General features: G+C 71.2%; 201 protein-coding genes, 3 tRNA genes, 12 pseudogenes and 1 riboswitch (2 of these 217 running past the window's edge). Of the genes and pseudogenes, 90 read left to right on the top strand and 126 right to left on the bottom strand.

What is annotated here, in order from left to right; translation table 11 throughout:
• The 4 genes from ACQEV2_RS37110 to ACQEV2_RS37095 form a co-directional block, all read right to left on the bottom strand.
• On the bottom strand, nt 1-544 hold the 5' portion of the coding sequence (locus tag ACQEV2_RS37110) for an amino acid ABC transporter ATP-binding protein (protein WP_433051899.1). It extends 242 nt beyond the left edge of the window; only the first 544 of its 786 coding nucleotides appear in the window; the start codon lies at nt 542-544; the stop codon falls past the left edge of the window.
• The gene (locus tag ACQEV2_RS37105; protein ID WP_433051896.1) at nt 541-1524 is read right to left on the bottom strand and encodes an amino acid ABC transporter permease; all 984 of its coding nucleotides are present in this window, start codon (nt 1522-1524) and stop codon (nt 541-543) included. The genes ACQEV2_RS37110 and ACQEV2_RS37105 overlap by 4 nt, the downstream gene beginning before the upstream one ends.
• Nucleotides 1525-1958: 434 nt before the next feature.
• Nucleotides 1959-2849 (bottom strand): glutathione S-transferase C-terminal domain-containing protein, encoded by an 891-nt coding sequence (locus ACQEV2_RS37100; RefSeq protein WP_433051893.1) that lies wholly within the window; start codon nt 2847-2849, stop codon nt 1959-1961.
• 68 nt (nt 2850-2917) lie between these two features.
• A complete protein-coding gene (locus ACQEV2_RS37095) occupies nt 2918-2986 on the bottom strand; it encodes a putative leader peptide (RefSeq protein ID WP_433055073.1) in 69 nt (22 codons plus the stop codon).
• 228 nt (nt 2987-3214) lie between these two features.
• Here ACQEV2_RS37095 and ACQEV2_RS37090 point away from each other — a divergent pair.
• A pseudogene (locus ACQEV2_RS37090) lies at nt 3215-3649 on the top strand (SAM-dependent methyltransferase); the annotation flags it as partial.
• 27 nt (nt 3650-3676) lie between these two features.
• On the opposite strand, the gene ACQEV2_RS37085 reads toward ACQEV2_RS37090, so the two are convergent.
• From ACQEV2_RS37085 to ACQEV2_RS37050, 8 genes and pseudogenes are all read right to left on the bottom strand, one after another.
• Entirely contained in the window at nt 3677-4135 is a 459-nt protein-coding gene (locus ACQEV2_RS37085) for an RrF2 family transcriptional regulator (RefSeq protein ID WP_093910565.1), read from the bottom strand.
• A gap of 82 nt (nt 4136-4217) precedes the next feature.
• A complete protein-coding gene (locus tag ACQEV2_RS37080; protein WP_433051889.1) occupies nt 4218-5498 on the bottom strand; it encodes an acyl-CoA dehydrogenase family protein in 1281 nt (426 codons plus the stop codon).
• A gap of 137 nt (nt 5499-5635) precedes the next feature.
• Nucleotides 5636-6798, bottom strand: a pseudogene (locus ACQEV2_RS37075) (LLM class flavin-dependent oxidoreductase).
• Between the two features lie 51 nt (nt 6799-6849).
• Complete coding sequence (ssuE, locus tag ACQEV2_RS37070; protein ID WP_433051887.1) at nt 6850-7407, bottom strand: NADPH-dependent FMN reductase; 558 nt, start codon at nt 7405-7407, stop codon at nt 6850-6852.
• 39 nt (nt 7408-7446) lie between these two features.
• Nucleotides 7447-8211 carry an amino acid ABC transporter ATP-binding protein gene (locus tag ACQEV2_RS37065; RefSeq protein WP_433051884.1) on the bottom strand — a complete coding sequence of 255 codons (765 nt, stop codon included), beginning with the start codon at nt 8209-8211 and terminating at the stop codon, nt 7447-7449.
• Nucleotides 8204-9166, bottom strand: coding sequence for an ABC transporter substrate-binding protein (locus tag ACQEV2_RS37060; RefSeq protein ID WP_433051881.1), 963 nt, complete (start codon nt 9164-9166; stop codon nt 8204-8206). The genes ACQEV2_RS37065 and ACQEV2_RS37060 overlap by 8 nt, the downstream gene beginning before the upstream one ends.
• Nucleotides 9163-9675: a GNAT family N-acetyltransferase gene (locus ACQEV2_RS37055; protein WP_433051878.1), complete on the bottom strand. Its 513-nt coding sequence runs from the start codon at nt 9673-9675 to the stop codon at nt 9163-9165. Before ACQEV2_RS37055 ends, ACQEV2_RS37060 begins: the two co-directional genes overlap by 4 nt.
• The gene (locus tag ACQEV2_RS37050) at nt 9672-10808 is read right to left on the bottom strand and encodes an LLM class flavin-dependent oxidoreductase (protein WP_433051875.1); all 1137 of its coding nucleotides are present in this window, start codon (nt 10806-10808) and stop codon (nt 9672-9674) included. The genes ACQEV2_RS37055 and ACQEV2_RS37050 overlap by 4 nt, the downstream gene beginning before the upstream one ends.
• Nucleotides 10809-11397: 589 nt before the next feature.
• Between ACQEV2_RS37050 and ACQEV2_RS37045 the strand changes: the two genes are divergently transcribed.
• The 6 genes and pseudogenes from ACQEV2_RS37045 to ACQEV2_RS37020 all read left to right on the top strand — a co-directional run bounded on the left by ACQEV2_RS37045 (nt 11398) and on the right by ACQEV2_RS37020 (nt 17559).
• Nucleotides 11398-12405 (top strand): amino acid ABC transporter permease, encoded by a 1008-nt coding sequence (locus ACQEV2_RS37045; protein WP_433051872.1) that lies wholly within the window; start codon nt 11398-11400, stop codon nt 12403-12405.
• Nucleotides 12402-14362 (top strand): annotated as a pseudogene (locus ACQEV2_RS37040) (FAD/NAD(P)-binding protein). The gene ACQEV2_RS37045 and the pseudogene ACQEV2_RS37040 overlap by 4 nt, the downstream one beginning before the upstream one ends.
• A gap of 85 nt (nt 14363-14447) precedes the next feature.
• Nucleotides 14448-14549, top strand: a complete 102-nt coding sequence (locus ACQEV2_RS37035; RefSeq protein ID WP_433051869.1) for a putative leader peptide — start codon at nt 14448-14450, stop codon at nt 14547-14549.
• 155 nt (nt 14550-14704) lie between these two features.
• Nucleotides 14705-15811: an ABC transporter substrate-binding protein gene (locus ACQEV2_RS37030; protein ID WP_433051866.1), complete on the top strand. Its 1107-nt coding sequence runs from the start codon at nt 14705-14707 to the stop codon at nt 15809-15811.
• 31 nt (nt 15812-15842) lie between these two features.
• Complete coding sequence (locus ACQEV2_RS37025) at nt 15843-16658, top strand: ABC transporter ATP-binding protein (RefSeq protein ID WP_433051863.1); 816 nt, start codon at nt 15843-15845, stop codon at nt 16656-16658.
• Nucleotides 16645-17559, top strand: a complete 915-nt coding sequence (locus ACQEV2_RS37020) for an ABC transporter permease (protein WP_433051860.1) — start codon at nt 16645-16647, stop codon at nt 17557-17559. Before ACQEV2_RS37025 ends, ACQEV2_RS37020 begins: the two co-directional genes overlap by 14 nt.
• Before the next feature lie 34 nt (nt 17560-17593).
• Here the strand turns inward: ACQEV2_RS37020 and glpK are convergent, their stop codons facing one another.
• Complete coding sequence (glpK, locus tag ACQEV2_RS37015) at nt 17594-19108, bottom strand: glycerol kinase GlpK (protein WP_433051857.1); 1515 nt, start codon at nt 19106-19108, stop codon at nt 17594-17596.
• A gap of 42 nt (nt 19109-19150) precedes the next feature.
• Nucleotides 19151-19918 carry an IclR family transcriptional regulator gene (locus ACQEV2_RS37010; protein ID WP_433051854.1) on the bottom strand — a complete coding sequence of 256 codons (768 nt, stop codon included), beginning with the start codon at nt 19916-19918 and terminating at the stop codon, nt 19151-19153.
• A 143-nt stretch (nt 19919-20061) separates the two neighbouring features.
• Here ACQEV2_RS37010 and ACQEV2_RS37005 point away from each other — a divergent pair, with 143 nt between their 5' ends.
• The 3 genes and pseudogenes from ACQEV2_RS37005 to ACQEV2_RS36995 all read left to right on the top strand — a co-directional run bounded on the left by ACQEV2_RS37005 (nt 20062) and on the right by ACQEV2_RS36995 (nt 21530).
• Entirely contained in the window at nt 20062-20496 is a 435-nt protein-coding gene (locus ACQEV2_RS37005; RefSeq protein ID WP_433051851.1) for an ATP-binding protein, read from the top strand.
• Between the two features lie 88 nt (nt 20497-20584).
• Nucleotides 20585-20848: pseudogene (locus ACQEV2_RS37000) on the top strand (NmrA family transcriptional regulator); the annotation flags it as partial.
• A gap of 172 nt (nt 20849-21020) precedes the next feature.
• Nucleotides 21021-21530, top strand: coding sequence for a hypothetical protein (locus ACQEV2_RS36995; RefSeq protein WP_433051848.1), 510 nt, complete (start codon nt 21021-21023; stop codon nt 21528-21530).
• Between the two features lie 40 nt (nt 21531-21570).
• Here the strand turns inward: ACQEV2_RS36995 and ACQEV2_RS36990 are convergent, their stop codons facing one another.
• From ACQEV2_RS36990 to ACQEV2_RS36965, 6 genes are all read right to left on the bottom strand, one after another.
• Nucleotides 21571-21801: a hypothetical protein gene (locus ACQEV2_RS36990; RefSeq protein WP_433051845.1), complete on the bottom strand. Its 231-nt coding sequence runs from the start codon at nt 21799-21801 to the stop codon at nt 21571-21573.
• A gap of 134 nt (nt 21802-21935) precedes the next feature.
• Nucleotides 21936-22009, bottom strand: a tRNA-Pro gene (locus ACQEV2_RS36985).
• Between the two features lie 197 nt (nt 22010-22206).
• Nucleotides 22207-22479: a hypothetical protein gene (locus ACQEV2_RS36980; RefSeq protein WP_433051842.1), complete on the bottom strand. Its 273-nt coding sequence runs from the start codon at nt 22477-22479 to the stop codon at nt 22207-22209.
• 372 nt (nt 22480-22851) lie between these two features.
• Nucleotides 22852-23796, bottom strand: a complete 945-nt coding sequence (locus ACQEV2_RS36975) for a VOC family protein (protein WP_433051839.1) — start codon at nt 23794-23796, stop codon at nt 22852-22854.
• Nucleotides 23793-24899, bottom strand: a complete 1107-nt coding sequence (locus ACQEV2_RS36970; RefSeq protein WP_433055070.1) for a 4-oxalomesaconate tautomerase — start codon at nt 24897-24899, stop codon at nt 23793-23795. The genes ACQEV2_RS36975 and ACQEV2_RS36970 overlap by 4 nt, the downstream gene beginning before the upstream one ends.
• A gap of 950 nt (nt 24900-25849) precedes the next feature.
• Nucleotides 25850-26860, bottom strand: coding sequence for a LacI family DNA-binding transcriptional regulator (locus ACQEV2_RS36965; protein ID WP_433051836.1), 1011 nt, complete (start codon nt 26858-26860; stop codon nt 25850-25852).
• A 111-nt stretch (nt 26861-26971) separates the two neighbouring features.
• On the opposite strand from ACQEV2_RS36965, the gene ACQEV2_RS36960 reads away from it, so the two are divergent.
• A complete protein-coding gene (locus tag ACQEV2_RS36960; RefSeq protein WP_433051833.1) occupies nt 26972-28135 on the top strand; it encodes a Gfo/Idh/MocA family protein in 1164 nt (387 codons plus the stop codon).
• Nucleotides 28136-28142: 7 nt separating this feature from the next.
• On the opposite strand, the gene ACQEV2_RS36955 is transcribed toward ACQEV2_RS36960, so the two are convergent.
• Together ACQEV2_RS36955 and ACQEV2_RS36950 are read right to left on the bottom strand one after the other, a co-directional pair.
• A complete protein-coding gene (locus tag ACQEV2_RS36955; protein WP_433051830.1) occupies nt 28143-28754 on the bottom strand; it encodes a TMEM175 family protein in 612 nt (203 codons plus the stop codon).
• Nucleotides 28755-28820: 66 nt separating this feature from the next.
• Entirely contained in the window at nt 28821-29849 is a 1029-nt protein-coding gene (locus ACQEV2_RS36950; protein WP_433051827.1) for a LacI family DNA-binding transcriptional regulator, read from the bottom strand.
• A 118-nt stretch (nt 29850-29967) separates the two neighbouring features.
• Here ACQEV2_RS36950 and ACQEV2_RS36945 point away from each other — a divergent pair, with 118 nt between their 5' ends.
• From ACQEV2_RS36945 to ACQEV2_RS36930, 4 genes are all read left to right on the top strand, one after another.
• A complete protein-coding gene (locus ACQEV2_RS36945; RefSeq protein ID WP_433051824.1) occupies nt 29968-31134 on the top strand; it encodes a phytanoyl-CoA dioxygenase family protein in 1167 nt (388 codons plus the stop codon).
• A gap of 15 nt (nt 31135-31149) precedes the next feature.
• Entirely contained in the window at nt 31150-31926 is a 777-nt protein-coding gene (locus tag ACQEV2_RS36940) for an SDR family oxidoreductase (protein ID WP_433051821.1), read from the top strand.
• Nucleotides 31927-32038: 112 nt separating this feature from the next.
• Nucleotides 32039-33043, top strand: coding sequence for a Gfo/Idh/MocA family protein (locus ACQEV2_RS36935; RefSeq protein ID WP_433051818.1), 1005 nt, complete (start codon nt 32039-32041; stop codon nt 33041-33043).
• Entirely contained in the window at nt 33040-34059 is a 1020-nt protein-coding gene (locus tag ACQEV2_RS36930; RefSeq protein WP_433051816.1) for a Gfo/Idh/MocA family protein, read from the top strand. The genes ACQEV2_RS36935 and ACQEV2_RS36930 overlap by 4 nt, the downstream gene beginning before the upstream one ends.
• Nucleotides 34060-34417: 358 nt before the next feature.
• Here ACQEV2_RS36930 and ACQEV2_RS36925 read toward each other — a convergent pair whose 3' ends face one another.
• The 5 genes from ACQEV2_RS36925 to ACQEV2_RS36905 all read right to left on the bottom strand — a co-directional run bounded on the left by ACQEV2_RS36925 (nt 34418) and on the right by ACQEV2_RS36905 (nt 39966).
• Nucleotides 34418-35233 carry an AfsR/SARP family transcriptional regulator gene (locus ACQEV2_RS36925; protein WP_433051814.1) on the bottom strand — a complete coding sequence of 272 codons (816 nt, stop codon included), beginning with the start codon at nt 35231-35233 and terminating at the stop codon, nt 34418-34420.
• A 313-nt stretch (nt 35234-35546) separates the two neighbouring features.
• Nucleotides 35547-36761 carry an alpha/beta hydrolase family protein gene (locus ACQEV2_RS36920; protein ID WP_433051811.1) on the bottom strand — a complete coding sequence of 405 codons (1215 nt, stop codon included), beginning with the start codon at nt 36759-36761 and terminating at the stop codon, nt 35547-35549.
• Nucleotides 36758-37444, bottom strand: a complete 687-nt coding sequence (locus tag ACQEV2_RS36915; protein ID WP_433051808.1) for a TetR/AcrR family transcriptional regulator — start codon at nt 37442-37444, stop codon at nt 36758-36760. The genes ACQEV2_RS36920 and ACQEV2_RS36915 overlap by 4 nt, the downstream gene beginning before the upstream one ends.
• 6 nt (nt 37445-37450) lie before the next feature.
• Entirely contained in the window at nt 37451-39055 is a 1605-nt protein-coding gene (locus ACQEV2_RS36910) for a DHA2 family efflux MFS transporter permease subunit (RefSeq protein WP_433051805.1), read from the bottom strand.
• Between the two features lie 170 nt (nt 39056-39225).
• A complete protein-coding gene (locus ACQEV2_RS36905; protein ID WP_433051802.1) occupies nt 39226-39966 on the bottom strand; it encodes a 4'-phosphopantetheinyl transferase family protein in 741 nt (246 codons plus the stop codon).
• Nucleotides 39967-40236: 270 nt separating this feature from the next.
• On the opposite strand from ACQEV2_RS36905, the gene ACQEV2_RS36900 reads away from it, so the two are divergent.
• The 9 genes from ACQEV2_RS36900 (at nt 40237) to ACQEV2_RS36860 (ending at nt 50754) form a co-directional block, all read left to right on the top strand.
• Nucleotides 40237-42030 (top strand): fatty acyl-AMP ligase, encoded by a 1794-nt coding sequence (locus ACQEV2_RS36900; protein ID WP_433051799.1) that lies wholly within the window; start codon nt 40237-40239, stop codon nt 42028-42030.
• Nucleotides 42031-42053: 23 nt separating this feature from the next.
• On the top strand, nt 42054-42389 hold the full coding sequence (locus ACQEV2_RS36895; RefSeq protein WP_078662420.1) for an acyl carrier protein: 336 nt from the start codon (nt 42054-42056) through the stop codon (nt 42387-42389).
• Complete coding sequence (locus ACQEV2_RS36890; RefSeq protein WP_433051795.1) at nt 42386-45430, top strand: type I polyketide synthase; 3045 nt, start codon at nt 42386-42388, stop codon at nt 45428-45430. The genes ACQEV2_RS36895 and ACQEV2_RS36890 overlap by 4 nt, the downstream gene beginning before the upstream one ends.
• Nucleotides 45430-46452 carry a 3-oxoacyl-ACP synthase III family protein gene (locus ACQEV2_RS36885; protein WP_433051792.1) on the top strand — a complete coding sequence of 341 codons (1023 nt, stop codon included), beginning with the start codon at nt 45430-45432 and terminating at the stop codon, nt 46450-46452. Before ACQEV2_RS36890 ends, ACQEV2_RS36885 begins: the two co-directional genes overlap by 1 nt.
• A complete protein-coding gene (locus tag ACQEV2_RS36880) occupies nt 46449-48386 on the top strand; it encodes an HAD-IIIC family phosphatase (protein ID WP_433051789.1) in 1938 nt (645 codons plus the stop codon). The genes ACQEV2_RS36885 and ACQEV2_RS36880 overlap by 4 nt, the downstream gene beginning before the upstream one ends.
• On the top strand, nt 48383-48622 hold the full coding sequence (locus ACQEV2_RS36875) for a phosphopantetheine-binding protein (RefSeq protein ID WP_399106906.1): 240 nt from the start codon (nt 48383-48385) through the stop codon (nt 48620-48622). Before ACQEV2_RS36880 ends, ACQEV2_RS36875 begins: the two co-directional genes overlap by 4 nt.
• Nucleotides 48619-48846: a hypothetical protein gene (locus ACQEV2_RS36870; protein WP_433051786.1), complete on the top strand. Its 228-nt coding sequence runs from the start codon at nt 48619-48621 to the stop codon at nt 48844-48846. The genes ACQEV2_RS36875 and ACQEV2_RS36870 overlap by 4 nt, the downstream gene beginning before the upstream one ends.
• Before the next feature lie 79 nt (nt 48847-48925).
• Nucleotides 48926-49951 carry an alpha/beta fold hydrolase gene (locus tag ACQEV2_RS36865; protein WP_433051783.1) on the top strand — a complete coding sequence of 342 codons (1026 nt, stop codon included), beginning with the start codon at nt 48926-48928 and terminating at the stop codon, nt 49949-49951.
• On the top strand, nt 49948-50754 hold the full coding sequence (locus ACQEV2_RS36860; protein WP_433051780.1) for a thioesterase II family protein: 807 nt from the start codon (nt 49948-49950) through the stop codon (nt 50752-50754). The genes ACQEV2_RS36865 and ACQEV2_RS36860 overlap by 4 nt, the downstream gene beginning before the upstream one ends.
• Here the strand turns inward: ACQEV2_RS36860 and ACQEV2_RS36855 are convergent.
• The 5 genes and pseudogenes from ACQEV2_RS36855 to ACQEV2_RS36835 all read right to left on the bottom strand — a co-directional run bounded on the left by ACQEV2_RS36855 (nt 50693) and on the right by ACQEV2_RS36835 (nt 57402).
• On the bottom strand, nt 50693-51571 hold the full coding sequence (locus ACQEV2_RS36855) for an MBL fold metallo-hydrolase (protein ID WP_433051777.1): 879 nt from the start codon (nt 51569-51571) through the stop codon (nt 50693-50695). The genes ACQEV2_RS36860 and ACQEV2_RS36855 overlap by 62 nt on opposite strands.
• Before the next feature lie 221 nt (nt 51572-51792).
• Nucleotides 51793-53658: pseudogene (locus ACQEV2_RS36850) on the bottom strand (AMP-binding protein); the annotation flags it as partial.
• A complete protein-coding gene (locus ACQEV2_RS36845) occupies nt 53655-54830 on the bottom strand; it encodes a thiolase family protein (protein ID WP_433051774.1) in 1176 nt (391 codons plus the stop codon). The pseudogene ACQEV2_RS36850 and the gene ACQEV2_RS36845, both read right to left, overlap by 4 nt.
• A 5-nt stretch (nt 54831-54835) precedes the next feature.
• Nucleotides 54836-56194: an MFS transporter gene (locus ACQEV2_RS36840; protein ID WP_433051771.1), complete on the bottom strand. Its 1359-nt coding sequence runs from the start codon at nt 56192-56194 to the stop codon at nt 54836-54838.
• The gene (locus tag ACQEV2_RS36835; protein ID WP_433051768.1) at nt 56191-57402 is read right to left on the bottom strand and encodes an alpha/beta hydrolase family protein; all 1212 of its coding nucleotides are present in this window, start codon (nt 57400-57402) and stop codon (nt 56191-56193) included. The genes ACQEV2_RS36840 and ACQEV2_RS36835 overlap by 4 nt, the downstream gene beginning before the upstream one ends.
• Before the next feature lie 121 nt (nt 57403-57523).
• Here ACQEV2_RS36835 and ACQEV2_RS36830 point away from each other — a divergent pair, with 121 nt between their 5' ends.
• Entirely contained in the window at nt 57524-58141 is a 618-nt protein-coding gene (locus tag ACQEV2_RS36830; RefSeq protein WP_433051765.1) for a TetR/AcrR family transcriptional regulator, read from the top strand.
• A 46-nt stretch (nt 58142-58187) separates the two neighbouring features.
• On the opposite strand, the gene ACQEV2_RS36825 is transcribed toward ACQEV2_RS36830, so the two are convergent.
• The 5 genes from ACQEV2_RS36825 to ACQEV2_RS36805 are packed head-to-tail and all read right to left on the bottom strand — an operon-like array spanning nt 58188 to nt 63145.
• A complete protein-coding gene (locus tag ACQEV2_RS36825) occupies nt 58188-59207 on the bottom strand; it encodes a Gfo/Idh/MocA family protein (RefSeq protein WP_433051762.1) in 1020 nt (339 codons plus the stop codon).
• Nucleotides 59208-59225: 18 nt separating this feature from the next.
• Nucleotides 59226-60128 (bottom strand): sugar phosphate isomerase/epimerase family protein, encoded by a 903-nt coding sequence (locus ACQEV2_RS36820; protein ID WP_433051759.1) that lies wholly within the window; start codon nt 60126-60128, stop codon nt 59226-59228.
• A 1-nt stretch (nt 60129) separates the two neighbouring features.
• Nucleotides 60130-61044: an ATP-binding cassette domain-containing protein gene (locus tag ACQEV2_RS36815; protein WP_433051756.1), complete on the bottom strand. Its 915-nt coding sequence runs from the start codon at nt 61042-61044 to the stop codon at nt 60130-60132.
• A gap of 5 nt (nt 61045-61049) precedes the next feature.
• Complete coding sequence (locus ACQEV2_RS36810) at nt 61050-62123, bottom strand: ABC transporter permease (protein WP_433051753.1); 1074 nt, start codon at nt 62121-62123, stop codon at nt 61050-61052.
• A gap of 5 nt (nt 62124-62128) precedes the next feature.
• Nucleotides 62129-63145 carry a sugar ABC transporter substrate-binding protein gene (locus tag ACQEV2_RS36805; protein WP_433051750.1) on the bottom strand — a complete coding sequence of 339 codons (1017 nt, stop codon included), beginning with the start codon at nt 63143-63145 and terminating at the stop codon, nt 62129-62131.
• A 301-nt stretch (nt 63146-63446) separates the two neighbouring features.
• On the opposite strand from ACQEV2_RS36805, the gene iolC reads away from it, so the two are divergent.
• From iolC to ACQEV2_RS36775, 6 genes are all read left to right on the top strand, one after another.
• Nucleotides 63447-64406 carry a 5-dehydro-2-deoxygluconokinase gene (gene iolC, locus ACQEV2_RS36800; RefSeq protein ID WP_433051747.1) on the top strand — a complete coding sequence of 320 codons (960 nt, stop codon included), beginning with the start codon at nt 63447-63449 and terminating at the stop codon, nt 64404-64406.
• A gap of 43 nt (nt 64407-64449) precedes the next feature.
• Nucleotides 64450-65337, top strand: coding sequence for a Cgl0159 family (beta/alpha)8-fold protein (locus tag ACQEV2_RS36795; protein ID WP_433051744.1), 888 nt, complete (start codon nt 64450-64452; stop codon nt 65335-65337).
• Between the two features lie 14 nt (nt 65338-65351).
• Nucleotides 65352-66239, top strand: coding sequence for a 5-deoxy-glucuronate isomerase (gene iolB, locus ACQEV2_RS36790; RefSeq protein ID WP_433051741.1), 888 nt, complete (start codon nt 65352-65354; stop codon nt 66237-66239).
• Between the two features lie 8 nt (nt 66240-66247).
• The gene (gene iolD / locus ACQEV2_RS36785; RefSeq protein ID WP_433051738.1) at nt 66248-68125 is read left to right on the top strand and encodes a 3D-(3,5/4)-trihydroxycyclohexane-1,2-dione acylhydrolase (decyclizing); all 1878 of its coding nucleotides are present in this window, start codon (nt 66248-66250) and stop codon (nt 68123-68125) included.
• Between the two features lie 51 nt (nt 68126-68176).
• Entirely contained in the window at nt 68177-69670 is a 1494-nt protein-coding gene (locus tag ACQEV2_RS36780; RefSeq protein ID WP_433051735.1) for a CoA-acylating methylmalonate-semialdehyde dehydrogenase, read from the top strand.
• A 71-nt stretch (nt 69671-69741) separates the two neighbouring features.
• Nucleotides 69742-70527, top strand: a complete 786-nt coding sequence (locus tag ACQEV2_RS36775; RefSeq protein ID WP_433051732.1) for a GntR family transcriptional regulator — start codon at nt 69742-69744, stop codon at nt 70525-70527.
• On the opposite strand, the gene ACQEV2_RS36770 is transcribed toward ACQEV2_RS36775, so the two are convergent.
• The 4 genes from ACQEV2_RS36770 to ACQEV2_RS36755 form a co-directional block, all read right to left on the bottom strand.
• Complete coding sequence (locus ACQEV2_RS36770) at nt 70517-71320, bottom strand: DUF427 domain-containing protein (RefSeq protein WP_433051729.1); 804 nt, start codon at nt 71318-71320, stop codon at nt 70517-70519. The two genes, ACQEV2_RS36775 and ACQEV2_RS36770, sit on opposite strands and share 11 nt — an antisense overlap.
• 76 nt (nt 71321-71396) lie before the next feature.
• A complete protein-coding gene (locus ACQEV2_RS36765) occupies nt 71397-72383 on the bottom strand; it encodes an aldo/keto reductase (RefSeq protein WP_433051726.1) in 987 nt (328 codons plus the stop codon).
• A gap of 112 nt (nt 72384-72495) precedes the next feature.
• The gene (locus tag ACQEV2_RS36760; protein WP_433051723.1) at nt 72496-73158 is read right to left on the bottom strand and encodes an NUDIX domain-containing protein; all 663 of its coding nucleotides are present in this window, start codon (nt 73156-73158) and stop codon (nt 72496-72498) included.
• 234 nt (nt 73159-73392) lie between these two features.
• Nucleotides 73393-74310: an alpha/beta hydrolase gene (locus ACQEV2_RS36755; protein ID WP_433051720.1), complete on the bottom strand. Its 918-nt coding sequence runs from the start codon at nt 74308-74310 to the stop codon at nt 73393-73395.
• Nucleotides 74311-74624: 314 nt separating this feature from the next.
• Between ACQEV2_RS36755 and ACQEV2_RS36750 the strand changes: the two genes are divergently transcribed.
• Nucleotides 74625-74708: a DUF433 domain-containing protein gene (locus tag ACQEV2_RS36750; protein ID WP_433055067.1), complete on the top strand. Its 84-nt coding sequence runs from the start codon at nt 74625-74627 to the stop codon at nt 74706-74708.
• Nucleotides 74709-74927: 219 nt separating this feature from the next.
• Nucleotides 74928-75509 (top strand): dihydrofolate reductase family protein, encoded by a 582-nt coding sequence (locus ACQEV2_RS36745; RefSeq protein WP_433051717.1) that lies wholly within the window; start codon nt 74928-74930, stop codon nt 75507-75509.
• Between the two features lie 355 nt (nt 75510-75864).
• Here ACQEV2_RS36745 and ACQEV2_RS36740 read toward each other — a convergent pair whose 3' ends face one another.
• Together ACQEV2_RS36740 and ACQEV2_RS36735 are read right to left on the bottom strand one after the other, a co-directional pair.
• Nucleotides 75865-76161: a hypothetical protein gene (locus ACQEV2_RS36740; protein ID WP_433051714.1), complete on the bottom strand. Its 297-nt coding sequence runs from the start codon at nt 76159-76161 to the stop codon at nt 75865-75867.
• A 528-nt stretch (nt 76162-76689) separates the two neighbouring features.
• Nucleotides 76690-76763, bottom strand: a tRNA-Pro gene (locus tag ACQEV2_RS36735).
• Between the two features lie 101 nt (nt 76764-76864).
• Here ACQEV2_RS36735 and ACQEV2_RS36730 point away from each other — a divergent pair.
• Nucleotides 76865-77386, top strand: a complete 522-nt coding sequence (locus ACQEV2_RS36730; protein WP_433051711.1) for a DUF309 domain-containing protein — start codon at nt 76865-76867, stop codon at nt 77384-77386.
• A 298-nt stretch (nt 77387-77684) separates the two neighbouring features.
• Complete coding sequence (cobF, locus tag ACQEV2_RS36725) at nt 77685-78458, top strand: precorrin-6A synthase (deacetylating) (protein WP_433051708.1); 774 nt, start codon at nt 77685-77687, stop codon at nt 78456-78458.
• 193 nt (nt 78459-78651) lie between these two features.
• On the opposite strand, the gene ACQEV2_RS36720 is transcribed toward cobF, so the two are convergent.
• The gene (locus tag ACQEV2_RS36720) at nt 78652-79401 is read right to left on the bottom strand and encodes a cobalt-precorrin-6A reductase (protein WP_433051705.1); all 750 of its coding nucleotides are present in this window, start codon (nt 79399-79401) and stop codon (nt 78652-78654) included.
• 468 nt (nt 79402-79869) lie between these two features.
• Between ACQEV2_RS36720 and ACQEV2_RS36715 the strand changes: the two are divergent.
• A pseudogene (locus ACQEV2_RS36715) lies at nt 79870-81230 on the top strand (hypothetical protein).
• 55 nt (nt 81231-81285) lie between these two features.
• On the top strand, nt 81286-82095 hold the full coding sequence (locus ACQEV2_RS36710; protein ID WP_433051702.1) for an HAD-IIA family hydrolase: 810 nt from the start codon (nt 81286-81288) through the stop codon (nt 82093-82095).
• Here ACQEV2_RS36710 and ACQEV2_RS36705 read toward each other — a convergent pair.
• Both ACQEV2_RS36705 and ACQEV2_RS36700 read right to left on the bottom strand, forming a co-directional pair.
• The gene (locus ACQEV2_RS36705; protein ID WP_433051699.1) at nt 82081-82854 is read right to left on the bottom strand and encodes a sulfite exporter TauE/SafE family protein; all 774 of its coding nucleotides are present in this window, start codon (nt 82852-82854) and stop codon (nt 82081-82083) included. The genes ACQEV2_RS36710 and ACQEV2_RS36705 overlap by 15 nt on opposite strands.
• A gap of 150 nt (nt 82855-83004) precedes the next feature.
• Nucleotides 83005-84192: a thiolase family protein gene (locus ACQEV2_RS36700; protein WP_433051696.1), complete on the bottom strand. Its 1188-nt coding sequence runs from the start codon at nt 84190-84192 to the stop codon at nt 83005-83007.
• A 168-nt stretch (nt 84193-84360) separates the two neighbouring features.
• On the opposite strand from ACQEV2_RS36700, the gene ACQEV2_RS36695 reads away from it, so the two are divergent.
• The 5 genes from ACQEV2_RS36695 to ACQEV2_RS36675 all read left to right on the top strand — a co-directional run bounded on the left by ACQEV2_RS36695 (nt 84361) and on the right by ACQEV2_RS36675 (nt 87713).
• The gene (locus tag ACQEV2_RS36695) at nt 84361-85170 is read left to right on the top strand and encodes an alpha/beta hydrolase (RefSeq protein WP_433051693.1); all 810 of its coding nucleotides are present in this window, start codon (nt 84361-84363) and stop codon (nt 85168-85170) included.
• 108 nt (nt 85171-85278) lie between these two features.
• Nucleotides 85279-85761 carry a Dps family protein gene (locus ACQEV2_RS36690; protein WP_433051690.1) on the top strand — a complete coding sequence of 161 codons (483 nt, stop codon included), beginning with the start codon at nt 85279-85281 and terminating at the stop codon, nt 85759-85761.
• Nucleotides 85762-85875: 114 nt separating this feature from the next.
• On the top strand, nt 85876-86214 hold the full coding sequence (locus ACQEV2_RS36685) for a DUF3140 domain-containing protein (protein WP_433051687.1): 339 nt from the start codon (nt 85876-85878) through the stop codon (nt 86212-86214).
• A complete protein-coding gene (locus ACQEV2_RS36680; RefSeq protein ID WP_433051684.1) occupies nt 86211-86858 on the top strand; it encodes an endonuclease in 648 nt (215 codons plus the stop codon). Before ACQEV2_RS36685 ends, ACQEV2_RS36680 begins: the two co-directional genes overlap by 4 nt.
• Before the next feature lie 48 nt (nt 86859-86906).
• A complete protein-coding gene (locus tag ACQEV2_RS36675) occupies nt 86907-87713 on the top strand; it encodes an SAM-dependent methyltransferase (RefSeq protein ID WP_433051681.1) in 807 nt (268 codons plus the stop codon).
• Nucleotides 87714-87756: 43 nt separating this feature from the next.
• Here the strand turns inward: ACQEV2_RS36675 and ACQEV2_RS36670 are convergent, their stop codons facing one another.
• The 8 genes from ACQEV2_RS36670 to ACQEV2_RS36635 form a co-directional block, all read right to left on the bottom strand.
• Nucleotides 87757-88446 carry an SDR family oxidoreductase gene (locus ACQEV2_RS36670; protein WP_433051678.1) on the bottom strand — a complete coding sequence of 230 codons (690 nt, stop codon included), beginning with the start codon at nt 88444-88446 and terminating at the stop codon, nt 87757-87759.
• Nucleotides 88443-89318 (bottom strand): cupin domain-containing protein, encoded by an 876-nt coding sequence (locus ACQEV2_RS36665; protein WP_433051675.1) that lies wholly within the window; start codon nt 89316-89318, stop codon nt 88443-88445. The genes ACQEV2_RS36670 and ACQEV2_RS36665 overlap by 4 nt, the downstream gene beginning before the upstream one ends.
• Nucleotides 89315-90667, bottom strand: a complete 1353-nt coding sequence (locus ACQEV2_RS36660; protein ID WP_433051672.1) for an amidohydrolase family protein — start codon at nt 90665-90667, stop codon at nt 89315-89317. The genes ACQEV2_RS36665 and ACQEV2_RS36660 overlap by 4 nt, the downstream gene beginning before the upstream one ends.
• A 22-nt stretch (nt 90668-90689) precedes the next feature.
• Nucleotides 90690-91670 (bottom strand): alpha-ketoacid dehydrogenase subunit beta, encoded by a 981-nt coding sequence (locus ACQEV2_RS36655; protein WP_433051670.1) that lies wholly within the window; start codon nt 91668-91670, stop codon nt 90690-90692.
• The gene (locus tag ACQEV2_RS36650; RefSeq protein ID WP_433051667.1) at nt 91658-92635 is read right to left on the bottom strand and encodes a thiamine pyrophosphate-dependent dehydrogenase E1 component subunit alpha; all 978 of its coding nucleotides are present in this window, start codon (nt 92633-92635) and stop codon (nt 91658-91660) included. Before ACQEV2_RS36650 ends, ACQEV2_RS36655 begins: the two co-directional genes overlap by 13 nt.
• The gene (locus tag ACQEV2_RS36645) at nt 92635-93972 is read right to left on the bottom strand and encodes a M24 family metallopeptidase (protein ID WP_433051664.1); all 1338 of its coding nucleotides are present in this window, start codon (nt 93970-93972) and stop codon (nt 92635-92637) included. The genes ACQEV2_RS36650 and ACQEV2_RS36645 overlap by 1 nt, the downstream gene beginning before the upstream one ends.
• Nucleotides 93973-94017: 45 nt before the next feature.
• Nucleotides 94018-94671, bottom strand: a complete 654-nt coding sequence (locus tag ACQEV2_RS36640) for a helix-turn-helix domain-containing protein (protein WP_433051661.1) — start codon at nt 94669-94671, stop codon at nt 94018-94020.
• A gap of 185 nt (nt 94672-94856) precedes the next feature.
• The gene (locus ACQEV2_RS36635) at nt 94857-96044 is read right to left on the bottom strand and encodes a sensor histidine kinase (protein ID WP_433051658.1); all 1188 of its coding nucleotides are present in this window, start codon (nt 96042-96044) and stop codon (nt 94857-94859) included.
• A gap of 361 nt (nt 96045-96405) precedes the next feature.
• On the opposite strand from ACQEV2_RS36635, the gene ACQEV2_RS36630 reads away from it, so the two are divergent.
• The 7 genes from ACQEV2_RS36630 to ACQEV2_RS36600 all read left to right on the top strand — a co-directional run bounded on the left by ACQEV2_RS36630 (nt 96406) and on the right by ACQEV2_RS36600 (nt 102438).
• A complete protein-coding gene (locus ACQEV2_RS36630; protein WP_433051655.1) occupies nt 96406-97110 on the top strand; it encodes a response regulator in 705 nt (234 codons plus the stop codon).
• Nucleotides 97111-97221: 111 nt separating this feature from the next.
• A complete protein-coding gene (locus ACQEV2_RS36625) occupies nt 97222-98067 on the top strand; it encodes a hypothetical protein (protein WP_433051652.1) in 846 nt (281 codons plus the stop codon).
• A 140-nt stretch (nt 98068-98207) separates the two neighbouring features.
• On the top strand, nt 98208-99017 hold the full coding sequence (locus ACQEV2_RS36620) for an SAM-dependent methyltransferase (RefSeq protein WP_433051649.1): 810 nt from the start codon (nt 98208-98210) through the stop codon (nt 99015-99017).
• A gap of 69 nt (nt 99018-99086) precedes the next feature.
• Nucleotides 99087-100490 (top strand): glutamine synthetase, encoded by a 1404-nt coding sequence (locus ACQEV2_RS36615; RefSeq protein ID WP_433051646.1) that lies wholly within the window; start codon nt 99087-99089, stop codon nt 100488-100490.
• A gap of 1 nt (nt 100491) precedes the next feature.
• Nucleotides 100492-101682, top strand: a complete 1191-nt coding sequence (locus ACQEV2_RS36610; protein ID WP_433051643.1) for an amidohydrolase family protein — start codon at nt 100492-100494, stop codon at nt 101680-101682.
• Nucleotides 101683-101724: 42 nt separating this feature from the next.
• Nucleotides 101725-102252, top strand: a complete 528-nt coding sequence (locus ACQEV2_RS36605) for an NUDIX hydrolase family protein (protein WP_433055064.1) — start codon at nt 101725-101727, stop codon at nt 102250-102252.
• A gap of 21 nt (nt 102253-102273) precedes the next feature.
• The gene (locus ACQEV2_RS36600; RefSeq protein WP_433051640.1) at nt 102274-102438 is read left to right on the top strand and encodes a hypothetical protein; all 165 of its coding nucleotides are present in this window, start codon (nt 102274-102276) and stop codon (nt 102436-102438) included.
• Between the two features lie 29 nt (nt 102439-102467).
• On the opposite strand, the gene ACQEV2_RS36595 is transcribed toward ACQEV2_RS36600, so the two are convergent.
• Nucleotides 102468-103058 carry a TetR/AcrR family transcriptional regulator gene (locus ACQEV2_RS36595; protein ID WP_433051637.1) on the bottom strand — a complete coding sequence of 197 codons (591 nt, stop codon included), beginning with the start codon at nt 103056-103058 and terminating at the stop codon, nt 102468-102470.
• Nucleotides 103059-103190: 132 nt separating this feature from the next.
• Between ACQEV2_RS36595 and ACQEV2_RS36590 the strand changes: the two are divergent.
• From ACQEV2_RS36590 to ACQEV2_RS36575, 4 genes and pseudogenes are all read left to right on the top strand, one after another.
• A pseudogene (locus tag ACQEV2_RS36590) lies at nt 103191-103555 on the top strand (tautomerase family protein).
• Nucleotides 103548-104457, top strand: a pseudogene (locus ACQEV2_RS36585) (zinc-dependent alcohol dehydrogenase). The pseudogenes ACQEV2_RS36590 and ACQEV2_RS36585 overlap by 8 nt, the downstream one beginning before the upstream one ends.
• A 160-nt stretch (nt 104458-104617) precedes the next feature.
• On the top strand, nt 104618-105262 hold the full coding sequence (locus tag ACQEV2_RS36580) for a class I SAM-dependent DNA methyltransferase (RefSeq protein ID WP_433055061.1): 645 nt from the start codon (nt 104618-104620) through the stop codon (nt 105260-105262).
• 19 nt (nt 105263-105281) lie between these two features.
• The gene (locus ACQEV2_RS36575; protein ID WP_433051634.1) at nt 105282-107060 is read left to right on the top strand and encodes a SpoIIE family protein phosphatase; all 1779 of its coding nucleotides are present in this window, start codon (nt 105282-105284) and stop codon (nt 107058-107060) included.
• A gap of 17 nt (nt 107061-107077) precedes the next feature.
• Here the strand turns inward: ACQEV2_RS36575 and ACQEV2_RS36570 are convergent, their stop codons facing one another.
• The 6 genes from ACQEV2_RS36570 to ACQEV2_RS36545 all read right to left on the bottom strand — a co-directional run bounded on the left by ACQEV2_RS36570 (nt 107078) and on the right by ACQEV2_RS36545 (nt 114694).
• Nucleotides 107078-108193, bottom strand: a complete 1116-nt coding sequence (locus ACQEV2_RS36570; RefSeq protein WP_433051631.1) for a tetratricopeptide repeat protein — start codon at nt 108191-108193, stop codon at nt 107078-107080.
• A 24-nt stretch (nt 108194-108217) separates the two neighbouring features.
• Nucleotides 108218-110716 carry an Hsp70 family protein gene (locus tag ACQEV2_RS36565; RefSeq protein ID WP_433051628.1) on the bottom strand — a complete coding sequence of 833 codons (2499 nt, stop codon included), beginning with the start codon at nt 110714-110716 and terminating at the stop codon, nt 108218-108220.
• 21 nt (nt 110717-110737) lie between these two features.
• Nucleotides 110738-111226, bottom strand: coding sequence for a hypothetical protein (locus ACQEV2_RS36560; protein WP_433051625.1), 489 nt, complete (start codon nt 111224-111226; stop codon nt 110738-110740).
• A 50-nt stretch (nt 111227-111276) separates the two neighbouring features.
• Nucleotides 111277-112734 carry a hypothetical protein gene (locus ACQEV2_RS36555; RefSeq protein ID WP_433051622.1) on the bottom strand — a complete coding sequence of 486 codons (1458 nt, stop codon included), beginning with the start codon at nt 112732-112734 and terminating at the stop codon, nt 111277-111279.
• On the bottom strand, nt 112731-113816 hold the full coding sequence (locus ACQEV2_RS36550) for a serine/threonine-protein kinase (protein WP_433051619.1): 1086 nt from the start codon (nt 113814-113816) through the stop codon (nt 112731-112733). The genes ACQEV2_RS36555 and ACQEV2_RS36550 overlap by 4 nt, the downstream gene beginning before the upstream one ends.
• A 95-nt stretch (nt 113817-113911) precedes the next feature.
• Nucleotides 113912-114694, bottom strand: coding sequence for a polysaccharide lyase family 7 protein (locus tag ACQEV2_RS36545; RefSeq protein ID WP_433051616.1), 783 nt, complete (start codon nt 114692-114694; stop codon nt 113912-113914).
• A gap of 231 nt (nt 114695-114925) precedes the next feature.
• Between ACQEV2_RS36545 and ACQEV2_RS36540 the strand changes: the two genes are divergently transcribed.
• Complete coding sequence (locus ACQEV2_RS36540) at nt 114926-116890, top strand: serine/threonine-protein kinase (RefSeq protein ID WP_433051613.1); 1965 nt, start codon at nt 114926-114928, stop codon at nt 116888-116890.
• A gap of 22 nt (nt 116891-116912) precedes the next feature.
• Here the strand turns inward: ACQEV2_RS36540 and ACQEV2_RS36535 are convergent, their stop codons facing one another.
• From ACQEV2_RS36535 to tdh, 9 genes are all read right to left on the bottom strand, one after another.
• Complete coding sequence (locus tag ACQEV2_RS36535) at nt 116913-117701, bottom strand: FHA domain-containing protein (RefSeq protein ID WP_433051610.1); 789 nt, start codon at nt 117699-117701, stop codon at nt 116913-116915.
• Between the two features lie 177 nt (nt 117702-117878).
• Nucleotides 117879-119933, bottom strand: a complete 2055-nt coding sequence (locus ACQEV2_RS36530) for a serine/threonine-protein kinase (protein WP_433051608.1) — start codon at nt 119931-119933, stop codon at nt 117879-117881.
• A 121-nt stretch (nt 119934-120054) separates the two neighbouring features.
• Nucleotides 120055-120128: transfer RNA gene (locus tag ACQEV2_RS36525), tRNA-Pro, on the bottom strand.
• Nucleotides 120129-120208: 80 nt separating this feature from the next.
• Nucleotides 120209-120565 (bottom strand): MmcQ/YjbR family DNA-binding protein, encoded by a 357-nt coding sequence (locus tag ACQEV2_RS36520; RefSeq protein ID WP_433051605.1) that lies wholly within the window; start codon nt 120563-120565, stop codon nt 120209-120211.
• A gap of 30 nt (nt 120566-120595) precedes the next feature.
• Nucleotides 120596-121129 carry a GNAT family N-acetyltransferase gene (locus ACQEV2_RS36515; protein ID WP_433051602.1) on the bottom strand — a complete coding sequence of 178 codons (534 nt, stop codon included), beginning with the start codon at nt 121127-121129 and terminating at the stop codon, nt 120596-120598.
• Complete coding sequence (locus ACQEV2_RS36510) at nt 121126-121716, bottom strand: helix-turn-helix domain-containing protein (protein WP_433051599.1); 591 nt, start codon at nt 121714-121716, stop codon at nt 121126-121128. Before ACQEV2_RS36510 ends, ACQEV2_RS36515 begins: the two co-directional genes overlap by 4 nt.
• 46 nt (nt 121717-121762) lie before the next feature.
• The gene (locus ACQEV2_RS36505) at nt 121763-122665 is read right to left on the bottom strand and encodes a LysR family transcriptional regulator (protein ID WP_433051596.1); all 903 of its coding nucleotides are present in this window, start codon (nt 122663-122665) and stop codon (nt 121763-121765) included.
• 36 nt (nt 122666-122701) lie between these two features.
• On the bottom strand, nt 122702-123895 hold the full coding sequence (locus ACQEV2_RS36500) for a glycine C-acetyltransferase (RefSeq protein WP_433051593.1): 1194 nt from the start codon (nt 123893-123895) through the stop codon (nt 122702-122704).
• Nucleotides 123896-123930: 35 nt separating this feature from the next.
• On the bottom strand, nt 123931-124959 hold the full coding sequence (gene tdh / locus ACQEV2_RS36495; protein WP_433051590.1) for an L-threonine 3-dehydrogenase: 1029 nt from the start codon (nt 124957-124959) through the stop codon (nt 123931-123933).
• Between the two features lie 496 nt (nt 124960-125455).
• On the opposite strand from tdh, the gene ACQEV2_RS36490 reads away from it, so the two are divergent.
• Nucleotides 125456-126061: a GOLPH3/VPS74 family protein gene (locus ACQEV2_RS36490; protein ID WP_433051587.1), complete on the top strand. Its 606-nt coding sequence runs from the start codon at nt 125456-125458 to the stop codon at nt 126059-126061.
• 214 nt (nt 126062-126275) lie between these two features.
• On the opposite strand, the gene ACQEV2_RS36485 is transcribed toward ACQEV2_RS36490, so the two are convergent.
• From ACQEV2_RS36485 to ACQEV2_RS36460, 6 genes are all read right to left on the bottom strand, one after another.
• Nucleotides 126276-126854 carry a GAF domain-containing protein gene (locus ACQEV2_RS36485; RefSeq protein WP_433051584.1) on the bottom strand — a complete coding sequence of 193 codons (579 nt, stop codon included), beginning with the start codon at nt 126852-126854 and terminating at the stop codon, nt 126276-126278.
• Between the two features lie 61 nt (nt 126855-126915).
• Complete coding sequence (locus tag ACQEV2_RS36480; RefSeq protein ID WP_433051581.1) at nt 126916-127515, bottom strand: GTP-binding protein; 600 nt, start codon at nt 127513-127515, stop codon at nt 126916-126918.
• The gene (locus ACQEV2_RS36475; RefSeq protein WP_093911774.1) at nt 127493-127864 is read right to left on the bottom strand and encodes a DUF742 domain-containing protein; all 372 of its coding nucleotides are present in this window, start codon (nt 127862-127864) and stop codon (nt 127493-127495) included. Before ACQEV2_RS36475 ends, ACQEV2_RS36480 begins: the two co-directional genes overlap by 23 nt.
• Nucleotides 127865-127866: 2 nt before the next feature.
• On the bottom strand, nt 127867-128301 hold the full coding sequence (locus ACQEV2_RS36470) for a roadblock/LC7 domain-containing protein (protein ID WP_433051577.1): 435 nt from the start codon (nt 128299-128301) through the stop codon (nt 127867-127869).
• Between the two features lie 92 nt (nt 128302-128393).
• Entirely contained in the window at nt 128394-131006 is a 2613-nt protein-coding gene (locus ACQEV2_RS36465; protein ID WP_433051574.1) for an ATP-binding protein, read from the bottom strand.
• Nucleotides 131007-131513: 507 nt separating this feature from the next.
• Nucleotides 131514-132737 carry an MBL fold metallo-hydrolase gene (locus ACQEV2_RS36460; RefSeq protein ID WP_433051571.1) on the bottom strand — a complete coding sequence of 408 codons (1224 nt, stop codon included), beginning with the start codon at nt 132735-132737 and terminating at the stop codon, nt 131514-131516.
• Between the two features lie 194 nt (nt 132738-132931).
• On the opposite strand from ACQEV2_RS36460, the gene ACQEV2_RS36455 reads away from it, so the two are divergent.
• Together ACQEV2_RS36455 and ACQEV2_RS36450 are read left to right on the top strand one after the other, a co-directional pair.
• On the top strand, nt 132932-134110 hold the full coding sequence (locus ACQEV2_RS36455; protein ID WP_433051568.1) for a Glu/Leu/Phe/Val dehydrogenase dimerization domain-containing protein: 1179 nt from the start codon (nt 132932-132934) through the stop codon (nt 134108-134110).
• Nucleotides 134111-134210: 100 nt separating this feature from the next.
• Entirely contained in the window at nt 134211-134831 is a 621-nt protein-coding gene (locus ACQEV2_RS36450) for a TetR/AcrR family transcriptional regulator (RefSeq protein ID WP_433051565.1), read from the top strand.
• A gap of 168 nt (nt 134832-134999) precedes the next feature.
• On the opposite strand, the gene ACQEV2_RS36445 is transcribed toward ACQEV2_RS36450, so the two are convergent.
• The 4 genes from ACQEV2_RS36445 to ACQEV2_RS36430 form a co-directional block, all read right to left on the bottom strand.
• Nucleotides 135000-135818 (bottom strand): SGNH/GDSL hydrolase family protein, encoded by an 819-nt coding sequence (locus ACQEV2_RS36445; RefSeq protein WP_433051562.1) that lies wholly within the window; start codon nt 135816-135818, stop codon nt 135000-135002.
• Between the two features lie 110 nt (nt 135819-135928).
• On the bottom strand, nt 135929-136642 hold the full coding sequence (locus ACQEV2_RS36440) for a DUF6250 domain-containing protein (RefSeq protein ID WP_433051559.1): 714 nt from the start codon (nt 136640-136642) through the stop codon (nt 135929-135931).
• 208 nt (nt 136643-136850) lie between these two features.
• Nucleotides 136851-137804, bottom strand: coding sequence for a LysM peptidoglycan-binding domain-containing M23 family metallopeptidase (locus ACQEV2_RS36435; protein WP_433051556.1), 954 nt, complete (start codon nt 137802-137804; stop codon nt 136851-136853).
• 4 nt (nt 137805-137808) lie between these two features.
• Nucleotides 137809-137967: riboswitch (cyclic di-AMP (ydaO/yuaA leader) on the bottom strand.
• 307 nt (nt 137968-138274) lie between these two features.
• On the bottom strand, nt 138275-140380 hold the full coding sequence (locus ACQEV2_RS36430; RefSeq protein ID WP_433051553.1) for an alpha-galactosidase: 2106 nt from the start codon (nt 140378-140380) through the stop codon (nt 138275-138277).
• Nucleotides 140381-140560: 180 nt separating this feature from the next.
• On the opposite strand from ACQEV2_RS36430, the gene ACQEV2_RS36425 reads away from it, so the two are divergent.
• On the top strand, nt 140561-141358 hold the full coding sequence (locus tag ACQEV2_RS36425; protein ID WP_433051550.1) for a tyrosine-protein phosphatase: 798 nt from the start codon (nt 140561-140563) through the stop codon (nt 141356-141358).
• A gap of 75 nt (nt 141359-141433) precedes the next feature.
• On the opposite strand, the gene ACQEV2_RS36420 is transcribed toward ACQEV2_RS36425, so the two are convergent.
• From ACQEV2_RS36420 to ACQEV2_RS36325, 20 genes and pseudogenes are all read right to left on the bottom strand, one after another.
• A complete protein-coding gene (locus ACQEV2_RS36420; protein ID WP_433051547.1) occupies nt 141434-141553 on the bottom strand; it encodes a DUF6126 family protein in 120 nt (39 codons plus the stop codon).
• The gene (locus ACQEV2_RS36415) at nt 141550-142194 is read right to left on the bottom strand and encodes a helix-turn-helix domain-containing protein (protein WP_433051544.1); all 645 of its coding nucleotides are present in this window, start codon (nt 142192-142194) and stop codon (nt 141550-141552) included. Before ACQEV2_RS36415 ends, ACQEV2_RS36420 begins: the two co-directional genes overlap by 4 nt.
• A 78-nt stretch (nt 142195-142272) precedes the next feature.
• A complete protein-coding gene (locus tag ACQEV2_RS36410; protein ID WP_433051541.1) occupies nt 142273-143658 on the bottom strand; it encodes an aspartate aminotransferase family protein in 1386 nt (461 codons plus the stop codon).
• Nucleotides 143655-145643, bottom strand: coding sequence for a 1-deoxy-D-xylulose-5-phosphate synthase (gene dxs, locus ACQEV2_RS36405; protein WP_433051538.1), 1989 nt, complete (start codon nt 145641-145643; stop codon nt 143655-143657). The genes ACQEV2_RS36410 and dxs overlap by 4 nt, the downstream gene beginning before the upstream one ends.
• Nucleotides 145644-145674: 31 nt before the next feature.
• A complete protein-coding gene (ispG, locus tag ACQEV2_RS36400; protein ID WP_433051535.1) occupies nt 145675-146850 on the bottom strand; it encodes a flavodoxin-dependent (E)-4-hydroxy-3-methylbut-2-enyl-diphosphate synthase in 1176 nt (391 codons plus the stop codon).
• Between the two features lie 4 nt (nt 146851-146854).
• Entirely contained in the window at nt 146855-147877 is a 1023-nt protein-coding gene (hpnH, locus tag ACQEV2_RS36395; protein WP_433051532.1) for an adenosyl-hopene transferase HpnH, read from the bottom strand.
• 5 nt (nt 147878-147882) lie between these two features.
• Nucleotides 147883-148524, bottom strand: coding sequence for a 1-hydroxy-2-methyl-2-butenyl 4-diphosphate reductase (locus tag ACQEV2_RS36390; RefSeq protein ID WP_433051529.1), 642 nt, complete (start codon nt 148522-148524; stop codon nt 147883-147885).
• Complete coding sequence (shc, locus tag ACQEV2_RS36385; protein WP_433051526.1) at nt 148524-150518, bottom strand: squalene--hopene cyclase; 1995 nt, start codon at nt 150516-150518, stop codon at nt 148524-148526. The genes ACQEV2_RS36390 and shc overlap by 1 nt, the downstream gene beginning before the upstream one ends.
• Before the next feature lie 140 nt (nt 150519-150658).
• Nucleotides 150659-151795 carry a polyprenyl synthetase family protein gene (locus ACQEV2_RS36380; RefSeq protein WP_433055058.1) on the bottom strand — a complete coding sequence of 379 codons (1137 nt, stop codon included), beginning with the start codon at nt 151793-151795 and terminating at the stop codon, nt 150659-150661.
• Nucleotides 151795-153222: a hydroxysqualene dehydroxylase HpnE gene (hpnE, locus tag ACQEV2_RS36375; RefSeq protein ID WP_433051523.1), complete on the bottom strand. Its 1428-nt coding sequence runs from the start codon at nt 153220-153222 to the stop codon at nt 151795-151797. Before hpnE ends, ACQEV2_RS36380 begins: the two co-directional genes overlap by 1 nt.
• The gene (locus tag ACQEV2_RS36370; RefSeq protein ID WP_433051520.1) at nt 153219-153362 is read right to left on the bottom strand and encodes a DUF6380 family protein; all 144 of its coding nucleotides are present in this window, start codon (nt 153360-153362) and stop codon (nt 153219-153221) included. The genes hpnE and ACQEV2_RS36370 overlap by 4 nt, the downstream gene beginning before the upstream one ends.
• Nucleotides 153362-154312, bottom strand: coding sequence for a presqualene diphosphate synthase HpnD (gene hpnD, locus ACQEV2_RS36365; protein WP_433051517.1), 951 nt, complete (start codon nt 154310-154312; stop codon nt 153362-153364). The genes ACQEV2_RS36370 and hpnD overlap by 1 nt, the downstream gene beginning before the upstream one ends.
• A complete protein-coding gene (gene hpnC / locus ACQEV2_RS36360) occupies nt 154309-155208 on the bottom strand; it encodes a squalene synthase HpnC (protein WP_433051514.1) in 900 nt (299 codons plus the stop codon). The genes hpnD and hpnC overlap by 4 nt, the downstream gene beginning before the upstream one ends.
• Before the next feature lie 390 nt (nt 155209-155598).
• On the bottom strand, nt 155599-156378 hold the full coding sequence (locus ACQEV2_RS36355; RefSeq protein WP_433051511.1) for an ABC transporter ATP-binding protein: 780 nt from the start codon (nt 156376-156378) through the stop codon (nt 155599-155601).
• Entirely contained in the window at nt 156371-157303 is a 933-nt protein-coding gene (locus ACQEV2_RS36350; protein ID WP_433051508.1) for an ABC transporter permease, read from the bottom strand. The genes ACQEV2_RS36355 and ACQEV2_RS36350 overlap by 8 nt, the downstream gene beginning before the upstream one ends.
• 95 nt (nt 157304-157398) lie before the next feature.
• Nucleotides 157399-158294: pseudogene (locus ACQEV2_RS36345) on the bottom strand (glycosyltransferase family 2 protein).
• A gap of 5 nt (nt 158295-158299) precedes the next feature.
• Nucleotides 158300-159079 carry a CDP-alcohol phosphatidyltransferase family protein gene (locus ACQEV2_RS36340; RefSeq protein ID WP_433051505.1) on the bottom strand — a complete coding sequence of 260 codons (780 nt, stop codon included), beginning with the start codon at nt 159077-159079 and terminating at the stop codon, nt 158300-158302.
• On the bottom strand, nt 159057-160118 hold the full coding sequence (locus ACQEV2_RS36335) for an iron-containing alcohol dehydrogenase family protein (protein WP_433051502.1): 1062 nt from the start codon (nt 160116-160118) through the stop codon (nt 159057-159059). Before ACQEV2_RS36335 ends, ACQEV2_RS36340 begins: the two co-directional genes overlap by 23 nt.
• Nucleotides 160106-160858, bottom strand: coding sequence for a sugar phosphate nucleotidyltransferase (locus ACQEV2_RS36330; protein ID WP_433051499.1), 753 nt, complete (start codon nt 160856-160858; stop codon nt 160106-160108). Before ACQEV2_RS36330 ends, ACQEV2_RS36335 begins: the two co-directional genes overlap by 13 nt.
• A pseudogene (locus tag ACQEV2_RS36325) lies at nt 160855-162641 on the bottom strand (DUF5941 domain-containing protein). Before ACQEV2_RS36325 ends, ACQEV2_RS36330 begins: the two are co-directional and overlap by 4 nt.
• A 280-nt stretch (nt 162642-162921) precedes the next feature.
• Between ACQEV2_RS36325 and galE the strand changes: the two are divergent.
• From galE to idi, 3 genes are all read left to right on the top strand, one after another.
• Nucleotides 162922-163893, top strand: a complete 972-nt coding sequence (gene galE / locus ACQEV2_RS36320) for a UDP-glucose 4-epimerase GalE (protein WP_433051496.1) — start codon at nt 162922-162924, stop codon at nt 163891-163893.
• Nucleotides 163894-164050: 157 nt separating this feature from the next.
• Nucleotides 164051-164992 (top strand): cation diffusion facilitator family transporter, encoded by a 942-nt coding sequence (locus ACQEV2_RS36315; protein ID WP_433051493.1) that lies wholly within the window; start codon nt 164051-164053, stop codon nt 164990-164992.
• A gap of 188 nt (nt 164993-165180) precedes the next feature.
• On the top strand, nt 165181-165774 hold the full coding sequence (gene idi, locus ACQEV2_RS36310; RefSeq protein ID WP_433051490.1) for an isopentenyl-diphosphate Delta-isomerase: 594 nt from the start codon (nt 165181-165183) through the stop codon (nt 165772-165774).
• A gap of 18 nt (nt 165775-165792) precedes the next feature.
• Here idi and ACQEV2_RS36305 read toward each other — a convergent pair whose 3' ends face one another.
• A complete protein-coding gene (locus ACQEV2_RS36305) occupies nt 165793-166302 on the bottom strand; it encodes an ATP-binding protein (protein ID WP_433055055.1) in 510 nt (169 codons plus the stop codon).
• Nucleotides 166303-166579: 277 nt separating this feature from the next.
• Here ACQEV2_RS36305 and ACQEV2_RS36300 point away from each other — a divergent pair, with 277 nt between their 5' ends.
• Nucleotides 166580-167335, top strand: coding sequence for an enoyl-CoA hydratase/isomerase family protein (locus ACQEV2_RS36300; RefSeq protein WP_433051487.1), 756 nt, complete (start codon nt 166580-166582; stop codon nt 167333-167335).
• Here the strand turns inward: ACQEV2_RS36300 and ACQEV2_RS36295 are convergent.
• Both ACQEV2_RS36295 and ACQEV2_RS36290 read right to left on the bottom strand, forming a co-directional pair.
• Nucleotides 167307-167957, bottom strand: coding sequence for a DJ-1/PfpI family protein (locus tag ACQEV2_RS36295; RefSeq protein ID WP_433051484.1), 651 nt, complete (start codon nt 167955-167957; stop codon nt 167307-167309). The genes ACQEV2_RS36300 and ACQEV2_RS36295 overlap by 29 nt on opposite strands.
• Before the next feature lie 42 nt (nt 167958-167999).
• Nucleotides 168000-168962 carry a GlxA family transcriptional regulator gene (locus ACQEV2_RS36290; RefSeq protein WP_433051481.1) on the bottom strand — a complete coding sequence of 321 codons (963 nt, stop codon included), beginning with the start codon at nt 168960-168962 and terminating at the stop codon, nt 168000-168002.
• 260 nt (nt 168963-169222) lie between these two features.
• On the opposite strand from ACQEV2_RS36290, the gene ACQEV2_RS36285 reads away from it, so the two are divergent.
• From ACQEV2_RS36285 to ACQEV2_RS36270, 4 genes are all read left to right on the top strand, one after another.
• Nucleotides 169223-169354: an LPFR motif small protein gene (locus tag ACQEV2_RS36285; protein WP_252100555.1), complete on the top strand. Its 132-nt coding sequence runs from the start codon at nt 169223-169225 to the stop codon at nt 169352-169354.
• Nucleotides 169355-169457: 103 nt separating this feature from the next.
• The gene (locus tag ACQEV2_RS36280; protein WP_433051477.1) at nt 169458-171830 is read left to right on the top strand and encodes a Tex family protein; all 2373 of its coding nucleotides are present in this window, start codon (nt 169458-169460) and stop codon (nt 171828-171830) included.
• Nucleotides 171831-171925: 95 nt separating this feature from the next.
• Complete coding sequence (locus ACQEV2_RS36275; protein ID WP_433051474.1) at nt 171926-172516, top strand: putative glycolipid-binding domain-containing protein; 591 nt, start codon at nt 171926-171928, stop codon at nt 172514-172516.
• Between the two features lie 77 nt (nt 172517-172593).
• Nucleotides 172594-173799, top strand: a complete 1206-nt coding sequence (locus ACQEV2_RS36270) for a serine hydrolase domain-containing protein (RefSeq protein WP_433051471.1) — start codon at nt 172594-172596, stop codon at nt 173797-173799.
• 40 nt (nt 173800-173839) lie between these two features.
• On the opposite strand, the gene ACQEV2_RS36265 is transcribed toward ACQEV2_RS36270, so the two are convergent.
• From ACQEV2_RS36265 to ACQEV2_RS36250, 4 genes are all read right to left on the bottom strand, one after another.
• Entirely contained in the window at nt 173840-175480 is a 1641-nt protein-coding gene (locus ACQEV2_RS36265) for an ABC-F family ATP-binding cassette domain-containing protein (RefSeq protein ID WP_433051468.1), read from the bottom strand.
• A 186-nt stretch (nt 175481-175666) separates the two neighbouring features.
• The gene (locus tag ACQEV2_RS36260; RefSeq protein WP_433051465.1) at nt 175667-176695 is read right to left on the bottom strand and encodes an oxidoreductase; all 1029 of its coding nucleotides are present in this window, start codon (nt 176693-176695) and stop codon (nt 175667-175669) included.
• Between the two features lie 234 nt (nt 176696-176929).
• Nucleotides 176930-178198 carry a M14 family metallopeptidase gene (locus tag ACQEV2_RS36255; RefSeq protein ID WP_433051462.1) on the bottom strand — a complete coding sequence of 423 codons (1269 nt, stop codon included), beginning with the start codon at nt 178196-178198 and terminating at the stop codon, nt 176930-176932.
• Nucleotides 178195-180150, bottom strand: coding sequence for a Xaa-Pro dipeptidyl-peptidase (locus ACQEV2_RS36250; protein ID WP_433051459.1), 1956 nt, complete (start codon nt 180148-180150; stop codon nt 178195-178197). Before ACQEV2_RS36250 ends, ACQEV2_RS36255 begins: the two co-directional genes overlap by 4 nt.
• 208 nt (nt 180151-180358) lie before the next feature.
• On the opposite strand from ACQEV2_RS36250, the gene ACQEV2_RS36245 reads away from it, so the two are divergent.
• Complete coding sequence (locus ACQEV2_RS36245; RefSeq protein WP_433051456.1) at nt 180359-181885, top strand: M1 family metallopeptidase; 1527 nt, start codon at nt 180359-180361, stop codon at nt 181883-181885.
• Nucleotides 181886-181889: 4 nt separating this feature from the next.
• Here the strand turns inward: ACQEV2_RS36245 and ACQEV2_RS36240 are convergent, their stop codons facing one another.
• From ACQEV2_RS36240 to ACQEV2_RS36230, 3 genes are read right to left on the bottom strand one after another with little or no spacing between them, the layout of a single operon-like run.
• Nucleotides 181890-182801, bottom strand: a complete 912-nt coding sequence (locus tag ACQEV2_RS36240; RefSeq protein WP_433051453.1) for an adenosine kinase — start codon at nt 182799-182801, stop codon at nt 181890-181892.
• Nucleotides 182798-183286 carry a macro domain-containing protein gene (locus tag ACQEV2_RS36235; protein ID WP_433051450.1) on the bottom strand — a complete coding sequence of 163 codons (489 nt, stop codon included), beginning with the start codon at nt 183284-183286 and terminating at the stop codon, nt 182798-182800. Before ACQEV2_RS36235 ends, ACQEV2_RS36240 begins: the two co-directional genes overlap by 4 nt.
• A 49-nt stretch (nt 183287-183335) precedes the next feature.
• Nucleotides 183336-184802: an amino acid permease gene (locus tag ACQEV2_RS36230; protein WP_433051447.1), complete on the bottom strand. Its 1467-nt coding sequence runs from the start codon at nt 184800-184802 to the stop codon at nt 183336-183338.
• A 220-nt stretch (nt 184803-185022) separates the two neighbouring features.
• Here ACQEV2_RS36230 and ACQEV2_RS36225 point away from each other — a divergent pair, with 220 nt between their 5' ends.
• Entirely contained in the window at nt 185023-185739 is a 717-nt protein-coding gene (locus ACQEV2_RS36225) for a MerR family transcriptional regulator (RefSeq protein ID WP_433051444.1), read from the top strand.
• Nucleotides 185740-185984: 245 nt separating this feature from the next.
• Here the strand turns inward: ACQEV2_RS36225 and ACQEV2_RS36220 are convergent, their stop codons facing one another.
• The 5 genes from ACQEV2_RS36220 to ACQEV2_RS36200 all read right to left on the bottom strand — a co-directional run bounded on the left by ACQEV2_RS36220 (nt 185985) and on the right by ACQEV2_RS36200 (nt 192315).
• Nucleotides 185985-188159: a 3-hydroxyacyl-CoA dehydrogenase NAD-binding domain-containing protein gene (locus ACQEV2_RS36220; protein ID WP_433051441.1), complete on the bottom strand. Its 2175-nt coding sequence runs from the start codon at nt 188157-188159 to the stop codon at nt 185985-185987.
• Between the two features lie 38 nt (nt 188160-188197).
• Entirely contained in the window at nt 188198-189412 is a 1215-nt protein-coding gene (locus ACQEV2_RS36215) for an acetyl-CoA C-acetyltransferase (protein WP_433051438.1), read from the bottom strand.
• A gap of 42 nt (nt 189413-189454) precedes the next feature.
• Nucleotides 189455-190597 carry an acyl-CoA dehydrogenase family protein gene (locus ACQEV2_RS36210; RefSeq protein WP_433051435.1) on the bottom strand — a complete coding sequence of 381 codons (1143 nt, stop codon included), beginning with the start codon at nt 190595-190597 and terminating at the stop codon, nt 189455-189457.
• Complete coding sequence (locus ACQEV2_RS36205) at nt 190594-191784, bottom strand: CaiB/BaiF CoA transferase family protein (RefSeq protein WP_433051432.1); 1191 nt, start codon at nt 191782-191784, stop codon at nt 190594-190596. Before ACQEV2_RS36205 ends, ACQEV2_RS36210 begins: the two co-directional genes overlap by 4 nt.
• A 150-nt stretch (nt 191785-191934) precedes the next feature.
• Nucleotides 191935-192315, bottom strand: coding sequence for an MmcQ/YjbR family DNA-binding protein (locus tag ACQEV2_RS36200; protein ID WP_433051429.1), 381 nt, complete (start codon nt 192313-192315; stop codon nt 191935-191937).
• A gap of 91 nt (nt 192316-192406) precedes the next feature.
• Here ACQEV2_RS36200 and ACQEV2_RS36195 point away from each other — a divergent pair, with 91 nt between their 5' ends.
• On the top strand, nt 192407-193585 hold the full coding sequence (locus tag ACQEV2_RS36195) for a saccharopine dehydrogenase family protein (RefSeq protein WP_433051426.1): 1179 nt from the start codon (nt 192407-192409) through the stop codon (nt 193583-193585).
• A 48-nt stretch (nt 193586-193633) separates the two neighbouring features.
• Here ACQEV2_RS36195 and mmpA read toward each other — a convergent pair whose 3' ends face one another.
• Together mmpA and ACQEV2_RS36185 are read right to left on the bottom strand one after the other, a co-directional pair.
• A complete protein-coding gene (gene mmpA / locus ACQEV2_RS36190) occupies nt 193634-193780 on the bottom strand; it encodes a morphogenic membrane protein MmpA (protein ID WP_164905106.1) in 147 nt (48 codons plus the stop codon).
• Nucleotides 193781-194306: 526 nt separating this feature from the next.
• Nucleotides 194307-194990 (bottom strand): annotated as a pseudogene (locus ACQEV2_RS36185) (endonuclease V); the annotation flags it as partial.
• A 61-nt stretch (nt 194991-195051) separates the two neighbouring features.
• On the opposite strand from ACQEV2_RS36185, the gene ACQEV2_RS36180 reads away from it, so the two are divergent.
• The gene (locus ACQEV2_RS36180; RefSeq protein ID WP_433051422.1) at nt 195052-195348 is read left to right on the top strand and encodes a YciI family protein; all 297 of its coding nucleotides are present in this window, start codon (nt 195052-195054) and stop codon (nt 195346-195348) included.
• 3 nt (nt 195349-195351) lie between these two features.
• Here ACQEV2_RS36180 and ACQEV2_RS36175 read toward each other — a convergent pair whose 3' ends face one another.
• Nucleotides 195352-195675, bottom strand: a complete 324-nt coding sequence (locus ACQEV2_RS36175; RefSeq protein WP_433051419.1) for a plasmid stabilization protein — start codon at nt 195673-195675, stop codon at nt 195352-195354.
• A gap of 47 nt (nt 195676-195722) precedes the next feature.
• Nucleotides 195723-196790 carry a WD40/YVTN/BNR-like repeat-containing protein gene (locus ACQEV2_RS36170; RefSeq protein ID WP_433051416.1) on the bottom strand — a complete coding sequence of 356 codons (1068 nt, stop codon included), beginning with the start codon at nt 196788-196790 and terminating at the stop codon, nt 195723-195725.
• A gap of 308 nt (nt 196791-197098) precedes the next feature.
• Here ACQEV2_RS36170 and ACQEV2_RS36165 point away from each other — a divergent pair, with 308 nt between their 5' ends.
• From ACQEV2_RS36165 to ACQEV2_RS36140, 6 genes are all read left to right on the top strand, one after another.
• On the top strand, nt 197099-197515 hold the full coding sequence (locus ACQEV2_RS36165; protein ID WP_433051413.1) for an SsgA family sporulation/cell division regulator: 417 nt from the start codon (nt 197099-197101) through the stop codon (nt 197513-197515).
• Nucleotides 197516-197853: 338 nt separating this feature from the next.
• The gene (locus ACQEV2_RS36160; protein ID WP_433051410.1) at nt 197854-199479 is read left to right on the top strand and encodes an ABC-F family ATP-binding cassette domain-containing protein; all 1626 of its coding nucleotides are present in this window, start codon (nt 197854-197856) and stop codon (nt 199477-199479) included.
• Between the two features lie 10 nt (nt 199480-199489).
• The gene (locus tag ACQEV2_RS36155) at nt 199490-201757 is read left to right on the top strand and encodes an ATP-binding cassette domain-containing protein (RefSeq protein WP_433051407.1); all 2268 of its coding nucleotides are present in this window, start codon (nt 199490-199492) and stop codon (nt 201755-201757) included.
• Between the two features lie 101 nt (nt 201758-201858).
• Entirely contained in the window at nt 201859-202635 is a 777-nt protein-coding gene (gene ddaH / locus ACQEV2_RS36150) for a dimethylargininase (RefSeq protein WP_433051404.1), read from the top strand.
• Nucleotides 202636-202853: 218 nt separating this feature from the next.
• Nucleotides 202854-203831, top strand: coding sequence for an acyl-ACP desaturase (locus ACQEV2_RS36145; RefSeq protein WP_433051401.1), 978 nt, complete (start codon nt 202854-202856; stop codon nt 203829-203831).
• Between the two features lie 47 nt (nt 203832-203878).
• Nucleotides 203879-204085, top strand: coding sequence for a hypothetical protein (locus ACQEV2_RS36140; RefSeq protein ID WP_433051399.1), 207 nt, complete (start codon nt 203879-203881; stop codon nt 204083-204085).
• Here the strand turns inward: ACQEV2_RS36140 and ACQEV2_RS36135 are convergent.
• Complete coding sequence (locus tag ACQEV2_RS36135) at nt 204077-204322, bottom strand: WhiB family transcriptional regulator (protein WP_433051396.1); 246 nt, start codon at nt 204320-204322, stop codon at nt 204077-204079. The genes ACQEV2_RS36140 and ACQEV2_RS36135 overlap by 9 nt on opposite strands.
• Nucleotides 204323-204549: 227 nt before the next feature.
• Between ACQEV2_RS36135 and ACQEV2_RS36130 the strand changes: the two genes are divergently transcribed.
• Nucleotides 204550-205341 (top strand): VOC family protein, encoded by a 792-nt coding sequence (locus ACQEV2_RS36130; protein ID WP_433055052.1) that lies wholly within the window; start codon nt 204550-204552, stop codon nt 205339-205341.
• 252 nt (nt 205342-205593) lie between these two features.
• On the opposite strand, the gene ACQEV2_RS36125 is transcribed toward ACQEV2_RS36130, so the two are convergent.
• Nucleotides 205594-206631, bottom strand: coding sequence for a LacI family DNA-binding transcriptional regulator (locus tag ACQEV2_RS36125; protein WP_433051393.1), 1038 nt, complete (start codon nt 206629-206631; stop codon nt 205594-205596).
• Nucleotides 206632-206827: 196 nt separating this feature from the next.
• Between ACQEV2_RS36125 and ACQEV2_RS36120 the strand changes: the two genes are divergently transcribed.
• Nucleotides 206828-207115, top strand: coding sequence for a hypothetical protein (locus tag ACQEV2_RS36120; RefSeq protein WP_433051390.1), 288 nt, complete (start codon nt 206828-206830; stop codon nt 207113-207115).
• Nucleotides 207116-207136: 21 nt separating this feature from the next.
• On the opposite strand, the gene ACQEV2_RS36115 is transcribed toward ACQEV2_RS36120, so the two are convergent.
• Together ACQEV2_RS36115 and ACQEV2_RS36110 are read right to left on the bottom strand one after the other, a co-directional pair.
• On the bottom strand, nt 207137-208072 hold the full coding sequence (locus ACQEV2_RS36115) for an ornithine cyclodeaminase family protein (protein ID WP_433051387.1): 936 nt from the start codon (nt 208070-208072) through the stop codon (nt 207137-207139).
• Nucleotides 208073-208086: 14 nt separating this feature from the next.
• Nucleotides 208087-209103, bottom strand: a complete 1017-nt coding sequence (locus tag ACQEV2_RS36110; protein WP_433051384.1) for a multicopper oxidase domain-containing protein — start codon at nt 209101-209103, stop codon at nt 208087-208089.
• A gap of 178 nt (nt 209104-209281) precedes the next feature.
• Here ACQEV2_RS36110 and ACQEV2_RS36105 point away from each other — a divergent pair, with 178 nt between their 5' ends.
• Entirely contained in the window at nt 209282-211765 is a 2484-nt protein-coding gene (locus ACQEV2_RS36105) for a ThuA domain-containing protein (RefSeq protein ID WP_433051381.1), read from the top strand.
• A gap of 56 nt (nt 211766-211821) precedes the next feature.
• Complete coding sequence (locus ACQEV2_RS36100; protein WP_433055049.1) at nt 211822-213975, top strand: OmpL47-type beta-barrel domain-containing protein; 2154 nt, start codon at nt 211822-211824, stop codon at nt 213973-213975.
• Here the strand turns inward: ACQEV2_RS36100 and ligD are convergent.
• The gene (gene ligD, locus ACQEV2_RS36095; RefSeq protein ID WP_433051378.1) at nt 213962-215029 is read right to left on the bottom strand and encodes a non-homologous end-joining DNA ligase; all 1068 of its coding nucleotides are present in this window, start codon (nt 215027-215029) and stop codon (nt 213962-213964) included. The genes ACQEV2_RS36100 and ligD overlap by 14 nt on opposite strands.
• Nucleotides 215030-215103: 74 nt before the next feature.
• On the opposite strand from ligD, the gene ACQEV2_RS36090 reads away from it, so the two are divergent.
• The gene (locus tag ACQEV2_RS36090) at nt 215104-216174 is read left to right on the top strand and encodes an ATP-dependent DNA ligase (RefSeq protein ID WP_433051375.1); all 1071 of its coding nucleotides are present in this window, start codon (nt 215104-215106) and stop codon (nt 216172-216174) included.
• A 56-nt stretch (nt 216175-216230) separates the two neighbouring features.
• Here the strand turns inward: ACQEV2_RS36090 and ACQEV2_RS36085 are convergent, their stop codons facing one another.
• Nucleotides 216231-217421 carry a zinc-dependent alcohol dehydrogenase gene (locus ACQEV2_RS36085; protein WP_433051372.1) on the bottom strand — a complete coding sequence of 397 codons (1191 nt, stop codon included), beginning with the start codon at nt 217419-217421 and terminating at the stop codon, nt 216231-216233.
• A 282-nt stretch (nt 217422-217703) separates the two neighbouring features.
• On the opposite strand from ACQEV2_RS36085, the pseudogene ACQEV2_RS36080 reads away from it, so the two are divergent.
• Nucleotides 217704-218653 (top strand): annotated as a pseudogene (locus ACQEV2_RS36080) (DUF3048 domain-containing protein).
• Between the two features lie 31 nt (nt 218654-218684).
• On the opposite strand, the gene ACQEV2_RS36075 reads toward ACQEV2_RS36080, so the two are convergent.
• Nucleotides 218685-219149, bottom strand: a complete 465-nt coding sequence (locus ACQEV2_RS36075; protein ID WP_147993029.1) for a MarR family winged helix-turn-helix transcriptional regulator — start codon at nt 219147-219149, stop codon at nt 218685-218687.
• A gap of 211 nt (nt 219150-219360) precedes the next feature.
• Between ACQEV2_RS36075 and ACQEV2_RS36070 the strand changes: the two genes are divergently transcribed.
• The 8 genes from ACQEV2_RS36070 to ACQEV2_RS36035 all read left to right on the top strand — a co-directional run.
• A complete protein-coding gene (locus ACQEV2_RS36070; RefSeq protein WP_433051367.1) occupies nt 219361-220140 on the top strand; it encodes a CoA transferase subunit A in 780 nt (259 codons plus the stop codon).
• 2 nt (nt 220141-220142) lie between these two features.
• A complete protein-coding gene (locus ACQEV2_RS36065; RefSeq protein WP_433051365.1) occupies nt 220143-220787 on the top strand; it encodes a CoA transferase subunit B in 645 nt (214 codons plus the stop codon).
• A complete protein-coding gene (locus ACQEV2_RS36060) occupies nt 220784-221986 on the top strand; it encodes a thiolase family protein (protein WP_433051362.1) in 1203 nt (400 codons plus the stop codon). Before ACQEV2_RS36065 ends, ACQEV2_RS36060 begins: the two co-directional genes overlap by 4 nt.
• Before the next feature lie 28 nt (nt 221987-222014).
• Nucleotides 222015-222788, top strand: a complete 774-nt coding sequence (gene pcaH / locus ACQEV2_RS36055; protein ID WP_433051359.1) for a protocatechuate 3,4-dioxygenase subunit beta — start codon at nt 222015-222017, stop codon at nt 222786-222788.
• 6 nt (nt 222789-222794) lie between these two features.
• Entirely contained in the window at nt 222795-223400 is a 606-nt protein-coding gene (gene pcaG, locus ACQEV2_RS36050; protein ID WP_433051356.1) for a protocatechuate 3,4-dioxygenase subunit alpha, read from the top strand.
• A complete protein-coding gene (pcaB, locus tag ACQEV2_RS36045; RefSeq protein WP_433051353.1) occupies nt 223397-224734 on the top strand; it encodes a 3-carboxy-cis,cis-muconate cycloisomerase in 1338 nt (445 codons plus the stop codon). Before pcaG ends, pcaB begins: the two co-directional genes overlap by 4 nt.
• Entirely contained in the window at nt 224731-225849 is a 1119-nt protein-coding gene (gene pcaD / locus ACQEV2_RS36040) for a 3-oxoadipate enol-lactonase (RefSeq protein ID WP_433051350.1), read from the top strand. The genes pcaB and pcaD overlap by 4 nt, the downstream gene beginning before the upstream one ends.
• 70 nt (nt 225850-225919) lie before the next feature.
• Nucleotides 225920-226142 carry the 5' end (the start) of an SDR family NAD(P)-dependent oxidoreductase gene (locus ACQEV2_RS36035; RefSeq protein WP_433051347.1) on the top strand. 569 nt of this gene lie beyond the right edge of the window, so only the first 223 of its 792 coding nucleotides appear in the window; its start codon is at nt 225920-225922; its stop codon lies off the right edge, out of view.

Genomic DNA, 226142 nt, shown 5'->3' with positions numbered 1-226142 from the left:
CGAAGAGGATGACGCCGGGGCGCAGGGCGAGGGCACGGGCGATGGCGACGCGCTGCTGCTGCCCGCCCGACAACTGCCGTGGGTAGGCGCCGGCCTTGTCGGCCAGGCCGACGCGGTCGAGGAGGTCGCGGGCGAGTTCCAGAGCCTCGGGCTTGGTGAGCTTCCCGGTCGCCACCGGGGCGGCGGCCACGTTGTCCAGGACCGTCAGGTGCGGGAAGAGGTTGAAGTTCTGGAAGACGAACCCGATCCGGTTGCGCTGCGCCAGGATGGCCCGCTCGCTCAGCTCCTTCAGCCGCTCGCCCTGCCGCCGTACGCCGATCAGCTCGCCGTTGAGGCTGACATGGCCGATCTCGGGCTTCTCCAGGTGGTTGATGACCCTGAGCAGGGTGGACTTGCCGGAGCCGGACGGGCCGAGGATCACGGTGACCTCGCCGGGCCGCACGGTCAGGTCGACCCCGCTCAGGACCCGGTGGGCGCCGTACCACTTGTGCACGTCGTGCACCTCGACGGCGGCGGCCGCGTGCTGGAGCGTGTCGGCGGTCATACGGCGGCCTCCCTGCGGATGCGGGCCCTGAGGTCGGTGAGAGAGGTCCGCAGTTTCTGCAGCGGGGTCGGCGGCAGGGTGCGGGTGGCGCCGCGGGCGTAGTACCGCTCGACGTAGAACTGGATGACGGACACGACGCTGGTCAGGATCAGGTACCAGACGGTGACGACGAGCAGCAGCGGCACGATGTCGCCGGGGTAGGTGGAGCCCATGGACTGCGCGGTGCCGAACAGGTCGAGCAGGGAGACGTAGAAGACCAGCGAGGTGCTCTTGATCAGGCCGATGAGCTGGTTGACATAGTTCGGGGTGATGGAGCGCAGCGCCTGCGGGAAGACGATCTTCCTGAACTGGTAGCCCTTCGGCAGCCCCAGCGCGGCGGCCGCCTCGTGCTGGCCCTGGTCGACCGAGAGGATGCCACCGCGGACGACCTCGGCGGCGTAGGCGGCCTCGTGGAGGCTGAGGCCGATGACCGCGATGACCATGTCGGTGGCGAGCCTGGACTCGTCGAAGGTGAAGAAGGCCGGCCCGAAGGGGACACCGACGCTCAGCGTCTTGTACAGAGCGCTGAAGTTGTAGAGGAACAGCAGGACCACGATGAGCGGTATCGAGCGCAGGGCCCAGACGTAGGTCCAGCTGACGGCCCGCAGCACCGGGCTCTGCGAGAGCCGGGCCAGTGCCAGCAGGATGCCGCCGAGGAGGCCCAGCACGGCGCTGTAGGCGGTGACTTCGAGGGTGATGAGGAGCCCGTCGAGGATGGTGGGCCGCAGGAACCAGTAGCCGAAGCGGTCCCACTGGTAGAAGGGGTTGGTCACCAGGCCGTGGACGAACTGGGCGGCCAGGACCAGGACCACGGCGGTGGCGATCCAGCGGCCGGGGCGCCGCAGCGGCATCACTCGCTGGGCGGTGAGCGGCTTGAGCGGGGGGTCGAGGGGCGGCGGTGCCTCGGCGAGGGACACGGCGGCGCCTGAGGGTTCACTCATGGAGGGCTCCGGCGGGAGTGGGACACCCCGGAACCACGGCGTACGTGCGGCTACGCGGGACTCTCTACGGCGCAGCGCGGCACGCGGGAACGCACGGGTACCGGGGAAGGGGCGGGCAACGGCACACCGCTCGGGCGGTGTTCGTCAGGAACGCCGGGGCTGGGAAGAGGCGTCAGCCCCGGCGGCGGGCACGGCCCGGTGCGGTACACAGTGCGCTGTTCACACGGAGCAGATCTACGGCCCGGTCGGCGACGAGGAGGTTCGCGTACGACGGAACGCAGCCCGGGGACCGGCGTGCGGCCGGCCTGGTGGCTGCGAACATGTCGTCACCCTCACTGCTACGGCCTCGGAGGCCTCGCGCTGATTGAGCCGTAAGTTAAGGCAGTTGACCGAAGGAATGTCAACGCCGGTTCGCTGAATGGAACGGCCCCCGGTCAGCCGACCTGCGGTCGCGTCCCGTTTCCGCCCGCGGCGTGGGCGGCCCAGTCCAGGATCTGGACGGCGGATCCGGCGGCCTCCAGACCGCGGCAACGGGCGTGGTGGCGACGGGCGATGGCGTCGAGGTCGAGGTGCGTCCCGAAGGCCGGGTGCGCGGCGAGCCGGCGGGCGTAGGCCCACAGGGCGGGGTGGGCGGCGATGCGCTGCACCGCGGCGGCGTCCAGGTGGTGCCGGTGCACGGTGTCGAGTTGGACCAGGCTGACCCACAACTCGACGTCCGCGGCGGTGATCTGATCGCGGATCATGTACGGGCGCCCCTCCAGCCACCGGTCCAGCGCGCCCAGCGACCGGAGCAGCGTGTCGAGCGCTTCGTCGTGCTCCGCCCGCTCGGTACCGGCGGTCCCAGCGCCCTGCGCGGCCTCCTCGATGCTCCGGGCGCACATCCGCTCGACGGCCTCGATCTCCGACTCCGCGCCGCCCGGGTACAGCTCCGGCCGGCCGCCGCCGAAGCGCCGGGCGAGGTCACGGATGATGTCGGGTGCGTACGTGCTGACGATGCGCCCGGACCAGTCGTCGCTGAGGACCGGCGCGAGGGCCGGTCCGGCGTAGCGGTGGGCGCTGGCGTCGTACAGCGGACGCAGGACGGCGTGTCCCCCGTCGGGGCAGTCGGGGACGGCGGGAAGGAAGGTCGCCGGACAGACGTCGTCCAGGTCCAGCAGGCTGTGGGCGACGGCGATGCGCAGGCCGTCCGGGCAGGCGGTGGTCAGGTGCAGGCGGTAGCGGCGCGGCACGGCGTAGTGGCCGCTGCGCGCGTCCCGGCCGATCCGGCCCCGGAAGGCCGGGGCGGTCTGCGCGGACGAGTGGGCGGCCAGCGGTGTGACGGACATGACTCTCCCCGGGGCATGCGTGTGGACGTACGCAGGGCGGAAGCGGACGCGGGCTCGGCCTCAGGGGGTCAGATCGCGCTGCAGACGCGCAGCAGATCGATGTGACGGCGGGATGTGAGAAGGGGCGAACGGCTCATTCGGCCGGTGACCGGATCTGGGTGCCCCATACTTCCCTACCAATTCACTAGGAAACTTGCTTGGAGTGTCGGTCCGTCCGCGGCCGACGTCAAGAGGGCGTCCGTGGAGCGAGCGGCAATCGGCTCTCCGCACCATTCGAACCCGAACGAACGAGACGTCCTCCGCGTCCGACACCCCGGTCCGTCGCCTCCCTCGTCGCCCACACAGCGGCCCCCGCGTGCGGCCCGTACGAGGGCGGGAGTTCGAGCCCGGCGGTCGGCGTACTGGTCGAACTCGCCGGCGACGGCCCCGCTCTCGAACTCGGCATCGGCACCGGCCGCATCGTGCTGCCGCTGGCCGTCCGCGGGGTTCCGGTGCACGGCATCGACATGTCCCGCGCTGCTTCCGCAACGTCGCCGCACACCTGGCGCCCGGAGGCTGCTTCGTCGTCGAGGTCATGGTCCCCGAGTTGCGCAAGCTCCCGCCCGGGCAGACCGCCGTACCGTTCCACGTCAGCGAGTCACGCTGGGCGTTCGACACCTACGACGTCGCCACCCAGGCGATGAGCTCCCACTACGTCACCCTCACCGACGGGCGCGCCGAGCACTGGTCCGTACGCACGCGAGCCGTTCACCGGCGAGAGCGGCAAGCACGTGTCGGTGTGGGAGGAGCCGGCCGGCTGACCCCGGTTCGGAGTGCGGGTGCCCCCGTCAGGGATTCGTCCACGCCTCGGGGTCGTCGGCGAGGCTCAGGACGTCGTCGGGCAGCTTGGCCGCGGCCACGTGGGCCAGGGTGACCTCGCCGAGGATCTTGCGGACGTTGGCGCGTACGGCGATCCACAGCGGCAGCAGGGACTCGGCCGGGCCGACGTAGGAGAGGTCGGGTGGGCGGACGCCGCGTACCGAGACGAGGGGGCCGTCCGCCACCCGGATCACGTCCGCGATGGGGATGGAGTCGGCCGGGCGGGCGAGCCGGTAGCCGCCCTTGCCGCCCCGCTGGCTGACCACGAGGCCGCCCCGGCGCAGGTCGCCCAGGATGCCCTCCAGGAACTTGTGCGGGATGCCCTGCGCCTCGGCGATCGCCTCGGCCTTGAGCGACGTGTCGTCCCCTGCCGCGGCCAGCTCCAACGCCGCCCGCACCGCATAGTCCGCCCTCGCCGAGATCCGCATGCCGAGATTATCCATCACTGCCGAGCGCTCGCCCGCCTGCGCCCCCTGGAGCCTGTTCCGACGGAGGAGCCGCCTCGCTCCGTCAGGCGGGCAGGCTGAACGGAGGATGCGCGCCGTTGAGGAAGTAGTCCCCGACCTCGCGCAGCCGGTGGGCGACCGGCTCGCGCAGGGTGTGGGTGCGCGTGTCGCGCCAGAAGCGGTCCAGGCCGTGCCGCGCGAAGGCGGCGGGGACACCGACGGCGTCCAGGGCGCCGGTGGTGATCTCCTGCGCGGCGCGGGAGGCGGCCGCCTCGGCCGCGCTGGCGAGGACGGCGATCTCCGCGCACTCCTCGTCGTCGAGGTCCTCGCCCCGAGCGAGGCCGCATGTCAGGGCCTCCACGGCCTGGTCGGCGAGGGCGGAGGCGGCACGGGCGGCGACGGCGAGTTCGCCGTACGCGGTCAGCACGTACGGGTCCTGCGGCGGACTGCCCGGCCAGGGCTGGGGGGAGAACGGCTGCCAGGCGGACTGCGCCGCCCTGCCGTGCTCGCGGACCTCACCGAGCAGTCCCTCGGCGACGCCGAGACAGAACTGGGCGGAGACCAGGCGGGCGGTGGGTGCGGCGAGACCGGCGAAGGGTGACAGGACACCCTCGTCCGCGGAGAGGGAGCCGAGCACGTCGTCGGCCGCGACCGGCACGGAGTCGAACCCCACGCCGCCACCGGCCGCCAGCCGTTGCCCGAACGTTTCCCCGCCGCTGCCGCTCACGAGCCCGGGGTGGGCGGTGTCGACGAGGACGGCGAGGGGCTCGCCGGTGCCGGGCACGGCGGCACGGACCACCAGCCGGTCGGCGATCCCGACTCCCGAGCCGTACCGCTGGTGCCCGTCCAGCAGATAGCCGCCGCCCGTCGGGGTCAGCATGAGCGGCGGTTCCTGCGAGGCGATACCGCCGCCCCAGTACCACTGCCCCGCCGTGAACGCCCGCTCGATGCGTGCGGCACGGTCGGGGGCGGCGAAGAACCGGGGGCCGGAGGACAGGAAGTAGTGGCTGCCCAGCAAGTGACCGACGGGCCCGTCGGCCGCGGCGATGGTCCGTACGACCGTGTAGGCGGTGGGCCAGTCGGCGCCCCCTCCGCCGCGTTCGGCCGGTACGAGCAGGGTCAGGAGCCCTGACTCCCGCAGCCGCGCGACCTCGTCGAGCGGAGGTTTGCCGGCCTGCTCGCGCTCGACCGCGTCCGTGGCGAGGTCGTCCGCCAGTTCACGGGCGATGTGGAGCCAGTCGTCCCGCCCGGCTCCCTGGGCGGCCGTCGCGTCCGGCGACGTCGCACCCGCTCCCCGCTCGGGGTCGCCGAAGGGGGCGTGCGGGGCCGGAGGGGCGATCGTCATGGCGTCATCCTCACTCGCTCCACGGACGAGGGTCAACACTTCCCTAGTAATTCGATAGGAAATCTAGGGAATGCGTGGGCGGGTGGCCGATTACCGCCCCCGAGTGACGAGTTCGCGAGGGCGGTGCGGCGGGGACGTCACCCTCGGCTCCCGGCGTCCGCGAAAGGAATCCGTGCCACGGGCGGCGCGGCCGTCGCACTGCGGAACGGGTGGTTCCACAGCCCTTGGGCCTCCAGCCGCGGCAGAACGCCCTCGCCGAACCAGTACGCCTCCTCCAGGTGTGGGTAGCCGGAGAGCACGAACTCGTCGATGCCCAGCCGGTGATATTCGGCGATTCGCTCGGCGACCTCGTCGTGACTGCCGACCAGCGCCGTGCCCGCACCGCCCCGCACCAGCCCGATGCCCGCCCACAGGTTCGGGTGGATCTCCAGGTCGTCGGTGCGGCCGCCGTGCAGCGCGAGCATGCGCTGCTGGCCCTCGGACTCGCTGCGGGCGAGACCGGCCTGTACGGCCCGTACCGTCTCCGTGTCGAAGCCGTCCAGCAACCGCCGGGCCTCGGCCCACGCCTGCTCGGCGGTGTCCCGCGTGATGACGTGCAGGCGGATCCCGAAGCGGACGCTCCGCCCCTCCTTCTCGGCCAGCGCCCGGATCCGGGCGACCTTCTCGGCGACGGCGGCCGGCGGCTCGCCCAGGTGAGATACACGTCGACGTGCCGGGCGGCGATCTCCCCGGCGATGGGCGAGGAGCCGCCGAAGTACACCTCGGGGACCGGGTCGGGCACCCTCGCCAGCTTCGCGTCCTCGACCTGGAGGTGCTCACCGACCAGGTCGACGGTCCTGCCCTCCCACAACCCCCGTACGATCTGGAGGAATTCACCGGTACGGCGGTAACGGTCGTCCTTGTCGAGGAAGTCGCCGTAGGCGCGCTGCTCGTGGCTCTCCCCGCCCGTGACGACGTTGAGCAGCAGCCGTCCGCCGGTCTGCCGCTGGAAGGTGGACGCCATCTGGGCGGCGAGCGTCGGCGAGACGAAGCCCGGGCGGAAGGCGACCAGGAACTTCAGCCGCTCGGTGTGCCGGCTGACCATGGCCGTGGTCAGCCACGCGTCCTCGCACCAGGCGCCGGTGGGCGTGAGCGCGCCGACGAAGCCCAGGTCCTCGGCGGCACGGGCGATCTGGCTGAGATAGGCGACCGTCGGCGGCCGGTCACGGCCGGACGCGGTGGCGGGGGTGCCGTGGCCACCGCCGACGACGTGGCGGCTGTCGCCGTTGGTGGGCAGGAACCAGTGGAAGGTGAGGGACACGGGGGTCTCCGATCGGGGTCTTTCGGTGGCGGACGGGCACGGTCGCGGCGCTCAGCCGGTGGCTGCCAGCAGGGTCGGGCGGCCGCCGAGCGCCAGCGAGAACTGGTCGGTGACCTGGGCCAGGGCCTCGGCGGCGCCGGGCGCGACGGCCAGGCTGCCGTCGTCGCCCACGGTGATCTCCTTGTCCAGCGTGAACCAGCCGGGCGTGATGTGGGCGGGCCCCATGGAGCTCAGCACGGGACGCAGGGCGTAATCGATGGCGAGGACGTGGGCGGTGGTGCCGCCGGTGGCCAGCGGCAGGACGGTCTTGCCCGCGAGCGCGTACTGCGGGAGCAGGTCGAGCAGCGACTTCAGCAGCCCGGAGTAGGCCGCCTTGTAGACGGGAGTGCCGATCACGACCCCGTCCGCGCGTTCGAACAGGGCGGCGGTCTCCACGATCGCGGGGTGGCCGAAGTCGGCGTACAGCAGGGCCTCGGGCGGGAGCGTGCGGACGTCGAGCGGGATCACCTCGTGCCCCTGGTCCCGGAGCCGGTCGTCCAGGTGGCGCAGCAGGCGGGCGGTGCGGGAGGCGGCGGAAGGGCTGCCGGAGACGGACAGGATGGTGGCCATACGAGGAGGACCTTTCGTAAGAGCGGCGGTGAGGGTCGGTCAGAGGACCTTGGACAGGAAGGCGCGGGTTCGCTCCTGGCGCGGGTTGTCCAGGACGGCCGCGGGCGGCCCTTGCTCGACGACGACTCCGGCGTCCATGAACACCACGGTGTCCGCGACCTCCCGGGCGAAGCCGATCTCGTGCGTCACGACGATCATGGTGGTCCCGGTGCCGGCCAAGTCCTTGATGACGTCGAGGACTTCACCGACCAGTTCCGGGTCCAGCGCGGAGGTGGGCTCGTCGAAGAGCAGCACCTTCGGCTCCAGGGCGAGGGCACGGGCGATGGCCACGCGCTGCTGCTGGCCGCCGGAGAGCTGCCGTGGGTAGGCGTCGGCCTTGCCCGCGAGGCCGACCCGTTCGAGGAGACGGCGGGCTGACTCCTCCGCCTCCTTGCGCGGGCGGCGCAGCGCGGAGACAGGGGCCTCGACGAGGTTCTCCAGCACGGTCAGGTGGGGGAAGAGGTTGAAGTTCTGGAAGACGAACCCGATGGCGGTCCGCTGTTTGAGGACCTCCCTCTCCTTCAGCTCGTGCAGCTTTCCGCCCGAGCGGCGGTAGCCGATGAGCTCGCCGTCGATGCCGACCCAGCCGCGATCGACCTTCTCCAGGTGGTTGATGGTCCGCAGCAGCGTCGACTTCCCCGAGCCGGACGGGCCGAGGATCACGGTGACTTCACCGGCGCGGACCTGCAGGTCGACGCCGCGCAGCACCTCCAGCGGGCCGAAGTTCTTGTGGACGCCACGGACGTCGACCATGACGTCACTCATGTTCGTGCTCGGGCGGGTTGATCCGCGACGTCTCGATCGCGGAGGCGGAGGTGCCCCACTTCTTCAGGATCCGGGCGTAGGTGCCGTCCTTGATCAGCTCGTTGACGGCGGCCTGAAAGGCCTTGGTGAGCGGGGAGCCCTTCTTGAAGGCGAAGCCGACGTCGAGGCGGTGGAACTCCCCGAGGAAGGCGGTCTGCGAGGCGGGCTGGGCCGCCTGGTAACGCAGACCGTTGATCGTCGACATGATCACGTCGATACGGCCCTGCTGGAGCGCGGTGAGCGTCGCAGCGTTCTCCGAGTAGACCTTCACGTCGTACGGCTTCTTGCCCGCCTCGGCGCACACGCCCTTCTGCGCGGTGAGGGTCGCCTCGAAGGTGGTGCCGGCGCCGGTGCCGATGGTGAGACCGCACAGCTGGGTGAGGTCGGTGATCTTCGACTTGAGGGCGGTGTTGCCCTTCTTCACCGCAAAACCCTGGCCGTCGTTGATGTAGGTGACGAAGTCGATGGTCTTGAGCCGCTCGCTGGTGACGCCGAAGTTGCCGGTGCCGACGTCGTACTTGCCGCTGCCGAGGGCGGGCAGGATCGTCTCGAAGGAGGCGTCCTGTCGCTCCAGTTGGACGCCGAGCACCTTGGCCACCGCGTCGGCGAGGTCGATGTCCTGCCCCGCGGGCGCCTTGTCGGTGCCGTTCGGGTAGTACGCCCCGGGCGGAAACCCGATCGAGCTGCCGACCCGCAGCGCGCCTGCCTTGCGGACGTCGGCGGGCAGCAGGGCGGCGACGGAGTCCACCTTGCGGACAGCGGCGACCGGGTCGTCGGTCGGCGCGGGTGAGGCCTGGGCGCCCGCGGGCGCGGTGCCGGCGGTGTCGCCGCTGCCGCAGGCCGTCAGCGTGAGCAGGGGCAGCGACATGAGGACGGCGGCGAGGCGCAGGCGTGGTCTGATGCGGGGGACGTTCACTCGGCGGCCCTTCCCGTGGGTGCTTCGGTGGTCAGGTGCTTCTCGAAGGGCAGCGGGCCGATGGTTTCCGGGTCGGCCGCCGTGTCGAACAGCGGCGTGTAGCCGGTGGCCAGGTACAGCCCGCGGGCCTCGGGCTGGCGTGGCCCCGTGGTGAGGTAGACGCGCCGGTAGCCTCGTGTCCCCGCCTCGCGCTCCAGCTCGGCGATGACGCGCCGGGCGAGGCCGCGCCGGCGGTGCGCGGAGTGCGTCCAGATCCGCTTCAGCTCGGCGGTGGTCGCGTCGTACCGGCGGAAGGCGCCGCCGGCCACGGGCTCGCCGCGTTCCAGCAGCAGGAGGAGCAGGCCGCCGTACGGTTCGGTGAACTCCTCGTCGGGGTAGCGGGAGATCTCGGCGTGCGCGTCCTTGCCGTAGCGCGTCGAGTACTCGTGCCCCAGTTCGCGCAGCAGGGGTCTCACCCGTGGATCGGACACGGGTACCTGAATAACCGTCAGTTCGGGGGCGGCGGTCATCCGTTCACCGCCGCCGGGGTCTGCGTGCCGCGGGCCGCGCGTGCGGCGTCGCGCTTGGCGACCTCCTCGCGGACGATCGGGATCACGTACCGGCCGAAGTCGATGGCGTCGTCGAGCAGGTCGTAGCCGCGCGCGGAGAGGATGTCGACGCCGAGGTCGTAGTAGTCGAGGAGCGCCTGGGCGACCGTCTCGGGGGTGCCGACCAGGGCGTTGGAGTTGCCCGCGCCACCGGTCGCAGCGGCGGTCGGGGTCCACAGGGCGCGGTCGTAGCGCTCCCCCGCCTCGGCGATGGCGAGCAGTCGCTGCGAGCCGGTGTTCTGTGGCTGGGCGTGGCCGTTGTGGCGCTTGGTGATGGCTTCGCCGCGCTCCTTGCGGGCCTTGATCGCGCCGACCGTGCGGTGGGCCTTCTCCCAGGCCAGCTCCTCGGTCGGGGCGATGATCGGGCGGAAGGCGACCTGGATGCGGGGCACGTCGGTGCGGCCCGCGGCCCGTGCGGCGGCCTTGACGTTCTCGATCTGCTCGGCCGTCTTCGCCAGGGGCTCGCCCCACAGGCAGTAGATGTCGGCCTCGGCGCCTCCGGCGGCGTACGCGGCGGGCGACGAGCCGCCGAACGAGACGCCGGGGCGCGGCTGTTGGACGGGGAAGACGTCGCTGACGAAGTCGTGGAAGCGGTAGTGCTCGCCCTCGTGGTCGAAGGGCTCGTGGGTGGTCCAGATCTTCTTGACGATCCGGATGTACTCGCGGGTGCGGGCGTAGCGCTCGTCCTTGGTGAGGGTGTCGCCCTCGCGGCCCTGCTCGTGGTCGTTGCCGCCGGTGATGAAGTGCACGGTCAGCCGGCCCTCGCTGATCCGGTCGAGGGTGGCGAAGGTCTTGGCGGCGAAGGTGGGGTACGAGACGTTGGGCCGGTGGGCGAGCAGGATCTGCAGGCGCTCCAGCCGGCTCGCGATGTACGCGGCGGCCGGTGCGGGGTCCGGCGACCCGGAGCCGTAGGCGAACAGCACCCGGTCCCAGCCGTGGTCCTCATGTGCCCGGGCGAGCCGGAGCGTGTACTCCTTGTCGAACGCGGCGCCGGAGCGCGGCGTGGTTTCGGAGCCGTCGTTGGTGGCGGCGATGCCGAGGAACTCCACGGGCATGGGAATGGCCTTTCGGGAATGCGACGCCGGGCATGACTGACTGCCCGGCGAGCAAGCACGGGTGGGGACCGTCAGGAAGGTGACGGGTGATGACGGGCGTGACGACGCCGGGCGTCGGAGGAGGCAATGCGGCGGCAGCGCGCGTGAAGAAGGAGCTCGGCCCGCGACGGGGTCACCGAGGGAGGGAAGGGCCGGTCAGACGGCCCGCTGCCGAGTCAGGCGCAACACGCGGCCGACCACACCCGACAGAAGTCGATGTGATCGCGCGAGACCAAGCGCTGCTGGGCATTCATGCGACTAATTGAGCAGTACATCGTCCTTTCCGTCAAGCATCGCCCGGATGCCGGACCGCCTGGACGAGCGCCTGCCGAGGCGCTGTTGACACATCGATGCGGTGGGCACATACGATCGACGACGGATCGGCTCCGCGATGCGCGGCAGCCTCTCCGGCCGCGTTGAGGGACGCGGCGAGCGTGACGACGCCGGGCCCCGGCCGCACCGTACCCGCGCAGTGTCCGAACTGCGCTCCGCCGCGCGTGCCACCGGGGTTCACCCACGCCTGCGATTCCCTCCCCCGGAGACCCTCCCCATGGTTACGCCGTCCGATGTCACGTCCTCCCCTGCCACGAAGACTCCGGAGCCACCCGACGCCACCGGCGCGGACCTGCCACGGATCGTGCCGCGCCGGCACGCGGGACGGTGGCTGACCGCCGCCGTCGCGCTGCTGCTCTTCGCGATGGTGGTCAACTCCGTCGTCCGCAACGACGCCTTCCAATGGACCGTGGTGGGCCGCTACTTCACCACCGCCGCCGTGCTCGACGGGCTGCTGCTCTCCCTGTGGCTGACGGCCGTGGTGATGGTGCTCGGCTTCCTGCTGGGCACGGTGCTCGCGGTGATGCGGCTCTCCGCCAACCCGGTGCTGCGCACGCTGAGTTGGGGCTATGTGTGGATCTTCCGGTCCACGCCGCTGCTGGTGCAGCTGCTGTTCTGGTTCAACATCGGCGCCCTCTACCCGACGCTGGGCCTCGGCATCCCGTTCGGCCCGCAGTTCATCACCGTCAAGACGGTCAACCTGCTCGGCCCCACCCTCACCGCCGTCATCGGCCTGACCCTGCACGAGACCGCCTACGCCGCCGAAGTGGTGCGCGGCGGCATCCTCTCCGTGGACTCCGGGCAGACCGAGGCCGCCCAGGCGCTGGGGTTGAGCAGACGCCGTACGCTGCGCCGGATCGTCGTCCCGCAGGCGATGCGCTCCATCGTGCCGACCGCCGGGAACATGCTGATCGGCACCCTCAAGGGCACCAGCATCGTCAGTGTGCTGGCCGTGCACGACCTGCTGTACTCGGTGCAGCTGATCTACAACCAGACCTACCAGGTCATCCCGCTGCTGATGGTCGCGACCCTGTGGTACATCGCGGTCACCACGGTGCTCGGCGCGGGCCAGTTCTACGTCGAGCGGTACTACGCGCGCGGCAACTCCCGGGCCCTGCCACCCACTCCGCTGCAGCGGCTGCGCGGCCGGATGACCGCCGTACGCCACCGGCTGAGCACGGCGACCGCTGCCGACGCCCGCCCGGTGATCGGCGGTGACCGGTGAGCGCCGACCCTGCCCCGGCCGTCCTGGTCGTCGTCGGCGCGGGACCGCGCGCCGCGGGCCTGCTGGAGCGCATCGCCGCCAACGCTCCCGAACTGTGGCGCGGGGGACGCCAGTTGCGCATCCACTTGGTCGATCCGCATCCGCCCGGCCCGGGTCGCGTCTGGCGGCACGAGCAGTCGGCGCTGCTGCGGATGAACTCCATGGCCGAGGACGTCACCATGTTCACCGACGAGTCGTCCACCATCGACGGCCCGGTACGGCCCGGGCCCTCACTGGCCGAGTGGGCGGCCCAGTTCTCCGGCCGGGGCCCGCGCCACACCCCGTACGCCGAGCCCGCCGACCCGGAGGTGCTCGCCGAACTGCGCTCGCTCGACGGGGCCGACTTCCCCAGCCGCCGTGCCCAGAGCGCCTACCTGGACTGGGTGTTCCGCAAGGCGCTGGCCGAGCTGCCGCCCTCGGTGACCGTCGAGTGGCACCGCACCACCGCGACCGCCGTCACCGGGCCCGCGGACGGCCCGCAGCAGGTGCACCTGGCCGACCGCGCCGCGCCGCTCACCGCCGACCTGGTGGTCCTCGCCCAGGGACACATCGGTTCCGCCCCCGTCGCCGAGCATCAGGATCACGCCGGCTTCGCGCGCCGGCACGGCCGCTTCCATCTGCCGCCGGAGTTCTCCGCCGACGCCGACCTGTCCGGGCTGCGGCCCGGCGAACACGTCCTCCTACGCGGCTTCGGGCTGGCCTTCGTCGACCTGATGACGCTGCTCACCGAGGGCCGGGGCGGCGCCTTCCGCACCGAGGCCGACGGCACCCTCACCTACCTGCCGTCCGGCCGCGAGCCCGTCCTGCACGTCGGATCGCGGCGGGGAGTGCCGTACCACTCCAAGACCCGCTACCGCCTCCAGGGCCCCGGCCCCCGTTGCCGCGCCACTTCGGCCCCGAGGCGGTCGACGTACTGATCGCCGAGGGCCGCCCGCTGGATCTGCGGCGCGATGTGTGGCCGCTGATGGCCAAGGAGATCGGTTTCGGCCACTACCACGAGCTCTTCCACGCCCACCCCGAGCGCACCGCCCGCCCCTGGTCGGAGTTCGTCGCCGCTTACGACCGCCTGGACTGGTACGACGACGAGATGACCGCCCTCGTCGCCGCGGCCGTGCCCGACCCGGCGGACCGCCTGGACTTCGAGACGCTGGACCACCCCTTGGACGGCCTCGCGTTCCCGACGCCGCGGGCCTTCCAGGACCACCTGCGCGACCACATCGCCCGGGACGTCGCCCGCCGCGAGGACCCGGAGTTCAGCGCCGACCTCGGGGCGTTCCTCGCCCTGCTCTCCGTCTACGGTCAGTTGCCGCGCCTGGTGGCCGCGGGACGGCTGACCGCACGGTCCGTCGCCGAGCAGCTCGACGGCTGGTGGCACGGATTCTTCAGCTTCCTGGCCTCCGGCCCGCCCGGCTTCCGCCTGCGCCAGCTCCTCGCCCTCTCCCGGGCCGGCGTCGTCCGCTTCGTGGGCGCCTGCCTGCGCATCGGCACCGACGAGACGACCGGTACCTTCACCGCGACCAGCCCCACCGTCCCCGGTCACACCGTCCACGCCACCGCACTGATCGAGGCGTATCTCCCCCGCCCCTCCCTCGACCGCACCGAGGACCCTCTCCTGCGGGACCTGCACGGAGCCGGCGCGCTCACCGAAGAGGTCATCGCCGACCCCACCCACACCCACCGCTCCGGCCTGCTCGTCGTCTCCCCCGCGGACGGCCACGTCGTCGACCCGTCCCTCGGCGGCCCGCACCCCCGCCGCATCGCCCTCGGCGCCCCCACCAACAGCCGGGCCGTGGCCGCCTTCGCCCGCCCGCGCACCGACGCCCCCGCCTTCCGCCAGAACGACGCGGTGGCCCGGGCGCTGCTGCGGGCCCTGACCTCGCATGTCCCAATTGACGAGATGGCTGCGTCCACGATGTGAACAACCCCTTGGGGGAGACGCAAGCTTCTGCCACGATCCCCATCAACCAGGTAGGAAAACTAGGAATCTGTGGGGTGGGGTCGTCATGCGCACGCGCAACAGCACGCACCTTTTGCTCCCCCTCCTGACCTCGCGCCGCCACATCGACTTCGGCCGTACGTCCAGCGCCATCTGTCGGCTCGTCTGAGACTCCCCGCGCACCCGGCACGAACCCCCCACACCGCTGCGCCCCCTGCCGTCCCACCGGGACGGCGGGCGAGTGGTGTGCCGGTGTGCATCGACAAGCTCCGCGCCTGTCCTGCTGTACCTCCCTGAACGCCCTTCCCCTGAGAGGACACCTCTGTGTCTGCCGCAAGACCGCTCACCACCCTGCGCACCGTCGCCGTCCTCGCGGCGCTCCCCCTGCTGCTGACCGCCTGCGGCTACGGCGCCGAGTCCACCGACGACGGCAAGCAGGCCGAGGTTGCGGCGGACGCCAAGAAGTTCTCCGCCGACGAGGTGAAGATCGGCTACTTCCCCAACCTCACGCACGCCACCGCACTGGTGGGCATCCAGGAGGGCCTGTTCCAGAAGGAGCTCGGCGGCACCAAGATCAAGCCGTCGACCTTCAACGCCGGTCCCTCGGAGATCGAGGCGCTGAACTCCGGCTCCATCGACATCGGCTGGATCGGCCCCTCGCCCGCCATCAACGGCTACACCAAGGCGGCCGGGAAGAACCTGCGCATCATCTCCGGTTCGGCCTCGGGCGGGGTGAAGCTCGTCGTCAACCCGGAGAAGATCAAGTCCCTGAAGGACGTCAAGGGCAAGAAGATCGCCACACCGCAGCTCGGCAACACCCAGGACGTCGCGCTGCTCAACTGGATCTCCGAGCAGGGCTGGAAGGTCGACGCGGAGAGCGGCAAGGGCGATGTCTCCGTGGTCCGCACCGACAACAAGATCACGCCGGACGCCTACAAGTCCGGCTCGATCGACGGTGCCTGGGTACCGGAGCCGACCGCTTCCAAGCTGGTCGCCGAGGGCGGCAAGGTGCTCCTCGACGAGGCCGACCTGTGGCCCGACAAGAAGTTCGTGATCACGAACATCATCGTGTCGCAGAGCTTCCTGAAGGACCACCCGGACGTCGTCGAGGCCGTGCTGCGCGGTTCGGTGAAGACCAACGAGTGGATCAACGCCAACCCGGACAAGGCCAAGGCCTCGGCCAACGCGGCGCTGAAGGCGGAGTCCGGCAAGGCGCTGCCCGCCGAGGTCATCGACCCGGCCTGGAAGTCGGTCACCTTCCTGGACGACCCGCTGGCCGCCACCCTCGACACCGAGGCGCAGCACGCGGTCAAGGCCGGTCTGCTGGAGAAGCCCGACCTGAAGGGCATCTACGACCTCGCCCCGCTCAACAAGGTCCTCAGGGCCGAGGGCAAGGACGAGGTCGACGACGCCGGTCTCGGCGTGAAGTAACGAGTCACCGCACCCGACGAGCCCCCAGGAGATGACGACCATGGCCACGACAACGGCCACGACCGCCAAGGTCGCGCAGGACGCTCCGGCGGTGACGTACGCCGCCCGGATCGAGCACGTCTCGAAGTCCTTCCCGGCACCGGGCACGCCCGGCGGGCAGCAGCTCGTGCTGGACGACATCACGCTCGATGTCGCACCCGGCGAGTTCGTCACCCTCCTGGGGGCCTCCGGCTGCGGCAAGTCCACGCTGCTCAACCTGGTCGCGGGCCTCGACCTGCCGTCCGCCGGCTCGATCGGCACGGACGGCCGGCCCGCCCTGATGTTCCAGGAACACGCGCTGTTCCCGTGGCTGACCGCGGGCAAGAACGTCGAACTCGCCCTGAAACTCAGGGGGGTCGCCAAGGCCGAGCGGCGCCAGGAGGCGGAACGGCTGCTGGACCTCGTACGGCTGCAGGGCGCGTACGGCAAGCGGGTGCACGAACTGTCGGGCGGTATGCGGCAGCGCGTCGCCCTGGCCCGGGCCCTCGCCCAGGACAGCCGGCTGCTGCTGATGGACGAGCCGTTCGCCGCGCTGGACGCGATCACCCGGGACGTCCTGCACGACGAACTGACCCGTATCTGGCGGGAGACGGGGCTGTCGGTGCTGTTCGTGACGCACAACGTGCGCGAGGCGGTGCGGCTCGCCCAGCGCGTCGTCCTGCTGTCCTCGCGCCCGGGCCGTATCGCCCGCCAGTGGACGGTCGGCCTGCCGCATCCGCGTCGCCTCGAGGACACCGCGGTCGCCGAGTTGTCCGTCGAGATCACCGAAGTACTGCGTGGGGAGATCCGCCGCCATGGCCAGCACTGACAACCCCGTCGGCACCAAGGCCGTCGACATCAAGAAGGACAGCGCCGAGGATCTGGCGGGACTGGAGGCGGGGCTCGACGCACTGGACTCGGTCCAGGTCGGCCGTACGCCGCTGCGCGAGACCCTGATCCGCAAGGTGCTGCCGCCCGTCACCGCCGTCGCGCTGGTGCTGGTGGTCTGGCAGCTGCTGGTGTGGGCCGAGGTCGCGCCCGCCTACAAGCTGGCCTCGCCGTCCGACGTGTGGGGCGAGGTGCGCGAGGCGTGGCTCCAGGGAACGCTCCTCGACTACATCTGGACGTCCGTCTCACGCGGTCTGCTCGGCTTCCTGCTGGCGCTCGCCATCGGCACGCCGCTCGGCCTGCTGGTCGCCCGGGTGGGGTTCGTCCGGGCGGCCATCGGCCCCATCCTGTCCGGTCTGCAGTCGCTGCCGTCGGTGGCCTGGGTGCCGCCCGCCGTGATCTGGCTGGGCCTGAACGACTCGATGATGTACGCCGTGATCCTGCTCGGCGCGGTCCCGTCCATCGCCAACGGCCTGGTCGCGGGCATCGACCAGATCCCGCCGCTGTTCCTGCGCGCCGGACGCACCCTGGGCGCGACCGGGCTGCGCGAGGCCTGGCACATCGTGATGCCGGGGGCGCTGCCCGGCTATCTGGCGGGCCTGAAGCAGGGCTGGGCCTTCTCCTGGCGCTCGCTGATGGCCGCCGAGATCATCGCCTCCTCGCCCGATCTCGGCGTCGGGCTCGGCCAGTTGCTGGAGAACGGCCGCAACAACAGCAGCATGCCGCAGGTGTTCCTGGCCATCTTCCTCATCCTGCTCGTCGGGATCGCCATCGACCTGCTGATCTTCAGCCCGCTGGAGCGGCGGGTGCTGCGGGGGCGGGGGCTGCTGGTCACTCGCTGAACGGCCGCGGACCGGACCACCTGGGCCGGGCCCCTCACGAGCGCATCGGCGGCTGGATCCAGCCCAGGGACCGCTCGACGGCCCGCTTCCAGCATGCGTACTCCCAGTCCCGCCGTTCGGGATCCATGTCCGGCAGCCATTGCGCGGCCCGGTGCCAGTTGCGCCGCAGGACCTGCAGATCCGGCCAGTAGCCGGCCGCGAGTCCGGCGGCGTAGGCGGCGCCCAGCGACACCGTCTCGTGGACGAGGGGCCGTACCACGGGCACGTCGAGCACGTCGGCCAGGATCTGCATGAGGAGGTGGTCCGACGTCATGCCTCCGTCCACCTTGAGCTGTTTCAGGGCCAGCGCCGAGTCGGCGTTCATGGCGTCGACGACCTCCCTGGTCTGCCAACCGGTGGCCTCCAGGACGGCGCGGGCCAGGTGGCCCTTGGTGATGTACGACGTCAGGCCGACGATCACACCGCGCGCGTCACTGCGCCAGTGCGGTGCGAACAGTCCGGAGAAGGCGGGGACGATGTAGCAGCCGCCGTTGTCCTCCACGGTGCGCGCCAGCGTCTCGATCTCGGGGGCGCTGTGGATCAGGCCCAGCCGGTCGCGGAACCACTGCACCAGCGAGCCGGTGACGGCGATCGGGCCTTCCAGCGCGTAGACCGTGGGCTGATCCGCGATCTTGTACGCGACCGTGGTGAGGAGCCCGTGCTGGGATCGTACGAGGTCGGTGCCGGTGTTCATCACCAGGAAGCTGCCGGTGCCGTAGGTGCACTTCGCCTCGCCCGGCGAGAAGCAGGTCTGTCCGAACAGGGCCGCCTGCTGGTCGCCTAGGGCCGCCGTGATGCGCACGCCGGGGAGGAGGGAGCGGGCCTCGCCGTAGGTCTCGGCCGAGGAACGGATCTCCGGCAGCATCGGGCGCGGCACCCCGAAGAAGTCCATCAGCGCCTCGTCCCAGGTCAGCGTCCGGATGTCCATGAGCATGGTGCGGCTGGCGTTGGTGGCGTCGGTGATGTGCAGGCCGCCGTCCGTGCCGCCGGTGAGGTTCCAGATCAGCCAGCTCTCCATCGTGCCGAAGAGCACCTCGCCGTCCTGGGCGCGTCGCTGCAGCCCGTCGACGTTGTCGAACAGCCAGCGCAGGCGTGGGGCCGAGAAGTAGGTCGACGGAGGGAGGCAGCAGTGTTCGAGGAAGAACTCGTCTCCCGGGTCCTGCCTCAGTTCCTCGACGAGCGGCGCGGTACGCGTGTCCTGCCAGACGATCGCACGGCTCAGGGGGACGCCCGTGCGGGGATCCCAGAGCACCGATGTCTCGCGCTGGTTGGCGATCCCGATGGCGGAGATCTGCTCGGCGTCGATGCCCGCGTTGGAGAGCGCCTCGGGTACGACACGCTGGAGGTTGCGCCAGATCTCGACGGCGTCGTGCTCGACCCAGCCGGGCCGGGGGAAGTACTGCTGGTGCTCCCGCTGGGCGACCGCCGCCAGCCGCCCGCCGTGGTCGAACAGGATGCATCGGGTGGAGGTGGTGCCCTGGTCGATGGACATCACATACCGGTCAACCATGATCGACCCTGCCTTCCGATGTGTCGCGGAGGTGCCGGTGGCCTACCAGCGGGCCGCGCCCAGGTCTCTGGAGATCGCGCGTGCCGCCTCGCGCAGCACGGTGATCAGGGCCGGTTGCGGCCGGCCTTTGGTGTCGCAGATCCGCTCGACGGCGCCGGACACTCCGATCGCGCCCACCACGAGACCGCCCTGGCCCCGGATCGGCGCGGCGATGCCGGCTTCGCCCATGCTCATCTCCTGCACCTCGGCGCCCCAGCCGAGCTCCCGTATCTCGCCGAGCGCACGGGTGAGCTGCTCCGGGTGGACCAGGGTGTGCCGGGTGTACGCCTCCGGTTCGTCCTCCAGCAGGGGGTCGACGGGCGTGGCCCCGAAGGCCAGCAGGACCTTGCCGAGCGAGGAGGCGTGCAACGGCAGCAGCGCGCCGACGTCCAGGGTCTGGAGGGTGTCGTCGGGCCGGAAGACGTGGTGGATGACGAGCACGCTGCCCTCCAGGGGGGTGCCCAGGCGGACGGCCTCCCCGCTGCGGGCGGCCAGGGCGTCGGCCCAGTTGATGGAGCGGGACCGCAGTTCGTTGACGTCGAGGTAACTGGTGCCGAGGTGCAGCAGGGCCGCCCCAAGCTGGTATTTCCCGGTCGCCGGGTCCTGCTCCACGAAGTCGACGTGTTGCAGCGTGCGCAGGATTCCATGGGCGGTGCCCTTGGCCAGCCCCAGCGACGACGCCACCTCTCCCAGCCCCAGCCGACGGGATCCACTGGCGAGCAGGCGCAGGATCGCCGCCGCCCGCTCTATGGACTGGACCGGACCGGCCATGAAGCGATGGTAATCCGGCTTTTCCCGACATGGGACTGTCGTTCGGTAATGCCGACCCATGTTCGTTGACCGCTCACATGTCGGTCTTTAGCGTTCTTCACGTCGGCCTGCGACCGGCGGGACTTCCCTGAGGAGGAGGACACATGATGACAGCGCAGCTCGACGCCGCGCCTCGCGGGGAAGTCGAACACGTCTTTGCGCTGCCGCACACTCCGGGAGCCGTCTCGGGCCTGCGTCGACGCATACGGGCGGTCCTCGCCGACTGGCACCTGGCCACGGACATCGCCGAAGACGTACTGCTGGTCGCCTCGGAGCTGCTCACCAACGCCGTCGTCCACGCCCTGCCCCCGGCGACACTGACCCTCTCGCGGAGCCATACGGAGACCTGCAGGGCCGTACGCGTCGAAGTGACCGACATGGGGCCCGCGGCCCCGGCAGGCGTCCCGACTGCCACTCCCGACCCGGACGAGCACGGCCGGGGGCTCAGCATCGTCGCGACGCTGGCGGCCCGGTGCGGCATACATGTCCACTCCGGCGGGACCAGCCGGTGGGCGGAGCTGCGGTTCGGCCAGGGCTGACCTCACGTACGCGTCCACCCCGGGGTGCCACAGATCGCGAAACGGCGCGTGTCACAAGCAGATCTCCTGCGCTGTCCGTTCTGGTACATCGGACGACGTGGCCGCGGCCGTCGGACGCACCGCGGTCGGCGCCCCGGTCAGCGGCGTGGTCGAGGTCGCCGGCCCCGAGGCGTTCCGGCTCGACGAGCTGATCCGCAAGGCGCTCGCCACCGAAAACGATCCCCGCACGGTCGTCGCCGACCCGGAAGCCCGGTACTGGGGTGCCGAGCTGCACGAGACCACGCTCCTGCCGGGTCCGGACGCAGACCTGGCCGAGAGCCGGTTCGCCGACTGGCTCGCGCAGCCGAAGTAGGCGCTTCGGACGGCCCTAGGGAGTTCGCCGCCGCACACCCCGACGTGACCTGGCGAATCGAAACGCGCATCCCGCACGCCACAGCGTGAACGCTGATCAGATGCCCTCCAAGAGCGCGTGCTGGGGCCCCGTCCCGGGACCGGTCCCGGGCGATGGTCGATAGCTTCCTCGGATGGGCGACGAACTGGGCACACTGGTACAGCGATACGAGAGCGACAACGGCCGCCGCGGGCGCAATGCCTTGACGCTGCTCCTGCCGGGCTTTGTCGGCATCCTGCTTGGCGTGGTGCTTGCGATACCGGCGTACAAGAGCTCGGTCACCGGCGACGACTTCGTGCCGAGCGTCGTACTCGGCTGCGGCTTCGGGGCAGTGCTCATGGGGTGCTGGTGTGCCTGGCTGTTCCTGACGCGCTCCGATGAGGCGTTCGAGCTGTACGTGGACGGTCTGGTCCACGCCTACCGGGGCAAGCGCCGTGTCGTCAGGTGGGAGGACGTTGCGGACCTCGTCGACAACGGCAAGGACACCGCGCTTGGCCGCGCGTTCGGTGGGGACGTGAATCTTCGGCTGAAGCTCGCTCACGGTAAGCCAGTGGTTATCACCGGCATCGTCGACCGAGCCGCGCACCTCACGATGGCCGTTCGCGAGGCGATCGAGAAGGGCAACCGATCAGAACCGGCCTGAACCGTGCCATGGTGCGGACCGCCGGCGCTGCGCAGGGCCGTTACCGGTTTCCTCGTCGCGCGGCGAGGAAGAGGACGATACCGAGGGTGCCGACGCCCACCCCGCTGTCGCGGGTACGCATGCACCACTGACCGGGACTCATCGGGCTGCCGTCGCATTCAACGGCGTCGCCGTTCACGACGGCCTCGGCGTTGATGAAGAACATGGCCATGCCGATGCTGACCAGAGCCATGGCCAGGATCCCGATCCACGGCCGCCTTGAGCTGCGCATGGCAGAGGACCCTATCCGCCGGCCCGACGGCAGTGAGTGAGAAATGGTGAGACGGGCGCTTGGAAACGATCAAGGGCCTCGTCTCACATGATGTGATCCAAGGCCCTGACCTGCGACAACTAGTCGTCCAGCTGTCGGGACGACAGGATTTGAACCTGCGACCCCTTGACCCCCAGTCAAGTGCGCTACCAAGCTGCGCCACGTCCCGGTGCGTCCCGCGCGGTGAAGCGCGTGATCACGCAGATAAACCCTACCTCATCCGCGCAGCCGGTCCGGAATGTCGCCGTCTTGGCGCCGGCAGCAGCACCGGCGCCCGGACGAGCAGCGGATCAGCCGGGCACCGGATGCTGACCCCGGCCGGCACCGGCGAACGCGTCGCACGCCGCACGGGAGAAGCCTTGCGCCTCACCTGTTCCGCAACACCGGCTCCCGTCCACCGCACACCCACTCGGTGTATTCGTCGGGACATGTGACCGCCCGTACGTTCACGGACACCGGCACGACCGTCGAGCACTTGTCGGCCGAGGACCTGACGGGCTGGCTCGTCGCGGCCTTCCGCATCCCGGTCCGGCCCGCCAGCCCCGCCGTCAGCACAACCACCGCCACCACCGCCCACCACGGCAGACCCGCCGTGGCCATGTACCCGACAACAGCCATCACCGCGAGAAGCGCCGGCACTCTGGACCCCCTTTGTCTCCCCTGCCCCGGCAGCATCACGGGACCCCCGCTACGCACTGGGCATATGCCGTCACAATACGTGAGACCGTCGTACGTAGCACCTCAGCTCATCAGCCGATATGTGTGTGCCGTCATCAGTCCATATGCCTGGCGCCGCCCACCGCACACCCTGCGGTGAACGGCATCCGCCCTGTTCGTCGTCCCGATCGATGAGCGCCGATCAGCTCCTGGCCGACGTCACTGCGCGTCACCCGCCGCGAGCCCCGCAGCGCGGCGACGCCGATGAACACCAGTCGCAGTCGGCAACAGACCGCCGAGGCCGACGCCGGCGAGGGTGCGGCCGGCTCCTGCGTCCAAACTCAGGCGACCGGCTCAGGCAACCGGTGGCGTCCCGTGCGTGTGGAACGACTCGATGGTCTTCAGCCCCCAGGCCTGCCCCTTGGCCCGCTCGGCCTCGGTCCAGGTGATCAGCGGCCAGTCCGGGGCCAGCACCAGTCGCGCCAGCGGGTTGCACAGCTCGATGCGGTTGCCGCCGGGCTCGTAGACGTACAGGAAGAACGTCTGCTGGATGGCGTGCTTGTGCGGGCCCGTCTCGATGAACACGCCCGTGTCGATGGCGAGGTCGGCGGCGCGCAGGATCTCCTCGCGGGTGTCGGTCGCGAAGGCGATGTGGTGCAGCCGACCGGTCGAGCCGGTCCAGTCGGAGGTGTAGACGACGTCGTACGACTTGCTGGTGAAGGTCAGCCAACGGGCCGCGATCTTCCCGGAGTCGAGCTGGATCTGCTCGGTGGGCCGTGCCCCCAGCACCCGCTCCTGGAACTCGGCGTTGGCGAGCACGTCGGCGGCCAGGAAGTTGACGTGGTCCAGGCGCCGCACTCCCACGCCCCGGTTGGGTTTGGCCTGCGGCTGGTTCTTCAACGCGGGCCGCTGTGGCGCCTGGTAGTACTCGCTCTCCCAGTACAGGGCGTGTTCGTGCCCGTCCGGGTCGGTGGTGAGGCAGAGCTTGCCGATGCCGGGCTCGTCCTCGACCCACTTTCCGGAGCCGCCCGCCTCCTCGATCGCCTTGATACGTCGGTGCAGTGCCTCCTCGCTGGACGTGCGCACGGCGAGCCGGCCGAGGCCCGGCTGCTCGCGGGTGGTGAGGACCAGGCTGTGGTGCTCGTAGTCGTCGAAGGTCCGCAAGTAGACCGTGTCGCCGTCCTGGCCGTTGCCAGTGAGACCCAGGTAGTCGGTGAAGAAGGCGACACTGGCGTCCAGGTCGGGGGTGAACAGCTGGGCGTGGCCGAGGTGGGCGATGTCGCCGAGCGGCGGGGTCATCGGTGGCCTCCAAGGGGTCGTGCGGGGATGGGGGCCGTCTCGGCGGACCTCGGGAACACGGCGCCGTCGAAGATCTTGCGAGCGGTGCGGACCACGGCGGTACGGCGGGCGCGGGGCAGCCCGTCGGAGTCGGTGCCGAGGGTGTTCTCGATGTCCAGGAATCCCGTGGGATGTTCGATGCGGACGCGATCGCCCTCGGCAGGCAGTTCCGCGAGTTCCGCGCCGACACCGCCCTCGACGCGCAGCCCTGCGGCCACACTGGCCGCGCCGAGCACGCCGATGGACGTATGGCAGCGCACGGGAATGAAGGTGCGGGTGGTGATCGCGCCGCCGTGGCGGGGCGGGGCGAGCAGGGTGAGCTTGGGGACGGTCGTGTCCGACACGGCCCCGAGGCCCATCAACTCGCCTGCCCGGCACCGGATTTCCTGCAGCCGGTCGGCGAGGGCCAGGTCCTCCTCCAGATCCTTGGGCGTCTCATGGCCGGTGACCTTCAGGGAGGTCGCGGGGATGAGCACGGTCGGCATGCCGTTGTCCACGCAGGTCACCGGGACGCCGTCGATGACGTCACGGACGTTGCCCGTGGGCAGCAGTTTCCCCGTACCGGGCGGGAATTCGACGACCACGGGGGCCGCCGTGCCGGGCACGCCCGAGATCTCGGCGTCGCCCGTGTAGTCGACCCGTCCGCCCGGGGTGGGGAAGGTGGCCGTGGCGAGGTCGCCGGAGTTGACCAGGCGGATCCGGACGGAGGTCCGCTCCTCGCCCGCCGGTACCAGCCCGCGCTCGACGGCGAACGGGCCAATACCGGCGAGGATGTTGCCGCAGTTCTGACGGTCGGCCACTTCCGGTCGGTCGACGATCACTTGGAGGAAGAGGTAGTCGACGTCGGCCCTCGGGTCGGTCGACGGTGACACCACCGCCACCTTGCTGGTGAGGGGGTGCGCGCCGCCGAGCCCGTCGATCTGCCGTTCGTCGGGGCTGCCCATGATCCGCAGCAGCAGGTCGTCGCGAGCGGTGTGGTCGGCGGGCAGGTCGTCGGCCCCGATGTGCGCGACCACGAGCCCGGCTGCGGACACCTCCGCGTATTCGGCCGTGTGGTGACGCAGGACAGCGCCGGCCTGCGCGCCCTGCCGGGGCTCGACCGTCCAGCGCAGCTCGTGGAAGAAGAACCAGTCGTCGAAGTGCCGGTGGACGACGTCGATCCCGCGGACCGTGTACTGGTCGTAGAAGTCCTCGAGGTGGGCGCGCAGCTCGTCCTTGGTGTGCAGTTCCACCAGGGTGCCGGTGTGCGCCACATAGTCCCGGACGCCGGTCTGGATCTCGGGGTGCGCCAGGTCCACGATCGCGTCGACGTCCCCGGCGCGGTACGCGTCGAGGAGCCTCCCGTGCAGCCCCGCCACGGCGAACCGGCTCGCCAGCGCGCCGTCGGCCGGGTCGCCCGGCATCACGTGGCGCTGGGTGCGGCCCCAGAAGAGCTCCCCGGTGATGCCGTCGGAGCCCATGGTCGGGAACAGCACGATGACCGGCCGCTCGGTCTCCTCACCGGTCGTCTTCAGCCGGCCGCGCCCCACCCCGCTGACGAAGCTGTACCAGGGGGCGTGCAGTTCCGCGACGGGGCGGATGGCCACCACCGCGGAGAAGCGGTGCATGTTGCGGTAGGTCGCGGCGATCTCGTCGTACGTCGTGACGAGGCGCTGCGTGGGGAGTTCCTTCCCCTCCTCCACGCCGGGGCTGATGGTGTAGGCGTACGGTCCGCTGGGCGCCAGCGTCGCCAGGATGTCGTCGACGACGTCGACGTACTCGGCCCTCCACATGCCGCCATGTCGTCGCTGCGGTGCTCACTTGCAGGTCCGAGGTGCTGAGTAGTTCCTCGGTCTTCGCCCGGTCCTTCACGATCGTCTCTCCTCGCCCGATGCCCGATGCCCGATGCCGGATGTCCGATGCCGGATCTCCGATGGGGCGGCTGCCCCACGGGCTGATCGAAGCGAAGGCGGCCGACGTCTCCCGGACAGCCACCTGACAGCAAGCAGACGTGGTGTACGTCACGCAGGATCGGTCACTGAGAGGGTACCGCGGGAGCCGCCGTCGTCCCCCGGATCTCCAGCGCCGGCACCGCGAGTTGGACCCCGCCCTCTCCCCCTGCGCCCGCCAACCGGTCGGTCAGACAGCGGGCCGCGCGGCGGCCGACCTCGTGGCTGGTGTTGTCGACCGTGGTGAGCCAGACATGGCGCAGGCGGGCGATGCTCGTGTTGTCGTACCCGGCGACGGACAGGTCGCGCGGGACACGCAGCCCCAGCTCCTCGGCCGCGGACAGCGCGCCGATCGCGGCGATGTCGTTGACGGCGAAGACGGCCGTGGGCCGCTCGGGGCGGCTGAGCAGACGGACGGTGGTGCGGTAACCGCCCTCCTCGGTCATGTCGCTGGGCTCGACCACCGCCTCGCCCGCGAGGCCGTGCTCCCGCATCGTCGCCTCGAAGCTCCGCCGGCGCAGCTCGCCAACCGCTCCGTACCCCGCGATGTGCGCGATGCGACGGTGCCCCAGGCCGATGAGGTGCTCGGCGACCAGGCGGGCGCCCCGCTCGTCGTCGCCCGCCACGACGTCCACGCCGGACGGCACCGGCTCACGGGCACCGGCCACCACGACCGGGATCCGCGCGGCCACCGCTTCCAGCGCGGCCGGGTCGGGCAGCGTGCCGACCACGACCAGGCCGTCGACCCGCAGGTCCAGCAGCGGGCCCGCCGGATCCTGGCCGGTACGGCGGTTGAGGCGGGCGTCGGCCAGCAGCATGTGCAGGCCGTTGTCGTGGAGCAGGGAGTTGAGCCCGTCCAGCATGTCCACGAACCACGGGTTGCGCAGGTCGTTCAGGAGGACGCCGACCGTGCGGGTGCGCTGCTCGCTGAGGCTGCGGGCAGCGGCGTTGGGGCGGTAGCCGAGCTCGCGCACGGCCCGCAGGACGGCGTCCCGTTTCTCCGGGCGCACCTGGTCGGAGCCGCGCAGCACCAGCGAGACCAGTGACTTGGAGACGCCGGCCCGGTCGGCCACGTCGCGGATCGTCGGCGGTCTCATGACATGGACCGTTCCATGAGCCGGCTGGGCTTGTCAAAGAGTTGACACCGGGCGGAAACGGCACCCAAGGTGGCCTGGACAGAAAATGGACCGGTCCAAAGAAGGGCTGTCATGGTGGAATCGCTCGGTGTCGCCGTCGTCGGGTTCGGCTGGATGGGCCGGGTGCACACCCAGGCGTACGCCCGTGTCCTGCACCACTATCCGCAGCTGGCGGTGCGGCCGCAGCTGGTGGCCGTCGCCGAGGACGTACCGGGCCGGGCCGAGGAGGCCGCCGCGCAGTTCGGGTTCGCCTCCGCCACCCGTGACTGGCGCGAGGTCGCCGCCGACCCGCGTGTGCGGGCCGTCAGCATCACCGCCCCGAACTTCCTGCACCGCGAGATCGGCGTCGCGATGGCCGAGGCCGGCAAGCACATCTGGATCGAGAAGCCGGTGGGCCTGACGGTGGCCGACGCCCAGGCCGTCGCCGACGCCGTCGCCAAGGCCGGCGTCCGGAGCACGGTCGGCTTCAACTACCGCAACGCGCCCGCCGTCGAGGCCGCCCGCGAGATCGTCGCCTCCGGCGAGATCGGCGCCGTCACGCACGTCCGCATCCGCCTCTTCAGCGACTACGCCGCCCATCCGGACGGCGCCCTGACCTGGCGGTACGAGAAGGAGCGCGGCGGCAGCGGCGTCCTCGGCGACCTCGCCTCCCACGGCGCCGACCTCGCCCGGCACCTCCTCGGCGACATCGCCTCCCTCACCGCCGACACCGCCGTCTTCATCCCCGAACGCGCCCGCCCCACGGGCGCCACCGCCGGCCACACCCTGGCCACCGGCGGCGAACTCGGCCCCGTCGAGAACGAGGACTACGTGAGCTGCCTGCTCCGCTTCGCCTCCGGCGCCCGCGGCGTTCTGGAGGCCTGCCGGGTCTCGGTCGGCGAGCAGAACAACTACGGCTTCGAGGTGCACGGCACCAAGGGCGCGGTCTTCTGGGACTTCCGCCGCATGAACGAGCTCGGCGTCAGCCGCGGCACCTCCTATCAGGACCAGCCCGTCAGCACGGTCTACGTCGGCCCCGGCGCCGGCGAGTTCGGCGCCTTCCAGCCGGGCGCCGCGAACGCCATGGGCTACGACGACCTCAAGGTCATCGAGGCGTACCGCTTCCTGCGCTCGATCGCCGAGGGCACACCGCACGGGGCCACGCTCCAGGACGCCGTACACAGTGCCGCCGTACTGGACGCGATGGTGCGGTCGGCGCAGAGCGGCGCGTGGGTGGACGTGACCCCGGAGGCGTGACGGCCCGTCAGCGGGCCCTGGCGGCCCGCAGACCGGTCGCCACCTTGACCGGGGCCAGGGCGAGCCAGAACCACATGGCCGCGGAACCGATGGCCAGGGCGAGCGGGATGCTGAGGGAGAACACCGCCACCGTCACCGCCATGTCGAGCGCGAAGAGGCGGAAGCCCTCCGGTGGCGCCGCCCCGCCGCACAGCCAGGGGCGCCCGGCCAGGACGAGGAGCAGCGCGAGGTGGGCGGCGCCGAGGGATGCGACCGCCCCCGCGTAGGCGGCCACCGACGCAGGCTCGTTGCCGTACTCGGCGATGAGCTTGGTGGGGAAGGGCAGCAGGGCCGCCACGCCCAGGCCCAGGACGGACAGCGCGATCACCTGTCCGTCGATCTGCCGGACGAGGCCGAAGATCCGGCGGTGCTCACGCCAGAAGGCACCGAGCACCAGCACGGTGAGCGCGTAGGCGCCGAGGTTCGGGACCAGTTCGTGCAGGGCGTCGTGGTACTGCGCCGAGTCGAGTCCCCGTGGCACATAGAAGTCCAGGACCAGCAGCGTGATGGCGATGGCGAACACTCCGTCGGCGAGCGCCACCAGTCGCTCGGGCCCGCCGTCCGGGTTCGATTTCCACATGCCCACGACGGTAGGGAGCGGTGGCCCGCCGAGCGGGCATACACGCCAGGTGCACGCCCCCGATCGTCACCCGATGGGCGCGGGCATGTTGTACGGCGTCACCACCTGGATCGCCGACGGCAGCGTGGGACCCGCGGGCGGCAGCGCGCCGTGGGCCCGCATGACGATGCGGCAGGCCTCGCGCATGTCCTGACGCAGGTCGTGGTGGAGTACGGCGGACAGGCGCTGCTCGCGCAGCAGGCGGGTGTTGTCGTGGTCGAGGTCGTGCGCCACGAACACCGCGCACGCGCGGCCCAGGTCCTCGAAGGCCCGCAGGGTCGCGATGTTGCCGCCGCCGATCGAGTAGACCGCGCGGATCTCCGGGTCGCGCTCCAGGGCGGCCCGCACGAGGTCGTACTGGGTGGCGTCCAGGCCCTGTCCCTCGGCCAGTTCGACCAGGGTGCGCTCGGGATGCCGGGCGCGCATGGCGCTGCGGAAGCCCATCTCGCGCTCCTCCTCGTTGCGGAAGAAGCCGCTGCTGAGGCTGGTGAGGACATGACCGGGGCGGTCGCCGAGCCACTGGCCCATCAGGTACGCCGCGGTCGCCCCGGCGGCCCGGTTGTCGATGCCGACGTAGGCGAGGCGCGGCGTGGAGGGCAGGTCGGTCACGAGGGTGACCACCGGTATGCCCGCCTCCGCGAGCCGGGCGACGGCGGCGGTGACCTCGGGGACGTCCGGGGCCTTGAGGATCACGCCTTGCGAACCGCGCCGCGCGATCCGGTCCAGCGTCCGCGTCAGCTCCGCCACGGGTCCCGTCTCCCGGAAGTGGAAGCGCGAGCGCACGACGGCCGGGTGCAGACCCGGCAGCTCGGCCTCCAGGGCGGCCCGCACGGCGGTGGAGAACCGCTCCGGCGCCTGCATCACGATGTCGATCATGAAGGTACGGCCCACCAGCCGGACCTGGGTGCGCTGCCGGTCGAGGTCGGCGATGGCCTGGTGGACCTCCCGTGCGGTGCTCTCGCGCACTCCTCCCCTGCCGTTCAGGACCCGGTCGACGGTGGCCTCGCTGAGGCCTGCCTGACGTGCGATCTCCCGGATCGGGAAGGGGTGGCCCATGCCGATGCTCCCGTAGCTGGTCTTGAGGGGTTTTTGATGGCCGCCTGCTGGTTGTTCGACGGGTTTGTACTGACAAGAATGACAGCGCTGAGTCGCCCCTGTCACCGAGAGGACGCCGATGTCCTACACCTCCGTACATCGCCGTGCGTGGCTGTCCGAGCAGGACTGCGACCTCGCCTCCTTCCGTGAACTCGTCGAGCGGACCACCGACCTCGCCGACTACCCGTACGCCTCCGCCGTGGAGCGGGGCGTCCTGCTCTACGACAGCGACCGGGTGCGTCGGGCCGACGACCCGCGTGCGGTGCGCGCCGAACTGGTCCGCGCCCTCACCGCCGGTCCGGGCATCGTGGTCTTCCAGGGGGCCTTTCCCGACCTGGGTGTCGTTGACCGGCTCAGCGCCGTCTTCGATGCCCTGATCGCCGAGCAGCGCGCCTCGGGCACGAACGCCGGGGACCACTTCGCCAAGCCGGGCGCCAACGACCGGGTGTGGAACGCGCTGGAGAAGGCGGCACTGTACGACCCGGAGGCGTTCGCCGACTACTACGCCAACGACATCCTGGCGCTCGTCCCGACCGCCTGGCTCGGACCCGGCTACCAGGTCACCTCACAGGTGAACGTGGTCAACCCCGGCGGCGCGGCGCAGACCGTGCACCGCGACTACCACCTGGGTTTCCTCTCCAACGAGGCCGCGGCCGCCTACCCGGCCCATGTCCACGCCCTCTCCCCCGTGCTCACCCTGCAGGGCGCCGTCGCGCACTGCGACATGCCGGTGGAGTCCGGGCCGACGATGTACCTGCCGTACTCGCAGACGTACGAGCCCGGCTATCTGGCGTGGCGGCTCCCCGAGTTCCAGGCCTACTTCGAGGAACACCACGTCCAGCTCCCCCTCGCCAAGGGCGACGCGGCCTTCTTCAACCCGGCGCTGTTCCACGCGGCCGGCACCAACCGGTCCGCGGACATCCGGCGCATGGCGAACCTCCTCCAGGTGTCCTCCGCGTTCGGGCGGGCCATGGAGACGGTGGACCGGGAGGCGGTGGCCAACGCCGTCTTCCCCGTGTTGCTGGGGCGCCGGGCCGAGGGCGCGGACGAGGCCTGGCTGGCGAACGTGATCGCCGCGAGCGCCGAGGGCTACCCCTTCCCCACCAATCTCGACAGCGATCCGCCGGTGGCCGGGCTGGCCCCGCCGTCGCAGGCGGACGTCGTACGGCGCGCGCTGCGCGAGGCATGGACTCCCGGGGCTCTGCGGGAAGAGCTGCGGGCCGGCGCCGAGCGGCGCCAGAGCTGAAAGGACCCGGAAAGCATGGGACTTCTCGACGACAAGGTCGTCCTCGTCAACGGCGGCAGCCAGGGCGTGGGCGCCGCCATCGCGCGGGCGGCCGTCCGTGAGGGTGCATTCGTGGCCGTCACCGGGCGGCGCGCCGAGCCCGGTGAGGCACTGGTGGCCGAGCTCGCCGCCCAGGGTGGCAAGGCCATGTTTGTGCAGGCCGACCTGTCGGACGCCGAGCAGGCCAAGGCGTCCGTCGCCGAGGTCGTCGACGCGTACGGCCGGATCGACTGCCTGGTCAACTCCGCGGGGCTGACGTCCCGGGGCACGCTGCTCGACACCACGCCCGAGCTGTTCGACCAGCACATCGCGATCAACCTCAAGGCGCCGTTCTTCGCGATGCAGGCCGCCGTCCAGGACATGGTCGCGCGGGGGGCACCTGGCACGATCGTCAACATCATCACGTCCTCGGCGCACGGCGGGCAGCCGTTCCTCGCGCCGTACGTCTCCGCCAAGGCCGGGCTCATCGGCCTGACCCGCAACGCCGCGCACGCGCACCGCTGGGACCGGATCCGGATCAACGGCCTGAACATCGGCTGGACGGCGACGGAGGGCGAGGACGCCACGCAGAAGGCGTTTCACGGGGCCGGGGACGACTGGCGCGAAGCGGCTGCCGCCAGGCTGCCGATGGGGAAGCTCGGCCAGCCGGACGAGATCGCCGACTTCGTGGTGTTTCTGTTGTCGGAGCGGTCCGGGGTGGTCACCGGGTCCGTGATCGACTGGGACCAGAACGTATTGGGAGGACTCGACTAAGGATTTGCCACGCATTGCCGTCAGTCGTGTGCGGCGCCTTCGTGGCTTGTCGCGCAGTTCCCCGCGCCCCTGAAGGGCGCTGCAGCACCCCCACCTCAAGGAGCAACACCCCATGCGCATCGGAATCCTCGGCCTCGGCCGCATCGGCGCCTTCCACGCCGAGACCCTGTCCGGACTCGACGCGGTCGACTCCCTCGTCGTCACCGACCCGTTCGCGGACGCCGCCAAGGCCGCCGCGGAGCGGTTCGGCGCCGAGGTCGTGGACTCGCCCGACGCCCTGCTGGCGGCCGGCGTGGACGGCATCGTCGTCGCGGCCGCGACCGACGCCCACCCCGCGCTGATCCTGGCCGGTGTCGAGGCCGGCATCCCCGTCTTCTGCGAGAAGCCCGTCGCCAAGACCATGGCCGAGGGCGTCGAGGTGCTGAAGGCCGTCCAGGGCAAGGACGTGCCGATCCAGATCGGCTACAACCGCCGCTTCGACACCGGGTTCGTGGGCGCCCGCGCCGCCGTGCAGAGCGGCGAGCTCGGCCAGTTGCACACGGTCCGCTCGACCACGCTGGACCCGGCGCCGCCGCCCGCCGCGTACATCGCCGCCTCCGGTGGCATCTTCCGGGACTGCTCGGTGCACGACTTCGACATCATCCGCTGGGTGACCGGCCGCGAGGTGACCGAGGTGTACGCCGTCGGCGGCAACAAGGGCGCCGACTACATCAAGGAGGCGGGCGACGCCGACACCACCGGCGCGATCCTCACCCTGGACGACGGCACCATCGCGGTGGTCTCCAACTCACGCCACAACGCCCGGGGTTACGACGTCCGCATGGAGATCCACGGCTTCCAGGACTCCATCGCGGTGGGCCTGGAGGACAAGCTGCCGCTGCGCTCGGTCGAGCCCGGCGTGACGTTCCCGGCGGGCACCCCGCACGACTTCTTCATGGACCGCTTCACGGCGGCCTACCGTGCCGAACTCACCGCGTTCACCGAGGTCGTGGCCGGCACCCGGCCCTCCCCGTGCACGATCGAGGACGCCCTGGAGGCCGGCTGGATCGCGGACGCGTGCACACTGTCGCTGCACGAGCACCGTCCGGTGACGATCGAGGAGGTACGACAGGGATGAACGACTCGAGCCCGGAACCGCTGCGCATCGGAGTGCTGGGCGCGGCACGCATCACCGAGCTCTCCCTCGTCGGCCCGGCCCGCACGACCGGCCACCGCCTCGTCGCGGTGGCCGCGCGCGACCGGTCCCGCGCCGCGGCGTTCGCCGACGAGCACGACGTGGAGCGGGTGGTGGACTCCTACGCCGACCTGCTCGCCGACCCCGAGGTCGAGGTCGTCTACAACCCCCTCGCCAACGGCCTGCACGGGCCGTGGAACCTCGCCGCGCTCGCGGCCGGCAAGCACGTCCTGACGGAGAAGCCGTCGGCGAGCAACGCCGAGGAGGCGGCCGAGGTCCGGGAGGCGGCCGGCAAGTCCGGGACCGTCTTCATGGAGGCGTTCCACTACCTCTTCCACCCCGTCACCCGGCGCCTGCACGAGATCCTGGCGAGCGGTGAACTCGGGGAGCTGCAGCGGGTGGAGACGCTGGTCGCCATTCCGGCACCGGACGACTCCGACCCGCGCTGGTCGCTGCCGCTCGCCGGCGGCGCCGTGATGGACCTCGGCTGCTACAGCCTGCAGGCGGTGCGGATGCTCGCGTCCTGGGCGGGCGGTGCCCCGCGCCTCGCGTCCGCGCGGGGCGGGGAGCGGGCGGGCGCGCCGGGCGTCGACGAGTGGCTGGACGCCGAGCTGGAGTTCCCGGGCGGGGCAACCGCGTCCGCTCGCTGCCACATGGCGTACGGCGAGCTGGAGATGAGCTGCCGGATCGTCGGCACGGAGGGCGAGGCGCTGGCGCCGAACTTCGTGCTGCCGCACCGCGACGACAGGGTCGTGGTGCGCACGGCGGACGGTGAGCGCAACGAGCGGCTGGGCACGCGTTCCTCGTACACCTACCAGCTGGAGGCGCTCGCCGCGCACATACGCCGGGACGCTCCGCTGCCGCTGGATGCCGAGGACGCGCTGGCGACGATGGAGCTGATCGACGAGGCTTACCGGGCGGCGGGGTTCGAGCCGCGGCCGCGCACGACGGTGGGGTGACGCCCGAGCCGGGGGATCGGACCATGCCCGGACGGGTCAAAATCTCGGCCGTCCCGGACGGTGGAGCGGGCAACGGCCCTCGCAAAGCGGCGTAGGCAGGGACCACGGTCACGGCACCGTGGCCCGTGCCCGCCACCGCGACGAGGCGGTGGCCGCTGCGCACGGACGAGCACGACAGCTCAGCTCTCCCGCTCATGCGGGATCAATCGCACGCTATGGGCGAGGGGTTAAGGGGCCGCAAAGGCCGGATAAAGCAGGCGCCGTGCGGGGCAGCACATGACGGGGAGCACGTCAGGGCCGGTCGGCGGTTCGGCCCGGCTCAGCGGGACGGCGCCGACCGGCCGGACGGCCCGGACGGTCAGGGAACGGACGTGATCATCCCGGAGGCCTCGAGCCGCTTCGGGTCCGCCCGCAGGATGGCCTCCTGGGCAAGCCGCAGCGCCGGCCCCGGCTCGACCCCGAGTTCCTCCTTGAGCACCCGGCGCGCGCGGCGGTAGACCTGCAGCGCGTCTCCCTGGCGGCCCACCCGGTACAGGGCGACCATCAGCTGACGGTAGAAGGGCTCCCGCAGGGGATGCTGCACGAGAAGGCCCTTCAGCCGCTCGCACACTTCATGATGCCGGCCGAGTGCCAGCGAGGAGTCGATGCTCAGCTCGGCGCAGTTCAGCCGCTTCTCCTCCTGCACAGCCGCGAACGAGTCGATGTCCAGCGACCCCGGAATACCCTCCAGAACAGGCCCTCGCCACAGCGACAGTGCCCTGTGCAGGAGCTCGGATGCGTGCTGGAAATCGGCCGCGGAGTACCGTTCTCGGCCACGACTGTAGAGCGTCTCGAATTCATGAAAATCGGTCACCGCGCCGCTTACATCGAGAATGTACCCGGGCGGGGTCGTGACGATCGGGGATGCTTGCTGATCGCCGTTCAACAATTTCCGCAGCTGTGAGACGTACACCCGCAGGCTCGTGGACGCGCAGCGCGGCGGCTCCCGCTCCCACAGTTCCGCCATGAGCTTTTCCCCCGGCACCGTCTCACCCGCCCTGACCAGCAGCAGGGCGAGGAGCTTGGCGAGTTTGGGCGGCTCGGGTGTGAGATCGGCGCCGCCGCGGGACACCCGCAGCCGCCCCAGTAGCGCATAGTGCAGAGTTTGGTCAGCCACTAAAGGGGACAGGGACACGGCAACCCCCCGAATGCGTGGAACGCATTCAACTAAATTTCGGATCCCCCGTCCGCCCCTGGTCTGGGGCGCCAAATGCTCAGCGATTTCGTCGCTATGGCGTGCAGCATATGCGAGCTTGTTCTTCGATACCAGTCTCGCTCGTTACACGGTTATTAAGGAGAATGAAATTCGGCGGTCCGGCGACAGGCAGCCGGAAAGAAATCGGTCGCCTCATGGGAACCGCCGGACGGCTGAGAGCCGAGCAGCCCGGCCCGCGGGGAGCGGGCCGGGCTGCTTCGGGCTGGATGTGCCGCGGACCGGCCGCCGCCGGTCAGGCCGCCGCCGCTCGGTCCGCCCCGAGAGTCTCGAGCAGCCATGAGAAGAGCCGGTCGTGGAACAGGCGCATGGCACCGGAGTGGCAGTGCGCCCCGCCGCCCTCGTCGGCCGTGAAGACGTGGAGCGTCTTGGGCGAGTTCAGGCCCGTGTACACCTTCTTCGCGTGCTCCAGCCCGGTGAAGAACAGGTCCTCCTCCGCGTCGAGGACGAGCACGGGACAGCGCACCTGACCGATCACATCGGACAGGGCGAACGCCGGCAGCCGACGCACCAGTTCGGCGGGGGTGTCGGCGTCGAAGGTCCACAGGGCGTGCCGCAGCAGCCAGCGGGTGAAGGTCTGCTGCGCGGCGATTCCCCACATCACCGGATTGGCGAAGTCGTCGTGGCCCTGCTCGACCCACTCCAGCACGAACGGCGGCAGCGCCACGACATCGCCCAGCTGCCAGACCGCGTCGTGGGCGACGCAGCCGGCCAGCCGGTGCTCGAACGCGGCGGCGCGCACGGCGAGCAGGCCGCCTAGGCTGGTCCCGACCAGCACCACGCGGTCGGGGTCCACACCCGGCAGGGACAGCGCGTGGTCCACGACCGGCGTGACCACGCTCTCCCAGTCGGGCCTGAAGGCCAGGCCCTGGTCGCGAAGGACCGAGCCCTGACCCGGCCCTTCGAAGCAGAGACAGTCGTAGCCGTGGGCGATCGCCGCGGCCGCCACGAAGAAATAGCCCTCCTCTAGGGTGGAGTCCAGGCCGCCGTGGTGGATGACCAACGGCCTCGGCCCGTCGGAGTCGTCCGCCCGGTAGAGGTAGCCGGGCAGTGAGGTGTCCTCGTAGGGGATGCGCACGAACTCCGGTGGCCGCTCCATGAGTTCGGCGGCGTCGGCGAAGGTCTCCCGGGACAGCCGCATCAGCCGGAGGGCCTCCGGGCCCTGGGGGTCGTCGCGCTGGAAGAACTCGGCGGTCCGGTAGTAGTTGTGCGCCCGCAGCAGTGCGGCGCGCGCGTCGTCGCGGCGGCCCTCGCCCCGGGCGGCGGTGCCCAGCCGGTGGGCCCGTTCGGCGAGGGAGGCCCACTCGTGCCGCCAGGCTTCGGTGTCGCCGTTCGGGATGAGCGAGGCGACCGCGACGACCTCGCCCAGCTGCGCACCGCCGTAATCGGCGTAACCGGCGGTGCGCAGCGCCTGGTAGTCGAAGGCGGGGTCGTCGAAGAGGAATTTCATGGCTGCGGCTCCTGTGGTGGTGGGGAGTACTCCGATGCTGTGCCGGGTCGCGCTCCGGCAGGGGTCGTGCGGGTTCCGTTCAAGAACGTGTCGACGATCGACTCGGCGAACGCGCTTGATTCGACGGCGCGTTGACGCAGGATCAGACGGGCGGCCATCGGTCCGGTCAGGATCTCGACCGCATCCTCCAGGTCGAGGTCGGCACGTAGCTCGCCCCTGTCGACGCCTTCGCGCAGCGTCGCCAACAGGGCCTCGTGCCGGGCGGCGGTGACGGTCTCCTCGAATCGCTCCACCAGTTGCGGGCGGCGCACCGCCTCGCCGAGCAGGCTGCCGATCAGCCGGTGCAGCGGGGTGTCCTGGCCGCGGTGGCGCAGCTGGTCCACGAGGGTCACCAGCTTGTCCCGCAGGCTCAGTCCGGTCAGCGGCGGCACGGGAAGGTCAAGGGTGCTCAGCGCGGCGAGCACCAGCTCCTCCTTGTTGCGCCAGCGGCGGTAGATGGTGGCGCGGGCCACCCCGGCACGCTGGGCGATCAGGTCCATGGACAGGTCGCCGAAGCTGCACCCCTCGCTGAGCAGGGCGAGGGCGCCGTCCAGGATCGCCCGGTCGGCGGCGGGGTCGCGCTGGCGGCCGCCCCGGGCGGTGCGTCCCGGGGCGGGCGCCGACTGGTCGACGGGTGGCGGCATACGGGTTCAGACCTCCGCGGTGTAGGGCTCTTCGGCGATCGTCTTTTCGGCGCCGGTCCTGCCTGGGGCCGTACGGGAGGGCAGGAGCAGCAGGGCGGCGAGGGCGCCGAGGAGCGTGACGCCCACGGCGACGAGGGACGTGAGGTGCATGGCGGAGACGAACGCGTCGACCGCGCGGGCCTCGATGGCGGCGCCGTGCGGGCCCAGTTCCCGGGCGGCGGTGAGGGTGGCGGCGACGGACTCCTCCGCCGGGTCGCGGACCGCGGCGGGCAGCGGCGCCAGGTGGTCCTCGATCCGGGAGCGGTAGGCCAGGGAGAGCACTGAGCCCAGGACCGCGACGCCGAGGGCGCCGCCCACCTGCCGGAAGGTGGTGCTGACCGCCGCTCCGGTGCCGGACCGGCCTTGGCCGACGGCGGACATGGCGGCGGAGGTCGCCGGGGGCATCACGCAGGCGATGCCGACGCCCATGAGGAACAGGACGGACTCCAGGACCCAGACCTCGGTCCCCTCGTCGACGGTGGCCACCGCGAGGAAGCCGGCCGAGGTGAGCAGCATCCCGCCGACGCACACCGGCCGGACCCCGATCCGCTTGGCGGCGAGCGTCGCGGCCGGTGCGAACGCCAGCTGGGCCACCGCCAGGGGCAGCAGCAGGAGGCCGGCCTCCAGCGGGGTCCAGCCGCGCACGCTCTGGAGGTAGAAGACCAGGAAGAAGGTGGCGCCGAGCAGGCTGAAGAAGACCAGCCCGATGACGGTCACGGCGGCGCTGAAGCGTCGGTCGGTGAACAGGGTGAGGTCCAGGGCGGGACACCGGCTGCGGTGTTCCCAGACGGCGAACAGGCTCAGGACGGCGAGGCCGCCGAGCATCGGCCCCCAGACGGCGGGGTCCGTCCAGTCGTCGGACTCGCCCCCGTTGATCACCCCGTACACCAGGGCGGTCAGGCCGACGACGGACAGGGCGACGCCGAGCGGGTCGAGGCCTCCGTGTCCGGCGTCCCGGGACTCGGGCACGACGAACAGCACGGCGACGGCGCCGATCAGCACGATGGGCAGGTTGATCAGGAACACCGAGCCCCACCAGAAGTGCTCCAGCAGCAGGCCACCGGTGACGGGGCCCAGCGCCACGGCGAGTCCGGCGGCGCCGGCCCAGACACCGATGGCCTTGGCTCGTTCGGCGGGCGGGAAGACGGCCATGATGATCGCCAGAGTGGCGGGCAGCACGAGGGCGCCTCCGACGCCCAGTCCGGCCCGAGCGACGACGAGTTCGCCGGCACTGTGCGCGTGGGCGGACCACAGGGAACAGCCACCGAACACGACGAGCCCGGCCAGCAGCGTCCGCTTGCGTCCCCAGCGGTCGGCGAGCACACCGGTGGTGAAGAGCAGGGCGGCGAAGACGAGCGTGTAGGAGTCGATCGACCATTGCAGCTCGCTCTGCGTGGCCCCCAGGCCGACGGGTGCCGGCTCGGCGAGTGTCTTCAGGGCCACGTTCAGGATCGAGGTGTCCAGGACGACGAGCAGGAGGCCGACCAGCAGGACCGCCAGCACGCGCCACCGGTGCGGGTGCGCGGCCGACGGGGTCCGCTCGGCAGGCCTGAGGTGAGGCTGAGAAGTCACGGATTCCGCTCCTCGGTAAGAGGGGGGTGCGTGAGCTGAGTGCCGTTCTCGTGCCGTGTACCGCCGACGCTAGACCCGGCGACCAATCGAGTCAACGGTGTATCGAAACAACCCTGACTCGATTGCCGGTTGCCGCACACCCCCCGAAACTCGCCCTCGGGAAGCGGCAGTTACAGGCCGTCCGGACCCAGCGCCCCGGCGACGAGGAACCGCCCCGCTACCCGGTCGCAGCGCAGTCGCCACCCGGGCTCCGTCTCAAGAGACCACCAGCCGTCGCCGTCTGGTCCCGGGCGGAGGCACAGTCGTGCGAAGTCCCGTGCCAGCCCGACGCCTTGTGCCTTCGTACAGGCCTCCTTGAGCGTCCACAGCCGCACCAGCTGCTGATTCCGCTCGGCCGGCGCCAGCCCGGACAGCTCCGCCAGCTCCCGCGGATGGCAGAACCTCTCGGCCAGTCCGGGCGTCAGCAGCGGGCGGTCCGACGCCTCCACGTCCACTCCGATCGGACGGCCGCGGGCGGCCCCGACCACCAGCATTCCGGCCGTATGACTGATGGCCACGTCCAGCCCGTCGGGCTCGTGCAGGACCGGCCGCCCCCGGCCGTCGCGGCCCAGCACGACGCGGTCCGGCTCCACACCGGCCACCGCTGCCACGGTGTGGCGCAGCAGCAGTCGCGAGCCCAGCAGCCGTGCCCGCACGAGGGGTTCGCGTGCCGCGCAGTACCGCGACCAGTCCGGCCCGAGCAGTTCGCGCGTGCCGGGGCCGGGCTGTCGCCCCCAGTCCACCGGCCGGCCGTGGCAGACCGCGTAGCCGTGCCGCCGCGCGGCCTCCCGGACCGCATGCCACCCCACCGCGGGCAGCGGACCGACAGGGAGGGGTTCACCCCCCACCGGAAGAGCGTCCGGTTCGGTCATGACATCCCCTTCTGCCCACCTCTTGACCGGCACCCCGTGCCAGGGCTGAAACGTGCCGCCCCGTGCACACACCGTTGTACCGGCTCCAGCGGGCACCGTCGGCGCAACCCCCAACCCTTGACGTGCATGCCAATTTCCGCTTTACGCCGCCTTTTCACGGCACCCGGAGGCTGAGAGGCACCGGATGGCACTCGGTGCCTCCGGGATGTTCCACACCGCACCGGTCACCGACCGCGGAAAGGACAGCCTGTGCCGCACCAGCACCGAACGTTGACCGACGCCGTACGCGCCGGCGTGGACCGCCATCCCGAACGTGCCGCGTTCGTGTATCTGCACGAGGACGGCCCGGCCATGCGGCCGGAAGAGATCGGCTACGCCGAACTGGACCGGCGGGCGCGCCTCGTCGCCGCCCGGCTGCGCCACGCGTCCAAGGGCGATCCCTCGCGCCCGGTCCTGTTGCTCTATCCGCCGACCCTCGACTTCGTGACGGCCTTCCTCGGCTGCTTCTACGCCGGGCGTACGGCCATTCCCGCGCCCCTGCCCGACGAGCCGGGCGAACGCCTGGCCCGGGTCAGCGGCATCCTGCGGGACGCGAAGGTGGGCGCCGTGCTGACGCTCCCCGAGTACCGGCAGGCCATCGGAGCCTGGCTGGCCGCCGCCGGAGAGGGGGACGTGGTGTGCCTGTCGACCGGCCCGGACGACCAGGACGGTGCCGATCCCGATCTGTGGGTACCGCCCGTCGTACGCGACACCGACGTGGCCTTCCTCCAGTACAGCTCGGGCTCGACCAGCGAACCCAAGGGCGTCATGGTCACGCACGCCAATCTGGCCGCCAACCAGGAGGCCATCCGCACCGCGATGCGGACCCCTGAGGGTGTCGTGGCGGGCAGCTGGCTGCCCCTCTATCACGACATGGGGCTCATCGGGATGACCCTCCAGCCCCTGTGGGTGGGCGGCACCAGCGTGCAGATGTCACCGGTCTCCTTCATCAAGCAACCGCACCGCTGGCTCCGCATGATCCACGACTATCGCGTCGAGGGCACCGCCTCGCCCAACTTCGGCTACGACCTGTGCGTCCGGCGCGTCACCGAGGAGCAGTCGGCGGGGCTGGACCTGTCCAGCCTGCGGGTGGCGCTCAACGGGGCCGAGCCGGTGCGCGCCGACACCCTGCGCGCCTTCGTCCGGCGCTTCGCCGGCAACGGGCTGCGCGCCGAGTCCCTGCTGCCGTGCTACGGCCTGGCCGAGAACACCCTGCTGGTCTCCGGCGGCGACACCGAGGCGCCGCACCTCGAACTCACCGTGGACGCCGTCGCGTTGGAGCGGGACGAGCTGCGGCCCGTGCGCAGCGACCGCCCGGCCCGGACCCTCGTGGGCTGCGGCCGGCCGACGGACACCGAGGTCCTGATCGTGGACCCGATGACCCGTCAGGTGCTGCCCGACAGCCGGATCGGCGAGATCTGGCTGCGCGGCCCCTCGGTGGCCGCCGGCTACTGGAACCGGCGCGAGCTCAGCACCGAGACGTTCCAGGCGGTCACGGCCGACGGCCGGGCCGGCTGCTTCCGCACCGGCGACCTCGGCGCCCTGCTCGACGGGGAGCTCTACGTCACCGGCCGGATCAAGGAGATGCTCATCCAGCACGGCCGCAATCTCTATCCGCAGGACATCGAGCAGGCCGTCCAGGACTCCGGGGAGGTGTTCCGGCGCGGCGGCGGCGCGGTGTTCACCGTCACCGACGAGGCGTCGAACCGCTCGCACGTGGTCCTGGTGCAGGAGCTCAAGGCCCGCGGGGGCGGCAGCGAGGAGGATCTGGCCCGCCTCGCCGCCTCCGTCCAGGCGCTGCTCAGCCGACAGTTCCAGTTGCCCGGCGTGAGCGTGGTGCTCGTTCGCCCTGGAGTGATCCGCAAGACGACCAGCGGGAAGACCCAGCGCACGCTCATGCGGCAGTTGTTCCTCGACGGCGGCCTGCCCGTGCTGCACCAGCGCCTCCAGGAACCGGTCGCCGCCCTGCTCCCCACCCCGGCACCGGCGACCGAGCCCACCGCCGCCGTGTCCTCCCGCAGCTGAGATCCGGAAGAGAGAAGCACGCCATGAGCATCACCGACCAGTCCACCGCCGCCGTCGGCGCCGCCCCCGTGGACCAGCCGTCACCGCACCCGGGCGCTCCGCAGCCCGGCTCCCCGGACCTCGAAGGGTGGTTGACCGAGCGGGTGGCCTTCCATCTGCGCCGGACCCCCGAGGAGATCGACCCGGACACCCCGCTGGCCGACTACGGCATCGACTCGGTCGCGGCGATCAGCATCTGCGGCGAGATCGAGGCGCACTTCCAGCTCGCGGTCTCCCCCACCATCGCCTACGACTTCCCGACCGTCCACGCGATCAGCGACCACCTCGCCGAACGCCTGGCCTCCGGCGACCCGTCATGACCGAGCGCGAACCGATCGCCGTCGTCGGCCTGGACTGCCGCTTCCCCGGCGCCCGCGACGCCCGCGAGTACTGGTCGCTCCTCATGGACGGACGCGACGGCACGGACCGGGTTCCCAGCCAGCGCTGGGACGCCGACCGCTACCACGCGGCGTCGTCGACCGCGCCGCAGAGCGCCTCCGAAGCCCGGCCGCCGGGCCGCAGCAACACCGTGCGCGGCGGGTTCATCCAGGACCCGGACGCGTTCGACCCGGGCTTCTTCGGGATCTCTCCGCGGGAGGCCGCCGCCATGGACCCGCAGCAGCGGCTGCTGCTGCAGTGCTCGTGGCGGGCCATCGAGGACGCAGGCGTCGCCCCGCAGGACCTGGCCGGCACCGACACCGGCGTGTTCGTCGGGGTGATGGCCAACGAGTGGGCATATCTCCAGCTCGCCGACTACGACCGGATCACCGCCCGGTACGGCTCCGGCAACGGCTACTTCATGGGCGCGAACCGGGTGTCGTACCACCTCGACCTCAAGGGCCCCAGTCTGGCCGTGGACACCGCCTGCTCCTCCTCGCTCTTCGCCGTCCACCTCGCGTCGGGCTCACTGCGCTCCGGTGAGTGCGACTACGCGCTGGCGGCCGGGACCAACCTGATCATGACGCCGGTCATCAACATCTTCTACACCCAGGCCGGCCTCTCGGCGCCCGACGGTCGCTGCAAGCCGTTCAGCGCCTCGGCCGACGGCATCGGACGGGCCGAGGGCGTTGCGGTGCTGGTGCTGCGCAGGCTCAGCGACGCCCTGGCGGACCGTCAGCCGGTGTACGCCGTGCTGAAGGAGACCGGCATCAACCAGGACGGGCGCAGCAACGGCATCACCGCGCCCAACCGCTGGGCGCAGCAACGGCTGATCGAGTCCGTCTGGCAGCGGGCCGGCGTCACCGCCGACGACATCCGGTTCGTCGAGGCGCACGGCACCGGCACCCTGCTGGGCGACTTCATCGAGGCGCAGGCGCTCGGCGAGCTGACCAGCGGCCGCAGCGGCGGCAGCGTCGGACTGGGCTCGGTCAAGAGCAACTTCGGGCACGCCGAGGGCGCGGCCGGGATCGCCGGGCTGATCAAGGCCGTACTGGCGCTCCACCACCGCACGGTGCCGCCCAGCCGGTTCGCGGCCGACGCGAACCCGAGGCTGGACCTGTCAGGGCGCCGGCTCTCCCTGCTCAAGGCACCGCTCAGGCTGCCGTCCGGCACCGTGCACGCCGCGGTCAGCAGCTTCGGCATGGGCGGCAGCAACGCCCACGCGGTGCTCGCCTCCGCTCCCCGCACGGTGCACCGCGGCCGCGACCGGGCGCCCGGGGTGTTCACCGTCTCCGCCCGCTCCCCCGAGCGGCTGCGCGCCAATCTGCTGGCGCAGGCCGACGCCCTGTCCCGCCGCCCGGAGAACCAGCTGGCGCAGCTGTGCTGGACCAGCAATCGCGTCAAGTCCCGCCTGCCGTACCGGGCGGCCGTCGCCGCCGCCGATCTGCCCACGCTGGCCGCCGAGTTGCGCAAGGCCGCGGAGCACGCCGGGGAGGCCGCCCGGGTGGACGGTGGGCGGCGATCGGCGGCGTCGGTGGCGTTCGCCTTCACCGGGCAGGGTGCCCAGCACCCACGCATGGCCGCGTCCTGGTACCGATGGTGGCCCGCCTACGCACGGCACTTCGACGAGATCGACAAAGTGCTCGCCCCGCACACCGGACGGTCGGTGCGCGACCTGGTCCTCGACGGCGATCCGGAGGTCCACCGGACGCGCTGGGCCCAACCGGCGCTGTTCGCCGTGGGGTACGCGATGGCGGCCGCCCTCGTCGAGTCCGGGATCGGCCCGTCGTACGTCCTCGGGCACAGCATCGGCGAGTTCGCCGCCGCCTGCCTGGCCGGTGCGCTGGACGTGCCGGACGCCGCCCGGCTGGTCGCCCGGCGCGGGGCGCTGATGGAGGCGCTGCCCGGGGACGGCGGGATGCTCGCGGTGAGCATGGGCGCCGCGGAGGTCGAGCCGCTGCTGGTGAGGCGGCAGCGGCTCGGCCTGGCCGCCGTCAACGGGCCGCGGAGCACGGTGGTCTCCGGAGACCTCGGTGAACTGGCGTCACTGGAAGAGGAGTTGGCCGAGCGTGAGGTGGCCGCCCGGCGGCTCCCCGTCTCCCATGCCTTCCACTCGCCGCTGATGGCACCCGTGGTCGAGGAGTTCCGCCGGGAGTGCGCGGACGTGCCCGCCCGGGGGCCACGCATCCCGGTCTTCTCCACGGTGAACGGCCAACAACTCACCGGCGGGGAAACCATGGACGCCGACTACTGGGCGCGGCAGATCACCGCGCCGGTACGGTTCGCCGATGCCGCGAGCGCGCTGCTGGCCGCGGGCGTGACCCACGTGGTGGAGATCGGCCCGCGTGCGATACTGACCCCGCTGCTGGCACGGCTCAAGCCGGACGCCGGTCACCCGGTGAGCCTGCACGCCGCCCACCCGGGCGAGCACGCCCCGGACCACCGGCCCCAGCAGCTGTTCGGCGAGCTGTGGTGCGCCGGGCTCGCACCGGAGTGGGACGTGCTGTACGCCGAGGCCGACCGGGTGCCCCGCCGGCTGCCGCCGTACGTGTTCGACGACTCGTTCCGCGCCTGGCGCACCGGCACCGCGCCGGGCCTCCCGGAACTGTCCGCGCCCGGCCCCCCTGGCGCGGACACCGCGGTCCGTAGGGGTGCGGACCGCGGGGAATCGTGCCCGCCGGCCCCGGCGGGTGATCTGCCGGACCCACTCGCCGTCCTGACACGCCAACTGGTGTGCCGGGTCGGCGGGCACGACCCCGAGCACGTGCACGACCACGACCGGCTGCACGAGGACCTGGGCTTCGACTCGATCCGGGTGATGGAGCTCAAGGCACGGATCGAGGACGCGCTCCCGCGACTCGGCACGCTCCCGATCGAGGACCTGCTCGCCGGCCTGCGCACCGTGGGTGACCTCGTCGGATTCCTGCGCGGCCGCCACGGCGCCGCGGCTCCTGTTCCCACCACCCCGGAAGGAACCCGGTGATGACCGCACCCACCGTCCATCTGGCCTCGGTCGGCACCTGTCTGCCCGGTGACCCCGTGGACAATGCGACCCTGGCCAAACTCGTCGGTGTCGACGAGACCTGGGCCGAGATGTTCATCGGCAACGCCACCCGGCACTTCACCGTCGACCTTCCGACCGGTGAGGTACGGCACACGCTGGCCGACATCGCCGCGACCGCCGCCGACCGGGCGCTGGCGGAGGCCGGGCTGGAGCCGTACGACATCGACTGCGTCGTCATGGGTACGGCCACACCGGACCAGCTGATGCCCGCCACGGTGAACCTGGTGGCGGACCGGCTCGGCATCGACAACGTCCCCACGTATCAGCTCCAGTCCGGCTGCGCCGGCGCCGTGCAGGCCCTCGACGTGGCCCGCACGCTGCTGCTCGCCGAGCGCTGCGGCACGGTGTTGGTGATCGGCGGCGACGTGTGCGCCAAGCACCTGGAGACGGATTTCGACCCGGGGTCGCGCACCTCGGCCGAGCTGGTCAACTACGTGCTCTTCGGCGACGGTGCCGGCGCGGCCGTGCTCAGCGTCGAGGCGCTCGGGCAGCGCGTGGTGATCCGCCAGGTGCTCAACCGGCTGGTGGGGCTGGGCCGGGAGCCGGGCCAGGTCGTCGACTGGTTCGGGCTCGGCGACCGGCACACCGACCGCACCGCCGTCTTCGAGGACTACAAGGCGATCGAGGAGGCGGTGCCCGTGCTGGCCCAGCAGATGTTCTGGGAGCTCATGGAGGACGTCGGCTGGGGCGCGCACGAGCTGGACTTCCTGCTGCCCCCGCAGCTGTCCGGCCGGATGAGCGACCGCATCTCCGACGGCATGCCCGCCCCGGACGCCCGCCGCGTCAACGTGGTGCGCCACGTCGGCAACAACGGCAACGCGCTGCCCTTCCTCCAACTGGAGGAGCTGCTGCGGCAGTGGGACGGCCCCGGGCGCGCCCTCGTCGTCGCCATCGAGTCCAGCAAGTGGATCAAGTCCGGTGTCGCACTGGAGCGTTCATGACGGCGACCACGAACCACAGCACCCGGGACCCGGCGGCCGGCTGGCACGACCACGGGGCGTTGAGCGCGCTGCGCGCCCTGCACCGCGCGGGCAGGCTCCCGGCGGAGTACGGCTCGGTACGGTCCCTGCTGTCACGCATGCCGGCTGCCGACCTCCCGGCCGCGGGCCAGCTGCTGGCCCGGCTCGATCCCAAGGAGGTGTGCCGCCACGCGGAGGTGCCGGTGGTCACCGTCACCGTCACCGGCCACTCGACGGTGGCTCCGCTGGTGGCTCCCCTCACCGCCGAACTGGCCCGGCACGGGCTGCTGCTGGAGGCGAAGGTCTCGCCGTACGGCGCCTACCTCCAGGATCTGATGCGCCCGGCCGCGGCTGGCGAGGAACAGCCGCAGCTCACGCTCTGCCTGCTCGACGCGCACACCGTCTTCGACGACGTCACGGTGCCGTGGCGAGCCGAGGACGTGGAGGCCGCCGCACGGGCCAGGCTCGCGCTCCTGACGGGCGCCGTGCGCACCCACCAGGAGGCCGGCCGCGGCCTACTCGTTCTCAACACCGTGCCGCTGCACCGCCGTCACACCCACCAGCTGGTCGACCTGCGCTCGCGGGCCCGGCTCGGCGCGGTGTGGCGGGAGTTCAACAGCGGGCTGCTGTCCCTGGCCGCGCAGTACCCGGGCGTGGTCACCGTGGACCTCGATCCGCTGGTCGCCGAGGGCATTGTCGCGTGCGAGCCGCGCGCCGCGCAGTACGCCCGGGCCCGGCTCTCCGACGCGCTGCTGGCCGCCTACGCCCGGGAGGCCGCCCACGTCGTACGCGCCCGCCTCGGCCGCACCCGCAAGTGCCTGGTGCTGGACCTGGACGGCACGCTGTGGGGCGGGGTGCTCGGCGAGGCCGGGCCCGGTGGCATCGAGCTGGGCACGGGGCTGCGCGGTGAGGCCTTCCAGGAGTTCCAGCGGACGGTGCGGCAGCTCGGCGCGCAGGGGGTGCTGCTCGCGGTGAGCAGCAAGAACGACGCCGAGCTGGTCGGCACGACGCTGCGCACCCACCCGGGCATGGTGCTGCGCGAGGACGACTTCGTCCGCGTCAACGCCAACTGGAAGGCCAAGCACGACAACCTCCGCGACATCGCGGACCGGCTCGGGCTGGGCCTGGACAGCTTCGTCTTCGTCGACGACAGCACCTTCGAGTGCGGGCTGGTCGGCGAGCAGCTCCCCGAGGTCGCCGTGGTCCGGGTCGACGAGGAGCCCGCGCTGCACCCCGCGGCACTGCTGGCCGACGGCTGGTTCGACCTGTTCGAGCTCACCGAGGCCGACCTGGAGCGGGCCGGCCGCTACCGCACCGAGGCACTGCGGCAGGAGTTCCGCGAGGACGTCGGCTCCTACCAGGACTACCTCGACGGGCTCGGTCTGGAGGTCGGCCTGCGGCCGCCGGACGAGTCCGAGATCGCCCGGGTCTCCCAGCTCACCCTGCGCACCAACCAGTTCCACCTGGCCACCGAACGTCTTGAGGCGGCCCAGGTGTCAGCGCTCCTGGAGCGCCCGGGGCACCACGTTCTCGCCGTACGCGCACGTGACCGGTTCGGCGACCACGGCCTGGTCGGCGCGCTGTTCCTGCGGCGTGACGCAGAGGTGCTGCGCATCGACAACTTCGCCCTCAGCTGCCGGGTGTTCGCCCGGGGCATCGAGAGCGCCTGTGTGGGGGCAGTGCTGCGGTTCGCCCGGGACACGGGGGCGAGCGCCGTGGCGGGACGCTATCTTCCCTCCCCGCGCAACGCGGCCTTCGCCTCCTTCTACGCCGACCACGGCTTCGCCCCGGTCGGCACCGACCCGGACGATCCCGAGGCCGTCTTCTTCCGGCACGACCTGACCGACATCGCCCCCGCCCCCGCCCATCTGCGGCTGCACGCCGCGTTCGGGCCGTTCGACGGAGACCCGACATGACCACCGCCCTCGCCGACATCGCGGAGTTCCGCCTGCTCCTGGAAGAGGAACTCGGCCTGCGCGTCCGGGCCGACGACCTCGACCGCCCGCTGGACGACTTCCCCGACTGGGACTCGGTGCTGCTGCTCAGGCTCGTGACCGTCGTGGAGGACGTCGTCGGCCGGCGCGTCCCGGTGGCCGACGTGCTCCAGGCACGCACGTTCCGCCAGATGTACGAGGTGGTGGCGGGCCCGTGACCACCTCCCGTGCGGACTTCGCGCCCGACGACCCCGGCACCTGCGTGCACTTCCACGCCCTGTTCCTCGACACCCAGCTCGACGTGTTCCTCTCCCCCGGCCTCGTGAGGCGGGTGCGCGCCGGTCTCGCCCGCCTGGTCAACGGCCGCGGGGACAGCCGGTCGGCCGAGGGCAGGCCCGATGCCGCGGAACGGATCCCGGAAGAGAAGGGAGCGGCCCGATGATCCCCTTGGCGGAGCTGCAGAGGTTCGGTCTTCCGCACGCGCACGCCCAGGGCATCCCGAGGATGTCATCCACCGGGTGATGCGGACCCTCAGCACGGACGCCAAGGACGAGGGTCCCGGTGCCTGGGTGCACGAGTGGTCGTCGCTCGGCATGGCGGCCGAGGCACGCGGCCGCGACCTGGACGCCGTCCGCTGCTACGCGATGGCCCGCTTCCCGTACGTCGACGGGCCGTTGCGGAAGGCGGCGCAGAGCGCCGGCGTCGAGGCCTTCGACCGCTGGCGCAAACGCGTCCGCGGCATCTCCCGGCTCGACCTGCCCTATGAGGAGAACGGCTTCGCCTGCTGGGCCGTCGGCCTGTCCACCCGGAACAGGCTCCCGCTCATCATCGTCCTCGGCGGCATCACCAGCACCAAGGAGCAGTGGGCCCCCGTGCTCGCCGGAGCCGACCGGCTCGGCGCGGCCGTCGTCGTCACGGAACTGCCCGGCGTCGGCGAGAACACCCTCACCTACGGAACGGACAGCACACGCATGCTCACCTACCTCCTCGACCTGCTCGGCCGCGCCGCCGACGCCTCCCGCACCTGTGTCGTGGGCCTCAGCTTCGGCGGGCATCTCGCGCTGCGCCAGGCGATGGAGGACGACCGTATCCGGGGGCTGGCCACCGTCGGGGCCCCGGTACGCGACTTCTTCGTCCGCGCCGCGGGCCACACGCCGCTGCCGCGCCTGGTGCACCTGACCCTCTCCCACGTCATGCGCACACCGGTGGAGCGGCTTCCGGCCGCCCTCGCCGACTGGGAGCTCGACGAGGAGCGGCTCACCCGGCTGCGCACACCGGTCGCCTACGCGGCGAGCCGCGACGACGAGATCGCGCCCCACTCGGACGCCGAGTTGCTGGAGCGGACCGTGCCGCATCTGCGCCTGGTGGAGAACGACGTCCTCGGTGGCCGGCCCGACCGGGCGGCCGAGACCCGGCTGTGGCTGCTGGCGCAGGCGCTGCGCATGACCGGAACGGCGGGTGCCGTACGCCGGGCCGCCTCGGCCCGCGCCCGCGTCCTGCGCGCCCGCCACCGCCTCGCCCGTACGTCGGCCGGAGACCCCGCATGACGAGGAGTGCCTCGGCCTCCTGCCTGAGCCGGGCGCCCCGTCCGGACGCCCGGCTGCGGCTGTTCTGCTTTCACCACGCCGGCGGCGGGGCCTCGTTCTTCAGTTCCTGGGCCCGGCGCGTGCCGTCGGACGTCGACGTCCTGCCGGTGCAACTGCCGGGCCGCGAGGCGCGCTACGGCGAGCCCCGGTACCAGGACGCCGGGGAGGTGGTCGAGGCCCTCGGGCGCGACCTCGCCCCCTGGTTCGACGAGGGACCGTGGGCCGCGTACGGCCACAGCATGGGCGCCCTGCTGTCCTTCGCGCTGGCGGCGGCCCGGCTGCGCGCGGGCGGCCGCGGTCCGCAGGCGCTGTTCCTCGGGGCTTACGCGGCCCCGCACCGTACGCCCACGCTGCCGCCGCCCGACCGGTACCAGGACGGCGAACTGGCCCGCCTGCTCGTGGACTTGGGCGGGCTGGACCCGCGGTTCCTGGGGCGGGCGGACTGGCTGCGGGTGCTGCTGCCGATCCTCCGCGACGACCTGCGGATCTGCGCGACTCACCAGCGGGCGGGGCTGCCGGACCCGTACGACGAGCGGGCCCGGCTGCCGCTGACCGTCGAGGCGTTCGCCGGCACCGACGACCCGCTCGTCGACCCGGCCGCGGTGCGGGCCTGGGGGCGGTATGTGCACCACTTCCGTCTGACCCCGGTCCCCGGCGGCCACTTCTTCCCGCGCGAGGCGCCCGACGCGTTCTTCGAGCGGCTCAACCGTTCACTGGCCCGGCTTCTCGCGGAGTCCGGGGCACCACCCTCGGCACCCGGCTGATCCGCCGCCGGCTGTCGTCGGCGTTCTTCTCGTACAGCGTGCGCTGCTCCTGGATGCCGGGCATCACCCACACCGGCCGCGCCGAGGCGTCGGCGAACACGAGGCCGTCGTCGTCGGGCCGCAGCCCGGTCACGGTGAGTTCGAACGGCGCCAGGTAGTCGATGTCGCCGGCCGCGGTGAGCCGGAACGGCCGGTCGTGGCCCGGGTAGACCAGATCGGACACCGTCAGGACCCGCTCGATGCTGTGAGCGGCCTGGTCGGCGTCCCAGAACACCAGAGGGTTGCGTTTGGTGCGGGCGACGTACGCGAAGTGCAGGGCGTCACCCGTGATGGCGGCGTGGCCGTGCTCGGTCTGCACGATGACGCCGATGCTGCCCGGCGAGTGGCCGGGCAGGCCGATGACGCCTACCCCCGGGATGATCTCCTCCCCGTCGGTGACCTCGCGGACGGGGAGCTGTTCCAGCAGCAGCCCCGTCCAGGCGGGCGTGGCCCAGTCGTTGGCGTGCGGGAGGTGCGCGTACCGGCGTTCGTCGGGGTGCAGGACGAGGGTGGCCCGTGGGAACAGGTCGATGTTCTGGACGTGGTCCCAGTGGGCGTGGGTGAGGACGACGGTGTCGATGTCCTCGGCGGTGAGGCCGTGCCGGGCGAGCGCGTTGCGGAGGAAGGGGCGGCGGCCGACGTGGGCGGCGTCGACGATGATGTTCCGCTCCCGTCCGGCCGCGTCCGGACCGCGGACCAGGAACACCCCGCAGAAGGCGGGATAGCCCTGGTCGGTGTCGATGGCGAAGCCGGGCAGGAGGATGTCGATCGTCGGCATGGAACTCCCTCGGTCGGTGGGCTGGTTGATCACTCGCGGATCGCACTTCACTGGTCCTGCAGGGCGGTGCGGATGGCGTCGAGGCAGGCGGGGTTGACGAGGGTGGACAGGTCGCCCGGCGCCTCGCCGGTGACGAGCGCGCGGACGAGCCGCCGCATCACCTTGCCGTTGCGGGTCCTGGGCAGCTCCGGCACGGCGATCACCCGGTCGGGGCGGAACGCGGCGCCGAGCGCGCCGGCCACCCGCGCACGGATCCGCTCGGCCTCCGTCCCGCCCAGCGACCGGCCGTCCGACGGGACCGCGAAGCACCACAGCGCCTCCCCCTTGACGGGGTGCGGGACGCCGACCGCGGCCGCCTCGGCGACAGCCGGGTCGCCGACGACGGCGTCCTCGACCTCGGCGGGCCCGAGCCGTTTGCCGGACACCTTGATGACATCGTCGAGCCGCCCGTGGACGAACCACTCGTCGCCGGTGCGTGAGACGAGGTCGCCGTGGGACCAACGGCCCGGCCTACGGCCGAAGTAGGTCTGGGCGAAGCGTTCGCGCGCCCGCCACAGTCCCCGGGTCATGCCCGGCCAGGAGCGCCGGACGACCAGCTCGCCGACCTGCCCCTCGGGCGGCTGCGCGCCGGAGTCGTCCTCGACGACCGCCGCGATGCCCAGGCAGGGGCCCGCGAAGCCGCACGGCGACTGGGGCAGGGTGGGCGCGGAGGCGAGCAGGGATCCGCCGACCTCGGTGCCGCCGCAGATGTTGATCACCGGGCAGCGTTTGCCGCCGAACTCGGCGAAGTACCAGCGCCAGGCGTCCTCGGTCCACGGCTCCCCCGTCGAGCCGAGGACCCGTAGCCGGGAGGGCACGACCGGGTCGCGCGGCTCACGGCCCATCAGCATGCGGGACAGGCTCGGCGAACTGCCGAAGACGGTGACCTCGTGGTCGTCGAGCAGCCGCCACAGGCGGGCGGTGTCCGGGTGGTCGATCGCGCCCTCGTACGCCAGGACGCAGGCGCCCGCGAGGGTGCCGCCCACGGCGATGAGCGGGAACATGATCCAGCCGGGGTCGGTCACCCAGAAGACCACGTCGTCCGGCCGCAGGTCGAAGTTGTACCGGGTCTCGCTGCCGACCTGTGCCGGAAAGCCTCCGTGGGTGTGGACCGCGCCTTTCGGGCGGCCGGTGGTGCCGGAGGTGTGCAGCAGGAGGAAGGGGGCGGTGACGGGCACCGAGACGACCGGGACGGGGTCGGCGGCGGCCAGCCGGTGCCAGTCCGTCGTGGCGAGCTCGGCGCGGTCGCGGCCGCCGGCCCCCGAGGGCGCCGTTCGCCCCTCCGGCTCGGCGGTCCCGGACGGCACGCCTGGCCCGGCCGGAGCGCGCGGACCAGCTGCGTCGGAGGAGTGCCGTGGCCCGTCCGGCTCCCGCACGACGACGAGATGGCGTACGCACGTGGCGTTCTCCAGTGCCGTGCGGGCCACCGCCTCCATGTCCTGCCGCCGCCCCCGCCGGACGGTGCCCGCGGCGGTCACCAGGACCCGGGCGCCGGCGTCGACGAGCCGGACCGCGATGGCCTCGGCACCGAACCCCGAGAACAGCGGCACCAGTACGGCACCGATGCGCGCGCAGGCGAAGAGCAGGACGAACGCCTCGGGGCCGGGGGGCAGATAGCCGGCCACGCGGTCCCCGGAGACGACACCGAGCTCGCGCAGCCCGCCCGCCACCCGGGCGCTGTACGCGTCCGCTTCACCGTAGGTGAGCACCCCGCGCGTGCCGTCCTCCCGCTCCCAGCGCAGTGCCGGAGCCTGCCCGCCCCCCTGCCGCACCCGGCGCTCCAGACAGGAGTCCACGAGGTTGGTGAACGCGCCCGGGAACCAGCGCGTGAACGCGATCCCTCCGGCCTCGTCGCACACGCGCTGCGGCGGCCGGTGCCAGACGATGCCGATGTCCTGCACGGCCCGCGCCCAGAACCACTCGGGGTCGGCCGCGGACCTGGCCTGGAGCGCCCGGTAGCCGCCGTCGACACCGTGCCTGCGGCAGAACGCCGTGATGTTGCTCCGCTCGGTGAACTCCCGCGTCGGATACCAGGCATACGCGCTCATCGGGCCGCGCTCGGATTCTCGATCAGTGCGGCGATGCCCTGGCCGCCGCCGATGCACAGGGCGACCACGGCCAGCCGACCGCCGGTGCGGCGCAGTTCGTGCGCCGCCTTGAGCAGCAGGACACATCCGGTGGCGCCGATGGGATGGCCCAGGGCGATCGCCCCGCCGTTCGGGTTGACCCGGTCCGGTTCGAGCTTGAGCTGGTCCATGACGGCCAGGACCTGGGCCGCGAACGCCTCGTTGAGTTCGATCACGTCGATCTCGTCCACGGTGAGGCCGTTGCGGTGCAGCAGGGTGCGGATCGCCTCCGCGGGGGCGACGCCCATGATCTCCGGCTCCAGCGCCGTGACGGCGACGTCCCGCAGCCGGCACAGCGGGGTGCTGCCGGAGTCGAGGTCGGCCGAGCGCATCAGGAGCACGGCGGCGGCACCGTCGTTGATGCCGGCGGAGTTCCCTGCGGTGATCGTGCCGTTCTCCGCGAAGACGGGGCGCAGGCCCGCGAGTTTCTCCTCCGTCGTACCGGGCCGGGGGTGTTCGTCCCGCTCTACGATGCCGTGCGCGGTGGCCACGGGCACGATCTGCTCCTCGAACCGTCCCTCCTGAACGGCGATGGCGGTGCGCCGCTGGCTCTCGGCGGCCCACCGGTCCTGGCGCCGCCGCGAGATGCCGTACCGGTCGGCCACCACCTCGCCCGTCATGCCCATGGGGTAGTCCCCGAAGGGATCGGTGACCAGGGAGAGGGTGCCGTCGATGGTCGTGCCCTCGGCCAGTTCGTCGGGAGCCCGTTCGCCGTAGTCGAGCAGCGGCTGACGGGTCATCGACTCGTTGCCGCCCGCCACGACGACGTCGGTCGCACCGAGGGTGAGGCTCTGCGCGGCCGACCAGACCGCCTGGAGGCCGGATCCGCACAGCCGGTTGACGTTGTACGCGGTGGTCCGCACGGGCAGCCCGGCACGCAGCGCCGCGCGCCGGGCGTTGAACGCGTCCGGGCCGACCTGGCCCACGCAGCCCAGGACGACTTCGTCCACGGCGTCGGGTTCCAGCCCGCCGCGCCGGACCGCCTCCCGGATCACGACGGCGCCCAGCCGGTGGGCGGGCACCGCGCTCAGTGCGCCTTTGTACCGGCCGATCGGGGTGCGGGCCCCGTGGACGACGGCGATGTCTACGGGCATCGGGGTCACTCCTTCGCTGAGGGCTCCGCGTCCGTGCCGAACGCGGGGGACGCCACGGGGGGTTCGGGCAGCAGGGCGAGGGCGTCGCGGTCGGGACGGATCAGGAACACCGAGAGGACGGCACCGGTGATCAGCAGGCCGGCGGTCAGGTCGAAGGCCCGGCCGTAGCCGACGGCCTCGGTGGGCGCGGCGTCGATGATCCGCCCGGTGACGTAGGGGGCGAGCAGGCTGGAGAGGGCGGCGAGGGCGTAGGACAGTCCCAGAGCCGCACTGCGTCGTCCAGGCGGGCAGATGTCCGCGATCGCCGCGTTGGTCAGCGGGGTCTGTCCGTTGCCGGCGGAGAACGCCAGCACGAGCAGCGGCAGCAGGAGGGCGGTGGGACCGACCCGGGTCGTCAGGAGCAGGCAGACGCCGGCGAGGAGCGGAAGTGACGCGCCCACCAGCCCCTGCGCGACCCGGGCGGTCACCCCTCGCCGCAGCAACCGGTGCGCGGCGGCTCCCGCGGTGAGTACGAGGACGGCCATGGCCAGGGCGGGCAGGCCGACGATCCCGCTGACCTCCGTGTCGCTGAACCCGGCCTGTTCCGCCAGGAACAGCGGGAGCCAGGCGAAGCCCAGGGCGAGCGTCCACATGACCGCGAACGCGGAGAACGTGGCCCCCAGCCAGGTGCCGGTGGTGACGACGCGCCAGAACGGCACGGACGGCTGCTCCCTCGGCGCCCTGGACGGTTCGTCCGGTGCGGGGCCGAGGCGCGCGGTGTACGGCCCGCCGCCGCCGAACCTGAGCCAGACGAGGGCCCACACCACCCCGACGGCCCCGAGCAGGGCGAACGCGGCCCGCCAGCCGAGGGTGCTGCTGACCAGGACGACCAGCGGGGCGGCCAGGACGGTGCCGCCGGCGGCACCCGCGACCACGACGGCCGAGGGCAGGGCGCGCCGTTTCTCCGGGAACCACGTGAAGGCCGTGTAGTTGGCCAGGGGATACCCCGGCCCCTCCCCCGCACCGAGCACCACCCGGGTGGCGACGAGCGCTGCGAATCCGGTCGCGGGGAGGAGGATCGGCAGCTGGGCCGCGGCCCAGACCAGGGCGAGCACGGCGAGCAGGGGCCGGGGGCGGATGCGGTCGCCGAGGAAACCGACGGAGACCGCCGAGAGGCTGAACAACAGGTAGAAGCTGCTGGCGATGGTGCCGAACTCGGTGGCCGTGAGGTCGAGATCGTCCTTGATGGGGCCCGCGGTCAGACCGAGCACGGCCTTGTCGGCTGCGTTGATCACGATGAACAGCGCGAGCAGGATCAGTACGACGCGACTGCGGCGCCGGGTGTCGTCCGCGGCGTCCGGCCGGGTGTCCGCCTCGACGGTCATGCCGGGGACAGCCGTTCGTCGAGCCAGTCGAACGCCCGCTGGTGGAAGCGGAGCGCCGCGCCTTCCTGGCAGTGTTCACCGGCCCCTTCGGCGTCGGTGAACACCATGAGCTCCTTCGGGCAGCGCAGCGCGTCGTGCACCCGCCGGGCCTCACCGTGGCAGATCACGTCGTTCTCCGCGTCGAGGACCAGGGTCGGGCAGGCGACGTGCTCGGTCACGCCGTCGAGGTTGTACGGCGCGCAGGCGCGCAGCGCCTCCGGGGGTGTCTTGGCCCCGAAGACCCACATGCCGTGCCGCAGGAACCAGCGCACCCGCGTGCTCTGCACCATGCTGACGTCCAGCACGGGCCCGGCCACGTCGTCGCGGCCCTCCGCCACCCACTCGCCCAGGTAGGGCGGGATACCGCGGAGGGGGAGTTCGTAGAAGTCGTAGATCCCGTTGTGCAGGACGCACGCGGCGAGGCGGTCCTCGAACGCGGCCGCGCGGGCGGCCAGCAGCCCGCCGAAGCTGGTGCCCCACAACACGAGCCTTTCCGGGTCCACCTCCGGACGGGTCAGGGCGTGGTCGACCACAGGGCCGACCACGTGTTCCCAGTCCGGCCGGAAGACGAGTCCCTGCTCCCGCCGGACGGACTGCTGGCCGGGTCCTTCGAAGGCGAGCACGTGGTAGCCGCGGCGCAACGCACCGCCCGCCACCATGAAGTACAGCTCCTCCAGGGTCGAGTCGTAGCCGCCGTGATGGATCACGGTGGGCCGGGGGCGGGCCGCACGGCCGGCTCCGTCGGCGGGGAACAGGTATGCCGGCAGGGTGGTGTTCTCGTAAGGGATCTCCAGGCGCAGCGCGGGCACGTCGAGGAGTTCGGCGGCCCGTGCGAAGGTCTGGCGCGAGCAGCGGGCGAGCCGGTCCGACTCGGTGTCGGCGTCGCGGTTCTCGACGCGGAAGAAGTCCGCGGTCCGGTAGTAGTTCGAGGCCCGCAGCAGTGCCTCGCGGGCGCTGACCCGGTGGCCTGCGGCGAGGGCCTCGTCGCCGATGCGGTGGAGGCGTTCGGCGAGGGCGGTCCACTCGCGGTACCAGGCCCGCTCGTCGCCGTCCGGGATGTTCCGGCAGGTGACGAGTACCTCGCCGAGGTCCGCGCCGGCGTAGGCGGCGTGTCCGGCGGTGCGCAGAGCCTGGAAGGAGAACGCCACGTCGTCGAAGAGGAACTTCATCGTGACCTCCTTTCCCGGACTTCTCCGGGTCGGAACGGAACAGGTCCGTTCCGTCTCGCCGCGGAACGTACACCCGGCCTTGACGGAACGCAACCGTTCCGTTCGGTGTTAATCTCGCGCGGTGGACGCCACCAGCCGGAACACCTTCGACCGCAGACCCACCGGCTCCGCGGTGCTACGGGAATCCGTGACCGAGACGATCAGGCGGGCGGTCTTCGAGGAACTGGCCGAGACCGGGTACGCCCGGATGTCCATGGAGGCCGTGACCCGCCGGGCCCGTGTCGGCAAGGCGGCCCTGTACCGCCGCTGGCCCGCCAAGGAGGCCATGGTGGTGGAGCTGGTCTCGGAGGCCGCCGCCGCGCATCTTCCCGCGACGGCCGACTCCGGGTCGCTGCACGACGACGTCGAGCGCTTCATCCGGCACACCATGGCCGACCTGCGGCATCCCCTCGCAGGCAGGATCATCCCCGACCTGGTGGCCGAGTCGGCCCGCAACGCGTCCCTCCGCGACGCGCTGCACCGGGCGGTCCTCGGGCCCCGGCGCGCGGCTGTGGCGACGCTCCTGCGCCAGGCGGTGGACCGCGGCGAGTTGCCCGGCGACATCGACATGAGCCTGGCCGTCGACATCTTCGGCGCCCCGCTGTACTTCAGGATGCTCGCGGTCGGCGGCCCCACCGACGACGCCTACGTCACCCGCCTCACCCACGCCGTCCTCGCGGCGCTGGCCGCCAGCCGCTGAACGCTACTCCGAGGTCGGAACCCGGCGTCCCACAGGACCTCACGCCTCACCGGTACAGCGCGGGCCTGTCGACGAGGTCCACCGCGACCCGGCCGCCGTCCTCCAGCGACCGTACGCCCGCCTCGCACACCGCGGCCACGGCGTATCCGTCCCAGGCGCTGGGCCCGGTGACCTCGCCGTGCCGGGTGGCGTCCACCCATGCCTGCACCTCACGGTCGTAGGCGTCGGCGAACCGCTCGATGTAGTCCTGCGCGATGATGCCGCCCCAGCGGCCGGCGGCGTTCGTGACCATGGCGTGGCCGTCGCCGACGCGGGCGGTGCCGCGCTCGCAGACGACCTCGGCCTGGACCTGGTAGCCGAACCCGCAGTTGACGAAGATCTCGACGTCGACGAGCGCGCCGCCGTCGGTCTCGAAGAGCACGAACTGCGGGTCCCGGATGCCGTCCGGCGCGTTGCCGGAGGGCGTCGGGGCCAGCACGGTGACGGCCGTGATCTCGTGGCCGAGCAGCCAGCGGGTCACGTCCATCTCGTGCGTCACCGAGTCGTTGATGAGCATCTCGCTGGTCCAGCCGGGCGGGCTGGCGACGTTGCGGTGCCGGTTGTGCAGCATGAGAGGGCGGCCCAGCTGGCCCGTCTCCAGCAGGGCCTTGAGCTTCATGTACTCGGCGTCGTAGCGCCGCATGAAGCCCACCTGGACCCGGCGCCGGCCCAGCTTCTGCTCGGCCTGAAGGACGCGCAGCGCGGAGGCGGCGTCGGGGGTGAGGGGTTTCTCGCACAGCACCGGCAGATCGTGCTCGAAGGCTGTGAACAGCGCCGCCTCGTGGGCGGGGCCGGGGGAAGCGATGATCACCGCGTCCACGTCGGCGGACGCCATCGCGGCGGCCGGGTCGGTGTGGGCGGTGCAGCCGTCGACGCGGGCGGCGACCGATTTGGCGCGCTCCGCGTCGACGTCCACGACGGCGGTCACCCGTGCCCCGCTGGTGACCTCCTGGATGCGGCGCACATGGTCCGCACCCATCTTTCCGGTACCGATGACCGCGACTCCGAGTGTGGCGCGCTCAGTCATGGCTGTCCTTTCGGGTCGTCAGGCGCCGCAGGACTTCAGGAACTTGCGGGTACGCACCGCGATCGGCAGCGGCTTGTCCGGCTCGCACGGGTACATGTCCTGCTCGACGATGGCGAACAGATCCACGTTCAGCTTCTGCGCCGCCTCCAGGACCGGCCCCAACTCCGGTACGCCGGACGGGGGTTCGCACATCACACCGCGCTGGACGGCGGGCCCGAAGGGGATCTCGTTCTTCACCACGTCCGCGAGGATCTCCGGGTCCACCTGCTTGAGGTGCAGATAGCCGATGCGCTCGCCGTAGGTCTCGATCAGCTTGACGCTGTCGCCGCCGCAGTAGGCGTAGTGACCGGTGTCGAGGCACAGGTTGACCAGGTCGGAGTCGGTCGAGTCGAGGAAGCGCTCGACATGGGCCTCGGTGTCGATGTGGGTGTCGGCGTGCGGGTGCACGACGATGTCGAGGCCGTACGCCTCCTTCACCTCGTGCCCGAGCCGCTCCATGCCCTTGGTCAGGTACGCCCACTGCTCGCCGGTGAGCTCCGGCGGCTCCAGGATCTCGGCGGTCTTGTCGTCCCGCCAGAAGGACGGGATGACGACCAGGTGCTTCGCCCCCATGGCCTGGGTGAGCGAGGCGACCCGGCTGACCTGCTCCCAGGTGGAGTCCCACTCGGACGGGCCGCGGTGCAGGCCACAGAAGATCGTGCCCGCCGAGACCTTCAGATTCCGCTGGTTCACCTCGTCGGTGAGGCGGGCCGGGTCGGTCGGCAGATAGCCGTACGGGCCCAGCTCGATCCACGAGTAGCCGGCCTCGGCGACCTCGTCCAGGAAGCGTTCCCAGGGCACCTGCACGGGGTCGTCGGGGAACCAGACGCCCCAGGAGTCCGGGGCGGAGCCGACCCGGATGCGGTCCAGCACAGGGGGCATGTCAGGACTTCCCTTCGGGCGCGCCCGCCACGGGTGCGGTGAGGTCTTCCTCTTCCGGGAGCTCCTCGACGTCCACGCCGCGCACCTGACTCAACTCGTGCTTGAGCGCCGCCAGTTCGGTGCCGCCGGCCATGTGGTTGGTGAGCTCTTCGAGGCTGACCTCGTCACGGGAGGCGTTCAGCTCCATGGTGCCGAGGCGCAGGACGCTGAAGTGGTCGCCGACCATGTAGGCGTGGTGGGGGTTGTGGGTGATGAAGATGACGCCGAGGCCGCGGTCGCGGGCGGCGGCGATGTACTTCAGCACCACACCGGACTGCTTCACACCGAGGGCGGCGGTGGGCTCGTCCAGGATCAGCACCCGGGCGCCGAAGTAGACGGCGCGGGCGATCGCCACGCACTGGCGCTGACCGCCGGAGAGCGTCCCGATGGGCTGCTCCAGGTCGTCCAGGACGATGCCCATGTTGCGCAGCTCTTCGTCCGCGGTCTTCTTCATCCGCTCGATGTCGAGACGGCGGATGGGCCAGGGGCCCTTGGTCATCTCCGAGCCGAGGAAGAAGTTGCGCCACACCGGCATCAGCGGGACCACGGCGAGGTCCTGATACACCGTGGCGATGCCCTTGTCGAGCGCCTCGCGCGGGGTGGAGAAGCGCACCGCTTCGCCGTCGACGAGGAACTCGCCCTCGGTGTGCTGGTGCAACCCCGAGATGATCTTGATGAGGGTCGACTTGCCGGCGCCGTTGTCGCCGAGGACGCAGGTGACCTGGCTGGGGAAGACCTTCAGGTCGACGCCGTGCAGGGCGCGGATGTTGCCGTACGACTTGCCGGCGCTGCGGAGTTCGACGATCGGGCCGTCCTTCTCGGGGGCCTTGTCGACGAGGACGGCGCCGTGGGTGCCGGTTCCGTTGGTGGATGTCATTGCGGTCACCTCCGGGTGGCCGTGCGCTGCACGTACAGATTGATCAGGACGGCGCCGAGGAGCATCACGCCGAGGAACGCCTTGAACCAGTCGGGGTTCCAGCCGGCGTAGACGATGCCCTGCTGCACCATGCCGAACATGAACGCTCCGAAGACCGGGCCGATCGCCGAACCGGCGCCACCGGTGAGCAGACAGCCGCCGATGACCGCCGCGGCGATGTAAATCAGCTCCTGCCCGACACCCTCGCCGGACTGCACGGTGTTGAACGAGAACAGCTGGTGCATACCGACGAACCAGGCCCCGAAGCCGACCAGCATGAACAGCGAGATCTTCGTGAACGTCACCGGGACACCGACAGCGCGGGCGGACTGCTGGTTGCCGCCGACCGCGAAGATCCAGTTGCCGTACTTCGTCCGCAGCAGCACCCACGTCGCGATGGCCGCGAAGACCAGCCACCACACAATGGTGATCTTCACGTTGACCCCGCCGACCTCGAAGGACGACGCGAAGATCGCCTTGGCCTGGTCGAAGCCGTCCATGTCGCTGATGTCGTCCGTGGCGACGTTGCCGGTGATCAGCTTGGTCACCGCCAGGTTGACGCCCTGGAGGATCAGGAAGGTGCCCAGGGTGACCAGGAAGCTCGGCAGGCCGGTCTTGACCAGCATCCAGCCGTTGAACAGACCGATCGCCAGCGACACGATCAGCGCGACGATCACGCCGACCCAGACGTTCATGCTCAGCTGGTACGCGGTCATGCTGGCAGTCAGCGCGGAGGTGACCACCGCGACACCGGCGGAGAGGTCGAACTCGCCGCCGATCATCAGCAGTGCGACCGGCAGCGCCATGATCCCGATCGTCGACGACTGGTACAGGATGTTCGCCATCGAGCTGCCGTCGCGCACCGGCGGCGCCGTGATCAGGAAGAAGATCAGGACCGCGACGGCGCCGAGGAAGACGCCGACCTCGGGGCGGGCCAACAAGCGAAGCGCCAAGGGGCGTTCAGCGGTGCGCCCGTCCTTCTCCTTGCCGGGGCCGGGGGCCGGCGGTGTGGTCACCGCCGGCTCAGCCTGTTGGGTCATGCTCGTCACCGGGTTCCCTTCGCGGCGAACTTGTCGATCGTCTCGACGTTGGTCTTGTCGACGAAGGCAGGTCCGGTCAGCACCGGCTGCTCGCCGCCGCCCATGTAATTGCCGTTGTTCTTGTAGAGCCACAGCGAGTCGATCGCCAGGTAGCCCTGGAGGTAGGGCTGCTGGTCGACGGCGAACTCGATGTCGCCCTTGCTGATCGCTCCGGTCAGTTCCTTGTTGAGGTCGAAGGTGGCGACCTTCGCCTTGGCGCCGGCGTCACCGATCGACTGCACCGCGGTCAGCGCGAACGGGGCGCCGAGCGCGACGACGTAGTCGATGTCGCTGTCCTGCTTGAGCTTGGCGGTGATCGTCGACTTCACCGACGGCATGTCGGTGCCGTTGACGTTCAGGTTCTCGACGTCACCCTCGAAGGTCTTCTTCACGCCCGCGCAGCGCTGCTCCAGGCCGATGTTGCCCTGCTCCTGGATGACACAGACGGCCTTCTTGGCGCCGGCCTCGTTCAGCCGCTTGCCGAGCGCCTCGCCCGCCACGGTCTCGTCCTGGCCGAAGAACTCCATCAGGCCGAGCTTCTGCCATTCGCTCACGCCGGAGTTGAGGCCGACCACCGGTATGCCGGCGGCCTTCGCCTTGCTCACGACGTCCTTCATGGCGTCCGGCTTGGCGAGGGTGATCGCGATGCCGTCGACCTTCTGGTCGATCGCGTTCTGGACCAGGTTGGCCTGGTTGCCCGCGTTGGGGTCGTTGGAGTAGATCAGCTTGACGTTGTCCTTGGCGGCGGCGGCCTCGGCACCCTTGCGGACGATGTCCCAGAAGGTGTCGCCGGCCGACTGGTGCGTGACCAGGGCGACCGTCATACGCGGCGTGCTTGACTTGCCGGCGGAGGCGCCCTCCGCGCTCTCCTCAGCCTTCTTGCCCCCGGAGCTGCTGGAGCAGCCTGCGAGGGTGAGCGCTGCCGCTGCGGCCACGGCCACCACGGGGGCCAGTCTGCGGGAGCGAGAGTAAGAGCGGTCCATCTTTCCAGCACCTCACTGTGCGACGGGGTGTTGCGACGGGGGAAAGGGGATGATCACTGGGATCGAGGCCCGGACCAGTGGGAGAAGTCCGGGTCGTGTGCCGTGGAACACGGCGGTTTCGCTGGGACGGGATCCAATCGCTGGATGCGGCCGCTGTCAATACTTTGTTAAGACATCATTTCACAAGCAGGTCCGAATGTAAGTACAAAGTATTGACAGCGTCGGCCTCCACGTCCTACACCTGGGAGGCGGCAGGCCCCCTGGGGGCCCCACCCCCAGCCCAGCTCTAGGAGCGTTGCGCATGGCCGAGTCAGCCAAGCCCTTCGACTTGATCACGATGGGAAGGATAGGAGTCGATCTCTACCCCCTGCAGTCTGGCCTACCTCTGACGCAGGTGGAGACGTTCGGCAAGTTCCTCGGAGGCTCGGCCGCGAATGTCGCCGTGGCCGCCGCCCGGCTCGGCCGGACCACCGCCGTGATCACCCGCACCGGCGACGACCCCTTCGGCGCCTACCTGCACGAAGCCTTGAAGGACTTCGGCGTCGACGACCGCTGGGTGACGCCCGTCGCGGCGTACCCGACGCCGGTGACGTTCTGTGAGATCTTCCCGCCGGACGACTTCCCGCTGTACTTCTACCGGCAGCCTAAGGCGCCTGACCTGGAGATACATTCCGACGAGCTGGACTACTGGGCCATCCGCTCGGCCCACGTCTTCTGGATCACCGGCACCGGCCTGAGCGAGGAGCCGAGCCGCTCCGCCACCCTCGCCGCCCTCAAGGCGCGCGACAAGGCGGGCACCACGGTCTTCGACCTCGACTGGCGCCCGATGTTCTGGAAGGACCCCGAGGAGGCCCGCCCGTACTACGCCGAGGCACTGCGGCACGTCACGGTCGCGGTCGGCAACCTCGACGAGTGCGAGGTCGCCACCGGAGTCCGCGAGCCCCGCGCCTGCGCCGAGGCGTTGCTGGCGGCCGGCGTGGAGCTGGCGGTCGTCAAGCAGGGCCCCAAGGGCGTGCTGGCGGTGCACCGCGACGGCACGGAGGCCGAGGTGCCGCCGGTGCCGGTCGAGGTGGCCAACGGCCTCGGAGCGGGCGACGCCTTCGGCGGCTCGCTGGTCCACGGGCTGCTGTCCGGCTGGGATCTGGCCGAAACCATGCGGTACGCCAACGCCGCCGGCGCCCTCGTCGCCTCCCGCCTCGCCTGCTCCTCGGCGATGCCCACCGAGTCCGAGGTCCAGGACCTCCTCGCACGGGCGTCGTAGTCGAGCACCCCGGCCGACCGAGCCACCCTGAACGGAGCCTTCCTTGAGCATCAGCATTCCCGACCTCACCGCGGTCAGAGCCCGGCACCCCGAGGCGATCGCCGAGGCCGCCGCCCGCCGCGCGCGCCGCCCGCTGATCGGCGACAGCGGCCGCCTGATGATCGTGGCCGCCGACCATCCGGCCCGCGGCGCCCTCGGCGTCGGCGACCGGCGCCTGGCCATGGCCAACCGGGCCGATCTGCTGGAGCGTCTGTGCGTCGCGCTGTCGCGGCCCGGCGTCGACGGAGTGCTGGCCACCGCCGACATCCTGGAGGACCTGCTGCTCCTCGGGGTCCTCGACGACAAGGTTGTCATGGGCTCCATGAACCGCGGGGGCCTGGCCGGCGCGTCCTTCGAGATGGACGACCGGTTCACCGGCCACCGCGCCGAGGACATCGCCCGTCTGCGCTTCGACGCGGGCAAGCTGCTGGTCCGTGTCGACTACGACGACCCGGGCTCGCTGGCCACCCTGGAGTCCACGGCCCGCGCCATCGACGCCATGGCCGCGCTGCGGCTCCCGCTCTTCGTCGAGCCCTTCATCTCCCGGCGGATCGACGGCCAGGTGCGCAACGACCTGTCCGCGGAGGCCGTCACCAAGTCGATCGCCATCGCGTCGGGCCTGGGCGGCACCTCTGCCTACACCTGGCTGAAACTTCCGGTCACCCATGACCCCGACGACATGGCCGAGGTTCTTGAGACGTCCACGCTGCCCGTCGTGCTGCTCGGCGGTGAGGTCGGGGGCTCCGCCGAAGAACAAGCGGGGGCGTACGAGCGCTGGCGCAAGGCGCTCGCGCTCCCCACCGTCCAGGGCATGGTCGTCGGCCGCTCGCTGCTCTACCCGGCCGAGGGCAGCGTGGAGACGGCGGTGGACACGGCCGTCGGCCTGTTGTGACCCGGAGGAACACGATGACCTACCACCTTCCCGCGGGAAAGGCGCTCGGCGGCCCGTACGTCGTGGACGTCACGCCCGAAAAGGCCGGCTGGAGCTACTCCAGCCTGCGGATCCTGGAGCTGCCGCCGGGCGGCTCGCACACCTTCGACACCGGCGACAGCGAGTGGATCGTGCTGTCGCTGACCGGTGGCTGCACGGTCGGCACGACGGACGATTTCGGCCATGACACGTTCCGGCTCACCGGCCGTGACAGCGTGTTCAGCGCCGTGAGCGACTTCGCGTACGTGCCGCGGGATGCCCGTACGACGGTCTCGTCCACCGGCGGCGGACGGTTCGCGCTGACCGGCGCGCGCTGCTCACGGCGGCTGCCCGCCCGCTACGGGCCGGCGTCGTCGGTGCCGGTGGAGCTGCGCGGCACGGGCAACAGCAGCCGGCAGGTGAACAACTTCGGCGCGGCCGGGGTCTTCGAGTGCGACAAGCTCATCGCGGTCGAGGTCATCACGCCGGGAGGCAACTGGTCGTCCTTCCCGCCGCACAAGCACGACGAGCACCGCCCCGGCGAGGAGTCGGTGCTGGAAGAGATCTACTACTTCGAGTTCGCCGACCACGATGGCACCCCCGGCCTCGGCTACCAGCGCGTCTCCCCGTCCGGACACGGCCGGAACACCGACGTCCTGGCCGAGGTGCGCGGCGGCGACGTCGTCCTGATCCCCGACGGCTGGCACGGGCCCTCCATGGCCGTGCCCGGCCACCACATGTACTACCTCAACGTCATGGCGGGCCCCGAGGCCGAGCGCGCCTGGCTGATCTGCGACCACCCCGATCACGCCTGGATCCGCGGCACCTGGCCGGACCAGCCCGTCGACCCCCGTCTGCCCCTCTACACCGCCCCGTCCCAGTGAGGTCCCCGATGAGCCAATCCACCGTCCGCCTGACCGTCGCCCAGGCGCTGGTGCGGTTCCTGTCCGCCCAGTACACCGAGCGCGACGGCGTACGGCACCGGCTGATCGCCGGCACCTGGGGCATCTTCGGCCACGGCAATGTGGCCGGCATCGGCCAGGCCCTGCTCGAAGCGGGCGAGGACACGATGCCGTACCACCAGGGCCGCAACGAGCAGTCCATGGTGCACGCGGCCGTCGGCTACGCCCGCCAGCTCAACCGCCTCTCCGCGCAGGCGGTGACGACGTCGATCGGCCCCGGCGCGACGAACCTCGTCACGGGCGCCGCGCTGGCCACGATCAACCGCCTGCCGGTCCTGCTCCTCCCCGGCGACTACTTCGCCTCGCACGCTCCCGACCCGCTGCTCCAGCAGCTGGAGCACCCGACCGAGGCGGACGTGTCGGTCAACGACACCCTGCGCCCGGTGTCGAGGTACTTCGACCGGATCACCCGCCCCGAGGCCCTGATCCCCTCCGCCCTGAACGCCATGCGCGTCCTCGCCGACCCGGCCGAGACCGGCGCGGTGACCCTGGCCCTCCCCCAGGACGTCCAGGCGGAGGCGTACGACTGGCCTCAGGAGTTCTTCGCCGAGCGCGTCTGGTACGTACGGCGCCCCGCGCCCGACCCGGTCGAGCTGGCGGCGGCCGTCGAGGCGATCCGGGCCGCCGAGCGCCCCCTGATCGTCGCGGGCGGCGGCGTCCACCACAGCGAGGCCGAGGCGGCGCTGAAGGCCTTCGTCGAGGCGACCGGCATCCCGGTCTCCTCCACCCAGGCGGGCAAGGGCTCCCTGCGCCACGACCACCCCGCCGACCTCGGCGGCATCGGCCACACGGGCACGTCGGTCAGCGACGACATCGCCCGCGCCGCCGACCTGGTGATCGGCGTCGGCACCCGGTACACGGACTTCACCACCGCCTCCGGCACCCTCTTCCAGAACCCGGACGTGCGCTTCCTGAACCTCAACATCACCGGCTTCGACGCGCACAAGCTGGCGGCACGGACGCTGGTCTGCGACGCGCGGGCCGGTCTCGAAAAGCTGGTGGAGGAGCTGTCCGGGCATCGCGTGAGCGAGGCGTACGAGGCCGAGTACCGCGCCGGCAAGGAGCGCTGGGACGCGGTCGTCGAGGCCGCCTACCGGGCCGGCGACGAGAGCGCCGTACCGACCCAGACGCAGGTGCTGGGCGCGCTGGACGCGGTCGTCGGCGACGAGGACGTGGTGATCAACGCGGCCGGTTCGCTCCCGGGCGACCTGCACAAGCTGTGGCGGTCCCGCTCGCCGCGCCAGTACCACCTGGAGTACGGCTACTCCTGCATGGGCTACGAGATCCCGGCCGGTATCGGCATCCAGCAGGCCGCCCCGGACACCGCCGTGTGGTCGCTGGTCGGCGACGGCACCTACCTGATGATGCCGACGGAGATCGTCACCGCGGTCCAGGAGGGCCTGCCGGTCAACATCGTCCTGATCCAGAACCACGGCTACGCCTCCATCGGCGGCCTTTCGGCCGAGACCGGCGGCGAGCGCTTCGGCACCGACTACCGCTACCGCGCCGCCGACGGCACCTTCACCGGCGCCCCGCTCCCGGTCGACCTCGCCGCCAACGCGGCCAGCCTCGGCATGGACGTCCTGCGCGCCAAGACGGTCCGCGAGCTGCGCGAGGCGCTGGCCACGGCCCGCGCCTCCGACCGGCCGACCTGCGTGTACGTCGAGACGGACATCACGAACCCCACCTCCCCCGGCGCCGAGGCCTGGTGGGACGTGCCCGTCGCCGAGGTCGCCTCCCGCGAGGCCGCCGTCGAGGCCCGCGAACGCTACGACCGGAATGTCGCCGGCCGACGTCACCACCTCTGATCGCCGCCACCGCCTCTGAACTCCCCCCTTACGAAAGGCCCTTCGCACACCATGAAGACCATCACCCACTGGATCGACGGCAAGCCCGTCGAGGGCGCGTCCGGCCGCTTCGGCGCCGTCTACAACCCGGCCACCGGCGCCCAGGAGAAGCAGGTCGCCTTCGCGACCGTCGCCGAGGTGGACGCCGCCGTCGCCTCCGCCAAGGCCGCGTTCGAGAGCTGGGGCCAGTCCTCCCTGGCCAAGCGCACGCAGATCCTGTTCAAGTACCGCGAGCTGCTGGACGCCCACCGCGACGAGATCGCCGAGCTGATCACGGCCGAGCACGGCAAGGTGCACTCCGACGCGCTCGGTGAGGTGGCGCGCGGTATGGAGATCGTGGAGCTGGCCTGCGGGATCAGCGTGCAGCTGAAGGGCGAGCTGTCGACGCAGGTGTCCACCCGGGTGGACGTCGCCTCGATCCGCCAGCCGCTCGGCGTGGTCGCGGGCATCACGCCGTTCAACTTCCCGGCGATGGTGCCGATGTGGATGTTCCCGCTGGCCATCGCGTGCGGCAACACCTTCGTGCTGAAGCCGAGCGAGAAGGACCCGTCGGCGTCGTACCGCCTCGCCGAGCTGGCCGCCGAGGCCGGGCTGCCAGAGGGTGTGCTGAACATCGTCCAGGGCGACAAGGTGGCCGTGGACCGGCTCCTTGAGCACCCGGACATCGAGGCGGTCTCCTTCGTGGGCTCCACCCCGATCGCGAAGTACATCCAGCTCAAGGCGGTCGAGCACGGCAAGCGCGTCCAGGCGCTCGGCGGCGCCAAGAACCACATGCTGGTCCTGCCCGACGCCGACCTGGACTTCGCCGCCGACCAGGCGATCAACGCCGCGTACGGCTCGGCGGGCGAGCGCTGCATGGCCGTGTCGGTCGTGGTCGCGGTCGGCGACACCGGCGACGAGCTGGTCGCCAAGATCGCCGAGCGTGCGAAGAACCTGAAGATCGGCCCCGGCAACGACCCGGCGTCCGAGATGGGTCCGCTGATCACGCGCGAGCACCGCGACAAGGTGGCGTCCTACGTGTCGTCGGCCGCCGAGCAGGGCGCCGAGGTCGTCGTCGACGGCACCGGCTACGCGGTCGAGGGCCACGAGGACGGCTTCTTCATCGGCGTCTCGCTGCTGGACAAGGTGCCGCTGACAGCGGACGCGTACCGGGACGAGATCTTCGGCCCGGTGCTGGCCGTGGTCCGCGCGGAGACGTACGAAGAGGCCATCAAGCTGATCAACGACTCCCGTTGGGGCAACGGCACCGCGATCTTCACCCGGGACGGCGGCGCCGCCCGCCGCTTCCAGCTGGAGGTCAAGGCGGGCATGGTCGGCGTGAACGTGCCGATCCCGGTGCCGGTCGGCTACCACTCCTTCGGTGGCTGGAAGGACTCGCTCTTCGGCGACCTGCACATCTACGGCAACGACGGCGTCGCCTTCTACACCCAGGGCAAGGTGATCACCACGCGCTGGCCGGACCCGGCCGACTCGGGCATCAACCTCGGTTTCCCGAGCAACTCCTGACACGCCCGCAGGGCAACCACCACCCGCGGCGGGACTGCCACCCGTAGCGGGACCATCAAAGGGAGGGACCCATGGCGAAGGCCCGCGGCTCCGCACGTGCCGTGTCCGCGCCCGCGCTGGACTCGCTGGACTTCGCCCTGGACCGGGGCAGTCCCGTGCCGCTGTACTACCAGCTCGCCCAGCAGCTGGAGTCGGCGATCGAGCACGGGGTCCTCGCCCCGGGCAACCTCCTGGGCAACGAGGTCGACCTGTCGGTGCGGCTGGGCCTGTCCCGGCCCACCGTCCGGCAGGCCATCCAGTCCCTCGTCGACAAGGGGCTGCTGGTCCGGCGGCGTGGGGTGGGCACCCAGGTGGTGCACAGCCAGGTGAAGCGCGGGCTGGAGCTCAGCAGCCTCTACGACGACCTGGAGGCGGCGGGTCAGGGCCCGACCACGCACGTCGTCCGCAACGAGCACGTCCCCGCGGCCGCCGACGTCGCGGCCGCGCTCGGCATCGCGGAGGGCGCGGAGGTCACGGTCCTGGAGCGGCTGCGCTGCACCCACGGCCAGCCCGTGGCGATCCTCTGCAACTACCTGCCCGCGAGCCTGCTCGACCTCGGCACCGCCCGGCTGGAGTCGACCGGCCTGTACCGGATGATGCGCGCCGCCGGCATCACCCTGCACAGCGCCCGCCAGACCATCGGCGCCCGCTGCGCCACCGCCGAGGAGGCCGAACGCCTGGACGAGAAGAAGGGCGCCGCGCTGCTGACGATGCAGCGCACGGCGTACGACGACACGGGGCGGCCGGTGGAGTACGGGACGCACATCTACCGGGCGTCGCGGTACGCGTTCGACTTCCAGCTGCTGGTCAGACCTTGAGCGTCGCGGTGAACGGGGTGACGGGCCGCTCCAGGCGCTTGCCGTCCACGACGAGGTCGACGGCCTCGTTGTAGAAGGCGAGGAGCCCCTTGACGGCGCCCACCGCGGGCAGTGGCTCCGGATAGCTCCAGAGAATGTTCCGCGGCACCTTGCCCTCACCGCGCCACGTCCAGTAGCGGGCGGTGCCCTTGTACGGGCACCCGGTGTGGTGGTCGGTGGGCTCGAACAGGTCGAGGCGGACGTCCTCGCGGGGGACGTAGTACCGGGTCGGCAGACCCGTCTCGAACAGCAGCACCGGCCGGTGGGTGTCGGCGACGACCGTGCCCGCGATCTCGACCTGGACATGACGGCTGCTGACCAGCGCGTCCACCCGTTTGTGCGGGTCGCGCGGGTGGATGAAGACCTCTTCCTCCTCCTCGTACCAGCGGTCGAGTCCGCTGTCCCAGTGCCGGAACCACTCGAAGGCGATGTGTCCGGCCAGGTCGTCGGAGGGGAACGTCCAGGCCGCGTTCTCCACGGTCTCCCCGTCGACCTCGAGGTCGTAGAAGATCTGTGATCCGTTGTGCGCACCCGTCGGCGGGTTCTTGGCCGGGTGGAGGAGATCCGTGCGGACCTCCTCCCGCGGGAACGCGTACAGCGGTACGGGCACGCCGGGCTCCCAGACCAGCACGGGATGCCGGCTGTCGACGACGGTGACGCCGCCCTTACGGCCCCGTACCCAGCGCTCGCTGGGCTCCCACAGGAGGCCTTCGGGGGTCGTACGGACGGACCGCTCGGTGGGGAACAGAGGCATGGCCCACTCTCCTTCGGCTCCTTCGGGGAGCCTACTGCGAAGGCCGGCGACCGGCGCGGTCAGTGGACGGACGCGGTCAGTGGACGGAGTCGAGCCGGGCCCGCTGCTCCGGGGTGAGCTCCAGGTCGACGGCGGCCAGGCTCTCCTCCAGCTGTGCGACGGACGACGCCCCGACCAGCGGGATGATCGGCAGCGCGCCGCCCATCTGCCAGGCCAGGACGACCTGGTTGACGGTGCCACCGGTCTCCTGGGCGACCTCGCGCAGCACTTTCAGCCGGGCCGGGGTGCCCGGGTGATCGAAGTCCGAGGGCAGCCGGTCCGGGTGGGTGTAGGCGCCCTTGAGCAGCGGCGAGTAGGCGACCAGGGTCAGGCCGGGCTCGGCCCGCAGATAGCTCAGCAGGTCGGGGCCGGCGTGGCCGAGGCTGCCGTCGGGGAACAGGGGTGCGTCGGGTACGTCGAAGCGGGGCCGCAGGTGGCTGTGGGCGTACTGGAGCACCTCGTAGCCGGGGAGGCCGGCCGCGGCGGCGAGGGCGCGGGCCCGCTCGACGCGCCAGCTCGCGTGGTTGCTGACGCCGAGGAGGCCGACGGTGCCCTCGGCGACCAGGTCGGCGAACCCTTCGACGGTCTCCTGGAGGGGGACCCTGTGGTCCTCGATGTGGGCATAGAGCAGGTCCAGCTTCGCCACGCCGAGCCGGTCGCGGCTGCGCTCGGCGGACTCGCGGATCACCTTCGCCGACAGGCCTTCCGCGTTGTCGACATAGCTGGTGCCGGGGGCCAGCGGGCGGGCGCCGAGCTTGGTCGCGAAGACGATCTCGTCACCGACGCCGCGGCTGCGCCGCCAGCGGCCGAGCAGTTCCTCGCTCTGACCGCCCTGACCGCCGTCTATCCAGAAGGCGTAGTTGTCGGACGTGTCGATGAAGTTCCCGCCTGCCTCGACATAGCGGTCGAGGACGGCGAAGGAGGTCGCCTCGTCGGTGCGCGAGCCGAACAGCATCGCGCCGAGCGCGAGGGCGCTGACCTCGCGGCGGTTCTTCGGGTCGGTGCCGATGGTGCGGTACTTCATGGATGAGTCCCTCCCGTTCGCGCGCCCGCTCTCGGGGCACGAACGGGAGTCTTCACCTTGAAGCGCACTTCAGGGCAAGGGCGTTGGAGCGTTCACCTGGTTCAGTTGTGGGTCACTTCGCGAACGGCCCTTCCAGCGCGGCCCATTGCAGCAGCATGATGGTCTTCGCGTCGGCGATCTCCCCGGTGCGGATCATCTCCAGGGCCCTGCGGAAGGGCAGTTCGAGGATCTCGATGTCCTCGCCCTCCTCGTCCAGGCCGCCGCCCTCGTGCGTCCGGGTCGAGGGCCCGTAGGCCGCGGCGTAGAAGCTGACGCGCTCGGTCACGGACCCCGGGCTCATGTAGACGTCGAAGACATGCTGGACGTCGCCGATGGTGTGCCCGGTCTCCTCCACCACCTCGCGCCGTACGGCGATCTCGGGGTGCTCGTCATCGTCGTCGAGCAGCCCGCCCGGCGTCTCGACGAGCATGCCGTCGGGGTGGCCGTTGACGTACACCGGGAAGCGGAACTGGCGGGTGAGCAGGACGGTTTCGCGGTCGGCGTCGTACAGCAGCATGGTGGCCCCGTTGCCGCGGTCGTGCGTCTCGCGCTGCTGGGTACTCCAGGTGCCGTCGGCGTGCTGGAAGTCGAAGGTGGTGGCGCGCTCGACGTACCAGTGGCTGGAGAGCAGTTTCACGTCCCGCACCTTGACGCGGGGATTGCCGGTCAGGTTCCGGCCGGCCTGGTCGAGCCCGGTGCGGCCGCGGCGGTCGGGGGTGTCGATGCCGGCGGTCATCGGGGGCCGGCCGGGTTGATGAGCGAGTTGGTCATGGGCCGCTTCTACCATTTCGCGGCGGGGTGCGTCGCGCGGCCGGGTGACGGGTGCGGGCATCCGTCCACGCCGAGCGGTCGAAGCGGGCGGACGGCCGGGGCGTCGGGTGCCGCTCGACGCCCTGCTGGGCGGTGCCGTCGCCTCCGCCTGGGGCTCAGCACCCCGCCACCACCCTCGGGCACAGGTCGGGACGCGGCGTCATGCCGGGCGTGCCGCCCTGCGCCCGTCCGTGTGCAGCGTCTCCTCGAGGAAGGCGAGCACGCGCAGGTGATAGGCGCGGGCCGTCCGGCCGAGGCTGATGTTGTGGCCGGCGTCCGGCAGCCGTTCCACACGGGCGCAGGGCGCGGCGCTCAGCAGTGCGGCGAGGTCCGCGAGGTCGTCGTCGGTCTGCCGCCACCAGGCCTCGTGCTCGGCGAAGGTCAGCCGCACCGGCACCTTGATCCGCGGCAGCAGCGCGTCGCACATCCGCGGCCAGTCCCGCGCGTCCTTCGCTTCCAGGCGCGGCAGCGCACCCGCCAGGGCACCGGCCGCCTCGAAGGTGCCGGGCGGGTACAGCGACAGCGGGCCCCAGTTGAGACGCACCTGGCTCATGCCCGGTCGCTGGTGGACGGTGTCCGGGTCGACGGCGAAACGGTGGCCGCAGCCGGAGACGTCCACGGCGAGCAGGTCGGCGACGGCGTCCTCGGCGGCGAGCCGCAGGGCGAGTTTGCCGCCGAAGGAGTGGCCGAGCAGCAGGACTCCGGCCCCCGTCGGGTGTCGCTCCGCGAAGGCCGCCAGCGCGGAACTCACCGTCACCACCTGGTCGGTGAGGGTCTGCCCGTCCGGGAGCCGGGTGGCCGAGAGACCGTAGCCCGGGCGGTCCAGGGCGAGCACCGTGAAGCCGAGCCGTGCGCCCAGGGTGAGCAGGGACAGGTCCGGGTGGACGCGGCTGTCGAAGTAGCCGGCCCGCATGCCGCCTCCGTGCAGCGCGGCCACGACGGCACGCGGCGCCCCGTGCGCGGGCTCGGCGAACAGACCGGACAGGGTGACGCCGGCGCCGTCCAGGGCGATGCTCCGGACGCCGGGAGACATCGCTCCGGTCCTGCTGCGGACGTCGGCCGACGGGGCCTCGCGCACGGTGTGTCCCTTCTCCTCACCCGACGTGCCGGGGTTCCCTCCAGCGTCCGGGGCCGCGGGGCGGCGCGCAACACAGCAAGGGCGCGCACCACGACAGAGGGGACTACACGAAAAAAATATATGGGGTCTGTCGCGTCATCAGAGCCCCCTAGACGAGCGGCAGCCGCGTTGTTGATTCCTTGATCTACAGGGCGCGTAGTGTGGTGGGGTATTCACCCGTTGCTGTTCGGCCTGCTTGGACGTTCGTTTCCAACTGGGTGCCGCTCGTTACTCGGGTGCCGTCGGCATCGACGGCTTCGCAATCGCAGTTGTAGTTGGACTTCTCGAAATCAGGCGTGGCTAGCGGCCACCCTGTCATAAAGGGAACCCGGATCCGCGTCGCCCATGTCCGCACCTAGCCGGTGGCGCAGGCTACTTCGACCAGGCCCACTTCGGCCACGAGTTCCGGGCGTTCACCGGGCTCACGCCGACCCGGTACGTCGAAGTCCGGCGGCGGTTCCTGCGCGAATCCCGGCCACGGCTGGACAGCTGGCCGCTGCCTGCCGAATTGATTTCTTACAAGAGCGACAGCTCACGACCCGCTAATTTGGGGGCACCCCAAACCAGAGGAGAGCCCCGTGGGCAAGGTGGTCATGTACAGCTCGGTGTCGGTGGACGGCTTCGTCGCGGACGAGAATGACCAGCCCGGACCGCTGTTCGACTGGTTGTCCAGCGGTGACGTCCCGTTGGACGAGAGCGGCGAGGTGAAGGTGTCGCAGACGTCCTACGACTACACCCGGCCGTACTGGGACCAGATCGGGGTGACAATCTGCGGCCGCCACGTCTTCGACCTGACGGACGGCTGGGACGGGAAGCCTCCGGGCGGGATCGACCACGTGGTCGTCGTGACGCACCGGCCGGCGCCCGAGGGCTGGGACCCCGAGGCGCCGTTTCACTTCGTCGACGGCGTCGAGGCAGCCGTGGCCAAGGCGCAGGAGCTTGCGGGTGACCGCTTGGTCGAGGTCGCCGCTGGCGACGTCGGTGGCCAGGTGCTTGCCGCGGGCCTGGTCGACGAGGTGCGCATGGACGTCGTACCCGTAGTGTTCGGGTCCGGCAAGCGCTACTTCGGGTCGGTCCACGCGCAGCACCTGTTGGAGGATCCTGACGTGGTGATTCAGGGGAACCGGGTGCTTCACCTGCGCTATCGGGTGCGCCGTTGACCGATCTGAGCGGGTACGCGAAGAAGTCCACTGCGGACGGTGACCCGACGCCGATCCGCCCCAGCACCACACCTGCGGCAAGTTCAACGCAAGAGAGCACGTACGAATATCGCGGGAGGCTCGCGCCAGGGCAGCCCAGAACGCGCCACCGGCTTTTTGGCCAATGCTCCTCACCCTCCTTGAGCGTCCCGCTGAGGTCTGCGGTAGCACGATGGAACGAGGACGTTGACCTCGAAGGCTCGTCAACGGCAAGCGGGTCTTGCCGCTGACCCGCAGAGCCATCAGTACTTTGGTTGGCCGCCCGTGACCATTCCGAACGGCCAACCCGATACCGCAACAGCTTTCAAAGCATGCCTTAGAAGGCGCTGTTGTTGCAGCCCATGGTCGAGCCGACGTGCTTGCTCTGCCCACCGGCGTTGCCCTCGCCGTTGAGCGCGTTGCCCAGCAGCCCGTTGAGGATGCCGACCTGGCCGAGGATGTCGAGGTTCAAGTCGTGCGACTTACAGCTGGAGCTCTGCAGGACGCTGACCTTGTCCCCACCCTTCTTGTGGCCGTGATCGCCGTTGTCGTGGGCGGTCGCGGTGCCGACGCTCAGGAGTCCGACGCTGCCGAGGGCAACGACCATGACGGCAGCCTTGCGAAGCATGTGCATATGTCATCTCCGATGGAGTGAGGTGGGTGCGATCCGTGAGAGATCGACTTCGTATGGCCACCGGAGATTAATACGAAAAGATCCAATATGTTCTAGTGGCACGCCGGGATTGGTGGTCAAGTTCGCCTCTCCGGCGCAGGCATGTCTTCCTGTCCTGCATGACGCCTTTTGTTTCTAGCTGTAGTGGTTCACCAGCTGGGCGAACGAGGTCATACGTGGTCGACAGTGGGGGGTCGTTCCCGATTGCATGGTGTTCGTGCCATCGTTGCGCTCGATGCGTTCGATGAGCACATGTCCGCACAGGGCTTCAGCGCTCTGTCCCTGGACGGAAGTTCTCTCCGCTCAGGACACCGCATCAGCATTGCCTGCACAGCGCAGCATGAGTCAATCGAGTGACAGCGGCGAAGTATCACCGCCGCTCTGACGTCTGTGAGAAATTGTGAGACGAGAGCCCCGGAAATGATCAAGGGCCTCGTCTCACCTAAGTGATCCAAGGCCCTGACCTGCGACTACGTAATCCTGCAGTAGTCGGGACGACAGGATTTGAACCTGCGACCCCTTGACCCCCAGTCAAGTGCGCTACCAAGCTGCGCCACGTCCCGGTGCGTCTCGCGCGGTGAACCGCGTGATCGCGCGAAGAGCACTTTACCGCACGTCGTGGGCCGCTTCGAAGAGGGCCCGGGGAGGGCGGGACAATCGACGTATGGGCACTGCATCCTCATCTTCAGGACGGCCGGCCGCCGCGCGGGACCGGGACGACGAGGGGCGGGCGCGCAACGCCCGGCCGCGGGACGGGCTCGGGCGGCCCCTGCCGTACGGCGCGGAGGGTGTGGAGCGGCAGCCCGAGGGGGTCGTACGCACACCCGAGCAGAGCGTGACGGAAGCGCAGGAGCTGCTCGACGCGGGGAAGCCCTTCCACGCGCACGAGGTGTTCGAGGACGCCTGGAAGTCGGGGCCCGAGGAGGAGCGGACCCTGTGGCGGGGGCTCGCCCAGCTCGCAGTGGGACTCACCCACGCGGCACGGAGCAATGTGACGGGCGGGGCGCGGCTGCTGCGGCGTGGGGCCGGGGCGGTCGAGGAGTGGGCGTCGGCGTCGGGACGCGCGCGGCCGTACGGGATGGACCTGGCCGGGATCGCCGGGTGGGCGCGAGCGCTGGCGGCGGAGGTGGAGCGGGACACCGGGGTCGTGGACGCGGCGGCACGGGCGCCGCGGCTGCGGACGTGAGGCCGGCAGCGGCGGGGATGTCCCGGCGCCACCGCCTCCGCCGCACCACAGGGCTCGCCGCTGCCCGCCCACGCCCGACCACCACCCACGGCCTCCGCCGCACCACGACGCTCCCCGCCGCCCGCCCCCGCCCGACCACCACCCACGGAGTCCTCCCGCCCAGGGAGCCCGCCAAGGGCGCGCGGCGCGGGACATCATCGAGGCGGCCCGCCCTCGACAAGGTGGCCATGCGCACTCGGACGTGCCCGACCCGGGACGCGGTCGCCTCACTGTCAGTGCCGTACGGCAGACTCAAGGCGTGCGAAAGATTCATGTCATCGGTATCGGCGCGGGCGACCCCGAGCAGCTGACGCTGCAGGCCGTCAGGGCGCTGCGGAGTACGGACGTGTTCTTCATCCTCGACAAGGGCGAGGTGAAGTCGGACCTCACGCAGCTGCGCCGGGACATGCTGGACGCGCACATACCGGAGGGGACGTATCGGGTCGTGGAGGCCCGGGATCCCGAGCGGGACCGGGCGGCCGGGGGTGCCGCCTACTCCCCCGCCGTCGGGGACTGGCGCAGTGCCCGTGCCGGGATCTACGAGCGGCTGATCGCCGAGGAGCTGGGCGAGGACGAGACGGGCGCGTTCCTGGTGTGGGGTGATCCCGCGCTGTACGACAGCACCCTCGGGATCCTGGAAGAGGTCCTGGACAAGGGCTCGGTGGACTTCGAGTACGACGTCGTGCCTGGCATCAGCAGTGTCTCCGCGCTGGTCGCCCGGCATCGGACGGGGCTCAACCGGGTGGCCCGGCCCGTGCAGATCACCACCGGCCGGCGGCTGGCCGAGGGCTTCCCGGAGGGCGTGGACGACGTGGTCGTGATGCTCGACGCCCACCAGGCCTTCCGGCAGTACGCCGACCAGGACATCGACATCTACTGGGGCGCGTACCTGGGCACCCCGGACGAGATCCTCGCCTCGGGCCCGATCTCCGAGGCCGCGCCGCGCATCGAGCGGCTGCGGGCGGAGGCCCGGGAGCGCAAGGGCTGGATCATGGACACGTATCTGCTGCGCCGGAATCCGAAGGAGGGATAGAGGGACCAGCAGGCGGGCAGTCCGGCAACCCCCGGGTGCGGTGCTCAGGTCGGCCGGCCCGGCGCGGAACTCACGGGGTGCCGCGGGGCGGTGTGTCCGCCCGGTTCTGTATGTGCAGGCCGAGACCGAGACCGGGCATGGCGTGGTGTGGGCAGTGCCGCACGCCATCAACCGCATCGGCGCGCCTCGGTCGTCACGGGGCCAGGAGGCCGAGCCGTGCCAGCACCCCCGCCACGTCCGGCACCGTGTCCACGCCCTCCGGGAGCGGGGGGCGTCGTACGACCACGACCGGGAGCGTGAGTCGGCGGGCGGCCGTGAGTTTGGGCGAGGTTGCCGCTCCGCCGCTGTCCTTGGTCACCAGGACGTCGATGCGGTGCTCGCGCAGGAGTGCCGTCTCGTCGGCCACCGTGAACGGGCCGCGGGCCAGGAGCACTTCGATGTGCGGGGGCATCGGGGGCTCGGGCGGTTCGACGGAGCGTGCGACGAAGTGCAGGTCCGTCAGCTGGGCGAAGGCCGCCAGGCCCAGGCGGCCGGTGGTCAGCAGGACGCGGTGGCCGAGGCTCGGCAGCAGGGCCGCGGCATCGTCGAGCGAGGCGACCTCGTGCCAACGGTCCTCGGGGCCCGGTCGCCATCCCGGGCGGCGCAGGACCACCGCCGGTACCCCGGTCGCCTGCGCGGCGCGGGCCGTGTTCGCCGTGATCGACTGCGCGAAGGGGTGGGTGGCGTCGACGACGGTGTCGACGTGCTCGGCGCACAGCCAGTCCGCCAGGCCCTCCGCTCCGCCGAAGCCGCCGACACGCAGGTCCCCCTCGACCGCGCCCGGCCGCGACACACGCCCCGCGAGGGAGGTCGTCACACGGACGTCGGGGTGCGCCGTGAGTGCGGCGGCGAGTTCGCGGGCCTCGGTGGTGCCGCCGAGGATCAGGATGTGGCGGGGGGACATGGGGCGAGCGTACGAGGTGCGTCGCGGGCAGCGGGGTGGTGGGTCGGCGGGGCGGCATGGCAGGGAGCGGAGCGATGGGTCCGCAAACCCGCACAGCAGCGAGCAGAGCGATAGGTCCGCAGACCCCCACGGCAGCGAGCACAGCGACGGTCCGCGGGCGCCCGGATGGCGGCGCCCGGGTTGCGGGTGCCGGTGGCCGAAGCGAGCCTGGCGATGCCCGGAACGCGCGTCCTGTTGCCGCCCCGGCCCGGCCCTGCGACCACTATGAACACAACGATTCAGACTGTGGCTCCCCGCCCCGTCCCTCCCTAGCATCGCGGCGCACGGCTCGACGACGCGCCGACGAGAACGAGGAGCAGCGTCTTGGACTGGACGAGAACGCACGCACTGATCCGCAGGTCCGTCCCCCCGACCCAGCAGCGGCGTACGGCGCTGGCCGCAGCGCTGGCCGGGGTCCTCACCGTCGGCATCCTCGTCGGCGCCTCCAACGCCCGGGGGAGACGGTGGGACCGGCGCGCGCCGAGTGCCCCGCCGATCTGGCGGGTGAGGCCGACTGCTACACCGGCCGCGACTCCCACGGTGCCTACTACGCGATGGCCGTGCCCGCCGACTGGAACGGCTCCCTCGTCGTGCACGCCCACGGCGGCCCGGATCTCGGCGCCGACTCCGACCCGGCCCGCAGCCTCGACGACCTGGGCCGCTGGACGGTCATGGTGAAGGAGGGCTACGCCTGGGCGGGTTCGTCGTATCGCCGGGGCGGCTACGGGACGCGGATGGCCGCCGCCGACACCGAGAGCGTGCGCCGGGTGTTCGTCGAGGAGTTCGGCACGCCACGGCGGACGTATGTGCACGGCCAGTCGTGGGGCGGGAACGTCGCCGCGAAGGTCGTGGAGACCTACGGCAGGCAGCAGGGGACGTACGACGGGGCGCTGCTCACCAACGGTGTCCTCGCCGGTGGCTCGCGCGGCTACGACTACCGCGTCGACCTGCGCGTCGTCTACCAGTACTACTGCCGCAACCACCCCCGCCCGACCGAGCCGCAGTACCCGCTGTGGCAGGGGCTGCGCGCCGACTCGACCATGACGACCGACGGGCTGCGCGCCCGGCTGCAGGAGTGCACCGGGTACGCGTCGGCGCCCAAGGAGCGGACCGCACTGCAGCAGCGCAATCTCGACGACATCCTGGCGGTCACGAAGATCCCGGAGCGCACGCTGGAGTCGCATCTGCGGTGGGCGACCTTCACCTTCCGGGACATCGTGCACGACCGTCTCGGGGGCCGGAACCCGTTCGGCAATCAGGGCGTCCGGTACTCCGGGTCGCATGACGACGAGGCGCTCAACGCCGGCGTCGAGCGGTTCGCCCCGGACCCGACGGCCGTACGCGATCTGTCCTACGACAGCGATCTCACGGGCAAGGTCTCGGTCCCGGTGCTCACGCTGCGTGCGATCGACGACCCGACGGCGTTCGTGGAGCACGAGGCGGCGTACCGGGACACGCTGCGCGGGGCCGGCCGGGACGAGTACTTGTTGCAGACGTTCACGCGGGAGCGCGAGCACAGTGCGATGAGCGACGCCGAGTACGCCGCGTCCATGGCGGCGCTGGACTGGTGGGTGCGGACGGCTGAGCGGCCCACGGTCCGGTCGATCGCGGCCTCGTGCGCGGCGTTCGACCGTACGTACGACACCGGTTGCTTCTACGACGCCGCGTACGAGCCGCCGTCGTACGCCTCGCGGGTCGAGGCGCGGCCGGGCGGGCTGCGGTGGCCCGCCATGACGGCGGCTCAGGAGCGGGCCTGGAGCAGGATCGAGGGTGTCGGGATCGCTCCCTGAGCGGCGCCGCGCCGTTCGGTGACTGCCGGGCCGATCGGTGACTATCGTCCCTCGCATGGGATCCGTACGTGCCGTCCTGATCGATATCGACGGGGTCCTCACCGTCTCGTGGCAGCCGCTGCCCGGTGCGGTCGAGGCGCTGCGGGAGATCCGCGCGGCCGGTCTCGGGGTCGCGCTGGTCACGAACACGACGTCGCGGAAGCGGGCGTCGATCGCCGGAGTGCTGGCGGAGGCGGGGTTCCCGGTGTCCGCCGAGGACATCCTGACCGCGCCCGCCGTCACCGCCGCGTATCTCGCCGAGCACTGCCCGGGGGCTCGGTGTGCGCTGCTGAACAGCGGGGACATCGCCGAGGATCTGGAGGGCGTCACTGTCGTGCGGGAGGGTACCGGCGACGCCGCTCCGGACGTCGTGGTCGTCGGGGGTGCCGGGCCCGAGTTCGACTACACGGCGCTGAACCGGGCCTTCGGGCAGGTGCAGCGCGGGGCGCGGCTGGTCGCCATGCACCGGAACCTGTACTGGCGTACGGATCAGGGGTTGCAGCTCGACACCGGAGCCTTCCTGGTCGGTCTGGAGAAGGCCGCGCGGGTGGAGGCGGAGATCACGGGGAAGCCGTCGGCCGCGTTCTTCGAGGCGGCGCTGGCGCATGTGGGGGTGGGTGCGCGGGAGGCGGTGATGGTCGGTGACGACATCGAGTCGGATGTGCTGGCGGCACAGCGGGCCGGTGTCACGGGGGTGCTGGTCAGGACGGGCAAGTATCTGCCGGAGACCCATCGGGCCGCGAGCGGCACCCCGGACCATGTGATCGACTCCTTCGCCGACCTGCCCGCCCTGCTGGCGGACCTGCGGGAGTCAGCGGAGCAGTAGCTGGAGGCCGCCCACGACCGTCGCCGCGATCACGAGTTGCTCGAACAGCCGCTGGTTGATGCGGTTCACGGCCCATGTGCCGAGGAACGCACCGGGCACGACGAACACCACGAGGGCCGCGTCGAGCAGCAGCGAGGAGCCGTCGATCAGGCCGAGGCCGGCGCTGAAGGGCACCTTGGAGACGTTGACGATCAGGAAGAAGAAGGCGGAGGTGCCCAGGAAGCCGAGCTTTCGGAAGCCGGCCGACAGGAGGTACATCGACATCACCGGGCCGCCCGCGTTGGCGACCATCGTCGTGAAGCCGCCGAGGACGCCGTACGAGCGGGCCTTGGCCCGGCCGGCGCGGGTGGTGACCGACGCCGGTTCCTCCCCCTCCTCGGCCGTGCGGCGGCGCCACACCGTCACGCCCGCCATCAGCAGCAGGATCGCGCCGATCGACGTACGGACGATCCCGTCGTCCGCCCACATCAGGAACAGGGTGCCGACGACGACGCCGGCCGCGACCGCGGGGAACAGCCGCCACAGCGTGGGCCAGTGGGCATGCCGTCGGTAGGTGAGGACGGCGAGCAGGTCCCCGGCGATCAGGACCGGCAGCAGGACACCGGTGGAGGCGCGGGCGGGCAGTACGGCGGCGAAGATCGCGAGGCTGACCGTGTTGGCCCCGCTCACGGCGGTCTTCGAGAAGCCGACGAGCAGAGCCGCGAAGGCGAGCGCGGCGAACTCCCCACCGGTTATGTTCCAGAGCGTCATCGTGTCCATGCGGAGACCGATGGTATGTCCGGACAACCGATATGGGTAAGGACCGTCTCGCCAGGTGGGAGATGGCCACGCAGGTCGGGCGACGCCTGCGACCAGCCACAGCGGCGCCGCAGACGCCGGACGGCCCGACCCGCAGAGCGGGCGGAGCGCTCAGTGCCGCTCCACCAGCACCGCGCTCCCCTGCCCCACGCCCACACACATGGTCGCCAGACCCCGCTCCGCTCCCGTCCTGCGCATCCGATGCAGCAGCGTCGTGAGGATCCGTGCGCCCGAGCAGCCCAGCGGATGTCCCAGCGCGATCGCGCCTCCGCTCGGGTTGACCAGCTCGGGATCGATGCCGAGCTCGTCCACGCAGGCGAGCGCCTGGGCCGCGAACGCCTCGTTGAACTCGGCCTCCTGGATGTCGGCGATCGTCCAGTCGGCGCGGGCCAGGGCCTTGCGGGTGGCGGGGACCGGGCCGATGCCCATCACGTCGGGGTGGACGCCGGCCGAGGCGCCGGCGACGTAGCGGCCGAGGGACTCCAGGCCCAGCGCGTTCAGGGCCTCCTCGCTGACCAGGAGCAGTCCGGCCGCGCCGTCGTTCATCGGTGAGGCGTTGCCCGCGGTGACGGTGCCGCCCTGACGGAAGACCGGCTTCAGCCGGGACAGCTTCTCGTACGACGTGTCCTCGCGGATGCACTCGTCGCGGTCGACCAGCACCCCGTCCGGGCGCTCGACCGGCAGGAGTTCGTCGTCGAAGTGGCCGTTCTTGCGGGCGTCGGCGGCCCGTTGGTGGCTGCGCAGCGCGAACTCGTCCTGCCGCTCGCGCGGGACGCCGTACCGCTCGGCGACCTCCTCGGCCGTCTCTCCCATGGACAGCAGGCCGTGCAGCTCCTTCATCGCCGGGTTGACCAGGCGCCAGCCGAGCCGGGTGTCGGCGGTCTCCATGCGGTGGGGCAGCGCCTCGTCGGGGCGGGGCAGGATGAAGGGGGCGCGGCTCATGGACTCGGAGCCGCCGGCGAGCACGATGTCGGCCTCGCCCGCGGCGATGGTGCGGGCGGCGGTCGTGACGGCTTCGAGGCCGGACGCGCACAGGCGGTTGACCGTGGCGCCGGGGACGGACTCGGGGAGGCCGGCGAGCAGCGCTGCCATGCGGGCGACGTTGCGGTTGTCCTCGCCGGCCTGGTTGGCGGCGCCCCAGTAGACGTCGTCGATACGCGCCGGGTCCAGCGCGGGGACATCCGCGACGAGGCCCCGGATCACGCCTGCGGCGAGGTCGTCGGGCCGTACGGACGACAGCGCTCCGCGGAGTTTGCCGATGGGGGTGCGGCGGGCGGCCGCGAAGTGGACGGGACGCACGACAGGTCTCCTGACCGGGCAGTATGGATCGACACCGTATTAATTAGCACCGCTAGTTTTGGACTATAGACCGCCCCTCCACGCCCTGGGAAGATCCCCGGGAGCCTTCACCGACGCAGCTCACCGATGCAGCTCACCGAAACAGTCACCGACACAGCCGGAGAACCCATGGCCGACACCCGCGAGCATGTCCTCGACGGAAGCCGGGCATCCATCGTCGTACACGAATGGCCGAACCCGCGGCCCCGCTACCTCGCGCTCGTGGTCCACGGGTACGGAGAGCACGCCGGACGGTACGCCGAGGTCGCGGATGTCCTGGGCCGGCACGGTGCGGCCGTGTTCGGGCCCGATCACGTCGGGCACGGGAGGTCGGCGGGCGAACGAGTGCTGATCGAGGACTTCGAGGACGTGGTCGCCGACGTGCACGCGGTGGCCGACCTGGCCCGGGCGGCGCATCCGGACGTACCGGTCGTCATGATCGGGCACTCCATGGGCGGCCTGATCGCGGCCCGCTACGCGCAGCTCCACGGCGACGAGCTCGCCGCGCTGGTGCTGTCCGGGCCCGTGATCGGCGACTGGGCACTGCCACGGCGGCTGCTCGCCCTCGACGAGATCCCGGACACGCCCATCAGCCCGGACGCGCTGAGCCGGGACCCCGAGGTGGGCGCGGCGTACGCGGCGGACCCGCTGGTCTGGCACGGCCCGATGAAGCGGCCGACGGTCGAGGCGTTCGCCCGGATGCTGGACACCGTGTCCAAGAGCGGTGGCATCGGGCCGGTGCCGCTGCTGTGGCTGCACGGCGACGACGACCGGCTGGTTCCGCTGTCCGGCAGCCGGGTCGGCATCGAGGAGCTGCGCGGAGACGAGGTGACCCGGCGCGTGTATGTCGGGGCCCGGCACGAGGTGTTCCACGAGACGAACAAGGCGGACGTCTTCGCCGACCTGATCCGCTTCCTGGACGAGGTGTTCGCACGCTGAGACACGTCACGTTTGCGCCGATTCGCCCTGGGCACCCGCGCCCGCGTGGAGCGGTTGCCGCGCCGCACCGCTCCTTGCCGACAACCACGCCAGAAGGAGGAGCTCCGTATGACTGTGGTCAAGAGCACGCTCCCCGAACCGGCTCGCCGGGTCGCCGGGGAGGCCCTGCAGAGCACGCTCGTCGATCTTCTCGGGCTCTCGCTGATCGGGAAGCAGGCGCACTGGAACATCGTGGGACCGCGGTTCCGGTCGATCCATCTGCAGCTCGACGAGGTGGTTTCGGTGGTCCGCTCGTACGCCGACACGGTCGCGGAACGCTCCGCGGCGCTCGGTCTGCCGCCCGACGGCCGGCCCGAGACCATCGCCGCGGCCTACACGCTGCCCGGCCCCAAGGAGGGCTGGCTGCGCGACACTGAGGTCGTCCAACTGGTCGTGGATGCCCTGGCGTCCGCCATCGAGCGGCTGCGCGAACGGATCGACGCGACCGCCGAGCCGGACCCGGTGACACAGGACCTGCTGATCGGCATCACGAGCGAGCTGGAGAAGCAGCGGTGGATGTTCGACGCGGAGAACTGGCCGCGTGACGAGTGACGCCGCCCGTTCTTTCCCGTAGTGCGAGCGCCCGTACTTTCCCGTACCGAGAGCGCCCGTACTCACCGTGCCGAGAACGCCCGTACCTCCCGTACTGAGAGAAGGGGCACCCTCATGACCGACGCCCTTGAACTCGACGCGCTGTGGGACGACTTCCACCGCGTGGTGAACATGACCTCGGCGGAGCTGGCGGCCTGGCTGCGGGTCCAGTACTCCGACGAGGAGACCGAGCCGCTGCCGGAGCAGCCGGGCTCGCCCACCGGGCAGCACGTCCTGTCGATCCTGCAGAAGCGCAAGATGGACCTGACCGACGACGACGTCCGCGTGATGCGGAAGGTCGTGGACACGGTCACCTCGCAGGTCGACATGGAGAACGAGCCGGAGGCCGAGGACACGAAGCTCCGGCATCGGCTGATGACCATCGGGCACGATCCGCTCAAGGCAACGCCATGACCGACGACAAGCGCCTGGTGCGGGAGCTCGTCGCCGCGCACGGGCGGACGTTCGCCGAGGAGGCGGGCATCAGCCTGAAGGACACCCCGCAGCCGCTGTACCGGCTGCTGGTCCTTGCCCATCTGCTCAGCGCCCGGATCCGCGGCTCGATCGCCGTCGACACCGCCCGTGAACTGTACGAGGCGGGGATGCGCGATCCGCGCCGCATGGCCGCCGCCGACTGGCAGGAGCGGGTGGACGCGCTGGGACGCGGCGGCTACCGACGTTACGACGAGCGCACGGCCACCCAACTCGGCGACGCCGCCGAGCTGTTGGCCGACCGGTGGGGCGGCGATCTGCGGCGCCTACGGAAGGAGGCGGACGGCGACGTCGCCCAACTGCGTCGTCTGATCCAGGAGTTCCCGGGCATGGGCCCGTCCGGCGCCGACATCTTCCTGCGCGAGGTCCAGCGGGTCTGGCCTGAAGTGGCGCCCTACCTCGACGACAAGGCGCTCTCGGGCGCGCAGCGGCTCGGCCTGCCGAAGGACCCGCAGAAGCTGGTGAAGCTCGCGAAAGACACCGAACCGGCCGTGCTCGCCGCCGCCTTGGTGCGTGCTTCGCTGGACAAGGAGGTGGCCGAAGACAGCCTCCGCCGGGCCGCATGATCGTGAAAGACTGCTCGCAGCCGCCGTTGTCGAGCAGAGGAGACCTGCGTGACCGGGACCGAGCCGGCCGTACCGCGCATCGACACGAGCAGGCCGCACCCGGCCCGGGTGTACGACTGGTTCCTGGGCGGCAAGGACAACTACCCCGTCGACGAGGAACTCGGGCGGCAGATCGCGGCAATGCAGGGGGACGCCCCGCGGCACGCGCGGGCCAACCGCCGGTTCATGGAACGGGCCACGCGGACGGTCGTCCACGAGACGGGGATCCGCCAGTTCCTCGACATCGGATCCGGCATCCCGACCGAGCCCAACCTGCATCAGATCGCCCAGGCCGTCGTCCCGGACGCGCGGGTGGTCTACGTCGACAACGACCCGATCGTCCTCGCCCACGCGGCGGCCCTGCTGCGCGGCACTCCGGAAGGGGTGACCGAGTATCTGCAGGCCGATGCGCGCGAGCCGGAGCGGATTCTCGAACGGGCGGCGTCCGTCCTCGACTTCGACCAGCCCGTCGCCCTGTCGCTGATCGCGCTCCTGCACTTCATCGCGGACGACGACGGCGCCCCCGAGCTCGTGGACACGCTCGTCGGCGCGCTGGCACCGGGCAGCTGTCTGGTGCTGTCGGCGATGACGGCGGACTTCGATCCGGAGAACGTGGGCCGGGGGATCGCGGCCTACCGGGCGAGCGGGGTGACGCTCGTGGCGCGTTCCCATGCCGAAATGGGGCGCTTCTTGAAGGGACTCGAGTTGCTGGAACCGGGGATCGTCTCCCTGTCTGACTGGCGGACTTCCGCGGACGAGCACGACGCGAAGGAAGAACCCGTGTCCCTGTACGGCGCGGTCGGCTTCAAGCGCTGACCCGGCAGCCACCACCCCGCAACCCACCGCCCCGCACCCTCGGTCAGCCGAGCAACCACCCACCGTCCACATTCAGTTCGACGGCGTTGACCGACCCGTTGCGCAGCAGGAAGTCCACGGCGTCGACCACGTCGGCCATGGTGGCCAGCCGCCCTGTGGGGGTCTCGGTGCGCAGGGCGGCGAGGACCTTCTCCGGCTTGGCCTGCCAGTAGGGGCTGTCGCCGACGACGCCCGGGTGGACGGCGTTCACCCGGATCGGCGCGAGTTCGACGGCGAGGGTGTTCACCAGGCCGCCGATGCCGGCGTTGACCGTCGCCACCGTGGTCGCGCCCGGGTAGGGCCGTTCCTTGGCCTGCCCGCCGAACAGCACGATCGCGCTGTCGTCGTGCAGCCGGGACACCAGGGTGTGCACGACCTCGGTGTAGCCGACGAGTTTTAGGGTGACGAGCCGCAGGGCGGCGTCGACGTCGTACTCGGTGACCTTGTTGTCGTCGCGGGAGACGCCCGCGACGACCAGGTGGTCGACGCGCCCGATGTCGGCCAGTGCGGCGGCTATCTCCCCCGGGCGGCCGAGGTCGAGAGCGACTCCGCGGGCGCCGAACTCCTTGGCGATGGTGTCGGCACGGTGGCCGTCGCGGCCGGTCAGCACGACCTCGTCCCCGCGCCCGGCCCGCATCCGGGCGAACTCCAGGCCGATCCCGGACGTGCCGCCCACGACGAGAACACTGCTCATGGCCCCAGGACCTCCCTCAGGTACTCCCAGTCCCGCGTGAACCGGTAGGAGTGGCGCGACGGCGGCTGCGGCGCCTGCGTCTCCAGCCAGCGCACCGGCCCCTCACCGGCGTTGGCGAACCCGTGCACGCACCCGGCAGCGGCCCAGGCCAGGTCGCCCGGCCCCAGCCGGTACCGCTCCCCGTCGAAGGTGGCGTCCACGAACCCTTCGAGGATCAGGTACGTCTCCTCGAAGGGGTGGTCGTGCGAGCCGGCGACGCCGTCGGGGGCGTACTGCACCATGAACATCGTCGAGGCGACCGCGCCGAGGTCGCTGTCGACCATCGTCTTCACGGTGATCCCGCTGTACACGAGCAGCGCGGTCCGCATGCTCGCCGACACGGCGAGCAGGTCCTGGGACTGCTTGCCGGGGTCCATCTGCGTGGTTTCGAAGTGGCCGAAGGACCGGGTACGCGGGTCACGGACGTCGATGCGGACCGGGTCGCGTTCGGGCAGCGCGGGCACCGCCTGGGTGTCGTATCCGTAGCGGGCCCGCGGTACCGGGGCGAGCATGTCGGCCCAGCGGCCGGCGACGTCCCCCGCGCCGCGCCAGGCGTGCGGGACGCCGGTCGGGATCAGGCCGTAGTCGCCCTCTTCGAGAAGGTACGACCCTTCGGGCACATCGACGATCACAGCCCCGTAGAGCACATGGAAGCTCTCCTCGTACGAGTGCACATGGGCCGGGACCCGGCCGTCGGGCCGTATCCCGCACAGGCCGAAGCCGGTGTGCACACTGCCGTCGTCCTCGCCGACCAACGTCCGCCGCCGGTACCCGAGTTCGTCGTACGGCGGCTCCGGGACGTCGGCGGCCCGGCGCACCAGGTGTCGGGTCATGCCGCGCTCCTCGCCTCCTTCGCCGCCAGGAGCCGGTCGCGCGACTCCCGCACCAGGCGCAGGGCCCGGTCGACGTCGGCGACGAGCCTCCCGTCGCGCTTGCGGATCACGCCGTCGACGAGGACCGTGTCGACGTTGGAGACATCGGCCGACAGCGTCACCGCGGCGGCCGCGTCGTGCACCGGGGCGACGTTCAGCGCGGTGGCGTCGATGGCGACGATGTCGGCGCGTTTGCCCGGTGTCAGGGATCCGGTGCGGTCCTCGACGCCCGCGACGTGCGCGCCGTTCACGGTGGCGATCCCCAGCATCTGTCGTGCCGTCAACATGGTGTCGGGCACGGGAAGGTTGGCCTTCCAGCAGTCGGCGTTGACGCGGGCCCGCTCGGCACCGAAGGCCGCGCGGATCTGGGTGAACATGTCGCCGGGCACGGTGGTGACGACGTCGAGGCTGAGCGACGGCCGCAGTCCGTACTCGATGGCCTTCATCACGGGCGGCCAGCCGTGCCCCATCTGCATCTCGACCTGCGGCGCGATGGAGACCGTACCGCCACTGTCCGCGATCATCTGCCATTCGTCCTCGTGGAGGTAGCAGCAGTGGATGTAGGTGGTGTCCGGGCCGAGCAGACCGAGGTCGTTGAGCTGCTTGACCATGCTGAAGCGGCCGGCGAGGCGTCCCATCGCCACATGCACGGTGACCGGGATGCCGAGCTCGCGGGCGAGGGCCCATTCGGAGATGACGACGTCGTTGGTGCAGAAGCCGGGGCCGCGGGTGGCGAGCGCCATGGTGAGCAGGCCGTCGTCGGAGGAGAAGTACTGGGTGCGGATCCGCCGTACGTCGTCGCCGGGGAGGGCGATCTTGCTGTCGAACCAGTAGTCGGCGAGGGAGGTGTTGGCGCTGCCGTATGCGTACTGGGCGCGGATGCCGGTCTCCTTCAGGGCTTGGATCGCGGCGTCCGGGTGCTCGGGTGTGTTGTTGATGTGGGACCAGTCGACGAGGGTCGTGATGCCGGCGTTCAGGCACTCCAGCGAGCCCGCGAGGTTGCCCGCGTACACGTCCTCGGGGGTGTAGAGGGGAGCGAAGGTGTCGAGGATGTCGACGAAGTAGTCGTCCAGGGTGGCGTCCGGGGCGACATTGCGGATCGGCGCCTCCCAGGTGTGGCGGTGGGTGTCGACGAAGCCGGGGATGACGATCCGGCCGGTCATGTCGAGTACTTCGGCGTCGGCGCCGATCTCCCGGTCCACCGCCGCGATCGTCCCGTCCTCGATGAGGACGTCCCCTTGGGGCAGGTCCCCGATGGCGGGGTCCATCGACAGCACATGACCGGCGCGCAGGAGTATCCGATGGGTCATCGTTCTACCTCCCATGGGGGGTTCAGTAGGCGGCGAGACTCCGGACGGCCGCCACGACCTTGTCGACGGTGGGGATGACCTCCTCTTCCAGGGCGTCGGCGAACGGCAGCGGCACGCACTCCCCTGTCACCCGCCGGGCCGGCGCGTCCAGCAGGCCGAACCCCTCGTCGGCGACGATCGAGACGAGCGTGCCGCCCCAGCCGCCCTGGTACGGGTTCTCCTCCACGGTGACGAGCCGCGAGGTCCTGCCGAGCGAGGCCAGCACGGTGCTCACGTCCAGCGGCACCAGGCAGCGCAGGTCGACGACCTCGGCCTCGATGCCCTCACCGGCCAGGACCTCGGCGGCCTTCAGCGCGAGCGGCACCATCGAGGCGAGGGCGACGAGGGTGACGTCGGCGCCCTCGCGGACGACGGCGGCGCGTCCCAGCTCGACGACATGGTCCGGCGGCGGGGGCGCGCCCTTGGTGGCGAGCAGCGCCTTGTGCTCGAAGAAGACGACCGGGTCGTCACTGCGGATCGCCGCCGCCATCATGCCGATCACGTCGGCGGGCGTCGCGGGTGCCGCGATCTTCAGTCCGGGCACGGTGAACGCCCAGTTCTCGGTGGCCTGGGAGTGCTGGGCGCCGAAGCCGAGGCCGCCGCCGTTGGCGGTGCGCACGACGAGCGGAACGGTGACCTGCCCGCCCGTCATGTACCGCACCTTCGGTATCTCGTTGGCGAGGTAGTCCCAGCAGCAGGCCAGGAAGTCCGAGAACATGATCTCGGCGACCGGCCGCATCCCGGTCATCGCGGCACCCATGGCGGCCCCCACGATGGCCTGCTCGGAGATGGGCGTGTCCCACACGCGCTCCGGCCCGAACTCCTTGAACAGCCCGACGGTCGTCTTGAACACCCCGCCCGCCTCGCCGATGTCCTCCCCCAGGCAGACGACGGCCGGATCGCGCCGCATCTCCCGCGCGATGCCCTCGGCGACCGCCTCCCGGTAGCTGATCACGTCCGCCATGCCGCACCTCCGTCCGCCCATACGTCGGTCAGCGCCTGGCCCGGATCGGGCGGCGGGGCACCCTTAGCGGCTTCGACCGCCTCCCGTACGACGGCACTGGCGCGCTCGTCGGCCTCGGTGATCGTCTCCGGCGGTACCCCCAGCTCGGCGAGGTGTCCGCGCGCCACGTCCAACGGGTCGTGTTTCAGCCAGCGTTCGACCTCCTCGGCCGGGCGGTAGGTGGCCGGGTCGGCGCGGCTGTGCCCGAAGTGGCGGTAGGTCTCCGCCTCCAGCAGCGCGGGCCCGTCTCCCGCCCGGGCCCGCTGAGCGAGCCGCGCCACGGCCTCCCGTACGGCGACGACGTCGTTGCCGTCCACCACCTCGCCGGGGATGCCGTACGCGGGCGCCCGGTCGGCCGCGGGCCGGGGCACCGCCGTGACGTCGGCGATCGGCGTGTACTCCATGTAGAGGTTGTTCTCGCAGACGAACAGCGCCGGCAGCTTCCATACGGCGGCCAGGTTGAGCGCCTCGTGGAAGGCGCCGATGTTGGTGGCGCCGTCTCCGAAGAAGGCGACGGCGATCTGGCCGGTGCCGCGCAGCTTGGCCGACCAGGCGGCGCCGGCCGCCACCGGCAGGTGGGCGCCGACGATGGCGTACGAGCCGAGCATGCCGGTGGACGCCTTGGTCAGGTGCATGGAGCCGCCCTTGGCCTTGCACAGTCCGGTGGCCCGGCTCATCAGCTCGGCGAGGCACTCCTGCGGGGTCGCTCCGCGCGCCATCGCGTGGTGGTGGCCGCGGTAGGTGGCGAAGACGTAGTCGTCGGGACGCAGGGCGGCGCTCGCGCCGACGGCGATCGCCTCGTGTCCGGCGGCGAGGTGGGTGGTGCCCTTGACGAGGCCCTGCAGGAACAGGTCGTGGGCGGCCTTCTCCGTACGGCGGATGACGGCCATCTGCTCGTAGGCGGCGAGGAGTTCGGCCGGGTCCATCAGCGTGCCCCGTTGCCGCGGGAGGTGTTGAGGTGCGACTGCGACTCGCGCCGGGTGTTCAGTTCGCCGCCCACCGTCCAGTACTTGCGGCCCGCCACCAGTAGTTCCTCCGCGGGGAACTTGGTGATGACCTCGCAGCCGTCGGCGGTGACGACCAGTTCCTCCTCGATACGGGCGGCGGACCAGCCGTCGGCGGCGGGCCAGTAGGTCTCCAGGGCGAAGACCATGCCCTCTTCGAGGACTTCGGGGTGGTCGAGGGAGACCAGGCGGCTGAAGATCGGCTTCTCCCAGATCGACAGGCCGACGCCGTGGCCGTACTGGAGGGCGAAGGCGGCGGTCTCGTCGGCGAAGCCGAACTCCTCGGCGCGGGGCCAGACCTGGACGACGTCGGCGGTGGTGGCGCCCGGCCGGACGAGGGCGATGGCCTGGTCCATGTACTCGCGGCAGCGCACATAGGCGTCGCGCTGGGCGCGGGAGGCGCTGCCGACGGCGAAGGTGCGGTAGTAGCAGGTGCGGTAGCCGAGGTGGCTGTGCAGGATGTCGAAGAAGGCGGGGTCGCCGGGGCGGATCAGGCGGTCGCTGTAGACGTGCGGATGCGGTGAACAGCGCTCGCCGGAGATCGCGTTGACGCCCTCGACGTACTCGCTGCCGAGGTCGTACAGCACCTTGCTGACGACTGCGACGCACTCGTTCTCGCGCACGCCGGGCCGCAGATAGCCGTACAGCTCCTCGTATGCCGCGTCGACCATGGAGCAGGCCTGGGTGAGCAGGGCGATCTCGTCGCCGGTCTTGAGGCGGCGGGCCTCCAGGAAGACCTGCTGGCCGTCGACGACGTCGATGCCCTCGGCGCGCAGGGCGGTGAGGACCGGCATCTCGGCGACGTCGATGCCGAGGGGTTCGCCCGCGAGTCCGTGCTCGCGCAGCTCGCCGGCGATCTTCGAGGCGACGTCCTCGGCGATGCCCGCGTCCGGGTGGAAGGCGCCGCGGAGGGTGGAGATGCCGGCGCGGGCGCCGGTGGGCGGGCCGCCCTTGCCGTCGCTGTAGTCGAGCCAGGGGTTGTAGAGCTGGTGGTGACGGGCGGCGGAGCCGAAGTCCCAGACGATCGGTTCGCCGCCGCGCACCAGCAGGGCGAAACGGATCAGCTTGTCCATCGCCCACGTGCCGATGTGCGTGGCCGTCATGTAGCGGATGTTGGCGAAGTCGAAGCTGAGTACCGCGCCCAGCGAGGAGCGGTTCAGGGTCTCGTTGAGCCGGGCCAGACGCTGTCTGCGCAGCCGGTCCAGGTCGACGCGCTCTTCCCAGTCGACGGCGTTGGGTCCATATGTGCGGATCGCCATGGCGACCACCCCCGCTTCGGAGTGAACGACCGGTCGCGACGGGTGTCAAGTGTCACTGAACACGAACCAGACGCCCACGGCCGGTTCCTCTCCATCGTTGCGGTAACGGTGCGGGGTCGTCGACTCGAAGCAGACGGCGTCGCCCGGGCGCAGGGTGTACTCGTCGAAACCGAGGGTGAGGACGAGTTCGCCGGAGGTCAGACAGCCGTACTCGGTACCCGTGTGGCGCATGAGCCCGCCGGAGCTGGAGGAGGCGCCGCCGGGCCGGTAGGTCACCAGGAGAAAGTCCACGTCGATGCCCGGAACATGGCCGAGACGCTCCCACACCACCCCCGAGTCCAGCTCCAGCACCTCCCGCTCGTCCGGCCTGACCAGCGGGCCGATGCGGCGGCCGGGGTCGGCGGCGAAGGCGGCCAGGGCGTGCAGGACGGTGCCGGGGGCCGTGCCGGGTGCCGTGGTCACCGGCGGGGAGAGGGCGGCGGCTTTCCCGCCGTCGAAGAGCGACTCGACGGAGATGCCGAGGGCGGTCGTGACGGCGTACAGGGTGCTGACCGAGGGCTGGCTCTTGCCGGTCTCGATCTGCGAGATCAGGCTGGCCGAGACCCCGACCTCCCGGGCCAGCGCACGCAGGCTCATCCCGCACTCGAGACGCGCCTGCCGGATGCGCGCGCCGACGGGCGGCACGGGGGCGGGTGACACGGGCGGCTCCTCCCCGGCGCTGCGGGCCGCTCACTGGACATGTGCAGCACCATTGAACAGCCGGAATGGCTGGCGGTCGAGAGGCGGTTCGGCAACGCCCCGAAGGGGCGCGGGGAACTGCGCGACCAGCCGCGACGGAGCCGCGGACGAGGGACGACAAAACGCGGCACCCCCCTATCGCGGCACTACCCGCGAAGCGCCCCCGTCGGAAACACCGCCCGCACCTCCCACCCCACCCCACCCCGCGGCCCGGCATCCAGTTCGCCACCCAGTGCGGTGACCCGCTCCTTCAGACCGACGAGCCCGAACCCGCCACCGTGTGCGGCCGCCGGAAGCTGGGTGCCGCCCCGCCCGTCGTCCGCGACCGACACCTCCAGGCGCCCGGCGCAGTCCCGCAGCCGGACCTCGACGTGCGTGGCGTCGGCGGCGTGGCGGCGGATGTTGGTGAGCGCCTCCTGCACGACCCGGAAGGCCGCGGCCTGCACCTCGTGCGGCAGGTCGTCGGACACGGCCCGGTCCCGGCGCAGGGTGACCTGCTGGACCGGGCTCGCGAATCCGTCCGTCAGCTCGGCGACGGCCGCCAGGTCGCCGACGGGGCGGCGGTCGGCCGCCTCGTCGCCGCTGTCGCGCAGCACACCGACCGTGCGGCGCATCGAGGCCAGGGCCTCGGTGGCGGCGCGTTCGATGCCGGCCAGGACGGGATCGAGTTCCTGTGGCTGGGTCTGCGCCATCATGCGGGCCATCTGCGTCTGCACGAGGATCCCCGTCACATGGTGGGCGACGAAGTCGTGCAGGTCGGCGGCGATGGCGACGCGTTCGGCGCGCCGGGTCTCGCTGACGGCGAGGGTCCGCCGATAGTCCATCGTCCGCAGATACAGGGCGAGCCCGGCGAAGAGGCCGACCAGCACCAGGCCGGCCACCATGAAGCCCAGCATGTCGGCGTCCAACAGCCTGAGATACCGAACCGGCAGCAGCAACAGCGCGCCCACGACGAGGGCGCCGCACCCCCAGGCCCAGCGCGGCGGGCAGTGCCGTACCGCGACGAACAGCAGGCACAGCAGGATCAGGACCTCGCCGGGACCGAAGGTGTTCACCCTGAGAGTCAGCAGCGAGCCCACCGAGTACAGGGCCGAGACGAGAGCCGGCACGGCGGTGCGCACCTGCGGCGTGAGCCACTCGGGCCGCCGCCCGGCCGGCCACAGCACGGCGGCCAGACCCACCAGCAGCACGGCCAGGATCGGCCAGACGGGGCTCGCCGTCGGCAGAACGCTCGTGCCGTCGGAGCCCGCGTAGAGGACGTCCACCACACAGGCGGCGATCAGCACACCGACGGCGAAGCCCCGGGCGCAGCCGCGGGGGGAAACGGACTTCATGCCGATCACGGTAGGTGAGGCCGTACGCGGCGGGATCGGCCGATCGGCCGAGGAAGCCACCGCTGACCGCCGCTGACGCCGGCCTTATGGCCGAGGCGCGCGCCCGGGCCCGCGGGCGAGGGTGGTGCCGCATCCTCACCACGGACCTCAGGAGTACGCGATGCAGCCCAGCAAGTTCCTCGTGGGCGTCGTCGCCGGCGCGGCTGCCGCGGTCGCGCTGGGCGGCCTCGGCACCTAAGTGCTCTCCGGCACCGAGTCGACGAGCCGCCTGGACGACTGACCCCGGCACAGACGGCTGACTGACGCCGTACGCCCCCGGCACCGAGTCCGACGACCCCTTCGGCTGAGGCATGATCGAGCCATGACCACCCCACCCCCGTCCGGGTCGCCCATCCGCGTCCTCATCGCCGACGACCAGGAGATGGTCCGCACGGGCTTCCGCTTCTTCCTCGACGCCCAGCCCGACATCACCGTGGTCGCCGAGGCCGCCGACGGCGAGGAGGCGGTGGCGCTGGCGCGGCGGGAGCGGCCGGACGTGTGTCTGCTGGACATCCGGATGCCGAAGCTGGACGGGCTGGAGGCGACCCGGCTACTGGCGGGGCCGGAGGTGGCCGACCCGATGCGGGTGGTCGTGGTGACCACGTTCGACCTCGACGAGTACGTGTACGGGGCGCTGCGCGGCGGCGCGTGCGGGTTCCTGCTGAAGGACTCGGGGCCCACCCTCCTCGCGGAGGCGGTCCGCGCCGCCGCGGCCGGCGACTCGCTGGTGTCGCCGTCGGTCACGGTCCGCCTGCTCAAACACGTCACCGCCCCGCAAGCCGAGCCCGCCGCCGCTGCCCCGGCGAAGCCCGCCCCGCTCACGGAACCCCTCACCGACCGCGAACTCGACGTCGTCCGCCTGGTCGCGCTCGGCCGTACGAACGCCGAGATCGCCGCCGAGCTGTACGTCTCCCTGTCCACGGTCAAGACGCACCTGTCCAGCGTCCAGCTCAAACTGGCCGCCCGGAACCGCGTCGAGATCGCGGCCTGGGCCTGGCAGCACGGGCACGCGCAGCCCGGCGCATGAGGCGCCCGCACCTTTCGCATGCGCTCACTCGAACGGTCCGGTGCCGCTGGTGGGCCGTCGAGTGCGATGGTGCGCTGAGGACACGCGTCACGTCCTCAGGAGGCATCGCCGATGACCCGTCGTTCGTCCCCACTCGCCCGCGTCCTGTCCTCGGCTCTGGCGGCAGGCGTGCTGCTGGCCACGTCCGCCTGCTCGGACGACGGCGACACGGACGGTTCACGGGCCTCGGCCGTCACCGCCTCACCGGTTGCCGAGAAAGCCGCACCGGTCGCCACGAAGCAGCCGACCGCCACTCCCACCCCCACCCTCAGCGAGGCCGGAGCACGGACCGCGCTGATCACCGAGGCGGACATCGAGGACGACTGGACGCAGGTGAAGCAGACAGAGGCCGAGAACTGGCACGACAGCCTGCTCATCGGCACGGTCGACGTCTCGGACTTCCTCACCGCCAAGGCCGACGCCGCCGACTGCCAGCGGCTCCTGGACTCCCTCTTCGACGACGACCTGCTGGGCAGGCCGTCGGGAGTGTCCGCGCTGCGTGGCTTCGTGCAGGACGACTCGCGCCTGCTGTACCAGGTCGCCTCCTATGACCGGACCGACCCGCAGGACTCCTTGAACTGGATGGCGACCCTGCCGGAGAAGTGCGACCAGTTCACCGCGACCGACGGCAGCGAACAACGTACCGTCCAGGTCATCGAGACCAAGCTGCCCGACGTGGGCGACGCCCGTGAGGGCCTGCGCGTGACGGTGCAGGGCAGGACTGGCGGCGAGGATGCCACGCTCACCCTGGACGTCGCCGCCGTACGCGTCGGCAACGACGCGATCACCGTCACGGCGGGCGGGCTCAGCGGGGACGAGCACGACTCCGTCGAGCAGGCCGTGAAGTTCGGCACCCAGCGCCTCGAGGACGTCCTGGCCGGCAAGACGCCCGCCGCGAGCCCCAGCGAGATCGAATAGCACGGCCGGCAGCTCTCTCCCGCCCGCCGCACGCCAACAGCCCTGCCGGCTCTGCCGATTCCCGGGACAACGTGATCAACGGAGCGGCACAATGGCGGCGATGGCCGGTTTCGGTCGTGCGTGCGAGGAGAGGACGAGTCGTGAGTGATGGCCACACCCCGTCGGGCGGGTCGGCGAAGCTGAACACCGGTGTGGCGCACAACGCGCGCGTGTGGAACTACTGGATCGGCGGCAAGGACAACTACGAGGTCGACCAGCAGGTCGGCGAGCATGTCGCCGGGATGTTCCCGATCATCCGGGACATCGCCCGCGCGGACCGCGAGTTCCTCGGCCGGGCGGTGCGGTTCGTGGCCGAGGAGCAGGGCGTGCGCCAGTTCCTGGACATCGGCACCGGGCTGCCGACGGCGGAGAACACCCATGAGATCGCCCAGCGGGTCGCGCCCGACTCGCGGATCGTGTACGTCGACAACGACCCGATCGTCCTCGTACATGCCCGCACGCTGCTGACCGGCACCCGGGAGGGCGTCACCGCGTACATCGACGCCGACGTCCATGACCCGGACGCCATCGTGGAACGCGCCGGACAGACCCTGGACTTCGGCAAGCCGGTCGCGGTGATGATGCTGGGCATCCTCAACTTCGTCCTGGACTACGACAAGGCCCGGGAGATCGTGCGCCGCGTGCTGGCCGCGGTCCCCTCCGGCAGCCACCTGGTCCTGACGCACCCGACCTTCGACTCCGAACTCGGCGGCGAGGGCCAGATCCCGGCGATGAAGTTCTGGAACGAGAACGCCACTCCGCCGATCACAGCCCGCAGCGGCGCCGACATCGCCGCGTTCTTCGAGGGGCTGGAGCTGCTGGAGCCGGGCATGGTGTCCTGCTCGCAGTGGCGCGCCACCGACTCGGCCGCCCCGGTGCCGCAGTACGGCGCGGTGGCCGTGAAACCCTGACGCCGACAGGGCCCGCACGAAGTCGGCACGGACCGGCATCCAGCCGGCCGAGCTCGTCGAGGAGACCGTATGACCACCCTTGCCGACCCCGTCCCGGGCGGGCGTCCCGGTGACGTCGAGCGGGCCACCGCGCTGAGCGGTGAGCTGTCCGGGCGGGGCGTGCACGGGATCGTCCTGGCCTACGTCGACACGGCGGGCGTCGGCCGGGTGAAGACGATCCCGACGGCGAAGCTGGCCTCGGCGGTGGCCTGGGGCGTCGGGATGTCACCGGTGTTCGACACCTTCCTGGCGAACGACTCCATCGTCACCACCGACGTCCTCGGCTCCCCGGACGGCGATCTGCGCCTCTACCCCGACCTGGACCACCTGGTGGAACTGGCCGGGCAGCCCGGCTGGGCGTGGGCGCCGGTCGACCGGATCACGCAGGAGGGCGAGCGGCATCCCGCGTGCAGCCGCACCTTCCTGCGGCGGACGGTCCGCGAGGCCGCCGAGCGGCACGGCCTCACCTTCAGGGCGAGCATCGAGATCGAGTGGGCCGTCGCTCAACCGCCGGGCGCCGACGGTGAGTTCGTGCCGACGGTGACGGGTCCGGCGTACGGCGCCATCCGCCAGGTCGCGTTGAGCGACTGGACGGCCGATCTGCTGGCGGCGCTCGCGCGGCAGGGCGTGGAGGTCGACCAGTTGCATCCCGAGTACGCGGCCGGGCAGTTCGAGCTGTCGGTGGGTGCGGTCGACCCGGTGGGGGCGGCCGACCGCAGCGTGCTGGTACGGCAGACGATCCGGGCGGTGGCGCAGCGTCACGGTCTCGCGGTGTCCTTCGCCCCGGCGGTCCTCGGGCACGGCGTCGGCAACGGCGGCCATGTCCACCTCTCCGCCTGGCGCGACGGCATGAACCTGCACGCGGGCGGTGACCGCCGGCACGGCATGCGCCCCGAGGCCGAGTCCTTCGCGGCCGGCGTCCTCGCCCACCTCCCCGCCCTCACCGCGGTGACGGCGCCGAGCCCGGCCAGCTATCTGCGGCTCAAACCCTCCCAGTGGGCGGGGGCGTTCACCGCGTGGGGCCGGGAGACACGGGAGGCGGGGCTGCGCGTCGTCACCGGCACTGCGGGCCACCGTGACCAGGCGGCCAACCTGGAGATCAAGCCGGTGGACCTGGCCGCCAACCCGTACCTCGCCCTCGGCTGCCTGATCGCCGCCGGGCTGGACGGACTGGCGTCGGGCGCGCGGTTGCCCGAGGAGATCACCGGGGATCCGGCGCATCTGGGTGCGCGGGAGGCGGCGGCCCGGGGGGTGCGCAGACTGCCGACCTCGCTGGACGAGGCCGTGGCGGAGTTCCGTACCGACGAGCCGCTGCGCGCCGCGCTGGGCCCGGTCCTCGGCGACGCCGTCATCGCCGTACGGCAGGGCGAACTGGCCGCCGTCGCCGGGCTGGACGACGACGGAGTGGCGGCGGCCTACCGCTGGACCTACTGACGTGCGCGCCACAGGCCCGGTCCACGAGGCGCTCGCGGCGCTGCTGCTGGTGGACCATCACTGCCACGGGGTGGTCACCACCGACCTGGACCGGTACGGCTTTGAGTCCCTGCTCACCGAGGGCGAGCCGTGGCCCGGCATCTCGCCCTTCGACACCCCGACGGGCGTGGCGGTACGCCGCCACTGCGCACCCCTGCTCGATCTGCCGCGCCACGCCCCCGCCGACGAGTACCTGGCCCGGCGCGCGGAGCTGGGGTGGCGGGAGGTGAACCGCCGGTTCCTGGCCGCCGCCGGAACCGAGGTGTTCTGCGTCGACACCGGGTACACCCCGCACCGCATCACCCCGCCCCGGGAGCTGGCGGAGAGCGCCGACGGGGCCGCGTACGAAGTCGTACGGCTGGAGGCGGTCGCGGAGGCGGTGGCGGCCGCGGGGGTCGAGCCGGACGCGTACGCCACCGCGTTCCGCACGGCGGCCGAGGAGGCCGTAAGGCGTCCGGGCGTGGTGGCCGTGAAGTCGGTGGCCGCCTACCGCACCGGATTCGCCCTGGACCCGGCACGTCCCACGGGCGCGCTCGTCGCCGCGGCGGCCCGGCAGTGGCTGGCGGACGGCGGACGGCTGGCCGACCCGGTGCTGGTCCGGCACCTGCTGTGGACGGCGGTGGACCTGGGGCTGCCCCTCCAGCTGCACACCGGTTTCGGCGACAACGACATCCGTCTGCACCGGGTGGACCCCACCCTCCTCACGGACTGGCTGCACCTCACCAAGGGCACGATCCCGGTGCTGCTTCTGCACTGCTGGCCGTACCAGCGCCAGGCCGCCTATCTGGCGGCGGTGTTCGAGCAGGTGTACCTGGACGTGGGCCTCACCCTGCACCACGTCGGCCCCGCCCGGTCCGGGGCGATCCTCGCGGAGGCCCTGGAGATCACCCCGTTCCGCAAGCTGCTGTACAGCTCCGACGCCTATGGTCTGGCCGAGTTCTACCTGCTCGGTGCCCTGGCGTTCCGTCGCGGTCTGGGCGACCTGCTCCAGGACCGGGTGGACGCCGACGAACTGAGCCTGCCGGACGCGCTGCGGATCGCGGCGTGGGCGGCCGGCGACAACGCCCGCCGCCTCTACGGACTGCCCGCCACCGACCCCGTCTCCGCTCCCCCTCCCGCGCCCGCCCCCGAATCCCGTCCGCACCGCGACTGAGCGTTCGCAATTCCCGGAAAGTATGATCAAGCAATGTCTGACATGACCGAAACCACGCCCGGCTGGCTGACGAGCGACGAACTGGAGCAGGCACGCGCCCGCATGCCGATCCTGTACGTCGAGGCCGTGCCCGTGCGCGTCGACGACAGCGGCGAGGTCACCAGCATCGGCCTCCTGCTGCGCATCGGCCCGGACGGAACGGTCAGCCGGACCCTGGTCTCCGGCCGCGTGCTGCACCACGAGCGTGTCCGCGACGCCCTCCTGCGCCACCTGGAGAAGGACCTCGGCCCGGTGGCGCTCCCCCGCGTCCCGACCTCCCTGCAGCCGTTCACCGTCGCGGAGTACTTCCCGACGCAGGGCATCACGGCGTACCACGACCCGCGCCAGCACGCCGTCTCCCTCGCCTACGTCGTCCCGGTCACCGGCGACTGCCGCCCCCGCCAGGACGCCCTCGACCTGGTCTGGTTCAGCCCGCAGGAGGCTCTGTCCCCCGCGGTGCAGAGCGAGATGCCGGGCGGGCACGGAGTGCTGCTGAAGCAGGCGCTGGCGCATGTGGGCTGCGTGATCTGACCGGCGAGGGGGCTGCGGGGCATGTCCGTCGTGGTGACCTGCGGCTCCTTCGCGTGGATCGGGGCCGTCCTGCACTCGGCCGTCACGCCGGCGCCCACGGTCGGACGGCTGGTCGCGCAGGAAATCGTGACCGGCGAGGCCGTCGGCGAGCTGCGCCGCTGCCGGCCGAGGGGCGGCGACGCCTGAGGCGGTTCGGGGCCCGGCAGACCTGCCCGTCAGGCGGGACGGCCGACCGCGCTGAGGATGAGCTCCTCCAGCTGCTGAGCGACCTGGTCCAGGGGCTGCATGCTGCGCTTGGCGCGGCACATGGCGATCGCGCCCTCTACGGACGCCACGATCAGGGCCGCCAGCCCAGGTGCCCGCTCCGGGTCGGCCCCGTGGGCACACAGCGTCTCGACGAGCAGCCGCTCCCAGTCCTGGAAGGCCTCGGCGGCGGCGACGAGAGCCGGTGGGAGCTCGTCGGCCGGCGGTTCCTCGACGGAGACGGCCAGGACGGGGCAGCCGGCGCGGAAGTCACTCTCGACGACGATGCCGCGCCACAGGGCCAGGAAGGCGCGCAGCCCGGCGACCGGACCGGCGTCCAGCTCCTTGCGGAGGATGCCGGAGACCGCGGCGCCCGCGTACCGCACCGCCTCGGTGGCCAGTTGCTGCTTGCCGTCGGGGAAGTAGTGGTACGTCGAGCCGAGCGGCGCCTCGGCGTGCTTGGCGACCTCCCGGATGCTCGCGGCGTTCAGGCCGCGCCTGCTGATCAGGTCGGCCGCGCCGGCCACGATGCGGTCACGCGACGGCGCGCTGGATTTGGCCAAGACCGTGCTCCCCTCTGGCTATAACGCTCGTCATAGCCTAGCCCCCTATAACGACTGTTATAGACCGTCGTGCGGAGCAACTGGCAGAGCACCCGCGCCAGCACCAGCACCAGCACCAAGGGAGACGTCGTCATGCCGATGATCCGGCTCACCGTTCCGTCCGGTTCACTGACCGAGGAGGGCCGCAGGACCGTCCAGCGCGACCTGGCCGCCGTACTGCTGCGCTGGGAGGGCGCACCCGACACCGCGTTCTTCCGGGCCCAGGCGTGGTCGAGGTGACGGTGCCGCAGGGCGCCCTCTCGGAGCGCCGCAAGGCCGGCCTGGTCGAGGACGCCACCAAGACGGTGCTGGAGGCGTCCGGGCTGTCCCGGGCCGACGCCCTGCGGGTGTGGGTGCTGGTGCACGAGCAGCCCGACGGCACGTGGGGCGCGGGCGGTTCCGTCGTCCGCTACGCCGACCTCGCGGCCCTGGCGGAGGGGCAGCGGGCCGATGCGTGAACCGACCTACGTCGCCCGGCGCTCGGTCGAGTGGCGCGAGGCGCCTGACCCCAAGCTCCAGTCGGGCCAGGGGGCGATCGTCGCCCCCGTGGCCGTGACCTCCTGCGACGTCGACTCCGCGATCCTGGCCGGTCATGGCTTCATCGATCCGCCGTTCGCCCTCGGCCACGAGTGCGTGGCCAGGGTCGTCGAAACCCGGCGACGCGGTGACGTCCGTGGTCCCCCGTGACCTGGTGGTGGTCCCCTGGTCCATCAACTGCGGTACCTGCGACCACTGCCGCGCCGGGCTGACCGCCCACTGCACGGCCGTACCCCACATGGCGATGTACTGCGCCCCGATCGGCGGCAGTTGGGGAGGGCTCTTCTCCGATCCGGTCCGCGTGCCGTGGGCGGACGCCAGGCCCGGCGCCCGCGTCCTGGTCGTCGCCCGCGGCAGCATCGGCCTGTACGTGTGCGACATCGCCCGCGCCCTCGACGCCTCCGAGGTGCTGTACGTCGGCCCGGACCCCGCACCACGCGAGATCGCCCAGGGCTTCGGCGCCGCCACCGCCGAGGCGCTGGAACCCGTCCGGCACGGGTTCGACATCGCCGTCGAGGCCACGGGCCGCGTCGACCAGCTCGCCCTTGCCGTCAAGTCCCTTGCCCCGGAAGGCATCTGCGAGTCCGCCGGCAACCACTTCCGTCCCGGCGAGCTGCCCCTGCTCGACATGTACCTCACAGGCGTCACACTGCGCATCGCCCGCGACAACGTCCGGGGGCACATCCCCGACGCCCTCGAACTCGCCCGTTCCGACAAGGTCGATCCTCGGCGGGTCGTCTCCCACGTCATCGACTGGGAGCAACTCCCCGACACCCTGCCCGAGAAGCACCTCAAGCCCGTCTTCGTCCGCACCGACGGCTGACCGCCCTCACCGCGGTTGTCCGGTCCGGGCCACGCTCCAGCGACGGCCGGTCATCTGTCCAGGCCGCAGCCGAGTCTGTATAACTGTGAAAAAATCGCACATAAGGTTTCAAAGGAGATCCCTTGTGAGCACTCCCGGCGACAAGCCCGGCTACGGGAACATGCCGCTCGACCGCACCGGCCAGGCCGAGGCCTTCGACGCCATCGGCGACCGCTACGACGAGGCCTTCCCGCACAAGGAAGGGCAGGTCGCGTCCGCCGAGTGGCTCATCCGGTCCCTGCCGGCCGGGGCCCGTGTGCTGGACCTGGGGTGCGGCACCGGGATCCCGACCGCGCTCCAGCTGGCGGAGGCGGGCCTGCGGGTCGTCGGTGTCGACCTGTCGGACGGGATGGTCGCGCTGGCCCGCAAGAACGTGCCCGCCGGGGAGTTCCACCGGGCGGACATCGCGGATCTGCGGCCCGGAGGTCGCCGGGACCTGGGCCGCTTCGACGCGGTGGCGGCCTTCTTCTCCCTGCTCATGCTGCCGCGCGCCGAGATACCCCTCGCGCTGCGGACCGTCCACCACCTGCTGGCTCCCGGGGGCCTGTTCGCGCTGGCGATGGTGGAGGCCGACGTGGACGACTTCTCGATCCCGTTCATCGGAAACACCATCCGCGTGTCCGGCTACCTGAGGGACGAGCTGCGCGAGGTCGTCGAGGCGGCGGGCTTCGAGATCGTCGAGGAGTCGTCGTACACATACGCCCCGGCGACCGTGGATGTCCCGCCCGAGGTGCAGATCTTCCTGCGCTGCAGGCGGCGCACCTGACGACTCCGAAAGGACAGGCGTGACGAAGGAGCTCGGAACCGACACGGGCACCGGCGGGCAGACGGCCGGTGTGCACGGACCGGATGTCGCCGAGCCCCAGACCGACAGGCTGCGCTACCTCGACGCGGCCACCCGGCAGATCGCCCGTGGCATGAATCTGGACGAGACGTTGCACGAACTGTGCCGGGCGGCCGTCCCGGCCTTCGCCGACACGGCGTTCGTCCATCTGTACGCTCCGCTTCCGGTCGGCGACGAGACCGCCGCCGCGCCCGGTGTCCTCGAGCTGCACGCCACGGACCACGCGCCCCTGCGCAGGGCGAGCACGTGCAGGTCCGCGCCGCCGTCACCGACCGCCGGCCCCGTCCGGGCGGCGGACGTCGTCCACCCGGCGGCGACCGGTCTGCTCGCCAAGCTGCTGCGGGCCGGGCGGCCGGTGTTCGCGGACACCCCCGACATCGCGGCCGCGGTGTCCGAGCTGCTGGCCGCCGACGCCGCACCCCCGGCAGTACCGCCCGGACGACGGCTGATCATCGCTCCGCTGCACGGCCGCACCCAGGTCATGGGCAGCGTCGTCCTCATCCGCGAACCGGGCCGGCCGGACTTCACCGGGGACGATCTGCTCGTCGCCTCCCAGCTCGCCACACACACCGCGCTCGGCGTCGACAAGGCGGTGCTGTACGCGCGCGAGGCATCCGTCGCCGATGCCCTGCAGCGCACGATGCTCCCGCCGTCGCTGCCCGAGCCGGCCGGCGTCCTGCTGGCCAGCCGCTATCTGCCGTCCTCGCGGACCTCGCAGGTCGGCGGCGACTGGTACGACGCGATCCCGCTGCCCGGCAGCCGCGTCGCCCTGGTCATCGGCGACGTGATGGGGCACTCGATGACCTCGGCCGCGATCATGGGCCAGCTGCGCACGATCGTGCAGACCCTGGCCGGGCTCGATCTGCCCCCGGACGAGGTCCTGCACCACCTCGACGAGCAGGCGGAGCGCCTGGGCAGCGAGCACACGGCGACCTGCCTGTACGCCATGTACGACCCCGTACTGCACCGGTTGCTGGTGTCCAACGCCGGCCATCTGCCGCCGGTGCTTCTGCATCCCGACGGCGGCACGGAGGTCGTGCACGTCCCGCCCGGGGCGCCGATCGGCGTGGGCGGCGGCGGATTCGAGTCCACCGAGATGCACGCACCGTCCGGGGCGACCCTGCTGCTGTACACCGACGGCCTGGTCGAGTCCCGCGACTCGGACGTACTGGCCGGGGTGGAGCGACTGTGCGTACGGCTGCGGGCGGCCGCCTCGGGAGCCACGCCCCCGGAGCTGGAACTGCTGTGCGACCAGGCGCTCGGCACGCTGGGGGCGGGCGACCGGGACGACGACGTCGCCCTGCTCGCCGCCCGCTTCCAGGGCATCCTGCCGGAGACCGTCGCGTACTGGTATCTGGCTCCGCGTCCGCAGACCGCACGGCAGGCCCGCCGTCTGACCCGCAGAACCCTCCACGACTGGGACCTCGACTCCCTCGTGGAGTCCACCGAGCTCCTGGTCAGCGAGGTGGTGGCGAACGCCGTGCGCTTCGCCTCCCGGCCGATCGTCCTGCGTCTGCTCCGCACGGACGTGCTCCGCTGCGAGGTGGAGGACGACTCCCCGCTGGTCCCGAGGATGCGGCACGCCCGTCCGAGCGACGAGGGCGGCCGCGGCCTGTTCCTGGTCGACCACCTGGCCCGGCACTGGGGGGCGACGAGGGTGAGCACCGGCAAGATCGTGTGGTTCGAGCAGCCCCTGCCGTCGGATCGGGACTCCGGCTGACGGAGCAGGGCCCCGCGCTATTCGGGTGTGATCGTCACAGTCACCGTCCTGTTCTTCGGGGCGTCGGCATACGGCGCATCGCGCTGGTCCGCGCTGGACGTGGTGAAGGCGGTGAGGGGCTTGCCGCCGGCCGTGCTCAGTTCGCGGGCGGCGATGAGGGCGCGCCACAGGGAGAGGACGGAGCCGCCGCTGGTCGGGGCCCCGGGGACGGTGGCCGCGTGGCCGCGGATCTCGACGCGTACCTGTCGCCCGGCCAGGCGTCCGCCGAGCACCGCGAGCCAGTCGGCGCCGGCCTGGGTCAGCTCGGCGCCCTCGGAGAAGAGCCCGTCGGCGAAGGCGACCTCCACGGAAGCCCCGTGCACCACCGGGTGGATGCCCGGTGCCCGCAGCGCGCGGGCCAGTGCCGCGGCCGCCTCCGCTCGGCGTGCCGCCGCCCGGTCCCGCTCCCGTGCCTGCTCCGCCCGGCGTTCGGCGTCGAGCTGCCGGGCCCGTTGTTCGGCAAGGTCGGCCTGCGAGGGGCCCGGCCGCTCCGGCCGACCGCCGGTGCCGTCCGTGAGGGCGACCGTGCCGGCCGTGATCGCGGCCATCGCACAGACCGCGGCGGCCAGGGCCGTACCGGCGCGATGCCGGGCGAGCGCGGCCCGGGGACCACGGCCGCGGAGCAGGTCGATCCTCGCCAGCCCGGCCGACGCGGCCGGATCCTGCGGGCACTGTTCCTGCACCCGCCGCCAGTACGCGGCGGCCTGGGTCAGGTCTCCGCGCTGGGCGTGCACACGGGCGAGCAGGTCGAGTACGTCGGGATGGTCCGCGCCGACGGGATCACCGGCGTCCTGCAGCAGCCGCAGGGCGCCGTCCAGGTCACCGGAGCGGGCCGCCGCCCGGGCAGGTGAAACGAGCAGTGCGACCCGGAGCGAGCCGGCGGCGGACCCCGTACCGCCGGAGTCCGTGCCGCCGGACGCCGTACGGCCTGACCCCGCACCGCTGGATCCTGGACCACTGGATCCCGCACTGCCGGCTCCCGCGACGCCGGCTTCCGTAGCGCCCGGCCTCGTGCCGTCCGCCTCCGTGCCGTCCTCGCCGGCGGACAGGACCGCGTCGGACGGGACGCCTGTGGGGACTCGGGATGTGGGCACCTGCAATCTCCTCGTTCCGGTGGGCTAGTTGATTCCGCCGGACAGCCGCTCGGCCTCATCCGCGGCTCCCGGTGGCAGCAGTCGGCGAAGCCGCTCGTTGACGCCGGCGAGGGCCCGCCGGTTCCCCGCGGCGACGGCCTGGCGGCCCTCCAGGATCGCGGCGTCCGCCTGGGCGCGGGAGAACATGTCGTCGCGCATCTCGACCAGCGCGTGGAAGACCACGTACTCCCATTGGTCGGTGCGGCGCAGCAACTCGACGTGGAACTCCCCGGCCCGCTTGATGAGCCGCCGCAGGTCCGCCGGCGTGGCGTCGTCGCCGAGCGAACCGGCGCGGTCGCGCATGTTCTGCAGCTCCCGCCGGTCGGAGGGGCCGGCGCCGGTCTGCTCGATGACGTCCTCGCAGGCGCCGAGCAGATCCCACAACTCGCGTTGCAGTGCCGGGATCTCGATCGCCTCCTCGATGTCGTCGAGCTGGGCCTCCACATCGCGGATGCGGCGATCGCTGGTGACGGCGGCACCGGTGTCGACGGCCGCCGCGTCGACCTCCTTGCGGAGCTGCGGGAGGGTCTTCTGCTCCGCGAGGTCGTCCAGCCGCGCCCGCGCCTGGTCCGAGAACACGTCGTCGGCCTGGTCCTGCAGGAGGCGTACCCGCTGTTCCAGATCGTGCAGACGGTCCACCAGCTCGCCGTGTTCGGGAGCCAGCAGCTCCGAGCGGTTGATCGTCGCCTCGAACTGCTGCTCCAGCAATGGGATGTCGGCGGTGACGAGGACCTCCCGGTTGCTCGCCTGGATCTCGAAGGTCACCTCGACCTCGCTCTGGGCGGGCAGGTCGATGCGGATGTCGCGCGGGCGGATCTCGATCAGCCCGACCCGGGTGTTGCGGTCGGCGCGCCTGCGCTCGCCCTCCAGCAGCGGGATGCGGATGACCGCGTCGGGCTGGGAGCGGCGCAGCGGGATGGTCGTCCGGTACGGCTTGGTCACCTGGGCCGGCAGGGTGGTGCCCTTGCGGAGCAGCGGGTCGAAGGTGCCGTCGGCCTTGCCGATGCCGAGGGTGCCGGTGAGGACCGCGTCGCCGGGGACGACCGAGGCGTGGGTGATGGAGAAGGTGTCCCCCGCGAGTTTGCGCCGGGTGCCGGCGGTGTCGGTGAGCTCCACCGTGAAGCGGGACCTGGTGTCGGTGTCGATGGCCACCTCGGTGTAGAAGGTGCCGTCCGGGCCGAGTTCGGTGCGGGGTCCGCGGAACGGCGGGCGGCCGTCCGGGTTGCTGAGGGTGACGGTGTACCGCGTCCAGTCCACCGCGCTGCCGCTGCTCACCTTGCCGGAGACCGGGATGCCGGTGGTGTCGACGGACTGCGCCGGATAGTGGAGTTCGATCGCGAACTCGCCCGGCGCGGCCTGCTGCGGCTTCTTCGGCAGCCGGATCGTCCGGGCGAACACGGCGGCGCCGCGCGCGACCACGGTGGTGGGGTCCTGGGTGTGGTCGAGGGGGATGCCGGGGCCCTCGACCGGGTCGGCGAGCAGTTCGCGCAGCCCGGGGCTGAGCGTCGCCCCGCCGACCAGGAGCAGCCGGTCGATGTGGTCGGGGCGCAGGGAACTCTCGGCGAGCGCGTCACGGCACAGCCGGACGGCGCGGGTGTAGAACGGCAGCGCCAGGTCGTCGAGGGCGCCCCGGGTCAGGACGTACTCGAAGGGCTCGATGCCGCCCCTGCCGTCGTCCAGGTCGGGGGAGAGCTCGACCGAGGCGGTGCGGGACAGGGCGATCTTGGCGTTCTCCGCCTCCAGCTTGAGCTTGGCGAAGTTCTTGCGCCAGCGCGGGTTGTTACGGGCGAAGTCCGGCAGGCCCAGGTCGCGCCGGACGGCGGGCACCAGCAGGTCGTCGACGAGGGCCCAGTCGATGAGCTTGCCGCCGAGGTAGGGGTCGCCGGCGTGCTGGATCAGCTGCAGCTCGCCGTCGCGCTTGCTCATCACGGCCGCGTCAAAGGTGCCGCCGCCCAGGTCGAACACCATCCAGTGGGCGGAGTCGGAGGCGTCCTGCACGCCGTAGGCGATCGCGGCTGCGGTCGGCTCCTGCACCAGCGAGCACTGCTCGCCGAGCCCGGCGAGGGCGGCGGCCGAGCTGGTGGCGTTGTTCTGGTTCAGGGCGAAGGAGGCCGGGACGGTGATGACGGCCGCCTCCGGCTGGTAGCCGTACTCGTGCGCGGCGTCCTGGCGCAGGGACTTGAGCACCTCGGCGGAGAGTTCCTCGGGCGAGAGCGAGATGCCGGCGCGCTCGAAGTGCCGCTGGGCACCGGCCGCCCCCATCTCCAGCTTGAACTCGGCGTAGGCGTTGTCCGGATCGTTCTCCGTGCGCTCCCGGGCCCGCCGACCCACGTGGACCACCCCCTCCTTGGGCATCCACACGGCGGAGGGCGTGAAGTCCCAGCCGTCGTTGTTCTTGATGACGCGTACGCCGTCGTCCTCAGCCACCGCGATGGCGCTGTTGGTGGTGCCGAGGTCGATTCCGAAGTCGATGGTCTCGCGCATGGTCGTGGTCTCCTTGGTCGTTCACGTGACGGGGGGCGCGGGCCTGCCGACGATGACCTGGCCCATCTGGATCCGTTCGCCGCGGAAGTAGACCGACGGCCGTACGGTCTCCAGCACGATCTCGCGGTCCAGTCCCGGATCGTCCTGGAACACCAGGGCCTCCAGGGACTGGCCGGAGTCGAAGGGCATGCCGTCGTGCTCCTGGATCTCCAGCCCGTCGTCGGCGAGCGCCTGGCGGCTGGCGTGGACCTGGCGGCGCACCTGACGCAGGTCGGCCGCCGAGAGGGGACCGGTTCCCTGGTCGAGCTTGCGCAGGGCACGCCAGATACCGACGGCGGCCCCGAGCAGTGCGTCGGTCCCGGCTCCCTCCGGCGTGCGGGCCCGCTCCGCAAGAGCCTCGGCGGCCCCGGCCTCGGCAGCCTCGACCTCGGCGAGCACGGCCGCGGCCCAGTCGGCCTGGTCGGGCGCCAGGAGCGGGCGGGGGATGCGGAACTCGGGCGGGTGCTTCAACTGGCCGAACGTGGAACGTACTTCGTGTATGCGTCGGCGCACTCGGGACGTCACCGCTGAAACCTCCTTCTGGCCCTGTGGGCCCGCAATCGCCCGTACCACTCCGAGAGCTTCTCGACGGCGGCGCCGATCGCGCCCAGCACCAGGAAGGCACCCACCCCGGCTTCCCATCCCTGGACCACCCACAGCGCGATCACCGCGCCGAACGCCAGGGTGACCAGCCAGCACCCCGCCCACTCAAGGCCGCTGAGGCTGGACGACTCCCCCGGTGCGGTGCCCGTGGCGACGACACCCACGGACCAGTCGTAGATGACGTCCCAGTTGTCCTTGAACGCCTTCACATGGCGTTCCGGGGCGATCTCGTACGCCTTCTCCGCGAGCTCGACGACCGTCTTCTTCTGCGTGGGGCTCGGCCGGTGGAACTGGTGGTGACCCAGCATCGCCACCGCGAGGTTGCCCACGCCCACCGCGACGACGTGCGCGATGTCCTCGTACTGCCAGTCCGATACGAACGCCCGGAGTTCCCCGAACCGTTCGAACGCGGGGAGGACCTCCTGCCGTACGACACGGACGGCGTCCCCGAACTGCTCGGCGTCCTTCTTGTCGTTCACGGACCGCAGAGCGTCGGTGATCTCCTGGACCGTCTCCTCCACCGTTTCCTCGAACAGTTCGGAGAAGAGATCCGTGAAGACCGCGTGTTCCGCCCAGCCCGAGCAGATCCGGGCGAGCCGGGGCCGGAAGTCCGGGTCGGCGGCGAGGTCCCGGAACGGGGACACGAGGAGGCGGGGAAGCGCGGCGAGGAAGTCGTCCGCCGGGTGCTCACCCAGCCGTGGATCGTCCAGTTCCGCGATCCGGCGGGCGATGTGCTGCCGGAACTCCTGGCGCTCCAGCACCAGCCCCCAGCCGCTCGCCGCGCCCCGCCAGAGGATGTCCCGTCCGTCCGTGGTCGTGTGGCTCCGTCCGGCCTCCGCCTCCAGGGCCATGGCGTGGAAGCGCACCGCGTCGTCGTGCTCCTCGTGCAGGGCCGGCGAGCAGCCGCACTCCGGGCCGGGCTCGCCCCACCGCCACAGCAACTCGTCGACCAGCCGCCGCCGGGGATCCTGGAACTCCTCGAACGCGGCCCGGACTTCGTCCCTGCGGTACCCGCCCACGAGAGGCGAGTCCGGGTCCGCGGGCAGCAGCGTGTCCTGCACCGCGAGCCGGGCCTCCAGTCGCTGTCTGTGCTGCCGTACGGCACGTCCTCGCGCGGTCACCGGGAGCCCGGTGACGGCGAAGGCGTTGTCGCGGTAGAGCCGCACCCCGGCCAGATCCGCGAAGCGGGACAGGTGTCCGGTGCCGCGTCGCACGGCGGACGGCTCGCCTGTCCGACCGCCCGCAGTCGTGTTGTCCATCCGCTCTCCATACGTCCGCTGCCCGTACGTCCGTTGCTCGTACGCCCGCTGCCCGTACGTCCACTGCTCGTAAGCCTGTTGGCCGTACGTCCGCTGCTTCTGCGTCGGGCCGTTCACATGACCACCCCCCGGCGCCACGTCATCAGCCGCGCCATGTGCCGTTCCCGGAGCCGGGGATGGCGGCTGACGGCCTCTTCCAGCTGGTTCGCGGCATCGGCCAGCCGGCCCGGCATCCGGGAGAGTTCGACGGCGGCCCGTACCAGCTCCTCGACGGACCGCTCCACCGCCGCCGGCCCGTGCCCTGCCGGTCGCGCGCCCGGCGCGGGCTTCAGGGACACGGCCCGTTCGGCGACCTCACGGGCCGTGGCGGGCCGGGCAGCCGGGTCGGTCCGCAGCATGTCGGTGACCAGGCGGTCCAGTTCCGGTGCCACGTCGTCGTTGAAGGTGCTCGGCGGTGGCAGCGGGCGGTGGAACCGCTCCAGGGAGAAGGACTGCACCGGGTCTGAGCCGTCGTACGGGAAGTGGTCGGTGAGCAGGAAGTACGCGATGGTGCCCAACGCCCACACGTCCCCGGCGCACGAGTAGCCGGTGCCGCGGCGCAGCACCTCCGGCGGCATGTAGGCGACCGTCCCCTGGGCGCTGGCCGCCATGGTGCCCGGATCGGTCTCCTTGGCCAGCCCGAAGTCGCTCACCTTCACCCGCAGCCCGGACTCGTCGTAGGTGATGAGCACGTTGGCCAGCGACAGGTCGCGGTGCACGATGGGGTGCTGCCGCTCGTGGGCGACGGCGAGCCCCTCGGCGGCCTGCCGCAGTACGGCCGTGGCCTCACCGACCGGTACGGCGCCGGAGTGGGAGGCGATCAGCCGCTCCAGGCTGCCGCCCGCGACGTACTCCATGGTGATGTAGCCGCGCATGCCCTCGGACGTCTGCACGGTGCCCGCGTCGAACACCCGAATGATGTTGGGATGTCCCAGCGTGGAGAGGATGCGGGCCTCGTCGAACATCCTGGACGTCGCCTCCAGCGAGGCCACGTGCTTGAAGAGCTTCAGCGCCTGCCAGCCGAGGATGTGGTGCCGTACCCGGTACACCTCGGCGAAGGCGCCCTCCCCCAGCCTGCGGTCCACGACGAGCGCCGAGTTGATCCGCTGCCCACGGGTCAGCAGGGTCCCCGCCACGCCGGCCGCGTCCCCCGTCGCCATCGGCCACCCCTTCCGTGCCTTCGGTCACCGTCACCGTGACACGCACCTCCCGGGACCCCTCCCGGACCGGCACCGCCCCGGCCGCCGCCCACCGGTCAGGAGTGGGTGACCTTGATCCGGGAGATGCGGACCTCGCCGTGGTTGGCGTCGGCGCACGGCTCGGAGTTGTCGCAGTTGGCCTGCGTGTAAGCCCCTGCCTTGAAGTAGTTGGTGTCGCCGTCGTGGGAGATCGTGGTCTCGAGGCGGCCGTTGTAGTACGCGTCGATCTCCCCGTCCCTGGCCACGAACTTGGCCTCGAACTCGGTGCCCAGCGCGTAGTCGTCGGTGACGAGGTGGTGGTGGCGGTCGTCGCCGTCGGTGATGTAGAGGCTGCTGCCTTCGAGGCGGAAGACGGTGACGTCGTCGTCCCCGCCGTGGACCTGCGCGCCGACCACGTACGGCCGCTCCTCGGGCAGTGCGGTGAACGCCTCCCTGACCACGAGGGTGTGGGTGCCGTCCGTGGTGGACCACTCGGCTTCGTCCTCGCCGCCGTCGGTCATCTCCCGCAGCTCGGCGCGCGGGTAGCTGGAGCCGCCCGTCGTCACGCCGTTGACGGCGGCCCGGAATCTCACCGCGCCGCAGTCGGCCTCGGCGCGGAACCAGGGGTCGGCGGAGAAGGTCGCCAGCTCGGGCTGGGTGATCTCGGTGGGGTCCTCCTCCTCGCCGGTGGGCAGGGTGAGCTTCCAGTTCGCCAGGTCGAGGACGTCGGCGGGGTACGTGCACCGGGCAGCCGACCGGTCGTGTGGGGTCGGAGCGCCGGCGTGGGCGGACAGCGTGAACGCGGCGGTCGAGACGGCCGCGGTGATGCCGGCCAGCACGAGGGTCCGGGTGGTGGGCATGGGGCTCCTCCTGTCGGGGTGTGCGGTCGGTGCCGACGCGTACCGTAGGCGCCGCGGCCGGGAGGGGTCCCGGGGGAACTGCGATCGCACCGCTTCTGCGCATGCGTGCGACTGATGAAGGGTCTGGGTAGACACTGCGTACGGTCCGCCGTACGCAGTACGGTTCGATCCATGCGCGCGGATCTGGGGCCGTGTGCGTTGCGTTCCGGACTCGACCGAGGGGGAAGATCCGTGCGTTCCGGGGACCAGTTCGCCGACCGCTATGTCCTCAAGGAGGTCATCGGCGCGGGGCGGAGCGGCGATGTGTGGCTGGCCCACGACACGGTGGTGGGCCAGGACGTCGCACTGAAACCGGAGCGGACGGACGGCGAGAGCGAGACCGCGGTACGGCGCCTGCTGGGCGAACCGCGCGCCATGGCCAAGTTCCGCGACCACCCCCATGTCGTGACCCTGTTCGACGTCGTGACCGTGGAGCAGGACGGGAACGGGGCGCGGGACGGGAACCGGGCGCAGGGCGGGAACGGGGCCCGGACGTACTGGTTCGTCATGGAGTACGTCCCCGGCGGCGGCCTGGACCGGCAGCCGACGGTCTCTCCCGCGCGGGCGGCCCGCATCGGGGCCCAGCTCGCCGACGCTCTGGCCGCCCTGCACGAGGCGGGCATCGTGCACTGCGACATCAAGCCCGCCAACATCGGCCTCACCCGGCACGGCGCCGCGAAGTTACTGGACTTCGGTGCCGCCTACCGGGTCGGCGGCACCGAGACCATCACCGTCAACGGCCCGTTCAGCTTCACCCCTGACTACGCCGCCCCCGAGCTGGCCCGGGGCAACCTCCCCCGGCCGGCCTCGGACGTGTTCTGCCTGGCCGCCACCCTGCACGCGCTGGTCACCGGCGCGCCGCCGCGCGGTGGCGCAGCCCAGGAGGACGCCGGCACCGCCGGGACGGAGGGCGACGGCGAGGAAGCCGAGCGGCTGCGGTACTGGAAGGCCGAGCAGGGCGTCGTGGAGCTGGACGCCGCCGCCGTGGGACCGCTGTACCCGGTGCTCACCGCCATGCTGCAACGCGACCCCCGGCAACGCCCCGACGCCGTCGAGGTCAAGCGGCTCCTGGAGGACATCGCCGGTGCCGATCCCGCTACGCCTCGGGACACGGCCACCACCGTCACCGGGCCCCGGCGTCTGCGCCGGCCACTGATCGCGGCCGCTCTCGGCGTCAGCGCCGTACTGGCCTTGGGCCTCGCCGTGCTCCCCGACCGCGGCGACGACGGGAAGGGCACCCCCGAGCCCGGCCGCAGCCGGCTGGAGGCGGACGCCTCGGACGGTGAACCACACACCCTGATCGGCGATCCGCGCACGGCCGATGTGTGCGCCCTGACCGACCCTTCCGCTTTCGACCAGTTCGGCGACGCGGACGTCCATGTGGACGTGGACTACGGGAACTTCGACCGCTGCGACGTGCTCGTGGGCGTCGACGACAAGACCCGGATCGACGTGTCGGTCAGCCTCCGTCGGGGCACGCCGCCCGAGGGGTCGAAGCCCTCCCGCAACGTCGGGAGGATCGGCATCCGGGAGGACGAGCCGGAGAGCGACGAGTGCAAGCTGCTGCTGACCTCCGACGGCGACACCGAGGGCACCCTGGTCGGGGTCCGCGTCAACATGGGCAAGGGCTCCGTGTTCGGCGGCAACGCGACCCTGTGCACGATCGCCGACAAGGCCGCCACGAGCGCCGCCGAGGTCCTCGACCGGGGGCCGGTCCCCCGCCGTTCCCCTGCCTACCCGCGCACGTCGCTGGCCTGGAAGGACGCCTGCAAACTCCTCGACGCCAAGGCGCTGGCCGCCGTCCCCGGCCTCAAGGTCGACGTGCCGGACGTCGGCGTCGCGAACTGGAGCTGCGAGTGGTCGAGCGACGTCGACGAGCTGGATGCGGAGGTGAGCTTCTTCCGCGATCAGCCCAAGTCCACGGAGGACGGCGCAACCACCGTCACGCTCAGCGGATACCGCACGATCGTCGAACCGGGCGACGACGGCGACGCCTGTTCGGCCTTCGTCGAGTACCGCAGATACAGCGGCCAGAACGCCGAGACGGCCGTCGAGATGGTGCGCCTGGACGTCAGCGGGCAACGGAGCGAGAACCAACTCTGCACGATGGCCGAGGATCTCGCGGCCTCCGCCGCCGCGGAACTCCGCGCCCGGTGAAGCTGGTTGTGTCGCGGTCGCCTCAGAGCGCGGGGTCCGGCCAGTAGTCGTCGTCCTCCATCAGCTCCAGGTCCGGCGGCACGAGGGTCGTCGACTCCACGAGCCCCCTGATCAGGTTGTGCAGCAGGCTGTTGTCGGCGGGGCGGCCCTCGGACTTGTCGTGCAGCAGCGGGTACTTGAAGCCGGTCCCGTGCAGCCGATGGCGTACGGCCTCGATACGGAACTCGATCCTGCGCTCGTTCCACTTGTCCTCAGGGCGGAGGTAGGCGAGCCGCTCGGCGGCCTGACGGTATGTCAGGGGCCGGGGGTCCTCCTCGTACAGCAGATACCGCTGGCCGAGGACCACCAGCAACAGCCGTTCGTCGTCGTCCAGCGACCATGTCTCCGGCCGTACGGTCTCGGCGCGCCGCCGCGAGACCGGCCCCTGGTCGTCGTGGCCTGCCACGTACAGCTCGACCAGGTGCTCACGGTAGCCGGAGCCCTTCACGAACAGCGGGGTGTAGCCGGTGGCGAGCGGGATCGGCTCGGTGGTGAGGTGCATCATCCGGCCGCGGGGCAGCCGGACGAGCTGCTGCCCGGTGTTGCGCAGCCACCACAGTCCCTGACGGTACGTCAGCTCGCCGTGCCGTCGGCTCACCCGCAGGTCGTCCACGCCGACCCCCAGGTCCACGTCCGGCTTCTCGCCGCGTCCGAACCGGACCGTCAGCCCCTGGCGGGGCGGGGCGCTGAGCTCACCGGTGACCGTACGGGCGTGCAGTGTCCCCGGCGTGGTGGGCGCCACACCACGCGCGAGGCTGGTGGAGAGGGGCATCGCTGGTCTCCTCGGTTCGTGAGCTTTTCGGTTCGCGAGCTTCTCGGTTCGTGAGCTTCCGGTTCAACAGCTGCTCAGCTGGCGTCCGACGTACTGACCCCAGTGTCAGCTTCTGGTCGCGGGACCCCTCCCGTACGAGGTGAGGGCGAGGTGAAGGCCGGGAGAGTCACTACGGACTCAGTACGCGGACTTCAGCGCTCCGCCGGGAAGCTTCCCGCCGTCCTCCCGGCCCACGCTGCACAGCACCCACCGGAATCCGGCGTCCCACTCCTCGTCCGAGGACCGCCAGCCCCGCATCTCCTGTCCCTGGCCGCGGGCCCAGTTGACGCCGTACTTGTCCTCGCAGAGTCCATCCGTGTCGACGCTGTCCGCCGAGCCGTCTCCCGAGGCCCAGGTCCAGCCGACCACCTGCTCGTGGTGCGGCTTTTCGCAGCTCACCAGGGTGTCGGTGATCTCGCCGTCCTCGTCCTTCTCGGAGGTGACGCAGTCACCCGGACCTTGCTGCGTGACATACAGCGCGTCGCCGAACTTGCGGAAGTCGCCGAGCGGGCCGCCGAGGGTCGCGTGCTTCAGGAAGATCAGGCAGGCGGCGTCCGGCGGCTCGCTCTGCCCGGTCTCGGGTGTGAGGACGTACAGCACCGAGTCGGCCATGGTCTTGCGCAACTCCGCGGTGCGCCGGGTGCATTCGTCCCGTACGGCGTCCGCGCCGGATGCCCGCACGGCGCCGTCGGCGGCGACGGTCGCGATGACCTGGCCCTCGGGATCGTCGTCGTAGCAGTCGACGACCTTCACCCCGGGCCGGCCCGTGTACTCCCCGCCCTTCCAGTCGGCGTCGACGCACTGCCCCGGCATGAGTCCCTCGCGCAGCCCCACCTGCCTGCCGTAGGGGTACGCGCTGCGGGTCACGGTCGGGGATGGTGCGGCGGCGACCTTCGTACTGCCCTCTTGCGGCCCCTTCGCCTCGGCCTGCCCCTCGTGGTACGTGGCGGCGCCCAGCGCGAATCCGCCGCCTCCGGCCAGCACGGCGGCGAGGGCCAGCAGCACGGGCGCTCGCCGGGCGGGCGACCGAGGAGCGGCGCCCGAGGATCGCCGGGCGGGTGCGAGGCGCTCCTTCCAGGAACGCGGGGCATGGGTGGGCTCGGTCGCGGTGCCGACGTCGCCGGAACCGGTCACGGCCCCGAAGCCGGCCGCGGCCCCAGAGCCAGGCGCAGCCCCGGAATTGGCCGCAACCCCGGAGTCCGCCGCAGTCCCGGAGTCGGCCGATCCGTCGGTCTGGCCCAAGTCCCCGGACCCGCCGACGCCTTGGGGCCGTCCCGCTCCCGACCCGTTTGCCGTGGCTTCGAGGAGAAGCTCGCGCGCCCGCTCCGCCCGCATGCGCTCCGCCGGGTCCTTGGCCAGCAACCCCATGATCACGCGGCTGAGCGGATCGCTCGCCCGCCGCGGCGGGTCGGGTTCCGTGGTCAGCGCCGCCATGAGGGAGGCGTCGAGCGTGTCCCGTTCGAACGGGGACGTGCCCTCCACGGCGAAGTAGAGGGTGACGCCGAGCGAGAACAGGTCGGTCGCGGGCGTCGCCTCGCCGCCGGACAGCCGCTCCGGCGCCAGGAAGCCCGGAGTGCCGACCACCATGCCGCTCTGGGTGATCCGGGTCTCCCGGGGCCACAGCGAGATGCCGTAGTCCGTGAGCAGGACCCGACGGTCGGCGGCGCCGGAATGGTCCGGCGCCAGCAGGATGTTGGAGGGCTTCACGTCCCGGTGGATGATGCCGAGCCGGTGCCCGGCACGGAGGGCGTCGAGGGCGGCCGCCCCGATCCTGGCCACCTCGTCGCTCGTCAGCGACCCGCGCTCCTTCACCACTGCGCGCAGGTCCCGTGTGCCCGGCAGGTACTCCATCACGATCCACGGGCGGTCGTCGTCCTCCACGACGTCGTAGACCGTGATCACGTTGGGGTGCTCGCGCAGCTGCGCCGCCTTCAGCGCCTCCTTGCGCCCCCGGCCGACGGGATCGTCGCCGGACCGCTCCGGCTGGTGCGGTACGTCGATCTCCTTCACCGCGACCCGGACGCGGAGTTCCTCGTCCTCGGCCAGCCAGACGTCGCCCCCGCCGCCGGAGCCCAGCCGCTGCCCCAGCCGGTACCGCCCGGCGATGACGCGTTCCTCCCGTGCCATCAACGCCCCCTTCTTCGGCCGCGTTTCCCGAGCCGCCGCCGTCAGCCCGGCGGTCGCCGCCCTCATGCTCACGCGTCCCGGCCGGGAGCCCTCCCGGACGGCGGATGGCAGACAGGGCCCGCAAGAGGGCGTGCAAAAAGGCCGTATCGGTAAGCCCGATACGGCCTCTGACCTGCTACTTCACAAGTCGGGACGACAGGATTTGAACCTGCGACCCCTTGACCCCCAGTCAAGTGCGCTACCAAGCTGCGCCACGTCCCGATGCCGTCTGACCTGGGGTTTCCCCCGGCCGAACGCGCATGGAAACAATACCGCACTCGGGTCGGTGGTCGCGCACCCGTTTATTCGGCCGGCAGGCCCAGCTCGGGGTACGCGTCGAGCAGCCGGGACGGGGCCGCCTGGCGCCAGGAGTCGGCGAGGATGTCGTGCAGTTCGGTGTCGTCCTCCAGGGCGGCGAGCCGGACCCGCACCCAGGCGAACTGGGCCTCGTGGTCGGCGATCCAGAACTTCTCCGGCTCGGCCAGGACCAGTTCGTCGCGCTCCTCCTTGGGGCAGCGCACCGCGATGGAGGTCTCGTCCTCGGGCAGTGTGGCGAACATCTTGCCCGCGACCCGGAACGTGGGCATGCTCCAGGCGATCTTCTCCGTCGTGTCCGGCAGAGACAGGGCGATACGGCGTACGTCTTCGGCATCCTGCATGGCACGCACCGTAGCGGCTGCCACTGACAATCACCTGGTGAGAGCGGTTGCCCCAACGTACTTGTAGTAGATCGTCGTCGGCCGCAGAACCCCGGCCGGGCTCGCCGCGTAGTCGGGGATCACCCCGGCCCGGGTCCACCCGGCTGAGCCGTACAGGCGCTCGGCGAGGCTGTCGGTCTCGGTGTCCAGGTGGAGAAGGGTGACCCCGGCATCGATCGCTGCCTGTTCCGCGGCCATGAGGAGCCCGCGGCCGAGGCCCCGCCCCCGCGCCCGGCGATGCACCATCAGCTTGACCAGCTCGGCCCGATGGCGGCTGTTGGGTTTGTCGGGGAAGGCCAGGCTGACCGTGCCGACCGTCCGCCCGCCCTCGCGGGCCGCCCAGACCGCCAGTTGCCCGGCGGCCACAGCGGCGGCGCGCTCCTCCCACCAGGCGATGGCCGCCGTACGGTCGAGGGGTGCGAGGAATCCGACGGAGGCACCGTCCGCGACGGTGTCCACCAGCAGGTCCGCCAACCCTCCCACGCACGCGTGCAGTTGGCTCACGTCCAGGCGCGTCACGCTCACGGCAGCACCACCGCCAGCACATACCGCACCGCCTCGGACCCCGCGCACCGGAACCGCGTCGGCCCCCACACCCGCATCCGCAGGCAGTCCCCGGCACCGAGAAGGTGCTCGACCTCCTGAACCGTCACCTCGACCTCCCCTTCCAGAACCCAGATGTGCTGTTCCAGCCCCGGCACCGGCGGCCGGTCGTACGCGATGTCGGCGCCCGCCGCGAGCCGCCCCTCGACGATCTCGCCGCGCAGCCCCGCGTGCGGCGGCGACACGGATCGCCGTACGAACCCTGCGGAACGGTCCTCCCACACCGGCTGCTCGGCCGTCCGCACCAGCAGCGCGGGCGCGGACTCGACCTCGCTGAGCAGTTGGGACATGGTCCGGCCGTACACGTGGCACAGGCGATTCAGCAGCGAGGCGGTGGGGCTGATCTCCGCCCGTTCGGCCCGGGACAGGGTCGAACGGCTCACGCCGCTGCGTTCCGCCAACTCCCCGAGGGACCAGCCCCGTTCGGCTCGCAGCTCGGCCAGGCGGGTGCCGAGGCGGGCGTCGACGGCGTCCGGGGTCTCGCCGCCGTCCGCGCTCTTCTGTTTCATATCCGGCACGCTATCCCAGATATGAAACGGCCGTGTTACGGGCGGCTCACTCCCCCGCCGCTTCCCCGAGCGCCTCCAGCACCGGCCTGATCAGCGGATGCTCCTCGGCGCCTCGTCGTACGGCCGCGAAGACCCGGCGGGTGGGCGCCACCCCGTCCACGGGCCGTACGACGACCCCGGTGAGGTCCATGCCGCGCAGTGCCGAGCGCGGTACGAGCGCCACGCCCGCGTCGGCCGAGGCGAGGGCGACGACCGCGCGGAAGTCGTCCGAGGAGTGTTCGAGGCGCGGCTGGAAGCCGGCGTTCTCGCAGGCCAGGACGACCACCTCGTGGCAGGGGTTGCCGGGGTACGGGCCGATCCACGGGTCCTTGGCCAGGTCGGCGAGGGGGATCTCGGCGGTGTCGGCCAGGCGGTGGGTGACCGGGACGACCGCGTCGAACGGCTCGGCGTACAGCGGTACGTGCGTCAGGCGCGGGTCGTCGGCGGGCGGAGCTCCCCGGTACTCGACGGCTACAGCCACGTCCACCTGCCGGTCCAGCACCATCGGCAGGCTCGCGTCGCCCTCCGCGTCCTGGACCCGGATGCGGATGCCGGGCGCGGACCCGGCGAGACGGGCCACCGCGGGGGCGACGACCTGGGCGATGCCGGTCGCGAAGGAGGCGACGGTTACCGTGCCGGCCGCACCGGAGCCGTACGCCGCCAGCTCGGCCTCCGCCCGCTCCAGCTGGGCCAGGACCGCGTTGGTGTGGCTGAGCAGGATCTCGCCGGCCGGGGTGAGCCGTACGCCCTTCGAGCCGCGCTCGACCAGCCGGTGGCCCGTCTCCTGCTCCAGGGCGGCCAACTGCTGGGAGACCGCCGACGGAGTCAGATACAGCGCGGCGGCAGCCGCCGTCACCGTGCGATGGTCCGCCACCGCACGGAGGATGTGGAGCCGCCGCGCTTCGATCATGCGATCGATTGTCTCAAACGCCCCATGGGCTCCGGCTCAGCCCTCCAGCTCCGCCCGCGCCGCCACGAAGGCGTCCACGGCCCGGTTGACGTCGTCCGTGGAGTGGGCGGCGGACAGCTGGACGCGGATCCGGGCCTGGCCCTGCGGGACCACCGGGTACGAGAAGCCGATCACGTAGACGCCCCGCTCCAGCAGCAGCTCCGCCAGCCGGCCCGCCTTCGCCGCGTCGCCGATCATCACGGGCGCGATGGCGTGGTCGCCGGAGAGGATCTCGAAGCCCTCCTCGGTCATACGGCGGCGGAACAGCGCCGTGTTCTCGGCCAGCCGGACGCGCAGGTCGTCCGCCGACTCCAGCAGGTCGAGCACCTTCAGGGAGGCGGCGGCGATCACCGGAGCGAGGGTGTTCGAGAACAGGTACGGGCGGGAGCGCTGGCGCAGCAGGGCGACGATCTCGGCGCGGGCTGCGACGTAGCCGCCGGAGGCGCCGCCGAGGGCCTTGCCGAGGGTGCCGGTGATGATGTCGACGCGGTCCATCACGCCGTGCAGCTCGGGGGTGCCGCGGCCGCCGGGGCCGACGAAGCCGACGGCGTGGGAGTCGTCGACCATGACCATGGCGTCGTAGCGGTCGGCGAGGTCGCAGATCTCGCGGAGCGGGGCGACATAGCCGTCCATGGAGAAGACGCCGTCGGTGACGATCAGCCGGCGTCGCGCGTCGGACGCCTCCTTCAACTTCGCCTCCAGGTCCGCCAGATCACGGTTGGCGTAGCGGAAGCGGCGGGCCTTGGACAGGCGGATGCCGTCGATGATCGACGCGTGGTTGAGCGCGTCGGAGATCACCGCGTCCTGCTCGCCGAGGAGCGTCTCGAAGACACCGCCGTTGGCGTCGAAGCAGGAGGAGTACAGGATCGTGTCCTCCTGGCCGAGGAACGCCGACAGCCGGGCCTCCAGTTCCTTGTGCACCTCCTGGGTGCCGCAGATGAAGCGGACCGACGCCATGCCGTAGCCCCAGCGGTCCAGGGCCTGGTGGGCGGCGGCGACGACCTCGGGGTGGTCGGCGAGGCCGAGGTAGTTGTTGGCGCAGAAGTTGAGGACCTCGCCGGGGCGGCCGCCCGCGGTGACGTCGACGGTCGCGGATTGCGGGGTGCCGATGACGCGCTCGGGCTTGTGCAGGCCGGCGGCGCGGATCTCGTCGAGGGTGGCGCGCAGGTCGTCGCGCACGGAGTCGAACATCTCAAAGCTCCTGAAGGTGCTTGCGGGTGAGGGAGTCACGCGGTCCAGTCGAGGATGACCTTGCCGCCGCGGCCGCTCGCCGCGTCGGCGAACGCCGCCTCGAAGTCGCGGTAGGCGTACCGGCCGGTGATCACGGGCGCGAGGTCGAGGCCGCCCTCCAGCAGCACGGACATGGCGTACCAGGTCTCGAACATCTCGCGGCCGTAGATGCCCTTGATGGTGATCATCGAGGTGACGATCCGGGCCCAGTCGACGGCGAACTCCTGCGCGGGCAGGCCGAGCATGGCGATACGGCCGCCGTGCGTCATGTTGGCGATCATGTCGCGCATGGCCTCGGGGCGGCCGGACATCTCCAGGCCGATGTCGAAGCCCTCGCGCAGACCGAGTGCGCGCTGCCCGTCGGCGATGCTCGTCTCCGCCACGTTCAGGGCGAGGCTCACGCCGATCTTGCGGGCCAGCTCCAGCCGTTCCTCGCTCACGTCGGTGATCACGACGTTGCGGGCGCCCGCGTGCCGGGCCACGGCCGCCGCCATCAGGCCGATCGGGCCGGCGCCGGTGATCAACACGTCCTCACCGACCAGCGGGAACGACAGCGCGGTGTGCACGGCGTTGCCGAACGGGTCGAAGATCGCGGCCACGTCGAGGTCGACGGGCACGCGGTGCACCCAGACATTGGCGGCGGGGAGGGCGACGTACTCGGCGAAGGCCCCGTCCCGTCCGACGCCGAGACCCACCGTGGCACGGCACAGATGGCGGCGGCCGGCCAGGCAGTTGCGGCACTTGCCGCACACCAGGTGGCCCTCGCCGCTGACGCGGTCGCCGATCTTGATGTCGGTGACATCTCGCCCCGTCTCGACGACCTCGCCCACGAACTCGTGCCCGAGGACAAGCGGGGTGCGGATCGCCTGCTGCGCCCAGCCGTCCCAGGACCGGATGTGCAGATCGGTGCCGCAGATGCCGGTGCGCAGCACCTTGATCAGTACGTCGCCGGGTCCGACGGCCGGTTCCGGGACGTCCGCGAGCCAGAGCCCGGGCTCCGCCTTCTCCTTGACCAGCGCCTTCAACGCTACGGCTCCTGAGGGTTGAGTCCCGGCCGTGGGCATGCCGAAGCAGCCCGTGACCGGGGGGAGGGGTGGAATCGCGTAGCAATCTGCCGTACGGCGGCGCCCTGGTCCATCGAGGATTTCTTAAGCGGCGCCACAGCTTTCCTTCACGCCTGCCGTCGTTCGAAGCAGTCGACCGGCTCCGGTGCCAGGTCCCAGGAACAAGGTCCCAGGTCGGTCATGGTTGACCCTTCCGTAGCAGTGCGCCGCGGGACGACTCGGGAGGACAGGCCTGGCCGAGGCGGGAGAAGTAGAACCGGACGTCCAAATAGCTTCCTGGGCGTCAGCGCCCTCGACCTGGCCGCCGCCGTGCTGCGGACCGGCTTCCCACGCCACATGGTCGAGTTACGCCACACAACTCCCGAACGGCGGCCAGAATTGACGCAGGACGCCCAGCCCCCCGAGACGAGGCCCGACGTCCTCGCCCCGCACTCGGCCGACTGACCTGGAGCCGCTCATGACCACCGCACGGGACCTCGCGATCATCGCCCTCGACGCAGCGCCCGACCGCCCGGTGGAGCAGGGTGATCTGTCGCTCGCACTCGCCGGAGCCGAGGTGTTCGACCTGATCGAGGCCCGGGCCCTGGTCCTGGACGGCGACCGCATCCTGCCCAGCGCCCAGGCGCCCACGGGCGACCGGCTGCTGGACGAGGCGACCGCGGCACTCGTACGACAGGAGCCCTACGAGTCGGTCGAGGACTGGCTGTGGCGCCGGGGACGCGGGCTGTCCTCGGCCTATGTGGAGGATCTGGAGCGGGTGGGACTGACGACCCGGCCGCGGAGCCGCCGGTTTCCGCTGCGGACCGCGCGGACGGAGCCGGTCGACTCACCGGCCCGGCGCCGGGCCGAGGAACGCTGGGCGTCGGGCGAGCCGGTGCTCGCCGCCCTGGCCGCGGCCGCCGGGATCCACGAGGAGGCGGCCGACGGCACTGCGGAGCTCGACGACGAGGCGGTGACGACCGTGCTGGCCGCCGTCGGCGACGCGGTGATGGAGCTGGAGGCCGTGCGGCAGCGGCGGGCGATCGAGGACGCCGCGTTCGACAACGTCTGGCGCGGCTACTAGGCGCCGACGGGGCAGCGGGCGCCCAGCAGGGCCACCACGGTCCTCGCCGCCTCGCGCGGGTCCGTCACGGTGGCGTCGCCGCACCGTCCCGCAGCCCCCTCGTACGGCATGCCGACCTGTCTCCGTCTCCTCGAACAACCGAACAACCGCCGAAGCCGCTCGCTGCAACGGCTCCCCGTCGCCGTCCAGGACGCGCGCCCGATCGCGCCGCCAGTCAGAGCAGCGGGAGACCGTCCTGCGCCCGCCTCTCCAGCCGGGTGACCAGCTCAGCCGCCGACGCCTTGATGGTCTCCAGACCTGGCCTCCCCCAGGGCCGCGGCTCCACGTCGACGACACACACCGTGCCGAGCACCATCCCCGTGCTGTCGATGAGCGGAGCGCCCAGATAGGAGCGAATGCCGAACTCGTCGACGATCGGGTTCCCCGCGAACCGCGGATAGTCGCGCACGTCCTCCAGCACCAGCGCCTTGCGTCGGACGACCACATGGGGGCAGAACCCATGGTCGCGCGCCATATGGCGGCCCAGCTCCGGCTTGGTGTCGTCGGCCCGCGTGAGGCGCACTGTGTGCCGTACATGCAGGCCGGCGAAGAACTGCCGGTTCTCACCCATGAAGTTGACCATGGCATACGGTGCCCCGGTGAGCCCGGCGAGATGGTCCGCGAAGACGTCGAGGGCGGGGTCCGGCTGCTCCGCCAGGCCCATTCGGAGCAACCGCTGTGCGCGGGCGGGGGCCTCCTTGTCCTCGGGGGTGAGCAGCAGGCGAGCGACCGGGCGGGGTGGGCCGTAGCTCATGGGCGGATTCCGTCGCTGTGGGCGTGGTTCATATGCGGTTCCGTCCTGGTGTGTGCGGGTGTCACATGTGTGCGCCGTGGCTCGGCGCGTGTGCCGGTGTGTGGGCGATGAGGTGCCGGACGAGGGTCAGCAGGGTCTGCACACCGGAGCTGGAGATCCGGGCGTCGCAGCGGACGATGGGGATCTCCGGGTCGAGGTCGATGGCGGCACGGACCTCCTCGGGGTCGTAGCGGTAGGAGCCGTCGAACTCGTTGATCGCGACGATGAAGCCAAGGCCGCGCTGCTCGAAGAAGTCGACCGCGGCGAAGCAGTCCTCCAGGCGCCGGGTGTCGGCGAGAATGACCGCGCCGAGCGCCCCCTCCGAGAGCTCGTCCCACATGAACCAGAACCGCTCCTGTCCAGGCGTCCCGAACAGATACAGGACGTGTTCCGGATCGAGCGTGATGCGGCCGAAGTCCATGGCCACCGTCGTCTCGACCTTGTTCTCGACACCCTCCAGACTGTCGGTCGCGGCGCTGACCGTGGTGAGCAGTTCCTCCGTACTGAGCGGCGCGATCTCGCTCACCGCGCCCACGAAAGTCGTCTTGCCGACCCCGAACCCTCCCGCCACCAAGATCTTCAGTGCGGTGGGGAACGGGTCAGAGCTGTCGTCGTAGTCCATCGAGCACTGCCTCCAGAAGAGCCCGGTCTGTCGGGTTGTGGTGGAACTCGGGGGGCTTGGTGGTGAGCGCCCCGCCGTCGACGAGGTCCGACAGCAGCACCTTGGTGACCGCCGCCGGCAGCTTCAGGTGGGCGGCGACCTCGGCGACCGAGACGGGGGCGCGGCACAGGTCGAGCGCCTGTTCGTGCTCGGGGCCGAGGTAGCCGAGGGGGGTCGCCCCGGTGGCCATCACCTGCGACATGAGATCGAGCGCGATGGTGGGCCGGGTACGGCCGTTGCTGACCGTGAAAGGGCGCACCAGCCGTCCGGCCGCGTCGTCGAGCCAGGGCCCGTCGCCGGCCGCCGTCACGTTCAAGGCCTCATCGCCGAGGGTTCGACGGAGTGCTGACGGGGTGCGGTGACGAGGTACGGGCGGACACTCTTGACCAGCATCGCCATCTCGTACCCGAGCACTGCCGCGTCGGCCTCACGGCCGGCCAGCACGGCGAGACAGGTGCCGGATCCGGCCGTGGTCACGAACAGCAGCGTCGAGTCGAGCTCGACGACTACCTGGCGCACGTCACCGCCGTCGCCGAAACGGACCCCGGCGCTGCGGCCGAGGGAGTACAGGCCGGAGGCCAGGGCGGCCATGTGGTCGGCGCTGTCCGGGTCGAGGCCGTGAACCGACTTCACGAGCCCGTCGCAGGAGAGGAGTACCGCGCTGCTGGTGTGCGGTACGCGCTGCACTAGGCCACTCATCAGCCAGTCGAGATCGGACACATGAGCGGTCGGCGCTTCGCTCGCCATGATGGATCGACTCCTTGAGGTACGAAGGTCTGCGGGAGCGCTGGAGACGGGGGTGGCCTTCCAGGCGGATTTCGAGCTGGTCAGGGTCGTGGTCATCCGGCCGGTGCGCTCCCGTCGTGCCGGGTGGTGTGGTCGGTGCCGGACGAGGGGCGGGGGTGCGTCTCGGTCATATGGGCCGGCTCCATGGGTGATACGTCCATGGGTGGCCGGGGAGTCATGGGGGTCACGTCTGTGTGGAGTGCATCCAGGGAGGTCGGGCGCAGGCGTGTGGGTTCGGGACGACCTGGGTCGAGGCTCGTCGGCTCGAGCCGGATCGACGCCGGGCGCACGGACTCCAGGCGGGTGGGCTCGGAGGGGCCGGAGTCCGGGCGGGTCGGTTCCGGGTCGGACGTGGGGTCAGAGGCCGTGTGTCGTGGGGGCGTGTGTCGTGGGGGCGTGTAGGTGGGAGGGGCCGGGTGGGTGGTGGTGGTTGGGGTGGCGTCGGTGTGTGCCGAGTCCATGTGGCCCGTGTCCGTGTCCATATGGGTCCAGCTCACATGGCCAGACGTTGTGTGCCCCGAGGCCGTGTGGCCTGACTCCATGTGCCCCGACGCCGTCTGTGTCGCGCTGCCAGACGTCATGTAGGAGGCGTCCATGTGGCCTGCGCCTGTATGCCCCGCATCCATGTGTCCGCCACCCATACGCCCATAGCGAGGCTCCCCGGGTCCGGGATCCCTACGCCCCAACTCGGTGGAGTCGCAGGCCATGTACCCGCCACCCATGTGCTCGCCCCCCATGTACTCGCCATCCATGACCCCGGCGTCCGCATGCCCGGCATCCAGTCGGCCGACATCCACGTGCCGCGCATCAAGGCGTCCGGCGTCCAGACCCCCAACCTCCACATGTCCAACGTCCATGTGCGCCGCCTCCACGTGCGCCGCCTCCATGTGCTGCTGCGTCTCGGCGAGCCCGATGCCCCGCTGGAACGCCGCCATCAGCCCCGGGTCGTGCCCGGCGAGGTAGTCGGATTCCTGGCGCGGTGCGGGGCCGTCACGGAGCTGGGGCGCGATGTGTTCCTGGGCGCGGCGCCGGGGCAGTTGAGGCTTGCCCATGGTGCCGCGGACGGTGCCGGCGCGCGGGGCCGGCGGTGTGGCCGTGTTCTCCTCGACGATCCGGCGCTCGTCGGGCCTGATGCCGGGCCGCGCCTCCGCCGGGTTGGCCCGCTCTTCACCGGCACCGCGCACGGGCAGCGGCGCCGGCCCGCTGCCGTTGGCGCGGGCAGCCGCGCCGCTCACGCCGGTCTGAGGCTGCCGCCGGCGCGGCGCTCCCGGCGACGCCTCGGCCGCACCGCCCTGCCCGCCCGCCGAGGCGGCCGACGCGGGCTGCCGATGCTGCTGGGGCGGCACCGGCGTCTGCTGCGGACGTGCCTGCGACGGGGAGTGCGGCGATGCGGTCGTGCCCGCCGCACCATGCCCCTCCTGCGCCTCCGGTGCCCGCCCCGTGCCTCCCCGAGCCCCGGGCTCCGCCCCCAACAGCCCCTGCGGCACGACGAGTACGGCCTGGACACCGCCGTAGATGTTGGTCTGGAGCCGCACGTGGATGCCGTGCCGCTTGGCGAGCTGCGACACGACGAACAGCCCGATGCGCCCGTCCGCCAGCAGACTGGCGACGTTGACCTGGTCGGGGTCGGTGAGCAGGGCGTTCATCCGGTTCTGCTCGGCGACGGGCATGCCGAGCCCGCGGTCCTCGACCTCGACGGCGAGCCCCGAGGTCACGAGGTTGGCGCGGAGGAGCACTTGGGTGTGCGGGGCGGAGAACACCGTGGCGTTCTCGACGAGTTCGGCCAGCAGATGGATCACGTCGGCGACGGCGTGCCCGCGCAGGGTGCCGTCGATCGGCGGCACGAGCTTGACCCGCGAGTACTGCTCGACCTCCGCGATGGCCGAGCGCAGGACCTCGGTCATGGAGACGGGATTGCTCCACTGCCGGCGGGAGACGGCGCCGCCGAGCACGGCGAGGTTCTCGGCGTGGCGGCGGATCCTGGTGGCGAGGTGGTCCACGTGGAAGAGCCCCTTCAGCAGGTCGGGGTCCTCGATCTCGTTCTCCAGTTCGTCGAGGATCGAGATCTCGCGGTGCACGAGTGACTGCAGGCGCCGGGCGAGGTTGACGAAGACCTCGAGCTTCTGTTCGCTGCCCGCCTGGCTGGAGAGCTGTGAGGCCTGGACGACGGCGGCGACGGCTCCGTCGTGCGCGCGGGCCAGATCCGCGGCAAGCAGTTCGAAGTCGTCGGCGCCCTCGGGCGGACCACTGCGCGACTTGCGGTTCGGCGGGCCGTCTCCGCGCCGCAGCGCCTCGACGAGAGCCCGCAGATCGGCCTCGCCGCGCGCGCTGCTGCGGCGCAGTGCGCCGATGCGGTCGCTCACGGACCTGGCGGTGCGGTTGGCGGCCACTGCGGCGATCAGGATGCCCGCGAGGGTCACCGAGACCGCGCCGGAGAGCACGGCCCACAGGGTGAGGCTCGGCCGTGCTCCGGTGGTGCGCACCACGAACAGCACGGCGGCACAGGCGCTGAGGGCCACCGCGACGGGCGGCAGCACGGCCAGACGCAGCAGTTGGGGCCGTATGTGGGTCTCGGGCAGCGCGGGTGCGGTGCGGGTGGCCGGGCGCCCGTGCCGCCCGCCCTCACGGCGGTCTGCGCGTGCGGCCGGGGCGCGGAGTTGAGACATCGGGGTCCTCGTACTGGTCCGTCGGTCGGGAGCCTTGGGGGTGCGCGCGGTCTGCGCGGCCCGGGGCATGCGCCATCGCAATGTCGGTCGACAGAGCCGACGCGATTCGGCTCCGCGTCGCCCGACGGACACTCACAGTAGTCGTCTCCGCATCATGTGCGGTGGGCAGTTGACAAAGTCCCGCAGGCAGCGTCCCGCTCTGGTATGAGGTCTCGTACGACAGACCGATAACCCGCCCCACCGTTCGCCCATATGGAGCACCCGAACGATCGGAGCTGGTCAGAAGTGGTCACGAAGAAAAGTCGGGGTGGGGCACGTCCTGTGCCCCACCCCTCGTGGACTTCCCGTTTTCCCCGCTCGCGATCGTCCCTGCCGGGACGGTTCAGCACCCGCGCTTCCAGTTCTCCGTAGCCCCGGCACGTCACCGGCCGTAGCGGCGCACGCCGCACCGCATGCGCCCCGACGCTCTCCTACGCGCCCGGCGCGAACCGTCCCGCGAAGGCGCGCTCAGCCCACATCCGCGACGTCCGGGCTTCCCTGGACGACCGCCGTGCTGTCCGCGCTGTCCGTGCTGTCCTGCCCCGGCGCGACCGGCGGCCACGCCGGCCACCCCTCGGCGGGCGCCTCGGCCACCTCACGCCACCACGGCGTCACGGGCGGCACTGCGGCCGGCTCGAACGGCTCGCCGCAGCGCGGGGCCGCCATCGTGACCCCGGCCTTGTGCGTCGCCCGCATCATCCACTCCCCCGGCTCCGCCCACGGATGCGTCGCCAGGTTGAAGGTCCCCCAGTGGATCGGCAGCATGACGCCCACGGCCGGATCGCCGCCCTGCAGATCGAGATGGGCCCTGACGCCCTCGTCCGGCGTCATGTGGATGTCGGGCCAGAAGTCCGAGTAGGCGCCGACCTGGATCATCGTGGCGTCGAACGGGCCGTGCTCGGCGCCGATGTCCTTGAAGCCCTCGAAGTAGCCGGTGTCACCGCTGTGGTAGATCCGGTGCTCGTCCGACGCGACGGCCCAGGACGCCCAGAGGGTGTGCTGCGTGTTGCGCAGTCCGCGGCCGCAGAAGTGGCGGGCCGGGGTGGCGGTCAGGGTGAGTCCGCCGACCTTCGTCGTCTCGTGCCAGTCCAGCTCGCGCAGCCGGTCGGCGGACACGCCCCAGTGTTCGAGGTGGGCGCCGACGCCGAGCGGTACGGCGAAGAGCGTGTCCGTGCCGGCCAGTGCCTTGATCGTGGGCAGGTCGAGGTGGTCGTAGTGGTCGTGCGAGATGACGACGACGTCGACCGGACCGAGCGCGGCGAGCGGTAGCGGCACAGGGTGCAGCCGCTTGGGCCCGACGAAGGGGAACGGGGAGCAGCGCTCGCCCCAGACCGGATCGAACAGCACACGGTGGCCGTCGATCTCCGCGAGGACGCTCGAGTGCCCCATCCAGGTCAGGCGCAGCCCGCCGACGGGAGGCTTGGCCAGGTCCGCGTATGTGGTGGGGTGCACCGGCACGGTGCCCTTCGGGGCACGGCGGGGCCGGGTGTCCTTGTCGAAGAAGACCTTGGCGAACTCCAGCATCGAGCCGGAGGGCCGGGTGCGGGCGACGCCTCCGGGGTTCTGGAAGACCCCGTCCCTGAAGTGCGGCGATCTGCGGATGCGCGCCATGCGCTCACCGCTCGGGTCCACGCCGAAGGCCTCGGGCCGCAGGGCACGCAGCCCGGAGCTCGGGAGACGGAAACCGGCCACGGTACCTCCAGCTGGAGTCGGTGAGGCCTTCCATTATGGTCGGCCGCTCCGACAACCCCGCGCGCCCCCGACGAGCTGCCCCGCCGCTGAACAACCCTTCAGTGCGTTGACATGCTCTCGCCTCAACTTCGATACTGACCCGTCGTTCAGTAACCGCGCGCAGCGGCGCAGCGCCCCTCCCCACCGGAGCCCCCATGACCACCCCACTCCTGTCGCTCACCTGGACCGACCACGTCACCGGCCGCCAGGGCTTCCTGGTCGTCGACCGGCTGGTGCGCGGCGTGTCCAGCGGTGGGCTGCGGATGCGGCCGGGCTGCACGCTGGACGAGGTCGCCGGGCTCGCCCGCGGCATGACCATGAAGGAAGCCCTGCACTACGACCCCGAGGCCCGCTACGTCCCCCTGGGCGGCGCCAAAGGCGGCATCGACTGCGATCCCCGGGACCCGGAGGCGTACGGGATCCTGGTGCGCTACCTGCGGAGCATGCGGCCGTACATCGAGAGTTTCTGGACCACGGGCGAGGACCTCGGCCTCTCCCAGGACATGGTCGACCGGGCGGCGGCCGAGGCAGGGCTCGTCTCGTCCGTCCAGGCCGTGTATCCGCTGCTCGACGACGAGGCCGGCGCCCGGCGGCGGCTCGCGGACGCGTTCGGGGTCGAGGTGGACGGCATGGGGCTCGACGAGCTGGTCGGCGGCTGCGGGGTCGCCGAATCGGTGCTCACGGCCCTGGACCGGGCAGAAGTGCCGTACTGGAGGACCCGCGTCGCGGTGCAGGGCCTCGGGACCATGGGCGGCGCCACGGCGCGCTTCCTCACGCGCGCGGGGCTCACCGTCGTGGCCGTCGCCGACATCAAGGGCACCATCGCCAATCCGGCGGGCCTCGACGTCGAGGCACTGCTCGCGGCGCGGGACCCGTACGGCACGGTCGACCGCGCCGCGCTGCGCCCCGGCGACCGCGAACTGCCGGGCGACGCCTGGCTGTCGGCCGAGGCGGAGGTACTGGTGCCGGCAGCCGTCTCCTACGCGATCGACGCGGCGAACCAGGGGAGAATCACGGCCCGTTGGATCGCCGAGGCGGCCAACATGCCCGTACGGCCCGAGGCGGAGGAGCTGCTCGCCGAGCGGGGCGTCACGGTACTGCCGGACGTCGTGGTCAACTCGGCCACCAACGCCTGGTGGTGGTGGACGCTGTTCGGCGACATCGGCGCGGACGCGGACGAGGCCTTCGCCCACACGCGACGCTCCATGCGCGCCCTGACCGACCGCACTCTGGCCCGCGCCGAAGCCGACGGAACGACGCCCCGGGCCGCCGCGCATGCCATCGCGGCGGACCGGCTGCCGGTGATCGCCGAGCGGTTCGGCTGGCACCGGTGACGCCATCACCGCGCGCGATAGGGGTGCCCCCTCTGGGGAGGTACGCGCCAGGCGCCACCCAGGCGGGCGGGAATTCGCCGACAGGGCCTAGGGTGACGAAGTGGCAAGAGTGCGGTTGAGCGTGGCGGAGCGGCGTGAGGAGTTGCTGCGGGCCGCCGTGGAGCAGATAGAGGCGCGGGGCGTGGCAGCGGTCAGGATCGCCGACGTGGCCTCGGCGCTCGGGGTGAGCAACGCGCTGGTGCTCTATCACTTCGCCACGAAGGAGAAGCTGGTCGCGGCCGCGTTCACCCATGCGGCCGAGGGCGACCTGGCCCGGTTGCGCAGACTCCTCGGCCGCCGTACGACGGCGCTGCGCCGGCTGCGGGCGGCGGTGCGCTGGTACGCGCCGACCGGACAGGCCAAGGGCTGGCGGCTGTGGATCGAGGGCTGGGCGGCGGCGCTGCGCGAGCCCGCACTGCGGCAGGTCACACGGGAACTGGACCGGCAGTGGAAGGCCGCCCTCGCCGAGGTCATCGCCCAGGGCGTGGCCGCGGACGAGTTCCGCTGCCCCGACCCCGCCGGCACGGCCCTGCGCCTCACGGCTCTTCTCGACGGGCTCGCCGTACAGCTGACGTCGTACCCGGGCGCGGTGTCACGCGCGCGTGCCCAGGAGTGGGTGGACGAGGCACTCGCCCGGGAACTCGGGCTGAAGCGGGAGGCGTTGACAGCGTCGGCGCGGTGAGGTCGCCTATCGCCGAGCGGTCGGTCCCCCACGGACACGGCAGCCGTGTGGGCGTTCACCACGGCCACGGCCAGCCGCGTGGGCGTTCATCACAGCCACGACAGCCGCGTGGGCCACGCCCCCGAACAGGACGCGGCCCACACCAACGACCACTAACGACGCACCGTCTCAAGCCACCGATTCGATCCGCATCTTGATGTCGTCCGGCGACAGCGCTCCCTTGGCCGTCACATGGTCGCCCGACGACTCGCCCCGCAGACGCCGCCCGATCCACGGCACCAGGTACTCGCGCGCCCAGTGGACGTCGTCCCGGCGGATCTCGAGGGTGCCACGGGGCGGAAGCGGCGGCCAGGGCTGGTCCGGGTCGGCCGGGACCTCCAGGCCGAGGACCTGCCCCGCGCGGAGCGCCACGCGCGTGTGCCCCTCGGGAGAGAGGTGCAGCCGGTCGTCGTCCCAGGCCCGGCGGTCCTGGATGGTTTTCAGGGACCACAGGTCGAGCACGGGGCAGCCGTACCGGTCGGCGATGGCCCGCACATGGCCGTTGTAGGTGGCGATCTTGCCGCGCAAATGCTTCAGCACGGGTACGCCACGGGTGTCGAAGCCGGTCGTCACCATGACGGTGCCGACCGCGGAGGTGAGCCGGGCGATCGCCCGCTCGAAGCGCTCGGCCACCTCGTCGGGGTCGGTGCCGGGCCGGATGATGTCGTTGCCGCCCGCGCAGAACGAGACCAGGTCCGGGGCCAGTTCCACAGCCTGCGGGAGCTGGTCCTCCACGATCTGGTCGAGCAGTTTGCCGCGCACGGCGAGGTTGGTGTAGTTGAAGTCGCCCTCGGGCCGCCGGTCCGCGAGCAGCACCGCGAACCGGTCGGCCCAGCCGACGAACGCCCCGTCGGGGCCGGGGTCGCCGACGCCCTCGGTGAAGCTGTCCCCCACCGCGACGTACGACCCGATCTCTGATCTGCTGTCACTCTTCGAATCGCCTGCCACACGGGCATGATTCACCTTTGAATGTGACTTACGCGACCGTAAGGAAGGGTTGACGGGCGGTGAGATAAGCCACTCCTAAAGTGTTGGCCAAACCTGGAATAAGCCTCTGATCAGGGGCGTTTTAGGCTCAACCGCCACACCCGGAAGTCGCTGATCCGGAAGTGGCTCCATACGGTCCGGAACGCGAAGTGCCCGCTGCGGTAAGGCTCTTGGTCGACGTAGTCGAAGACGAGCCGTCCGTTGTTCCACCACCGCACGGTCGACCCGTCGGAGACGACACGGACCCGGTTGGGCTGGTTGGGCACCAGCAGCGGCTCGGTGTAGTCGTAGATCAGCGGGCGGGCTCCGACCTCGCCGACGTACCGGCGCAGTCGCGTCGTGGTGTTGTAGTTGGCGCCGTAACCGGCGTAATAGGTCTTGAGGTAGTCGTACTCCGCCAGCGCACCGCCCCGCTGCGTGGCGAACAGGTCGTCCGGGGAACGGACGTCGGTGGCGTTCCAGAAGTTGTTGAGGTCGGACACACGGTCGTTGGCCCCGCCTTCCGACACGGCGGTGGCCGTGTACTCAAGGAGGTACGGCCCTTCGAGGCGTCTCCTGAACCACACCGTGGCACCGCTCGGCACGTCGATCTCCAGCACACCGCGCGACGCGGTGATCGTGCCGCCGTCCTGCAACTCGGTCACCCACTGGGCGAGGCCATGGCGGAAGTCGTCGTGGGCGATGAGCCGGCGGTGGGACGCGGCACCCGCCGCGCCCGCGGGAGCAAGTGCGCCCAGGGCGGCCCCAGCCGCGAGGATTCCGAATGCTCTGCGCGTGGTCGTCACGAACGGGACTCCTTCATAGGGGCGTTGACCTTAGAAAGCGCTTGCAGCGGCTGAGCGGAGATCACTCTTCCCCATCACCCCCTTCCTGTCGACACCCCGGACACGCCGAAGGCCGGACCCGGGGATCAGGGTCCGGCCTTCGGCGGCGTGTCAGGCGATGGGAGTCCCCCCGCTCGAGCGAAGCCGAGAGCGGGGGAGTCGGCGCGGGTCAGCCGATGGCGACGCCCTTGGAGCGGAGGTAGGCGACCGGGTCCACGTCCGAGCCGTAGTCCGGCGTGGTGCGGATCTCGAAGTGCAGGTGCGGGCCGGTCGAGTTGCCGGTCGAGCCGGAGAGGCCGACCTGCTGACCCGCCGTCACGGTCTGGCCGGCCGAGACGGAGAGCGAGGACAGGTGGCCGTACTGCGCGTAGTAGCCGTCGGCGAGCCGGATGACGACCTGGTTGCCGTACGCGCCGGCCCAGCCGGCGGAGACGACGGTGCCCGCGCCGACCGCCTTGAGCGGGGTGCCGGTAGCGGCGGCGAAGTCGACGCCGGTGTGGTAGCCGCTCGACCACATGCTGCCCGCCACCTTGTACGCGGTGGCGACGGAGGCCGCGGAGACGGGGGCGCTGAAACCACTGGCGGGGGCGGTGTCGGCGCTCTCAGCGGCCTTGGTCGTCTTAGAAGCGGAGGACTTCGCGGCGGACGAGTCCGACGACGACTTCGAGGACGACTTCGAGGACGACTTCGGGGACGAAGAGGAGGACGACGGCGAGGACTTGGGGGCGCTCGTCGCGGCCTTCTGGCCGCCGATCGTGAGCTTCAGACCCGGGTGGATCAGCGACGGGTCCTCGCCGACGGCCTCGCGGTTGTCGGCGTAGAGCTTCTTCCAGCCACCGCTGACGTTCTGCTCGTCGGCGATCTTCGAGAGATAGTCGCCGACCTTCACCGAATAGGTCCGCACACCCGTCTTCTTCTCGGTGGCCTCCTTCTCGGCCGCCTTCTTCTCGACGACCGGAAGGGACTGAACGGCCTTTTCCGAAGCGGACTGCGAGGGAGCGGCATGGGCGCCGGTGGCCCCGAAGAGCGGGAGGGCGAGAGCGGCGCCGCCGGTTCCGGCGACGGCGATGGAGCGGGTGAGGCGCGGGGACTTCGGGCGGCGGTGCTTACCCTTCGCGGGCATGGCGAATTCCTCTCCGGCGCCTGCGAGGTGAGCTGTCGGGTGCGGGCTGGAGATGCCCGGCCGCGCCGTAACGCGGCTTTACCCCTAGCCTGTTCCGGAGACCGGAACAGGCGGTTGTACCTGTGGGTCCCCCGCTCCTGCCATGGTCGGGTGAGTCGGTGCGGGCTCCGGTCGGCGGCAGGATTCGGCGTCCGTCCGGATTGGTGGCGAACGTAAGCGAGGAAGACGCACGGGAACAAGTGAGAGGTTCCGTCCGAATGCGTTCCTGTTGATCCCTTGTGGGAATTCCCGGTCACCCTGAGTGAATTATCGGCGCGTCGCCCGGCACAAAACCCCTTGAAAATCACGTGAATTACGTGAACATGACGGGCGACGCTCGGTCACGAATATGACGCTCCTCACGTGACGCCGCTCCAGCTTTCCTCAATCCAGAGCGAGTTGGAATGAAGGCACCAATTCGGACAGAACAACTAGATGCGACGCAGTCGGATAACTGCCGCATCAAGGTCGCCGTGCAATCCGGTACGCAGTCCGTGATGCAGCAATACGGCACCTCTGTGAACTTCGCCCGTTTCGCGGCATTCGTACGATGCTGTCGGGTCGAGCCCCCTCAGCCGCAGCGCCGGTACGGCCTCGCCGTAGCTCTGCGCCTGGAGCCAGGCGAGGACGACGGTCTCGTCACCGAGGACGTACTGCACCGCGCTCAGCCCACCCCGCGGAGGCCGCAGCCGGTACAGATCCCCGCGCTGCACGAGGGGCCGGATCTCCTTGTAGAGCTCCACCCACTCCCGGGCCTCGGCAAGCTCCGCCTCGGTCCACTGCGTGAGGTCGCCGCCGACGCCGAGCACCCCGGCCATGGCACTCACGAACCGGAAGCGCAGCGAGCTGACCCGGCCGTTGAGCTGGTTGTTCGGACTGTCGGTGACCCACGCCGCCATGACCCGCGCCGGATGGATCTGGCTGAAGCCGTGCTGGATGGCGAGCCGGTCGAGCGGGTCGGTGTTGTCGGACGTCCACACCTGGTCCGTACGGCTCAGCACGCCCAGGTCGATCCGGCCGCCACCGCCCGAGCAGGACTCGAAGGCGACGCCCGGGTGAGCGGCGCGCAGCCGGTCCAGCAAGGCGTAGAAGGCGTGGACGTGGTCCACCCAGAGCCGCTGCGGGTACGGCTCGCCGGGCCAGCCCGCGTCGGTGAAGCAGCGGTTGAAGTCCCACTTCACGTAGTCGATCGGGGCGCTGGAGAGGAGCCCGTCGAGCTGGTTCCAGAGGTACTCCTGGACGTCTTCGCGGGCGAGGTTCAGTACGAGCTGATTGCGGAATTCCGTCCGCTTTCGTCCGGTCTGGTACTGCACCCAGTCCGGGTGGGCGCGGTACAGCTCGCTGTCCGGATTGACCATTTCCGGCTCGACCCAGATGCCGAACTGCATGCCGAGGGCGTGCACATAGTCGGCGAGCGGCTTGAGGCCGTTCGGGAAGCGGTCCGGGTTGGGCGTCCAGTCGCCGAGTCCGGCGCGGTCGCTGGTGCGCGCCCCGAACCAGCCGTCGTCCACGACGAACAGCTCGACACCGATGGCCGCGGCCCGCCGCGCGAGGGTGCCCTGCTGCTCCTCGGAGATGTCGAACTCGGTCGCCTCCCAGGAGTTGAACAGCACGGGCCGGTCCTGATCGGCGTCAGGGATCACATGGGCGCGCTGATAGGCGTGCCAGGCCCGGCTCGCGCCCCCGAAGCCGCCGTCGCTCCACAGCCCGGCGAAGACGGGCGTCACGAACGACTCGCCCGCCGCCAGCCGCAACAGACCCGAGTCGTCGTATCCGGCCCCGCCGGTGATCTGCACGCGCGCGTCCGGCAGCTGGGCCACCGCGATCCGCCAGGACCCCGACCAGGCGAGGGCGCAGCCGTACACCTCACCGCGCTCCTCGGTGGCGTCGGTGTCGAGCGCGACCCATGGCAGGAGCGGGTGCCCGGTGTGGCCGCGGCGGCTGCCGAGGACCTTCTCACCGTAGGTGAGGGACGACTGCGTCAGCCGGGACTCCGCCGCCCAGCGTCCGTGCAGCTGCGACAGCCGCCAGTCCTCGCGGTCGGGCAGGGTCCAGGTGGCGGAGTCGGCGCGCAGCAGCTCCAGGTCGGGCCCCTGGTTGTCCAGGGTCACCCAGCGTTCCACGACGTCGTCACGCATCCGGTAGTGCAGCGTGATGCCCAGCCCGCCGTCCCGGAACCGCAGCCGCAGTTCCCCGCCCTGAGCACCCCCCGCGCCCTCGACGCTCTCCGCGCCCTCGGTCTCGTACGCCTCGAAGGTCCACTCGGTGCCGCGCCGCTCGTCGGTGCGCACGGACAGGGCCGGCCGTACGAAGCGGGGGCCGCCCTCGACGGGGTACTCCTCGTGTCCGTCGAGCGGGGACTCGAAGCCCCGGTACTGCGGAAGCGCCCGGGCGGCCAGTTCCTCGGCGTCGGCCAGCGCGATGCGCGGGCCCCAGTGGAGGTGCAGCAGCTCGTCGCCGTCCGTGAGATGGAGGGCGTAACTGCTGGTCGGCCCGGAAAGAACCCAGGTACGCCCGTGGTCGGAGATCTCCAGCATCAAGCCCTCACATATTCGAACAGGTCCGATCAAGCCGGAACATCATCACGGGCCGCGAGCCTCCGATGCAACGCCTGTGGACAACTCATTGCCCCAGGAAGCCATGTCGTATGGTCGAGAGCGCACCCCGTCGGCCGCACCGCCGAGCCGCGCCGGCGGGGCCGACTGGGAGGAGCCCCCGTGACGCAGCAGATCCCGTCGACCGAGCCCGAGCTGGCCGGAGTCCGCAACTTCCGGGATGTGGGCGGCCTTCCGACCGTGGACGGACGGCGGGTGCGGTACGGGGTGCTGTTCCGCAGCGGCCACCTCGCGCACGCGACCGAGGAGGACGCCGCCTTCCTCGGCTCCCTGGGCCTGCACACGATCTTCGACTTCCGCAACGCGGCCGACCAGAAGCTCGAGGGTCCGGACGTCGAGCTGCCGGGCGTGCGCAATGTGAATCTGCCGCTGAGCGACCCGGCGGACGGCGCCGAGTTCTGGAAGATGGTCCGCGACGGCGACATCGACCAGTTGCGGGAGATCCTCGCGGACGGCAAGGCCGCGAACCGGATGATCGACTCGTACCGCAGGATCATCAAGGAGCGCACGGCCGAGCACTCCCAGGTACTGCAGGCGCTCACTGATGACAGCGTCCCCGCCCTCATGCACTGCGCCGCGGGCAAGGACCGCGCCGGCCTGTCCATCGCCGTCACGCTGCTCGCCCTCGGCGTCGAGCGCGAGGCGATCCTCGCCGACTACCTGGAGTCCAACGCCAAGCACCGCCGCTACAAGGTGCACCGCAGCAGCAGCGCCGCCTCGGCCTACTCCCCCGAGGTCATGGAACTGCTCAGCCCGCTGTTCGACGCGCGCGCCGAGTACCTGACGGCGGCCTTCGAGACGATCGAGGAGACGTGGGGCGGCGTCGAGACCTACCTGGAACAGGGGCTGGGGGTCACCCCGGAGGCCCGGGAGCGGCTGCGGGAGCGGCTGCTCGACTGAGCCCGGGCCGGTGCCGGGCGACCGCCGCGCCCCTCCTGCCGGACGACCGCCGCTCCCTCTGCCGCGCCCCTGCCGCTACTTCGCTCCTGCCTCGAACAGCAGGTAGATGAACGCCGCGAAGAGATGCCCCACCGCGATGTAGATGATGAGCCGCACCCACAGGGCACGCGGGAACTTCTCCTCCATGTCGCTCATGGCGTCTCTCCAGGGGTGGGGCCCAGGCACAGGGTGGCCGTGGGGCTCTGCAGCAGGGTGTGGACGAAGAGGAGCTCGACCCCGCCCTCGTCCTGGGCGGCGATGCGGTGCGGGGTCAGCGAGTCGAAGTGCGCGCTGTCGCCGGGGGCGAGCCGGTGCGTGGTGTCCCCGAGGCGCAGCCGAAGCCGCCCCTTGAGCACGTACAGCCACTCCTCGCCGGGGTGCACGCGCACGATGTCGCCCTGCGAGCCGTACGGCACATGGACCCGCAGGGCCTGCATCCCGCGCCCGGGCGCACCCGCCTGCCAGTACGTCCAGCCACCGGCCGCGGTCGGCTCCATGTCGGCGGCGCGCACGACGGCGTCCCGGTCGGCGACCGTCTCACCGAGCAGCTCGGAGACGGTCGTACCGTAGATACGCGCGAGCGCGAGCAGCATCGGCAGTGAGGGCTGGCGCCGCCCGGTCTCCAGGCGGGAGAGGTGGGCGGGCGACAGCCCGGCGGCGCGGGCCGCGGCCTCCAGGGTGAGGGAGGCGCGGCGGCGCAGCGCGCGGAGCTGGGGCGCGACCGCGGGAAGGGCCTCGGGCGGCCCGTTCACCGGCTCGGCCGCGACACCGGGCGGCTCGGTCTCGGGAGAGCTCATGCTCTCCATTCAGCCGAAGGTTTGCCCCACCGGCAAATTTCTTGCCTGAGAGGCAAAGACCCTCGCCCTATCCGACGCCTACCGGTTGGCCACCGCCTGCTTGATCAGGGTCTTGCCGAAGTCCCACATCAGACCGCCGCCGCTGTGCGCGTCGTCCATCACATCCGTGAAGGCGTCGACGAACCGGTCCACCTCCCGTTCGCCGATGATCAGCGGCGGGATGAGCTTGATCACCTCCAGGTGGTCCCCGGAGACCTGGGTGAGGATCCGGTGCCGCCGCAGCAGCGGTACGACCACCATCTGTGCGAACAGGCCCTTGCGCGCGGCCTGCAACATCGTCCAGCGGCTGCGCAGCTTCAGCGAGTCGGGACGCCCGAACTCGATGCCGATCATCAGTCCCCGGCCGCGGACATCGGCCAGCAGCTCGTACTTGTCGGTCAGCGCCGCCAGCCGGGACTTCAGCTGCTCCCCCCTCGCCCGCGCGTTCGCGACGATCTGCTCGTTCTCCATGACGGACAGCACGGCGAGCCCGGCCGCCATGGCCTGCGCGTTGGACCCGAAGCTCGCCGAGTGGACGAGGACCCGGTCCATGGACGAGTAGACCTTTTTGAAGATCCAGTCCTTGCCGAGGGTGGCGCCCACCGGCACATACCCGCCGGAGAGCGCCTTGGCCACGCACACCAGGTCCGGCTCGACACCGTCCTCGTGCTGGTAGGCGTAGAAGTCGCCGGTCCGGCCGAGCCCCGTCTGCACCTCGTCGGCGATGAGCAGCGCCTTGTGCCTGTGCAGCAGTTCCTGGGCGGCCCGCAGATAGCCGGGCGGGGCCTCGTGCACACCCTTGCCCTGGATGGGCTCAACGATCAGGGCCGCGACATCGCCCTGCTTCAGCTCCCGTGCCAGGGCCTCGAGATCGCCGAGCGGTACGGCCGTGTCCGGAAGAAGCGGGGCGAAGCCGTCGCGGAAGCCGGACTCGCCGTTGACGGACAGGGAGCCGGTGGTCAGCCCGTGGAAGGCGTGGTCGCAGTACAGGATCCGCGGCTTCCCGGTGACGAACCGCGCGAACTTCAGCGCGGTCTCCACCGCCTCCGTGCCGCTGTTGCCGAAGAACACCCGGTCCAGGTGCGGGCTGTGGACGAGCAGCTTCTCGGCCAGCAGCCCGGGCAGCGGCTGGCAGTCGAAGCGGGTGAGGTCGGCGAGGGAGGCGTCGAGGACGTCGTGCAGCGCCTTGCGGACGACGGGATGGTGGCGCCCCAGGCCCATCACCCCGAACCCGGCGAGCATGTCCAGGTAGTCGTCGCCGTCCGCGTCCCAGAAGTACGCGCCCTCGGCCCGCTCGTAGACCTTGTCGAAGCCGATGGTGTGCAGCATGCGCGGGAGCTGGTGGTTGAGGTACCTGCTGTGCAGCTCGTAGCGCTCGGCTCCGCGCTCGGCGAGGAGTCTGCCGAGGTCGAACTCCGTGGTCATTCCGCTTTCTCCTTGACTGGCACGGCGGCAGGACCGTCATGACTACGACCGTCATGACCACGACCGCTTTGGCCGCCGGCGGCCCGCTCGGTGCCGGCCAGGGTGTCCTCGGCCTCCTTGAGGGCGAGGCTCGCGCTGATCCGTCCGGCGACCTCGACGGGCGTGAGCCCGATGTCGGCGAGCACCTCACCCCGCTTGGCGTGCGCCAGGAACTGCTCCGGGATGCCGAACCGCCGTACGGGTACGTCGACCTCGGCATCGGCCAGCGCCAGTGCCACGGCGGCGCCGACTCCGGACGACCGGCTGTTGTCCTCGACGACGGCCACCAACCGGTGATCGGCGGCAAGGGGCGCGAGGGCGGGGTCGACCGGCTTGACCCACCGGGGGTCGACGACGGTGCAGTTGATGCCGCGTGCCTGCAGCAGCTCGGCGGCCTGGAGGCACACCGGGGCCATCACGCCGACGGCGACGAGGAGGACGTCCGGCTCGCCCGCGTCCCGATGGAGCACGTCCAGGCCTCCCACCCGGTCGACCGCCGGGATCGACGGCCCCACCGACTCCTTCGGGAACCGCACGAGGGTCGGCGCGTCGTCGACGGCCACCGCTTCTCTCAACTGGGCCCGCAGCTGGTCGGCGTCGCGCGGCGCGGCGATCCTGAGTCCGGGCACGACCTGGAGGATGGACATGTCCCACATGCCGTTGTGGGAGGGCCCGTCGGCGCCCGTGACGCCGGCCCGGTCCAGCACGAAGGTCACCCCGCACCGGTGCAGGGCGACGTCCATCAGCAGCTGGTCGAAGGCGCGGTTGAGGAAGGTGGCGTAGATGGCGACGACGGGGTGCAGCCCGCCGGTCGCCAGCCCGGCCGCCGACACGGCCGCATGTTGCTCGGCGATCCCCACGTCCCACACCCGGTCCGGGAACCGCTCCGCGAACTTGCCGAGCCCGACGGGGTGCAGCATGGCCGCCGTGATCGCCACGACGTCCTCCCGCTCCTGACCGATCCGCACGATCTCGTCGCCGAACACCGAGGTCCACGACGGCCCGTTGGACGGCGCGAGCGGCTCGCAGGTCAGCGGGTCCATCACGCCGACGGTGTGGAAGTGGTCCTCCTCGTGCGCGAGTGCGGGTTCGTAGCCGCGCCCCTTCTCCGTGAGGCAGTGGATCAGCACGGGTCCGTGGAAGCGTTTGGCCCTGCGCAGCGCCGACTCGACGGCTCCGATGTCATGCCCGTCGATCGGGCCGACGTACTTCAGGCCCAGGTCCTCGAAGAGCCCCTGCGGCGCGAACGCGTCCTTGAAGCCCTTCTTCGCACCGTGCAGGGCCTCGTAGACGGTGTTGCCGATGACGGGCGTGCGCTGGAGTACGTCCTTTCCCCAGGCCAGGACCTTCTCGTAGCTGTCAGTCGTGCGCAGGGTCGCGAGATGGTTCGCGAGGCCGCCGATGGTCGGGGCGTACGACCGTTCGTTGTCGTTGACGACGATGATCAGCGGCCGGTCCTTGGCGGCCGCGATGTTGTTGAGCGCCTCCCAGGCCATCCCGCCGGTCAGCGCCCCGTCGCCGATCACCGCGACGACGTGCCCCTTCTCCCCCTGCACCTGACGGGCCTTGGCGAGCCCGTCGGCCCAGCCGAGCGCCGTGGAGGCGTGGCTGTTCTCGACGATGTCGTGCTCGGACTCCTCGCGCGAGGGATAGCCGGACAGGCCGCCCTTGCCGCGCAGCTTGGAAAAATCCTGACGCCCCGTCAGAAGCTTGTGTACGTAGCTCTGGTGACCGGTGTCCCAGACAATGCGGTCGACGGGCGACTCGAAGACCCGGTGGAGTGCGATGGAGAGTTCCACCACCCCCAGGTTGGGCCCGAGATGTCCGCCGGTCCTGGCGACCGCGTGCACCAGGAACTCCCGGATCTCGTCGGACAGTTCACCGAGTTCCGCCTCGGACAGCGCCTTCAGGTCACGTGGTCCCCGGATGCTCTCCAGAATCGTCACGCTCGGGCCCCCTCTCGGTCCGTGCCTTGCTTCAACTCACAGTCACTGCCGGTTTCCCCGTGACGGTGGGGGCGCCCGATGCGGCCCCGTCCTGCTCCATCTGTTCGGCGATCTTCATCGCCTCCTCGATCAGGGTCTCGACGATCTTCGACTCGGGCACGGTCTTGATGACCTCGCCCTTGACGAAGATCTGGCCCTTGCCGTTGCCGGAGGCGACCCCCAGATCGGCCTCGCGGGCCTCGCCGGGACCGTTGACCACACAGCCCATGACGGCTACCCGCAACGGCACTTCCATGCCTTCCAGACCGGCCGTGACCTCGTCGGCCAGCTTGTAGACGTCGACCTGCGCACGCCCGCACGACGGGCAAGAGACGATCTCCAGGCGTCGCTGCCTGAGCCCCAGCGACTCCAGGATCTGGATGCCGACCTTGACCTCTTCGGCCGGCGGCGCGCTCAGGGACACCCGGATCGTGTCGCCGATGCCCCGCGACAGCAGCGCCCCGAAGGCGACCGCCGACTTGATCGTGCCCTGGAAAGCGGGACCGGCCTCGGTCACCCCGAGGTGCAGCGGATAGTCGCACTGCTCGGCGAGCAGCTGGTAGGCGCTGACCATCACGACGGGGTCGTTGTGCTTCACCGAGATCTTGATGTCCCGGAAGTCGTGCTCCTCGAAGAGCGACGCCTCCCACAGGGCGCTCTCCACGAGCGCCTCGGGCGTCGCCTTGCCGTACTTCTGCAGCAGCCGCTTGTCGAGCGAACCCGCGTTGACGCCGATCCGGATCGGCGTGCCGTGGTCCTTGGCGGCCCGCGCGATCTCCTTGACCTTGTCGTCGAACTGCTTGATGTTGCCGGGATTGACCCGTACGGCCGCACAGCCCGCCTCGATCGCGGCGAACACGTACTTCGGCTGGAAGTGGATGTCCGCGATCACCGGGATCTGCGACTTGCGGGCGATCGTCGCGAGCGCGTCCGCGTCGTCCTGCGTCGGGCAGGCGACCCGGACGATCTGGCAGCCGGAGGCCGTGAGCTCGGCGATCTGCTGGAGGGTGGCGCCGATGTCCGACGTACGCGTCGTCGTCATCGACTGCACCGACACCGGGGCCCCGCCCCCGACCGCCACCGGACCGACCTGGATCTGCCGCGACACACGCCGCTCGGCGATCGGCCGGACCGGTACCTCGGGGACGCCCAAGGGGATGGCGGTCATGACGTCACTCCCGGTTCCCGGAGACCGTCTCGCGCATGGCGCGCAGCGACTCCTTCAGCGAACCCATGGTGGCGAGGACGGCGGTGGGCTCGTAGCCGCAGTGCGCCATGCAGTTGGCGCAGCGCGGGTCCTTGCCGCGGCCGTACTTGTCCCAGTCGGTCTCCTCGATCAGCTCGCGGTACGTCGACACGTAGCCGTCGGCCATCAGGTAGCAGGGTCGCTGCCAGCCGAAGAGCGAGTAGTTGGGGATCGCCCACGCGGTGCACGGGAAGTCGACCTTGCCCTCGAGGAAGTCGAGGAACAGCGGGGAGTGGTTGAGCCGCCAGCGGCGCCGGTTGCCGCCCGCGAAGGCCTTCTTGAACAGCTCGCGGGTCTGCTCCACACCGAGGAAGTGCTCCTGGTCGGGGGCCTTCTCGTAGGCGTAGGCGGGCGAGATCATCATCTCGTCGACCTTCAGGTCGTCGTTGAGGTAGTTGAGGACCTCGATGATGGTCTGCGGGGTGTCGGTGTTGAAGAAGGTGGAGTTGGTGGTGACCCGGAAGCCGCGCTTCTTGGCCTCCTTGATGGCCTCCACCGCCTCGTCGAACACGCCTTCCTTCGCCACCGACTCGTCGTGGCGCTCGCGCAGACCGTCGATGTGCACGGCGAAGGCGAAGTAGGGGGAGGGCTTGAACTTGTCCATCTTCTTGCGCAGCAGCAGGGCGTTGGTGCACAGGAAGACGTATTTCCGCTTGGCCACCAGCTGCCGCACGATCTCGTCGATCTGCGGGTGCATCAGCGGCTCACCGCCGGCGATGGACACCATCGGCGCACCGGACTCGAGCACCGCTCCCACGGCCTGCGCGACGGGCATGCGCTGCTTCAGCACTCCGGCCGGGTGCTGGATCTTGCCGCAGCCCTCGCACTTCAGATTGCAGGCGTACAGCGGTTCCAACTCGACGATGAGCGGAAACTTGTCCCGCCTGCGAAGCTTCTGTTCGGCCAAGTAAGTAGCGACCTTGATGGACTGACGCAGCGGCATGGCCATCTGGCTCACCTCCTGGGGAGCAGCAAAGAACGGTGCCATTCATAGAAAGCAGGCAGAACGGAACGAAGTACGCGGAAAGCCGATATTCCACCGCGCAACGTGCCGATCCGGACGAGTTCATGTTCTGGAGCGTCCACGACCACCCGGACAGCCGCAACCGGGCGCTCGCCCGTGCGTACGGCGCTCAGGAGCGTGGCCGCCGACTCCATGTCGACCGCGATTGCGCCGGTCGAGAGCAGGTCGGACCGCTCCTGACCGCGGATGACGTGGTCGGAGCCGGTGAGTGGTCCGGTGTGGACAGTGCGGCCGGGGACGGTGCGCACGAGCTCCTTGACGAGGAGGTCGGTCCCGACGCACGGAACGGTTCCCCCCGGATCCCGGGTCTCCTCGGCGACGACCAGATCACCGGGGTGCATACCGGGGGCGAGTCCCGCACAGAAACCCGTGGCGAGCACGGCGGCCGCACTGAGGGCGGGATCGGTCAGCACACGGGTGACGGAGCGTTGGGCCGCCCGGGGCCCCATGCCCGTACGGAGCACGGTGACCGGCCCGCCGGCCCCGCCCCGATCGCTCGTGCGCAGGGCGAACTGCTCGATGCCGAGCGCGCAGGCGATCAGCAGCGGGGCCGGGGCGGGCGGGGTGCTCATCAGCTCCCCTTGTGCCGGTCGGAGAAGGGCTCTCCGTGGACGTACCGGCCCAGTGCGGTGAGCGGGAACACCTGCCGGTAGAGGTGGTAGTTGATCGAGAAGTCCCACGGGAAGCCCGTCCCGGTGAAATACGGCTCGTCCCAGGAGCCGTCCGCCAACTGGGTGGCCGCGAGCCACTCGATGCCGCGTTCGACGGCCTTGGAGTCCTTCTCCCCCGCGGCCAGCAGCGCCATCAGTGCCCATGCCGTCTGTGAGGCGGTCGAGGCGCCCTTGCCGCTCCACTCCTCGACGTACTTGTAGGAGCGCAGGTCCTCGCCCCAGCCGCCGTCGTCGTTCTGGACGGACTCCAGCCAGGCCACCGCGCGGCGGATCGCCGGGTGCGAGCCCGGGATGCCGACGGCCACCAGGGCGGGGACGACGGATCCGGTGCCGTAGACGTAGTTGACGCCCCAGCGCCCGAACCACGAGCCGTCCGGCTCCTGTTCGGCGAGCAGCCACCGGATGCCGCGCCGGGTGCGCGGGTCATGGGCCAGCCCCTCGACCGCGAGCATCTCGACGACGTGCGCGGTGACGTCCGCCGACGGCGGGTCGATGACCTCGCCGAAGTCGCAGAACGGCAGCCGGTTGGGGAACGGGCTGGTGTTGTCGACGTCGAAGGCGCCCCACGCCCCGTTCTTCGACTGCATGCCGAGATTCCAGCGCACCCCGCGCCCGATGGCCTTCTCCACCCGCTCCGGGTCGTGGTGCTTGATCCGGCGCAGCGCGAGGACCACCTCGGCGGTGTCGTCGATGTCGGGGTAGTTGTCGTTGTGGAACTCGAACGCCCAGCCGCCCGGCGGCAGCCCCGGCCGTCGTACGGCCCAGTCGCCGGGCCGGACGATCTCCTCGCCCAGCATCCAGTCCGCGGCCTTGACGAGCTGCGGATGGTCGGCGGGCACGCCCGCGTCCACCAGCGCGATGGTCGCGAGGCACGTGTCCCACACCGGGGACTGGCAGGCCTCGATCATCCGGGCCCCGTCCTCGCGCCAGACGGCGAAGCGGTCCAGCGACGCCAGTCCCTCGCGCATGACAGGGTGTTGGAGGTCGTAGCCGAGCAGGTGGAGCGCGATGATCGAGTAGACGGCCGGCGGCTGGATGCCGCCCCAGCAGCCGTCGTTCTCCTGCCGCTCGATGATCCAGCGGGCGGCGCTGTTCATGGCGGCCTTGCGCAGTCTGCGCGGGGCGACCTTGCGCAGCCGGTGCAGGGCCTTGTCGAGCCGCTGGAAGGCGCCGTCCCAACTGGCCGCGGGCGCAAGGGGCTTGGGCGGATTGGGGTTGTCCGGGTCGGTGTGCAGTTCGTCGAGCGGGAAGGGCGCGGGCCGTACCGGGCGCTTCGCGGAGACGATGGTCAGCGGGACGATGGTCTGCCGGGCCCAGCAGCCGAAGTCATAGATGTTGAGCGGGAACCACTTCGGGAAGTAGATGAGCTCCGGCGGAAGTTCGGGCAGGTCCTCCCACTTCCACCAGCCGAAGAGGGCCAGCCAGATCCGGGTGAAGACCCGGGCGGCGGCGATGCCGCCCTGCTCGCGGATCCAGGCGGAGGCCTTCGCCATGTGCGGGGCGTCCGACGCGTCGCCGGCCAGGCGGAGCGCGACGTACGCCTCGACGGTGGTGGAGAGTTCACCGGGACCGCCGTAGAAGGTGCCCCAGGTGCCGTCCTCGCGCTGCTCGCCGCGGATGAAGAGGGCGGCGGCCTGCGTGGTCTTGTCGTCACGGATGCCCAGGAACTGACGGAGCAGCAGGTCCTCGGCGTCCATGGTGACGTTCGTCTCGAGGTCGCCCTTCCACCAGCCCTGGGCGTCCTGCTTCGCCAGCAGGAAGTCGGTGGCACGCCGGACCGCGCGCACGGCGGCTTCCTGTACCCCGGCCGCCCCGGGGGTCTGTGTCTCGGTGTCGCTGGCCGCGGCTGCCCGGGGCGGCGGTGCCCCGGTGCTTCCGTCGGTCGTCGCTGTCATGGCTTCCCCTTCGTGCAGTGCTCCAGGTAGTGCGTCTGCTGTGGGTCCGCCGTCGGCCGGTGCGCTTCTTCCAGCGGCACCGGCCGGCGACTACGCGAGGGCTATTCGACCGATACTGATCATCTCTTTTCGCCCGGTGATCATCTCTTTCGTACGACGACGAAGTCGGCGAGCGCCGTGAACTGTGCCCGCACCCGGTCGGGCATGTCGACGGCGTCGAGGGCCTCGACGGCGATGGTGTGCTGGCGGCGTGCCTCTTCGGCGGTCCACTCGCGGCCGCCGGCCTCCTCGATGAGGGCGGCGCGGGCCGCGAACTCCTCCTCGGAGAAGGTCTCGAAGTCGCTGCTCTTGGCGTCGGCGGCGAGGATCTCGCCGAGCCGCTCGGAGGCGGACCCGCCTGCCGCGAGGGCGGCCACGACCGGCAGGGACTTCTTGCGCTGGCGCAGGTCGCTCCAGGTCTGCTTGCCGGTGGAGACCGGGTCGCCCCAGATGCCGAGGAGGTCGTCGACGGCCTGGAAGGCGAGGCCGAGGTGGTAGCCGTACTTCTCCAGGGTGTCGGCGGTGCGGTCGTCCGCGCCGCCGAGCACGGCGCCGATGGAGCTGGCGCAGGCGAGCAGGGCGCCGGTCTTGTTGCCCTCCATCTCCAGGCACTCCTCGACGCTGACGCGGTCGCGGTGCTCGTAGGAGATGTCCTGCGCCTGACCGTCGATCAGGGCGCGGGTGGCGGTGGTCAGGCGGCGGGTGGCGCGGCCGGCCTCGACGGTGCCGAGTTCCAGCAGCACCTCGTTGGCCAGGGCGAACAGGGCGTCGCCGACGAGGATGGCCTGGGCGGGGCCGTGCACCTTCCAGACCGTGTCGCGGTGGCGGCGCTGTTCGTCGCCGTCCATCAGGTCGTCGTGCAGCAGGGAGAAGTTGTGGACCAGTTCGACGGCGACGGCGCCGGGGATGCCGACCTCGGGCGCGGCGCCGGTGACCTCGGCGGAGAGCACGGCGAGGGCGGGGCGTACGGCCTTGCCGCCGTCGCCGGCCGTGGGGTTGCCGTCGGCGTCGATCCAGCCGAAGTGGTAGGCGGAAACGGTGTCCATGGGAGGGGCCAGGCGGTCGATCGCCGCCCGCAGTACCGGTGTGGCCAGGGTCCTCCCGCGCTCCAGGAGCGCGGTCACGTCCACCGCGGTCTCTCGAGCGGCCTTCTCGGCCGGGGGCACAGTGGGCACAGTCTCTCCTCTTGTTGCGGTACCGGGGGTGCGGGGGCCTGCCGCCGTGTGCTGGTTCAGCATCATGCCGCCTCCTCGACGTCGAAGAGGTGGCTGGGGCGGGGCCGGCCCAGGGCGCTCAGCGCGGCGCCGGCCGCACTCACGCCACTGCGGACCGCACTCTCCATGGTCGCGGGCCACCCTGTGGCGGTCCACGCTCCGGCCAGGTAGAGGCCGGGTGCCTTGGTACGGGCGCCGGGCCGCAGCCGCCCGACACCGGGAGTGGGAGCGAACGTCGCTGTGCGCTCCCGGGTCACGAAGAAGTCCTTCACTTCCGCGCCGCGCGCCCTGGGCAGCAGCCGCTCCAGCTCGGGCAGATACCGCTCGCGCAGTGCGGCGACGGGCTCGTCGATCTCGTCCTGCGCGGCAGACTGCGACAGGGCGAGGTACTGCCCGTGCCGCAACCCGGAGGCGTCGGTCCGGTCGAACACCCACTGCACGGGGGTGCCGAGCGCGGCGAAGAACGGCCGGCTGAGCACCTTGCGGTCGTACACGACATGGACGTTGAGGATCGGAGCCGTGCCGATCTCCAGCAGTTGCTCGGGCGCGTCGAGGGCACCCCCGGGCAGCAGGTCGTACGCCTCACGCTGGGCCACGGCGAGCACGACCGCGTCCGCCCGGAGCGTCTCGCCGGGAACCCGGACGCTCCAACGTCCGTTCTCGTCAGGGGAGATGGAGGTGACGCGTGTACGGACCTCGATACGGACGCCCGCGGAGTCGAGCGCCTTGCGGGCCAGCCGGTCATGCAGTTCGCCCAGCGGGACGCGCGCCCAGCCGATGTCGGCCGCGCCCGGGTCGGACAGCAGACCGGTCTTGAACACCATCGCGGCGAGCCCCAGCGAGGCGTCGCCGGCGACCGCGTTGAGGGTGGCGACCCCGACCAGGTCCCACAGGGCCTCGACAGCACGCGCCGACTGACCGTGCGCGGCCAGCCAGCTGCCGAAGTCCTGGTCGTCCAGGGCGGGATCGGCGAGGTCGAGCCCCTTGAGCGCGAGCGCGGCACGTCCGACCTTGGCGCGATCGGCGAGTGACAGATGCGGATACGTCGCCAGGCTCCGGCCCAGGTGCAGGGGTACGGGCAGCGCGTCGCGCCGCAGCCTGCCGAGCCGCCGCCCCTCGGGCCGCGCGACGTCGAGTACGGGCACGTGGAGACGATCCTGCAGCGGCGCCAGCGCCGACCCCTCGATCCGGTCGAGGAACCAGCGGTAGGCGGTGCAGCAGCGCAGGTACACGTGCTGGCCGTTGTCGACGGTGAGGTCGCCGCGCTGGAAGGAGAAGGCCAGGCCACCGAGTCGCGGCCTGCCCTCGATCAGGGTGACGCGCACTCCGGCGTCGGCGAGCGCGAGCGCGGCGGTGATGCCGGCGAGCCCACCGCCGACCACGACGGCGTCCCGCCCGGAGCCTCCGGGGATGTCCGCGAGCGCCTCTTCGCGCCGCATGGCGTCGGTCATCGTGCACCCTCCCCTGCGCGACCGCCGCACCGGTGCTTGAACGCTGCACGGCCGGTCGTCTCAGTCAGGGACGCGGCCCGGCACCGGAGGGTTGCCCGCCACTTTTCGCCGATGGCATCACCTTGGACCGTAATGTCCATCAGGCACGCCTCCTGACGGTACGACGGGTCATGTGCCGGGTGTCCAGACCGCTCAGGCCGCGCACGGCGACGTATGCCTTCTCGCGCCCGGGCAGCGAGACGCGGCCGCGCAGCACGGCCTCCGGGTCGCGCTCGATGCGGTCGAGGAGACGGCGGTAGATGCCCGCCATGGCGGCGACACAGGCGCCGCTGCGCCGGTCGAGCATGGGCAGCAGCCGGTAGCCCTCGGCGAAAAGAGCGCGGGCCCGACGCACTTCGAAGTGCACGAGGCCCGCGAAGTCGGAGCCCTCCGGTGGTGTCGGCCCGCTGAAGCCGACCGAGCAGCCGAACTTGGCGAGGTCGTCGGAGGGCAGATAGGTGCGCCCGCCGACGGCGTCCTCGCGAACATCCCGCAGGATGTTGGTGAGTTGCAGCGCGAGCCCGAGCGTGTCGGCGTACTCGGGCGCGCGCTCGGCGCCGCGCGCCCCCGGTTCCGTGCCGAACACACCGAGCGAGAGCCGCCCGATGGCGCCCGCCACGCAACGGCAGTAGACCTTCAGGTCGTCCCAGGTCTCGTAGGTCTCGCCGCGCACGTCCATCAGGACGCCGTCGATGAGCTCGTCCAGGCCGCCGAGCGGGATCGGGAAGGTGTCGGCGGCGTGGGCGAGGGCGACGGCCACGGGATCGATGTCGTCCTCGTCGACCGCCCCGTCGCGGATCCGGGTCAGCAGCTCCCGGGTGTCCTCGAGTCTGGCGACCTTGACCTCGTCGGTCAGCGCGCCGTCGCCGATGTCGTCGACGCGGCGCGAGAACGCGTACAGCGCCGACATCGCGCGGCGCTTGGGCGTGGGCAGCAGTCGGATGCCGTAGGCGAAGTTACGGGCCTGCTGTCCGGTGACGGCCTCGCAGTAGCTGTAGGCGGCGAGTACCGGTGCGGACGCGTGTGGTGCAGACTCCACGGTCCGGATCACCCCTCTCCTCGCAGAGTCACGCCCACCTCGCGCAGCAACTGGAGCTTGCTGGCCTTGGGCGGGCCGGGAAGTACGTCGTATTCGGCGGCGGCGATCGCACGGATCGCCGCCCTTCCCCCCGCCACGAAACCCGCGAGCAGCAGCTTGAGCCTGCCGTGGACGCTACCCACCAGGGGGGTGCCTTCATTCAGGAGGTGCTGGGCACGTTCGGCTTCGTATGCAACCAGGGCGCGCACCGATGCGCCTGCCGTTTTCGCCGCGAGATCGGTTTCGTCCACGTGAAAGCGCTTCATGTCCGCGGCGGGCAGATAAATCCGGTCACGGGCGAGGTCCTCGGCGACGTCCTGGAGGTGCTCGACGATCTGCAGCGCCGTGCACACCGCGTCGGAGCGGCGGATCCGCTCGGGCGTCTCGGTGCCGGTGACGGCGAGGACGAGACGGCCGACGGGATTGGCGGACAGTTCGCAGTAGGCAAGGAGATCGTCGTAGGTCTCGTACCGGCCCACGAGCTGGTCCTGGCGGTTGGCGGCGATCAGGCCGAGGAAGGGCTCGGGGGTCAGCGAGCGACGGCGGACGGTCGGCTGGAGGCGGCGCAGCAGGGGGTGACGCGGGGTGCCGTCGAAGACCCGGCGGAGGTCGGCCTCGAAGGCGTCGAGGAGGACCAGGCGGTCCCCGGCATCCTCGGCCGACACGCCGAGCAGACGGGCGTCGGCGCCGCCGGGAGCGAGATCGCCGTCGCCGATGTCGTCGACGAGGCGGGCGAAGCCGTAGACGGCCATGAGGTCGGCGCGCCAGGCCCTGGGCAGGAAGAACGGCGCCACGGGGAAGTTCTCCGCGGCGGCCTTGTCGAGCGTCCCGCGCTCCGGATCAGCTGCGCGCGCGCCGGGTCCCGTCACCGTGGACTGCCCGGGGCGCGGACGGCACAGGCTGCTGCGTTGAGCTGGGGAGTTTCCGTAGCCATTGCCGTCACATCTCCCGTTCTACACCGCTGACCCAATGCATACTATTTCGGACACGCCGCCCGGCCGTCCGCGCCGCAGCCCGGAGAGAGGGGTGTCGCGCCTTATCGCCCCACTTGCCGCGTTTCGGCACCGGTACAGCTTACGTTGTACAACGGGGTAGGGCCCGTGGGGGTGTCCTGCACATCACAACAACACACCGATTGGTGTCAAGATTCCTGAAGCCAGCCGGAGTTGACGTTTCCTTTGCAGACGCGGGCCCCGCCGGGGCAGTTCCGGCGGGGCCTTGGGAAGCCTGTTGGGCCGCTCGGCCCATGTCCGGGTGGACTACTTGCCCGTGAACTTCTCGTACTCCTTGAGGACCTCGTCCGTCGGTCCGTCCATGCGCAGCTCGCCGCGTTCCAGCCACAGGACGCGGTTGCAGGTGTCGCGGATCGACTTGTTGTTGTGGCTGACGAGAAACACGGTGCCGGCTTCCTTGCGCAGCTCGCGGATGCGTTCCTCGGAGCGCTTCTGGAACTTGCGGTCGCCGGTGGCCAGCGCCTCGTCGATCATGAGGACGTCGTGGTCCTTGGCGGCCGCGATGGAGAAGCGCAGCCGGGCCGCCATGCCCGAGGAGTAGGTGCGCATGGGCAGGGTGATGAAGTCGCCCTTCTCGTTGATGCCGGAGAAGTCGACGATCTGCTGGTAGCGCTCCTTGATCTCCTCGCGGGACATGCCCATGGCGAGGCCGCCCAATATGACGTTGCGCTCACCGGTCAGGTCGTTCATCAGGGCCGCGTTCACACCGAGCAGCGAGGGCTGGCCGTCGGTGTAGACCTTGCCCTTCTCGGCCGGGAGCAGGCCGGCGATGGCGCGCAGCAGGGTCGACTTGCCGGATCCGTTGGAGCCGATCAGGCCGATGGCCTCGCCGCGGTAGGCGACGAAGGAGACGCCGCGCACGGCGTGCACCTTGCGTACACCCCGCTCCTCGCCGCGCTTGAGGATGCGGCTGAGGGCGGCGGTGGCACTGCCCTTGCCGGTCTTGGCGCCGTTGACGCGGTAGACGATGTGCAGCTCGTCGGCGATGACGGTGGGGATGCGGGCATCCGTCTTCTGCTCAGCCACGGCCGTACCTCTCCTCCGCCTTCCAGAAGTACACGAAACCGCCCACGGCGAGCAGCAGGGCCCAGCCGAGCGCGACCGCCCAGACGTGGTCGGGGAGGTTGGAGGAGCCGTAGCCGTCGATGAGGGCGAAGCGCATCAGGTCCATGTAGATGGCGGCCGGGTTCCACTGCAGGACGGTGGCGATCCAGTCCGGCTTGTCCGCGAGCATGATCGGGATGGAGAACATCACGCCGGACGCGTACATCCACGTACGCATCACGAAGGGCATCAGCTGGGCCAGGTCCGGGGTCTTGGCGCCCGCACGGGCCATGATCAGCGCAAGGCCGGTGTTGAAGAGGAACTGCAGCACCAGCACCGGCACGATCAGCAGCCAGGACATGCGCGGGTAGCTGCCGAAGCCGACCGCCACGACGAACAGCACGATCATCGAGAACAGCAGCTGCTGGAGCTGCTGCAGCGCGAAGGAGATCGGCAGCGAGGCGCGCGGGAAGTGCAGCGCTCTGACCAGGCCGAGGTTGCCGGAGATCGCGCGTACGCCCGCCATCACCGAGCTCTGGGTGAAGGTGAACACGAACACGCCCGTGACCAGGAACGGGATGTACACCTCGCGGGACATGCCCCGGTTGGCATTCAGGATCAGGCCGAAGATGAAGAAGTAAACGGCCGCGTTCAGCAGCGGGGTGGCCACCTGCCAGAGCTGGCCGAGTTTCGCCTGGCTGTACTGGGCGGTCAGCTTCGCCCGCGAGAACGCGAGGATGAAGTGCCGCCGGTCCCAGAGCTGGCGGACGTACTCGAACAGCGAGGGGCGGGCACCGCTCACGGACAGCCCGTACTTGGCGGCCAGCTGGGCCGCCGTGAGGCCCTCGTCGGGCGACGGGGGCGGCGCGCTCACCGCGACTCCGCCGTCGTGCGTTGTCTCACTCACCAGTTGAAACTTTCGTCTTCGAGATGCGCAGCCTGTGCGGGCCTGGCATGACCTTGGGCCGGGTTGCGGCCCGGTTGCTCTCAGGGTCGAGCCTGTCAGATGACGGGAGGTCGGCCCAGTCGAGTCAGCCGCCACACCGTACGCCACTTCATGGGCCTGCGGGGACCGCACGGAGTCGTCCAGCCTTCCCGGAATCCGCCGAACCATGCCCTCAGGGCGGGGCGGGAGGGGCGCCGGACGAGGGTGAGCAGCAGCCACACGCCCAGATAGACCGGGACGAGGGGGGCGGGGAGGTTGCGGCGGGCGAGCCAGACGCGGTTGCGGGCGACCATGCGGTGGTAGACCGCGTGCCGCGAGGGCGCGGTCGTCGGGTGGTACAGCACCATGTCGGACCGGTAATCGATCATCCAGCCCGCGTCGAGGGCCCGCCATGCCAGGTCGGTTTCCTCGTGGGCGTAGAAGAATTCGTCCGGCAGCCCGCCGACTTCGGCGAGGACCTGGGTGCGGACGGCGTTCGCGCCGCCCAGGAAGGTGGTGACCCGGGAGGAACGCATCGGGTCGGAGGCGCGCAGCCGGGGACGTGGCGGCGCTGGGTGACGCCGGTGTCCGGGTCGGCGATGCGGAAGCTGATGATGCCGAGCTTCGGGTCGGCCTCGAAGGCCTGCCGGCACAGCTCGGCGGTGTCGTGGTGGGCGAGGAGGCCGTCGTCGTCGAGGAAGAGCAATATGTCGACATCTCGACCGCTGGGGCCGAAGGCCTCGATGCCGACGTTGCGGCCGCCGGGGATGCCGAGGTTCTCGGGCAGCTCGATGGTGCGGACGCCTTCGGGGACGTCCGGGACCGGGGAGCCGTTGCCGACCACGACGACCTGGACCGGGTCGCCGTCCTGCTTGGCGACCGAGTCGAGGAGGGCACGCAGCTCGTCGGGGCGGTTGCCCATGGTGATGATGACCGCGCCGACCTTCGACGAGGATGCCGGTGACGAGTCCATGCCGCTCACTTCAGCCTGCTCGAGGCGAGGATGGACACCAGGTGCAGCAGCGTCTGCAGCAGCGCGATGCCGGCCAGCACCGCGACGCCGAGCCGGGAGAAGAAGAGGTCGCCGCGGACCTGGTCGGCGACCGCCAGGGCCAGGATCAGCAGGGACGCCTCGATGCCGAGGACCAGACGGTGGAACTTGAGCGCGGCGGCGGCCTTGCGGGCCAGCGCCATGCCGGAGGAGCGCATCTCGGACGCGGCCTCCTTGACCGGGGGCTTCCCGGCCTGGTGGCGGGCGACGCCGACGAGGTCGGTCTCGGCCTTGATCAGGATCGCGCCGAGCGCGGCGAGGGTGCCGAGGAAGGCCCACAGCCAGTCGATACGGCCGCTGCCCCACAGGTCGGCGGCGCGCAGGCCGAAGCCGACGAGCACCGCGGCGTCGGTGAGGTAGGCGCCGACGCGGTCCAGATAGACGCCGTTCAGCGAGTACTGCTTCTTCCAGCGGGCGATCTCGCCGTCGACGCAGTCCAGCAGCAGGTAGAGCTGGACCATGACCACGCCGAGCACCGCCCCCGGGATCCCCGGCACCAGGAGTGCCGGGGCCGCGAGGACGCCGCATACGGTCATCAGGTATGTGAGCTGGTTGGGCGTGACCCTGGTGTTCACCAGGTAGCGGTCGACCCGCAGGGACACCTCGCGCATGTAGAGGCGTCCCATCCAGTGCTCACCGCTGCGCCTGTCCTTCACCCCCGCGGGGTGAACGACGGGGCGGAGTTCAGCTACCGATGGCCTTGACATAGTCGGCGTAGATGTCCTTGATCTGGTCGGTTGTCAGGTCGAGGTGTTCGAGGATCGTGTAGCGGCCGGGCCGGGTCTGGGGAGCGAACTCCACGACGCGGACGAACTCGTCGTCCGTGAAGCCGATCTCCTCCGGCAGCACCGGCAGCCCGTGCCGACGCAGCACCTCGGCCATGTAGGCCGACTCCTCGTGGGCTCCGCGCAGGTACATCGCGAAGGCCGCGCCCAGTCCGCACTGCTCGCCGTGCGCGGCGGCACGCTTCGGGTACAGCAGGTCGAAGGCGTGGTTGATCTCGTGGCACGCGCCGGAGGACGGGCGGGAGTCGCCCGACACCGACATGGCGATACCGGTGAGCACCAGCGCCTCGGCCAGGACCTGCAGGAAGCCGTCGTCACCGACGCCGCCCGGGTGCCTGAGCACCGCCTCGCCCGCCTGGCGGGCCATGGCGGCGGCGAGACCGTCGATCTTCTCGCCGTTGACGCGGTTGGACAGCTCCCAGTCCGCGACGGCCGAGATGTTGGAGATGACGTCGCCGATGCCGGAGCGCACGAAGCGGACGGGGGCCTCGCGGATCACGTTGAGGTCGATGACGACCGCGATCGGGTTCGGCACACCGTACGAGCCGCGGCCGGCGTCGTTGTCGAGGGTGGCGACCGGCGAGCAGAGCCCGTCGTGCGCGAGGTTGGTGGCGACGGCGACCAGCGGAAGGCCGACGCGTGCCGCCGCGAACTTGGCACAGTCGATGATCTTGCCGCCGCCGAGCCCGACGACCGCGTCGTAGTGGCCGGCCTTTATGTCGCTCGCCAGCCGGACCGCGTCGTCGATGGTGCCGCCGCCGACCTCGTACCAGGTCGCCCCGGGCAGCGTCGGTTCGAGCCGTGCGCGCAGCCTCGCACCCGAGCCGCCGCTGACCGCGATGGCCAGCTTGCCGGAATGCGAGATGCGCTCGTCGGCGAGCACACAGGCCAGGTCGTCGAGGGCACCCGGGCGGATGTCCACGACGAGCGGCGAGGGAATCAGCCGGGTCAGTACTGGCACGCGATCTCCCGTCCGCGGGCGAGATCGTCGTGATTGTCGATCTCCACCCACTTGACGTCGCCGATCGGCGCCACGTCGATACGGAAGCCGCGGTTCACGAGCTCCTGGTAGCCGTGCTCGTAGAACTGCTGCGGGTCGGTCTCCCAGACGGTCTTCAGGGCGTCGGCCAGCTCGGGGGCGGCGTCGCCCTCGATGAGGGTGACGCCGATGTACTCGCCGGTGGCCTCGGCGGGGTCCATCAGCTTGGTGATCTTCGTCATGCCCTTCTCGGGGTCGACGACGACCTTCATCTCCTCGTCGGCCAGGTGCTTGACCGTGTCCAGGGCGAGGATGATCTTCTTGCCGTCGCCGCGGGCGGCGAGCAGCGTCTTCTCGACGGAGACCGGGTGCACGGTGTCGCCGTTGGCGAGGATCACACCGTCCTTGAGGGCGTCACGGCCGCACCACAGGGAGTAGGCGTTGTTCCACTCCTCGGCCTTGTCGTTGTCGATGAGAGTGAGCTTCAGCCCGTACTTCTGCTCCAGGGCTTCCTTGCGCGCGTACACGGCTTCCTTGCGGTAGCCGACGATGACCGCGACCTCGGTCAGACCGATCTCGGCGAAGTTGCCGAGGGTGAGGTCGAGAACCGTTGGTTCGCCCTCTATGCCCGCGGGCCCCACCGGCACCAGAGCCTTGGGAAGGCTGTCGGTGTAGGGGCGCAGACGCCGTCCGGCGCCGGCCGCCAGCACGAGGCCGATCATGCGGGTTCTCCTTCATCGTGTACGGCGGGCGCCCCTGCGGACACCCAGAAGCGGATGCTCTCGACGAGCACCACCAGGGCCACGGCCACGGCGAGGGCCGTGAGCGCGACCGTGAACTGCGAGGCGGAGAGCACCGCGGCGAGGACGGTGACGAGCAGCGTCCGTCCTTCGTGCCCCCGATGGCGCGCACCAGCCAGGCCGGGGGCGCTCCGGCGTTGCCGCGGATGCGGTACACCGTGTCGTAGTGATGGTAGGCGACGGCCGCCACCAGGCCGAAAGCCGCAGGAAGGGCTCCGTTCACCTCCGCTTTGGCTGCGAGGATCAGAACGGTGCTGTATTCGGCGGCCCGGAAGAGGGGCGGGACCAGCCAGTCGAGGGGGCCCTTGAGGGGGCGGGCGACGGCGAGGGCGGAGAGAGCCACGTAGAAGACGGCGACCAGTGCGGGGAGCCGGTTGCCATACGGGGCGATGCCGGCGGTGGCGAGGATCGCGGCGGTGCCCACCAGCGCCGGGACCACCGGGGCGCCCAGGGGCCATGCGACACGGCTCAGCCCCTCGGCGAACGGACCGGTGTCCGTCAGGTCCGCCAATGCCTTTGCCGCCCGGTCGGTCCGCTGCGCCTTGCGGGTCACCGACCGCAGTACCCGGCCCGCCGTGGTGTACGTCGCCGCGAAGGCGCACCCGATGAGCAGCGCGTAGAAGGTGATGCGAGGAGTGGTGACCGCCGTCAGCACCGCGATCATCGCCCAGCGCTCACCGATCGGCAGGACGATCATGCGCCGCACCCACACCGTCCAGCCGACGCTGTCGAGCTTGTCGGAGAGGGCGGCGGTGGGGCTGGTGTTGGCGGTGGCGTCGTGGTTGGCCTCGTTGAAGGAGAAGTCGACGACGTGCCGACAGGTCTGCAGGATCATCGCGCCCAGGGCGAGGGCCCACACGTCGTCGCCGCCCCGCGCGGCTCCCAGCGCGAGGCCGGCGTAGTAGGCGTACTCCTTGGCCCGGTCGAAGGTGGCGTCCAGCCAGGCGCCGAGCGTGGAGTACTGCAGGGAGTAGCGGGCGAGCTGTCCGTCGGTGCAGTCCAGGACGAAGGACGCGATCAGCAGGACGCCGGCCGCGACGAAGCCGCTGCGGGTGCCGGTGGCCGCGCAGCCCGCGGCGATGAGCGCGGTGAGCAGGGACGCGGTGGTGACCTGGTTCGGGGTCAGGCCCCGGCGGGCGCACCAGCGGGCGATGTAGCGCGAGTAGGGGCTGATGAAGAAGGTCGTGAAGAAGCCGTCCCGGGACTTCACGGCCGACTTCAGGCGTACGGCCTCGTCGTCGACGGCGGCGACGGCCTGCCGTGCCTCGTTGCGGGCCTGCGGGTCGGCCGGGACGGCGGCGACCAGGCTGCCGAGCTCGGGACGGTGGACGTCGGTGCCGTCGGCGTCGAGCGCGGTGACGATGCGGTCGGCGAGGCTGTCCACCAGCGTCGTGCCGGCACCCGCCGAGTGCTCCCTGGCCATCGCGCGGGTCAGGGCCTGGCGGCCGGCCGGCTGGGCGGTCACGGCACCCGGGATCGCGGCGAGCGGGAAGCGGGGGTCGGTGAGGCCGAGGCGCAGCGCGTGCAGGTGGCCGACGAAGCGGGCGTCGACCAGGGCGACCCGCTGGTCGCCGGGCACCTGGGCGAGGAGCGTCTCGGCGTCGGCCGGGTCTGCGGCGACCCGCACGTCGTAGCCGAGGGACCGCAGATCGCCCTCGATCGACGATCCGGGGACCGGCTGACCGGTGAGGATGGCGGTCGACAAACCGAACTCACTCCCTGGGTGCCGGCGTGTCCGCGCCGGTCATGTGCATGTGTGGGGGCGCCCGTTGCCTGGGGCGCGGGCAGCATGTCGGCAGAGGCTATCGGATGGTTGAAGGCCAGCGTTCACCACCCGTTTGGCGGAGCGATCAACGTGGTTTGCCCAGAGCTTTGCCGCGATCATCATCGGGGATCTGAGGTCCTGCCCACAAACCCGCACTCCCAGAGCCGGGCATCGGGGACATTGCGTGCACCCGCGGGCCCTCGGCATAGGGTGGGCGACCATGACATGGCTGATCACAGGCGGAGCCGGCTACATCGGGGCACATGTGGCGCGGGCCATGACCGACGCCGGGGAGCGGGTCCTCGTACTGGACGACCTCTCGGCCGGCGTGCCCGCCCGGCTCCCGGCGGACGTCCCGCTCGTCGAGGGCTCGTCGCTGGACGGTGACCTGCTGAAGCGGGTGCTGGCCGAGCACGCGGTGACGGGTGTGGTGCACCTCGCCGCGCGCAAGCAGGTCGGCGAGTCCGTGGCGCAGCCGACGCGCTACTACCGGGAGAACGTGGGCGGTCTCGCGACGCTCCTGGAGGCCGTCGCGGAGGCCGGTGTCAAGCGGCTGGTGTTCTCGTCGTCCGCCGCCGTCTACGGCAACCCGGATGTGGACCTCATCACCGAGGACACGGCGTGCGCGCCGGTGAACCCCTACGGCGAGACCAAGCTCGCCGGGGAGTGGCTGGTGCGGTCGGCGGGACAGGCACACGGAATCTCCACCGTCTGTCTGCGCTATTTCAACGTCGCCGGGGCGGCCGCGCCCGAGCTGGCCGACACGGGCGTCTTCAACATCGTCCCCATGGTCTTCGACCGGCTCACCCGCGACGAGGCCCCGCGGATCTTCGGTGACGACTATCCGACGCCGGACGGCACCTGTATCCGCGACTACATCCATGTCGCGGACCTCGCCGAAGCGCACCTGGCGGCGGCGCGGCGGCTGACCGCGGCGGACGCGAGCGGTGATCTGACAGTCAATATCGGTCGTGGCGAGGGCGTCTCCGTCCGCGAGCTGATCACGGTCATCGGCGAGGTCACCGGCGACCGGCGTCCCCCCGTCGTCGAGGCCCGGCGCCCCGGGGACGCCCCGCGCGCGGTCGCCTCGGCCGCGCTGGCCGCGGAGGAGCTCGGCTGGACGGCTCGGCGCGGGGTACCCGAGATGGTCGAGTCGGCATGGCAGGGGTGGCAGCTGCACCACGGCGGCTGATCATGCGCAGAGCTCTGACCTGCGGATCGTTTCTGCAGGTCAGGGCACATGACAACGGTGTTCACTGCCGCGTTGCCCGATACCCCCCACCCGTAGTTCACTGTGCTCCCGGACCGACATTCCGATCGTCTACGGACCGCAGAAGGGCGGCTTTTCCATGGGGGCTGGGCACGATCACGGGCACACGCACGCGCATGCGCCCACGACCGGTACGGCCGCGGCGACGTACCGCGGGCGACTGCGCGTGGCGCTGTCGATCACGCTCGGCGTCATGGTGGTCGAGATCATCGGCGGTGTGGTCGCCGACTCGCTCGCCCTGATCGCGGACGCGGCGCACATGGCGACGGACGCGCTGGGCCTGGGCATGGCCCTGCTCGCCATCCACTTCGCCGGCCGCCCGCCGAGCGACAGGCGCACCTTCGGCTACGCCCGCGCGGAGATCCTCGCCGCCCTCGCCAACTGCCTGCTTCTGCTCGGCGTCGGCGGCTATGTGCTGTACGAGGCGATCCAGCGGTTCCTCACGCCCGCGGACACCGAGGGCGGCCTGATGATCGTGTTCGGTGCGATCGGCCTGGTCGCCAACATGGTCTCCCTGACGCTGCTGATGCGGGGCCAGAAGGAGAGCCTGAACGTGCGCGGCGCCTTCCTGGAGGTGGCCGCGGACGCGCTGGGCTCGCTCGCGGTGCTGATCTCGGCGGCGGTGATCGTGGCCACCGGCTGGCAGACCGCCGACCCGATCGCCTCGCTGGTCATCGGCCTGATGATCGTGCCGCGCACCTTCAAACTGCTGCGCGAGACCCTCGACGTGCTCCTGGAGTCCGCCCCCAAGGACGTCGACATCGCTCAGGTGCGGGCCCACATACTCGCCCTGGACGGTGTCGAGGACGTCCACGACCTGCACGCCTGGACGATCACGTCCGGCATGCCGGTGCTGTCGGCGCACGTGGTGGTGCGCTCCGACGTCCTGAACGCGATCGGCCACGAGAAGATGCTGCACGAGCTCCAGGGGTGCCTGGGCCACCACTTCGACGTGGAGCACTGCACCTTCCAGCTGGAGCCGGGCGGGCACGCCGAGCACGAGGCCCGGCTCTGCCACTGAAACAACCGTACGGTCCGACAAAACGCCAGTACGGACGGAATGCAGCGATCCGGTGGTCGGTCGCGTCCTCAACCTCACATCGCCCCCGCGGACGGTTCCGTGCCCGCCGCGCCGGGCACGATCAACTGCCGGGAGTGCCGGATTCGTACGGCACACTTGGGGCGCGAAGACCGATGTGAAGGATGGGTATGCCGATCACACCTGCCACCGCGACGCACAGTCCGTCGAACGGCGCCGCAGACGCGATTTTGCTGGAACTGGTCGACGAGAACGGTGTGACGATCGGCACCGCGGAGAAGCTCGCCGCCCACCAGCCGCCGGGGCAGCTGCACCGCGCCTTCTCCGTGTTCCTCTTCGACGAGCACGGCCGGCTGCTGCTCCAGCAGCGGGCGCTCGGCAAGTACCACTCCCCCGGCGTGTGGTCCAACACCTGCTGCGGTCACCCCTACCCCGGCGAGGCGCCCTTCGCGGCCGCCGCCCGGCGCACGCACGAGGAGCTCGGTGTCTCCCCGTCGCTGCTCGCCGAGGCGGGCACCGTCCGCTACAACCACCCGGACCCGGAGTCGGGCCTGGTGGAGCAGGAGTACAACCACCTCTTCGTCGGCCTGGTCCAGTCCCCGCTGCGGCCGGACCCGGAGGAGGTCGGCGCGACGGCGTTCGTGACGGCCGCCGAGCTGGCGGAGCGCCACGCGAAGGACACCTTCTCCTCCTGGTTCATGACCGTGCTCGACGCCGCCCGCCCCGCGATCAGGGAACTGACGGGCCCGTCGGCCGGCTGGTGACGCGACCTCGGACAGGCCCTAAGCCACGTGCACGGGTTTGAGGGGGACGGCGGCCCAGATCACCTTGCCGCCGCTCGCCGTGTGTTCGACGTCGCACACGCCGCCCGCCTCCCGTGTGACCTCACGCACAAGGAGCAGACCGCGGCCGCCGGTCTGACCGTGGTCCGCCTCCAGGGCCGTCGGACGGTACGGATGGTTGTCCTCCACGGACACCCGTAGCCACTCGGCACCGACGGCGACCTCCACGGCGAGCATCGGCGACAGCAGCGCCGCGTGCCGGACGGCGTTCGTGACCAGCTCCGAAACGATCAGCAACACTCCCTGGACCAGGTCGTCGGGGGCCGGCACGCCCTGGCGGTACAGCAGATCCCGTACGGCGTGCCGGGCCTGCGGGACCGAGGCTTCGACGGCGGGAGCGGTGAACCGCCACACGCCCTCGTACGGCAGGGGATTCGGCGGCTGCTGACCGAGGGGCTCGTCCGCGCCGCCTGCTGGGCGCGGGCCGGACCCGCGCCCGTGGTTCTCCATCGTCCGGTCGCCACCCTCGCGCTCGATTGTCACCACACGTCGAGTGTTGGTAACGCGCAGGTCCGGGCCGTAGAACTGAACACAAGTCAGCAGGTATCGAGCGTTTCTGATCGTTGGCGTATGACACCGTCAGATGTGGGACCACTCCTGTCCCACTCGTGCCGACTTGGCGAACTATTCGGCTTGTACGGGTTTGGCAGGCGTCTCCCGCCCTGCCGCCGGCGCCCGGCGGCACTCCGTGATGGGCGGTTCGACGTGGGCGGATAGCATCCGGCGCATGGAGCCCCAGCTACTGCACAGCGTCGCCGACTCGGTCGCCACCGTCGTCATCCACCATCCGGCCAAGCGCAACGCGATGACGGCCGCGATGTGGCGGGCGCTGCCGCCCCTGCTCGACACGCTGGCCACCGATCCGGCCGTACGCGCGCTGGTGCTGACCGGTGAGGGCGGCACGTTCTGCGCGGGCGCCGACATCTCCACGCTCCAGGGGTCGCCCCAGGAGGCACAGGATCTGGCCGTGGCGGCCGAGGAGGCGCTGGCCGCCTTCCCGAAGCCGACGCTGGCGGCGGTCCGGGGGCACTGTGTGGGCGGCGGGTCGCAGCTGGCGGCGGCGTGTGATCTGCGGTTCGCCGAGGAGGGGTCGCTGTTCGGGGTGACGCCGGCGAAGCTCGGGATCGTGTATCCGGCCTCCTCCACCCGGCGGTTGGTGTCACTGGTGGGGCCGGCCACCACCAAGTACCTGCTGTACTCCGGCGAGTTGATCGACTCGGAGCGGGCACTGCGTACCGGACTGGTGGACGAGGTGCTGCCGGAGGGCGAACTCGGCAAGCGGGTGGTGGAGTTCACCCGGATCCTGGTGTCCCGTTCGCAGCTGACGCAGGCCGCGGCGAAGGAGTTCGCGAACGGGCGCACGGACCGGGACGCGTACTGGAGCGGGCAGGCGCGCGGCAGCGGCGACACCGCGGAGGGGGTCGCCGCGTTCCTGGAGCGCCGTCAGCCGCGGTTCACGTGGTCGGTTCCTGGCCGAGGATGAACCGGCTCATGGACCGGATCAGCTCGACGACGTCGGCGGGCGCCTTCTGCGGGGCTCCGGCGTCGTAGGGCGGCTGCGGGTCGTACTCGATCCCCAGCTGTACGGCCTGGGCGACGAAGTCGCCCGCGATCCGGCCGAGCAGCGCGAGCCCCATGTCGATGCCGGAGGAGACGCCGGCCGCGGTGACGTATTTGCCGTCGGTCACCACCCGCTCCCCCGTCGGCTCGGCACCGAACTTCCTCAGCTCGTCGAGGGCGAGCCAGTGCGAGGTCGCGCGGCGCCCTTCGAGGAGCCCCGCGGCGGCCAGCAGCAGGGAGCCCGTGCACACGGACGTCGTCCAGGTACTGGTGGCGTCGGCGGCGCGGATCCAGTCGAGGAGGATCTTGTTCTCCATCTGCGGGGTCTGTCCGGGGCCACCCGGGACGACCAGGACCTCGGGGCTCGGCACCTCGGCCAGGGTCCTGTCGGCGATCAGCGAGAGGTTCCCGCTGTCGGCGCGGACGGGGCCGGCCTCCTCGGCGACGAAGACGACCTCGGAGTCCGGCAGCCGGCCGAGGGTCTCGTACGGTCCGACGGCGTCAAGGGCGGTGAAGCGGTCGTAGAGGACGATCGCGAACTGCATGGTTCCCCCTTGGATCGGTTATGGGTGATTCCGTTGCGGTGTTCAGTGGGCGGCGGGTGCCGGGCGGAACCGGCGCCGGTACTCGGCCGGGGCCGCGCCGAGGGTTCTGACGAAGGCGCGGCGCATCGCCTCCGGGGTGCCGTAGCCGCTGGCGCGGGAGATCTCCTCGATGCCGTCGCCCGTGTCCTCCAGGAGGCGGCGCGCGTGTTCGAGGCGGACCCGGTCGACGTATCGGCCGGGTGTCATACCGGTCTCGGTCTGGAAGGCGCGGGCGAAGTGGCGCGGGGAGAGGCTCGCGCGGGCGGCGAGCGCCTCGACCGTCAGGTCGGCGCCGGGGTGTTCGGTGATCCAGCGCTGGACTTCCCTGAGGGGCTCGCGCTGGGCGGTCTGGGCGGCGAGCTGGGCGCTGAACTGGGCCTGGTTTCCGGGCCGGCGCAGGAAGACGACCAGGTGGCGGGCTATCGCGAGGGCCACGTCCCGGCCCAGGTCCTCCTCGACCAGAGCGAGGGCGAGGTCGATGCCCGAGGTGACCCCGGCGGAGGTGGCGACGTGCCCGTCACGTACGTAGATGGGGTCCGGGTCGACCTCGACGGCCGGGTGGTCGCGGGCGAGCTTGTCGCAGTAGGCCCAGTGGGTCGTGGCACGGCGGCCGTCGAGCAGGCCCGCCGCGGCGAGCAGGATGGCGCCGGTACAGACGGAGACCAGGCGCTCGGCACGGGGGCCGTGCGCGCGCAGCCAGTCGGTCAGGCCGGGGTGGGGGCGGCGCGTGCCCTGACCGCCGGGGACGACGAGGGTGTGCGGCTCGGGGGCGTCGGCGAGGGCCTGATCCGGTACGACGGTCAGGCCGCCGGACGTACGTACGGGACCGCCGTCGAGAGAGGCCGTACGGATGCGGTAGGTGCCCGGACTGTGCTGCTCGGCGCCCACGAAGACCTCCAACGGCCCGGTGACATCGAGGCTCTGCACGTCGTCGAAGAGTACGAAGAGAACGGTTCGCTGGGCCATGCCACCGATTCTTCGGGCCTTGACGAAGGGCGGCAATGACGAACTCCCCACCTTTCCTGCCATGCGGCGGCCACCCGAGGAAGACGTACCAACCGGTCGGTGACGCCTGTCGGTGGCCGGGCGACGGGCGTGGATGAGGCCGCACAGACCGCCGCAGGCATCCCCCGCCCAACCGCCGGAGGTGCCCGGGCATGCCCTCCCCGAGCCGCGGTACTCGGACCTCAACGTCCACAGCAGCCAACAGAGGAAAGGGGAACCACGTGTTCCGTGCAATCGCAGACGTACTGCGGCAGATCGGCGGCGCCATCGCCACCGTCGTGACGTTGCCGTTCCGGGCTCTCGCCCGGCTCTTCGGGGGTGCCTCGGGGAGCACACGCAGCCGCCGGGCCTGATTCCGTCCCCCGCGACCCGGCCGGGTTGCCGCCCTGATCCCCGGTTGTCGGTGCCACCTGCCACAATTGCCGCGCAACCTCAGTGAGAAAGCGGGACGGGATCGTGACGACACCCCTCGTAGGGTCCATCGAAGGCAGGATCGCCGCGGAGCTCGGCGTACGGGAGCGGCAGGTGAAGGCTGCCGTGGAGCTGCTCGACGGCGGTTCGACGGTGCCTTTCATCGCCCGCTACCGCAAGGAAGCGACCGAGATGCTCGACGACGCGCAGCTGCGCACGATCGAGGAGCGGCTGCGCTATCTGCGGGAGCTGGAGGAGCGGCGGACGGCGATCCTCGACTCGGTGCGTGAGCAGGGCAAGCTGACCGAGGAGCTGGAGGCGCAGATCCGTGGCGCCGAGACCAAGGCGCGGCTCGAGGACATCTACCTGCCGTACAAGCCGAAGCGGCGCACCAAGGCGCAGATCGCGCGGGAGGCCGGGCTCGAGCCGCTCGCCGACGGGCTGCTCGGTGACCCGACCGTCGAGCCGCTGGCCGCTGCGGCCGCGTTCGTCGACGCCGACAAGGGTGTCGCCGATCCGCAGGCGGCCCTCGACGGCGCCCGGGCGATCCTCACCGAGCGCTTCTCGGAGGACGCCGACCTGATCGGCGAGCTGCGCGAGCGCATGTGGGTGCGCGGGCGGCTGGCCGCCAAGGTGCGGGAGGGCAAGGAGGAGGCGGGCGCGAAGTTCGCCGACTACTTCGACTTCGCCGAGCCGTTCACGGAGCTGCCCTCGCACCGGATCCTCGCCATGCTCCGCGGCGAGAAGGAAGAGGTTCTCGATCTGGTTCTGGAGCCGGAGGAGCCCACCGACGGACCCTCGTCCTACGAGGGCATCGTCGCCGCCAAGTTCGGGATCGCCGACCGCGGCCGCCCCGCCGACAAGTGGCTGACGGACACGGTCCGCTGGGCCTGGCGGACACGGATCCTGGTCCACCTCGGCATCGACCTGCGCCTGCGTCTGCGCACGGCCGCCGAGGACGAGGCCGTGGGCGTCTTCGCGGCCAACCTCCGCGACCTGCTGTTGGCCGCACCGGCCGGCACGCGCGCGACGCTGGGCCTGGACCCGGGCTTCCGTACGGGCGTGAAGGTCGCCGTCGTCGACGCGACCGGCAAGGTGGTGGCCACCGACGTGATCTACCCGCACGTCCCGGCCAACAAGTGGGACGAGGCCATCGCCAAGCTGGCGCGGCTGGCGAAGGAGCACGCGGTCGAGCTGGTCGCGATCGGCAACGGCACGGCGTCCCGCGAGACCGACAAGCTCGCCGGTGAACTGATCACCAAGCACCCCGAGTTGAAGCTCACCAAGGTGATGGTCTCCGAGGCGGGCGCCTCGGTGTACTCGGCCTCGGCGTTCGCCTCGCAGGAACTGCCGGACATGGACGTCTCGCTGCGCGGCGCGGTGTCCATCGCGCGCCGGCTCCAGGACCCGCTGGCCGAGCTGGTGAAGATCGACCCGAAGTCGATCGGTGTCGGCCAGTACCAGCACGACCTGTCAGAGGTGAAGCTGTCGCGCTCGCTGGACGCGGTGGTGGAGGACTGTGTGAACGGCGTCGGCGTCGACGTCAACACCGCCTCCGCGCCCCTGCTCGCGCGCGTCTCCGGCATCACCTCCGGGCTCGCCGAGAACATCGTGGCCCACCGGGACGCCAACGGTCCGTTCAGCTCCCGCTCGCAGCTGAAGAACGTGGCGCGGCTCGGCCCGAAGGCGTACGAGCAGTGCGCGGGCTTCCTGCGCATTCGCGGCGGCGACGACCCGCTGGACGCCTCCAGCGTGCACCCGGAGGCGTATCCCGTCGTCCGGCGCATGGTGAAGACGTCGGGCCAGGAGGTGGCCGCCCTCATCGGCAACACCGGCGTGCTGCGGTCGCTGAAGCCGCAGGACTTCGTCGACGAGACGTTCGGTCTGCCGACGGTGACCGACATCCTCAAGGAGCTGGAGAAGCCCGGCCGCGACCCGCGTCCGGCCTTCAAGACGGCCACCTTCAAGGAGGGCGTCGAGAAGCTCTCCGACCTGGCGTCCGGGATGATCCTCGAGGGCGTCGTGACGAACGTGGCGGCGTTCGGGGCGTTTGTGGACATCGGTGTCCACCAGGACGGTCTGGTGCACGTCTCCGCGATGTCGAAGACGTTCGTCAAGGACCCGCGGGACGTGGTCAAGCCCGGTGACATCGTCAAGGTGAAGGTCCTCGACGTCGACATTCCGCGCAAGCGGATCTCCCTCACGCTGCGGCTCGACGACGAGGCCGCTCCACAGGGTCAGCAGGGCGGTGGCGGCGGCGAGCGCCGGCAGCGAGGCGGGCGGCCCCCGCAGCAGCGGCAGGGGCGCGGCGGCGGTGGCGGTGGCGGCTCGCGTCAGGCGCCGCCTCCGGCCAACAGCGCGATGGCCGACGCACTGCGCCGCGCGGGTCTGGTGGACCCGAAGCAGGGCAGGCGCTGAGCGGACGCGCACGGCAGGCGCCGACACGACACGCGGGCCCGGACTCTCCGGTACGACACGGAGGGTCCGGGCCTCGGCGCTCGTAGGGTGACGACATGTCGACCTCGCGTGTCAGCACCTGGGAAGTGTCGGAGAGCCAGGGCATCGAGACCGCCTGGATCGAACTCGGCGGCGATGCCCTGCGGGCGCGTGGCCGAGCGGTCGGGACGACGCCGGAGCCGTACTGGATCTCGTACGAACTCGACACGGCCGACGGTTTCGTGACGCGCCGGCTGCAGGTCACCGCCGAGTCCACGGACGGCGTGCGCACAGTGGATCTGCGGCACGACGGGGCGGGCCGGTGGACGGCGAACGGTGAGCGTCTGCCCGACGTCGACGGCGCCCTCGACTGCGACCTCGGCCTGTGCCCGCTCACCAACACGATGCCGGTGCTGCGGCACGGGCTCCATCTGGCGCCCGGGGAACGGGAGTTCGTGATGGCGTGGGTGTCGGTGCCGGATCTGACCGTGCTGCCGTCGCAGCAGACGTATACGCATCTGGGGCGGGGCCGGATCCGCTTCGCCTCCGGCGACTTCCGCAGCGACATCGAGTTCGACGACGACGGCCTCGTCGTCGACTACCCGGGGCTGGCCACCCGGCTCGGCGGCCGGTCCGGAGGGCGCGGCCCGTTGGGCCATGTGCAGTAGCACGAGCGGCTGTCCGGATACGGGCGGGACAGGCTGGACGCACCGCCCTTCTGTCCGCCGTCGCTCAGGGAGAGCCGATGCCGATCTCGACCCCGCCCCGCCGCCGTTCCCCACTCGGACCCCGCCTGGGAGCGGCCTCCCTCATCGCGACCTGCCTGACCCTGCTCGCCCCGGCCACCGCGGGCGCCGCCGCACCACCCGGACCGCCGGGACCGCACAACCACGCCGCGCTCCAGCGCCAGCTCGTCGACCTGGTCCGCACGCCGGGCGGCCCGCCCGGTGTCATCGCCGTCCTCAGCGACGGCAGGGGCAGCCGGGTCGTGCGGGCCGGCGTCGCGAACCTGGCCACGGGCCGCAGACCTGAGGCCGGCGACCACATGCGCATCGCGAGTACGGCCAAGGCGTTCAGCGGCGCGGTGGCGCTGTCCCTCGTCGACCGCCACCGCCTGCGTCTCGACGACACCTTGCGCAAGCGGCTCCCGCGTCTGCCGAGAGCCTGGGGCGCCGTGACACTGCGCCAGCTGCTCAACCACACCAGCGGTCTCCCCGACTTCTCGCAGGCCCCGGAGTTCGTGCAGACCCTCAGCGCCAACCCCCGGCAGCGCTTCGACTCCCGTCGGCTGCTCGACTTCGTCGCCGACCGGCCTCTGCTGTTCCGGCCCGGCACCCGGTACCACTACTCCAACTCCGACAACATCGCCGTCGCCCTGATGGCGGAAGCGGCGACCGGTGTCCGGTACGAGCGTCTGCTGCAGGAACTGGTGTACCGGCCGCTGGGCCTGCGCCACACCAGCCTGCCGCAGGGCTACCGGATGCCCAGGCCCTTCCTGCACGGCTACGACGTGAGCCCGCCCGAGCCGCCGGAGGACGTCAGCGAGGTCCTCAGCATGTCCGCCGTGTGGGCCTCGGGCGGCATCGTCTCCACGCCCGCCGACATGACCCGCTTCATCCGCGGCTACGCCGGGGGTTGGCTGTACGGCAGCCACGTCGTACGGGAGCAGCGGCGTTGGATCCCCGGGGCGGCGTCCGAGCCAGCCGGGCCGGGGCGCAACGCCGCGGGGCTCGCCATCTTCCGGTACACGACCCGGTGCGGGGTCGTGCTGGGGCACACCGGCAACACCCTCGGCTACACGCAGCTGATCGCGGCCACGCCGGACGGGCGCCGGTCACTGACCTTCTCGGCCACCACCCAGATCAACCAGGCCCAGAAGCCCGAGCTGCTGCGGAAGATGCGTGCCGTGCAGGAGAACTTCGTCTGCGCGCTGCTGCGCCACAGGCGCTGAGCACACGCCCTGACGCACGCGCTGCCCTCACGCACGCGCCCTAGCGTTCCGTCACCTTGCCGTCGGCGACTTCCAGGCGGCGGTTGACGTGGACCGCGTCGAGCATGCGCCGGTCGTGGGTGACCAGGAGCAGTGTGCCCTCGTAGGCGTCCAGGGCCGTTTCCAGTTGCTCGATGGCCGGCAGGTCGAGGTGGTTGGTGGGCTCGTCCAGCACCAGGAGGTTGACGCCCTTGCCCTGGAGCAGGGCCAGGGCGGCGCGGGTGCGTTCGCCCGGGGAGAGGGTGGCGGCCGAGCGCAGGACGTGGTCCCTCTTCAGGCCGAACTTGGCCAGGAGAGTGCGGACTTCCACCGGTTCCGTCTCCGGGACGGCGGCGCAGAAGGCGTCCAGCAGGGACTCCTCGCCGTGGAACAGCTTGCGGGCCTGGTCGACCTCGCCGATCAGCACGCCGGCACCGAGCGTCGCCTGCCCCGCGGTCAGCGGGACGCGGCCCAGCAGGGCGCCCAGCAGCGTCGACTTGCCCGCGCCGTTGGCACCGGTCACCGCCACGCGGTCCGCCCAGTCGATCTGCAGGGACACCGGGCCGAGGGTGAAGTCGCCGCGCCGTACCTCGGCGTCCCGCAGCGTCGCGACCACCGCCCCCGAGCGGGGTGCCGACGCGATCTCCATGCGCAGTTCCCACTCCTTGCGCGGCTCCTCGACCACGTCCAGGCGTTCGATCATGCGCTGGGTCTGGCGGGCCTTCGCGGCCTGCTTCTCGCTGGCTTCGCTGCGGAACTTGCGGCCGATCTTGTCGTTGTCGTTGCTCGCCTTGCGCCGGGCGTTCTTGACGCCCTTGTCCATCCATGAGCGCTGCATCTGCGCCCGGTCCTGGAGGGCGGCCTTCTTGTCGGCGTACTCCTCGTAATCGTCCCGGGCGTGCCGGCGGGCCACCTCCCGTTCCTCCAGGTAGGCCTCGTAGCCGCCGCCGTAGAGGTTGATCTGCCGCTGGGCGAGATCGAGTTCGAGGACCTTGGTGACCGTACGGGTGAGGAACTCGCGGTCGTGACTGACGACGACGGTACCGGCGCGCAGGCCGCCGACGAAGCGTTCCAGACGCTCCAGGCCGTCGAGGTCGAGGTCGTTCGTCGGCTCGTCGAGGAGAAAGACGTCGTAGCGGGACAGCAGCAGCGAGGCCAGTCCCGCGCGGGCCGCCTGGCCACCTGAGAGAGACGTCATCGGCTGGTCGAGGTCGACCGCGAGCCCCAGGGAGTCGGCCACCTCCTCGGCCCGCTCGTCCAGATCCGCGCCACCGAGATTCAGCCAGCGGTCCAGGGTCGTCGCGTACGCGTCATCCGCGCCCGCCGTCCCGTCGACCAGCCCCTGTGTGGCCTCGTCCATCGCCCGCTGGGCCTCGGCGACGCCGGTACGGCGGGCCAGAAACTCCCGCACCGTCTCGCCGGGCCGCCGCTCCGGCTCCTGCGGAAGATGCCCTACGGTCGCTGTCGGCGGCGACAGCCGCACCTCGCCCTCCTCCGGCGCGGCCAGCCCGGCGAGGAGCCTGAGCAACGTGGACTTGCCCGCGCCATTGGCCCCGACCAGGCCGATCACGTCTCCGGGCGCGACGACGAGATCGAGCCCGCTGAACAGGGAACGGTCACCGTGACCGGCGGCGAGATTCTTGGCGACGAGGGTGGCAGTCACAAGGGGCGATCCTAATGGGCGGACCAGATTGGACGCGTCACGGCTTTCCGGCGCGCAAGATCGCCGGTCGGTATGGCGCCCCGTAAGGGGCGCGGGGAACTGCGCGACCAGCCACAACGGACCCGCAGACGCGCGACGGCATATCGCGGCACCCCCGCGAAGCGAATCGCGGAACCCAGCGGAGCGCTACCGCGCCATCGACTCCACCAGCACACTCCCCGACGTCCGCGCCACCACGAACGACTCCCCCTTCACCGCCTTCGCATCCAGCGCGATGCGGTGCCGGCCCGGTTCCAGGATGCCGTCGAAGACCTCGTGGGTGTGGGTGCGGTACAGGCGGTCGAGGCGGTATGCCGTGAGGCGGACCCGGCAGGACGAGGTGACCTCGACGCCCGCCTCGCCGTCGGCGGCCACCAGGCGGGTCAGCCGGCGCTGTTCGACCGGGCTGCGGTCCAGGGCGTGCTCGATCTGCGCGACGAGCAGCGGCACGATCGGCGCGAGGCCGTCGACGTACGCCACGTCGGCTCCGGCGTCCGCGAAGGCGCGGCGTACGGCGGCGCGCTGCTCCTCGCCGATGGCGCGGCCGAAGGCGACGGCGCCGTAGGCGCGCAGTTCGTCGGCGGGGACGTCGCCGACGTCATGGGTGATGTCGGCGCCGATACCGATGGTGCGCAGGGCGGCGGCGAGCTTGGCGAGGAGGGCGACACGGGCGCCGATGAGGAGCACCCGACGGCGGGCGGTCGGCGTCTCGGCGTCGCCGTCGAGCAGGGAGCCGAGCGCCGCGCGGTACTCGGCGCCACGGAAGCGGAAGGGCCCGATGCCGTGGTAGCCGTTGAGGTCGAGGTCGGCGTGTTCGACGGTCTGCCAGGCGAAGTCCCGCCAGATGTAGTCGTCGCCGTCCTTGTCGATGACGGCGGTGACGGCGCCGCAGGCGAGGTCCGCGCACTCGGGGCAGCCGTAGATGACGTACCGGCCACCTGGAAGCGGCGCTTCCGCCTCCAGGAGCAGGGTGCGGACCTGTGCGGTGAAGATGGCGGGCGGGACGTCGGAGGCGAGCGGGGAGACGGCGTCGAGGTCGGAGAGCTGGAACAGCAGCGGGCGTCCGTCGACGATGAAGTCCACGAAGTCCCGGTGCACCTGGTAGTCACCGTTGGCGAGGACGCCACCGGCACGCATCGCCGGTGCCAGGCCGAAGGTCGCGTACTCGGCAGACATGCTGTGAGTATTCCCGCAGCGGGGCCGATATGAGCGCGGCATGACATATTCCGCTAACGTCCCGACTTGGGAAGCGAAGCTGTAGGGGCGCGGGGGCCTGCTCGAAGTACCGCGGTACGCCGCCAGTCGTGTGCGGCACCGTCGTGGCTGGTCGCGCCCACGCGGCGGAGCCGCATAGCGATACACCCCCGCGCCCCTTATCGGCGCTGCAGCGCCGCCTGCTTCATCGCTCCGCTAGCAATTCACCGGCTCACCCACCGTGATGTGGTACGGCGCCCGCTCGTCCAGCAGCAACGGGATGAGCGCGCGCAGGGACTGACGGAGGGGGACCAGGGCGCCGGTGGAGGTCGCCTTCGACTTCACTCCGTGGAGGGCGAGTTCGTCCTTCACCTGGGTGTACTGGTCGGGGGTGAGCCGGTAGCCGCAGGGCGGGTGCTGGATCACGTCGGCGGGTTCGGGCGGGTCGTTGTCGGCGCCGCCGAGGTAGACGGGGCCGGTGTCGGCCCAGCCGGCCAGCCGGGCCCTGCCCGTGGCCGCCTCGACCTGCCGACGGTGGTCGCCGACGAAGTCGAACAGACCGGCCAGTGCCGCGAGTTGGGAGTTCACCCGGCGGCGGTTGTTCAGGGCCTCGTCCGCCTTCTCCGCGTCCGTGAGCGGATCGACCCGGCTCTCGATCAGCAGGCCGACGGAGTGCTTGACGCCGGACATGTTCCGCAGGATGCGTTCCTGGCCGTCGCCGGCGACCTGCCGGATCGGTTCGCCGGTGACCGGGTCGGTCCAGATGCCGTACGTGCCGGTCGAGTGACCGGCGTGCGACGCGGCGGGTCGTACGTACGACTCGGACAGGGCCTGTGCCTCGTCGTGGACGTGTGCATCCGTGTTGAGGTTGCGCGGCCACAGATCGAACAGGTCCTTGTCGTAGTACGGGGGTGTGGCCCCGTACTCGTGCAGGTCGTAGACCACGTCGGGGCGCTGGTCGCGGATGACCGCGGCCATGGCGCGGCCCTCGGCGGTCTGCAGGGCGATGTGGTCACGGTTGATGTCCACGCCGTCGCCGTTGCCCCGCGTGTCGGCGGCGCGGCCGTCGGGGTTGGCGGTGGGCACGACCAGCAGGGTGGTGCGCTCCAGGAAGCGCCGGGTCTGCCGGTCGTTCGCGTAGGCCAGGTCGCGGATGGTGGACAGGCAGGCCTCGCGGCCGGAGGGTTCGTCGCCGTGCTGGCTGCAGACGAGGAGCACCTTGTTCGGGGCGGGGCGGGTGCCGATCCGGACGAGCTGGAGCGGGCGGCCCTGTTTCGTCGTACCGATGCGGGCGACGGAGACCCGGTCGCTCGCCCGGTCGACGGTCGCGAGGAAGTCCTGCTCCTCGGACTGCCCGGTCCATCTGGCGCCGTTCGACTGCTCGAAGCCGGTGCGGGGCGGGGAGTCGGCGGCATGGGCCGGGACGGCCACGAGGGATGCGGCGAGGGCCGCCACGGTCAGGGTGAGGGCTCGGGCGCGGGTCACTGGCCTCCCTCCGGGACGCGGGTCAGGGCGTGCGGTCGGGTCACGCCGTCGAGGGGGGTGGCCTCAGGCGTGGCGTACGCAGCGCCGGCGGTGGCGCGGGCGAACGCGGTGGCGCCGCCGACCAGCGGCACCCGGGCCTTCGTACGGGACAGGTCGAGCGTCAGCGTGGGTGTGCCGGCCGGCGGGTCGATGAGGTCCTTGTCCGTACCCGCGACGATCAGCGCGAGACGGTGACCGGCCGGGACGACATGGTCGGTGGCGGCCAGGTCGAGCGTGATCGTGTACGGCTTACCCGGGGTGAGCGGTACACCCTTCAGGTCGGAGGCGTAATTACCCAGGTCGGCCCAGCCGCGGCTGACGACCGTGTAGTCGACGGCGGTGGTCTTGGCCTTCGTCTCCTTGAAGCAGGCGCTGTCGCCGGTGGTGCTGACGCCCCAGCAGGTGCGGTCGGTGAGCGTGGTGATGCCCTCGCCGCTCGTCGCGTAGTCGCGGATGGTGTCGGGGCCGAGGTCCACCAGGACGGCGGACAGATGGGCCGTCGAGGTGGTCGGGGTCGCGGTGACGGTGACCTTCGAGGAGCCGGACAGGCGCAGGTCGCGGGTGAGCGGCTTGGTCACGAAGCCCGCCTTGTCGGGGGTGGGCCGGTCGATGTGGGCGGCCCAGTCGGTCTCGCTGTGCTGCGGGTCGTCGGTGAAGGTCTCGATGCCCTTGCCCTTGCTCAGGCCGAGGGTGCCGACGCCCGCCTGGGTGCCCTTGGCCGGGCGCAGGGTGGTGGTGTCGGTGCCGGGCGCGGGCCAGACCTTGGAGGTGACCCACTGGTCGGGGTGGCGCTCGATGTCGGCCATCGGCTCGCGGTCGATGCCGTTGTCGTAGCCGAGGAGTTCGTGGTCGAACCAGCGGTGCAGGGTGTCGACCCATGCGGCGCGGCGGAAGTCGAACGGGTCGACGTGGCCGGTCTGGGAGAGCCAGATCTTGCGCTCGACGCCGTTCTTCGCCAGCGCGTCCCACCACTGACCGACGTGCTTCATACGGACGTTGAGGTCCTGCATGCCGTGGATCAGGAAGACGCTCGCCTTGACCTTGCGGGCGTCCTTGACGTAGTCGCGCTCGGTCCACAGCGGCGTCCAGTCGCCGGTGCGCGGGGCGCCGTCGACGAGCATCTGCTGGACGGCTCCGCACTTGGCGCGGGCGTCGGGGCTGTCGACGTAGTTGGACAGCCAGTCGGGGCCGGAGTCGTACAGCGGGGCGCCCTGCTGGAAGTAGTAGTCGTACCAGGAGGAGATGGCGCTGATGGGGACGATGGTCTTCAGGCCCTCGACCCCGGTGGCCGCGACGCCGTTGGCGATGGTGCCGTCCCAGCTCTTGCCGATCATGCCGGTGCGGCCGTTGGTCCACGTCGCTCGGGCCTTGGTGGTGCCGGTGCGGGTCGTGTACGCCTTGGCGCGGCCGTTCAGCCAGTCGACGACGGCCTTCGCGGAGAGGATGTCGGAGCGGCCGCCGACGTCCACGCAGCCGTCGGAGCGGTTGGTGCCGGCGAGGTCGACGCCGACGAAGGCGTAGCCGCGGGGCACGAAGTAGTTGTCGTAGAACAGCGGCATCTGGACGACGTCGCCGTCCGCGTCGTACGTCTTCTTCTGGCTCTCGTTGCCGCGCCCGCAGCAGGAGTAGTAGGGGCTGGCGTCCATGATGACGGGTACCTTGCGGCCCTGCCCGGCGGGTTCCCGGGGCCGGACGATGTCCACGGCGACGCGGTCGTTCTTCCCGTCGCGGTCGTGATCGAGCCCGGTGTCCACCCATACGGCCTCGCGGATGGCGTTCTCGTACGAGTAGACGGGTTTGCTCTCCCCCGGGGCGGCGTGCGCCGTGGCGGGTGAGAGGAACGTGGCCATCAGGGCGGCGACGGCCGCGGTCGCGAGCGGTCTCCAGATCGTGAAGCGCATGCGTTTCGGCATGCGCGGACGGTACATCGATCAACTCCTGTGCAGAAGGGGGCGGCTGATGGCGTATGAGATCCCGTGTGGCCGAAAAACGTCGCCGGGGCGGGTCGGTTCATGGCGGCCGAATGGCGATCGTGTGACAGGGGTGGTCATGGACACATCGGAGGCACAGGTGGTGAATAGGCTCCGGACAGACTTCGGGCCCCTACGACTTGGAGCTTTCGTGCACCGCAGAATCATGGCGCCGGGCGCACTCGCAGCCGCCACCCTGATGCTGGCGATCCCGGCATCGGCCGCGAGCAACTCCGCCGGCGCTCCGGGCATCGGCGACCCCTACTACCCGGCCTACGGCAACGGCGGATACGACGTCTCCCACTACGACCTCCGGCTGAAGTACCAGCCGGCCACGGACGAGTTGGAGGGGACGGCGACCCTGCTGGCGAAGACCACGCAGGACCTGTCCCGCTTCAATCTGGACTTCCTGCTGGATGTCAGCGAGGTGCGGGTCAATGGCGTGAAGGCGTCCTTCGCGACCTCGGGCGAGCACGAGCTGGAGATCACGCCGAAGAGCCCGCTGGCCAAGGGCACCGCCGTCACGGTGGTCGTGCGCTACCGAGGTGTGCCGTCGTCGAAGGAGGCGTACGGCTTCAACGCGTGGCTGCGCACCCCGGACGGTGGGGTCGCCGCGGGTGAGCCCGAGGGGGCCTGGTGGTGGTTCCCGAGCAATGACCATCCGCTCGACAAGGCGACCTTCGACGTGTCGGTGCAGGTGCCGAACGGCACGCAGTTCGTCTCCAACGGCACGCTCCAGTCGACGACTTCACGGGCCGGCTGGACCCGCTACAACTGGCGCTCCAACAAGCCGCAGGCCACCTATCTCGCCACGTTCGCGGCGGGCAGGTTCGACGTCACCACCGGGACGTCCGAGAGTGGAATTCCGGTCATCAACGCCTACAGCAAGGACCTCGGCGACAACGCCGGCGCTGCACGGGCGAGCATCGAGCGGACCGGGGAGGTCACCGACTGGCTGACCGAGTACTTCGGGCCGTACCCCTACAACGCGGTCGGCGGGTACGTGCCCAACACACCGGCCGTCGGGTACGCGCTGGAGACCCAGACCCGGCCCTTCTACAGTCCCCGCCAGTTCGCGAGCGGATCGAACGTCTCCGTCGTCGTCCATGAGCTGGCCCACCAGTGGTACGGCGACGACGTGTCGGTCAAGGGCTGGAAGGACATCTGGATCAACGAGGGCTTCGCGCGGTACGCGCAGTGGCTGTGGTCGGAGCACGAGGGCGAAGGGACGGCGCAGGAGATCGCCGAGTATGTCTACGCCTCACGCCCTGCCGACGATGCGTTCTGGACGGTCAAGCCCGGGGATCCGGGGCCGGAGAACCAGTTCCACATCGCGGTGTACGACCGGGGTGCGCTGACCCTGCAGGCGCTGCGGAACGAGATCGGGGACGAGGCGTTCTTCACGATTCTCAAGGGCTGGCCGCAGAAGTACGCCCACGGCAACGCGTCCGTCGCCGACTTCCAGCGGTACGCCGAGGAGGTGTCCGGGAAGCCGCTGGCGGCGCTCTTCGACACGTGGCTGTTCCAGCCGTCGAAGCCCGCGGGGCCTGCGGCGCGCAGCGCGTCCCTTGCCAAGGCGGCGACGGATCCGGTGCAGCCGAAGTCCTGGAAGAAGATCGCGGCGACGAACAACGTGCACGAGCACGAGCACAAGCCCGAACACGGACGCGAACACTGACGGCCTAGGTGGCCTCGAAGAAGGCCGCACGCTCGAAAAGTTCGTCCCGGCCTATCGCGTCCGTCTCCGTCGACGGGATCGTGCAGGCGTGGGCGCCGGCCACCGTGCCGTACAGGGCGCATCGGTGCGGTGGCTCGCCGGTCAGTCTGCCGTAAAGGAAAGCGGCCGCGAAGGCGTCGCCGGCGCCGTTGGAGTCGACCACGGGGCCCGGCGGGGCCACTGCCGGAACGTGCGTGACCTCTCCGTCGGTCAGCAGGTACACGCCCTCGGCTCCGGCGGTGGCGACGACCACCTGGGCCCGGCCCCGCTCGGCGATGCGGCGCATGGTCCGCTCGGGGTCGGTCAGGGCCGCCGTGGAGAGGAAGACGACGTCCGCCGCGTACGCGAACGGCTCGTGGTACGGGTTCTCGCCGTCCCAGTTGTGCAGATCGGTAGAGAGCGTCACGCCGGCCTCGCGCAGTACGGGCAGGGCATGGACGCACGGCTGGGTGATGGAGACGTGGACGTGGCGGCTCGCCTCGGCGAGGGCCCGGACCGTCGGCTCCGGCAGCCGGTCCTCGGTGTGCGAGCGGCTGGTGTCGTACAGGGACAGACGCCGTCCGTCGGGGCCGACGAGATTGACCGCACGCTTGGTGCCGAGCGGCTGCGGCACTGCGGTCAGGGCGATGCCCCGGTCCCGGTGCAGGGCGCGGACCAGGTCGCCCTCGGGATCGTCGCCGAGCATGTCGAGGTGGTGAGTGCGCAGGCCCAGCGCGCTCAAGCCGACGGCCACGAAATCCCCGGTCTGCCCGGCGCGGGTGCGGATCCCGCTGCCGATCATGTAGCTGTCGGCATACGGAAGCGGCAGCTCCGGCACGTGCACGATGGTGTCCACCCCGGCACCCCCCAGCACGAGCACGTCGATGTCACGGCTCAACTCCCGCCCTCCCCATGGTCGTAGACCGTCACCTGAAGTCCGCGCCTCACGAGCCGCTCGTTGATCAGAGGCTCGACCCGGGACCACCTGCCGCCGGCCAACCCGCACCCTATCTGCGGCATGTGCACCGACGCCCCGAGCGCGACTGCCTTGTCGCCCAGCCGCTCCAGCGCTGCGTCGATCGCCTCGTACCGGACGGGCACACCCTTACTCCCCGTGCGGATGCCCCGCTGCCCGACCATGTTGGCCACCCATACGTACGGCTCGACCTGAACGAACTGGACCGCGCCCAGCCCGAAGTCGTTCGAGGCGCGCCCTCGGTGCCATGCGCGATAGGACTTCTCCGGTTCCGGCCAGCGGCGCGATATGGCCAGGACGAAGCCCTTTCCCCATCCCCCTATGTCGTTGCAGACATGGGCGATCACCTTGACGCCCCTCACCGACGGAACGGTGGCGTCACCCCGGATGTAAGTGATCTCCGACATGACGCCACCGTAGAGGCCGCCACTGACAACGGCCTCCGCCTTTTCGGGGTTACTTCGTGAGCTCGGCCAGCTCCCGGTCCTCCGCCCGGGCGACCCGGCGTCGGATCGCGTACCAGCCGCCGACCAGCATGGCTGCGATCACCGGGATGAGGAGGAGGGTCTTGCGGCCGACCTCGGGGTCGTTCCACATCAGGCCGAGCACGGAGAGGAGGAAGGCGATCGTCACGATCTCCGTGACCGGGCTGCCGGGGAGGCGGAAGGAGGGCCGGTCCACCAGGCCCGCCTTGGCGCGGCGGACGAAGATCAGGTGGCAGATCATGATGATCACCCAGGTGGAGATGATGCCGAGGGAGGCCACGTTCAGGACGATCTCGAAGGCCTGGGCGGGCATGAGGTAGTTCAGGCCGACACCCAGCACACATACCGCGCAGGTCAGCAGGATGCCGCCGTACGGGACCTGGCTCCGGTTCATACGGGCCGTGAACTTCGGGGCCGAGCCCGCCATCGCCATCGAGCGCAGGATGCGGCCCGTCGAGTACAGGCCGGAGTTCAGGGACGACATCGCGGCGGTGAGCACCACCAGGTTCATCACGTCGCCCGCACCCTCGACGCCGATCTTCGACAGGACCGTCACGAAGGGGCTCTGGTCGGCCGAGTAGACCGAGCCGGGCAGGAGCAGGGCCAGCAGGACCACCGAGCCGACGTAGAACAGGCCCACGCGCCACATGATCGAGTTCACCGCGCGCGGGACGACCTTCTCCGGCTCGGCGGTCTCGCCCGCGGCGACGCCGACCAGCTCCAGGGCGGCGTACGCGAAGATCACGCCCTGCATGACCAGGACGACCGGCATCAGGCCGTGCGGGAAGACGCCGCCGTTGTCGGTGATCACGTCCAGGCCGGGGGTCTGGCCGCCGACCTTGTGCTGGGTGGCCAACAGGAAGATGCCGACGAACATGAAGCCGACGAGCGTGGCGACCTTGATGATCGCGAACCAGAACTCCATCTCGCCGAAGATCTTCACCGAGATCAGGTTCACGGCCAGGACCACCGCGAGGGCGGCCAGGGCGAGCACCCACTGCGGGATGTCGGTGAACATGCTCCAGTAGTGCGTGTAGAGCGCGATCGCGGTGATGTCGGCGATGCCGGTCGTCGACCAGTTCAGGAAGTACATCCAGCCGGCGACGTACGCGCCCTTCTCGCCGAGGAACTCGCGCGCGTACGACACGAAGGAGCCGGACGAGGGGCGGTAGAGCACCAGCTCGCCGAGGGCGCGGACGACGAAGAAGGCGAAGATGCCGCAGACCAGGTAGGCGATCGCCAGCGCCGGGCCCGCGTTGTGGAGGCGGCCGCCGGCGCCGAGGAAGAGGCCGGTGCCGATGGCCCCGCCGATGGCGATCATGTTGACGTGGCGGGCCTTGAGGTCCTTGCTGTAACCGGCGTCGCCCGCGTCCGCGGGCATCTGGGCCGCGTCGGTGGGGGGTGCGGCCACGGCCGTGTTCACGGCGTCCTTGCTCACGGGAGGTACCACTCTCTGGTGCGCCCGAGCGGGTCTCGCTCGGGTGTCCGGACGTACGTATGGCCTGCGCCCTCGGTAAAGGCGCAGACCAAGGGGCCACCTTCCCCCAAGGGGCACGGCTCACGCGGTGGCGCATGTCACACAGCGTTACTTCTCACACGGCGGTCCCGTTGGTCGGCCCAGGTGTCACAGCACTGGTGAGACAGCGATACTGCTGCACATGACGACCGGCACCGAGGACTCGACCCTCACGATCGACGAGCTGGCCGCGCGGGCGGGTGTGACGGTCCGCACGGTGCGGTTCTACGGCACCAAGGGGCTGCTGCCGCCTCCGGTGATCGGTCCGCGCCGGGTGGGGCACTACGGACGTGAGCATCTGGCCCGGCTGGCGCTCATCGAGGAGCTTCAGCAGCAGGGCATGACGCTGGCGGCGATCGAGCGGTATCTGCAGCAGTTGCCGCCGGATCTGGACGCCCATGACCTCGCCATCCACCGGGCCGTGGTGGCCTCCTGGGCGCCGGACGCCGTCGAGACGGTGACGCGGGCGGAGCTGGAGCGGCGGGCGGGGCGGGCGCTCGGCGACGAGGACGTGGAGCGGCTGGCCGCGATGGGGGTGATCGAGGCCGGTGCCGGCCAGTACCGCGTCGACATGGGGTTGCTGCGGCTGGGGGTGGGGCTGTTGGACGTACCGCTGTCGCAGGAGGCGATCCTCGCCGCGCGCAACGTCCTGATCGAGCATGCGCGCGCCGCCGCGCACGAGTTGTCGCAGCTCTTCCGCGGTGAGGTGTCGCAGCGCGCGGCGCAGGACGTGAAGTCGCTCTCCGCGTACATGCAGCCCGTGGTGGTGCAGGCCCTGTTGACGACGTTCCAGCGGTCGCTGCGCGAGGACCTGCGGGAGTGGCTGGGCGACGTGCCGGAGGAAGGCCGGTCCGCCTGACACGTCGAGCGTGGGAGCGCATGCGGGGCGGTTTCTCGCCCCCGCCGCCCCTACCCGTCCCATCCCGGGGCGCTGCCCCGGACCCCCGCTGGGGGCTGCCACCCCCAGACCCCCGCTTCGGCCCTGAAGGGGCCTCGTCCTCAAACGCCGGACGGGCTGGGTAAGTCAGCCCCTCCGGCGCGGAGCCCCTTCAGGATGGGACGGGTAGGGGCGGCGGGGGCGAAACCCATCCCCCGCGCCCGGCGTCACCCGTCCCCGAAACGCTCCCCCTTCTCCGCCTTCTCCACCAGCAGCGCCGGCGGTGTGAACCGGTCGCCGTAGCGCTCGGCGAGTTCACGTGCGCGTGCCACGAAGCCGGGGAGGCCGCCCTCGTAGCCGTTGATGTACTGCAGGACGCCGCCGGTCCAGCCGGGGAAGCCGATGCCGAAGATGGAGCCGATGTTGGCGTCGGCCACCGAGGTCAGGACGCCCTCCTCCAGGAGCTTGACCGTGTCGAGTGCCTCGGAGAACAGCATGCGTTCCTGCATGTCCCGGAAGGGGATCTGCGCGCCCGCGCGCGTGAAGTGCTCGCGCAGGCCCGGCCACAGGCCCGTCCGCTTGCCGTCCTCGTCGTAGTCGTAGAACCCCGCTCCCCCGCTGCGACCGGTGCGACCGAACTCGTCGACCATGCGGTCGATGAGGGCCTCGGCGGGGTGGGCCGGCCAGGTGCCGCCCGCCTCCTCCACGGCCCGCTTGGACTCGTTGCGGATCTTGCGCGGCAGCGTGAGCGTCAGCTCGTCCATCAGGGAGAGCACCTTGGCCGGGTAGCCCGCCTGCGCCGCCGCCTGTTCCACCGACGCGGGCTCGATGCCCTCGCCGACCATGGCCACGCCCTCGTTGATGAAGTGGCCGATGACACGGGAGGTGAAGAAGCCGCGGGAGTCGTTCACGACGATCGGCGTCTTCTTGATCTGCCGGACCAGGTCGAAGGCACGGGCCAGCGCCTCCTCGCCCGTACGCTCGCCCTTGATGATCTCGACGAGCGGCATCTTGTCGACGGGCGAGAAGAAGTGCAGTCCGATGAAGTCGGCCTGGCGGTCGACGCCTTCGGCGAGGGCGGTGATCGGCAGCGTCGAGGTGTTGGAGCACAGCAGCGCGTCCGGCGCGACGATGTCCTGGATCTCCTGGAACACCTTGTGCTTGAGCTCGGGGTTCTCGAAGACCGCCTCGATCACCGCGTCGCAGCCCGCGAGGTCGGCAGGGTCGGCGGTCGGCGTGATGCGCGCCAGCAGCGCGTCCGCCTTCTCCTGTGTCGTACGGCCCCGGGAGACCGCCTTGGCGCACAGCTTCTCGGAGTAGCCCTTGCCCTTGACGGCAGCCTCCAGCGACACGTCCTTCAGGACGACGTCGATCCCCGCACGGGCGCACGAGTACGCGATGCCCGCGCCCATCATCCCGGCCCCCAGGACGGCGACCCTGCGAACCTGGCGGGGCTCGATGCCCTTCGGGCGGTTGGCGCCGGAGTTGACCGCTTGGAGGTCGAAGAAGAAGGCCTGGATCATGTTCTTGGAGGTCTGGCCGGCCGCCAGCTCCACGAAGTAGCGCGCCTCGATGACCTGCGCGGTCTCGAAGTCGACCTGGGCGCCCTCGACGGCGGCCGCGAGGATGTTGCGCGGGGCCGGGTAGGGGGCGCCGTTCGTCTGCTTGCGCAGGGTGGCCGGGAAGGCGGGCAGGTTCGCCGCGAACTTGGGGTTGGCGGGTGTGCCGCCTGGGATCCTGTAGCCGGGCTTGTCCCAGGGCTGCTGCGACTCGGGGTGCGCCTCGATGAAGGCGCGGGCCTTGGCGAGCAGTTCCTCCTGGGTCGTGGCGACGTCGTCGACCAGGCCGTTCTGCAGGGCGCGCCGCGGGTCGTACTGGGTGCCCTGGAGGAGGACCTTCAGCAGGGCGTCGGCGATGCCGAGGAGGCGGACGGTGCGGACGACGCCGCCTCCGCCCGGCAGCAGGCCGAGGGTGACCTCGGGGCAGCCGATCTTCGAGCCGGGCGCGTCGAGGGCGATGCGGTGGTGGCAGGCGAGCGCGATCTCGTAACCGCCGCCCAGGGCTGCGCCGTTCATCGCGGCGACGACCGGCTTGCCGAGGGTCTCGATGCGGCGCAGGTTGCGCTTGATCGCCATGCCGCCGTCGAACAGCTCCTGCGCGGTCTCGGGGGTGACCCGGATCAGGTCGCGCAGGTCGCCGCCGGCGAAGAAGGTTTTCTTGGCGGAGGTGATGATGACACCGCGGATGGTGTCCTTCTCGGCCTCCAGGCGGTCGGTGATCACGGCGAGGGAGTCGCGGAACGCCTGGTTCATGGTGTTCGCGGACTGGTTGGGGTCGTCGAGGACGAGGGTGACGACGCCTTCGCGGTCCTGTTCCCAGCGGATGGTGGTGCTCTGTGTCATGACAGGTTCTCCGTAGAAGTCTCTTGGTCCCGCCGGGGTCAGATGCGTTCGACGATCGTCGCGATGCCCATGCCGCCGCCCACGCACAGGGTGGCGAGGCCGTAGCGCTTGTCCTGGCGCTCCAGTTCGTCGACGAGCGAGCCGAGGATCATCGCGCCGGTCGCGCCGAGGGGGTGGCCGAGGGCGATCGCGCCGCCGTTGACGTTGACCTTGTCCAGGGACAGGCCCATGTCCTTCACGAAGCGCAGGACGACCGCGGCGAACGCCTCGTTGATCTCGACGAGGTCGATGTCGTCGATGGTCAGCCCCGCCTTGGCGAGCGCCTTGCGGGTGGCGGGGGCGGGGCCGGTGAGCATGATGGTGGGCTCGGAGCCGGAGACGGCGGCGGAGACGATCCGCGCGCGCGGGGTGAGGCCGTAGCGCTCGCCGACCTCCTTCGAGCCGATGGCGACCAGCGAGGCGCCGTCCACGATGCCGGAGGAGTTGCCCGCGTGGTGGACGTGGTCGATCTTCTCGACCCAGTGGTACTTCTGCAGCGCCACGGCGTCGAAACCGCCCAGGTCGCCGATGTCCGCGAAGGACGGCTTCAGCTTGGCCAGGGAGTCGGCGGTGGTGCCCGGGCGCATGTGCTCGTCGTGGTCGAGGACGACCAGGCCGCTGCGGTCCTTGACGGGGACGACCGAGCGGTCGAAGCGGCCCTCCTTCCAGGCCGTCGCCGCACGCTCCTGCGACAGGGCGGCGTACTCGTCGACGTCCCGGCGGGTGAAGCCCTCGATGGTGGCGATCAGGTCGGCGCCGATGCCCTGCGGCACGAAGTTGACGGCCAGGTTGGTCATCGGGTCGTTGAACCAGGCGCCGCCGTCCGAGGCCATCGGCACCCGGGACATGGACTCCACGCCGCCCGCGAGGACGAGGTCCTCCCAGCCGGAGCGCACCTTGGCGGCGGCCAGGTTGACGGCCTCCAGGCCCGAGGCACAGAAGCGGTTCTCCTGCACGCCGGCCACCGTGTCCGGCAGCCCGGCGGCGACGGCGGCGATGCGGGCGATGTCGGAGCCCTGGTCGCCGACCGGGCCGACGACGCCCAGCACGATGTCGTCGATGGCGGCCGGGTCCAGGCCGGGGAACCGGTCGCGGATCTCGTGGATGAGGCCGACGACCAGGTCGATGGGCTTGGTGCCGTGCAGGGCGCCGTTCGCCTTGCCGCGGCCGCGCGGGGTGCGGATCGCGTCGTACACGTACGCTTCGGTGCTCACAGTGAGGCCTTTCGAGGTGAGGGTCAGCCGGGCAAGGGGGCCTCAGCCGAGCAGGGAACGGCCGATGATCTCCTTCATGATCTCGGTCGTCCCGCCGTAGATGGTCTGGATACGGCCGTCGGTGAAGGCACGGGCGACCGGGAATTCGCTCATGTAGCCGTAGCCTCCGTGCAGTTGCAGACAGCGGTCGGCGACCCGCTTCTGCAGCTCGGTCGCCCACCACTTGGCCATGGAGGCGTGGACGGCGTCGAGGGAGCCGTTCGAGTGGTCCTCGATGCAGCGGTCGAGGAACGTGCGGGTGACGGCGCACTCGGTGGCCATCTCGGCCACCTCGAACCGGATGTGCTGCTTGGTCGCCAGCGGCCGCCCGAAGGCTTCGCGCTCCTTGACGTACTCCGTGGTGATCTCCAGCAGGTGCTCCGCGGCGGCGATCGCGGAGACGGCGATGCTCAGGCGCTCCTGGGCGAGGTTCGTCATCAGGTGCACGAAAGCGCCGTTGAGCTCGCCGAGAAGGTTCTCCTTGGGCACGCGCACGTCGTGGAAGAACAGCTCCGCCGTGTCCTGCGCCTTCTGGCCGATCTTGTCGAGGTTGCGGCCGCGCTCGAAGCCGTCCATGCCGCGCTCGACGACGAGCAGCGACAGTCCGTGCGCGCCGCCCTCGGGAGTCGTCTTCGCGACGACGATCACCAGGTCGGCGAGGATGCCGTTGGAGATGAACGTCTTGGAGCCGTTCAGCACCCAGTGGTCGCCGCGGTCCTCGGCCTGCGTGCGGATGCCCTGGAGGTCGGAGCCGGCGCCGGGTTCGGTCATGGCGATGGCCGTGATCAGCGTGCCGTCGCAGAAGCCGGGCAGCCAGCGGCGCTTCTGTTCGTCGGTGGCGAGCGAGGTGAGGTACGGGCCGATGATGTCGTTGTGCAGTCCGAGGGCGAGGCCCGGGGCGCCCGCGCGTGTGAACTCCTCGGCGAGGACCGCGCTGTAGCGGAAGTCGGGGGTGCCGCCGCCTCCGAACTCCTCGGGCACGGCGAATCCGAGCAGCCCCTGCTTTCCGGCCGCGCGCCAGGCGTCCCGGGAGACGATGCCGTCCTTCTCCCACTGCGCGTAGTACGGCAGGACTTCCCTGGCCAGGAAGGCGCGCACCGTCTCGCGGAACGCGTCGTGCTCGGGGGCGAAGATCTGCCGCTTCATGCGAGGCCCTTCAGGTCGGCGCTGTTCGTGTCCGGGCCCGTCGTGTCGGCGGCCGCCGTGTCCAGGCCCTTCAGCAGCTCGGGTACGCCCCAGTCCCGAGCCACCTCCGCCGTGTCGGTGCCCGGTTGCGCGGGGCCGGTGCGTACGGCGGTGGGGGTGGTGGAGAAGCGGGGCGCGGGGGCGGGCTGGGTGATGCCGCCGTGGTCGGTGAAGGTGCCGCGGGCGGCGAGGTGCGGGTGCTGTGGGGCCTCGCGCAGGGACAGGACGGGGGCCACGCACGCGTCGGAGCCCTCGAAGACGGCCGTCCATTCGTCGCGCGTGCGGGACTTGAAGCGGGCGGCGACGGCCTCGCGCAGCTCGCCCCAGCGGGACCAGTCCTTGCGGGCGGACGCGTACTCCCCGATGCCGAGCAGCTCCAGGAACTCGGCGTAGAACTGGGGTTCAAGGGCGCCGACCGCCATGTACTTCCCGTCGGCCGTCTCATAGGTGCCGTAGTAGGGGCAGCCGCCGTCCAGGAGGTTGGCGCCGCGCCGGTCCTGCCAGCCGCCGGCGGCGAGCATGCCGTGGATCATCGCGGCGAGGTGGGAGGTGCCGTCGACGATGGCGGCGTCGACGACCTGGCCGGTGCCGGTCGCGCGCGCGTGGTGGAGGGCGGCGAGGACGCCGACGACGAGATACAGGGAGCCGCCCGCGTAGTCGCCGACCAGGTTGGCGGGGACGGCCGGTGGCTCGTCGGGGCTGCCGATCATGCCGAGGGTTCCGGTGAGCGCGATGTACGCGATGTCGTGGCCGGCGCGGTGGGCGAGCGGCCCCTCCTGGCCCCATCCGGTCATTCGGCCGTAGACCAGCCGGGGGTTGCGGGCTTGGCAGGCCTCGGGGCCGACGCCGAGGCGCTCGGCGACGCCCGGGCGGTAGCCCTCGACGAGGATGTCGGCGCGGGCGGCGAGGTCGAGGACGCGGGCCGCGCCGTCGGGGGACTTCAGGTCGATGATCACCGAGCGCTTGTTGCGGTTGGTGACGTCGTACTCGGTGGCGATCGCGAGTCCCGTGCCGCCGGGCCGGTCCACGCGGACGACGTCGGCGCCAAGGTCGGCGAGGAGCATGGCGGCGAACGGGCCTGGCCCGATCCCGGCCAGCTCGACCACGCGCACGCCGGTGAGCGGGCCCTGTCCTGGCGTCGTCGCCATCCTGCCCCCAGGTGTATGACACTACTGCTGTAACACCAGCGATGCTAAGAACATGTTCCAGCGGGCACAAGAGCAAGCGCTTAGGAAGTTACCCGCCGGAACCCCGGCCGCGAACCCGCCCCGGCGGAATCAACGCCCGTCCAGGCGGAATCAGCGCCCGTCCAGCTCCACTATCAGCCGCTTCGGCGCGATCGTGCGGTAGCTCTCCTCCACCCAGTCGCACAGCAGCTCCGCCGCCGGGGCGCCCTTCTGCTCCAGCGGGATGCTCACCCAGCCCGACTTGCCCAGGCCGTATCCGGCGGGCTCGGCGCCCGGGCAGGTCAGGGCGTGCGCGTGGGCCGACTCGTCCTTGAGCTTCACCGTGATGCCCAGCGGATAGCTGCCGTCGTCGACACCCAGGAAGACGAACACCTTCTTGTTGACCTTCGCGACCGTCTCGCCCCACGGGAACTCCTCGGTGACCCCCGGCAGCCCCAGGGCGAACTCGCGCACTTTCTCCCACTTCTTCAGGGCATTCCTGGGCACGGCCACCGCATACCTCCGGGCTCGTCGTCGGGCTCCGCACACCTCACGCTAGCCTCGGCCACCGACAACGGCGCGTGCTGCGAGACCGAGGGGTGTCATGACCAGGCTGAACAGGGCGGATCGTCCGTACGACATCGTGCTCTTCGGAGCGACGGGCTTCGTCGGGACACTCACCGCGGAGTACCTCGCGGCGCACGCGCCCGACGGGCTGCGCTGGGCGATCGCCGGCCGCAGCGAGGAGAAGCTGGAACGGCTGCGCGAGCGGTTGGCGGGCGGCGCGGGGATCGGGCTGCTGGAGGCGGACGTCGCCGATCCGGCCTCGATGCGCCGTCTCGCCGAGCACGCGCGCGTGGTGGCCACGACGGTCGGCCCCTATGTGACGTACGGCGAGGACCTCGTCGCCGCCTGCGCGGACACCGGCGCGGACTATCTGGACCTGTCCGGTGAGCCGGAGTTCGTGGACCGGACCTACGTCCTGCACGACGCACGCGCGCGTGAGACGGGCGCGCGCCTGGTGCACGCCTGTGGCTTCGACTCCGTCCCGCACGACCTGGGCGCCTACTTCACCGTCCAGCAACTGCCGGAGGGTGTGCCGCTCACGGTGGACGGGTTCGTGACCGCCGACGCCGCCTTCTCGGGCGGTACGTTCGCCTCGGCGCTCAACCAGTTCGCGCGCGGACGCCAGATGCTGGCCGCCGCACGCGACCGCGCCCGCCACGAGCCGCGGCTGATGGGGCGCCGGGCGCTGGCACCGACGGGCGCGCCCCGGTTCGCCAAGGAGGTCGGCGCCTGGGCGGTGCCGCTGCCGACGATCGACCCGCAGATCGTCAAGCGCTCGGCCAGGGCCCTGCAGCGCTACGGCCCCGACTTCCGCTACCGCCACTACGCCGCCGTACGGCATCTGCCCGTCGCGGTCGGCGGGGTCACGGCGGTGGGGGCGCTCTTCACCGCCGCCCAACTCCCGCCCGCCCGGCGCTGGTTGTCCGACCGGCTCAAGCCCGGCGAGGGGCCGAGCGCCGAGAAGCGCGCGAAGAGCTGGTTCTCGGTCCGCTTCGTCGGCGAGGGCGGCGGCCGGCGGGTGTTCACCGAGGTCGCGGGCGGCGACCCCGGCTATGGCGAGACGGCGAAGATGTTCGCCGAGTCGGCCCTGTCCCTGGCCTTCGACGAGCTGCCGCCCACGGCCGGGCAGGTCACGACGGCGGTCGCGATGGGGGACGCGCTGATCGAGCGGCTGCGCGGGGCGGGGATCACCTTCCGGGTGGCCGCCACGCGGTGAACCGATTCTGCGGCGGCCGTTCCACCTGACCCCGGGACGGCCCCGTCCCTAGAGCGGCCACCCCGCGATGGTGTAGATCATCCCGACGATCCAGCCCAGCCCGGCCAGCGTGGCGAGGACCAGCGCGGCCGTCACGGCACGCTCGACGGGGCGGTCGGGGTCGGCAAGGGGCTTCGGGGAGCGGTGCGTCGTCATGAGGACCAGCCTGCCGATCAGCGTGGGGGGCGACATCCGTACGGGTACTCAGACTCCGTACTCAGTCGGCGTCGTCGGTCGTCGGCCAGCCCCCCAGCGCCTCCGCGATCCGTTCCCGCACGGCCGGATCGGGCGCGCAGGCGGCGATGCGGACGGCGAGGGGCCCGATCTGCCAGCCGGCGTGGTGGTCGTAGAAGGGAGGGGGTCCTGCCTCGTTGTGGGCGACTTTGCCGACCAGTTCCGCCAGACGGACCAGCAGCCGCTGCTGGTCCGTCGGGTGCTCCCAGGCGTCGACTCCGCGCCCGCGGACCAGCCCGAACACCTCGCTGCCCCGGCTCCACCGGTCGCGGTCGCCCGCCAGTTCCACCGCGGCGTCGATCTCCGGAGTCCGGCCCACGCCCTCCGCCGCTGCCGCGAGCACCCGTCCCGCCCAGGTCACCGGTAGGGGCTGGCGCTCGAACAGGGACCGCCCCCACGTGCGGGTGGGGTCCGCCGCCGCTCGGGCGGCGAGTTCCGGCCTCGGACGGGTCGCCTCCTTCAGCGCCCGGCGGCACAGGGAGTCCGCTCGGCGCGTGGTCTCCGGGAGCCGGTACTCGCGGGTCAGCGCGAGCGCGTGCGCGCAGGCGTTGTCGAGGCTCACCCGGTGGCCGACCGAGACGAAGACCGGCTTGACGGCGTCCCGGGTGCGCAGGGCACGGCCGACCTCCTCGTCGCCTGCCAGGAGCGGCGCGGACGACCCGCGCGCGGCGGCGGGCTCGTCGTACGTGAAGGTGAACGGGTTCTTCGCGACGCCGATCGTGGGCAGGCCGGTGAGGACGCCCAGGTGGCTGGCGAGGCCGAAGCGGCGGGGATGGGCGAGGCCGTAGCCGTCGCAGACGACGAGGCCGGGCGGGCAGGACAGGGCGTCGAGCGCGGCCAGGACCGTCGGGATCTCGCGGAAGGCGAGCAGGCCGGGGACGTAGGGGAAGGAGATCCGCCCGACCGCCGTGGCCTCGGCGACGACGTCCAGGGTCGCCGCGTCGAGGACGACGGCCGCCGCCGCGACCACGTCCCTCTTGTCGTCGTAGGCCACGTCGACACCGGTCACGTGCCCGGCGCCGGGCGGCGGGCCCGGCTCGTCGAGCACCACCCGCTCCCGCAACTCGTCCTGGACGGCGCGGGCTTCGTCCTCGGTCGCGGGCCAGCCCGCGGGGATGCGTACGGTCGTCATGGTGAACCCGAGCCTACGGGGCCGGGGCCCGCCGCCGCGGGCCGGGGATAAGCTCGCGATCATGTTCGTACTGGAACTGACCTACACCGCCCCGCTCGACGCCGTCGACGCCGTGCTGGAGGCGCATATGGCGTGGCTCGACGAGCAGTACGAGAAGGGCTTGTTTCTCGCGTCGGGGCGTAAGAACCCCCGCGACGGCGGGGTGATCCTCGCCGTCGCGCAGGACCGGGCCCGGATCGAAGAGGTCGCTGCGACGGATCCCTTCGTCGGCGCCGGGGTCTGCGCGTACCGCATCACCGAGTTCGCCGCCACGAAGACGGCGCCGGAGCTTCAGCGGTACCGCGAGACGCCCGGCTGAGCCTCACTTGCCCAGCGCTTGCTTGAGCTGGCTCTTGTTCATGTCCGAACGGCCGTGGATGTTGCGCTTCTTGGCCTCCTCGTACAGCTGGTCGTAGGTGGGGCCCTGGGAGCCCTTGCCCGACCGCTGGCCGCCGCGCTGCCCGGAGGACTTGTCCTGGGTCGACGTGCGGCTGGCGGTCTTCGACTCGCCGGACCGGGCACGTTCCTTGTTCACCGTTCGCGCCGCGATCTCCTTGGCGCGCGAGGTGCTCTCGCCCCGGTCCTGGGCGCTCTTCTTGATGTGCTCGTACTGGCGTTCCCGCTTCGAGCTCGAACCGGCCGGCATGTGAGTCACTCCTCTCGCTCTCGGCGGCCGAGTACCCACATTCCGGTTCAGCTCTCCAGCCGCGCGACCCGCCCCTTCTCCCCCGCGGCCCAGCAGCCCAGGTCCGCCGGGCAGTCCACGGTGTCGTACGAGCCGGTGTCGACGGTCCGCCAGGTGCGGCCGCCGTCGGTCGTCAGGTCGGTGCCGGTGGGGCCGACCGCGAGCGCGGTGGTGCGGCTGTGCGGGAGCCATGCGACGCCGGAGCGGTAGGCGGTCACGGGAGTGGCGGCGGGCTGCCAGCCTGCGCCCCCGTCGCCGGTGTGGGCCGCTGCCTGCGGGGAGGTCTGATCGGGGCGGTAGTCGCCGCCGACCGCCAGGCCATGCGTACGGTCGCGGAAGGCCAGGGCGAAGACGCCGCGGGCCGGGTCGCCCGCCGGGATCGGCGTGTCGGCGGCCGTCCAGGTCAGCCCCCGGTCACGGGAGTGCAGCACGCGCGCGCGTGCCGCCCCGCCGGTGGCCAGCCAGACGTCCTTCGGCCCGGAGCTGACCAGGCACTGCCCGCTCGCCGCGAAGCCCGCCTCGCCCTCCAGCGCGGCCGGCATCCCGGCGCTCGGCAGCACCTTCCAGGAGCGGCCGCCGTCGCTGGTCGACAGGATGCGGAACCTGCCGTCGACCGGGTCGCTCATCGCCAGGCCGTGACGGCGGTCGAAGAAGGTCATGCAGTCGTAGAAGGCCCGCGCGTCGGTGTTGCGGAACGACTCGGTCCAGGTGGCGCCGCCGTCGTCCGTGCGGTACACGCGCGACGCCTCGCCCTCTCCGATGGCCAGCACCACGGCACGTCGTGCGTCGAACGCCTCGACGTCCCGGAACTGGAGCTCGCCGGCCCCGGGCGGGGAGACGTTCCGCCAGGTCGCGCCTCCGTCGGTGGTGCGCAGGACGGTGCCCTGGGTGCCGGCCAGCCAGGCGGTGTCCCGGCTGACCGCCGCCAGCCCCCGGAAGCGCACCTCGGGCCTGCCGCTGTCCTTGCGTTCCCAGTGCGGGGCCTTGCGTTCCGGCTCGTGCGCCTGCGCGGGTACGGCCGTCAGCGCGGCCAGCGCCGCCCCGCACGCCGCCCCCGCGGCCAGTGTCCGAAACATACGCCCCGACCGTCGCGTGCTCCCCGAACGCCTCATGGCGGGCGAAGCTAGCCCACTGCCGCGGTGCCGTCCAGATGGCCACGGCGATCCCGGCGAGCACGGATTGCCACAGGAGATGACAGGCGATGACCGGCGATCACAGGTGACTTTTCAGGCACGGAAGGGCGAACGCACCACTCCTGTGCATGAAGGCGGTGACAGAGGTCACTCGGCCTTCGTGTGCACGGATTGGCTGATTCCGTCGTCTCTACCAGTGCCCGGTCTCGTCCGCCCGGATGTCCGTCCAGCCGTCACAAGGGAGCAAGGCGTTGTCCACCGTCATCGAGCAGCCCGTTGAGGCCCGTCTCGTCGCCGCCGCGCCGCGGATGCCGAGCATTCCCGCGACCCTTCACTACGACCGGCGCGACCCCTTCGCCGTCCGCATGACCTTCCCGGCGCCCGCCACCCTGGAGGGCGTGGAGGTGTGCTGGACCTTCAGCCGCGAGCTGCTCCTCGCCGGCCTGGAGGCTCCCGAGGGCCACGGCGACGTCCGGGTGCGGCCGTACGGCTACGACCGTACGGTCCTGGAGTTCCACGCCCCCGAGGGCACGGCGGTCGTCCACATCCGTACGGGCGAGGTCCGGCGCTTCCTGCAGTCCACGAGCGAACTGGTGCCCCTCGGCCTGGAGCACCTCCAGCTCGACCTGGACCGCGACCTGGCGGAGCTGATGCGGGACGCCTGCTGACGCGTTCCGCGGGGCAGAAGCCGACCGGCACCAGGGCGCGAGGTCGCCGTTAATCGCGTTGACACGCTCCCAGCCCCCTCCTACGGTGTACAGCGGTCCTGTTGCCGTCGATTGGAGAAGGACGTTGCTCGTCTGAGGTCCTGAGACACCGCGTTCCACACCCCTCCGAGGTGTGGGGGCGCTGCGTGCGACCTCGGCATTCGAGCCGTCCTCAAGGCACAGGGCTTTTCTCATACCCCCGCATGCCCCGAGGCTTCCCCGCCGGTCGCCGCCGCCTTGCCGCGGTGTCTCGAAACGCGATTGCCCCTGACTCGCTTCGAGCAACCGCGGAGGCCCGCATGTCTACTTCCATCAGCTGTACGTCCCTGTCCTTCACCTGGCCCGACGGCACCCCCGTCTTCGAGGGCCTCGACGTCGCGTTCGGTCCCGGCCGGACCGGGCTCGTCGGCATCAACGGGTCGGGAAAATCAACCCTGTTGAAGCTCATCGCCGGTGAGCTCACCCCGGCCGACGGCGCCGTTCGCGTCGCCGGCGAGGTCGGCTACCTCCCGCAGAACGTCACCCTCGACACCGCCCTGAAGGTCGACGAGGCCCTCGGCATCGCCGCGCAGCGAGCCGCGCTGCACGCCATCGAGGCGGGCGACGTGGCCGAGGAGCACTTCGAGACCGTCGGCGACGACTGGGACGTGGAGGAGCGCGCCCTCGCCACCCTCGGCGAACTGGGGCTCGGCCACGTCGAGTTGGACCGGACGATCGGCGAGGTGTCGGGCGGCGAGTCGGTGCTGCTGCGCCTGGCCGCGCTGCTGCTGCGCCGCCCGGACGTCCTGCTGCTCGACGAGCCCACCAACAACCTCGACCTGTACGCACGCAGACGGCTGTACGCGGCCGTCGAGTCCTGGCCGGGGGTGATGGTGGTGGTCAGCCACGACCGTGAACTCCTAGAACTCGTCGACCAGATCGCCGATCTGCGCTCCGGGGAGATCACCTGGTACGGCGGCACCTACTCGGCGTACGAGGAGGCCCTCGCCACCGAGCAGGAGGCGGCCGAGCGCATGGTGCGCGTCGCCGAGGCCGACTTGAAGAAGCAGAAGCGCGAACTTGTCGACGCACAGGTGAAGTTGGCGCGGCGCAAGCGGTACGGCCAGAAGATGTGGGACCAGAAGCGTGAGCCGAAGATCGTCATGGGTGCGCGCAAACGGGCGGCGCAGGAGTCCGCGGGCAAGCACCGCATCATGCACGAGGAGAAGCTCGCCGAGGCCAGGGAGCGGCTCGACGAGGCGGTGGAGGCCGTTCGGGACGACGACGAGATCCGCGTCGACCTGCCGTACACGGCCGTCCCGCCGGGCCGCAGCGTGCTCACGCTGCGGGACCTGGAGCTGGTGTACGGCGCTCGGGTGGCCGGTGGCTTCGATCTGCACGGTCCGGAGCGGATCGCGCTGATCGGACGCAACGGCGCGGGCAAGACGACGCTGCTGCGGACCATCGCCGGCGAACTGGCGCCGGTGGCGGGCGAGGCGACGGCGCACGTGCCGCTGCGGTTCCTGCCCCAGCGGCTGGACGTCCTCGACGGCGAGCTGTCGGTCGCCGAGAACGTGGCCCGGTTCGCGCCGGGCGCCACCAACAACCGGATCCGGGCGCGGCTGGCCCGCTTCCTGTTCCGGGGCGCCCGCGCCGACCAGAAGGCGGCGACCTTGTCCGGCGGCGAACGGTTCCGTGCGGCGCTGGCCGCGCTGATGCTGGCCGAGCCGGCACCGCAGCTGCTGATGCTGGACGAGCCGACGAACAACCTGGACATGGCGAGCGTACGGCAGCTCACCACGGCCCTGGAGTCGTACGAGGGGGCGCTGATCGTGGCCAGTCACGACCTGCCGTTCCTGGAGTCGATCGGCATCACGCGCTGGCTGATGGTGGAGGACGGAGAACTGAAGGAAATCACGCCAGAAGCTGTCGGGTATCCCGCCTAGCTTCGAGGGCATGGCCGCTTTCACACCCGAGTTCATCACCATCACCGGAGCCAGGGAGAACAACCTCAAGGACGTCACCCTCCGCATCCCGAAAGGCCGGCTGACCGTGTTCACCGGCGTTTCGGGATCGGGGAAGTCGTCGATCGTCTTCGACACGATCGCGGTGGAGTCGCAGCGCCAGCTGAACGAGACCTTCACGTGGTTCGTGCGCAACCGGCTGCCCAAGTACGAGCGCCCGCACGCGGAGGAGCTTCAGGACCTCTCCCCCGCGATCGTCGTCGACCAGCGGCCGATCGGGGGCCATTCGCGGTCCACGGTCGGCACGATGACCGACATCTACTCGGTGATCCGGGTGCTGTTCTCCCGGCACGGCACCCCGAGCGCCGGTCCGGCGACGGCGTACTCGTTCAACGATCCCTCGGGCATGTGCCCCGAGTGCGACGGCCTCGGCCGGACGGTACGGCCCGACTGGGACCGCATCCTCGACCTGGAGCGGTCGCTGGCCGACGGGGCGGTCCGCTTCCCGCCGTTCGCCGCGGGCACCTGGCAGGGGCAGGCGTACACCAACAGCGCCGAACTCGACCCGCACAAGCCCGTCGGGCGCTTCACGGCCGCCGAGCGGGAGTTCCTGATGTACGGCCGCCCCGGCAGCAAGGTCACCGTCAACGGCAGCGGCGGCACCTGGACCACCGACTACGAGGGCCTCGCCACCCGCTTCGAGCGGCTGTACCTGAAGCGGGACCTGTCGGCGATGAGCCAGAAGACCCGCGACCTGGTGCGGGAGTTCCTGGCGGAGGGCACCTGCCCGGTCTGCGACGGGGCGCGCCTCAACGCGGCGGCGCTCGCGACCCGGATCAACGGCCTGAACATCGCCGACTGCGCCCGTATGCAGGTCACCGACCTCATCGCCGTACTGAAGGACATCGACGACCCGGTCGCCGGACCGGTCGCCCGCGCCGCCGTCGCCGCCCTCGAACGCATCGACGCCATCGGCCTCGGCTACCTCAGCCTCGACCGTGAGACGCCCACGCTCTCCGGCGGCGAGGGGCAACGCCTGAAGACGGTCCGCCACCTGGGCTCCAGCCTCACCGGCATGACGTACATCTTCGACGAACCCAGCGTCGGCCTGCATCCGCGCGACGTCGGCCGCCTCGGCGATCTGCTGCTGCGGCTGCGCGACAAGGGCAACACCGTGCTGGTCGTCGAGCACGACCCGGACGTCATCGCGCTCGCCGATCACGTCGTCGACATGGGGCCGGGGGCCGGCGCGGACGGCGGGCGGGTCGTGTTCGAGGGGATGCCGGGTGAGCTGGCCGGGTCGGGCACGGTGACCGGGCGGTGCCTGCGCCGCCGTACCGCGATCAAGCGGGAGGTACGAACCGCGAGCGGTGGGCTCTGGGTGAAGGGCGCCGGCCGGCACAATCTGCGGGACGTGACGGTCGAGTTCCCGGCCGGGGTGCTCACGGTGGTGACCGGGGTCGCCGGATCGGGAAAGAGCACGCTGGTCGCGGAGTTCACCGCCGCTCACGCCGACGCGGTGGTGGTCGACCAGTCGTCGATCGGGATCTCCGCGCGGTCGACCCCGGCGACGTACTTGGGGATCCTGGACACGGTACGGAAGATCTTCGCGCGCGAGACGGGCGCCGAGCCGGGGTTGTTCAGCTTCAACTCGTCCGGTGCGTGCGGTACGTGCGAGGGGCGCGGGATCATCTACACCGACCTCGCCTTCATGGATCCGGTGACCACGACCTGCCACGACTGCGAGGGCCGGCGCTTCAAGGACGAGGTGCTGCGGCTGACCGTCGACGGCAACTCCATCGCGGACGTACTGGGCATGACGGCCGGCCAGGCGCTGGAGTTCTTCCAGGATTCGGGCGTACGGCGACGCCTGCGCGCCCTGCGGGACGTCGGGCTGACGTACCTCACGCTCGGGCAGCCGTTGTCCACGCTCTCCGGCGGTGAACGGCAGCGGATCAAGCTGGCGACGCGGCTGCACCGCACCGGCGCGGTGTACGTCCTCGACGAGCCGACGACCGGGCTGCACATGTCGGACGTCGACGGGCTGCTCGGGCTGCTGGACCGGCTGGTCGACGCGGGCAACACGGTCGTGGTCGTCGAGCACAACCTGGACGTGGTCGCGCACGCCGACTGGATCATCGACCTGGGGCCGGACGGGGGCCGGGACGGCGGTCGGGTGATCTTCGAAGGGCCTCCACGACAGCTCCTCGAAGCCCGCCACTCCTTCACCGCCGAGCATCTCAGGAGGGCCACAGCCTGAGCCCGAGGGTTTTGTACGGGCGGGCAGGGCCTGCATGATGGCGGATCGGTGCCCCATGCATCATGGGCACCGAACCCTGCCACCGATCCGGAGATCCCGTCGTGCCCAGCAAGAAGGCCCTCGTCCGCCGCCCCAGCCCGCGCCTCGCCGAAGGGCTGGTGACGCACATCGAGCGGGAGAAGGTCGACGTCGATCGCGCGGTCGAGCAGTGGGAGGCGTACGTGGAGGCACTGCGTACGCACGGCTGGGAGACGATCGAGGTGGACCCTGCCGACGACTGCCCCGACTCCGTGTTCGTCGAGGACACGGTCGTCATGTACCGGAACGTCGCGCTGATCACCCGGCCCGGCGCCGAGTCCCGGCGCGAGGAGACCATCGGCGTCGAGGAGGCCGTGGCCTCGCTCGGCTGCTCCGTGAACTGGATCTGGGAGCCGGGCACGCTGGACGGCGGCGACGTGCTGAAGGTCGGCGACACGATCTACGTCGGCCGCGGCGGCCGTACCAACGCGGCCGGCGTCCAGCAGCTGCGGGCCGCCTTCGAACCGCTCGGGGCGCGGGTCGTCGCCGTGCCGGTCAGCAAGGTGCTGCACCTGAAGTCGGCGATCACGGCGCTGCCCGACGGAACGATTCTGGGCCGTATCCCGCAGCTGGACGCCCCGTCGCTGTTCCCGCGCTTCCTGCCGGTGCCTGAGGAGTCCGGGGCGCATGTGGTGCTGCTCGGCGGCGACAAGCTGCTCATGGCCGCGAGCGCGCCGAAGACGGCGGAGCTGCTCGCCGACCTCGGCCACGAGCCCGTCCTGGTGGACATCAGCGAGTTCGAGAAGCTCGAAGGGTGTGTGACATGTCTCTCGGTGCGAATGCGGGAGCTGTATGCCTGATCGGCTGAGCGGAGCGCCTTTCGGCCCCGGGACCTGCGGGTCCTGGGGCTGTTTTACATGCCGGGAACGTGTCGGTGGACGCACGCTGATCAGCAGTCTTTACGTCGCCCTTAACCTACGGCTTCGTAACCTACGGGTTCGTAGCCTACGATCCCGTAAGTTCCGGCAACCCGCTCGCCGGATCCTTCCGCTTTGTCGCACGTCCCCCTGGAGCCCCCGTGACGATCACTTCCCCTCACCTCGGCAGCCCGTCCTCCGCCTGGACCGACGCCCGACTGCTGTACGCGCTGGAGGAAGTGGTCGAGCAGGAACTCAACCGGCATCTGAAGGTCGCCAAGGACTGGATGCCGCACGAGTACGTGCCGTGGACGGACGGCCGCAACTTCCCCGGCCTCTTCGAGGACGGCGAGGCCTGGGACAAGGAGCAGTCGAAGGTCACCGAGATCGGCCGCATCGCGCTGGTGGTGAACCTGCTCACCGAGGACAACCTCCCCAGCTACCACCACGAGATCGCCTCGCTGTTCGGCCGTGACGGCGCCTGGGGCACCTGGGTGCACCGCTGGACCGCGGAGGAGGGCCGGCACGGCATCGTGATGCGCGACTATCTGCTCACCTCGCGCGCGGTGGACCCGGACAAGCTGGAGCAGTTCCGCATGTCCCACATGAGCGAGGGCTTCGAGTCGGACAACCGGCACTCGATGCTGCACTCGGTCGCCTATGTCGCCTTCCAGGAGCTCGCGACCCGTATCTCGCACCGCAACACCGGCCACCAGTCGGGCGACCCGATCTGTGACCGCATGCTGGCGCGCATCGCGACCGACGAGAACCTGCACATGGTCTTCTACCGCAACCTGCTGAAGGCCGCGTTCGAGCTCGCCCCCGACCTCACCATGCAGGCGGTCCGTGACGTCGTGGTCAACTTCCGTATGCCCGGCCACGGCATCCCCGGCTTCGAGCGTGCGGCGGCCCAGATGGCGATCGGCGAGGTCTACAACCTCCGCATCCACCACGACGACGTCCTCCAGCCCGTCCTGCGCCACCTGAAGGTCCTGGAGATCGACGGCCTCGGCCCCGAGGGCCTCCAGGCACAGGAGGAGCTGGGCCTCTTCATGGGCGGCCTGAACGCGGAGGCCTCGAAGTTCGACGAGAAGCTGGCGGCCCGCAAGGCCCGGATGGCGGCTCGGGCCGGAGGCTGACCCTCCGTACTGTCGCGTCACCGGCGGCAAGCCCGCCGTTCCGGGTGGTGGACGACGAGGTCTTCGAGATCGACGTACCCCACGATCCGGCGGAGCGGACGGTGACGGTCGACATCACCCGGGCGCCGCAGGGCGTGCGGTTCGTCTACCCGTGCTGTTTCGGCACGGTGCGCTCGGTCTCGGCGAACGACCAGGAGCTCACGGTCACGGGCAGGACGTGCGGGTACCCGCCGGGACATGGCGGTTCAGGGTGACGTACGCCTGAGTTCCAGTCTCTCCTTCTCCGAGAGACCGCCCCAGACGCCGAAGCGCTCGTCGTTGTTCAGGGCGTACTCGAGACAGGCGGAGCGCATCTCGCACATGCCGCAGATGCGCTTCGCCTCACGCACGGAGCTCCCGGGCTCGGGGAAGAAGAAGTCCGCTCCGGTCTGCGCGCACAGTGCCTGGGCCTGCCAGTCCGGGACGGCGAACTTGATCGTTTCGATGTGCATGGCCGATATCGTGCCTGGGGGCGAAAAACGTTCGATCAACGCGGGATCAACGCCGCGCCCGAGGGCCTCCGGCCGCCCCGATGGTCTCGCGTCGCCCTCCGCGGCGCACGGCGGCGCGCGGGAGCGGAGAGCCGGCTCAGCCCGCGGCAGCGTTCCGGCAGCGATTGTCAGTGGGCGGTGCGAGACTCGGCAGAGCAGACGACGGGACCCTTCCGAGGAGGGCGATGATGCTCACCACCCGTTATGTCACGGGCGCGCCGAACTGGATCGACCTCGGCACACCCGACATCGACGGCGCCAGTGCCTTCTACGGCGCCCTGTTCGGCTGGCGGTTCCAGCCGGGCGGGCCCGAGACCGGCGGTTACGGCCTCTTCCAGCTCGACGGCAGGACGACGGCCGGCGGTATGCGGACCACCGAGGAGCAGGGCCCGCCCTCCTGGACGGTGTACTTCCAGACGCCGGACGTGGACGCCACGGCGAAGGCGGCCGAGCAGGCGCACGGCTCAGTGCTGATCCAGCCCATGGACGTGCTGGACCTGGGCCGCATGGCCATCCTCGCCGACAAGGCGGGCGTGCCCTTCGGCCTCTGGCAGCCCGGCACCAACAAGGGCCTCGACGTCGTCCAGGAACCCGGCTCGCTGTGCTGGCTGGAGCTGTACACCCCGGACGTACCGGCCGCGGCGGGGTTCTACAACGCGACACTCGGCCTGGAGACCTTCGCCCTCGACTTCTACGGCGGCACCTACACGACGTTCAGCCCCGCCGGGGAAGGGGAGGACGCCATGTTCGGCGGCGTCGTCGACAAGGCCGACGATCCGGCGGAGGCTCAGGGCCCGGCGTACTGGCTGCCGTACTTCGAGGTCACGGACACGGACGCCACCGTCGCCCGGGCGCAGGAACTGGGCGGCACGGTCCGCATGCCCGCCACGGATCTGCCGGACGTCGGCCGCATCGCCAAGCTCACCGACCCGTACGGGGCACGCTTCGCGGTGATCAAGAGCGCGCCGGCCCCGAGCTGAGGGAGGCGCGGCCCGTCCCTGCACGCCCTTCCGCCGCCGGCCGGGCAGGCCCTGTCGTCGGATTCCCGTCGTCCGCCCGAAGGGTGGGCCGCGTGCCCGCCGCGATGGAGCCCCCAGCTCTAGCGAAGCCGAGAGTGGGGCAGGCGCTGTGTGGGCTTGCGCGCGCTGCGGCGAGTGGGGTACCTCCCACGCCTTGAGGCAGGGGGGAATGTGCACGGCGTCGCCCGGCAGTCGGGAATTCGACGACAGTGCCTAGGCAGACGCGCGCCGCACCAGCGTCGTCGGCAGCACCACGCTGGACGGGGCGGCGCGGACGCCCTGCTCGGCGGTGCGGCGGTCGGGTCCCCGCAGCAGCAGCCGGGCCATCAACCGGCCCATCTCCTCGATGTCCTGACGGACCGTCGTGAGCGGCGGGTCGGTCTGCTCCGCGACCGGCAGCATGTCGTCGAACCCGACCACGGCGACATCGTCGGGCACCCGGCGCCCGGACTCGCGCAACACCCGCAGTGCCCCCGCCGCGGTGAGATCGTTCGCGGCGAACACGGCATCCAGGTCGGGGCGGCGTGCGAGCAGCTCGCGCATCGCCCGTTCACCCCCCGCCGGGGTGAAGTCGCCCTCGACGATGAGCCGCGGGTCGGCGTCGACCATGACGTCCCGGTATCCGTCGAGCCGGTCCACAGCCGAGGTCTGGTCCAGGGCGCCGGTGATGTGCGCGATGCGCGTGCGGCCGAGGCCGGTGAGGTGCCGTACGGCGTCGCGGGCGCCGCCGCGGTTGTCGCTGTCGACGTACACCACGCCGCGCTGGTCGCCGCTCCAGCCGGGCCGTCCGCCGAACACGGTCGGCACCCCTGCGCTCTGGATCAGTCCCGGCAGGGGGTCGTCGAGGTGCAGCGAGAAGACGAGGGCCCCGTCGACATGCCCGCCGGCGAGATAGCGGGCCACGCGGGCGTGGTCGTCGCGGCCCTCCGTCAGGAGCAGCACGAGCTGGTTGTCGTGGGCCGTCAGCTCCTTGCTGATGCCGCGCAGTTGCAGGGCGAAGAAGGGGTCGGCGAAGACGCGGGTCTCCGGTTCGGCGACGACCACGGCGACGGCGTCGTGCCGCCGGGTGACCAGGCTGCGGGCGGCCTGGTTGGGCACGTACCCGAGTTCCTCGACGGCCTTGCGGACCCGCGCGACGAGGGGCTCCCTGACCCCGTCCCCGCCGTTGACCACCCGGGACACGGTGGCCCGCGAGACCCCGGCCCGGGCGGCCACTGCCTCCAGGGTGGGGCGCGGGGCTGTGTCGGTCACGTCGGGGCTCCTTGTCCGAGGTTGCGGATCAGGATAGCCCTGGCGGGAGACGGACGTGAGAGCGCTCTCCGATCACCGTTCTCCGCCGGGTGCTCCATTCGGCCGAACTCGCTTGGCAGGCCCCTCGACGGCGACGGAGGCTGCTGCTGATGGCCGCCCGGAGCAGGGGGCGGCACGGCCACGGACAGGAGATACCATGCGGACCGTTCCCAGGAGAGAAGCAGTCACACGAGGGCTGCGCCGCGCCGGCGCGTCCCGCAGATGGTGGCTGCTGTTCTCCGTCGGCGTGGCCCTGGGGCTCGTCGGTTCCAGTAGCGCGGGGGCCGCCGACGGGAGCGCACCCTCGGCTCGTCGCTGCGACCCGGCACGTATCCATGTCGCCGCACAGGAGTGCCTCCTGGGTCTCACGGCGCCGCCCGGGCTGGCGCCGGCCCAGGCCGCCCGGGAGTGGGGCACCCGGACGTCACTGCCCGCGGCGCATTAGGTCGAGCCCTCTGAACACGCGTCAGTTCAGCAGGTCGATCCGCCGCCCCACGCCCCGCCGCTCCGCAGCCCGGTACGCCACCCATGCCAGCGCCAGGTCCTGCCAGGGCAGGCCGACGGGGGCGTAGACGGAACGGGTCGTGGCGGCCGTGCGACCCGGGTGTTCGCCGCGGAGGACGGCACCGAGGGTGGTGTCAGCGGCTTCCGCAGGCAGGTCGGCGGCCGCCAAGGCTCCCGTCCGGGCGGCGAGTTCGCGGTCGTCCACGACGAGCAGCGCCGCCTGAAGCAGGTCGGCCGCCAGCTCCTGCTTGCCGGGCTCGTCGGCGCCCAGGCTCGTGAAGTGCTGTCCTTCCCTGGTGTCGGCCAGGGCCAGCAGCGGTGATCGTGACCAGGTCGCCAGCAGGACGGTGTCGGCGACCGCGGCGACCTCCCTCGCGGAGCCCAGCACCCGGCCGCCGTGACGTGCGGCGAACGCCGCGGCGCGCTCGCCGTCCGTGTCGTGCACGACGAGCGCACGGTACGGCAGTAGCGCCCCCAACCCCCGCACCATGAGCTCGGCCTGCGCCCCCGCGCCGATCACGCCGACGACCTCCACGCAGGCCGCCAGGACATGCGTCCCCAGCGCCGCCGCCAGGCCCGTACGCCACGCGGTGACCGTCGCCGAGTCCAGCAGGGCGAGCAACTCGCCGTCCTCGCCGCTGTGCAGGCAGATCACCCCGCGCAGGGCGGGCCGGGCGTCCGGGAACTTGGCGTTGACCTTGACCGTGTAGGCCGGGATGCCGGGCAGCAGGCCCGGGATCAGGGCGGTGGCCGTACCGGGGAAGGGGAGGTCCGTACGCACGCGCTGTCCCGCGACGGGCGCGCCTTCCGCGTTCCGGAAGCCGTCCCGCAGAGCATCGGCGCAGGCTTCCGGCTCCAGTACGGCTTCCAGGTCACTGCGTGTCAGAAGAAGGGTCACCCGCCCATGATCCGTCAGTGCTCGTGCCCGGACTCCGAGGTCGACTCCTGACCGTGCTCATGCGGCTCGTACCCGGGAATCGTCCCGTCCGCCTTCTTCACCAGGAACAACCCGACCATCCCCATGTCCGAGTGGCTCTGCACATGGCAGTGGTACATCCACGCCCCCGCCCCGACCCCCTCCCCCGCGATCACCTGGAAGCCGAACGAGTCCGCCGGTCCGACGATCTTGTTGTCGACGACCTGGCTCGGGTCGTCGGGACCGGTGAGCATTCCGGTGCGGTTGTCCGCCCAGCGGTGACCGTGCAGGTGGAAGGTGTGGTAGTACTCGCCGTGCGTGATCATCACGAACTCGACGCGATCGCCCACCGTCGCCTCGAAGTCCGGTCCGCTGTGCGCGGGCTTGTTGTTGATCAGCATGTCGTTGAAGACGATCGTGTGGGTCGCGTCCGGGAGGATGTCGCCCTTGCGCCGGACGATCACCGGCCCGTACAGGCCCTTGCGGATGCCTCCCGTGCCGTGCTCGGTGCCGACGACGTGGTCGTGGTAGTGCCAGTACCCCGCGCTGCCCGCCCGCCAGGTGCCGTCCTTGCGGCGGCCGGGCCCGTGGGTGCGCCAGGTGTAGGTGCGGGTGCCGCCGGGCTCGACGTCGCTCTTGTTCAACTTGGTGCCGTCGCTGGTGATTTCGTAGTCGAGGCCGTGGACATGCAGGCTCACCGGTACGTCCATCGTGTTCTCGAACTCGATGTGCAGGGTGTCGCCCTCGTTGAGCTCGATGAGCGGGCCGGGGATGGTCGCCTTGCCCTTCTCGAGGCCGTAGCCCATCTGCCCGTCGGCGAGTTTCTCGGCGTAGAGCTTGAGGTGCCTGACCTCGCCGCCGGCCGGGGCGGTTCGGGGCGGGGTGTCGGCGCCCACGGCCTCGGGTACCGAAGCCAGGGACAACGATGTCGCGACGGTCGCGCCGCCCAGCAGGACACGCCTGTTGAAGCTGCGTCTGTCGAAGCCACGTCCGTCAAAGCTGCGTCTGTTCATGCCGAACTCCCCACGGCGGTACGGAAATTACGGGGATGAACCGGTGAGACGGTACCGGCCGCTCCCTCGTTTATCCACACTCAGGACAAAGTTCGTCCCAGTGCGGTCATAGGTATTGGCGAGTCGTTCAAAGGGGTCTAGCTTCCTTGTCGCTGTTGCTGTGACCGTGGAGGTGCCCATGCACTTACGAGGGTTGAGCACGAGAAGACAGACCTGGGTGGCCGGCGTGACCGCCGGGATCGTCGCCGCCGGACTGATGGCGGCCCCGGCCGCCGACGCGCGCCCGGCCCCGGAGCCACCCCTGACAACGATGTCCGTCAAGTCGCCGCCGGGCGGCGCCAACGTAAGGGTGCTGGTCTTCTACGGATCCGCGGCCGCAGGCGACGAGTCGCCCCTGGTGAACGCCGGGATCGAGGCGATCGAGAAGATCGGCCTGTCGGGCCCGGCCGACCAGCGCTTCAAGGTCGAGGCCACGAACGACGCCTCGGTCTTCACCGACGAGACGGAGCTCGGCCGCTTCAACGCGATCGTGTTCCTCACCGGCGGCGGCGATGTCCTCGACCCCGAGCAGGAGGCGGGCCTGGAGGCCTACATGGAGGCGGGCGGCGGTTTCGTCGGCATCCATGACGCGGCCCGCGCCGAGCCCTACTCGGACTGGTTCACCGGCCTCGTCGGTGCCCGGCCCGCGGCCGGCGGCCCGACGACCGTGCAGCGGGCCGTCGTCGAGGTCGGCGACCGGCAGCATCCGGCCACCAAGGAGCTGCCGTTGCAGTGGAAGCGGCCGGACAAGTGGCTGAACTGGGCGAAGAACCCCTCCGGCAATGTGCATACAGTCGCCCGTGTACGGGAGTCGACATACCAGCCGGGGTCGAGTGCCAACGGCTGGGACCACCCGGTGAGCTGGTGCCGCGACTACGACGGCGGCCGCTCCTTCTACACCGGCATGGGCGGCACGGTGTCGTCGTACGACGAGACCGACTTCCGTACGCATCTGCGCGGCGCCCTGCTGTGGACGACCCGGCTCGTCCAGGCCGACTGCAAGGCCACCATCACCGGCAACTACAAGGCCGAGCGTCTCACCCAGCCCAACCAGCCCGGCCAGAACGACCAGATCGGCGAACCGCACGGCCTGGTCACCGCGCCCGACGGCCGCGTCCTCTACATCGGCCGGGGCGGCGCGGACTCCTCCCAGCCGGTGATCACCGACTGGAACAACCCGGACATCGGCAAGGGCAAGGGCGAGATCCACGTCTACGACCCGAAGACCAAGAAGGTCACGCTGGCCGGGGCGTTGACGGTCTTCGGCAACAAGGGCGGCGGCGACGAGCTGATCAAGGTCGAGGAGGGGCTGCTCGGTATCGAGCTCGACCCGCGCTTCGAGGAGAACGGCTGGGTGTATCTGCACTACACCCCGCACTCGCAGATCAACCGCGAGACGAGAATGGCCGAGCGGCGCGTCTCCCGCTTCACGCTCGACCTCGCCACCGACAAGCTGGACCTGAGCAGTGAGAAGGTGCTGCTCAAGTGGCCGGTGCAGATCCACAGTTGCTGCCACGCGGGCGGCGGGATGAGCTGGGACTCGAAGGGCAACCTGTACATCGCGACCGGCGACAACAACTCCAGCCGCTTCAGCGACGGTTACTCGGGCAACAACCCCGAGCCCGACTACAAGGGCGTGTCCTTCGCCGACGCCCGCCGCACCGCCGGCAACACCAACAACCTCAACGGCAAGATCCTGCGCATCCACCCCGAGCCCGACGGGACGTACACGATCCCGGACGGGAACCTCTTCACCGGCAAGGAGACCGACGAGGGCGGCGGCAAGACGCGCGGCGAGATCTATGTGATGGGGGTCAGGAACCCCGCTCGTATCTTCGTCGACAAGAAGACCGACATCCTCTACGCGGGCTGGGTCGGCCCTGACGCTTCGGCGCCCTCCCCGACGTGGGGTCCGGCCAAGTACGACACCTTCGCCGTCATCACCAAGGCGGGCAACCGGGGCTGGCCGTACTGCATGGGCAACAAGCAGCCGTACCGGGACCGCAATCTGCCGGATCCGACGAAGCCGCTGGGCTGGTACGACTGCGACCACCCGAAGAACGAGTCGCCGAACAACGACGGCCTCGTCAATCTCCCGCCGGTCACCGGCAACAACATCTGGTACTCGCCCCAGGGCGGCGCCCCCGACTTCCCGCGCGACGCGAACGGCGTCCCGTCGTACGAGCAGGAGGAGTCGAAGTACCTGCTGCCGTGGCTCAAGGGCGGCGGGCAGGCCGCGATGAACGGGCCGGTCTACCGCTACGACACCGTCTCGGCGACCAGTGACGTCAAGTGGCCGGCGTACTGGGACGGCAAGTGGTTCGTCGGCGACTTCTACGATGCCGACCAGCCGCGCAACGCGGTGATCACCGACCCGAAGACCCAGGGTGACGGCGGACTGCCCGTCCACTCGGAGTCGCTGAAGAAGATCGTGCCGGTCGGCAACGACGGCATCAAGAACCTCATGGACTGGAAGTTCGGTCCGGACGGCGCGCTGTACGTGCTCGACTACGGCCGCGGCTTCTTCACCTCGGACGCCAAGTCGGCGCTGTGGCGGGTCACTTACACGGGCGGCGGCCCGACCCCGGCCGCCGACCAGCTGGCGAGGGGAGGGGACCGGTGATACGCCGACGACGTCAACGAAGAGTCTGGACGGCCCTGTTGGCCGTGCTGCTCGTGATGCTGGGGCTGCAGTCCGCGCCCGTCGCCGTCGGACAGCCCGACGCCCCTGCCGCGGCCGCCGCGCAGGTGCTCACCTGGACCGCGGGCGACGACATCACCAAGTACACGTCGGCGCCCGCGACGGCGGTCGCCGGTCAGGCGACGATCGTCTTCGAGAACAGCACGGCGACCGGCAACACCACCGGCATGCCGCACACCCTGACGTTCGACACCTCCGACCCGGAGTTCAACAACGACGTCCAGCTCAACATCCTCGCCAACCCGAACGACGACCAGGGCGGCCGCCACACCGCCGAGGTCACGCTCACCCCCGGCCGCTACCGCTACTACTGCACGATCCCCGGCCACGGGCAGATGCAGGGCATCCTCGTGGTGGCCGAGGGCAGCGGCGAGGACACGACGGCACCCGAGGCGTCGGCCCACGTCAGCGGGACACAGAACACGCAGGGGCAGTACGTCGGTTCGGCGAGCGTGGCGATCCACGCCACCGACAACGAGGGCGGTTCCGGCGTCGACCGCGTCGAGTACGCACTCGGCGACGCGGGCGCCTGGCAGCCGTACACCACCCCGGTCGTCGTCGATCAGGTCGGCGACCACAAGGTCCGCTACCGCGCCTTCGACAAGGCGGGCAACGTCTCCGCCGAGAAGAGCGTCCAGTTCACGGTCGTCGCGCCGCAGACCGACGACACGACCCCGCCGGAGACGTCGGCGACGGTCAGCGGCGAGCAGAACCCCGACGGGACGTACATCGACATGGCGACCGTCACCGTGTCCGCCTCCGACACCGGGTCCGGGGTCAACAGCATCGAGTATGCAATCGGCTCCGGCGCCTGGCAGTCGTACACGGCACCGGTGATGGTGCATCAGGTCGGCACTCATACGGTGCGTTACCGGGCCACGGACAAGGCGGGGAACGTCTCCGCCGAGAAGAGCGTGCAGTTCACCGTCGTGGCGGCACCCCCGCAGGACACGACGCCGCCGGTGACGGGCGTGACCGTCGAGGGCACGAAGAACTCCGACGGGGCGTACATCGGCAACGCCAAGGTGACCGTCACGGCGACCGACGCGGGCGGCTCGGGTGTCGACCGGATCGAGTACTCGATCGACGGTGGACCGTACATTGCATACAGCATACCTGTGATCGTCGACCGCGCCGGCACGCACACCCTCGCCTATCGGGCGACGGACAAAGCGGGCAACACCTCCGCGGCCCGCACGGTGACCTTCACCGTGGTGTCCAGTCAGGTCCCGGCCCCCAACTGCCCCGAGTTCGACGAGCGGTTGACGGTGATCGTCGGCACGGTCGACTCGGGCGTCCCGAACCGGCTCACCAACAGCCGGTGCCGCATCAACGAGTTGATCGAGGATGAGAAGGAGTGGACGTCCCACGCACTGTTCCTCAAGCACGTGACGGCGGTCCTCGACAAGCTCCTGAAGGAAGCCGTCGTCGACCAGCGCGAGTACAACGCCATCCGCAAGGCCGCCCGCGAGTCGGGGATCGGCAGGCCCGGCCAGACCGAGGGCTACCGCACGATCCTCGACGGCAGCGCGGAGTCCTTCGCCAAGTGGCAGCATGTGGGCGGCGGTTCGTTCGCGCCGAACGGCGACGGATCGATCACCAGCGGCACCACGAAGCAGGGCCTGGGCATGCTGTGGTTCCCGGAGCGCAAGTACGGCGACTTCTCGCTCAAGCTCCAGTGGCGTGACGACGCTCCGGGCACGGGCAACGCCAACTCCGGTGTGTTCGTCCGCTTCCCGTGGGTCCACGACCACCCCGAGGAGTCGCGTCCCGAGTGGGTCGCCATCAAGTACGGCCACGAGGTGCAGGTGCTCGACCGGCTCGACGGCGACATGTACAAGACGGGGTCGATCTACGGCTTCGACCGTGTGGGGCTCGCCGGTGCCGGCGTCACGCAGAAGGGGACGTGGAACGACTACGAGATCCGCGTGGTCGACCAGCACTACTCGGTCTACCGCAACGGCGTGCTGATCAACGAGTTCGACAACATCGCAGGCCAGGAGTTCTCTCCGCCCCGCTCGGACGACCCGGGCACGGACGGGCGCCGGTTCGCCTCCGGCTACATCGGGCTCCAGGTGCACGGCACGACGGATGTGATCTCGTACCGGGACATCCGGATCAAGGAGCTGTAGGTTCCGAGGGAGGCGCCTCCGACGGGGGCGTCTCCTTCTTCGGCGCCGTCTTCTTGGCCCGGCTCGGCTGCACCCTCTTGGGCTCCCCCGGCATCTTCGGGTACTCGGGCGGGTACGGCAGGTCGCCGAGGCCGTGGTCGCGTTCGTCCTTGTTGGCCAGCTCCAGCAGGGCCTCCAGGGAGAAGCGGTGGTCGTCCATGTCGGCGTGTACGTCGCCGAGTTCGGCGAAGCGCGCGGGCATGGTCGCGATGTCGAAGTCCCGGGGATGTGCCTCGCCGACCTCCTCCCAGCGCAGGGGTGCCGAGACAGGGGCGTGCGGGCGCGGTCGTACGGAGTAGGCGGAGGCGATCGTGCGGTCGCGGGCCGTCTGGTTGTAGTCGATGAAGATGCGTTCGCCCCGCTCCTCCTTCCACCACTTGATCGTCACGTGCTCCGGCATCCGGCGTTCCATCTCCCGGCCGATCGCGATCGCGGCCCGCCGCACCTGGGTGAAGGTCCAGCGTGGCTCGATGGGCACGAAGACATGCAGGCCGCGCCCGCCGGATGTCTTGGGCCAGCCACGCAGGCCGCCGAACTCCTCCAGCACGCCCCGTAGTTCATGGGCGGCGCGCACGGCGTCGGCGTAGTCCGTGCCGGGCTGCGGGTCGAGGTCGATGCGGAGTTCGTCGGGGCGGTCGACGTCGTCGCGGCGCACGGGCCAGGGGTGGAAGGTGAGGGTGCCGTACTGGGCGGCCCACAGGACGGCGGCCTCCTCGGTGGGGCACATCTCGTCGGCACTGCGGCCGCTGGGGAAGGTGATGTGGGCGGTGGGGATCCAGTCGGGCATGTTCTTGGGCGCCCGCTTCTGGAAGAACCACTCGCCGGTCACGCCGTCCGGGTAGCGCTCCAGGGTGGTGGGCCGGTCGCGCAGGGCGCGCAGGATGCCGGGTCCGACGGCGATGTAGTACCGGGCGAGGTCCAGCTTGGTGAAGCCGCGCTCGGGGAAGAAGATCTTGCCCGGGTTGGAGAGGCGCACGGTTCTGCCGCCGGCCTGAAGTTCCACCGCTTCGCCCATGCGAGCCACGGTAGGCGCAGCGGGCACACCTCGCACACCGGGCGATCGGGGGCGTCTGCGCGCAGAATCGGAGCATGGACCTGCCGGTGATGCCGCCCGTGAAGCCGATGCTCGCCAAGTCGGTGGCGAAGATCCCGCCGGGCATGCAGTACGAGGCGAAGTGGGACGGGTTCCGGGCGATCGTGTTCCGCGACCGGGACGAGGTCGAGCTGGGCAGCCGTACGGGTAAGCCGCTGACCAGGTACTTTCCCGAGCTGGTGGCGGGGCTGAAGGAGCGGCTGCCTCAGCGGTGCGTGCTGGACGGGGAGATCGTGATCGCGCGGGAGGGGCGGCTGGACTTCGACGCGCTCACCGAGCGCATCCACCCGGCTGACTCCCGGGTGCGGATGCTGGCCGAGAAGACCCCGGCGTCGTTCGTGGCGTTCGACCTGCTGGCACTGGCGGACGAGTCGCTGATGGAGACCCCGCTGGCGGACCGGCGGGCGCTGCTGACGACGGCGTTGTCCGGGGTGACGGCGCCGGTGCATGTGGCGCCGGCGACGACCGACATCGAGACGGCCGAGGGGTGGTTCGAGCAGTACGAGGGGGCCGGTCTGGACGGGGTGATCGCCAAGCCGCTCGGCCTGCGCTATCTCCAGGACGAGCGCGCCATGTTCAAGATCAAGCACGAGCGGACGGCGGACGTCGTCGTCGCGGGCTACCGGCTGCACAAGAGCGGTCCGGTCGTGGGCTCCCTGCTGCTAGGCCTGTACGACGACCGGGGCGCCCTGCAGCATGTGGGCGTGTCGGCGGCGTTCCCCATGAAGCGGCGCGCCGAGCTGGTCGAGGAGCTGGAGCCGCTGCGCATGGAGGATGTCGAGGGGCATCCGTGGGCGGCCTGGTCCGACGAGGCGGCTCATGAGTCGGCCCGGCTGCCGGGGGCGCCGAGCCGCTGGTCGGGCAAGAAGGACCTGTCCTGGGTGCCGCTGCGGCCCGAGCGGGTCGCGGAGGTGGCGTACGACCACATGGAGAACGGCGTGCGCTTCCGACACACGGCCCGTTTCCGCCGCTGGCGCCCGGACCGCACGCCCGAGAGCTGCACGTACGCGCAGTTGGAGGAACCGGTCCACTACGACCTGGCGGAGATCTTCGCGCCCCAGGCCTGAACCCCGCAGGGCCTGAACCCCGCAGGGCCTGAGCCTCGTAGGCCTGCGGGCCTGCGTCAGGGCTTCATCAGCACCTTGATCGCGCCCTCCTGCTTGCGCTGGAACATCTCGTACGCGTGCGGGGCGTCGCTCAGCGGCACGCGGTGGGTGGCGAAGTCGTCGACGCCGAGGGGGTCCTCGTCCGTCAGGTACGGCAGGATGTCGTCGGTCCAACGGCGCACGTTGGCCTGGCCCATGCGGATCTGGATCTGCTTGTCGAACAGGGTGAGCAGCGGCAGCGGGTCGGCCGTGCCGCCGTACACGCCGGACAGCGAGATGGTGCCGCCGCGCCGCACCAGGTCGATGGCGGTGTAGAGGGCGGCGAGCCGGTCGACGCTGAAGCGCTCGGCCATCGGGCCGCTCAGCTTGCGCGGGAGCAGGGCGGACGTGTTCTGCACCAGGCGGGCCACCGCGCTGCCGTGGGCCTCGGTGCCGACCGCGTCGATCACGGCGTCGGGACCGCGGCCGTCGGTCTGGTCGCGGATCGCGGTGACGAGTTCCTTCTCGTCGTCGAAGGACCGCAGGTCGAACGTCTCGACGCCCCGCTCGCGCGCCCGCTGCAGCCGCTCGGGTACCAGGTCCACGCCGAACACCCGCCCGGCGCCCCGCACCTGCGCGACCCGGCAGGCCATGTCGCCGATGGGGCCGAGGCCGAGCACGGCGATGCTGCCGCCCTCGGGGATCTCGGCGTAGCGGACCGCCTGCCAGGCGGTGGGCAGGACGTCGGAGAGGTAGACGAACCGGTCGTCGGGCGGCCCTTCCGGGATCTTGATCGGGCCGAACTGCGCCTGCGGGACCCGCAGATATTCGGCCTGGGCGCCCGGCACCGAGCCGTACAGGCGGGTGTAGCCGAACAGGGCGGCGCCCATGCCCTCGCCGGTGACCTGGGTGGTCTCGCACTGGGTCGGCAGGCCGGTCAGGCACATCCAGCAGTCGCCGCAGGCGATCTGGAAGGGCACCACGACCCGGTCGCCCGCCTGCAGGTCCGGCACGCCGGCGCCGACCTCCTCGACGATGCCGATCGGTTCGTGACCGAGGATGTCGCCCGGGGTCATGAACGGGGTGAGCACCTCGTAGAGATGCAGGTCGGAGCCGCACAGTCCGCTGGACGTGATACGGATGACCGCGTCCGTCGGCTCCTGGATCTGCGGATCCGGCACGTTCTCCACGCGGACGTCCCGCTTGCCCTGCCAGGTCACTGCCCTCATCGCCCCGCGCTCCCTCCGTCACGTGTGCGTCCACTCGTACGGTGGCCGCCGGGTACCCCGGCGTTCCCCCACCGAACCGCCGGGCCGGACCCCCGACACCACCACCGCCGGCCGGTTTCCGGCCATGCGCCGATCGGCGGATTCCTGAACAGAGCCGAAGCCGATCGGGTATGTGCACCTATGAACTGATAAGCGCACTATTAGTGACATGGACTGGGCGGGTGGTGGCGGGTGACAACCGCGGGCAGGCAACGAGGGGCGCGAACGAGACGCGCCACGCCGATGGCGGCGCTGGTGGCCGCCGCATTGACCGCTTCGCTGGCGGCCGGCTGCACGGCGTCCGACGGCGCACGCGACGACGGCCGCGGCCAGGAGCAGCCACCGGCGCCGAGTGGGAGCGGAAGCCGGGAGGACCGTGAATCGATCCTCGCCGTGAAGATCGACAACGTCCGTGCCGCGCGGCCCCACACGGGCCTGAACGAGGCGGACATCGTGTACGTCGAGCAGGTCGAAGGCGGGCTGAGCCGTCTGATGGCGGTGTACGCGCAGAAGGTGCCGAAGGTCGTCGGGCCGGTGCGCAGCGCCCGCGAGACCGACCTGGAGCTGCTGCGCCAGTTCGACCGTCCGATCCTCGCGTTCTCCGGGGCTCAGAGCAAGCTCCTGCCGCTCATCGACAAGGCACCGCTGCAGGCGGAGCCGCCCGGCAAGGGCTCCAGCGCCTACTTCCGCAGCAAGGACAGGCGCTCGCCGCACAACCTCTACCTGCGGCCCCAGCGGCTGATGCCCGTCGCCCCGGGCACGAACGTCCTGACGACCGGCTTCCTCTTCGGCGCCGCCCCTCGGGCGGCAAGGCCACGACCTCGCGGACGGTGCGCTTCGAGGCGGCCCGGTACACGTTCACCTGGTCCAGGAGCCAGGACCGCTGGCTGGTCGCCATGGACGGCAAGGCCGCCGTGACGACGGACAAGAAGCGGGTGACGGCCGGGACGGTCATCGTGCAGTACGTGGACGTGCGCAAGTCCCCGTTCCATGACGCCACCGGCAAACACACGCCGTACAGCCGGACGGTGGGCTCCGGGAAGGCGACGGTGCTGCGCGACGGACTCGCCTACGACGGCGTGAAGTGGAAGCGCCCGAAGGCATCGGGCGGCACGACGTTCACGACCCGGGACGGCAAGCCGATGAAGTTCCAGCACGGCCAGGTGTGGGTGGTGTTGGCACCGGCGCGCTGAGCGTCCGGGCGAAGAGCAGCCGGGCCGGCGCTCAGGGTTGTGCGACGAGGGGTTCCGCCGGGTTGCGGAGCCCCTCGGCCGCGTCCGCGACCCGCCGGATCAGATCGAAGAACAGCGTCTGCTCCTCGGCGGAGAGGGGGGCCAGGAAGACCTGGTTCATCCGGGCCGTGCGCACGGTCAGCTTCTTGTGCGTACGCAGCCCCTCGTCCGTGAGACGCAGCAGGAAGCGGCGACCGTCCTGCGGGTCGCGGACCTTGTCGAGGAGGCCGCGGCGGCCGAGCCGGCTGATCACCTCGGCGATGGTGGACCGGTCGAGCCCGACCCGCTCCCCCACCGTGCGCTGGTCCAGGCCCGGCTCGGCGACGAGCGTGTTGAGGACGGCGAACTGGGGCGAGGTGATCTCCTCGGAGACCATCGTGTTCCACAGCAGGTAGTGCGCCTGCTGGAGCCGCCGGGCCAGATGCCCGGGGTGGGTGGTGAGGTCCACGGCGGCCATGCGCGCTCCCCTGATCGCATTCGTTGGTGCACTGAACAATACCTGTCCCGGATGCGGCTGTCTGCGCCGCGCACCCTCCATCTACCTCTGCCTTGACCGAGGCCTTGACGGTTCTCCGCTCCGGTGGCAGCGTGAGGGGCAACCTCACAGAAATACTCAGTGCCCTGACTAACCGGGGGGCTGGGAGCTCGGGAGAGATGGGGCTTCTCGGATGGACAAGGTGGTCGCCACGGCCCTGGAGGCGGTGGCCGATGTGGGCGACGGCGCGTCGCTCGCGGTGGGTGGCTTCGGGCTGAGCGGTGTGCCGAACGTGCTGATCCAGGCGCTGTACGAGGGCGGCGTGTCCGGGCTGTCCGTCGTCTCCAACAACTGCGGGGCGATGGAGTCGGGCCTGGCCGTCCTGCTGTCGGCGGGACGGATCGCGCGGGTGACCGGCTCCTACATCGGCGGGAACAAGGAGTTCGCCCGCCAGTACCTGGCCGGGGAGCTGGAGGTCGAGATGATCCCCCAGGGCACGCTGGCCGAGCGGCTGCGCGCCGGAGGGGCGGGGATCCCCGCGTTCTACACCCCGGCCGGAGTGGGCACACAGGTCGCCGAGGGCGGGCTGCCGTGGCGCTACGACGGCTCCGGCGGGGTCGCGCTCGCCTCCCCTCCGAAGGAGGTGCGGGAGTTCGACGGCACCGAGTACGTGCTGGAGCGCGGGATCCGCACCGACTTCGCGCTGGTGCGGGCCGCTAAGGGCGACCGGCACGGGAACCTGGTGTTCAACAAGTCCTCCCGGAACTTCAACCCGCTGGCCGCGATGGCCGGGCGGGTGACGATCGCCGAGGTGGAGGAACTCGTCGAGCCCGGGGAGATCGATCCGGACGCGGTGCATCTGCCGGGGATCTTCGTGCAGCGGGTGGTGGCGCTCACCCCGGAGCAGGCTGCCGACAAGGGCATCGAACAGCGCACGATTTCCACACCTGCGGCACGAGGAACGGTGAGCTGACCATGGCGTGGACGCGGGAAGAGATGGCCGCGCGGGCCGCGCGCGAGCTTCAGGACGGGCAGTACGTCAACCTCGGCATCGGTCTGCCGACCCTGATCCCGAACTACCTCCCCGAGGGCGTCGAGGTCATCCTGGAATCCGAGAACGGCATCCTCGGCACCGGCCCCTACCCCACCGAGGACCAGGTCGACCCGGATCTGATCAACGCCGGCAAGGAGACCGTCACGGTGCTGCCGGGCGCCTCCTTCTTCGACTCGGCGCTGTCGTTCTCGATGATCCGGGGCGGGCACATCGACGTGGCCGTGCTCGGGGCCATGCAGGTGTCCGAGAAGGGCGACCTGGCCAACTGGGCGATCCCCGGCAAGATGATCACCGGGATCGGCGGGGCGATGGACCTCGTCCACGGCGCCCGCACGGTCATCGTCGTGATGACCCACACCGCCAAGGACGGCTCGGCGAAGATCCTCGCCGAGTGCGCACTGCCGCTCACCGGCAAGGCGTGCGTCAACCGGATCATCACCGACCTCGGCGTGCTGGACGTCACCGCCGACGGCCTGGTGCTCGTGGAGACGGCGCCCGGTGTGACCGTCGACGAGATCACCGCCAAGACCGACGCCAAGCTCACCGTCGCGGAGGGCCTGCTGTGAACACCGTCTATCTCGTCGACGCGGTGCGCACCCCGATCGGCCGCTACAACGGCGGCCTCGCGAGCGTGCGTCCGGACGACCTGGCCGCCCACGCCATCCGCGAACTCCTGGGCCGTACGCCCGACTTGGAGCCGTCCCGGATCGAGGACGTCTACTTCGGCAACGCCAACGGCGCCGGCGAGGAGAACCGCAACGTCGGCCGCATGGCCGCGCTGCTCGCCGGCCTGCCCACGAGCGTGCCGGGAGTGACCGTCAACCGGCTGTGCGCCTCCGGCCTGGAGGCGGTCATCCAGGCGGCCCGCGCCATCGCGGCCGGCGACGCCTCCATCGCCGTAGCGGGCGGCGTGGAGTCGATGACGAGGGCGCCGTACGTGCTGCCCAAGTCCGACAAGCCGTTCCCGGCCGGGCACGCCGAGCTGTACTCGACCACGCTGGGCTGGCGCATGGTCAACCCGAGGATGGAGCCGCAGTGGACCGTCCCGCTGGGTGAGTCGGCCGAGCTCATCGCCGAGAAGCACAAGATCAGCCGCGAGCAGCAGGACGAGTATGCCCTGCACAGCCATCAGAAGGCCGCCCAGGCCCAGGCGAAGGGCCTGTTCGACGCCGAGCTCGCGCCCGTGTCGATTCCGCGGCGCAAGGGCGACCCGGTCGTCCTCGGCGCCGACGAATGCGTACGGCCCGATGCCTCGCTGGAGGCGATGGCCAGGCTCAAGCCGTCGTTCCGCGAGGAGAACGGCACCGTCACCGCGGGCAACGCCTCACCGCTCAACGACGGCGCCGCGGCCTTGCTGCTGACGGACGAGGAGGGCCTGAAGGCCACCGGGCGCGAGCCCCTCGCCCGGCTCTCCGCCACCGGTGTCCACGCCCTCGACCCGCACTACTTCGGCCTCGCCCCCGTGGAAGCCGTCAACCGGGCCCTCGCCAAGGCGGGCAAGGGATTCGACGACCTCTCGGTCCTCGAACTGAACGAGGCCTTCGCCGCCCAGGTCCTGGGCTGTGTCGCCGAATGGCCCGAGTTCGACCCGGCGATCCTCAACCCGCAGGGCGGCGCCATCGCCCTGGGCCACCCGCTCGGCGCCTCCGGTGCCCGCCTCGCCGGCACCGTCGCCCACCAACTCGCCCGCAAGGGCAGCGGCGTCGGCGTCGCCACCCTCTGCATCGGCGTCGGCCAGGGCCTGGCCCTCGTCCTCGAACGGTAAGAACACCCAGGAACCCGCAGGGACCCCCATGACTCTCACCCAGCACGACGTCGACCAGGAGATCGCGGCCGAACACGCCGCGTACGAGAAGCGGATCGCCGACGGCGCCCCCGTCGAGCACCACCCGCGCCGCGACTACGCCCCGTACCGCTCCTCGGTCCTGCGCCACCCCAAGCAGCCGCCGGTCGCCATCGACGTCTCCAAGGACCCGGAGCTGGTGGAGCTGTCCTCCCCCGCCTTCGGGGAACGGGACATCACCGAGATCGACAACGACCTCACCCGGCAGCACAACGGCGAGCCGATCGGTGAGCGCATCACCGTCTCCGGCCGGCTTCTGGACCGCGACGGCCGCCCGATCCGCGGCCAGCTGATCGAGATCTGGCAGGCGAACTCGGCCGGCCGCTACGCCCACCAGCGCGAGCAGCACGACGCCCCGCTGGACCCGAACTTCACGGGCGTCGGCCGCACGCTGACGGACGACGACGGCCAGTACCACTTCACCACCGTCCAGCCCGGCCCGTACCCGTGGCGCCAGCACGTCAACGCCTGGCGGCCGGCCCACATCCACTTCTCGCTCTTCGGTACGGCGTTCACGCAGCGGCTCGTGACGCAGATGTACTTCCCGAGCGATCCGCTGTTCCCGTACGACCCGATCATCCAGTCGGTGACGGACGACGCGGCCCGGCAGCGGCTGGTCGCGACCTACGACCACAGTCTGTCGGTGCCGGAGTTCTCGATGGGCTACCACTGGGACATCGTCCTCGACGGGCCGCATGCCACCTGGATCGAAGAAGGGCGCTGACCTGCCATGACGAAGATCGACCCGAGCCGCCCGGAGACCGTGCTCCCCACCCCGTCGCACACGGTCGGCCCCTTCTACGGCCACGCCCTGCCCTTCCCCGGCGGCGGTGACATCGCGCCCGTCGGCCACCCGGACACGATCGCGCTGCAGGGGTACGTCCTGGACGGCGAGGGCAATCCGCTGCCGGACGCCTTCGTTGAGCTGTGGGGCGCCGACCCCGACGGCAATGTCCCGCAGGTCGACGGCTCGATGCGACGCGACCCGGCTAGCGGCGGCTTCCTGGGCCGCAACGGCGTGGAGTTCACCGGCTGGGGGCGGATCCAGACGGACGCCAACGGCCACTGGACGGCGCGGACGCTGCGGCCCGGGGCACGCGGGCAGAGCGCGCCGTACATCAGCGTGTGCGTGTTCGCGCGCGGTCTGCTGGTGCATCTGTTCACCCGGATCTACCTGCCGGGCGACGAGGCGGCGCTCGCGGCGGACCCGCTGCTGTCCCGGCTGGACGCGGAACGCCGCGCCACGCTGATCGCGGTGGACCAGGGCCACGGGACATACCGTTTCGACATCCGCCTTCAGGGCGAAGGCGAGACGGTCTTCCTGGAGTTCCAGTGACACCACCTGTCGATCCCGCCGCAGCCGAAGCCGCAGCCGCAGCCGGCCCCGAAGCCGACACCGGCCTGCTCGCCCCCGGGTGGACCGGCTCCCCCGCCGCGGCCGCGACGAGCGACGCCGCCTACCTGCGGGCGCTTCTCGACGCGGAGGCCGCGCTGGCCCGGGCCCAGTGGGCGCTGGGACTCGCGCCGGCCGAGGCGGCGACGGCGGTGACCGAGGCGACCGACACCCACCCCTTCGACGTACGGTCCCTCGCCGAACGGGCCCGAGCGGGCGGCAACCCGGTGATCCCCCTGGTCGCGGAGCTGACGAAGGCGGTCGGCGACGCGTACGGCCCCTACGTCCACCGGGGCGCGACCAGCCAGGACATCATGGACACGGCGACGATGCTGGTCGCCGTGCGCACGCTCGACCTGGTCCTCGCAGACCTCGGCCGCACGGAGCGGGCGCTGGCGGGGCTGGCCGCCGAGCACCGCGACACCGCGCTGCCGGGACGGACGCTCACGCAGCACGCCGTACCGACGACGTTCGGGCTGAAGGCGGCCGGATGGCGGGCGCTGGTGCTAGACGCGCGGGACCGGGTGACGGCCGTACGGGACTCGCTGCCCGCCCAACTCGGGGGCGCGGCAGGGACTTTGGCGGCCTTCGGGGCGTACGGAGCGAGCGATCCCACCGAGCTGCCGGCGGCGTACGCCGGCGAACTCGGCCTCCGGGCACCCGACCTGCCCTGGCACACCCTGCGCACGCCGATCGCCGACCTCGCCGGGTGCCTGGCCTTCACGGCGGGCGCGCTCGGCAAGCTCGCCGTGGACGTCCTCACCCTCTCCCGCACCGAGATCGCCGAGGTCGCGGAGGGCAGCGGCGGGGGCTCGTCCGCCATGCCGCACAAGTCCAATCCCGTACGGTCCACGTTGATCGCCGCCGCCGCGCGGCGGGCGCCTCAGCTCACAGCCACGCTGTACGGGGTACTGGCGGCGGAGGACGAGCGGCCGGCCGGGGCCTGGCACGCCGAGTGGGAGCCGCTCAGGGACCTGCTGCGGCTGGTCGGCGGGGCCGCCCGGGACGCCGTCGAGCTGGCCGAGGGGCTGCGGGTGAGGCCCGCTGTCATGCGGGAGCACCTGGATCTCACCCAGGGGTTGATCGTCTCCGAGCGGCTGTCCGCCGAGCTGGCCCCGGTCCTGGGCCGTGCCCGCGCCAAGGAACTGCTCACCCGGCTGGCGTCGGAGGGGCGCCCGCTCGACTCGGCACCGGAGCTGGCGGACGTCGATCTCGATCCCACCCACTACACCGGCTCCGCCGGAGCCCTCACCGACCGTGCTCTGGAGCGACGTTGAAACTCCTCAACCACCGTGCCGAAGGGCCCGCGTCCGCGCCCCCGCTGCTGCTCGGACCGTCGCTCGGTACGTCGTACGCCCTGTGGGACAAGGTGGCGCCCGAACTGTCGATCACCCATCGCGTGGTCCGCTGGGATCTGCCGGGGCACGGCGGCTCCGCGGCTGATCTCATCGCGGAGGGCGCGACGGTCGGCGACCTCGCCCGGCTGGTGCTCGCGCTCGCCGACTCGCTCGGAGTCGAGCGGTTCGCGTACGCGGGCGTGTCGCTGGGGGGTGCGGTGGGGCTGCACCTCGCCGTGCACCATCCGGAGCGGGTCTCCTCGCTGGCCGTGATCTGTTCGTCGGCCCACTTCAACGGTGCGAAACCGTGGGAGGAGCGGGCCGCGCTGGTGCGGCGCGAGGGGCTGGCGGGGCTGGCGGAGAGCGCGAACGCCCGCTGGTTCACGCCCGGCTTCACCGTGCCGGAGCTGGTCGCCGATCACCGCGACGCCGATCCGGACGCGTACGCCGCGTGCTGTGACGCACTGGCCGCGTTCGACCTGCGGGACCGGCTGACGGAGATCGCCGTACCGACCCTGCTGATCGCCGGGCGCGAGGATCCGGCGACGCCGCCTCCGCACCTGCGGGAGATCGCGGACGCCGTGCCCGGTGCCGCGCTCGTCGAGATCCCGGGGGCCTCGCACCTGGCGCCGGCGCAGTGTCCGGAGGCCGTGCTGACGGCGCTGCGGGCGCACCTGGATGGGGGCGCGAAGCGGGGTATGGAGGTGCGGCGCGAGGTGCTGGGCGACGCCCACGTCGACCGGGCGCAGGCCCGGCAGACGGCGTTCACCGCGCGCTTCCAGGACTTCATCTCGCGCTACGCCTGGGGCGAGATCTGGACCGACCCGACGCTCACCCGCCGCGAGCGCAGCATGATCACTCTGACGGCTCTGGTCGCACACGGCCACTACGACGAGCTGGCCATGCATGTCCGGGCGGCCCGCCGCAACGGGCTGACGCCGGAGGAGATCGGGGCGGTGCTGCTGCAGACGGCCGTGTACTGCGGGGTTCCGGCGGCGAACTCGGCGTTCGCGGCGGCCCAGCGGGTGCTCGCGGAGGAGGAGCCCGACGGCTGAAGGTGACCCTGGCGGTCGTAGCTTCAGCAGCACCTCGCACATGGCTCCGCCGCGTGCCTACGGTGGAGGCATGTCCACGATTCTGATCACCGGCGCCACCTCGGGGCTCGGCCGGTACGTCGCCTTCGAGCTCGTCCGCTCGGGGCACGTCGTCCTCGCGCACGGACGCGACCCGGGCCGTACGGAGAAGCTGGTCGAGGAGCTGCGGGCCGAGGGCGAGGCCGAGGCGTTCGTCGCTGATCTGGCGTCGCTGGGGCAGGTTCGTCAGCTGGCGTCGCACGTCGCCGGGGCAC

It is taken from the genome of Streptomyces sp. CA-251387 (assembly GCF_050936625.1).
GTDB lineage: Bacteria > Actinomycetota > Actinomycetes > Streptomycetales > Streptomycetaceae > Streptomyces.
The sequence above is the reverse complement of the archived record's forward strand: the minus strand, read 5'-3'. Positions and strand labels throughout refer to the sequence as shown.

Excerpts from the sequence above, each read along its gene's own strand:
- ACQEV2_RS37105 (WP_433051896.1), bottom strand. The coding sequence starts at position 1,524 with ATGAGTGAACCCTCAGGCGCCGCCGTGTCCCTCGCCGAGGCACCGCCG.
- ACQEV2_RS37100 (WP_433051893.1), bottom strand. The coding sequence starts at position 2,849 with ATGTCCGTCACACCGCTGGCCGCCCACTCGTCCGCGCAGACCGCCCCG.
- ACQEV2_RS37085 (WP_093910565.1), bottom strand. The coding sequence starts at position 4,135 with ATGCGGATCTCGGCGAGGGCGGACTATGCGGTGCGGGCGGCGTTGGAG.
- ACQEV2_RS37080 (WP_433051889.1), bottom strand. The coding sequence starts at position 5,498 with ATGACGATCGCCCCTCCGGCCCCGCACGCCCCCTTCGGCGACCCCGAG.
- ssuE (WP_433051887.1), bottom strand. The coding sequence starts at position 7,407 with ATGGCCACCATCCTGTCCGTCTCCGGCAGCCCTTCCGCCGCCTCCCGC.
- ACQEV2_RS37065 (WP_433051884.1), bottom strand. The coding sequence starts at position 8,211 with ATGAGTGACGTCATGGTCGACGTCCGTGGCGTCCACAAGAACTTCGGC.
- ACQEV2_RS37055 (WP_433051878.1), bottom strand. The coding sequence starts at position 9,675 with ATGACCGCCGCCCCCGAACTGACGGTTATTCAGGTACCCGTGTCCGAT.
- ACQEV2_RS37050 (WP_433051875.1), bottom strand. The coding sequence starts at position 10,808 with ATGCCCGTGGAGTTCCTCGGCATCGCCGCCACCAACGACGGCTCCGAA.
- ACQEV2_RS37045 (WP_433051872.1), top strand. The coding sequence starts at position 11,398 with ATGGTTACGCCGTCCGATGTCACGTCCTCCCCTGCCACGAAGACTCCG.
- ACQEV2_RS37035 (WP_433051869.1), top strand. The coding sequence starts at position 14,448 with ATGCGCACGCGCAACAGCACGCACCTTTTGCTCCCCCTCCTGACCTCG.
- ACQEV2_RS37025 (WP_433051863.1), top strand. The coding sequence starts at position 15,843 with ATGACGACCATGGCCACGACAACGGCCACGACCGCCAAGGTCGCGCAG.
- ACQEV2_RS37020 (WP_433051860.1), top strand. The coding sequence starts at position 16,645 with ATGGCCAGCACTGACAACCCCGTCGGCACCAAGGCCGTCGACATCAAG.
- glpK (WP_433051857.1), bottom strand. The coding sequence starts at position 19,108 with ATGGTTGACCGGTATGTGATGTCCATCGACCAGGGCACCACCTCCACC.
- ACQEV2_RS37010 (WP_433051854.1), bottom strand. The coding sequence starts at position 19,918 with ATGGCCGGTCCGGTCCAGTCCATAGAGCGGGCGGCGGCGATCCTGCGC.
- ACQEV2_RS37005 (WP_433051851.1), top strand. The coding sequence starts at position 20,062 with ATGATGACAGCGCAGCTCGACGCCGCGCCTCGCGGGGAAGTCGAACAC.
- ACQEV2_RS36995 (WP_433051848.1), top strand. The coding sequence starts at position 21,021 with ATGGGCGACGAACTGGGCACACTGGTACAGCGATACGAGAGCGACAAC.
- ACQEV2_RS36990 (WP_433051845.1), bottom strand. The coding sequence starts at position 21,801 with ATGCGCAGCTCAAGGCGGCCGTGGATCGGGATCCTGGCCATGGCTCTG.
- ACQEV2_RS36975 (WP_433051839.1), bottom strand. The coding sequence starts at position 23,796 with ATGACCCCGCCGCTCGGCGACATCGCCCACCTCGGCCACGCCCAGCTG.
- ACQEV2_RS36965 (WP_433051836.1), bottom strand. The coding sequence starts at position 26,860 with ATGAGACCGCCGACGATCCGCGACGTGGCCGACCGGGCCGGCGTCTCC.
- ACQEV2_RS36960 (WP_433051833.1), top strand. The coding sequence starts at position 26,972 with ATGGTGGAATCGCTCGGTGTCGCCGTCGTCGGGTTCGGCTGGATGGGC.
- ACQEV2_RS36955 (WP_433051830.1), bottom strand. The coding sequence starts at position 28,754 with ATGTGGAAATCGAACCCGGACGGCGGGCCCGAGCGACTGGTGGCGCTC.
- ACQEV2_RS36950 (WP_433051827.1), bottom strand. The coding sequence starts at position 29,849 with ATGGGCCACCCCTTCCCGATCCGGGAGATCGCACGTCAGGCAGGCCTC.
- ACQEV2_RS36945 (WP_433051824.1), top strand. The coding sequence starts at position 29,968 with ATGTCCTACACCTCCGTACATCGCCGTGCGTGGCTGTCCGAGCAGGAC.
- ACQEV2_RS36940 (WP_433051821.1), top strand. The coding sequence starts at position 31,150 with ATGGGACTTCTCGACGACAAGGTCGTCCTCGTCAACGGCGGCAGCCAG.
- ACQEV2_RS36935 (WP_433051818.1), top strand. The coding sequence starts at position 32,039 with ATGCGCATCGGAATCCTCGGCCTCGGCCGCATCGGCGCCTTCCACGCC.
- ACQEV2_RS36930 (WP_433051816.1), top strand. The coding sequence starts at position 33,040 with ATGAACGACTCGAGCCCGGAACCGCTGCGCATCGGAGTGCTGGGCGCG.
- ACQEV2_RS36920 (WP_433051811.1), bottom strand. The coding sequence starts at position 36,761 with ATGAAATTCCTCTTCGACGACCCCGCCTTCGACTACCAGGCGCTGCGC.
- ACQEV2_RS36915 (WP_433051808.1), bottom strand. The coding sequence starts at position 37,444 with ATGCCGCCACCCGTCGACCAGTCGGCGCCCGCCCCGGGACGCACCGCC.
- ACQEV2_RS36905 (WP_433051802.1), bottom strand. The coding sequence starts at position 39,966 with ATGACCGAACCGGACGCTCTTCCGGTGGGGGGTGAACCCCTCCCTGTC.
- ACQEV2_RS36895 (WP_078662420.1), top strand. The coding sequence starts at position 42,054 with ATGAGCATCACCGACCAGTCCACCGCCGCCGTCGGCGCCGCCCCCGTG.
- ACQEV2_RS36890 (WP_433051795.1), top strand. The coding sequence starts at position 42,386 with ATGACCGAGCGCGAACCGATCGCCGTCGTCGGCCTGGACTGCCGCTTC.
- ACQEV2_RS36885 (WP_433051792.1), top strand. The coding sequence starts at position 45,430 with ATGACCGCACCCACCGTCCATCTGGCCTCGGTCGGCACCTGTCTGCCC.
- ACQEV2_RS36880 (WP_433051789.1), top strand. The coding sequence starts at position 46,449 with ATGACGGCGACCACGAACCACAGCACCCGGGACCCGGCGGCCGGCTGG.
- ACQEV2_RS36875 (WP_399106906.1), top strand. The coding sequence starts at position 48,383 with ATGACCACCGCCCTCGCCGACATCGCGGAGTTCCGCCTGCTCCTGGAA.
- ACQEV2_RS36865 (WP_433051783.1), top strand. The coding sequence starts at position 48,926 with ATGCGGACCCTCAGCACGGACGCCAAGGACGAGGGTCCCGGTGCCTGG.
- ACQEV2_RS36860 (WP_433051780.1), top strand. The coding sequence starts at position 49,948 with ATGACGAGGAGTGCCTCGGCCTCCTGCCTGAGCCGGGCGCCCCGTCCG.
- ACQEV2_RS36855 (WP_433051777.1), bottom strand. The coding sequence starts at position 51,571 with ATGCCGACGATCGACATCCTCCTGCCCGGCTTCGCCATCGACACCGAC.
- ACQEV2_RS36845 (WP_433051774.1), bottom strand. The coding sequence starts at position 54,830 with ATGCCCGTAGACATCGCCGTCGTCCACGGGGCCCGCACCCCGATCGGC.
- ACQEV2_RS36840 (WP_433051771.1), bottom strand. The coding sequence starts at position 56,194 with ATGACCGTCGAGGCGGACACCCGGCCGGACGCCGCGGACGACACCCGG.
- ACQEV2_RS36835 (WP_433051768.1), bottom strand. The coding sequence starts at position 57,402 with ATGAAGTTCCTCTTCGACGACGTGGCGTTCTCCTTCCAGGCTCTGCGC.
- ACQEV2_RS36825 (WP_433051762.1), bottom strand. The coding sequence starts at position 59,207 with ATGACTGAGCGCGCCACACTCGGAGTCGCGGTCATCGGTACCGGAAAG.
- ACQEV2_RS36820 (WP_433051759.1), bottom strand. The coding sequence starts at position 60,128 with ATGCCCCCTGTGCTGGACCGCATCCGGGTCGGCTCCGCCCCGGACTCC.
- ACQEV2_RS36815 (WP_433051756.1), bottom strand. The coding sequence starts at position 61,044 with ATGACATCCACCAACGGAACCGGCACCCACGGCGCCGTCCTCGTCGAC.
- ACQEV2_RS36810 (WP_433051753.1), bottom strand. The coding sequence starts at position 62,123 with ATGACCCAACAGGCTGAGCCGGCGGTGACCACACCGCCGGCCCCCGGC.
- ACQEV2_RS36805 (WP_433051750.1), bottom strand. The coding sequence starts at position 63,145 with ATGGACCGCTCTTACTCTCGCTCCCGCAGACTGGCCCCCGTGGTGGCC.
- iolC (WP_433051747.1), top strand. The coding sequence starts at position 63,447 with ATGGCCGAGTCAGCCAAGCCCTTCGACTTGATCACGATGGGAAGGATA.
- iolB (WP_433051741.1), top strand. The coding sequence starts at position 65,352 with ATGACCTACCACCTTCCCGCGGGAAAGGCGCTCGGCGGCCCGTACGTC.
- iolD (WP_433051738.1), top strand. The coding sequence starts at position 66,248 with ATGAGCCAATCCACCGTCCGCCTGACCGTCGCCCAGGCGCTGGTGCGG.
- ACQEV2_RS36780 (WP_433051735.1), top strand. The coding sequence starts at position 68,177 with ATGAAGACCATCACCCACTGGATCGACGGCAAGCCCGTCGAGGGCGCG.
- ACQEV2_RS36775 (WP_433051732.1), top strand. The coding sequence starts at position 69,742 with ATGGCGAAGGCCCGCGGCTCCGCACGTGCCGTGTCCGCGCCCGCGCTG.
- ACQEV2_RS36770 (WP_433051729.1), bottom strand. The coding sequence starts at position 71,320 with ATGCCTCTGTTCCCCACCGAGCGGTCCGTCCGTACGACCCCCGAAGGC.
- ACQEV2_RS36765 (WP_433051726.1), bottom strand. The coding sequence starts at position 72,383 with ATGAAGTACCGCACCATCGGCACCGACCCGAAGAACCGCCGCGAGGTC.
- ACQEV2_RS36760 (WP_433051723.1), bottom strand. The coding sequence starts at position 73,158 with ATGACCGCCGGCATCGACACCCCCGACCGCCGCGGCCGCACCGGGCTC.
- ACQEV2_RS36740 (WP_433051714.1), bottom strand. The coding sequence starts at position 76,161 with ATGCACATGCTTCGCAAGGCTGCCGTCATGGTCGTTGCCCTCGGCAGC.
- ACQEV2_RS36730 (WP_433051711.1), top strand. The coding sequence starts at position 76,865 with ATGGGCACTGCATCCTCATCTTCAGGACGGCCGGCCGCCGCGCGGGAC.
- ACQEV2_RS36720 (WP_433051705.1), bottom strand. The coding sequence starts at position 79,401 with ATGTCCCCCCGCCACATCCTGATCCTCGGCGGCACCACCGAGGCCCGC.
- ACQEV2_RS36710 (WP_433051702.1), top strand. The coding sequence starts at position 81,286 with ATGGGATCCGTACGTGCCGTCCTGATCGATATCGACGGGGTCCTCACC.
- ACQEV2_RS36705 (WP_433051699.1), bottom strand. The coding sequence starts at position 82,854 with ATGGACACGATGACGCTCTGGAACATAACCGGTGGGGAGTTCGCCGCG.
- ACQEV2_RS36695 (WP_433051693.1), top strand. The coding sequence starts at position 84,361 with ATGGCCGACACCCGCGAGCATGTCCTCGACGGAAGCCGGGCATCCATC.
- ACQEV2_RS36690 (WP_433051690.1), top strand. The coding sequence starts at position 85,279 with ATGACTGTGGTCAAGAGCACGCTCCCCGAACCGGCTCGCCGGGTCGCC.
- ACQEV2_RS36685 (WP_433051687.1), top strand. The coding sequence starts at position 85,876 with ATGACCGACGCCCTTGAACTCGACGCGCTGTGGGACGACTTCCACCGC.
- ACQEV2_RS36680 (WP_433051684.1), top strand. The coding sequence starts at position 86,211 with ATGACCGACGACAAGCGCCTGGTGCGGGAGCTCGTCGCCGCGCACGGG.
- ACQEV2_RS36670 (WP_433051678.1), bottom strand. The coding sequence starts at position 88,446 with ATGAGCAGTGTTCTCGTCGTGGGCGGCACGTCCGGGATCGGCCTGGAG.
- ACQEV2_RS36665 (WP_433051675.1), bottom strand. The coding sequence starts at position 89,318 with ATGACCCGACACCTGGTGCGCCGGGCCGCCGACGTCCCGGAGCCGCCG.
- ACQEV2_RS36660 (WP_433051672.1), bottom strand. The coding sequence starts at position 90,667 with ATGACCCATCGGATACTCCTGCGCGCCGGTCATGTGCTGTCGATGGAC.
- ACQEV2_RS36655 (WP_433051670.1), bottom strand. The coding sequence starts at position 91,670 with ATGGCGGACGTGATCAGCTACCGGGAGGCGGTCGCCGAGGGCATCGCG.
- ACQEV2_RS36650 (WP_433051667.1), bottom strand. The coding sequence starts at position 92,635 with ATGGACCCGGCCGAACTCCTCGCCGCCTACGAGCAGATGGCCGTCATC.
- ACQEV2_RS36645 (WP_433051664.1), bottom strand. The coding sequence starts at position 93,972 with ATGGCGATCCGCACATATGGACCCAACGCCGTCGACTGGGAAGAGCGC.
- ACQEV2_RS36635 (WP_433051658.1), bottom strand. The coding sequence starts at position 96,044 with ATGAAGTCCGTTTCCCCCCGCGGCTGCGCCCGGGGCTTCGCCGTCGGT.
- ACQEV2_RS36630 (WP_433051655.1), top strand. The coding sequence starts at position 96,406 with ATGACCACCCCACCCCCGTCCGGGTCGCCCATCCGCGTCCTCATCGCC.
- ACQEV2_RS36625 (WP_433051652.1), top strand. The coding sequence starts at position 97,222 with ATGACCCGTCGTTCGTCCCCACTCGCCCGCGTCCTGTCCTCGGCTCTG.
- ACQEV2_RS36615 (WP_433051646.1), top strand. The coding sequence starts at position 99,087 with ATGACCACCCTTGCCGACCCCGTCCCGGGCGGGCGTCCCGGTGACGTC.
- ACQEV2_RS36605 (WP_433055064.1), top strand. The coding sequence starts at position 101,725 with ATGACCGAAACCACGCCCGGCTGGCTGACGAGCGACGAACTGGAGCAG.
- ACQEV2_RS36600 (WP_433051640.1), top strand. The coding sequence starts at position 102,274 with ATGTCCGTCGTGGTGACCTGCGGCTCCTTCGCGTGGATCGGGGCCGTC.
- ACQEV2_RS36580 (WP_433055061.1), top strand. The coding sequence starts at position 104,618 with ATGCCGCTCGACCGCACCGGCCAGGCCGAGGCCTTCGACGCCATCGGC.
- ACQEV2_RS36565 (WP_433051628.1), bottom strand. The coding sequence starts at position 110,716 with ATGCGCGAGACCATCGACTTCGGAATCGACCTCGGCACCACCAACAGC.
- ACQEV2_RS36550 (WP_433051619.1), bottom strand. The coding sequence starts at position 113,816 with ATGGCGACGGGGGACGCGGCCGGCGTGGCGGGGACCCTGCTGACCCGT.
- ACQEV2_RS36545 (WP_433051616.1), bottom strand. The coding sequence starts at position 114,694 with ATGCCCACCACCCGGACCCTCGTGCTGGCCGGCATCACCGCGGCCGTC.
- ACQEV2_RS36535 (WP_433051610.1), bottom strand. The coding sequence starts at position 117,701 with ATGCCCCTCTCCACCAGCCTCGCGCGTGGTGTGGCGCCCACCACGCCG.
- ACQEV2_RS36530 (WP_433051608.1), bottom strand. The coding sequence starts at position 119,933 with ATGAGGGCGGCGACCGCCGGGCTGACGGCGGCGGCTCGGGAAACGCGG.
- ACQEV2_RS36520 (WP_433051605.1), bottom strand. The coding sequence starts at position 120,565 with ATGCAGGATGCCGAAGACGTACGCCGTATCGCCCTGTCTCTGCCGGAC.
- ACQEV2_RS36510 (WP_433051599.1), bottom strand. The coding sequence starts at position 121,716 with ATGAAACAGAAGAGCGCGGACGGCGGCGAGACCCCGGACGCCGTCGAC.
- ACQEV2_RS36505 (WP_433051596.1), bottom strand. The coding sequence starts at position 122,665 with ATGATCGAAGCGCGGCGGCTCCACATCCTCCGTGCGGTGGCGGACCAT.
- ACQEV2_RS36500 (WP_433051593.1), bottom strand. The coding sequence starts at position 123,895 with ATGTTCGACTCCGTGCGCGACGACCTGCGCGCCACCCTCGACGAGATC.
- ACQEV2_RS36490 (WP_433051587.1), top strand. The coding sequence starts at position 125,456 with ATGACCACCGCACGGGACCTCGCGATCATCGCCCTCGACGCAGCGCCC.
- ACQEV2_RS36485 (WP_433051584.1), bottom strand. The coding sequence starts at position 126,854 with ATGAGCTACGGCCCACCCCGCCCGGTCGCTCGCCTGCTGCTCACCCCC.
- ACQEV2_RS36480 (WP_433051581.1), bottom strand. The coding sequence starts at position 127,515 with ATGGACTACGACGACAGCTCTGACCCGTTCCCCACCGCACTGAAGATC.
- ACQEV2_RS36470 (WP_433051577.1), bottom strand. The coding sequence starts at position 128,301 with ATGGCGAGCGAAGCGCCGACCGCTCATGTGTCCGATCTCGACTGGCTG.
- ACQEV2_RS36465 (WP_433051574.1), bottom strand. The coding sequence starts at position 131,006 with ATGTCTCAACTCCGCGCCCCGGCCGCACGCGCAGACCGCCGTGAGGGC.
- ACQEV2_RS36455 (WP_433051568.1), top strand. The coding sequence starts at position 132,932 with ATGACCACCCCACTCCTGTCGCTCACCTGGACCGACCACGTCACCGGC.
- ACQEV2_RS36435 (WP_433051556.1), bottom strand. The coding sequence starts at position 137,804 with ATGCCCGCGAAGGGTAAGCACCGCCGCCCGAAGTCCCCGCGCCTCACC.
- ACQEV2_RS36430 (WP_433051553.1), bottom strand. The coding sequence starts at position 140,380 with ATGCTGGAGATCTCCGACCACGGGCGTACCTGGGTTCTTTCCGGGCCG.
- ACQEV2_RS36420 (WP_433051547.1), bottom strand. The coding sequence starts at position 141,553 with ATGAGCGACATGGAGGAGAAGTTCCCGCGTGCCCTGTGGGTGCGGCTC.
- ACQEV2_RS36415 (WP_433051544.1), bottom strand. The coding sequence starts at position 142,194 with ATGAGCTCTCCCGAGACCGAGCCGCCCGGTGTCGCGGCCGAGCCGGTG.
- ACQEV2_RS36410 (WP_433051541.1), bottom strand. The coding sequence starts at position 143,658 with ATGACCACGGAGTTCGACCTCGGCAGACTCCTCGCCGAGCGCGGAGCC.
- ispG (WP_433051535.1), bottom strand. The coding sequence starts at position 146,850 with ATGACCGCCATCCCCTTGGGCGTCCCCGAGGTACCGGTCCGGCCGATC.
- hpnH (WP_433051532.1), bottom strand. The coding sequence starts at position 147,877 with ATGGCCATGCCGCTGCGTCAGTCCATCAAGGTCGCTACTTACTTGGCC.
- ACQEV2_RS36390 (WP_433051529.1), bottom strand. The coding sequence starts at position 148,524 with ATGAGCACCCCGCCCGCCCCGGCCCCGCTGCTGATCGCCTGCGCGCTC.
- shc (WP_433051526.1), bottom strand. The coding sequence starts at position 150,518 with ATGACAGCGACGACCGACGGAAGCACCGGGGCACCGCCGCCCCGGGCA.
- ACQEV2_RS36380 (WP_433055058.1), bottom strand. The coding sequence starts at position 151,795 with ATGCTGAACCAGCACACGGCGGCAGGCCCCCGCACCCCCGGTACCGCA.
- hpnE (WP_433051523.1), bottom strand. The coding sequence starts at position 153,222 with ATGACCGACGCCATGCGGCGCGAAGAGGCGCTCGCGGACATCCCCGGA.
- ACQEV2_RS36370 (WP_433051520.1), bottom strand. The coding sequence starts at position 153,362 with ATGGACATTACGGTCCAAGGTGATGCCATCGGCGAAAAGTGGCGGGCA.
- ACQEV2_RS36340 (WP_433051505.1), bottom strand. The coding sequence starts at position 159,079 with ATGTCAAGGCCATCGGTAGCTGAACTCCGCCCCGTCGTTCACCCCGCG.
- ACQEV2_RS36330 (WP_433051499.1), bottom strand. The coding sequence starts at position 160,858 with ATGATCGGCCTCGTGCTGGCGGCCGGCGCCGGACGGCGTCTGCGCCCC.
- galE (WP_433051496.1), top strand. The coding sequence starts at position 162,922 with ATGACATGGCTGATCACAGGCGGAGCCGGCTACATCGGGGCACATGTG.
- ACQEV2_RS36315 (WP_433051493.1), top strand. The coding sequence starts at position 164,051 with ATGGGGGCTGGGCACGATCACGGGCACACGCACGCGCATGCGCCCACG.
- idi (WP_433051490.1), top strand. The coding sequence starts at position 165,181 with ATGCCGATCACACCTGCCACCGCGACGCACAGTCCGTCGAACGGCGCC.
- ACQEV2_RS36305 (WP_433055055.1), bottom strand. The coding sequence starts at position 166,302 with ATGGAGAACCACGGGCGCGGGTCCGGCCCGCGCCCAGCAGGCGGCGCG.
- ACQEV2_RS36300 (WP_433051487.1), top strand. The coding sequence starts at position 166,580 with ATGGAGCCCCAGCTACTGCACAGCGTCGCCGACTCGGTCGCCACCGTC.
- ACQEV2_RS36295 (WP_433051484.1), bottom strand. The coding sequence starts at position 167,957 with ATGCAGTTCGCGATCGTCCTCTACGACCGCTTCACCGCCCTTGACGCC.
- ACQEV2_RS36290 (WP_433051481.1), bottom strand. The coding sequence starts at position 168,962 with ATGGCCCAGCGAACCGTTCTCTTCGTACTCTTCGACGACGTGCAGAGC.
- ACQEV2_RS36275 (WP_433051474.1), top strand. The coding sequence starts at position 171,926 with ATGTCGACCTCGCGTGTCAGCACCTGGGAAGTGTCGGAGAGCCAGGGC.
- ACQEV2_RS36270 (WP_433051471.1), top strand. The coding sequence starts at position 172,594 with ATGCCGATCTCGACCCCGCCCCGCCGCCGTTCCCCACTCGGACCCCGC.
- ACQEV2_RS36260 (WP_433051465.1), bottom strand. The coding sequence starts at position 176,695 with ATGTCTGCCGAGTACGCGACCTTCGGCCTGGCACCGGCGATGCGTGCC.
- ACQEV2_RS36250 (WP_433051459.1), bottom strand. The coding sequence starts at position 180,150 with ATGCCGAAACGCATGCGCTTCACGATCTGGAGACCGCTCGCGACCGCG.
- ACQEV2_RS36235 (WP_433051450.1), bottom strand. The coding sequence starts at position 183,286 with ATGTCGGAGATCACTTACATCCGGGGTGACGCCACCGTTCCGTCGGTG.
- ACQEV2_RS36225 (WP_433051444.1), top strand. The coding sequence starts at position 185,023 with ATGACGACCGGCACCGAGGACTCGACCCTCACGATCGACGAGCTGGCC.
- ACQEV2_RS36220 (WP_433051441.1), bottom strand. The coding sequence starts at position 188,159 with ATGACACAGAGCACCACCATCCGCTGGGAACAGGACCGCGAAGGCGTC.
- ACQEV2_RS36210 (WP_433051435.1), bottom strand. The coding sequence starts at position 190,597 with ATGAAGCGGCAGATCTTCGCCCCCGAGCACGACGCGTTCCGCGAGACG.
- ACQEV2_RS36205 (WP_433051432.1), bottom strand. The coding sequence starts at position 191,784 with ATGGCGACGACGCCAGGACAGGGCCCGCTCACCGGCGTGCGCGTGGTC.
- ACQEV2_RS36195 (WP_433051426.1), top strand. The coding sequence starts at position 192,407 with ATGACCAGGCTGAACAGGGCGGATCGTCCGTACGACATCGTGCTCTTC.
- mmpA (WP_164905106.1), bottom strand. The coding sequence starts at position 193,780 with ATGACGACGCACCGCTCCCCGAAGCCCCTTGCCGACCCCGACCGCCCC.
- ACQEV2_RS36180 (WP_433051422.1), top strand. The coding sequence starts at position 195,052 with ATGTTCGTACTGGAACTGACCTACACCGCCCCGCTCGACGCCGTCGAC.
- ACQEV2_RS36175 (WP_433051419.1), bottom strand. The coding sequence starts at position 195,675 with ATGCCGGCCGGTTCGAGCTCGAAGCGGGAACGCCAGTACGAGCACATC.
- ACQEV2_RS36170 (WP_433051416.1), bottom strand. The coding sequence starts at position 196,790 with ATGTTTCGGACACTGGCCGCGGGGGCGGCGTGCGGGGCGGCGCTGGCC.
- ACQEV2_RS36160 (WP_433051410.1), top strand. The coding sequence starts at position 197,854 with ATGTCTACTTCCATCAGCTGTACGTCCCTGTCCTTCACCTGGCCCGAC.
- ACQEV2_RS36155 (WP_433051407.1), top strand. The coding sequence starts at position 199,490 with ATGGCCGCTTTCACACCCGAGTTCATCACCATCACCGGAGCCAGGGAG.
- ACQEV2_RS36135 (WP_433051396.1), bottom strand. The coding sequence starts at position 204,322 with ATGCACATCGAAACGATCAAGTTCGCCGTCCCGGACTGGCAGGCCCAG.
- ACQEV2_RS36130 (WP_433055052.1), top strand. The coding sequence starts at position 204,550 with ATGCTCACCACCCGTTATGTCACGGGCGCGCCGAACTGGATCGACCTC.
- ACQEV2_RS36120 (WP_433051390.1), top strand. The coding sequence starts at position 206,828 with ATGCGGACCGTTCCCAGGAGAGAAGCAGTCACACGAGGGCTGCGCCGC.
- ACQEV2_RS36110 (WP_433051384.1), bottom strand. The coding sequence starts at position 209,103 with ATGAACAGACGCAGCTTTGACGGACGTGGCTTCGACAGACGCAGCTTC.
- ACQEV2_RS36105 (WP_433051381.1), top strand. The coding sequence starts at position 209,282 with ATGCACTTACGAGGGTTGAGCACGAGAAGACAGACCTGGGTGGCCGGC.
- ACQEV2_RS36100 (WP_433055049.1), top strand. The coding sequence starts at position 211,822 with ATGCTGGGGCTGCAGTCCGCGCCCGTCGCCGTCGGACAGCCCGACGCC.
- ligD (WP_433051378.1), bottom strand. The coding sequence starts at position 215,029 with ATGGGCGAAGCGGTGGAACTTCAGGCCGGCGGCAGAACCGTGCGCCTC.
- ACQEV2_RS36090 (WP_433051375.1), top strand. The coding sequence starts at position 215,104 with ATGGACCTGCCGGTGATGCCGCCCGTGAAGCCGATGCTCGCCAAGTCG.
- ACQEV2_RS36085 (WP_433051372.1), bottom strand. The coding sequence starts at position 217,421 with ATGAGGGCAGTGACCTGGCAGGGCAAGCGGGACGTCCGCGTGGAGAAC.
- ACQEV2_RS36075 (WP_147993029.1), bottom strand. The coding sequence starts at position 219,149 with ATGGCCGCCGTGGACCTCACCACCCACCCCGGGCATCTGGCCCGGCGG.
- ACQEV2_RS36070 (WP_433051367.1), top strand. The coding sequence starts at position 219,361 with ATGGACAAGGTGGTCGCCACGGCCCTGGAGGCGGTGGCCGATGTGGGC.
- ACQEV2_RS36065 (WP_433051365.1), top strand. The coding sequence starts at position 220,143 with ATGGCGTGGACGCGGGAAGAGATGGCCGCGCGGGCCGCGCGCGAGCTT.
- pcaH (WP_433051359.1), top strand. The coding sequence starts at position 222,015 with ATGACTCTCACCCAGCACGACGTCGACCAGGAGATCGCGGCCGAACAC.
- pcaG (WP_433051356.1), top strand. The coding sequence starts at position 222,795 with ATGACGAAGATCGACCCGAGCCGCCCGGAGACCGTGCTCCCCACCCCG.